The sequence below is a fragment of the Psychrobacter sp. CLB018 genome, from assembly GCF_041222815.1.
Classification (GTDB): Bacteria; Pseudomonadota; Gammaproteobacteria; order Pseudomonadales; family Moraxellaceae; genus Psychrobacter; species Psychrobacter faecalis.
The window spans coordinates 288,358-519,043 of sequence record NZ_CP166085.1 but is presented as its reverse complement, the minus strand read 5'-3'; the positions used below and the strand labels follow the sequence as shown (position 1 = coordinate 519,043).

Annotated in this window: 188 protein-coding genes, 4 tRNA genes, 1 other RNA gene, 5 pseudogenes and 1 riboswitch (1 of these 199 cut by a window edge); of the genes and pseudogenes, 80 read left to right on the top strand and 118 right to left on the bottom strand. The window is 43.6% G+C overall.

Annotated elements, in window-relative coordinates; all coding sequences use genetic code 11:
- The 5 genes from tsf to AB8P72_RS02255 form a co-directional block, all read right to left on the bottom strand.
- Positions 1-857, bottom strand: the 5' portion of a protein-coding gene (gene tsf / locus AB8P72_RS02275; RefSeq protein WP_068403979.1) for a translation elongation factor Ts. The gene continues 25 nt to the left of window position 1, outside the view; the window shows 857 of its 882 coding nt (coding positions 1-857); it begins with the start codon at positions 855-857; its stop codon lies off the left edge, out of view.
- Between the two features lie 244 nt (positions 858-1,101).
- Positions 1,102-1,911 carry a 30S ribosomal protein S2 gene (rpsB, locus tag AB8P72_RS02270; protein ID WP_068403976.1) on the bottom strand — a complete coding sequence of 270 codons (810 nt, stop codon included), beginning with the start codon at positions 1,909-1,911 and terminating at the stop codon, positions 1,102-1,104.
- A 308-nt stretch (positions 1,912-2,219) separates the two neighbouring features.
- Entirely contained in the window at positions 2,220-3,479 is a 1,260-nt protein-coding gene (locus AB8P72_RS02265) for a multidrug effflux MFS transporter (RefSeq protein ID WP_068403974.1), read from the bottom strand.
- Positions 3,480-3,750: 271 nt separating this feature from the next.
- Positions 3,751-4,563, bottom strand: a complete 813-nt coding sequence (locus AB8P72_RS02260) for a crotonase/enoyl-CoA hydratase family protein (protein ID WP_068403970.1) — start codon at positions 4,561-4,563, stop codon at positions 3,751-3,753.
- Between the two features lie 137 nt (positions 4,564-4,700).
- Positions 4,701-8,159, bottom strand: a complete 3,459-nt coding sequence (locus AB8P72_RS02255) for an ATP-binding protein (RefSeq protein ID WP_068403968.1) — start codon at positions 8,157-8,159, stop codon at positions 4,701-4,703.
- Positions 8,160-8,615: 456 nt separating this feature from the next.
- Here AB8P72_RS02255 and cysM point away from each other — a divergent pair, with 456 nt between their 5' ends.
- From cysM to AB8P72_RS02225, 6 genes are all read left to right on the top strand, one after another.
- A complete protein-coding gene (cysM, locus tag AB8P72_RS02250; RefSeq protein ID WP_068403966.1) occupies positions 8,616-9,584 on the top strand; it encodes a cysteine synthase CysM in 969 nt (322 codons plus the stop codon).
- 24 nt (positions 9,585-9,608) lie between these two features.
- Positions 9,609-10,436 (top strand): 3'-5' exonuclease, encoded by an 828-nt coding sequence (locus AB8P72_RS02245; RefSeq protein ID WP_068403964.1) that lies wholly within the window; start codon positions 9,609-9,611, stop codon positions 10,434-10,436.
- Positions 10,437-10,513: 77 nt separating this feature from the next.
- Positions 10,514-12,055: a 23S rRNA (uracil(1939)-C(5))-methyltransferase RlmD gene (gene rlmD, locus AB8P72_RS02240; protein ID WP_068403962.1), complete on the top strand. Its 1,542-nt coding sequence runs from the start codon at positions 10,514-10,516 to the stop codon at positions 12,053-12,055.
- A gap of 473 nt (positions 12,056-12,528) precedes the next feature.
- Entirely contained in the window at positions 12,529-15,081 is a 2,553-nt protein-coding gene (locus AB8P72_RS02235) for a bifunctional (p)ppGpp synthetase/guanosine-3',5'-bis(diphosphate) 3'-pyrophosphohydrolase (RefSeq protein ID WP_068403961.1), read from the top strand.
- 64 nt (positions 15,082-15,145) lie between these two features.
- A complete protein-coding gene (gene mutM, locus AB8P72_RS02230; RefSeq protein WP_068403960.1) occupies positions 15,146-16,081 on the top strand; it encodes a bifunctional DNA-formamidopyrimidine glycosylase/DNA-(apurinic or apyrimidinic site) lyase in 936 nt (311 codons plus the stop codon).
- 282 nt (positions 16,082-16,363) lie between these two features.
- Positions 16,364-16,804: a hypothetical protein gene (locus tag AB8P72_RS02225; RefSeq protein WP_068403959.1), complete on the top strand. Its 441-nt coding sequence runs from the start codon at positions 16,364-16,366 to the stop codon at positions 16,802-16,804.
- Positions 16,805-16,911: 107 nt separating this feature from the next.
- Here the strand turns inward: AB8P72_RS02225 and mscL are convergent, their stop codons facing one another.
- The 3 genes from mscL to AB8P72_RS02210 all read right to left on the bottom strand — a co-directional run bounded on the left by mscL (position 16,912) and on the right by AB8P72_RS02210 (position 21,015).
- A complete protein-coding gene (gene mscL / locus AB8P72_RS02220) occupies positions 16,912-17,355 on the bottom strand; it encodes a large conductance mechanosensitive channel protein MscL (protein ID WP_068403957.1) in 444 nt (147 codons plus the stop codon).
- Between the two features lie 278 nt (positions 17,356-17,633).
- Positions 17,634-19,481, bottom strand: a complete 1,848-nt coding sequence (gene typA, locus AB8P72_RS02215) for a translational GTPase TypA (protein ID WP_068403956.1) — start codon at positions 19,479-19,481, stop codon at positions 17,634-17,636.
- A gap of 349 nt (positions 19,482-19,830) precedes the next feature.
- Positions 19,831-21,015, bottom strand: coding sequence for an OmpA family protein (locus AB8P72_RS02210; protein WP_068405862.1), 1,185 nt, complete (start codon positions 21,013-21,015; stop codon positions 19,831-19,833).
- A gap of 540 nt (positions 21,016-21,555) precedes the next feature.
- Here AB8P72_RS02210 and AB8P72_RS02205 point away from each other — a divergent pair.
- Positions 21,556-22,143, top strand: coding sequence for a Tfp pilus assembly protein FimT/FimU (locus tag AB8P72_RS02205; protein ID WP_068405865.1), 588 nt, complete (start codon positions 21,556-21,558; stop codon positions 22,141-22,143).
- Positions 22,144-22,162: 19 nt separating this feature from the next.
- Here the strand turns inward: AB8P72_RS02205 and AB8P72_RS02200 are convergent, their stop codons facing one another.
- From AB8P72_RS02200 to coaD, 13 genes are all read right to left on the bottom strand, one after another.
- A complete protein-coding gene (locus AB8P72_RS02200; protein WP_082894320.1) occupies positions 22,163-22,960 on the bottom strand; it encodes a pyridoxine 5'-phosphate synthase in 798 nt (265 codons plus the stop codon).
- Positions 22,961-23,035: 75 nt separating this feature from the next.
- Positions 23,036-23,821, bottom strand: coding sequence for a DNA repair protein RecO (locus AB8P72_RS02195; RefSeq protein WP_191691157.1), 786 nt, complete (start codon positions 23,819-23,821; stop codon positions 23,036-23,038).
- Positions 23,822-23,895: 74 nt separating this feature from the next.
- The gene (era, locus tag AB8P72_RS02190) at positions 23,896-24,972 is read right to left on the bottom strand and encodes a GTPase Era (protein ID WP_369958256.1); all 1,077 of its coding nucleotides are present in this window, start codon (positions 24,970-24,972) and stop codon (positions 23,896-23,898) included.
- Positions 24,973-25,242: 270 nt separating this feature from the next.
- The gene (gene rnc, locus AB8P72_RS02185) at positions 25,243-26,040 is read right to left on the bottom strand and encodes a ribonuclease III (RefSeq protein ID WP_068405869.1); all 798 of its coding nucleotides are present in this window, start codon (positions 26,038-26,040) and stop codon (positions 25,243-25,245) included.
- A gap of 150 nt (positions 26,041-26,190) precedes the next feature.
- Positions 26,191-26,586 (bottom strand): DUF4845 domain-containing protein, encoded by a 396-nt coding sequence (locus tag AB8P72_RS02180; RefSeq protein ID WP_068405871.1) that lies wholly within the window; start codon positions 26,584-26,586, stop codon positions 26,191-26,193.
- 169 nt (positions 26,587-26,755) lie between these two features.
- Complete coding sequence (gene lepB / locus AB8P72_RS02175; protein WP_068405874.1) at positions 26,756-27,658, bottom strand: signal peptidase I; 903 nt, start codon at positions 27,656-27,658, stop codon at positions 26,756-26,758.
- Positions 27,659-27,760: 102 nt separating this feature from the next.
- A complete protein-coding gene (gene lepA / locus AB8P72_RS02170) occupies positions 27,761-29,560 on the bottom strand; it encodes a translation elongation factor 4 (protein WP_068405877.1) in 1,800 nt (599 codons plus the stop codon).
- 308 nt (positions 29,561-29,868) lie between these two features.
- Positions 29,869-29,945, bottom strand: a tRNA-Met gene (locus AB8P72_RS02165).
- A 138-nt stretch (positions 29,946-30,083) separates the two neighbouring features.
- Positions 30,084-30,450, bottom strand: an RNA gene (rnpB, locus tag AB8P72_RS02160) — RNase P RNA component class A.
- An 89-nt stretch (positions 30,451-30,539) separates the two neighbouring features.
- On the bottom strand, positions 30,540-31,259 hold the full coding sequence (gene bioD, locus AB8P72_RS02155; RefSeq protein ID WP_068405880.1) for a dethiobiotin synthase: 720 nt from the start codon (positions 31,257-31,259) through the stop codon (positions 30,540-30,542).
- Entirely contained in the window at positions 31,256-32,593 is a 1,338-nt protein-coding gene (gene bioA, locus AB8P72_RS02150) for an adenosylmethionine--8-amino-7-oxononanoate transaminase (RefSeq protein ID WP_193031071.1), read from the bottom strand. Before bioA ends, bioD begins: the two co-directional genes overlap by 4 nt.
- 3 nt (positions 32,594-32,596) lie before the next feature.
- Positions 32,597-32,845: a YfhL family 4Fe-4S dicluster ferredoxin gene (locus AB8P72_RS02145; RefSeq protein WP_068405886.1), complete on the bottom strand. Its 249-nt coding sequence runs from the start codon at positions 32,843-32,845 to the stop codon at positions 32,597-32,599.
- A gap of 122 nt (positions 32,846-32,967) precedes the next feature.
- Entirely contained in the window at positions 32,968-33,477 is a 510-nt protein-coding gene (gene coaD / locus AB8P72_RS02140) for a pantetheine-phosphate adenylyltransferase (protein ID WP_193031073.1), read from the bottom strand.
- Positions 33,478-33,726: 249 nt separating this feature from the next.
- Between coaD and smpB the strand changes: the two genes are divergently transcribed.
- On the top strand, positions 33,727-34,203 hold the full coding sequence (gene smpB / locus AB8P72_RS02135; RefSeq protein WP_068405891.1) for an SsrA-binding protein SmpB: 477 nt from the start codon (positions 33,727-33,729) through the stop codon (positions 34,201-34,203).
- Between the two features lie 114 nt (positions 34,204-34,317).
- Here smpB and AB8P72_RS02130 read toward each other — a convergent pair whose 3' ends face one another.
- Positions 34,318-35,340, bottom strand: coding sequence for an EamA family transporter (locus AB8P72_RS02130; RefSeq protein WP_226928842.1), 1,023 nt, complete (start codon positions 35,338-35,340; stop codon positions 34,318-34,320).
- A 260-nt stretch (positions 35,341-35,600) separates the two neighbouring features.
- On the opposite strand from AB8P72_RS02130, the gene AB8P72_RS02125 reads away from it, so the two are divergent.
- From AB8P72_RS02125 to AB8P72_RS02105, 5 genes are all read left to right on the top strand, one after another.
- A complete protein-coding gene (locus AB8P72_RS02125; RefSeq protein ID WP_193031075.1) occupies positions 35,601-36,068 on the top strand; it encodes an Lrp/AsnC family transcriptional regulator in 468 nt (155 codons plus the stop codon).
- A 140-nt stretch (positions 36,069-36,208) separates the two neighbouring features.
- Positions 36,209-36,967: a hypothetical protein gene (locus tag AB8P72_RS02120; RefSeq protein WP_226928843.1), complete on the top strand. Its 759-nt coding sequence runs from the start codon at positions 36,209-36,211 to the stop codon at positions 36,965-36,967.
- Between the two features lie 229 nt (positions 36,968-37,196).
- The gene (locus AB8P72_RS02115; protein WP_193031077.1) at positions 37,197-39,665 is read left to right on the top strand and encodes a YgiQ family radical SAM protein; all 2,469 of its coding nucleotides are present in this window, start codon (positions 37,197-37,199) and stop codon (positions 39,663-39,665) included.
- Between the two features lie 493 nt (positions 39,666-40,158).
- On the top strand, positions 40,159-40,572 hold the full coding sequence (locus tag AB8P72_RS02110) for a hypothetical protein (protein WP_144297539.1): 414 nt from the start codon (positions 40,159-40,161) through the stop codon (positions 40,570-40,572).
- Positions 40,573-40,821: 249 nt separating this feature from the next.
- Positions 40,822-41,325 carry a hypothetical protein gene (locus AB8P72_RS02105; RefSeq protein ID WP_226928844.1) on the top strand — a complete coding sequence of 168 codons (504 nt, stop codon included), beginning with the start codon at positions 40,822-40,824 and terminating at the stop codon, positions 41,323-41,325.
- Between the two features lie 183 nt (positions 41,326-41,508).
- Here AB8P72_RS02105 and AB8P72_RS02100 read toward each other — a convergent pair whose 3' ends face one another.
- The 4 genes from AB8P72_RS02100 to AB8P72_RS02085 form a co-directional block, all read right to left on the bottom strand.
- Positions 41,509-42,024: a hypothetical protein gene (locus tag AB8P72_RS02100; RefSeq protein WP_193031081.1), complete on the bottom strand. Its 516-nt coding sequence runs from the start codon at positions 42,022-42,024 to the stop codon at positions 41,509-41,511.
- Positions 42,025-42,207: 183 nt separating this feature from the next.
- Positions 42,208-44,295, bottom strand: coding sequence for an NAD-dependent DNA ligase LigA (ligA, locus tag AB8P72_RS02095; RefSeq protein ID WP_193031083.1), 2,088 nt, complete (start codon positions 44,293-44,295; stop codon positions 42,208-42,210).
- A 265-nt stretch (positions 44,296-44,560) separates the two neighbouring features.
- On the bottom strand, positions 44,561-45,574 hold the full coding sequence (locus AB8P72_RS02090; protein WP_193031085.1) for a cell division protein ZipA C-terminal FtsZ-binding domain-containing protein: 1,014 nt from the start codon (positions 45,572-45,574) through the stop codon (positions 44,561-44,563).
- A 226-nt stretch (positions 45,575-45,800) separates the two neighbouring features.
- The gene (locus AB8P72_RS02085) at positions 45,801-49,730 is read right to left on the bottom strand and encodes an AAA family ATPase (protein ID WP_193031086.1); all 3,930 of its coding nucleotides are present in this window, start codon (positions 49,728-49,730) and stop codon (positions 45,801-45,803) included.
- 139 nt (positions 49,731-49,869) lie between these two features.
- Between AB8P72_RS02085 and AB8P72_RS02080 the strand changes: the two genes are divergently transcribed.
- Positions 49,870-50,184 carry a DUF4298 domain-containing protein gene (locus AB8P72_RS02080; RefSeq protein ID WP_193031088.1) on the top strand — a complete coding sequence of 105 codons (315 nt, stop codon included), beginning with the start codon at positions 49,870-49,872 and terminating at the stop codon, positions 50,182-50,184.
- An 8-nt stretch (positions 50,185-50,192) separates the two neighbouring features.
- Here the strand turns inward: AB8P72_RS02080 and AB8P72_RS02075 are convergent, their stop codons facing one another.
- Complete coding sequence (locus AB8P72_RS02075) at positions 50,193-50,996, bottom strand: sulfite exporter TauE/SafE family protein (RefSeq protein ID WP_305935722.1); 804 nt, start codon at positions 50,994-50,996, stop codon at positions 50,193-50,195.
- A 207-nt stretch (positions 50,997-51,203) separates the two neighbouring features.
- On the opposite strand from AB8P72_RS02075, the gene AB8P72_RS02070 reads away from it, so the two are divergent.
- Positions 51,204-52,238 (top strand): biotin--[acetyl-CoA-carboxylase] ligase, encoded by a 1,035-nt coding sequence (locus tag AB8P72_RS02070; RefSeq protein WP_193031093.1) that lies wholly within the window; start codon positions 51,204-51,206, stop codon positions 52,236-52,238.
- 62 nt (positions 52,239-52,300) lie between these two features.
- The gene (locus tag AB8P72_RS02065) at positions 52,301-53,029 is read left to right on the top strand and encodes a pantothenate kinase (protein WP_193031095.1); all 729 of its coding nucleotides are present in this window, start codon (positions 52,301-52,303) and stop codon (positions 53,027-53,029) included.
- A 201-nt stretch (positions 53,030-53,230) separates the two neighbouring features.
- On the opposite strand, the gene AB8P72_RS02060 is transcribed toward AB8P72_RS02065, so the two are convergent.
- The 11 genes from AB8P72_RS02060 to AB8P72_RS02010 form a co-directional block, all read right to left on the bottom strand.
- Positions 53,231-54,418 (bottom strand): isovaleryl-CoA dehydrogenase, encoded by a 1,188-nt coding sequence (locus AB8P72_RS02060; protein WP_193031096.1) that lies wholly within the window; start codon positions 54,416-54,418, stop codon positions 53,231-53,233.
- Positions 54,419-54,621: 203 nt separating this feature from the next.
- Positions 54,622-55,542 carry a hydroxymethylglutaryl-CoA lyase gene (locus AB8P72_RS02055; protein ID WP_193031098.1) on the bottom strand — a complete coding sequence of 307 codons (921 nt, stop codon included), beginning with the start codon at positions 55,540-55,542 and terminating at the stop codon, positions 54,622-54,624.
- Between the two features lie 193 nt (positions 55,543-55,735).
- Positions 55,736-57,847 (bottom strand): acetyl/propionyl/methylcrotonyl-CoA carboxylase subunit alpha, encoded by a 2,112-nt coding sequence (locus tag AB8P72_RS02050; RefSeq protein ID WP_193031100.1) that lies wholly within the window; start codon positions 57,845-57,847, stop codon positions 55,736-55,738.
- Between the two features lie 56 nt (positions 57,848-57,903).
- Positions 57,904-58,710 (bottom strand): enoyl-CoA hydratase/isomerase family protein, encoded by an 807-nt coding sequence (locus AB8P72_RS02045; RefSeq protein ID WP_193031102.1) that lies wholly within the window; start codon positions 58,708-58,710, stop codon positions 57,904-57,906.
- Positions 58,711-58,763: 53 nt separating this feature from the next.
- Positions 58,764-60,374 carry a carboxyl transferase domain-containing protein gene (locus tag AB8P72_RS02040; RefSeq protein ID WP_144297525.1) on the bottom strand — a complete coding sequence of 537 codons (1,611 nt, stop codon included), beginning with the start codon at positions 60,372-60,374 and terminating at the stop codon, positions 58,764-58,766.
- Positions 60,375-60,439: 65 nt separating this feature from the next.
- Positions 60,440-62,197 (bottom strand): AMP-binding protein, encoded by a 1,758-nt coding sequence (locus AB8P72_RS02035; protein ID WP_191691482.1) that lies wholly within the window; start codon positions 62,195-62,197, stop codon positions 60,440-60,442.
- Between the two features lie 324 nt (positions 62,198-62,521).
- Positions 62,522-63,730, bottom strand: coding sequence for an FAD-dependent oxidoreductase (locus tag AB8P72_RS02030; protein WP_193031104.1), 1,209 nt, complete (start codon positions 63,728-63,730; stop codon positions 62,522-62,524).
- 186 nt (positions 63,731-63,916) lie between these two features.
- On the bottom strand, positions 63,917-64,636 hold the full coding sequence (locus AB8P72_RS02025; RefSeq protein WP_190295528.1) for an amino acid ABC transporter ATP-binding protein: 720 nt from the start codon (positions 64,634-64,636) through the stop codon (positions 63,917-63,919).
- Positions 64,637-64,824: 188 nt separating this feature from the next.
- The gene (locus tag AB8P72_RS02020) at positions 64,825-65,496 is read right to left on the bottom strand and encodes an ABC transporter permease subunit (protein ID WP_068405974.1); all 672 of its coding nucleotides are present in this window, start codon (positions 65,494-65,496) and stop codon (positions 64,825-64,827) included.
- A complete protein-coding gene (locus AB8P72_RS02015) occupies positions 65,493-66,239 on the bottom strand; it encodes an amino acid ABC transporter permease (protein WP_369957938.1) in 747 nt (248 codons plus the stop codon). The genes AB8P72_RS02020 and AB8P72_RS02015 overlap by 4 nt, the downstream gene beginning before the upstream one ends.
- 95 nt (positions 66,240-66,334) lie before the next feature.
- The gene (locus AB8P72_RS02010; RefSeq protein WP_193031108.1) at positions 66,335-67,318 is read right to left on the bottom strand and encodes a glutamate/aspartate ABC transporter substrate-binding protein; all 984 of its coding nucleotides are present in this window, start codon (positions 67,316-67,318) and stop codon (positions 66,335-66,337) included.
- 317 nt (positions 67,319-67,635) lie between these two features.
- On the opposite strand from AB8P72_RS02010, the gene AB8P72_RS02005 reads away from it, so the two are divergent.
- The gene (locus AB8P72_RS02005) at positions 67,636-68,613 is read left to right on the top strand and encodes an Hsp33 family molecular chaperone HslO (protein ID WP_193031110.1); all 978 of its coding nucleotides are present in this window, start codon (positions 67,636-67,638) and stop codon (positions 68,611-68,613) included.
- 110 nt (positions 68,614-68,723) lie between these two features.
- Here AB8P72_RS02005 and AB8P72_RS02000 read toward each other — a convergent pair whose 3' ends face one another.
- The 10 genes from AB8P72_RS02000 to AB8P72_RS01955 all read right to left on the bottom strand — a co-directional run bounded on the left by AB8P72_RS02000 (position 68,724) and on the right by AB8P72_RS01955 (position 80,556).
- Entirely contained in the window at positions 68,724-70,193 is a 1,470-nt protein-coding gene (locus tag AB8P72_RS02000) for a hypothetical protein (RefSeq protein ID WP_193031112.1), read from the bottom strand.
- Between the two features lie 230 nt (positions 70,194-70,423).
- The gene (locus AB8P72_RS01995; RefSeq protein WP_193031114.1) at positions 70,424-72,625 is read right to left on the bottom strand and encodes a PhoX family phosphatase; all 2,202 of its coding nucleotides are present in this window, start codon (positions 72,623-72,625) and stop codon (positions 70,424-70,426) included.
- 281 nt (positions 72,626-72,906) lie between these two features.
- Complete coding sequence (locus tag AB8P72_RS01990; protein WP_369958255.1) at positions 72,907-73,536, bottom strand: fumarylacetoacetate hydrolase family protein; 630 nt, start codon at positions 73,534-73,536, stop codon at positions 72,907-72,909.
- Positions 73,537-73,715: 179 nt separating this feature from the next.
- A complete protein-coding gene (locus AB8P72_RS01985; protein ID WP_193031118.1) occupies positions 73,716-74,441 on the bottom strand; it encodes an ABC transporter permease in 726 nt (241 codons plus the stop codon).
- 12 nt (positions 74,442-74,453) lie between these two features.
- Positions 74,454-75,200 carry an ABC transporter permease gene (locus AB8P72_RS01980; protein ID WP_068405995.1) on the bottom strand — a complete coding sequence of 249 codons (747 nt, stop codon included), beginning with the start codon at positions 75,198-75,200 and terminating at the stop codon, positions 74,454-74,456.
- Between the two features lie 603 nt (positions 75,201-75,803).
- On the bottom strand, positions 75,804-76,763 hold the full coding sequence (locus tag AB8P72_RS01975; protein ID WP_193031120.1) for an ABC transporter substrate-binding protein: 960 nt from the start codon (positions 76,761-76,763) through the stop codon (positions 75,804-75,806).
- A gap of 143 nt (positions 76,764-76,906) precedes the next feature.
- A complete protein-coding gene (locus AB8P72_RS01970) occupies positions 76,907-77,845 on the bottom strand; it encodes a transporter substrate-binding domain-containing protein (RefSeq protein WP_193031122.1) in 939 nt (312 codons plus the stop codon).
- A gap of 137 nt (positions 77,846-77,982) precedes the next feature.
- Positions 77,983-78,780, bottom strand: coding sequence for a transporter substrate-binding domain-containing protein (locus AB8P72_RS01965; protein WP_369957937.1), 798 nt, complete (start codon positions 78,778-78,780; stop codon positions 77,983-77,985).
- A 309-nt stretch (positions 78,781-79,089) separates the two neighbouring features.
- Complete coding sequence (locus AB8P72_RS01960; RefSeq protein WP_068406004.1) at positions 79,090-79,887, bottom strand: ABC transporter ATP-binding protein; 798 nt, start codon at positions 79,885-79,887, stop codon at positions 79,090-79,092.
- Between the two features lie 354 nt (positions 79,888-80,241).
- Positions 80,242-80,556 carry a hypothetical protein gene (locus tag AB8P72_RS01955; protein ID WP_193031127.1) on the bottom strand — a complete coding sequence of 105 codons (315 nt, stop codon included), beginning with the start codon at positions 80,554-80,556 and terminating at the stop codon, positions 80,242-80,244.
- 414 nt (positions 80,557-80,970) lie between these two features.
- Here AB8P72_RS01955 and AB8P72_RS01950 point away from each other — a divergent pair, with 414 nt between their 5' ends.
- The 6 genes from AB8P72_RS01950 (at position 80,971) to AB8P72_RS01925 (ending at position 86,945) form a co-directional block, all read left to right on the top strand.
- Positions 80,971-82,272, top strand: a complete 1,302-nt coding sequence (locus tag AB8P72_RS01950; protein WP_193031129.1) for a glutamate-5-semialdehyde dehydrogenase — start codon at positions 80,971-80,973, stop codon at positions 82,270-82,272.
- Between the two features lie 159 nt (positions 82,273-82,431).
- Positions 82,432-83,205: a ribonuclease domain-containing protein gene (locus AB8P72_RS01945; RefSeq protein ID WP_193031131.1), complete on the top strand. Its 774-nt coding sequence runs from the start codon at positions 82,432-82,434 to the stop codon at positions 83,203-83,205.
- Position 83,206: 1 nt separating this feature from the next.
- The gene (locus tag AB8P72_RS01940; protein WP_193031133.1) at positions 83,207-83,584 is read left to right on the top strand and encodes a barstar family protein; all 378 of its coding nucleotides are present in this window, start codon (positions 83,207-83,209) and stop codon (positions 83,582-83,584) included.
- Positions 83,585-83,668: 84 nt separating this feature from the next.
- Positions 83,669-84,940, top strand: a complete 1,272-nt coding sequence (gene gltS, locus AB8P72_RS01935) for a sodium/glutamate symporter (protein WP_193031135.1) — start codon at positions 83,669-83,671, stop codon at positions 84,938-84,940.
- Between the two features lie 215 nt (positions 84,941-85,155).
- The gene (locus tag AB8P72_RS01930; protein WP_193031137.1) at positions 85,156-85,893 is read left to right on the top strand and encodes an FRG domain-containing protein; all 738 of its coding nucleotides are present in this window, start codon (positions 85,156-85,158) and stop codon (positions 85,891-85,893) included.
- A complete protein-coding gene (locus AB8P72_RS01925; RefSeq protein ID WP_193031139.1) occupies positions 85,890-86,945 on the top strand; it encodes a DUF262 domain-containing protein in 1,056 nt (351 codons plus the stop codon). Before AB8P72_RS01930 ends, AB8P72_RS01925 begins: the two co-directional genes overlap by 4 nt.
- Before the next feature lie 115 nt (positions 86,946-87,060).
- On the opposite strand, the gene glyA is transcribed toward AB8P72_RS01925, so the two are convergent.
- The 4 genes from glyA to AB8P72_RS01905 all read right to left on the bottom strand — a co-directional run bounded on the left by glyA (position 87,061) and on the right by AB8P72_RS01905 (position 90,558).
- On the bottom strand, positions 87,061-88,317 hold the full coding sequence (glyA, locus tag AB8P72_RS01920) for a serine hydroxymethyltransferase (protein WP_193031141.1): 1,257 nt from the start codon (positions 88,315-88,317) through the stop codon (positions 87,061-87,063).
- 26 nt (positions 88,318-88,343) lie between these two features.
- The gene (locus tag AB8P72_RS01915) at positions 88,344-88,496 is read right to left on the bottom strand and encodes a hypothetical protein (protein ID WP_180952507.1); all 153 of its coding nucleotides are present in this window, start codon (positions 88,494-88,496) and stop codon (positions 88,344-88,346) included.
- Between the two features lie 131 nt (positions 88,497-88,627).
- On the bottom strand, positions 88,628-89,128 hold the full coding sequence (locus AB8P72_RS01910) for a chorismate lyase (RefSeq protein ID WP_102076481.1): 501 nt from the start codon (positions 89,126-89,128) through the stop codon (positions 88,628-88,630).
- Positions 89,129-89,199: 71 nt separating this feature from the next.
- Positions 89,200-90,558, bottom strand: a complete 1,359-nt coding sequence (locus AB8P72_RS01905) for a GNAT family N-acetyltransferase (protein ID WP_193031154.1) — start codon at positions 90,556-90,558, stop codon at positions 89,200-89,202.
- 893 nt (positions 90,559-91,451) lie between these two features.
- Here AB8P72_RS01905 and AB8P72_RS01900 point away from each other — a divergent pair.
- Positions 91,452-93,674, top strand: coding sequence for an NADP-dependent isocitrate dehydrogenase (locus AB8P72_RS01900; RefSeq protein WP_193031143.1), 2,223 nt, complete (start codon positions 91,452-91,454; stop codon positions 93,672-93,674).
- Between the two features lie 413 nt (positions 93,675-94,087).
- A complete protein-coding gene (locus AB8P72_RS01895) occupies positions 94,088-94,468 on the top strand; it encodes a potassium channel family protein (protein WP_226928845.1) in 381 nt (126 codons plus the stop codon).
- A gap of 114 nt (positions 94,469-94,582) precedes the next feature.
- On the opposite strand, the gene icd is transcribed toward AB8P72_RS01895, so the two are convergent.
- Positions 94,583-95,842 (bottom strand): NADP-dependent isocitrate dehydrogenase, encoded by a 1,260-nt coding sequence (gene icd / locus AB8P72_RS01890; RefSeq protein WP_144297428.1) that lies wholly within the window; start codon positions 95,840-95,842, stop codon positions 94,583-94,585.
- Positions 95,843-96,349: 507 nt separating this feature from the next.
- Here icd and AB8P72_RS01885 point away from each other — a divergent pair.
- Both AB8P72_RS01885 and AB8P72_RS01880 read left to right on the top strand, forming a co-directional pair.
- Positions 96,350-96,976 carry a pseudouridine synthase gene (locus AB8P72_RS01885; protein WP_068407614.1) on the top strand — a complete coding sequence of 209 codons (627 nt, stop codon included), beginning with the start codon at positions 96,350-96,352 and terminating at the stop codon, positions 96,974-96,976.
- A gap of 251 nt (positions 96,977-97,227) precedes the next feature.
- A complete protein-coding gene (locus AB8P72_RS01880) occupies positions 97,228-98,070 on the top strand; it encodes a DUF305 domain-containing protein (protein ID WP_193031147.1) in 843 nt (280 codons plus the stop codon).
- 114 nt (positions 98,071-98,184) lie between these two features.
- On the opposite strand, the gene AB8P72_RS01875 is transcribed toward AB8P72_RS01880, so the two are convergent.
- The gene (locus tag AB8P72_RS01875; RefSeq protein ID WP_226928846.1) at positions 98,185-100,155 is read right to left on the bottom strand and encodes a M61 family metallopeptidase; all 1,971 of its coding nucleotides are present in this window, start codon (positions 100,153-100,155) and stop codon (positions 98,185-98,187) included.
- A gap of 326 nt (positions 100,156-100,481) precedes the next feature.
- Here AB8P72_RS01875 and AB8P72_RS01870 point away from each other — a divergent pair, with 326 nt between their 5' ends.
- Complete coding sequence (locus tag AB8P72_RS01870) at positions 100,482-100,967, top strand: peptidylprolyl isomerase (RefSeq protein ID WP_068407618.1); 486 nt, start codon at positions 100,482-100,484, stop codon at positions 100,965-100,967.
- Positions 100,968-101,450: 483 nt separating this feature from the next.
- On the opposite strand, the gene AB8P72_RS01865 is transcribed toward AB8P72_RS01870, so the two are convergent.
- The gene (locus AB8P72_RS01865; RefSeq protein ID WP_193031149.1) at positions 101,451-103,661 is read right to left on the bottom strand and encodes a carboxy terminal-processing peptidase; all 2,211 of its coding nucleotides are present in this window, start codon (positions 103,659-103,661) and stop codon (positions 101,451-101,453) included.
- A gap of 554 nt (positions 103,662-104,215) precedes the next feature.
- Here AB8P72_RS01865 and nagZ point away from each other — a divergent pair.
- Complete coding sequence (nagZ, locus tag AB8P72_RS01860; protein WP_102076486.1) at positions 104,216-105,286, top strand: beta-N-acetylhexosaminidase; 1,071 nt, start codon at positions 104,216-104,218, stop codon at positions 105,284-105,286.
- A gap of 201 nt (positions 105,287-105,487) precedes the next feature.
- Positions 105,488-106,369, top strand: a pseudogene (locus tag AB8P72_RS01855) (IS982 family transposase).
- A gap of 37 nt (positions 106,370-106,406) precedes the next feature.
- Here AB8P72_RS01855 and AB8P72_RS01850 read toward each other — a convergent pair.
- Positions 106,407-108,122: an OmpA family protein gene (locus AB8P72_RS01850; RefSeq protein WP_082894349.1), complete on the bottom strand. Its 1,716-nt coding sequence runs from the start codon at positions 108,120-108,122 to the stop codon at positions 106,407-106,409.
- Positions 108,123-108,555: 433 nt separating this feature from the next.
- Positions 108,556-109,968, bottom strand: coding sequence for a hypothetical protein (locus tag AB8P72_RS01845; RefSeq protein WP_226928811.1), 1,413 nt, complete (start codon positions 109,966-109,968; stop codon positions 108,556-108,558).
- A gap of 120 nt (positions 109,969-110,088) precedes the next feature.
- Between AB8P72_RS01845 and AB8P72_RS01840 the strand changes: the two genes are divergently transcribed.
- Entirely contained in the window at positions 110,089-110,841 is a 753-nt protein-coding gene (locus tag AB8P72_RS01840; protein WP_369957936.1) for an IS5 family transposase, read from the top strand.
- Between the two features lie 4 nt (positions 110,842-110,845).
- On the opposite strand, the gene AB8P72_RS01835 is transcribed toward AB8P72_RS01840, so the two are convergent.
- The 3 genes from AB8P72_RS01835 to AB8P72_RS01825 all read right to left on the bottom strand — a co-directional run bounded on the left by AB8P72_RS01835 (position 110,846) and on the right by AB8P72_RS01825 (position 113,590).
- Positions 110,846-111,067, bottom strand: coding sequence for a hypothetical protein (locus tag AB8P72_RS01835; protein WP_369957935.1), 222 nt, complete (start codon positions 111,065-111,067; stop codon positions 110,846-110,848).
- A 689-nt stretch (positions 111,068-111,756) separates the two neighbouring features.
- Positions 111,757-112,911 carry an MFS transporter gene (locus tag AB8P72_RS01830; protein WP_193030752.1) on the bottom strand — a complete coding sequence of 385 codons (1,155 nt, stop codon included), beginning with the start codon at positions 112,909-112,911 and terminating at the stop codon, positions 111,757-111,759.
- A gap of 76 nt (positions 112,912-112,987) precedes the next feature.
- Entirely contained in the window at positions 112,988-113,590 is a 603-nt protein-coding gene (locus AB8P72_RS01825) for a TetR/AcrR family transcriptional regulator (protein WP_198329085.1), read from the bottom strand.
- Positions 113,591-114,258: 668 nt separating this feature from the next.
- Here AB8P72_RS01825 and AB8P72_RS01820 point away from each other — a divergent pair.
- From AB8P72_RS01820 to AB8P72_RS01810, 3 genes are all read left to right on the top strand, one after another.
- The gene (locus AB8P72_RS01820) at positions 114,259-115,746 is read left to right on the top strand and encodes a PepSY domain-containing protein (protein ID WP_193030756.1); all 1,488 of its coding nucleotides are present in this window, start codon (positions 114,259-114,261) and stop codon (positions 115,744-115,746) included.
- Positions 115,747-115,839: 93 nt separating this feature from the next.
- A riboswitch (yybP-ykoY riboswitch) is annotated at positions 115,840-115,965 on the top strand.
- Between the two features lie 49 nt (positions 115,966-116,014).
- On the top strand, positions 116,015-116,587 hold the full coding sequence (locus AB8P72_RS01815) for a manganese efflux pump MntP family protein (RefSeq protein WP_068406613.1): 573 nt from the start codon (positions 116,015-116,017) through the stop codon (positions 116,585-116,587).
- Between the two features lie 241 nt (positions 116,588-116,828).
- Positions 116,829-117,599 (top strand): alpha/beta fold hydrolase, encoded by a 771-nt coding sequence (locus tag AB8P72_RS01810; RefSeq protein WP_226928813.1) that lies wholly within the window; start codon positions 116,829-116,831, stop codon positions 117,597-117,599.
- A 284-nt stretch (positions 117,600-117,883) separates the two neighbouring features.
- Here AB8P72_RS01810 and AB8P72_RS01805 read toward each other — a convergent pair whose 3' ends face one another.
- Both AB8P72_RS01805 and AB8P72_RS01800 read right to left on the bottom strand, forming a co-directional pair.
- Positions 117,884-118,345, bottom strand: a complete 462-nt coding sequence (locus tag AB8P72_RS01805) for a DMT family transporter (RefSeq protein ID WP_068406631.1) — start codon at positions 118,343-118,345, stop codon at positions 117,884-117,886.
- 8 nt (positions 118,346-118,353) lie between these two features.
- Entirely contained in the window at positions 118,354-118,788 is a 435-nt protein-coding gene (locus AB8P72_RS01800) for a DMT family transporter (RefSeq protein WP_068406610.1), read from the bottom strand.
- A gap of 98 nt (positions 118,789-118,886) precedes the next feature.
- Here AB8P72_RS01800 and AB8P72_RS01795 point away from each other — a divergent pair, with 98 nt between their 5' ends.
- Positions 118,887-119,822 (top strand): LysR family transcriptional regulator, encoded by a 936-nt coding sequence (locus AB8P72_RS01795; protein ID WP_068406608.1) that lies wholly within the window; start codon positions 118,887-118,889, stop codon positions 119,820-119,822.
- Between the two features lie 222 nt (positions 119,823-120,044).
- On the opposite strand, the pseudogene AB8P72_RS01790 reads toward AB8P72_RS01795, so the two are convergent.
- A pseudogene (locus AB8P72_RS01790) lies at positions 120,045-120,233 on the bottom strand (integrase core domain-containing protein); the annotation flags it as partial.
- Between the two features lie 9 nt (positions 120,234-120,242).
- Positions 120,243-121,133: a LysR family transcriptional regulator gene (locus tag AB8P72_RS01785; protein ID WP_193030758.1), complete on the bottom strand. Its 891-nt coding sequence runs from the start codon at positions 121,131-121,133 to the stop codon at positions 120,243-120,245.
- A gap of 135 nt (positions 121,134-121,268) precedes the next feature.
- On the opposite strand from AB8P72_RS01785, the gene AB8P72_RS01780 reads away from it, so the two are divergent.
- Together AB8P72_RS01780 and AB8P72_RS01775 are read left to right on the top strand one after the other, a co-directional pair.
- Positions 121,269-121,748, top strand: coding sequence for a CidA/LrgA family protein (locus AB8P72_RS01780; protein ID WP_082894347.1), 480 nt, complete (start codon positions 121,269-121,271; stop codon positions 121,746-121,748).
- Between the two features lie 22 nt (positions 121,749-121,770).
- Positions 121,771-122,469, top strand: coding sequence for an LrgB family protein (locus AB8P72_RS01775; RefSeq protein ID WP_068406601.1), 699 nt, complete (start codon positions 121,771-121,773; stop codon positions 122,467-122,469).
- 50 nt (positions 122,470-122,519) lie between these two features.
- Here AB8P72_RS01775 and AB8P72_RS01770 read toward each other — a convergent pair whose 3' ends face one another.
- The 3 genes from AB8P72_RS01770 to AB8P72_RS01760 all read right to left on the bottom strand — a co-directional run bounded on the left by AB8P72_RS01770 (position 122,520) and on the right by AB8P72_RS01760 (position 124,602).
- Positions 122,520-123,032, bottom strand: a complete 513-nt coding sequence (locus tag AB8P72_RS01770) for an IS630 family transposase (protein WP_305935725.1) — start codon at positions 123,030-123,032, stop codon at positions 122,520-122,522.
- A gap of 32 nt (positions 123,033-123,064) precedes the next feature.
- A complete protein-coding gene (locus tag AB8P72_RS01765) occupies positions 123,065-123,370 on the bottom strand; it encodes an IS630 transposase-related protein (protein WP_305935719.1) in 306 nt (101 codons plus the stop codon).
- A gap of 341 nt (positions 123,371-123,711) precedes the next feature.
- Complete coding sequence (locus tag AB8P72_RS01760) at positions 123,712-124,602, bottom strand: LysR substrate-binding domain-containing protein (protein ID WP_068406595.1); 891 nt, start codon at positions 124,600-124,602, stop codon at positions 123,712-123,714.
- Positions 124,603-124,749: 147 nt separating this feature from the next.
- Between AB8P72_RS01760 and AB8P72_RS01755 the strand changes: the two genes are divergently transcribed.
- Positions 124,750-125,613, top strand: coding sequence for a DMT family transporter (locus tag AB8P72_RS01755; RefSeq protein WP_068406593.1), 864 nt, complete (start codon positions 124,750-124,752; stop codon positions 125,611-125,613).
- A gap of 253 nt (positions 125,614-125,866) precedes the next feature.
- Here the strand turns inward: AB8P72_RS01755 and AB8P72_RS01750 are convergent, their stop codons facing one another.
- Positions 125,867-126,457 carry a recombinase family protein gene (locus tag AB8P72_RS01750; RefSeq protein ID WP_068406590.1) on the bottom strand — a complete coding sequence of 197 codons (591 nt, stop codon included), beginning with the start codon at positions 126,455-126,457 and terminating at the stop codon, positions 125,867-125,869.
- A gap of 420 nt (positions 126,458-126,877) precedes the next feature.
- Between AB8P72_RS01750 and AB8P72_RS01745 the strand changes: the two are divergent.
- A pseudogene (locus AB8P72_RS01745) lies at positions 126,878-128,092 on the top strand (IS256 family transposase).
- Between the two features lie 220 nt (positions 128,093-128,312).
- Here the strand turns inward: AB8P72_RS01745 and AB8P72_RS01740 are convergent.
- On the bottom strand, positions 128,313-128,516 hold the full coding sequence (locus AB8P72_RS01740) for a hypothetical protein (RefSeq protein ID WP_193030879.1): 204 nt from the start codon (positions 128,514-128,516) through the stop codon (positions 128,313-128,315).
- A 341-nt stretch (positions 128,517-128,857) separates the two neighbouring features.
- On the opposite strand from AB8P72_RS01740, the gene AB8P72_RS01735 reads away from it, so the two are divergent.
- Together AB8P72_RS01735 and AB8P72_RS01730 are read left to right on the top strand one after the other, a co-directional pair.
- The gene (locus AB8P72_RS01735; protein ID WP_193030877.1) at positions 128,858-129,205 is read left to right on the top strand and encodes a type II toxin-antitoxin system RelE/ParE family toxin; all 348 of its coding nucleotides are present in this window, start codon (positions 128,858-128,860) and stop codon (positions 129,203-129,205) included.
- A 1-nt stretch (position 129,206) separates the two neighbouring features.
- A complete protein-coding gene (locus AB8P72_RS01730; RefSeq protein WP_011512377.1) occupies positions 129,207-129,509 on the top strand; it encodes a helix-turn-helix domain-containing protein in 303 nt (100 codons plus the stop codon).
- 391 nt (positions 129,510-129,900) lie between these two features.
- Here AB8P72_RS01730 and AB8P72_RS01725 read toward each other — a convergent pair whose 3' ends face one another.
- Positions 129,901-130,260 carry a hypothetical protein gene (locus AB8P72_RS01725; RefSeq protein ID WP_144297953.1) on the bottom strand — a complete coding sequence of 120 codons (360 nt, stop codon included), beginning with the start codon at positions 130,258-130,260 and terminating at the stop codon, positions 129,901-129,903.
- Between the two features lie 172 nt (positions 130,261-130,432).
- Here AB8P72_RS01725 and AB8P72_RS01720 point away from each other — a divergent pair, with 172 nt between their 5' ends.
- The 6 genes from AB8P72_RS01720 to AB8P72_RS01695 all read left to right on the top strand — a co-directional run bounded on the left by AB8P72_RS01720 (position 130,433) and on the right by AB8P72_RS01695 (position 137,043).
- The gene (locus AB8P72_RS01720) at positions 130,433-132,205 is read left to right on the top strand and encodes a potassium/proton antiporter (protein ID WP_369957934.1); all 1,773 of its coding nucleotides are present in this window, start codon (positions 130,433-130,435) and stop codon (positions 132,203-132,205) included.
- Positions 132,206-132,657: 452 nt separating this feature from the next.
- Positions 132,658-133,725, top strand: a complete 1,068-nt coding sequence (locus AB8P72_RS01715; protein ID WP_068408284.1) for a DUF475 domain-containing protein — start codon at positions 132,658-132,660, stop codon at positions 133,723-133,725.
- A gap of 165 nt (positions 133,726-133,890) precedes the next feature.
- On the top strand, positions 133,891-134,415 hold the full coding sequence (locus AB8P72_RS01710; RefSeq protein ID WP_181717142.1) for a TIGR00645 family protein: 525 nt from the start codon (positions 133,891-133,893) through the stop codon (positions 134,413-134,415).
- A 59-nt stretch (positions 134,416-134,474) separates the two neighbouring features.
- Entirely contained in the window at positions 134,475-135,398 is a 924-nt protein-coding gene (locus tag AB8P72_RS01705) for a DUF808 domain-containing protein (protein ID WP_369957933.1), read from the top strand.
- Between the two features lie 56 nt (positions 135,399-135,454).
- The gene (locus AB8P72_RS01700) at positions 135,455-135,892 is read left to right on the top strand and encodes an MgtC/SapB family protein (RefSeq protein ID WP_193030764.1); all 438 of its coding nucleotides are present in this window, start codon (positions 135,455-135,457) and stop codon (positions 135,890-135,892) included.
- 269 nt (positions 135,893-136,161) lie between these two features.
- Positions 136,162-137,043, top strand: a complete 882-nt coding sequence (locus tag AB8P72_RS01695; protein WP_369957932.1) for an IS982 family transposase — start codon at positions 136,162-136,164, stop codon at positions 137,041-137,043.
- A 152-nt stretch (positions 137,044-137,195) separates the two neighbouring features.
- Here AB8P72_RS01695 and AB8P72_RS01690 read toward each other — a convergent pair whose 3' ends face one another.
- From AB8P72_RS01690 to AB8P72_RS01675, 4 genes and pseudogenes are all read right to left on the bottom strand, one after another.
- The gene (locus AB8P72_RS01690) at positions 137,196-137,675 is read right to left on the bottom strand and encodes an META domain-containing protein (protein WP_102076412.1); all 480 of its coding nucleotides are present in this window, start codon (positions 137,673-137,675) and stop codon (positions 137,196-137,198) included.
- 26 nt (positions 137,676-137,701) lie between these two features.
- Positions 137,702-138,190 (bottom strand): META domain-containing protein, encoded by a 489-nt coding sequence (locus AB8P72_RS01685; protein ID WP_068408276.1) that lies wholly within the window; start codon positions 138,188-138,190, stop codon positions 137,702-137,704.
- Positions 138,191-138,438: 248 nt separating this feature from the next.
- A pseudogene (locus tag AB8P72_RS01680) lies at positions 138,439-139,203 on the bottom strand (IS3 family transposase); the annotation flags it as partial.
- Between the two features lie 324 nt (positions 139,204-139,527).
- Positions 139,528-140,229, bottom strand: a pseudogene (locus AB8P72_RS01675) (IS1 family transposase).
- Between the two features lie 441 nt (positions 140,230-140,670).
- Between AB8P72_RS01675 and AB8P72_RS01670 the strand changes: the two are divergent.
- From AB8P72_RS01670 to AB8P72_RS01645, 6 genes are all read left to right on the top strand, one after another.
- Positions 140,671-141,279, top strand: a complete 609-nt coding sequence (locus tag AB8P72_RS01670; RefSeq protein WP_068406432.1) for a rhomboid family intramembrane serine protease — start codon at positions 140,671-140,673, stop codon at positions 141,277-141,279.
- Between the two features lie 106 nt (positions 141,280-141,385).
- Complete coding sequence (locus AB8P72_RS01665; RefSeq protein ID WP_068406431.1) at positions 141,386-142,342, top strand: metallophosphoesterase; 957 nt, start codon at positions 141,386-141,388, stop codon at positions 142,340-142,342.
- 119 nt (positions 142,343-142,461) lie between these two features.
- Positions 142,462-143,040, top strand: a complete 579-nt coding sequence (gene purE / locus AB8P72_RS01660; protein ID WP_082894341.1) for a 5-(carboxyamino)imidazole ribonucleotide mutase — start codon at positions 142,462-142,464, stop codon at positions 143,038-143,040.
- A 219-nt stretch (positions 143,041-143,259) separates the two neighbouring features.
- Positions 143,260-144,624 carry a 5-(carboxyamino)imidazole ribonucleotide synthase gene (locus AB8P72_RS01655; protein ID WP_068406426.1) on the top strand — a complete coding sequence of 455 codons (1,365 nt, stop codon included), beginning with the start codon at positions 143,260-143,262 and terminating at the stop codon, positions 144,622-144,624.
- Positions 144,624-145,073: a YaiI/YqxD family protein gene (locus AB8P72_RS01650; protein WP_102077572.1), complete on the top strand. Its 450-nt coding sequence runs from the start codon at positions 144,624-144,626 to the stop codon at positions 145,071-145,073. The genes AB8P72_RS01655 and AB8P72_RS01650 overlap by 1 nt, the downstream gene beginning before the upstream one ends.
- 322 nt (positions 145,074-145,395) lie before the next feature.
- Positions 145,396-146,034, top strand: coding sequence for an NAD(P)H-binding protein (locus tag AB8P72_RS01645; RefSeq protein WP_068406419.1), 639 nt, complete (start codon positions 145,396-145,398; stop codon positions 146,032-146,034).
- A gap of 146 nt (positions 146,035-146,180) precedes the next feature.
- Here AB8P72_RS01645 and epmA read toward each other — a convergent pair whose 3' ends face one another.
- The 3 genes from epmA to AB8P72_RS01630 all read right to left on the bottom strand — a co-directional run bounded on the left by epmA (position 146,181) and on the right by AB8P72_RS01630 (position 149,714).
- Positions 146,181-147,206: an EF-P lysine aminoacylase EpmA gene (gene epmA, locus AB8P72_RS01640; RefSeq protein ID WP_068406417.1), complete on the bottom strand. Its 1,026-nt coding sequence runs from the start codon at positions 147,204-147,206 to the stop codon at positions 146,181-146,183.
- An 87-nt stretch (positions 147,207-147,293) separates the two neighbouring features.
- Positions 147,294-148,406 (bottom strand): 4-phosphoerythronate dehydrogenase, encoded by a 1,113-nt coding sequence (locus AB8P72_RS01635; protein WP_068406459.1) that lies wholly within the window; start codon positions 148,404-148,406, stop codon positions 147,294-147,296.
- Positions 148,407-148,556: 150 nt separating this feature from the next.
- Positions 148,557-149,714, bottom strand: a complete 1,158-nt coding sequence (locus AB8P72_RS01630; protein ID WP_068406415.1) for an AI-2E family transporter — start codon at positions 149,712-149,714, stop codon at positions 148,557-148,559.
- A gap of 956 nt (positions 149,715-150,670) precedes the next feature.
- Here AB8P72_RS01630 and AB8P72_RS01625 point away from each other — a divergent pair.
- Together AB8P72_RS01625 and AB8P72_RS01620 are read left to right on the top strand one after the other, a co-directional pair.
- The gene (locus tag AB8P72_RS01625; protein WP_102077573.1) at positions 150,671-152,374 is read left to right on the top strand and encodes an NAD+ synthase; all 1,704 of its coding nucleotides are present in this window, start codon (positions 150,671-150,673) and stop codon (positions 152,372-152,374) included.
- 295 nt (positions 152,375-152,669) lie between these two features.
- On the top strand, positions 152,670-153,947 hold the full coding sequence (locus AB8P72_RS01620) for a hemolysin family protein (RefSeq protein WP_193030047.1): 1,278 nt from the start codon (positions 152,670-152,672) through the stop codon (positions 153,945-153,947).
- A gap of 221 nt (positions 153,948-154,168) precedes the next feature.
- On the opposite strand, the gene AB8P72_RS01615 is transcribed toward AB8P72_RS01620, so the two are convergent.
- A complete protein-coding gene (locus AB8P72_RS01615) occupies positions 154,169-154,933 on the bottom strand; it encodes a YggS family pyridoxal phosphate-dependent enzyme (protein ID WP_082894340.1) in 765 nt (254 codons plus the stop codon).
- A gap of 261 nt (positions 154,934-155,194) precedes the next feature.
- Here AB8P72_RS01615 and AB8P72_RS01610 point away from each other — a divergent pair, with 261 nt between their 5' ends.
- Positions 155,195-156,250, top strand: a complete 1,056-nt coding sequence (locus AB8P72_RS01610) for a type IV pilus twitching motility protein PilT (RefSeq protein ID WP_068406410.1) — start codon at positions 155,195-155,197, stop codon at positions 156,248-156,250.
- A 169-nt stretch (positions 156,251-156,419) separates the two neighbouring features.
- Positions 156,420-157,541 (top strand): PilT/PilU family type 4a pilus ATPase, encoded by a 1,122-nt coding sequence (locus AB8P72_RS01605; protein ID WP_068406407.1) that lies wholly within the window; start codon positions 156,420-156,422, stop codon positions 157,539-157,541.
- A gap of 135 nt (positions 157,542-157,676) precedes the next feature.
- Here AB8P72_RS01605 and fur read toward each other — a convergent pair whose 3' ends face one another.
- Positions 157,677-158,111, bottom strand: a complete 435-nt coding sequence (gene fur, locus AB8P72_RS01600; protein WP_068406404.1) for a ferric iron uptake transcriptional regulator — start codon at positions 158,109-158,111, stop codon at positions 157,677-157,679.
- A 312-nt stretch (positions 158,112-158,423) separates the two neighbouring features.
- Here fur and AB8P72_RS01595 point away from each other — a divergent pair, with 312 nt between their 5' ends.
- A complete protein-coding gene (locus AB8P72_RS01595) occupies positions 158,424-158,843 on the top strand; it encodes an outer membrane protein assembly factor BamE (protein ID WP_068406454.1) in 420 nt (139 codons plus the stop codon).
- A gap of 22 nt (positions 158,844-158,865) precedes the next feature.
- Here the strand turns inward: AB8P72_RS01595 and AB8P72_RS01590 are convergent, their stop codons facing one another.
- From AB8P72_RS01590 to AB8P72_RS01575, 4 genes are all read right to left on the bottom strand, one after another.
- A complete protein-coding gene (locus AB8P72_RS01590) occupies positions 158,866-159,264 on the bottom strand; it encodes an RnfH family protein (protein WP_227514961.1) in 399 nt (132 codons plus the stop codon).
- Positions 159,252-160,391, bottom strand: a complete 1,140-nt coding sequence (locus AB8P72_RS01585; RefSeq protein ID WP_068406401.1) for a hypothetical protein — start codon at positions 160,389-160,391, stop codon at positions 159,252-159,254. Before AB8P72_RS01585 ends, AB8P72_RS01590 begins: the two co-directional genes overlap by 13 nt.
- Before the next feature lie 270 nt (positions 160,392-160,661).
- Positions 160,662-161,330 (bottom strand): cytochrome c, encoded by a 669-nt coding sequence (locus tag AB8P72_RS01580; RefSeq protein ID WP_068406399.1) that lies wholly within the window; start codon positions 161,328-161,330, stop codon positions 160,662-160,664.
- Between the two features lie 362 nt (positions 161,331-161,692).
- Positions 161,693-162,028, bottom strand: a complete 336-nt coding sequence (locus AB8P72_RS01575) for a cytochrome c5 family protein (protein WP_068406397.1) — start codon at positions 162,026-162,028, stop codon at positions 161,693-161,695.
- Positions 162,029-162,424: 396 nt separating this feature from the next.
- Here AB8P72_RS01575 and yihA point away from each other — a divergent pair, with 396 nt between their 5' ends.
- A complete protein-coding gene (yihA, locus tag AB8P72_RS01570; RefSeq protein WP_369957931.1) occupies positions 162,425-163,165 on the top strand; it encodes a ribosome biogenesis GTP-binding protein YihA/YsxC in 741 nt (246 codons plus the stop codon).
- Positions 163,166-163,495: 330 nt separating this feature from the next.
- Here the strand turns inward: yihA and AB8P72_RS01565 are convergent, their stop codons facing one another.
- Both AB8P72_RS01565 and AB8P72_RS01560 read right to left on the bottom strand, forming a co-directional pair.
- The gene (locus AB8P72_RS01565) at positions 163,496-164,206 is read right to left on the bottom strand and encodes an HAD-IA family hydrolase (protein ID WP_198328759.1); all 711 of its coding nucleotides are present in this window, start codon (positions 164,204-164,206) and stop codon (positions 163,496-163,498) included.
- A 167-nt stretch (positions 164,207-164,373) separates the two neighbouring features.
- Positions 164,374-165,399 (bottom strand): RluA family pseudouridine synthase, encoded by a 1,026-nt coding sequence (locus AB8P72_RS01560; protein ID WP_227678303.1) that lies wholly within the window; start codon positions 165,397-165,399, stop codon positions 164,374-164,376.
- Between the two features lie 1,250 nt (positions 165,400-166,649).
- On the opposite strand from AB8P72_RS01560, the gene AB8P72_RS01555 reads away from it, so the two are divergent.
- Positions 166,650-170,894 (top strand): Rne/Rng family ribonuclease, encoded by a 4,245-nt coding sequence (locus tag AB8P72_RS01555; protein WP_198328758.1) that lies wholly within the window; start codon positions 166,650-166,652, stop codon positions 170,892-170,894.
- 128 nt (positions 170,895-171,022) lie between these two features.
- On the opposite strand, the gene AB8P72_RS01550 is transcribed toward AB8P72_RS01555, so the two are convergent.
- The 3 genes from AB8P72_RS01550 to AB8P72_RS01540 form a co-directional block, all read right to left on the bottom strand.
- Entirely contained in the window at positions 171,023-171,946 is a 924-nt protein-coding gene (locus AB8P72_RS01550; protein ID WP_198328757.1) for a DUF808 domain-containing protein, read from the bottom strand.
- A gap of 76 nt (positions 171,947-172,022) precedes the next feature.
- Positions 172,023-172,784, bottom strand: coding sequence for an IS5 family transposase (locus tag AB8P72_RS01545; RefSeq protein ID WP_369957930.1), 762 nt, complete (start codon positions 172,782-172,784; stop codon positions 172,023-172,025).
- Between the two features lie 155 nt (positions 172,785-172,939).
- The gene (locus AB8P72_RS01540; protein WP_198328755.1) at positions 172,940-174,016 is read right to left on the bottom strand and encodes an RNA-guided endonuclease TnpB family protein; all 1,077 of its coding nucleotides are present in this window, start codon (positions 174,014-174,016) and stop codon (positions 172,940-172,942) included.
- 355 nt (positions 174,017-174,371) lie between these two features.
- Here AB8P72_RS01540 and AB8P72_RS01535 point away from each other — a divergent pair, with 355 nt between their 5' ends.
- The 5 genes from AB8P72_RS01535 to AB8P72_RS01515 all read left to right on the top strand — a co-directional run bounded on the left by AB8P72_RS01535 (position 174,372) and on the right by AB8P72_RS01515 (position 180,422).
- Positions 174,372-175,229, top strand: a complete 858-nt coding sequence (locus tag AB8P72_RS01535; RefSeq protein ID WP_144297399.1) for a DsbC family protein — start codon at positions 174,372-174,374, stop codon at positions 175,227-175,229.
- A gap of 223 nt (positions 175,230-175,452) precedes the next feature.
- Positions 175,453-176,814, top strand: a complete 1,362-nt coding sequence (locus tag AB8P72_RS01530; protein WP_198328754.1) for a homoserine dehydrogenase — start codon at positions 175,453-175,455, stop codon at positions 176,812-176,814.
- A 101-nt stretch (positions 176,815-176,915) separates the two neighbouring features.
- Complete coding sequence (locus tag AB8P72_RS01525; RefSeq protein WP_198328753.1) at positions 176,916-178,097, top strand: thiolase family protein; 1,182 nt, start codon at positions 176,916-176,918, stop codon at positions 178,095-178,097.
- 526 nt (positions 178,098-178,623) lie between these two features.
- Complete coding sequence (locus AB8P72_RS01520) at positions 178,624-179,472, top strand: DUF2382 domain-containing protein (protein ID WP_198328752.1); 849 nt, start codon at positions 178,624-178,626, stop codon at positions 179,470-179,472.
- Between the two features lie 212 nt (positions 179,473-179,684).
- Positions 179,685-180,422, top strand: coding sequence for a YsnF/AvaK domain-containing protein (locus tag AB8P72_RS01515; RefSeq protein WP_198328751.1), 738 nt, complete (start codon positions 179,685-179,687; stop codon positions 180,420-180,422).
- A 104-nt stretch (positions 180,423-180,526) separates the two neighbouring features.
- Here AB8P72_RS01515 and AB8P72_RS01510 read toward each other — a convergent pair whose 3' ends face one another.
- Together AB8P72_RS01510 and secA are read right to left on the bottom strand one after the other, a co-directional pair.
- A complete protein-coding gene (locus AB8P72_RS01510) occupies positions 180,527-181,084 on the bottom strand; it encodes a hypothetical protein (protein WP_068406375.1) in 558 nt (185 codons plus the stop codon).
- 296 nt (positions 181,085-181,380) lie between these two features.
- Positions 181,381-184,161 carry a preprotein translocase subunit SecA gene (secA, locus tag AB8P72_RS01505; protein WP_289049633.1) on the bottom strand — a complete coding sequence of 927 codons (2,781 nt, stop codon included), beginning with the start codon at positions 184,159-184,161 and terminating at the stop codon, positions 181,381-181,383.
- A gap of 455 nt (positions 184,162-184,616) precedes the next feature.
- On the opposite strand from secA, the gene mutS reads away from it, so the two are divergent.
- Positions 184,617-187,721 (top strand): DNA mismatch repair protein MutS, encoded by a 3,105-nt coding sequence (gene mutS / locus AB8P72_RS01500; RefSeq protein WP_082894338.1) that lies wholly within the window; start codon positions 184,617-184,619, stop codon positions 187,719-187,721.
- Positions 187,722-187,821: 100 nt separating this feature from the next.
- Positions 187,822-188,145: a ferredoxin FdxA gene (gene fdxA / locus AB8P72_RS01495; protein ID WP_068406370.1), complete on the top strand. Its 324-nt coding sequence runs from the start codon at positions 187,822-187,824 to the stop codon at positions 188,143-188,145.
- A gap of 99 nt (positions 188,146-188,244) precedes the next feature.
- Here fdxA and AB8P72_RS01490 read toward each other — a convergent pair whose 3' ends face one another.
- From AB8P72_RS01490 to AB8P72_RS01410, 17 genes are all read right to left on the bottom strand, one after another.
- Positions 188,245-188,565, bottom strand: coding sequence for a prepilin-type cleavage/methylation domain-containing protein (locus tag AB8P72_RS01490; protein WP_289049634.1), 321 nt, complete (start codon positions 188,563-188,565; stop codon positions 188,245-188,247).
- Positions 188,566-188,567: 2 nt separating this feature from the next.
- A complete protein-coding gene (locus AB8P72_RS01485; RefSeq protein WP_068406366.1) occupies positions 188,568-188,909 on the bottom strand; it encodes a PilW family protein in 342 nt (113 codons plus the stop codon).
- Positions 188,909-189,478: a prepilin-type N-terminal cleavage/methylation domain-containing protein gene (locus AB8P72_RS01480; RefSeq protein WP_102077577.1), complete on the bottom strand. Its 570-nt coding sequence runs from the start codon at positions 189,476-189,478 to the stop codon at positions 188,909-188,911. Before AB8P72_RS01480 ends, AB8P72_RS01485 begins: the two co-directional genes overlap by 1 nt.
- Entirely contained in the window at positions 189,478-189,927 is a 450-nt protein-coding gene (locus tag AB8P72_RS01475; protein WP_068406364.1) for a Tfp pilus assembly protein FimT/FimU, read from the bottom strand. Before AB8P72_RS01475 ends, AB8P72_RS01480 begins: the two co-directional genes overlap by 1 nt.
- Before the next feature lie 401 nt (positions 189,928-190,328).
- A complete protein-coding gene (locus tag AB8P72_RS01470) occupies positions 190,329-191,132 on the bottom strand; it encodes a ComF family protein (protein ID WP_180952580.1) in 804 nt (267 codons plus the stop codon).
- A 27-nt stretch (positions 191,133-191,159) separates the two neighbouring features.
- Positions 191,160-192,599, bottom strand: coding sequence for a phospholipase A (locus tag AB8P72_RS01465; RefSeq protein ID WP_193030074.1), 1,440 nt, complete (start codon positions 192,597-192,599; stop codon positions 191,160-191,162).
- 394 nt (positions 192,600-192,993) lie between these two features.
- The gene (locus tag AB8P72_RS01460; RefSeq protein ID WP_068406354.1) at positions 192,994-195,153 is read right to left on the bottom strand and encodes a protein-disulfide reductase DsbD domain-containing protein; all 2,160 of its coding nucleotides are present in this window, start codon (positions 195,151-195,153) and stop codon (positions 192,994-192,996) included.
- A gap of 77 nt (positions 195,154-195,230) precedes the next feature.
- A complete protein-coding gene (locus AB8P72_RS01455) occupies positions 195,231-195,791 on the bottom strand; it encodes a protein-disulfide reductase DsbD domain-containing protein (protein WP_068406351.1) in 561 nt (186 codons plus the stop codon).
- A gap of 275 nt (positions 195,792-196,066) precedes the next feature.
- Positions 196,067-196,528, bottom strand: a complete 462-nt coding sequence (gene gspG, locus AB8P72_RS01450; RefSeq protein ID WP_286796058.1) for a type II secretion system major pseudopilin GspG — start codon at positions 196,526-196,528, stop codon at positions 196,067-196,069.
- Positions 196,529-197,014: 486 nt separating this feature from the next.
- Entirely contained in the window at positions 197,015-198,217 is a 1,203-nt protein-coding gene (gene gspF / locus AB8P72_RS01445; protein WP_068406348.1) for a type II secretion system inner membrane protein GspF, read from the bottom strand.
- Positions 198,218-198,296: 79 nt separating this feature from the next.
- Positions 198,297-199,364 (bottom strand): hypothetical protein, encoded by a 1,068-nt coding sequence (locus AB8P72_RS01440; RefSeq protein WP_068406345.1) that lies wholly within the window; start codon positions 199,362-199,364, stop codon positions 198,297-198,299.
- Between the two features lie 355 nt (positions 199,365-199,719).
- Positions 199,720-200,655, bottom strand: a complete 936-nt coding sequence (locus AB8P72_RS01435; protein WP_369957929.1) for an AraC family transcriptional regulator — start codon at positions 200,653-200,655, stop codon at positions 199,720-199,722.
- Between the two features lie 465 nt (positions 200,656-201,120).
- Positions 201,121-201,196: transfer RNA gene (locus AB8P72_RS01430), tRNA-His, on the bottom strand.
- A 39-nt stretch (positions 201,197-201,235) separates the two neighbouring features.
- Positions 201,236-201,312 (bottom strand) — tRNA-Arg (locus AB8P72_RS01425).
- 108 nt (positions 201,313-201,420) lie between these two features.
- A tRNA-Pro gene (locus AB8P72_RS01420) sits at positions 201,421-201,497 on the bottom strand.
- Positions 201,498-201,739: 242 nt separating this feature from the next.
- Positions 201,740-203,359: an McrC family protein gene (locus tag AB8P72_RS01415; protein ID WP_082894337.1), complete on the bottom strand. Its 1,620-nt coding sequence runs from the start codon at positions 203,357-203,359 to the stop codon at positions 201,740-201,742.
- An 18-nt stretch (positions 203,360-203,377) separates the two neighbouring features.
- Positions 203,378-204,820: an McrB family protein gene (locus tag AB8P72_RS01410; protein ID WP_226928765.1), complete on the bottom strand. Its 1,443-nt coding sequence runs from the start codon at positions 204,818-204,820 to the stop codon at positions 203,378-203,380.
- A gap of 337 nt (positions 204,821-205,157) precedes the next feature.
- On the opposite strand from AB8P72_RS01410, the gene AB8P72_RS01405 reads away from it, so the two are divergent.
- Both AB8P72_RS01405 and AB8P72_RS01400 read left to right on the top strand, forming a co-directional pair.
- Positions 205,158-205,913, top strand: coding sequence for a DUF4442 domain-containing protein (locus AB8P72_RS01405; protein ID WP_102077048.1), 756 nt, complete (start codon positions 205,158-205,160; stop codon positions 205,911-205,913).
- A gap of 74 nt (positions 205,914-205,987) precedes the next feature.
- A complete protein-coding gene (locus AB8P72_RS01400) occupies positions 205,988-206,482 on the top strand; it encodes a RidA family protein (RefSeq protein WP_102077047.1) in 495 nt (164 codons plus the stop codon).
- Between the two features lie 123 nt (positions 206,483-206,605).
- Here AB8P72_RS01400 and gspE read toward each other — a convergent pair whose 3' ends face one another.
- On the bottom strand, positions 206,606-208,162 hold the full coding sequence (gspE, locus tag AB8P72_RS01395) for a type II secretion system ATPase GspE (protein ID WP_193030072.1): 1,557 nt from the start codon (positions 208,160-208,162) through the stop codon (positions 206,606-206,608).
- 242 nt (positions 208,163-208,404) lie between these two features.
- A complete protein-coding gene (tnpB, locus tag AB8P72_RS01390) occupies positions 208,405-209,556 on the bottom strand; it encodes an IS200/IS605 family element RNA-guided endonuclease TnpB (RefSeq protein WP_193030070.1) in 1,152 nt (383 codons plus the stop codon).
- Between the two features lie 380 nt (positions 209,557-209,936).
- Between tnpB and AB8P72_RS01385 the strand changes: the two genes are divergently transcribed.
- Positions 209,937-210,776, top strand: coding sequence for a thiazole synthase (locus AB8P72_RS01385; RefSeq protein ID WP_193030068.1), 840 nt, complete (start codon positions 209,937-209,939; stop codon positions 210,774-210,776).
- Between the two features lie 259 nt (positions 210,777-211,035).
- Positions 211,036-212,475: a wax ester/triacylglycerol synthase family O-acyltransferase gene (locus tag AB8P72_RS01380; RefSeq protein WP_193030066.1), complete on the top strand. Its 1,440-nt coding sequence runs from the start codon at positions 211,036-211,038 to the stop codon at positions 212,473-212,475.
- 50 nt (positions 212,476-212,525) lie between these two features.
- Here the strand turns inward: AB8P72_RS01380 and AB8P72_RS01375 are convergent, their stop codons facing one another.
- Both AB8P72_RS01375 and dxs read right to left on the bottom strand, forming a co-directional pair.
- Positions 212,526-213,353, bottom strand: a complete 828-nt coding sequence (locus AB8P72_RS01375; protein WP_193030064.1) for an inositol monophosphatase family protein — start codon at positions 213,351-213,353, stop codon at positions 212,526-212,528.
- A 264-nt stretch (positions 213,354-213,617) separates the two neighbouring features.
- Positions 213,618-215,666 carry a 1-deoxy-D-xylulose-5-phosphate synthase gene (dxs, locus tag AB8P72_RS01370; protein WP_193030062.1) on the bottom strand — a complete coding sequence of 683 codons (2,049 nt, stop codon included), beginning with the start codon at positions 215,664-215,666 and terminating at the stop codon, positions 213,618-213,620.
- A 573-nt stretch (positions 215,667-216,239) separates the two neighbouring features.
- On the opposite strand from dxs, the gene ribA reads away from it, so the two are divergent.
- The 3 genes from ribA to AB8P72_RS01355 all read left to right on the top strand — a co-directional run bounded on the left by ribA (position 216,240) and on the right by AB8P72_RS01355 (position 218,909).
- On the top strand, positions 216,240-216,923 hold the full coding sequence (gene ribA, locus AB8P72_RS01365; RefSeq protein WP_193030060.1) for a GTP cyclohydrolase II: 684 nt from the start codon (positions 216,240-216,242) through the stop codon (positions 216,921-216,923).
- An 18-nt stretch (positions 216,924-216,941) separates the two neighbouring features.
- The gene (hemF, locus tag AB8P72_RS01360) at positions 216,942-217,949 is read left to right on the top strand and encodes an oxygen-dependent coproporphyrinogen oxidase (protein WP_305935777.1); all 1,008 of its coding nucleotides are present in this window, start codon (positions 216,942-216,944) and stop codon (positions 217,947-217,949) included.
- Positions 217,950-218,438: 489 nt separating this feature from the next.
- Positions 218,439-218,909 (top strand): cytochrome c, encoded by a 471-nt coding sequence (locus AB8P72_RS01355; protein ID WP_193030056.1) that lies wholly within the window; start codon positions 218,439-218,441, stop codon positions 218,907-218,909.
- Positions 218,910-218,986: 77 nt separating this feature from the next.
- Here AB8P72_RS01355 and gloA read toward each other — a convergent pair whose 3' ends face one another.
- Together gloA and AB8P72_RS01345 are read right to left on the bottom strand one after the other, a co-directional pair.
- A complete protein-coding gene (gene gloA, locus AB8P72_RS01350; RefSeq protein WP_068406321.1) occupies positions 218,987-219,556 on the bottom strand; it encodes a lactoylglutathione lyase in 570 nt (189 codons plus the stop codon).
- Between the two features lie 117 nt (positions 219,557-219,673).
- Positions 219,674-220,312, bottom strand: coding sequence for a carbonic anhydrase (locus AB8P72_RS01345; RefSeq protein WP_068406318.1), 639 nt, complete (start codon positions 220,310-220,312; stop codon positions 219,674-219,676).
- A 464-nt stretch (positions 220,313-220,776) separates the two neighbouring features.
- Here AB8P72_RS01345 and potA point away from each other — a divergent pair, with 464 nt between their 5' ends.
- The 4 genes from potA to AB8P72_RS01325 all read left to right on the top strand — a co-directional run bounded on the left by potA (position 220,777) and on the right by AB8P72_RS01325 (position 224,786).
- Positions 220,777-222,051 carry a spermidine/putrescine ABC transporter ATP-binding protein PotA gene (potA, locus tag AB8P72_RS01340; protein WP_082894334.1) on the top strand — a complete coding sequence of 425 codons (1,275 nt, stop codon included), beginning with the start codon at positions 220,777-220,779 and terminating at the stop codon, positions 222,049-222,051.
- Entirely contained in the window at positions 222,051-222,959 is a 909-nt protein-coding gene (gene potB, locus AB8P72_RS01335; protein WP_068406315.1) for a spermidine/putrescine ABC transporter permease PotB, read from the top strand. Before potA ends, potB begins: the two co-directional genes overlap by 1 nt.
- Positions 222,959-223,777, top strand: coding sequence for a spermidine/putrescine ABC transporter permease PotC (potC, locus tag AB8P72_RS01330; RefSeq protein ID WP_082894333.1), 819 nt, complete (start codon positions 222,959-222,961; stop codon positions 223,775-223,777). Before potB ends, potC begins: the two co-directional genes overlap by 1 nt.
- Before the next feature lie 118 nt (positions 223,778-223,895).
- Positions 223,896-224,786, top strand: coding sequence for a LysR family transcriptional regulator (locus AB8P72_RS01325; protein WP_068406314.1), 891 nt, complete (start codon positions 223,896-223,898; stop codon positions 224,784-224,786).
- A gap of 83 nt (positions 224,787-224,869) precedes the next feature.
- Here AB8P72_RS01325 and crcB read toward each other — a convergent pair whose 3' ends face one another.
- The 4 genes from crcB to AB8P72_RS01305 form a co-directional block, all read right to left on the bottom strand.
- Positions 224,870-225,241: a fluoride efflux transporter CrcB gene (gene crcB / locus AB8P72_RS01320; protein ID WP_068406312.1), complete on the bottom strand. Its 372-nt coding sequence runs from the start codon at positions 225,239-225,241 to the stop codon at positions 224,870-224,872.
- 51 nt (positions 225,242-225,292) lie between these two features.
- Entirely contained in the window at positions 225,293-226,333 is a 1,041-nt protein-coding gene (gene tsaD, locus AB8P72_RS01315) for a tRNA (adenosine(37)-N6)-threonylcarbamoyltransferase complex transferase subunit TsaD (RefSeq protein WP_369957928.1), read from the bottom strand.
- Positions 226,334-226,427: 94 nt separating this feature from the next.
- Entirely contained in the window at positions 226,428-226,979 is a 552-nt protein-coding gene (locus tag AB8P72_RS01310) for a cytochrome c5 family protein (RefSeq protein WP_193030054.1), read from the bottom strand.
- 284 nt (positions 226,980-227,263) lie between these two features.
- The gene (locus AB8P72_RS01305; protein ID WP_226928764.1) at positions 227,264-227,692 is read right to left on the bottom strand and encodes a hypothetical protein; all 429 of its coding nucleotides are present in this window, start codon (positions 227,690-227,692) and stop codon (positions 227,264-227,266) included.
- 505 nt (positions 227,693-228,197) lie between these two features.
- Between AB8P72_RS01305 and rpsU the strand changes: the two genes are divergently transcribed.
- On the top strand, positions 228,198-228,413 hold the full coding sequence (rpsU, locus tag AB8P72_RS01300; protein WP_010195908.1) for a 30S ribosomal protein S21: 216 nt from the start codon (positions 228,198-228,200) through the stop codon (positions 228,411-228,413).
- 174 nt (positions 228,414-228,587) lie between these two features.
- Positions 228,588-229,037 (top strand): GatB/YqeY domain-containing protein, encoded by a 450-nt coding sequence (locus AB8P72_RS01295; protein ID WP_068406303.1) that lies wholly within the window; start codon positions 228,588-228,590, stop codon positions 229,035-229,037.
- A gap of 63 nt (positions 229,038-229,100) precedes the next feature.
- On the opposite strand, the gene AB8P72_RS01290 is transcribed toward AB8P72_RS01295, so the two are convergent.
- The gene (locus AB8P72_RS01290) at positions 229,101-230,642 is read right to left on the bottom strand and encodes a M48 family metallopeptidase (RefSeq protein WP_227514957.1); all 1,542 of its coding nucleotides are present in this window, start codon (positions 230,640-230,642) and stop codon (positions 229,101-229,103) included.
- Positions 230,643-230,686 lie beyond the last annotated feature (44 nt).

Here is a 230,686-nt window from a genome sequence, read left to right as displayed (position 1 = left end):
GCAACTTCAGCAGCAAAGTCTTCTTGCTTCTTCTCGATGCCTTCACCAACTTCTAAACGTTTGAAACCAAGGACTTTTACGCCTTCAGATTTTAATACGTCACCAACTTTTTTCTCATTGTCCATAACGTATGGTTGACGTAGTAAGGTTACTTCGTCTAGGTATTTGCGCAAACCACCTTCGATCATTTTTTCAACGATATTGTCAGGCTTGCCAGATTCTTTCGCTTTGGCTTCGATGATGTCTTTTTCGCGTGCTAGTACATCAGCATCTACGCTTTCGTCATCTACTGCAACTGGGTTGAAAGCTGCAATGTGCATGGCAAGGTTTTTACCAGTTTCTTCGCTGCCGCCTTCATAAGATACGACCACACCGATACGTAGGCCGTGACGGTATGCAGCAATGTTTGCGCCTTCTAGGACTTCAACGCGGCGAATTTGAATGTTTTCACCGATTTTTTGTACCAAAGATACACGCGCTTCTTCAACGGTTTGCTCATCGCTATAAGACAATTCAGAGATAGCAGCAACGTCAGTGACATTGTTTTCTAGGGCAAGATTGGCCACTTTTTCTGCAAATGCAGTGAAATTTTCATCTTTTGCAACGAAGTCAGTTTGGCAGTTTACTTCTAGCAAGAATGCTTTGTTGTCACCTTGAGCGATGATGATAGCACCGTCAGCTGCGATGTTACCTGCTTTTTTAGCCGCTTTCGCTTGACCAGATTTACGTAGGTTATCAATGGCAACTTCGACATCGCCGTTTGCTTCTTCTAACGCTTTTTTACATTCCATCATGCCAAGACCAGTACGGTCACGCAATTCTTTTACCATTTTGGCAGATATTTTTACTTCTGACATAAGAGTTACCTTTTATGATGTAGGTGAGTATTGTTATGTAAGGGAGTGCACGATATCTAAACGCGCTGACATTCTGGCAATAAGTCAGTGATGCTCGACGCGTTAATAATAAGGCATGACGAGTAAAACTACATCATGCCTATTATAGATTTCCATAAACTTTATGTGATTAATAACCTTATATGACTGCTAATAGCTAAACTATCAAGGCATCCTTACAAAGTTAAACCTTATCGCTTAGCCATTACTCTGCTGGAGTCGCTGCTTCTTCAGTTTTCGCATCAGCTGCAGCTTCAGTAGCAGGAGCTTGCTCAGCGTCTTGTGCTTGGTCAGCTTTACCGCCTGCTTGAGTTTGCGCATATTCTTTACCAGCGATAATCGCATCAGCAATAGAAGTTACATACAAAGTCACAGCACGGATAGCATCATCGTTAGCTGGAATGATGTAATCAACGTTATCTGGGTTTGAGTTGGTATCAACGATACCGATAACTGGGATACCTAGATTTTTAGCTTCTTTGATAGCGATTGCTTCATGGTCAACGTCGACGACGAAGATTGCGTCAGGTAGGCCGCCCATGTCTTTGATACCGCCCAATGAACGCTCAAGTTTTTCCATATCACGAGTACGCTCTAATGCTTCACGCTTAGTCAGCTTAGCAAAAGTACCGTCTTCAGACTGTTTTTCAAGCTCTTTTAGGCGATTGATTGACTGACGTAGGGTTTTCCAGTTAGTCAACATACCACCTAACCAGCGATGGTCAACGTATGGCATGCCAGCACGTTGTGCTTGCTCGCGGATAACGCCGCTTGCTGCGCGTTTAGTACCGACGAATAATACTTTGTTTTTCTTAGCAGCTAGGCCGTTTACGTAAGTCAATGCTTCGTTAAACGCTTTTACGGTGTGCTCTAAGTTGATAATGTGAATCTTGTTACGGGCGCCAAAGATGTATGGACCCATTTTTGGATTCCAAAAACGTGTTTGGTGACCAAAGTGAGCGCCGGCTTGTAATAAGTCGCGCATTTCGATTTTGGTTGGATTGTTTGAAGCCATGTGAAATTCCTATTGGTTGGGTTATGCCTCCACATCACAAAAACTGCCTATCTAGCGACACGCATTTGCTAACGGTTAATGTTTAACGTTTATTGAAACGGCACTAACTTTTTTGCAAATTAATCAAGTCGCCAAACACCCAGCAATTTTTTGCCATGATGTGTGTGTCATTGTTTGATGGGTTGATTTAAAAATAGAGCTATGATTTGAAAGTTCAGAATAATACTGAATGATAAAAATAGCTGGGCTGTATTTTACCATATAACGCTTAGCGACTGCTAGCGCTATTATGCATCGCTACCCTTCAATCACTCCGCAGTGTCCAAATCCAAATCACGGTCTATCTGCCAAATTAAATACGCCCCCAAACTCATGAGTACAAAGAGTGCAATACCAATTTTTAACACAGGATTAAGAGGGAATAAGTTTAATAATAAACCACCAAAAATACCGACCGAAAACATCAACGAGCCTTGCAAAGCACTGGCCATACCCGCACGGCGTTTTTGAAAAGCAAGGGCAATCGCCGAGGCGTTTGGCTGTGTCAGGCCCAAGCCCGCAATACAAAAGAAAATACAAGCTAAAACCAGCGGCAACCATGCATCCGTACCAAAAATAATACCGGTTACAAATAGCGCGGCGGCTGAGGTGACCTGCATCATTGCCCCAAATCGTAGAATACTTAAAATACGAAAACGATTAGTCAGCCATTGATTCAGCTGGGTCAAACCTACGAACCCTGCCGCATTCATCCCAAATAGCCAACCAAAATGCGTGGCCGAGACGCCATAGGTATCCATGATTAATTCAGAAGCTGAGCTGATATAGACAAACATCGCGCCCATTAATAAACCACCGCCTATGGCTGGATAGTTAAAGGTCGGGTCTTTTAATAAATCCCAATATTGACTGAGCACTTCTTTGGCAGGACGCACATTACGGTTTTCTTCAGTCAAGGTTTCAAAGAAGAAAAACTTGGTCAGTAATAAATTTAACGCCCCAAAAGCCGCCAAAAACCAAAAAATAGAATGCCAACTAAAGAACTTTAAAAATAAAGCACCAAGCGATGGTGCTAATATCGGCGCTAAGCCCATGACCAATATCATAATAGAAAAAGCTTTGGCGGTTTGTTTGGCAGTCAGGCGGTCACGTATTGCCGCACGCGTCACAACCGCTCCCACGCACGCGCCGAGCGCCTGAAAGGTTCGACCGATAAACAATACGTATTCATTATCGGTCGTCGCACAGACAATCGAGGCAATCACATATAAAATCATGCCCATATATAACGGTTTGACGCGACCGACGCGATCACTAAAGGGGCCATAAAACAGCTGACCAAATACTAAACCAAGAAAATAGGCTGGCACAGAGTTGGCCATAAAGGCGGTCGATACGCCAAAATCCTCTGCCATAGATGGCAATGCTGGCAAATACATATCAATCGATAATGGCCCGACTGCCACGATAAGCCCAAGCATCATAATCCATGCAACGGGCAAATCAGCAGAGCGCACTCGGTCAGCAGCATTGGGTTTATTGGGCAGGGAGGGTTTTGGAGCAGACATAATGAGACCATATGATAGAGGAAGGATTATTTTATTATTGATACGTGGTTTGTTGGGTAATTTTAATCGACTTTTATTGCAAAACAAGCCTTTTAAAAATACCGTCTATAAACAAGCAGCAACGCAAACACAGCAACGTAAACAGATAAAAAAACAGATAAAAAAACAGATAGTGCTATATTGCACTATCTGCTTGTAATTCAATAGATGCTTGATGTGAATAAAATAGACCTATCTCACTCAAATACAGTGGCCAAATATGGCTGATTTTTTAACGAAATTGACGTTTGCCAAAAGCGGTACTGGCTTGTTTGGCTTTTCTAAGCGCCAGTTTACGGTTGCGACCAAACATCATTTTTAACTGCCAAAATTTTTCTTTATATAGCGTTGTAGCTGGCTGCTGGAACATCGCATTGATAACGCGCTTGCTTGCCAGCACTGCATCGGGTGAGCGCTCAGCAAACTCGGTGGCAAGCTTTTGCGCCTGCTCAAGCGGCGTCTCACTACAATGGCTGACCAAGCCAAGTGCTTGGGCTTCCTCGGCATTGACGGTACGCGCGGTCATTGCCAGCTCCTTTAAGACATCAGCGCGTACGACGCCAAACCCTGATTGCGTTAAGCCCATGTCAGGTACGAGCCCCCACTTAGCTTCCATAATAGACAATTTACACTCAGGATGGCTGATACGCACATCACAAGCTAGCGCCAGTTGTAAGCCCGCGCCAATACAATAGCCTTCTAAAACAGCAATCACTGGTACAGGCACTTCACGCCAAACCAAGCAGACGCGTTGAAAGAGACTTTGCCAAGGTTTAACCAGCTCCCATAGCGCAAACGCTTGGTTTTTAGGATGGTTTAAATCGCCCAAATCGATACCAGCACAAAAAGTGCCTTCCGCGCCGTCAAGAATCACCGCGCGTACCGCTTTATCTTTACTGATGCGCCCTGCGACCGCAATCAACTCTTGCACCACTTTAAAACTCATAGCGTTCTTTTTTTCCGGTCGATTAATAGTCACCGTTATTATATTGTCGGTGGCGCTGACTTGTAATGTCTCATACTGGTAAGTGGCAATAGCGTGCATAGTCATCCTTAATAATAAATAAAACAACTGGAATGTTGGTACTCAGATTAATATTAACAGCCTTGCACTCGCCCTTCCTTATCAATAACTGACTACTAGGGTATCGTTTATACTCAGTGGTTTTATGATTATCAGCTTTAAATCATTTTCCACGTCATATCATTTTCACTTAGACGATGATAATTAAGCTGCGGATACGCCGATAAATCCAGTGTTTGTAGATTGTTTAACGCCGTCAATAACGCTTCATAATAAGGCTCTAACATCGCAAACTGAGCCGGCGTGGTATGTTGAATATTTAATAAGCATTTATCTTCTAAGTCTTGGCTGGCTTGACGTAGCTGCGGCACGCCGGTATAACGACTGCCACCTAAGATACGATGGGCAATTTGCGCCAGCGCGCTACGGTTACGAGTGTCCCATGCCTGCATCAATGCTTGCTTTTCATCATTGATGGTATCGAGCATCATAATGATGAGCTTGGCAGCCAAATCGGGTTTATTGGCTGAGCGCGTCAACGCATCTTGCCAATTTAAAATCTCCGAGGTATCAAGGGCATTTGCGCCCAAGTCCGTACTACTTTGCCCGTGTGCAGTATTTACTGCTTGCTCATCTTTAGCACGCTCTGGCATTTGATAAGGCAGATAAGATAAGGGTGCTTGCCCCTGCCCTTGATAATGCAGATTCTCATAGTGTGGCTTTTCATAGCGTGGTTTCTCGTAACGTGACTGGGTTTCGCGTCTATAATCTTCACGAGGCTGACTGTCACGCAAATAGTTATCGCGGATTTTCTTCAGTGATAAAGGACGGGTAATTTTTGCCGGACTCTTCACTTTATTATCAGAACTTGTATTGGCGATATGATTATCCTCGTTATCTTTGAGCAAAGGATAGGTTGGCATTGTCAAATCTGCGTAAGACGTCAAGGCGTTTTGATTTACCCCATTTTGTAAGTCAGCGCTGTACAAGTTATCGCTATGAATAGTGGTTAATGGCGGCACTGAATCGGTACGACCAAGCCATTTTTGCAGCACTTGTAGTAACTGTGGCTGGCTAATAGGCTTGCCGACATAATCATTGATGCCGCTCGCAATCAGCTTATCGCGCTCATCGGCTAAGCCATGGGCCGTTAAGGCGATAATCGGAATGTGATGATCAGGGGTTTCGATATTACGGATTTGCCGCGCTGCTTCATGCCCTGACATACGCGGCATTTGAATATCCATAAATATCAAATCGATACTGTTTTTATGTGCCGCATTGCCTTTATCATCCGTCGTAGCATCGTCAAGATGTAACGAGTTAACCGCCGATTTACTAGCATCATCACGCGCTTCGGCTTTAGATATCTGGGTCTTTTTCGACAGACTTTGACTGTCAGCTTTAGCAGTTTTGATATGCTTAGTTTGCTGTTTACTGATGATTTCTATCGCATCAAAACCGCTGCTGGCGGTAATGACATGGATACCAAGTTCACTTAGCAGCGCATCAAGCACCAACAAGTTTGGCAGATGGTCGTCGACAGCCAAGACGGTCACGCCCTTCCAGCGCGGCTCTTGAACGCCACTCGGGGCGCTGCGTTTCTGCGTATCAAGCATGGCATAGAGCTGTCTTTTATCCAATGGCTCATACAAAATATTGGCATGATAACGATTGAGCAGTGCTTGGTCGGCGGCAACTTGATAGCCAAATACCGCCAGCTTTCCTTGATAGTGCAGGCGAATCTGTTTGAGTAGCGCCATCATATCGTCTTGGGTATCGTCATCAACGATGACCCAATCCCAATAATTGCCGCGCTCTTTAAGCGACTCAAGCACACCCGGTAAAGAATTGGCTTGGGTTAGGGTGATCGGTAAGTGTTGTAAGCTGGCTTTGAGCACCTGAATCGACGCGGTATGATTGATCCAGACCAGCACATTAAACTCGTCTGTATCGCTGGCAAGTGGCGCGAGCACTGGCAATTCAATCGTTTGCCCAGTTGCCGCTTCCAAGACATCGACATGGGCTGGCATTCGAAACCAAAACGTCGCTCCTTGATTAGAGATGTTTTCTTGCACATTGTCATAAAAGCCAATGTCGCCGCCCATCAGTCGCGTTAATTGCTTGGAGATGACCAAACCCAAACCGGTACCGCCGTATTGCCGCGTAATCGACGGATCGCCTTGGCTAAAGCTTTGAAAGAGCATTTTTTGATCTGATAAAGAAATGCCTTTACCGCTGTCTTGCACACTAATCATCAAATAATTGTCGCGATGATCATCCAAGCTCACGCGTACAACCACATCGCCACTATCGGTAAATTTAATCGCATTACCGACGATATTGGTCAGTACTTGCTTAAGGCGCAACGCATCGCCGTTGATGCGCATCGGCACGTCGTTATAAAACAATACCGCCATGCGCAGACCTTTTTCAGCAGCGACCGGCGATAGCATATCGACCACGTCATAGATGGTGTCATAAAGGTCAAACTCATGACGATCAAGGACCAATTTACCCGCTTCAATTTTAGAGAAATCCAAGACATCGTTCACGAGCGCCAACAGATGCGCTGACGATTTACGGATGGTTTGCACGTACAAATCTTGTTCAGGGTTGAGCTCACCGTGCCGCGCCAGCAAATTAATAAAACCATCAATACTGTTTAACGGTGTACGTAATTCATGGCTGATATTGGCCAAAAATGCCGATTTTGCTTGGCTGGTTGAAATCGCCGCATCGCGCGCATTACGGATAGAGATATTCTGCATTTCCATCTCATCAAATGCCAAGCGCAAATCATCTTCGGTCTGCTCGGCATGATCTTTTAAATCTTGGAAGCTGGCATGTAGGCGGCGTAACGTCCTGACCAGATCTTGCTGCAATAAATTCAGCTCGCCATTTGATTCGACCGGAATAGGCTGATAAAGATTGTCGACATGGGTACGTTGTAATTGCAAACGCAGCTCGTAAATTGGCGCAATCCAACGTTTTGAGTAAATATTTAAGCTCAATAACAAAATTAAAATCGTAAATAAACCCGTAATCGCGAGCGCCATAGCGATACGATAACGGGCAATATAAAGTGGCTCATTATCCATATCAATCATAAGCCACAATTGCTGCCCGTCAAATTCTCCCAAGCTACTGCCGTAAGCGGTGCCAATGGGCGTTGGTTGTTGCGATAAAAAACGCTCTGCAGATTCTATCAGCGGCCAAGCTTCCTCAGTGCCATAACCGACGCTTGCCAGCACTTCATTATTTTGATTGATAATTGCAATACGCTGGACATGCTGCTCGGACTGCATACGTCCGAGCCTATCTTGAATATCTTCTAAGGCCGCTAGCGCCGCTTGCGGGTTGTCCGCTGCCTTATTTTTATCATCGCTATTGTCTTCCTGTTGCTCTAATAACTCAGGAACCAGCTCCGCAATCGTTGGCGTATAACGAATCAGTACCGCCTCTGCTAACGCCTCTTGTTCTGAATTACTGGCGCGCATGGTTTCGTAAAATACCAAAATGCCACCGACTGCTGCCAATAAACAAATCGGCAAAAACACCAATATAATCAGCTGACCATAAGCACTACTGGTATCAAAACGTTTTTTGTAAGCCATGCTGGGTTTATTCTCCACTGATTTTAGCGCTAAATATTATTACTGATGAATACTATTATTGATAAACACTGTACGGTGCGCTTAGGTATTCATTATTGATTAAGCATTAAAGATAAGCCATCAAAAATGACTTGCGATTATCTTAGCAGGATTCTAACGAGTGCGGTTAACCATTCCTTGGCAAACTTTTATTGCCTCACTTGCTCTTTCGCTTTTATTGTTCAAAGGCGATTACTAAAGGGTCAGCTTTTCGTATTTTGTTCATGCCTATTTGTTTATGCAGATAAGTACACTGCTTATCCTCAATAAAAATTTATGCATTAAGCGCAGGCGAAAACAAAATGATATAATGACGCAACTTTTTATTGACCACAATCAATCCCTAACGGTCATCAAGTACTGACCTGCTATTTAAACAGCGCCTATTAAAAAACTAATAATCGATAAGGATACCTTATGTCCGCTACGGCCCAGTCAAACGCCAATTTTATTACGCAAATCACTGACCTTGCCGATTGCGTGGGTAAGACGCCTTTGGTCAAATTAAATCGCCTGCCTGAGCAAGAGCAGATTGCCAATGGCGCGGTATTGCTCGCCAAACTCGAAGGCAATAATCCTGCTGGCTCGGTAAAAGACCGTCCGGCATTTAATATGATTTATCAAGCTGAGCAGCGCGGTGATATTAAACCTGGCGATATGCTCATTGAAGCGACCAGCGGCAATACGGGCATTGCTTTGGCGATGGTGGCGGCGATGCGTGGCTATCCAATCACCCTGTTTATGCCAACCAACTCGACTCAAGAGCGTAAAGATGCGATGGCCGCTTATGGTGCGACGCTTATCGAGGTCGACGAAGGCATAGAAGCTTCGCGTGATATGGCGCTACAAATGCAAGCCGACGGTAAAGGTATTGTACTCGATCAGTTTAACAATCCTGATAATAAACAAGCGCACTATTTGACCACCGGCCCTGAGCTGTGGGCGCAAACGGACGGTAAAATCACCCATTTTATCAGCTCGATGGGCACCACAGGTACTATCACTGGCGTTGCGCAATATCTTAAAGAGCAAAACCCTGACATTAAAGTCATCGGTCTACAACCTGACGAAGAAGCATCTATCGCTGGCATCCGCCGCTGGCCTGCCGCTTATATGCCTGGTATTTTTGAAGCAGATTTGGTTGATGAGATCATGGATGTTGATCAGCGGGTCGCTGAAGTTTATATGCGTAAATTGGCGAAAACTGAAGGCATTTTTGCTGGTGTGTCATCAGGTGCAGCGGCATGGGCCGCTACCGAAGTCGCAAAAGCAAATCCTGATGCCGTGATTGCTTTTATCGTTTGCGATCGCGGTGATCGTTATTTATCGACGGGCCTATATAATGTGAATGACGCTGACGACAGCACGGATAACGCCACCCCATAAGCTTATAAATAGGCAGGATTATTTATGTCAAACGCCCTTTCGTCCAGACCTATCTTGGTCTTTGATATTGAAACGGTTGCCGATACCGAGGCTGCCCGCCGTATCTATCCGCAGTTGGCTGAGCTAAATGATGCCGATGCTTTAAACGCATTGACAGCGCTGCGTGTCCAAGAAGCAAGTCACGATTTTATGCGTTTGCCCTTGCAGCGTATTGTCTGTATCTCTGCGCTCTATATTAAAGACGGCAAATTTTCCCTGTTTTCTTTGACCGCCGATAAGTTTAGCGAAAAAGACATACTGAGCAAGTTTTTTCGCGCGTTCAGTGACCTTGAAAAGCTGCCACAGCTGATTAGTTGGAACGGTTCAGGCTTTGATATCCCGGTGCTTATTTATCGCGCGATGCAGTATGACTTATCGGCGCCGTGGTTATTTGAAGAAGGCGAGCGTATCAAAAACATGCGCTTTGATAATTACGTTAATCGCTTCCACAGTCGTCATCTTGATTTGATGGACAGATTTAGCCAATACGGTGCCAGCCGCCGCGAAGCCATGGATATCGTCGCCAGTCTTTATGGCTTGCCCGGTAAAACCGATGTCGATGGCAGTATGGTTGGCGAGTTGGTGAGCAATGGTGATTGGCAAACGTTGTCAATATATTGCGAATCTGATGTGATGAATACTTGGCTGATTTATTTGCGCTGGCTGCGATTGACAGGGCAATTGTCCTCAGCAGATTTTGAGGCATGGCAGCAGCAAAGTCGTGATTATTTAGCAAGTTATACCCAAGCAGATGGCAGTCCTCGCCATCATGAGTTTATTGCTGATTGGTCCTCGGCGCCTGCGCCACACTAGACATCTTAACGACAACGGCTCCCTCATTTTTAGTTATTTACCCTTTATTGCTTATTATTTATTATTAAGGCAGGTTTATGCAGCCCACCGACCCAAAAGATTCTACCACTCTAAACGCCAACCAACAGCCTAACGAGACTCAGACCATTACTATGCCGCCAAGTAAGAAAAAATCCAAGCCTTCGTCAAAAACCCGTCGCCGTTTAAAAGATGCTGAGCCATTACCCTTTAAAATAGATGGCTTGTCGCATGATGGTCGCGGTGTTGCTATTTATGGCAATGGTTTCGGTGAAGCCGACGGTCATATCGAAGACAAACATGGCAAAAAGATTTTTGTCAGCTTTGCGCTACCCGGTGAAAGCGCCTTAGTCAAAATCACCAATAGCCGTAGCAGTTTTGAAGAAGGCGATGCGGTGAGCATTACTGCCAATCCAAACCCTGAGCGCGCAGTAGCGCCCTGCCCGCATTTCGGTGTTTGCGGTGGCTGTAGCTTGCAACATTGGCAGCCCGATGGTCAGATCAACTTTAAGCAATCTGTGCTTGCTGAATTGCTTATGCATCAAGCCAATGTCGAGCCCGATCACTGGCTCGCGCCCGTGGTTGGTGATCGCTTAGGTTACCGTACCAAAGCGCGACTCGGCGTGCGTTATGTCGCCAAAAAAGAAACCGCCTTGGTTGGTTTCCGTGAGCGCTCAAGTAACTTCTTAGCGGAATTAAATGAGTGCCATATCTTAGACCCACGTATTGGTTTTGAGATTGAGAATCTAAAAGCGCTTATCAGCACGCTTGAGAGTCGTGACAAGATTGCTCAGCTTGAATTAGCCATGGGCGAAGCGCTACCAGAGCTACCTGATGGTAATCAACCGGTTGCACTGATTGTACGTAATTTGGCACCATTATCAGATGCCGATATTGAAAAATTAAAAACCTTTTTCGCAGCGCGCAATTGGCAGCTCTATTTACAATCAAAAGGCGCCGATAGCATTCAGCGTATTGCCTTGAGTGACAATGACGATATGACTGAGCAGTTTGGGCGCTTGTATTATCAATTGCCTGAGTATGATTTGACCTTTGAATTTATTCCGACCGACTTTACTCAAGTTAATTTATCGGTCAATCGTCAAATGACCAAGCTTGCTTGTGATTTGTTAGACTTAAAAGCGGGCGAGCGGGTGCTCGATTTGTTCAGTGGTTTGGGTAACTTTAGCTTACCACTCGCGCGTTTGGTCGGCGAAACTGGCGCGGTGGTTGGTGTCGAAGGCAGTGAAGCCATGACCGCTCGCGCGGCCGATAATGCACGCCGTAACGGTATTACTAATACGGATTTTTATAGCCAAGATTTAACGCAAGATTGCACCGATAAACCTTGGGCCAATCAAGGCTTTGACGCGCTACTCATTGACCCACCGCGTTCGGGCGCTTGGGAGATTATGCAGTATCTGCCAAAGTTCAATGCCGAGCGTATTGTCTATGTCTCTTGTAACCCTGCTACCCTCGCCCGCGATACCAAAGCTTTGTTAGAGCAAGGCTATCGTTTGACGCATGCAGGCGTGATGGATATGTTCTGTCATACCGGTCACGTCGAATCTATTGCGCGCTTTGAGAAAGTTGCAGTTTAGCGTCAGCTGTAGTAGTGCTGATATTTTAAAACAAGAGGTTTAAAAAAATATATTTTAGCGCAGCGTATTTTAACACACGCTACGCTATAGTATGAAAACAACGTATGACAGGTATAAATAAGCACAACCTTTTTGACCCTATTACTTTAGATAAAGTGGCTTAAATGCCAGGGTTAAACAGGCGTTATGTTATCGAAAGCGACATTATCATTACAGAGCCTTGCTTGATTTGTCATTATGAAATGAGATAATAACAGCCAATATATTTAGACTTTCTTCAACAAGATATCGTGAGTATTCTTTATCCTTACTCAGCGCTTTATATATTATTTATGTCTGTCATTTATAGCTGCTAAAAATGGATTTTTTAGCGGCTGAATTGATTTATAGCTGACACTTTACCTATGGAAACCTAAAAGTGTGGTTGGTAAATGGGCTTTTAATCAATTTAGAATAGCTAAGAGGAGTGGGCTATGGTAAAAATTCGTGAAGGGCTACCGCTGGTAGATGGACAAACCACGCAAGCCGATAGCGCAACATTGGCCGCACAACTGGTCGCGAGCCAACGCTCTCATCAGTCTGCCAATAGCTATGCCCAAATTCCACACGATATCAAATATCAGCTGTCCACTCATAAACTGCATACCACCTTTGATCGCTCCGCGCAGTATGCTTATCACAGCCATGACCCCAACCTCGAAGATGAGTATTTAGATAATCAACTGCTGGATGATGCCAATGCGCTTTCGGCACAAGAACTAGAAGCCATTGATTTAGATCAGATAAATATCGACGTCCCTACTTGGCTGGATAATGTTGCCAAGCGTATCGGGCAAGAGTCTGTGCCCAATCTTGCTAGCGCTTGCGAGTTTATCCGCAGTCACATGAATACCAGCGAATCTGAGCGTTCAGGCGCTTACGTCACCGGTATTGCCATGACCGATATCTTGACTTACCTTTATCAAGATGAAAATGCGCTTGTCGCCGCGATGCTTTATCGTAGCGCCCGCAAATCGATTATTAGCCTCGCGGAAATTGAAAAAAAATTCGGTGCCGATATCTCAACCTTGGTTAAAGATACCTTGGCAATGGGAAAACTGTCGGAAATCATCGAAAGCAATAAGCGCTTAGAAGACCATTTCGTTAATAATCAGCGTGATCAGCTCTCCAACATTTATAGCATGCTCATCTCAGTCACCAACGATGTACGCGTGGTGCTGATTAAATTGGCTGAGCGTACCTTTGCCATGCGCGAACTGACTTTTTCTGGTGAAGAACGACAATATCGGGTCGCGCGTGAGGTTATGACCATTTATGCGCCATTGGCTCACAGACTGGGCATTGCCCAATTAAAATGGGAGCTAGAAGACTTAGCCTTTCGCTATCTGGCGCCAGAACGTTATAAAGAAATTGCCAAACTGTTATCAGAAAAACGCAGCGAACGTGAATCCTATATCCAGCGCGTCCAAGATAAGCTTAATGAAGCATTAGCGGAAGCGGGTATCGAAGGCGAGGTATCAGGCCGCGTCAAGCACATCTACTCTATTTACCGAAAAATGAAGCTCAAAGGTTTATCTTTTGATCAGCTGTATGACATTCGTGCGCTACGGGTCTTGGTCAATAATCCTTCAGATTGCTATCACGTGTTGGGCTTGGTACACGGTTTATGGCGCTATATCCCTGAGCAATTTGACGATTATATTACCAATCCAAAATCAAATGGTTATCGCTCGCTTCATACCGCCGTTATTGCCGAAAATAAATCGCTTGAAGTACAAATTCGCACCCAAGAAATGCACTTTGAAGCCGAGCTTGGCATGTGTGCGCATGTTAATTATAAAGAAGGGCTAAAAAATAAAAAGGACAATTACCTTAACCAAAGAATCAGCTCATTACGTCAGCTCTTATCGATTAATAACGAAACGCGCAATCAGCCGCGCTCAGCATTACTGACCGGCGAAGAATTAGAAGAAATCGAGTTCGACGATGATGAGCAGTTGGTTGATTTTGATGAGCTCGAGCGTATTTATATCTTTAGTCGTGATGGCGATATTACAGAATTACCAAAAGGTGCCACTGTACTGGACTTTGCTTATTATGTACACACGCAAGTCGGTAACCGAGCGCAAGCGGCGCGCGTCAATCAGCGCTATGTGCCGCTGACTTACCAGTTAAAAACGGGTGAACAAGTTGAGATTATCACCAAAGCCTCGCGTGAACCCAATCGCGATTGGCTAGTCGCCTCGCTCGGTTATATTCATACCAACCGCGCGCGCTCAAAACTGCGTCAATGGTTCAATAAGCAAGACCGCGATAAAAATATCGAGATAGGTCGCCAAATGCTCAGTAAAGAGCTTGAGCGCTTATCGGTGCACCCAAACAGTATTGATTTAAACGATTATATCCAGCATTTTAACGTCAATAATACCGATGATATCGTGGTTGGTTTGGTCACGGGTGATATCAGTCTTAATCAGTTGACCAGTCACATTTCTCGCCAGTTAGATTTAGAGCCTGAAAAACCTGAGGAAGATTTCACCCCAAGTATCGATACAAGAAATGCGGGGAAACTTGACGCTTATAAAATTCGTATCGATGGTTTGGATAATATCGAGATTAATTTAGCGGGCTGCTGCCATCCTGTCCACGGTGAACCTATCGCAGGCTACATTACTTTATCGCGCGGCGTCAGCGTGCATAACCGCGGTTGTCCCGAGTACCTACGCTTGATTGAACGGGATCCTGAGCGCGAAATTGAAGCCGCTTGGACAGTTAAAGCTGGTCGTTATCAGCCGGTAGATATCCATGTCGAAGCCTATGATCGGCGCGGGCTACTGCGTGATTTGACCCAAATTATTGATAAAGAAAACGTCAATATTCGTCAGGTTGAAACGCTCAGTAACGATGACAATATCGCCTTTTTAAAGTTTCATGTTGAAGTTTCAGGGCTGGCACATTTGTCTAAGTTACTGGCCAAGCTCGAGCAGCAACATGGTATCTTGCATGCTCGCCGTGCTGTTGTTTGATAGCTTAAACTTTAAAATTTTTGTAAATAACCTTTATATATAATAGAGTCTGATAAAAAATACTATGCCTGAGTTGCCGGAAGTAGAAACCACCAAAACCAGCCTGACACCTTTATTAGGTCAACAAGTGGTCGATGTCAAAGTTTTTCAACCAAAGCTACGCTGGTCGATGCCCGATGATTTAAACCAACTGGTTGATTATACTTTGGACAGTGTCGAGCGCCGAGCGAAGTATTTAATCCTAAATTTTATACCGCTCACTTCTGTTAATACCAACGCTTCTATTCAGCCAAATAGCTTAACACCGCGCCAACTTTTGATTCACCTTGGTATGTCGGGTAGCTTACAGCAACACAGCCATGGCACCGATAAACGTAAACATGACCATTTAGTGGTAACATTTAGCGGCGATGATAATAGCCAAACACAGCTACATTATTATGATCCGAGGCGATTTGGCTCAGTGCTATGGTTTAAAGATTACGGTTCTAAGCTTTTAGATCATTTGGGTCCCGAGCCATTATCAGCAGACTTTACCGCTGATTACTTATATCATTTAATTCAGCGCTTGGACAATCCAAACCAAACCTCGGATAACAACATAGCTCACAAAACCAATAGCAAGCAGCCTATCAAGCGCGCGATTAAATCAGTAATTATGGAGCAGCAAGTGGTTGTTGGCGTTGGTAATATTTATGCAACTGAAAGCCTTTATTTATCAGGTATTCATCCGGCAACACCAGCTAATGAAGTATCTCATGAGCAAATAGTTATCTTGGTTGAGCATATCAAAGCCATTTTAAAAAAGGCCATCACGCTAGGTGGTTCCACATTACGCGATTTTACCGTTGCCAGCGGTCAAACCGGCTACTTCCAGCAAACATTAAATGTTTATGGTAGACAGGGCGAAACCTGTCCGCATTGCGATACGCTATTAGAAAATATTAAGTTAAATGGGCGTGCCAGTGTCTTCTGTCCTAACTGTCAGCCTACCGAATGATGCATTTTCTAAATAGCTCCAAAATAAAGATTTAAAAAGTCTGTACAGTTCTGAAGCTATATACTCGAAATATTTTTTGCAGATAAAGATATTCTGCGCATTTTTGTTGCTTATTAACTTACATCTTGCTTTAATAGGGCTGATACTGTCTTTTATAGTGCAAGGTATTTGTATAAGCAAGATATTAAGAATACTTATTAATATCTATCGTTGTCGCATTATTTCTATATGAAAATAGCAGCAGCTATGAACCATATTTTTTATGAGTTTTAGGATATCATCATGAGCGCTCCAGCTAAAATGAAACGCACAGCTAAATATAAACTACTTACCATGATGGCAAGCATAAGCTTGATTTTTGCTGGCATGCAGCCCGCTCTAGCCGCGATAGAAATTGATGAAACGGATTTTGGCCCCTCTTATGAAACGATGGTCGTTGATACTATTGTCGGTAAACCATTACAGCTGGTGACCGCTGTGGCAGGCACTGCCGCTTATCTTGTCAGTCTGCCCTTCTCGCTTATCGGCGGTAACGCCGACCAAGCACAGCAGAAATTATTCGTTGAACCTTGGGATGCCATGGGACGCTGCCTAGGCTGTACAGTTGCCGAAGACAACTATTATAAGTCGCAAGTCGTTGACAATAATGTCGTCCGCATTGTAGTCGATGGTCCTTCAGAAATCTTGATTAATACCAATGACTATGTGGTAGTTAGGCCTTAGGTTATAAAATAATAAAATAATCATCGAATTTAACCGTTCTTAGATTAAAATAAAAAAAGCTAACTTCTTGTTAGCTTTTTTTATTACCGCAAGTAAATGACATAATCTTATTTTGAAATATTAGAGTTACCAAGTTTAGCGCTAATCTCACGCAGCAGCTGTACTTCTTCTGACGGTCCTTTCACCGCTTCTTCCACTTCATCTTTACGACGTAATCTATTTACCATTTTGACCATCATAAAGATGATAAACGCCAAAATTAGGAAGTTAATCAATACTGTGATAAAGCTACCATAAGCCAACACTGGTACACCTGCTGCCTTGAGTGCATCATAAGTCATGGCCACACCTTCAGGCGCATCACCTAATATAAAAAACATGTTTTTGAAATTAATTTCGCCGCCGGCAATAAAAGCAACGATAGGCATAATAATGTCTTCAACCAAAGAAGTCGTAATAGTCGCAAAAGCGCCACCAATGATGACTCCGACTGCTAGGTCCATTACGTTACCTTTTAAAGCAAATTCCTTAAACTCAGATACCATACTCATGATGTCACTCCTTGAAAGTTTAATTAATTATCATATAGATGATGAACCAAATTTTCCGATATTGATTTTTTAAACCTGTCTAAATAAATAACACTCATTGATTAGATCATTTTTATTATATATGAAAACCAAGCACAAAAAAAAGCAATATAAAGTGAACTTTACTCTGCTCACCTTATACTGCTAATTTTCAATATTAAAGCCAATCATGAACCATTAGCTTTGAGTGCTTTTTTAATATTGAAAATATAAATTACCAAGTAATTTACGTATCGATATTAAGCGTTTTTCTTGCGACCATGACGCTTACGTTCATTTTCAGTCAAATAACGCTTACGCAGACGTATGGCTTTTGGCGTTACTTCTACTAATTCGTCATCTTGAATGAATTCAAGCGCTTGCTCAAGGGTAAATTTAACCGCTGGCGTCAGCGTCAACGCTTCATCAGTACCACTGGCACGGACGTTGGTTAACTGTTTAGCAGTCGTTGGGTTCACAACCATATCATCATTACGAGAGTTCAAACCAACAATCATACCTTCGTAAACTTCAAGCTGTGGCTCAGCGAACAATTTACCACGTTTTTGTAGGTTAAATAGAGCGAAACCTAAGCAAACACCATTGGCCATAGAAACCAATACGCCGTTTGAACGACCACCAACATCACCAATCTTTTGTGGACCGTAATGTGAGAAGCTTGAAGTCATGATACCAGTGCCCGAGGTCAAGGTTAAAAACTCTGAACGGAAACCAATCAAACCACGTGCAGGCATAGTCGCTTCAATACGCATACGACCTTTACCATCAAGCTCCATATTGGTCATCTCGCCTTTACGCAAGCCGACTTGTTCCATAATTGGACCTTGATGCGCGTCTTCAATATCAAAAACAACGTTTTCATATGGTTCTTGTAGCTTGCCATCCACTTCTTTCACAATAACTTCTGGACCTGATACGCCAAGCTCAAAACCTTCGCGGCGCATGTTTTCGATCAATACTGATAAATGCAGCTCACCACGACCTGATACTTTAAATTTATCTGGAGACTCGGTATCTTCTACACGTAGTGCCACGTTGTGAATCAATTCACGCTCAAGACGCTCACGAATATTACGTGACGTCACAAATTTACCTTCACGGCCCGCAAATGGTGAGTTATTCACTTGGAAGTTCATCGATACCGTTGGCTCATCGACAGTCAATGCTGGCAATGCTTCAACATGGTTAGGGTCACAAATGGTGTCTGAAATATTTAGCGCATCAATACCGGTAATACAAACGATATCGCCCGCTTGCGCATCGTCTACTTCAATACGCTCAAGACCGTGATAACCCATGATTTTTAGGATACGACCGTTACGCGTTTTACCATTTTTATCAATGACAGTCACAGGCGTATTGGTTTTAACTTTACCGCGCTGAATACGGCCAATACCGATAACGCCAACGAAGCTGTTATAGTCAAGGCTAGAAATTTGCATGCGGAAAGGTGCATCTGCATCGACTTGCGGTGGCTGTACCACATCAACGATGGTTTTAAACAACGGCGTCATGTCATCCGCTAAATTATCTGCTTCCAAACCAGCAATACCGTTTAAGGCAGATGCATAAACCACTGGGAAATCTAATTGCTCGTCAGTAGCACCCAAATTATCAAATAGATCAAAGATTTGATCCATTACCCAATCAGGGCGTGAACCAGGACGGTCGATCTTATTAATAACCACAATCGGTTTTAGACCTTGCTCAAACGCCTTTTGAGTGACAAAACGCGTTTGTGGCATTGGACCATCAACACCGTCAACAACTAATAATACGCAGTCAACCATTGACATAACGCGTTCAACTTCGCCACCAAAGTCGGCGTGACCTGGGGTGTCGACGATATTAATACGGTATTCAGTACCATCAGTGTCATCTGTCCACCGGATGGCCGTATTTTTTGCCAAAATAGTAATACCACGTTCTTGCTCAATATCACCTGAATCCATTGCGCGTTCCGCAATGTTTGCACGGTCGCCAAAAGTACCAGATTGATGTAATAACTTATCAACCAAAGTGGTTTTACCGTGGTCAACGTGGGCAATAATTGCAATGTTACGCAGGTGTTTGATATCGTTCGCCATATAAAATGCTCGTTTCGTCTTAAAAAATGCAGTAGCAGTAAGCACCGCTGGATAAACTGTTGCCACCAGTCAGGTAGACATGATTACTTTATGATTAAATGATTGCGCGATAGGCAAATTAGTTAATATTAGTAAAATCAATTACCTACGCTGATAAATCCATCGTACAGATAGCTATGCTGATGTACACTTTGTCAATTTACAAAGTGTTTGGGTCGCTAGTATAACATTATTGCGCTATCAATTTATGCAATAACTTACTTTTCTGAGTGTATAAATAAAAAAAAGCCACCCAAAGGATGACTTTTTTTGTAACTAATTAAGTTAATACATAATTAGTAGCGTCTACTTACTGAACAACCATATCTTTAGTTTGTTCAACAGTCATGGTTTTGTCACCAGTAATGATGGCATATACACGACGGTTCATAGCGCGACCTTCTTCAGTGTTGTTATCTGCGATTGGTTGGTCATAACCATAGCCAACTGTTGATAGACGGTTTGGCTCGATACCAAATTCGTTGGTCAACATAGATTTCACTGCAACTGCACGAGCTTCAGATAGACGTTGGTTATAACGTGCTGAAGGACCTGTTTTAGAAGCGTGACCTTCAACGCGAGCGGTAGAGTTAGGATACTCACGCATCTTCTCTGCTACTTTAGCGATTTCAGGTTTGTATTGGTTTTTGATAGTTGATTTGTCGTTATCAAAGAACACACGTAGTTCCATTTTTAGCTCATCAGTAATATCTACTGGTACTGGGCAACCGCGCTCATCAACTACTACGTTCATTGGAGTGCCTGGGCATGCATCGATGCTATCAGGTACGCCATCACCGTCAGAATCAAGATCAGACTCAACGACTACTACTGGAGCAGTGTCAACTAATGGCTCTTGCATTGGCGGTACAGCAACAGTAGGCGCTAAGTGGCCACCTAGTACAACTTCTAGACCAGCTAGAGCCATACCTTCCCACCAGTTTTGATCAAAGTTATGGATCGCACGAGCTTCACCACGTAGGCTTAACGCATCGTTAATACGATACATAGCACCTAAACCTAGGTTACCGATAGTATCTACAGTACCAGAAACCATCTCACCGCTTGCATCTTCAATTTCAATTTTAGAACGACCAGCACCAACTAAGGCATATGGTTTGAATGCATTATCAGTATAACCGCTGAACTCTTCAAAACCGATTAGGAAGTTACCAGAAATCATTTCTTGTTCTGCGTCAAATGCATCACTACCGTCTTGACGGATAGCATCAGTATTAGATACACCATATTCTACCTGAAACTGAGTAGAAGGAGTTAACTCGATACCTAAAGCAGCACCAGTATATAAACCATTTTCTTTATAATAGCTATCACCACTACCACTATAGTCTTTTAAAAGCTCTGCCTGTTCATCATCAGCACCTTCGCTGTAGTGATAACCAAGTAATAACGGGCTAATAGTAACACCAGCGTTTGCTGCTAGTGGAGCCGCTGTAATGGCAAATAATGCCAAAGCAATTTTATTTAATTTCATGAACTTCCTCCAAAGGATAATTTTAGTAATGCGTCAAGCAAAACCGCATCTTAAGATGTCCAAAAGCAGACATCATTTACGAATTTGAAATTACAAAGCAAAACCAATTAAGAAGTAGCTTAGCGATTATCAATTCAGTTTACAACTTTTTTCGTTAACCAGCTACACATTATTACACGATAATGTCATAACTAAAACACATTAGCCAGCTTAACTTACTGACGACTAACACACTTTACACTCTTTATCTTTTGTGTGTGAGGTCGCAATAGATGATGAAACGAATCCTATCTATTGTTTCAAGATATTTTAATACAAATCGTTAATTTTCTCTATCGTTAAAACTCCTTATTCACGAATTGAAACATTCTTTGACAGTAGACATATATTTGGTCTATATTCACTTAGCTAAACATTTTTCTGCTAATATCCAATATAGAACTTACGTAAACTTTATAGATACTTAAAATTTTGGCGCAACATTCAGGTTAATCGATTATTAATATATAGCTGTACCTCTTGTATAGGTAGCAATCTCTCATGATTCAATTATATAAAGTATCGTCAAGAAAGCAGACTCATTTTCAAGCACATAATAAATATGGCTTTACCTTGATAGAGCTGATTGTTACTGTCGCTGTGCTGACTATTATAGCAATGATTGCGACGCCTTATATCTTAGAGCAATTAGCAAGCATAGAAGCGAAGCGTATTGAGAGCCAAATTAAAAATACGCTAAAGTTAGCGAAAGCTGAAAGCCACATTAAAAGACAAAACTTGTTGCTTTGTCTTTCTAATGACGGCGCTACATGTCATAGAGACAGCTATAAGAAGCTATTATTATTTTTAGATGCAAATGACAATAAAAACTTTGACTTAGGAGTTGATGACCTGCTAGAAGAGCAGGCTTTAGAACCTAAATATAGTACCTTGTATTTACGAGTAGGAGATAAGCGTCATTACACCAAATTCTGGGGCGATAGCGGTAAACCCCGTGGCCATTTCGGACATATTAAGTACTGTCCAACCTCAACCTATAATCATGCCATGTATCAAATTTCATTTAATCAAGGAGGTGGTATTACTTATAAGCCTAATGCAAGCCACCCTACTGATTGTGGACAATAGAAATTACGACATTAAGTGTTTAAACATTTTGACGCATAGCAGACTTCATCATAACAACCGCTTGCTCTAACCCCACAAAAACAGCATCAGCAATAAGAGCGTGTCCGATATTTAGCTCATATATACCATCAATTTGCGCAATAGCGTGGACATTATCACGCGTCAAACCATGACCAGCATTAACCAAAAGCCTGGGATCAGCATGTTGCGCGGTTTGCACAGCTTGCTTAATTCGAGTAAGCTCATCATTCATTTTAGCGATATTACCTGCTAAACCCGCTTCCGCATAAGCGCCAGTATGCAATTCAATTGCATCTGCCCCACAGCTTACCGCTGCCGCAATCTGCTTGTCTTCTGGATCAATAAATAAAGAAACCTTGATACCGACTGCTTGTAATTTACTAACATAATCTGTTAGCCAAGCTACCTGCCCTGCAACGTCAAGTCCGCCTTCGGTAGTCAATTCGGCACGTTTTTCAGGTACTAAACATACCCAATACGGCTTAACTTGACGAGCAATCTCTAGCATCTCAGCCGTTGCTGCTATCTCCAAATTCATTCTGGTGGTTAGCTGCTCAGCTATCTCATAAACGTCAGCGTCTTGAATGTGACGGCGGTCTTCACGCAAATGAATGGTGATACCATCAGCTCCAGCTTGCTCACATAGCAGAGCAGCCGCCAAGGGGCTAGGGTAACTGACACCGCGAGCCTGACGTAAGGTCGCTACATGGTCAATATTTACCCCTAACAGAGGCTTTTTTAAGGCATTTTCTGAAGTTTGTGCTAAGTTGGAAGTCTTTACTGTAGTATTAGTCATAAAAAAATCCTTTTGTTCATATTTGGGTAATTTACTAAAAAATAGTTTATAGAATATTGGTATTTTACGCTTAAGTTAAGATTGATAGCGCTGTTGCTGCTGCCAAAGTAAGCGACTTTGTAAAGGCTGATAATCGAGCAAATGGTCAATTAATTGCCGATGCAAACGTGACCATGCATTGAGATTTGAGCTAGATAAACCTTGCTCTGCCATCGATAAAATCTCATTACCTTTAAAAATTTTTTGTGTAACAGCTATATCATCATTATGCACAATTGGCACTAAGCCCACATCAGGTAAAAAATGGTACCAGGTGTCGAGCTCGATAGCTTGATCTAAACTGTCATGTTTTAAAGTTAAAGCAAAACCCAATTCGTTAAACAAATACGCTTCAAACTGACGCAAACACAAACGCAGCTCGTTCGCAGTTAAAGGCTGCTTAAGCTGCTGTAAGCTATTTTGGTAGTGTTGCCATAATATTGGCATGGGATCTTCGGTGGGTAATAGTCGCCACAGTATTTCATTTAAATACAAGGCTGCATACTGATGTTGTCCGCTGATATTTTCATGATGCGGCGTCTCTACTAGATTTACGTTAGTGTCTTTTACCACTAAAGAATTTTGGGCTACTTGGGCTACTGAATCTTGAATTGCACTTAATGGCGCAATATTAATCTGCGTGAATGTTTTTAAATCGCGTTTACCGCTGGCAAAAAGTTGCAGGGGCATAAAAAGCGGCGCGCCTTTTTTGCCAACGCCATGGATGACACCATGTTGCTGAGAAAAAAGATAGTATAAGGCGCGCTTTTCTTGGTAGGGGCGCTGATGTAATAAATAACCGATTAACGCTTCATTACGCATGGATTATTACCTCAGCCGTGGTGATATAGAGACATGGCGGTAAACATCTACTCACCATGCTTTTTTAATCGTGCTTAATATCCTAAACTGGTCAAAGCGCGCTCATCATCAGACCAGCCGCGTTTCACTTTCACCCACAGTGTTAACATAATTTTCTTATCAAACAGCTGTTCCATGTCTTTACGTGCATCCATACCGACCTGTTTGATACGCTGACCCTTATCACCAATGACAATCGCTTTTTGTCCGCTACGCTCAACATAAATGGTCGCATCGATAAAAGTGACCGCTTTACGCGGACGACCAGTTTTTGGGTCAATATGCGCCGCTTCGTCTTTAAAACCATCAATCTGTACCGTCAAATCGTATGGTACTTCATCGCCTGCACTACGCATGATTTTTTCGCGAATAATTTCACTGGCTAAAAAGCGCTCTGAGCGATCGGTAATCTGCTCGCTATCATAGATAGGATCGGCGATTGGCAAATGCGAGGCAATCACTTCTTGCAAACGGTCTAGGTTTTGATTTTTTAAAGCAGAAACAGGGACGATATCAGCAAAATCAAAACTTTCATTAAACGTTTCGATCAGTGGTAACACGCTACCTTTATCTTTCAGCGTATCGGCTTTATTAATTACCAATACTACGGTCAGATTGGTATCGCCAAGCTTTTGTAGGGTTAATAAATCGTCATCACGCCACTGATCTGAATCAACCACAAATAACACCAAATCAACATCAACCAATGCAGAGACGGCAGCTTTATTCATACGCTCATTGATAGCCCGTACTTCATTGCGATGAATACCTGGGGTATCAACAAACACCGCCTGCATCTCGTCATTGGACAAAATGCCGTGGATACGGTGACGGGTAGTTTGCGGTTTACGCGAGGTAATAGACAGTTTTTGACCCAATAAATGGTTCATCAAGGTTGATTTACCCACATTCGGGCGACCAACAATGGCCACATAACCGGCTTTAAAATCTTCAGCGATATGGGCATTGTTATTTGATGAAAAGAACTCTTCTATCGTCGCATCGTTATCTAACGTCGTATCTTCGGTGTTATTAACTTTTAGATTGGTATCGTTTAATCTGACGTTGTTTTTCTGCGCGTCATCTTGTACAACGTCATTTTCTTCAGCCATATTTTGGTTTGAACTCATATCTGGGTTTTCGGTCATATCTCTGGCATTATCTTCATTATTTAATGGCAAATCACGGTGATTGCTCATGGGTTAATCCTATGGAGGTTGTCATCAGTTATGCCACTTATTAATTGTTTAAAGAAAAGCGACATAAGATTGATCATGTTAAAAAGATTGAAAATTTCAAAAAACAATTCCTTGAAATTATTTATTAAAATCATCGAATTTAGTATTAGAGAAAATGGTTTTTAAAAAATGAGCTTTAAAAAACTAGGTACGTCTTTTTGGCTGTCCTGGCAGTTTATGTAGCTGATTAATCATTAATTCTGCTGCTTTTTGCTCAGCGATACGGCGACTTTCACCAGATTCGGTAATATCAGGACAATTATTTATATTAACTTGACAACGTACTACAAAGATTTGGTGCGGAGCGTTACCACGGGTTTCCATCAGCTCATAATGTGGCAAATCAAACTGCTTAGATTGCAGCCATTCTTGTAAACGGCTCTTGGCGTCTTTTAGCGCTTTTTGGTCACTGACATTGTCTATGAGATCACCATACCACGATAGCACGCACGCACGGGTAATATCCATATCTTGACTGTCTAAATAAATAGCGCCTATTAATGACTCTACCGCATCTGCCAAGATAGAAGCACGATTGCGCCCGCCGCCTTTTCGCTCACCCACGCCCAATATCAAATGATTAGACAGCTCTAGGTTTTGCGCAATAATTACTAGCGATTCCTGCCGTACCAAAGTTGCCCGCATGCGCGTCAGACGGCCTTCATTTTGCGTAGGATAGCGGTGATATAAGGCCTCACCAACGATCATCCCTAATAAAGCGTCGCCCAAAAACTCTAAGCGCTCATAGTTTTTCTTGCTATCAAAGGAGCGATGGGTAAGCGCCAGTTTAGGCAAGCTTAAATCATTAAACACATAGCCCAACTTGCGCGACAAGATCGCTAACCGTTGAATAAATTCTGCGCTAATAATAAGCGTGTCATCAGACACGCTATTTTTATGGGGATTGGGAACCGCCTGAGGAGACTGCGAAGTTGGTTTCATGCGTGGTCTGTATGTATCCCTTTTTTTCAGTGGTAAATATAATGCAATACCAGTGTTTTAGAAATTGGTTAGAAAATTAAAAACAACAAAGTACTTTATTACTTTGATTTTAACGCTTTAAGTTTTGATATATAAGCTTTAATAGTTAAGTTATTCAGCAGTAGTAGCATCAATGTCGCCTTCAAAGCGATTAACGATATCGATATTACCAAAAAAATTATTGGTGGTTTCATATTTCTTATGAATAGCCAATTGACCTGGTTTTTTATCGGTGAAAGTAAACACTTCTTCTGCTTTGGTATCATAATCGGCGTTAATAGACAGCTGCTTATTCACGCGCTCTACAAACTGCTTGGCCGTTTCTTTATTGGTATTGGACTCTTTAAGCTGCGCACTTAAGGTTTTTGTTAATTGGTAATCGCCAATTTGCGCTGGTACAATAGCGACGAGCAATTTAGCTGCCACGCCCAAAACGATAATGATAAAAACGACACTCGTTACACTAGCACCGCGCTGCGAAGACAACCCAGATAACTGCTGCACCATAGGACCTCTCAAGGGGTAAGTTGCTATAGGTAAACTGCCATATTTAAAAAACTGTCTTATATATAACCTTTAGTATGATGGTTTTTATTAAACAACCATCATATTAGCATAAACTATTATCGGTACATTATTCTTTAGCGCAGCATTATTCTTTAGTGCAGCAATAATATCAATCAATACTACCATTACGCTTAAAGGTTGGTAAGTTAAGACCGGGCGGTTTATGCATCCAAATATAGACCGCTTTACCTGCTAAATTATCATCGGGAACAAAACCCCAAAAACGCCCATCAGCACTACGATCGCGGTTGTCACCCATTACAAAGTAGTGACCTTCTGGCACTTTGATACGCCATTCTGTGCCTTCAGAGCTGACCACTTCCGGCGATTCTTGCTGTAAAAACGGCGCGTACTGCGAGCTATTCATATCCGCTAAATAGCGAACCAAGTGTTTGTTGTCGCCTTGAATCTCTTCAAAGTACTTTGCCTCACTTTCTTCTTGCTGCCCCATTCGTATGGCATTGTCTTCAGTCAACACCTGTCCAGGTGCCACTTGTCCGGCTGGATATAGCTGTGAGGTCAGCTCAGCGTCGGCGTCAAAATTGACCGCTTTGGTAGGAACGGGCGTGTCATTAACTGCAAGCGTCCCTTGATTATAACTGACGGTATCGCCCGGCAAGCCGATCACGCGCTTAATATAGTAAATACTTGGGTTTTCTGGGTAACGAAAAACCGCTACATCGCCGTGCTCGGGCGCGCCTGTATCAAGTACTTTATTATAAGTCAGCGGTAGACGTACGCCATACGCGTATTTATTGACCGCGATAAAATCACCCGTGTACAAGGTTGGCACCATCGACGATGAAGGGATATTAAACGGCTCAATCAAGAATGAGCGCACTATCAAGACCACCGCCAACACTGGGAAAAAATCATATGCCCAACGTACCAGCAAGCTCTCTTTGCCGCGACCGCGGGTTTTACGCTGTTTGAGCGTCAGCTTCTCTAATAGCCAAATAATACCTAAGCCGAGGGTTAATGGCACTAAAATTAAATTAAAATCAAAATCCATACGAATTTGCCTATTAACGAGCTGAAAATCAAACTACTGGTGCAGTAAAGCTGTCTATGCCAAATATTGCTGTGTCTTTATCTTTTAAAAGATAATGAACGTTTAATTATCAACCTGTAAAACCGCTAAGAAGGCTTCTTGTGGAATCTCGACGTTACCCACTTGCTTCATACGTTTTTTACCCGCTTTTTGCTTAGACAATAGCTTTTTCTTACGCGAAACGTCACCGCCATAACACTTCGCTAGGACGTCTTTACGCATGGCTTTAACCGTACTACGACCGATAATTTGACTACCAATCGCCGCTTGAATCGCCACATCAAACATCTGACGTGGAATCAGCTCTTTCATCTTAGTGACCAGCTGATTGCCACGGAAACGCGCTTGATCTTGGTGTACTATCATCGCTAAGGCATCGACTTTATCGCCATTGATGAGGACGTCAACTTTGACCAATTTATCAGCTTGATAACGCTCAAAATTATAATCGAGCGACGCAAATCCGCGCGAGACTGATTTTAGGCGGTCAAAGAAGTCCATGACCACCTCACCCATCGGAATATCAAAAATCAACTGCACTTGGCGACCCATAAAACGCATATCGACTTGGACGCCGCGACGCTCAATACATAGTGTCATGACGTTACCCAAGTAATCTTGCGGCACTAGAATCTGACAGCGGGCAATTGGCTCACGGAACTCTTCGATATTATTTGGTTCAGGCAATCTTGACGGGTTATCTACGTAAATGACTTCACCATTTTTCTTTTCAATCTCATAAATAACCGACGGCGCGGTGGTGATTAAATCCAAGTCATATTCACGCTCTAAACGCTCTTGGATAATCTCCATGTGCAGCATACCTAAGAAGCCACAGCGAAAACCAAAGCCGAGCGCGTCGGAGGTATCAGGCTCAAAGTATAGCGACGCATCGTTAATCTGTAGTTTTTGCAGCGCTTCACGGAATTTTTCAAAATCACTAGAATCTACTGGGAACATACCAGAATAAACTTGCGGCGTGATTTGCTTAAATCCAGGAATGCGCTCAACATCAGGCGTACTGGCATGGGTAATCGTATCACCAACAGGCGCACCAGCAATATCTTTGATTCCTGCGATAACAAAGCCTACTTCGCCCGCTTGTAAAATACCTGTGTCTACAGGTTTCGGGGTAAAGACACCAATTGAGCCCACTAAGTGCGCCTCTTTGGTCGACTTAATATACAGCTTATCGCCTTTTTTAATCGTTCCTTCACGCACACGTACTAAAGACACCACGCCCAGATAGTTATCAAACCATGAGTCGATAATCAATGCCTGTAGCGGTGCATCACGGTCGCCCGTTGGCGCAGGAATAAATTCAACCAAGGCCTCTAGCAGTTTATCAACACCAAGACCAGATTTTGCAGAGACGCGCGGCGCATCAACGGCATCAATACCGATAATATCTTCAATTTCTTGAATCACGCGCTCAGGCTCAACTTGTGGTAAGTCAATTTTATTTAAAACCGCCATCACCTCTAAGCCCTGATCAACAGCGGTATAACAGTTGGCGACCGACTGTGCTTCGACGCCTTGTGCGGCATCAACCACCAATAGCGCGCCTTCGCAAGCCGCTAATGAACGTGAGACCTCATAAGAGAAATCGACGTGACCGGGCGTATCAATGAAGTTTAGCTGATAACGCTCACCGTTAGGATGATCATAAAACAAGGTCACAGACTGGGCTTTAATAGTGATGCCGCGCTCACGCTCAATGTCCATAGAATCAAGGACTTGCGCCTGCATCTCACGATCTTGCAGCGCGCCGCACATTTGAATAAAACGGTCAGCAAGGGTCGACTTGCCGTGATCAATGTGGGCAATAATAGAAAAGTTACGAATATTGGCTAATGCAGTCACAAAGCGCCTACTAAATAATGGAGGATTGAATAACGGATATACATAGTGTCAGATGGCAACCGTCGAATACATACTTATAGCTCATACTGGCCAATACGCCAAAAGAGACAGTTTAAGTACCTACTGTATTGCCGCAATTGAAATGCCCACAGCGCAAATGACTAACTTTTAATACGCGCAGGCATACGAAGGTATTCTAGCAGTTTTCCGCTATAAAGTAAGTGGATTTTGTCAGCAAGCAAAAATCAGGCAAAAAAAAACCAATCATAAGATGATTGGCATTTTACTACTGCTGGTCTTACTATATATGGTGGCGATGAAGAGACTTGAACTCTTGACCTCACGATTATGAGTCGTGCGCTCTAACCAGCTGAGCTACATCGCCATTTAAGGCTCGGTATAATACCGATAGAGAGGGCTTGCGTCAACCCCTAATTAGCATTTTTTGCGAAAAAGACGCATTTCATTCAAATTAACGGCAAATATGCATAATACTAACAATAAAAACGAACCGCAAAACAAAAAAGTTGGTAGACCGATAAGCCGGGTTCTGTCGTGGACGATCATTCCTCTAGGCGTATCATCGCTGATACGCTCAAGCAACCTACCCGCATCGAACGCGGGCCGCGCCATATCGATGCCTATTTGGTCTTGCTACGCGTGGAGTTTACCCTGCCGTGAGATGTTGCCATTCACGCGGTGCGCTCTTACCGCACCCTTTCACCCTTACCGATAATGTCTTGCGACACCAAAGGCGGTCTGCTCTCTGCTGCACTTGTCGTCAAGTTACCCTGCCCAGCCGTTAGCTGGCACGCTGCCCTATGTAGCCCGGACTTTCCTCCCCTGCGCATCTGTTGCCAGTGTGCAGCGGCGATCGCCTAGTCTACCAAGCGCGCTAGTATAGCAAAATTAGTATGAGGTGTGGAAAGTGTTTTGCGCTTATTTATTTGTTGTTATAAAACTATTTAAATAAAAGCGTTTAAATAAAATCTGGCGGTAAAGCTAAATTATCATTACCTATAGCGCTATTTGTCTGTTGCGCCATTTGCAGCCAGTAAGTGTTTGGATAATGGCGCGCTAAGTAGTTTTTCAAATAATCAATCGTACTATTGGCAATCTCATCATCTGTCTGAGCAGCACTATCATGAATATGGTTATAAATCACGCTATGCAGCGTTAAGCCGCGTGCTTTAATCGCCTCCAAACTCAGCAAGGTATGATTGATACTACCAAGCCGCCCTGAGGTTACCAAAACAACTGGATAGTCTTGCTCAGCAATATAATCTAAGGTTAATAGCTGCTCGGTTATGGGCACTAACAATCCACCTGCGCCTTCTAACAGCACCGCATCGTAGCTTTGTTGCAATTGCTGCGTAGATTTGGTGATGATTTTAAGATCTAAAACAGCATTGGCAAGTTTCACTGCTAAATGCGGCGAGGCGGGTTTTTCATAACGATACAGACAAGTGGTAAAGTCTAAATCACAAGGCTGCAATGGAATTCCCATTAATTGACGATGAGTGACGATATCATCAGCAATATTCATTTTACCACTAGCTGAATTGACACTAACGCCTGTTTGTACCAGCTTTTGAGTGATGACGCTAATGCCTTGCTGCATCAGCGCTTTCGCTAACATTCCCGTGGCATACGTTTTGCCAATATCAGTATCGATACCGGATATAAATAGCACACTCATAGCGAAGCTCTATCGGTGACAGGAATTTGCTCCAAATACGAAGTAACAACGGTTAGTAGCGCTTGGCACAACGTCACCAGTTCGTCATCGCTAATGACATAAGGCGGCATAATATAAACCAATTTGCCAAAGGGTCTGACCCAAATGCCATTGTCAATCAGCAAAGACTGAAAAACTGGCATATCAACCGCCTCATCTAGCTCAATCACAGCGACCGCGCCTAAACAACGTACCTCTTTAACACCGTCTAATTTTGCCGCTGTGGCTAGCTGCTCATCCATGATAGTTTGCATATTTGCCGTACGCGATTCGATATCATAAGACAAGATTAAATCAATTGATGCACAAGCGACTGCGCAGGCCAACGGATTGCCCATAAAGGTCGGACCATGCATCAGGGCAGGATAGTCGCTTTGGCTAATGGTTTCGGCAACCTTACGGGTACAGAGGGTCGCCGCAAAAGTCATATAGCCACCCGTCAACGCCTTGCCAATGGTCATAATATCAGGACTAATATTGGCATGTTCGCAAGCAAATAGCTTGCCGCTACGCCCAAACCCAGTGGCGATTTCATCAGCAATCAGCAGTACGTCATGCTCATCACACAATTGGCGTAGCAACTGCAAATACTCGGGATTATAAAACCGCATCCCGCCTGCACCTTGAATAACAGGCTCAATGATAAATCCAGCAAGCTGATGGCTGTGTTTAGCAAAAAATGCGGTTAACTCTTCACAAACGCTCTGGGAAATCTGACGCTCAAATCCTAATGGCGGTGCAGGGACAAAATGCTGCAAAGGCAATTGTTTACCATACAGGCTATGCATGCCGCCGACTGGGTCACAGACACTCATCGCGTGCCAGGTATCGCCATAATAGCCAGAATGGGTCGAGGCAAATTGGTTTTTATTGGGACATCCGGCTGCAATTTGGTATTGCAGCGCCATTTTTAGCGCTACTTCGACGGCAATGCTGCCGCTATCGGCATAAAATATCGCATCAAGACCATCAGGGACAATGGATAATAATTTTTTACCCAAATCTATCGCTGGCTGATGGGTCAAGCCGCCAAACATCACATGCGCCATTTTGCCTAATTGTGCAATCATCGCCGCATTGAGCGTTGGGTGATTATAGCCATGGACGCTTGCCCACCATGACGACATACCGTCAATTAAGCGCGTGCCATCTTTAGTGACAATATAAATACTTTCGGCATGGTCAATAACGATATTTGGATAGGTGGGTGGTAAGCTGGCATAAGGATGCCAAAGGTGCTGTTGGTCGAAATCGTTGATTAAAAGGCTACTCGTTGAGCGGTCAGATCTCTTCATTTTTTATTTGCCAGTAATGCGTTTGTATTTTGCCAATAAATCGCTTTGGGTTTCGACGTGGTTTGGGTCATGCGGGATACAGTCGACAGGACAGATGACCACGCATTGCGGCTCATCAAAATGACCGACACACTCTGTACATAAATCAGGGTCGATGACATAAATATCATCGCCCTCTGAGATGGCTTCATTTGGGCAAGCAGGCTCGCAGACATCACAATTGATACATTCATCGGTAATTAATAACGCCATAAACTGCTCCTTATTTGCTAGCAGTTGATAATAAATGGGTACGTCCGTGGTTTACGATTACACTTAATATTAAACCACCAACCCATCATTAAAGCTTAACTTAGTAAATATTTCACTAAATGTTAGCTGCTAAGTTTTTTTATAAAAGCTTCTGAGACACAAGGTGGCACAAATTTCGTCACATCACCGCCAAGTTTGGCAATTTCACGAATCATCGTTGATGAGATAAACGAGTAATTTTGCGACGGCGTTAAAAATACCGCTTCAAAGTTTTCATCAAGCTCGCGGTTCATATTGGCCAGCTGAAACTCATATTCAAAGTCTGACATCGCTCGCAGACCCCGTAATACGGCGGTGGCGTTTTTTTCGCGCATAAAATCGACCAGCAAGCCTTCAAAGCCAATCACCGACACTTGCGGCAAATCCGTAAATACCGTCTCAACCAAATGTACGCGCTCTTCAAAGTCGAACAATGGTTTTTTATGATGACCAGAGGCCACGGCGATGACGACCTCATCGAACAATTTAGCCGCGCGTTTAACCAAGTCGACATGACCGTTGGTAATCGGGTCAAAGGTACCAGGGTATAAAATTTTGGTATGCAATTTTGAAGAAGTAGCAGAAAGGCTCATAACAGGGCTAATATGGTTAATGATAATGACCCATATGCTAGCAAATTTTGCTCAAACTTCCTACTTATCTGCTACATTTGTCCTAACAGCCGATTTACCTTTTCGCTGTGCGCTTTGCTACAATAGGCGGTTCGACTCATCGCTCTTAATAGGTAAAAAAAATATCTACATTTAAGGGCTAGAATGAGGAACAGTTAGACAGGGACAATTTATACAAACCATGTAGTTTGAAGTCCTTATGGAGAAATTATGTCAAAAAAATCAAAAAAACCTGACAATCAAATCTGTGCCAATAAAAAAGCTCGTCACGAGTATTTTATTGAAGAAACCTTTGAGGCAGGTCTATCGTTACAAGGCTGGGAAGTGAAGGCCATTCGTGCCGGTAAAATGACCATTACCGAAGCGTATATTATCTTTCGTAATAATGAGGCGTTCTTGTTTGGCGCCCATATCCAGCCGCTGCTTTCAAGCTCAACGCATGTCAGCCCTGATAGCATCCGTACCCGTAAGCTGCTGCTCAATCGCCGCGAAATTGAGAAACTCATGGGCGCGGTCAATCAAAAAGGCTATGCCTGCGTACCATTATCTTGCTATTGGAAAAACTCTTTAGTGAAATGCCAAATTGCGCTTGCCGTTGGTAAAAAGCAGCATGATAAACGTAAAACGCTAAAAGACCGCGACTGGGAGCGTGATAAGCAGCGCGGCTTTAAGCAGCATTTGGATTAAAATTTTCGTAAGATAAGTTTTAATCTAACGCAAAAAGGACGATTCAGCATATTGTTGAGTCGTCCTTTTTTATGACATTGCTAAGGTAAACTTATTAATTTAACGGAGCAAATTTTAGACCGTTTGGGCTATTTTGCTCACTTTTGACTCTTTATGAGCGCGGCGTAATTGACAGATACCGTGCGCGATTAGGCAAGCAATTCCGAGCCAAATTAAACCATAGCTATAAATCATCGCTGATTCAAAAGGATTGCCCAAAACGGTAATTGCTAAGATAAATAATAATGCTGGCTCGATATAGCTCATCATACCGTAAACGTTGACGGGTAACATTTGACTGGCATCAACATTGGTTTTCATCGCGAGCACGCTAAGCATACCAAGTCCTGCCAACATCATGATAAAAAAGCTAGAGCTGCCAACCAATCCTAAACTGCTCGGTGTAATGAATAATAAATAGGCGACGGCAAACGGTGCAAAGATGGTTAAATCAACTACTAAACCTGTAATCGCGCCGATACCTTGTAGGCGGCGTAAAATATAATAAACAGGATAAGTGCCGCAGACCCAAAGCGTCGCCCAAGAAACACTTTGGGTACGCACAATCTCACTGCCCACGCCCAATGCCACAAAACCAACCGCTAAACATTGCAGACGGCTTAACTTTTCGCCAAATAGCACGCACCCAAACACCACCATCATCAGTGGAAAGAGAAAATAACCCATTGCCGTTTGCACGCCCTGCCCATTAACTGGCGCCCACATAAACAGCCAAAACTGGCTAAGAAATATCGGCGTTGGCAAAAATAACCAAGCCCACTGCTTTACCGTGCGCAGCGCCTTTAATTTATCAAGATGTAAACCTAAACGCCCACTAATCAGCAAATACCCTATTAGCGCCGCCCACATCGCTAGCATGCGCCAGATAAAAACTTGCGTACCTGACAATGGCGCCAAAAAACTGCTATAGGCATAAAGCACACCAAATAACAGGTTTGATAATATCGCCAGCGCCACGCCCATTATTAATGTACGCTGCTGCGCACTACCTGCCGTCCAAACAGCAGGCAACGGCAAGCGTGAAACGGTAGCTGCGAGCATATTAGTAGAGACATTAGAGGGCGTTGGGTTGGACATGATAAGCACCGTAAATATAGATAGACGTTAGAAGGCTTAGCGATTGTTTTTATTTTTGCAAACGGAGTTATTAATGCGCTTTGATTAATAACGTCTATTTTACTAAGGTGCTATGAGATATTATTTCTATATAAGTATTTATTCGAATAAATTTACTTCAATTACTACCGAAATCCAGTTATTTTCTTGTATTTGAATTAATAGCAATAATATTTATAATGAAAATTTTAATATTTGTGATTTTCTAGGGAAAAGAGACTGTGAGCCATATTTTAGACGATACCGATAAAGCTATTTTAAATTTGCTACAGAATGATGCGACTTTGCCGTTAAAAACGGTCGCAGAACGTGTACACGTTTCTATCGCTACCGCCCAGCGCCGTATTCAAGCATTAATAGATAGCGGTGTGATTACCAAACAAGTCGCTATCGTTGATCCAAATAAGGTCGGTTACGGACTGACGGCGGTGGTCATGATAGAGATGTCGCGCTCCAATACCTCGATGCAACATCGATTTGAGCGCTTAATGCATGACCAACCGCGAGTAATGAGCTGCTATGAAGTTTCAGGAGATGCGGATTTTATGTTGATGGTCAATGCCAAAAACATGAACGATTATCATGAATTTACCCGTAATTTGCTGACTTACGAGAACAATGTGCGCAGCTTTAAAAGTCAGTTTGTGATGAATTTCACGAAGAGTGGGACAAAGATTTTACTTGATTAATAACAGCTACAAAGCCCATGCAATTTTTATCATCAATAAGAGTGGATAAGCCATCGCTAAAAAAGGTACGATAGCAACGAATGTTTGGCATTAAATGCTAGATAAACTATCAACCGTATAGCAGACAAGGAAGCCTGATAATGAGTAAAAAGATACCGCCTAGCGATACCAATAAGAATGCTCAGACCCTATCGAAGTTATTCAATCCAAAGATGTTATTAACAGGCGCATCACTTGCGGCATTGCTTGCCAGCTCAGGCTGCGCCACCAGCTCTTTATTAGAAAGTAACAATCACGTCAGCAGCAAAGCTAGCAAGCAAATCTTGTCTGAAGACCAAATTGTCGCCTTTGGCCGTCCTGCCCAAGCATTACCAAAAACGCCCAACGCCACCATGGTCATCGTCGGTGAAAAGAATAGCTATGTGCTGACCCAAGGCGGGACGGAAATGATTGGCTTATTAAGCAATCTGACGCCAAAAAATATCCATGTCGATAACGACATGAGTTTTTTTGTGCCCAATAATGATGGCTATTTTCAGGGTGAAATGAAATTGTCGTATGCCAAGTTAAAAGATGAATTCCAGCGCTCAGATTATCAATTCTTTTTGCAAAATAATGGCCGCGACTGTACTTCAGCCAGCGACCTACGTATCAATGCCCAGCGCTTTTGCTTTAGCGTGCCTGTTAAAGGCGCTATCTATCCGCAAGTGAGTAATTTAAGCTTAATTCAATCTAATTACCGCGCTTTAAGCAAACCTTATACCGTCAGTTTTTATACTCAAAATCAGCAACAACAAGTGTCTCGTAGCGGTGCCAATACCGCGCAAAAGCTGGTGCTATTACCTTTCGCCCTAGCCTTTGATGTCGTTACCTTTCCCTTTCAACTATTGGATCAATAAATTTTTTAGTTTAATTTATACATAAACAAAGAAGGGTTGTTAACGTTTAATAATCCTTCTTAACTATAGATTATCTTACGCTATCAATAACTTATCGCTAATCCTTTATCAGCGTTTATCACATCCTGAGCATTATTCATGTTAAAATGAGCGCTTTTAAATAAGCCGTTGTTTATAAATAACGATAACGGCTTTTTTAGTGCCACTTTTTTAATTAACAGGTCCGCTCATGTCTGCCGATACCATCGCCCGTACCGCCTTTAAACAAGGCACCAAACCACTTTACGACTACGACAAACATTGGGCGAGCTGCTACGAGCCTGCGCCTTATTTGCCAATGAGCCGCAAAGAAATGGACGATTTGGGCTGGGATGCCTGTGATGTCATCATCATCTCGGGCGATGCTTATGTCGACCATCCAAGTTTTGGCATGGCGATTATCGGACGCTTATTAGAAGCGCAAGGCTTTCGCGTCGGTATCATTGCCCAGCCAGATTGGAAAAGCAAAGATGCCTTTATGGAACTTGGCAAACCGGTCTATGCCTATGGCGTGACCGCTGGCAACATGGATAGCATGATTAACCGCTATACCGCCGACCGAAAAATCCGTAGCGATGATGCCTATTCGCCCGGTAACGTGGCTGACAAACGTCCTGACCGCGCCGCGATCGTCTATAGCCAGCGCTGCCGCGAAGCTTATCCCGATGTGCCGATTATTTTGGGCGGAATCGAAGGCAGTTTGCGCCGTATCGCCCATTATGATTATTGGTCAGACAAAGTCCGCCGCAGTATCTTGATGGATGCGCGCGCTGATGTCTTACTTTATGGTAATGCTGAGCGTGCCATCGTCGATGTGGTGCATGGTTTATCAAAAGGTTACACCTTTGAACAAATGAGCAGTTTGCGCGGTACGGCGTACTTATTGACCCCGACACGCCGTCATTGGCAAGCGGGCATGACCGAGGTTGCCAGTAATGACGTCGATACCGTTGGCCGCGTTGATCCCATTATCAACCCGTATGTCATGACTGAAGACGTTGATCAATGCTCAATCGAGCAAGATAAGACTAGCCCCTCACCCGTTGGACAAGCTACGTCAGCAATGACAGGCATGTCAGCCCAATATGTGAAGCAGTATCAAGGCTTTGTCGCCGAACCCGTGACCAATAAAGTCTTAAATGCTGAGCAAGTCGATGAAGATACGCAAGTGGTGCAAATGCGCGGCTTTGATAAACCACAAACCGCACGTAAACATAAACTTAAAATGCCGCCGCGTGAGCAAACGGTCATTCGCCTGCCTGATTATGAGCACGTCAAAGCTGACCCAGTTTTGTACGCGCATGCCAACCGTATCTTACATCTTGAAACCAATCCGGGTAACGCGCGTGCCTTGGTGCAACGTCATAGTAGCGGCGCTGGTAACTCGCATACCTCGATTGACGTTTGGCTCAATCCGCCACCGATTCCACTCTCAACCGAAGAGATGGATTACGTCTTTGATTTGCCGTACGCGCGTCTGCCGCATCCAAGCTATGGTGATGCGCGCATCCCTGCTTATGACATGATTAAATTTTCGGTCAATATCATGCGCGGCTGTTTTGGCGGTTGTACGTTTTGTTCAATCACTGAGCATGAAGGCCGTATTATCCAAAATCGTTCAGAAGAGTCTATCTTGCGTGAAGTCGAAGCGATTCGTGATACGGCGCCAAATTTTACCGGCGTTATCTCTGACCTTGGTGGTCCGACCGCCAATATGTATCGCCTCAACTGTAAAGACGAGACGATAGAGAAGAACTGCCGTAAGCCGTCTTGTGTCTATCCTGACGTCTGCGATAACTTGATTACCGATCATAGTAATTTGACCCAGCTATACCGTAAAGCGCGTGATATCAAAGGCGTGAAAAAGATTCTTATCGCCTCAGGTTTGCGTTATGACTTGGCGATTAAAGACCCTGAATACGTCAAAGAATTGGTCAGCCATCATGTTGGCGGTTATCTAAAGATTGCCCCTGAGCACTCTGAAGAAGCGGTGCTGTCAAAAATGATGAAGCCTGGCATGGGCAACTACGATAAATTCAAAGCCATGTTTGAGCAGTACAGCCAAGAGGCCGGCAAAGAGCAATATCTGATTCCGTACTTTATCGCCGCTCACCCCGGCACTAGGGACGAGGATATGATGAATCTTGCGCTGTGGCTAAAAAGTCATGGCTACCGCGCTGACCAAGTGCAGGCGTTTTATCCTAGCCCGATGGCGACCGCGACCACCATGTACCATACGCATAAAGACCCACTGCACAAAGTGAGTCGCAGTGAGGGCGATATGGATATCGTCAAGTCTGGCAAGCAGCGTAAACTGCATAAAGCTTTCTTGCGCTACCACGACCCAAAAAACTGGGTCATGCTGCGTAAAGCGCTGCAAGATATGGGACGTGGGGATTTGATTGGTAAAGGTCGCGGCTGCTTAATCCCGCCATTTAACGCCAGTTTAGAAGGTCGCGATGCCGCGCAAGACAGCTATCAATCGGCGCGTAAAAAGAACAGTCGCTTGGGCAATGACTCAGTGAAACGCAGTAATAATAGTCCTAACGCTGCAAAAAACACCTCGGGTAAAAGCACATCGAGCAAAAATCACAAAAAAGTCTGTAAAGGCAACTTCCAAACACAGCATACAGGTCTGCCACCGCGTAAGACTAAATAGTTCAATACGAAACAGTTAAGCAGCTGTTAACGTTTTTTTGTCTTAACCATGCCCAAATTAAAGCGCCTATCAGCTCAGCAGTCGATAGGCGCTTTTTTATGTTTTGCCCATTAAATATATTGGTCTTTTTAAATAACTGTTTGAGCTTATAGTCAAAATATCCTAAAAACGCGGCGGTATTGCTGATATCAATTTTTTGTAGCCTCTGTCTGCGTAGGCACAGCAAGCAAGAAAAATTGATATCAGCAGTGCGTAATGCATCGATATTATTTTTCATCCACTATAGTTATTTTACAAAAGCTATTAAGGTCAGCGTTACATTAACCAGTGTTTAAGTAACTTAACGAACATGTAACAAACAATTTCTAACATTCTCTAGAAAGTCTTTTCGTTAACATAGGCGCTATATGCATAAGGCGCCGTTAAAAAGCGCACGATTAGAAAAAGCATAGTCAAAAAATACCTGCTAATTTTTAAATTTTTGGAGAATGCCATGAATACCCTAACCAAAGTTGCTGTTGCCCTACCTGCTCTAGCGCTACTTAGTGCCTGTGCGACCACCGCACCTACCACACCAAACAAGACCCCTGCGTCAGAAAGCGTGACCGATGTCGCCTATGACCGTATGGCGCCAGCCCCTTATACCTGTACCGATGACAGCAAAATCTTGGCAAAACAGTCAATCAATAAAAAACAAGTTATGCTAAATGCGACTTTACCTAAAGTAAACTGGGCCGACCAACCTATCATTCTAAATGGCGGCGTCCAAGGTGATACGGCAAGCTATGTCAATGAGTCAAACCCAGAAGTAGTCTATGCTTGGCACATGAAAGAAGACAAAGGTATCCTTGCAATGAAATGGGCAAACGGTAAAGAATATCAAGTAAACTGCCAAATAGGCAGATAATGATTTTGGTTTAATCGTGCATTAATAATGATAAACCTATCATTGTTCAATCTAGCAACAATATAAACAGTCATCGAACGGTGGCTGTTTTTTTATGGCTGGAAATTTAAAACTGCACTCGCCAACGCTTTATTTTATTATGCTAGAGAAGCAACGCGAAAACTGGCAAAATAGCGCTGATAACAATTGCATGATAATCAATAATAAAAGGATAGTTCGATGGTTAAGCGCTTCATAAGTATGATGATAATGGCTAGCATAGGCTTGGCGGCACTAACGAGCTGCGATAATAGCGCCAACGATTCTAATGACACTGCTACATCTTCTACTACGCAAACACCTGAAGCAGCAGACGTGCATACTATCGACTGGTCATTGGTCGCAAGCGGCGAAAAAGCTGTTGACCCTGCCAATTATGAGTATCCGTTTGCGCTTGATAGCCAAAATGTGCGCGATTATGCGGAGTATTTCGGTGTGGATAATGCCACCGCGCAGCACAATCTGACCGTGAGTATGGCAAGCAATGAAGCGCTCTCGAAAGTACTCGATCAGCTTAGCGAAACCTATACTTCGCACGAGCTAACCGATGACAAAGAGATGAAACTTATCATTCATACTACGCCTGATATCGCTGCCAGTAGCTATGATTATGTGCTGTCCGATGACTTTGCGAAAGGATTGGTATTGCCTATCGTGATTCAGCCGGATAGTAAGAAAGGTGAGGTTAAAGGACATGGAGAGGTGGTGAAATAGAATACTAGATGCTTCTTGAAGATTGCTACCATAGACTATAGTTTAACCGAATTTATTAGAGTAATTTATTTTATCTAGTGCGCCTAGCGCATCCTATATCCATTACCTGCCCACTTACAATGTTTTTGGAAAATACCCAAAAATGGTGCTGATTATAATATGCCTTGATCATATATTATTTAATTATATTGAAAAACCCTTTGCTAGATCTAGCATTTGTATTGAAAGCATACTTTTAGTTTTAGACATTTTAGCTACGTCATTTTCTATATCTTTCAACCATTCTTTAACCGCATTTAAAACGTCTTTTCCAAACTGATCAACTTGCAACTGCAAGGTATTGTTCAACATATTGTTATGTATATGAATACCTTGATGCAAAGGTTGGACAAATTTAAATTTTTCTAACACTTCTCTAGCTTTCTGAGTAGAAATATCGTCCTGACCCTCATGTAGTAATGCACATCTTAAAGCATAAAAATCTGCACCACTTAGAAAAACTCTATCTGAGCCACAGGATGTTATTGTATAACTGGGTTCTATATATTTCTTAAACCAATTGATAGTACGTTGTTTTGAGCCTGCATCAGGGTAGTCAACCTTACCGCAGATATCTGGCAAAGTTAGGCAGAGAAACAATACTGAATACCAGTTTTTAGAAATTAAAGATAGTTCTAGTGCTTTAACAAAACTTTCCATATCATCAATCCTATAGGTAAACTTTATTACGATGCAAGCTCTTGGGCGAGGGACGAGCACCGTGTGAATCATTAAAGGATAACGGCTCATGACCCGCATATTTGTCCATTTTGAAAGAACTCAATGCTGAGGCCATGCTTTTCCGTTTCTGTCTTTTTCCTCTTTTAATGGTAAGGACTTTACCTACTTCGCAACCAACGCCAAAAACTCATCCTCACCCACCACTTTCACACCCAGTTTTTCAGCTTTGGTGAGCTTCGAGCCAGCCTTATCACCTGCCAGTAGCGCCGTAGTTTTTGCCGAGATGCTGCCTGAGACTTTGGCACCGAGCGCTTGCAGTTTGGCTTTGGCCTCATCGCGTGCCATGCTATCAAGGGCGCCCGTAATGACCCATGTTTGCCCATCGAGTGGCAAGCCTTCTGACGCTACTTGTTCAACCTTATCCCAGTGTACGCCCGCTTCGCGCAGTGCGGTGATGACTTCGATATTATGCGGAGCGCGGAAGAATTCATGGATAAGCTCGGCGGTAATCGCACCGACGTCAGGCGTTTGCAGGAGCTTGTCGATATCTGCTGCCATCAGACGATCAAGTTCGCCAAATTGCTGTGCCAAATTCTGCGCCGTGGTTTCACCGACGCCGCGAATACCAAGCGCATAGATAAAGCGCGCCAGCGTCGTCTGTTTGCTGGTTTCAATGGCGCTGAGGATGTTTTTTACCGATTTCTCCCCTAGTTTTTCAAGCGTAATCAGCTCGTCTTGATGTTTATGTAACTGATAGATATCGGCGACGGTCTTGACCAAACCGTGCTCAAAAAAGCTAATCAACCAACTTGCGCCTAAGCCATCGATATCCATCGCCCGGCGTGAGACAAAATGAATGAGGGCTTCTTGCTGCTGCGCGGGACAAAACAATCCGCCCGTACAGCGTGCCAACGCTTCACCTTCAGGCAAGACCACAGGCGAGTCGCAGACAGGGCAAATCGCTGGCAATTTAACCGGCTCTGAATCTGCTGGACGTTGATCAACCCAAACGCGGGTGACTTTGGGAATGACATCCCCTGCACGGTGGACGCTGACCATATCGCCTGCGCGCACGTCTAAGCGCTGAATTTCACCAAAGTTATGCAAGGTGACATTGCTGACGGTAACGCCGCCGACTTTGACTGGCTCTAACTTACCAACTGGGGTAATTTGCCCCGTACGTCCAACTTGCCATTCGATATCATTTAGACGCGTCATCACCGTTTCGGCAGGGAATTTATACGCCGTTGCCCAGCGCGGCTCACGCGATAAAAAGCCAAGCTGTTGCTGCAATGCCAAGTTATTAACCTTAATCACCATGCCATCGATTTCAAACGGCAGCTTACTACGGGTTTCAATCATCGACTCATAATAGGCTTGTGCTTCGCGTGGGTTTTTTACCACTCTCACCGCGCTGACGCTAAAACCTATGTCACCAAGCCAAGCTAAGGCGGCTGATTGAGTTTCTATATTTTCAGGTAAACCTTGATTGACTGAATAACAATAAAAGGCCAGCGGACGGCTAGCAGCAATAGCGGGGTCAAGCTGACGTAAGCTACCAGCGGCGGCATTACGAGGATTGGCAAAGGTTTTATCACCCTTTTCTTCTGCTAGGCGATTTAGACGCTCAAAACCTGCTTTTGGCATCAGTACTTCACCGCGTACTTCTAATAATGGAATCTCGCTTGCCGCCGTAAGCCAAAGCGGTAGATTACGAATGGTTTTGGCATTTTGGGTGATATCCTCGCCGGTTTGCCCATCACCACGTGTCACCGCTTGCACAAACTTTCCATACTCGTATTTGAGCGACACCGCCAAGCCATCAAGCTTTAGCTCAATTTCGTATTCAGGATTTTTCTGCGCGTCATTGAGACGATCATTGACGCGGCGCATAAAGCCATGCAGCTCGTCATAATCAAAAACATTGCCAAGCGATAGCATGGGTACGTCGTGCCTGACTTGGGTAAAGGCGGATAGCGGCGTATCGCCAACTTGATTGATTGGGCTATCGGGCTGTATTAAATCAGGGTACGCCTCTTCAAGCTCCAATAAAGAGCGCCGCAGCTGATCGTATTCGCTGTCTTCTAAGATGGGATTGTCGAGCACATAATAGGCATAATTATGCGTTTTTAAATTATCAATAAGCGTGCGCATTTGGGTAACGATTGCAGCATCATTGCTTGCAGATTGTGCAGTATTACTGTCTTTATTCATGTCTTTAGAGGTAAGCGGTGCGATAGGATCAGTCATAGTCGGCGTCTTTTTTTTGCAATTCAAGATGCCGATATGATAACAAGTTTGCAGGTTAGTCGGATATTATTTTGTTGAAAACCGATTCTGTAGAGAGCCGCTTCTGTAGAGAACTAGGTTTATAGAAAACTAAATTTATAGAGAATCAGGCGAATGCAATGCTTTGCAATCAAAAGTTAAAAATTAAAAAAGGCAAATAACGTCAAGCGCTATTTGCCTTTTACAATACTTTAGGAATAATTTTAACCGTTTATCTATTCAGATTTTACCCTTCATAATCGCGAACTTGGTTACGCAATTGCTGTTTATATTCTGGGGTAATGGGGTCATTGTCTTCGTCAAGCATCACAGCGTCCAAATCGCTTGCCATCATATAGGCAATACTCATCATACTGTCAAAGCTGCGTAGCGCTTGCGGATGCGGCAGCGATAAAAAGAGCACCACACCATTATAGGTATTGGTCGCCACGCTATGCGGGTCAAAAGGCGCGATGCCACTATCGGTAATGCCCATCATGCTAAACCACAGCATGCCGGTGCCGTCTTTTTGCTCATAGCGATGGAACATATTCATCGCCCCATAACGCAAACCATATTTATCCACTAACGCCAGCAAATCACGCCCACGAATTACTGCTGCTGGGCGGTCGCGATACTGATGCGGCAAAATAGTGATATTGATATTGTCTTTGGCATTAATTAACGGACCGTTTTGCGCTTCATCAACTGGCTCTGAGAGATGCTGATCGAGGATTGGGCTATTATTATCAAAGCTTGGCTCGTCAGCGGTATCAATGACTGGCATCAAACTGTCAGTCGCTGACATGAGGCTGGAAAACGCGTCCGGCTCTTGCTCGATATGCATCTGCTCAGCCGCTTCGGTAAACTCGCTGTTGTCTGCTCGCTGCTGCTCCTCTTGCCAGCGGGCAAAATCAACCTCATCTACCACGCTATTATCCTCATTACTATCATGGCGGGCAGCAGTTAGTTGGGCATCGACATTGCTATGAGATTGGGTCAATGGCTCTTCTTCAACCACGGCATTGAGATAACTGCGATCAGGGGCGATGCTGGTTTCGCCTGCGACCGTATCATCCAAGTCTGGCTGCTCGACGATATTGCGCTCATGACGCGGAATAATGGGAATACCGTTTTTATCATAATTGACCGCGGCAGCCTCAGCAGTTTTGCGCCGTTTAAAGCTGCGAATGACCATAAATAGCCCTGCAAGCACGATAAATGCGGCAATGGCGATCAAGATAAACTGGATAGCGGTCATGAGAAATACATCCTAATATATGACAAAAGGGAGAGTACAAGTGCGAAGAAATGGCAATAGTCTAGCATGGCTAATGCATATCGTCACCATATAGTCAGCGTTTATCATTGGCCCTGAAGCCTTCACTGACGAATTGTCTAACTATTCGCCTGACTTTAAATGCTTGCCCTAACTATACCACTGACAAGCGCTTGCCGTTATTAATTATTTTGCTACTCGGCCGCTCTTAATCAGAAAGGTAATTTGCTGCCTCATCAAGCGAGACGCTGACCAAGGTAGAAATACCTGCGCTTGGCATGGTGACGCCTTTTAACTCATCAGCAATTTGCATCGTCAGCTTATTATGACTGATAAAAATAAACTGCAAATCATCTGCCAACTCATTTATCAAGCTGGTAAAGCGGGCGACGTTGGCATCATCAAGCGGTGCATCGACTTCATCGAGCACACAAAATGGTGCCGGATGCTGCTTAAATATCGCAAAAATTAAGCTAAGCGCGGTCAATGTTTTTTCGCCACCCGACAGTACCGCAAGGCGACTATTGCGCTTACCTTTTGGCTGTGCCATTAAGGTCAACCCTGCCCGCCACTGTTCTGACTTTGGCGCATTGGCAGGCATCTCGTCCGTATTAAGCGTTAAGCTTGCTTGCCCGCCACCAAAGACTTTAGCAAATAAATTGGCAAGCTCGTTATTGACCGCATCGAGTGTCTGCATAAATAGCGTCTTGGTGGTTTCATCAATTGAGGCAATCGCTTCCGTCAAGGTCTGCATACTGGCGGCAATATCTGCTGTTTGCTGCGCAAGTGGCTCTAAGCGCTCATTAACTTCTGCCAATTCTGCTACTGCGGCGAGATTGACCGCGCCAATTTTACTTAATTGCTGCTCAAGCTTCGCGCGTTCAGATTCTAATTCTGAGATTTTGTCTGGGCGGACGCGGCGATCATGGGCGATAAAATCCGCCAATAAATTTGAGACGCTCATCACTTGTTGCTGCTGCTGCGGCTGAGCTATGTCCGACTGCCTTTGATATTTATGGCTGATCTTGTAATAAGCCTCTAGCGCTTCTTGGGTATGGCTGCTGGCATCCTCTAATTTTGCAGCGCTTAATGCCAGCTCAGTGGCAAGACCGGCAAGCTCAGATTGCTGCATTTGCAAGGTATCTTGTAGCGTATCTAGCTCAACTTGCTGCTGATTATATTCCTCTTTAAGCGCTGTTAATGCCGTTTCGCGTGTGGTTAATACTGCCTGCTGCTCATCGCGCGCGCTTTGCGCAATTTGTAATGCTGCTTGCAGTACTGGCAGCTTAGCTTGCTGCTGTTCATGACGCGTTTTTAAACTGTGCTCGTTTTGCAGCGACTTTTCATGCTGCGCAGTTGCCCGAGCAAGACTGCTGACACTATGCTCTAAGCGCATCTCGCTCTGCTGAATACGCAGCTGCATTGCTTGCCAAGCGTCATCATCTACCTGCCGCGCACGATTTAGCTCACTGCGCTCGGACTGTAATTGCTGACTTAATAAACGCGCATCGGCTATTTGCGGTGTTAGCGCTGCTATCTCACTTTGGATATGCTGCTGCTCATGAGTTAGGGTCTGCTGTTCTTGCTCAAGCTCTTGCTGTTCCTGCTCAAGGGCAACTTTGTCAGCATTGAGGCGTTGACTGTCCGCTTGTAGGCGTTCTGCATTGGCGCGCTTGGTGGTCAGCTGTTGCTGGTATTGATGCTTATCGCGGATTAATTGCTCAGCTTGCGCGCGCGTTTCCTCTAAGCTGACCGTTATTAGGGCATCATAGTTGCGTTGATTATTAGCAATCGCCTTTTGCTGCTCTTGTATTTTAGTCTCGAACTCATCAAGTAAATCTTCTAACGCTTGTAAACGGCTGCGTTGCTGCAAACGCTGGCTTAAAAACCGATTATTGCTATCGTTTTGACCATTTTGCGCGCCAGCAAATTTGCTCAAATTAGTCGTACCCTGACGACTGATAATCCAGCCGTCCGAGGTTAGTAAAATAGCGGATGATGGCAACACTTTTAAAATCTCAGTCAAGTCTTCTAACCTTTGCTGAGTATTAATTTCAGGTTGCGCGGTATATAGATAACAGTGCTGCCACAACGCTAAATTTGGTGCAGTAATCAGCGCTGATAATGACAAGACTTTATCCGTTAAATTGTCTGACAAATCACCGATAAATAGCTTTGAATTTTTAACATTTTGCTTAGCAGGTAGCCATAGACTATGACCATTTTCTAGCTGCGATTTATTCTTTGAATTGTCGTTCTCGTTTTGCGTGGTTTGATAAGTAAATAAATCTGTTAAATCCTGCTCGAGCGCTTGCCATAAACTATCAGCTTTTTGAGAATTGTCATTAATCTTTTTATCGCTTGACTGCTTAGAAATCAGCACATGGCTATCCAACCATAACGCCAACACACTATCGAGTAGCTCGGCATGCTGCTGCCCTTTGGCACTTAACTCAATCTGCTCACGCAAGGTGGTAATCGATAATTCGTTTCCTAAATCATTGTTTAAATCGGCGGTTTTGGCATGATGAATAGGCAGCTGGTTTTTTGATAAAGGCTTCGGATGTAATATTTGATGCAAGGTGTCGTATTCACCTGCCAAGACCGCGTGACGTTTTTCATCCTCACTCAAATCACGCTGCTGCGTGTTTAGACGCTGCTGTAACTGATGCGCTTGCGGTTGTAGCTCGGATAGGCGCTCATCCACGCTGTCTTGTTGGCGCTCAATCTGCTGCAACTGTTTATTGAGCTCAGTCACTTGTGCATTTAACGTCTGCTGTAAACTTTTCGTATCAGCGTCATTTTGCAAACCAGCACTTTCGACTGGTGATAGCGACTGTTGTAATTGCTGCCAGAGATTTTGCCAGTTCTGCTGGCGGCGCTGCCATTTCTCATGGTTTTGCTGCTGGCGTTTTTGTGCTTGGTTATTAATCGCTTGCTGCTGCTCAAGCGTACGCGCATTATCTTGCAAGCGGAACAGCTTATTTTGCGCATCATGGTAAGCGCGCTGCAACGGTTGTTCATTGCGTTTATGCGAATCGCGTTTATTGGTTAGCTCAATTAGCTGTGGGCGCAACTCTTCTAATATATTTTGCTGCTCGGCTTGCTCGGTTTTTAAGCGCTCAATTTCACTCACCGCTTGCTGACGCTGCTGCTCTAAACTGGTAAGCTGCTGTGCAATAACGTTTAATTGTGATTTGGCATCGCCTAATTGATGCTCCGCTTGTTGATAGCTTAGCTGCTGCTGATAGTGGTTGCTTTGGGCATCGTCTTTTAGCCACTGCTCTTGATTGATATGAGCCGCAAGCTTGTCTTGTTTGGCTTTTAGCGCTTCATAACTGGCTTGTAAAACAGCAACTTCACTAACGCTGCGCTCATGAGCGATTTTTTGCTGCTGCTGATGATGCTTTGCTTGGTAAAGCTGTTGAATGGCAAGTTGCTGCTTGATATCAGCAAGCGTCAAGGCTAACTCTTCATAACGCTCGGCACTGGCCGCTTGTTTAGACAAGCGTTTTTGTTGGCTCACCAGCTCGCTTTGCATATCGTGCAGACGGGCTAAATTATCCTGGGTTTTCTCAAGTTTCTTTTGCGTCTCTTCACGGCGCGCTTGATAGCGCGAAACACCAGCGGCCTCTTCGATAAATTCACGTAATTGTAGCGGGCTAGACTCGACAATACGCCCAATCATACCTTGCTCGATGACCGCATAACTGCGCGCGCCAAGCCCTGTGCCCAAGAACACATCGACCACATCACGGCGGCGACAGCGAGTACCATTGATAAAGTAGTCCGAGCGTCCCTCTAAATTTACCTGACGGCGGACAGACAGCTCGTGATAGAGATTAAATTCATGGCGAATCCCCGTCTGCTCGTCTTGCGTATGCTCAAAGGTCAGCTCGACGCTGGCAACACTTTTGGCCGCTTTATCTTGCGTGCCGGCAAAGATGACATCACTCATCGCCCCGCCGCGTAATTGCTTGGCGGAAGTTTCGCCCAATACCCAGCGAATGGCATCAATGACGTTGGATTTGCCGCAGCCGTTTGGCCCGACGATGGCGGTGATACCATGACGGAAGGTAAAAGTGGTTGGATTGGCAAAGGATTTAAAGCCTGCCAGCTTGAGAGATTTTAGGCGCATGGAGAATCGATAAACTTAGCAAAAACAGGCGGCTATTCTACCGCAAATTGTGACGAGTTTTTAGGGTTTGTGAAGGATGCTATAATAGTGGTGAAAATTTGCATGATGCATTTAAATAATAACAATTAAGGCCATGACAATGACTGAAGACAATTTTGAAAAATATAATCCGCAAGAATTACAGCAAAAATATGAAGAATGGTGTGAGCTGCATCGTAAGCAGCTTGAGGCGCAGCAGCAGTTTTTGCGCGCTGAAGCCTTGCAAAACGAGTTGAAAAAGTACTATCTCAACCCGCAATGGATGACAGACCGTGAAGCGGATCTGCCGATTGAGCACTCGGGTCAAGCGTACTCAATCTTTAGTGAAGATGCGCTATGGAGTATGCTCAGCGACCATGATGAGCTCGCCAGAAAGTGGATGCGTTTGGGGCTTGATGCGATTGATAGGAGATAGGCTTTAGCTTAAATCACCCCAATCCCACTTAACAATAATTGCCCGCCAGCAAATAATAACAATACGCCGAAAGCACGCTTAAGCGTCAGCGCGGGCAATACATGGGCAAGCTTGGCGCCGACCTTTGCCATCGCAAAGCTAGCGACAGATATGCATAAAAAGCCCGTGATATGGACAAAGCCTATTGTGCCCTCAGGCAGGTTGACCACGTCTTGACCGAACCAGGCAAAGCCTATCGCACCAGCGACGGCAATGGGCAAACCGCAAGCAGCAGACGTACCGACCGATTGTTTCATCGGCAATCCTGCCCAGTTTAAAAACGGCACGGTCAAACTACCACCGCCAATGCCAAAAATAGACGACGCCAAACCAATCCCTGTCCCTGCGCCAAACTGAATGCCAGTTGACGGTAACGGCTTGCCTAATTGTTCTTTGTTAGATAAAAATAGCATTTTTAAGGCGACCAATAGCGCCCCGACACCGATGATGGCTTGCAAGACTTTTCCGTCAATCATATCGGCGATACCGGCACCAACCAAGCTGCCAATGACCAAGCCCAACGCCATTTTGCGCCACACTTCCCAGCGTACGCCGCCGCGCTTATTATGGGCAGTCAGTGAGCTTATAGAGGTCACCACAATTGTCGCCAGTGAGGTGCCAATCGCCAAATGGGTGACCACTTCGGGTGAAAAATGATAGGCGGTAAAAATCCAAACCAATGCGGGTACGATAATCATGCCGCCACCAACGCCAAATAATCCGGCGCTGACACCCGCAAACGCCCCTGCAACCACAAACCACACATATAACATCATTAAATCGGCCTTTTATCCTGCGTCTTTTTTATTAAAATCGTATAACCATCTAATTGTATAGTCACTCGAACATTACCTGCTCAATCGCATTTGCTAAATCATAATCCGACCTTTATGCTGTTTGTTTTGTATTGGTAATGAGCAACAATCGCTCAGTATATCAAAGTTTATCCACGCCAATTTACTCCATCGACGAAACTTATTATGCCGCCATTTAATCCATCATCTGACGCTTTGTCTGCCCAACCTTTTGAGTCATTGGAGTCATTAGAGCTTGAGCATTTACCTAAGCTTAACCATCGCCACCTTGCCAGTAGCGGCTCGACCAATAGTGAGCTGATAACTGCGCTGCAAAACGGCCGCCTGAATGCAGCCGAGATGCATCTACTAACAGCGGAAACCCAAAGTGCTGGACGCGGACAACATGGGCGCTCATGGCAGTCGCCGCGCGGCAATGTCTACCTGTCGTTATATCATCCCGTGCACATGCCGATTAGCGGTTTATTGTCGCTGATTATCGGCGTTGAACTGGCAAAAATGCCTGTAATTCAAATGCTAAACGAACAATTGCGCGCGCAAGGCTTGGCAACAATCGGGGTAAAATGGGCCAATGATTTGGGCTTTTATTCAAAGCAATATTCGCAGCAGCATTCATTTCAAAAACAATCTGAACCTAAATCGAATGACGCTGCTTTAAAGCCGCTTGAATCTACCAAACAAACCCTACCCTTTCATAAGCTTGCTGGCATTTTAATAGAACCCGTAACGAAGACAGGAAAATTGGTCGGCGTGGTGATGGGCGTGGGTCTAAACGTGCAAGCCACGCCTAAGCTCACTGCGCAAACTTGCGAGGGTATGAGTTATCAGGCGATTAGCTTACGAGATATTTGTGCCATGCTTGAGCCAAAAGCGCCGCCTATTTCACTTCCAGACCTAAAAACGCTTTATCAGCAAATGAGTGAAGCTTTAATAGCAGCGATGACCCGCTTTGAGTATTTAGGATTGGAAAAGCCAACCGGCCAGCGTTATTATTTGGACAGTTTTTTGGCGCAGTTTGACGCAATGGATGCATTGGCAGGGCTGCGTTTGCGCGTCACCCAAGACTACAACGGCAATATCGAGACGCTGACCGGTTATGCATGCGGTCTTGATACACATGGATGTTTGCAATTGCGTGAATATAACGGTAAGATTTCTGCGCTTTTTACCGGTCGCATTGACGTGATTGGCGACGCTTAAACCTTTAAAATACCATACCTAAAAAAAACCATACTGAACGAGCACTATATAAAGGGATTTTTATGCTCTGGTTAGATCTTGGCAATACCCGTCTTAAATACTGGCTCACCGATGATATCGGGCAGATAGTTGCGCACGATGCCAAGCAGCACTTGCAAGCGCCTGCCGAACTGCTCATGGGTCTGACCGATCGTTTTGCGCGTTATGCGCCGGATTTTATTGGAATTTCCTCGGTATTGGGCGATGACTTAAATGTAAAAGTATCTGAAACCTTGAGCCGCCTAAATATTCCGTTCGAATTTGTCCACGTCGATGCTGAGCATGCCTTGATGCAAAGCGCCTATGATGACGAACAGCTCGGCTGCGATCGCTGGCTACAGATGCTAGGCGCGGTGGATAAGAAAAAACGCCAGTGTGTGATTGGCTGTGGCACGGCGGTGACGATTGATTTGATTGATCACGCTGAGCATTTAGGCGGTTATATTTTCCCCAGCATCTATCTGCAACGTGAGTCGTTATTTTCTGGTACCAAGCAAATCACGATTTCTAGTGGCACTTTTGATAGCGTGAGCCCCGGCATCAACACAAAAGACGCCGTCCATCGCGGCATTATGTTGTCCATCGTTGGCGCGATTAATGAAATCAGTAACCGTTATCCAAACTTTGAGCTCATCATGACCGGCGGTGATGCGCATATCATTGCGCAACATATCAATCGTTCGGTGCGTATGCGCGATGATTTATTATTAAATGGTCTGGCCCGTTATTTTGACCATAGCAAACAGACATAGTGTTTTGAACGTTTGTATAAATAAAAAAAGCAGGCCGTTTTAAGCGACCTGCTTTTTTATTTTTAGTTTATTCGATTTAAAAGCGATGCTAGGTGCTTATGGGATGATTTTTTTGCAACCTCTGTCACGCCTGCGAACAGCAAGCAAGAAAAAATTAGCCCATGAGCAAGAGTTTAGTATATAAAGAACATTCTATAATTTCTACTTAGTCTCGTTAAATAGCTCACGGCCGATTAGCATACGACGAATTTCACTGGTGCCCGCGCCGATTTCATACAGCTTGGCATCACGCCAGTAGCGACCAAGTGGATATTCATTGGTATAGCCGTTACCGCCAAAGATTTGGATGCCCTCGCCTGCCATCCACGTGGCTTTTTCCGCACACCATAAAATCACGCTGGCGCAATCTTTACGTACTTCGCGGCTATGACCGGCGCCGCGTTGATCGAGCATATCGAGATTTTTACCGACCGTATATAAGAAGCTGCGTCCCGCTTGCAGGATGGTATACATATCGGCGACTTTACCTTGGATAAGCTGAAATTCACCAATTGCTTGCCCAAACTGCTTGCGATCATGAATATAAGGCACGACGTTATCCATCACCGCTTGCATGATACCGATAGGACCTGCGGCGAGTACCGCGCGCTCATAATCAAGCCCGCTCATCAGTACTTTGACACCTTCACCAACGCCGCCCAAGATATTTTCTTTGGGCACTTCAACATTATCAAAAGTCATCTCACCGGTATGACTACCGCGCATGCCAAGCTTATCGAGCTTTTGCGCTGTACCAAAGCCCTTCATACCTTTTTCAACGATAAAGGCGGTCATACCTTTTGCGCCAAGCTCTGGATTGGTCTTGGCATAAACCACCATTACGTCAGCATCTGGGCCATTGGTAATCCACATTTTGCTACCGTTTAACACATAATGTCCGTCTTTTTCTTCGGCTTTAAGCTTCATACTCACTACGTCTGAACCAGCGCCCGGCTCACTCATCGCTAATGCACCAATGAATTCTCCACTAATCAGCTTGGGTAGATATTTTTGCTTTTGTTCCTCTGAACCATTACGTTTAATTTGGTTGATACACAGGTTAGAATGCGCCCCATAACTTAACGCCACAGAAGCAGAGGCTCGGCTAATCTCTTCCATCGCCACCATATGAGCGACATAACCCATATCAGAACCGCCGTACTCTTCTGGAACGGTAATGCCATGCAGACCGAGCTCGCCCATTTTTTGCCATAAATCCATTGGGAACTCATCGCTACTGTCGATTTCGCTTGCACGCGGGGCAATTTCTTTCGCTGCAAACTGTTGTACCACATCACGTAAGGCGTCGATATCTTCGCCAAGCTGAAAATTTAATCCAGGTAAACTCATAACCATTCCTTGTATTTTGATGTTTAATTTCTTAAAAATTTAGATCTATTTAAAAAGAGACCATATAGCTGGTACAAATTTTTATCGCTTGCTGTGCGCCTGCGTCACTCCAGAGGCTTCAAAAATTTATACCAGCTATCTATCCATTTATTTCTGTTCATTTATTTCTATTCATTTAGCTTATGACTGGCTTTATTTTTTAGTTAAGACTGACGTTTATTAATCAACGCACGCGCCACGCTTGAACCATTGCGGCGACCCAAGAATTCACTGATACGCTCGCCAGCCACGACCAATTTATCCAAATCAATACCCGTACTGATACCCATACCGTGCAGCATATAAACGACATCTTCGGTGGCGACATTGCCCGTTGCGCCTTTGGCATACGGACAGCCGCCAAGCCCAGCCACTGAGGTATCAAATTCGCTAACACCCATTTGTAAGGCAGCTAAGGTATTACTTACGGCTTGACCATAAGTATCATGAAAATGACCTGATAGCATGCTGATATCAGCGTATTCTAATGCGGCTTGCAGGGCGCGCTGTACTTTTAGCGGTGTACCAACACCAATCGTATCGGCAATACCAATCTGCTCAGCGCCAATCTCAACCAAACGCTTGGTCACATAAGCCACTTGGCTAGGAGCAATCTCGCCTTCATAAGGGCAACCGACTGTGCAAGAGATGACGCCGCGCACTTTGATACCCTGCGCTTTTGCCGCAGCGGCAACGGGCGCGAAACGCTCAATGCTCTCATCGATACTACAATTGATGTTTTTTTGGCTAAAGGTTTCACTGGCTGAGCCAAAGATAACGATTTCATCAGGACGATGGACGATGGCATTTTCAAAACCGCGCATATTGGGCACTAGGACTGAGTAGCACACCTCCGTCTGACGTGTAGGTGCTAGCGCGTCAAGTAGCGCGCTATTATCACCCATTTGCGGCACCCATTTAGGCGAAACAAAACTGGTCGCCTCGAGCTTTTTGACGCCTGCTGCGATTAAATCGTTGATCAGCCTTTGTTTAACTGCAGTCGGTACCGTCATGGACTCATTTTGCAGGCCATCACGTGGACTAACATCAACGATTCTGACGTGGTCTGGGTACGAGAGTTTCATGCTTATCGTCCTTTTTTATGCGCCCTTTCATAGTAGTTTTAATTTAGAAATGTTACAGGACTGCTGGGATAAATTTTGCGAAGCCTCTGGAATGCGAAGCGCACAGCAAGCGAGGAAAATTTATACTAGCAGAGCGATATTTTAAACGAACCACTTTTATATTAAATTGGCTATGTTATCAGTACCTCAGTTACTAGCTTTCACTCGTCTCACTATCGATGCGCAGTAGCTCGTCGCCATCGGCAACCAAATCACCCTCGGCAAATAATAGTTCTGCCACCACCCCATCCGTCGGTGCAGTAATGGTATGTTCGATTTTCATCGCTTCGATAACGGCAAGTGGCTCGCCCTTTTTCACACTATCGCCAACCGCCACTTTGAAGGCGACGACTTGTCCTGGCATTGGTGATTTTAAGCTACCGACCGCCGCAGACTCTTCACCGACATGTGCCATGATATCAATAAGCGTAATCTCATCACGACCGCTATCGGTGAATACATAAACGGTTTCATTATTTGTCCAGCTCTGCGCGCTAATACGTACGCCATCTAGCCATAACGTATGATTATGCGCGTCAGTACTGTCATAGCTAATTTCACTTTCATAGACTTTTTCTGTCTGGGCGGCGACATTGGCATTGGTTTTTTCTTCGTTACTTGCGATTTCTTTTTCAATCACTAGGGTAAAGCTGCTGCTATTTTCAGCCCCTTTTTTACTTTCCGCACTATTTGCATTGTGCCAGTTGCTAATACGTGCTTGGTACGCCTGCTCATCATAAACCAAGCTAAACGAGCGCGTATAATCACTATAAGCACGGAAACCAGTCGGCTTACTAAATGGATCGATGTCTGACCCTTGTGCTGCGCCTTCACTAGCAAGCTGCTGCGTAATGGCAGTCACGACCAGAGTCGATAAATCAAGCGGATGCTGATTAAACAGCTCGTCCGCCTCACGCTCGATAAGCGCCGTATCAAGATTGGCTTGGCTAAAAGACTCAGTATTCAATATATAGCGCAAAAACGCCACGTTATTTGGCAAACCAACGATGCGCGTTTGAGCGAGTGCGCGGTCGAGTTTCGCCAATGCTTGCTCGCGGGTCGGCGCATGGACGATAAGCTTCGCAATCATAGAATCGTAAAACGGGCTAATCACATCGCCCTCGCGCACGCCATCGTCGATACGCACATCGGCAATGTTAAAGGTACTGTGCTCAGGCTTTTGATAGGTAAATAAAGTACCCGTCGCTGGCAAAAAGCCATTATCAGGATTTTCAGCGCAGATACGCGCTTCGATAGCATGACCATTTATGGTTAACTCGTCTTGCTTTTTCGGTAACGGCTTACCTGCTGCAACCAACAGTTGCCATTCAACCAAATCGACACCCGAAATCGCTTCACTAACTGGATGCTCTACTTGCAGGCGCGTGTTCATCTCCATAAAATAGAAATTCATCGCCCCTTCGCGCTGCTCAACGATAAATTCAACCGTACCTGCACCAAAATAATTAACCGCACGCGCCGCTTCGATTGCCGCTGTTCCCATCGCTTCACGCATGGCAGCGTCAACACCGGGTGCTGGCGCTTCCTCTAATACCTTTTGGTGGCGGCGCTGTACCGAGCAATCTCGCTCAAACAAATGCACATAATTGCCATGCATATCGCCAAATACTTGAATTTCGATATGGCGAGGTTTTAGGGCATATTTTTCAATGAGTACTTGGTCGTCACCAAAACTGGTAATCGCTTCACGGCGACAGGAATCTAGTAAGTCAATAAAATCGCTGCTATTTTCTACAATACGCATGCCTTTACCGCCGCCGCCAGCGCTGGCTTTAATTAAGACGGGATAACCGATACTGTCTGCTTGCTGTTGTAAGAATCCTGCATCTTGATTGTCGCCATGGTAACCCGGTATCAAGGGCACGCCAGCCGCTTCCATCAAACGCTTGGACTCAGACTTGCCGCCCATCGCCCGAATCGCGTCGGCAGATGGGCCAATAAACATCAAACCTGCATCCTGACAAGCCTGAGCAAAGTCGGCATTTTCACTTAAAAAACCATAGCCTGGATGGATTGCTTGGGCGCCAACATCGAGGGCAATCGCAATAATCGCATCGCCTTTCAGATAGCTGTCTTTTGGTGCAGAACCACCTAAATAAACCGCTTCATCACAGACAGCAACGTGCTTGGCGCCGCGGTCGGCATCAGAATAAACAGCGACGGTACGAACACCCATACGCTTGGCAGTCGCAGCAACACGGCAAGCAATTTCACCACGGTTGGCGATTAGAATTTTAGAAAACATAACTATCCCTGTAACTTATCGTTTTTATTTATCGGCTTGACTATCGTTTTTTGCTACTAGTCTGTCGTTAACCAATCAGGTTTACGCTTGTGCAAAAAGGCCTGCACGCCTTCCTTTCCTTGCTCTGATGAGCGAATATCAGCGATACCTTTAACGGTATCAGCAACCAGCTCATCGGTAATCGGTGCATCTGCGACTTCGTGCAATAAACGCTTGCAAGTCTTGACTGCATTGGGGCTATTATTAACCATCTTGGCGCATAAGGCTGCGACTGTGTCGTTAAGTGATTCTTCACTAACGCGCTCATGGATAAAGCCAAGCTGCCGTGCCTTTTTGGCATCAAAAACTTCTGCACTGAGAAAATAACGCTGCGATGCTCTAGCACCCAGTGCTTTGGTGACATAAGGGCTAATGGTGGCAGGGGCTAATCCCAGACGTACTTCGCTGAGGCAAAAATTGGCGATCTTAACCGCAATCGCTATATCACAAACCGCAACTAAGCCCATACCACCTGCATAGACATCGCCTTGAATCGCAGCCACCGTTGGCTTTGGACATTCATAAATGGTCTTTAGCATTTGCGCCAGTTTATCGGCATCGGCAAGATTTTCTTCATAGCTATAATCTGCCATCGCCCGCATCCAGTTCAAATCTGCACCAGCGCAAAACGCTTTACCCGCCGCCGCTAGCACAATCACACGGACATTATCATCAGCGCCAAGCGTGGAGAAAACCTCAGTCAGCTCGGCGATCATTTCATCGTTAAAGGCATTACGTATCTCAGGACGATTTAACGTCACCGTCGCGACGTGCTGCTCAATATCGACCAATAGGCTTTTATAATTATTCAGATTTTTTTGCATAACCTTCTCTATTTTTTATATATGTGAAATGCTTGCCCATGTTCCATTTAATGCTACATTCTAAACACACCAAACGTCGTCTCTTCAATCGGGGCGTTGTAGGCAGCACTTAGCCCTAATGCTAATACATGACGCGTATCGGCGGGGTCAATCACCCCATCATCCCAAAGACGTGCTGTCGCATAATAAGGGTGACCTTGCTCTTCGTACATCTCAAGGATCGGCGCTTTAAAGGCAGCCTCATCTTCCGCGCTCCATTCTTCACCTTTACGGTCAAAATTATCACGCTTGACGGTTGCCAGTACCGACGCCGCTTGCTCGCCGCCCATCACCGAGATACGCGCGTTTGGCCACATCCACAAAAAACGCGGACTATAAGCGCGGCCACACATACCGTAGTTACCAGCACCGAATGAGCCGCCGACGATAACGGTGAATTTCGGCACTTTGGCGTTAGCCACTGCCATGACCATTTTGGCGCCATGACGGGCAATACCTTCGTTTTCGTATTTGCGACCAACCATAAATCCAGTGATATTTTGCAAAAACACCAAAGGAATTTTACGCTTACAGCACAGCTCGATAAAATGTGTGCCTTTTTGTGCTGATTCACTAAATAGGATGCCATTATTGGCGATGATGCCTACTGGCATACCTTCGATATGGGCAAAACCGCAAACCAGCGTCGTGCCAAAACGTGCTTTAAATTCATCAAACTCACTATCATCGACGATACGAGCGATAATTTCTTTGATATCAAAAGGTTTGCGCTTATCGGTTGGAATGATGCCGTATAACTCTTTGGCATCATAGCGTGGTGGACGCGGTTTGATTTGATTTGGGATTTGCTTAGCAGGACGGTTTAAGTGGCTAACGATATTACGCGCAATTGATAACGCATGGGTATCGTTCTGCGCCAAATGATCGACCACCCCTGACAGACGCGTATGCACATCGCCGCCGCCCAAGTCTTCAGCGGTGACCTCTTCACCGGTCGCTGCTTTTACCAGTGGCGGACCACCCAAAAAGATAGTGCCTTGATCTTTGACAATGATAGATTCGTCACTCATCGCGGGCACATAAGCGCCGCCTGCGGTACAGCTACCCATCACCACGGCGATTTGCGGGATACCGGCCGCACTCAGATTGGCTTGATTAAAAAAGATACGACCAAAGTCATCTTTATCAGGGAATACTTCGTCTTGATTGGGTAAGTTTGCGCCGCCTGAATCGACCAAATACACGCAAGGTAAGTTATTTTCTTGTGCGATTTCTTGCGCGCGCAGATGCTTTTTGACCGTCATCGGATAGTAAGTGCCGCCTTTTACCGTGGCGTCATTACAGACAATCATACACTCGGTACCGTTGATACGGCCGATACCGGCAATCACGCCAGCCGCTGGAATCTCTTCGCCATACATATCATGCGCTGCCATTGGTGCGACTTCTAAAAATGGCGTACCGACATCGAGCAGGCGCTCAACACGCTCACGAGGTAGCAGCTTGCCACGCGCTAAATGCTTGGCACGCGCGCGCTCTGAACCACCTTGAGCGACTTTACGCAGGTGCACATATAAGTCATCGACTATTTCTTGCATGGCGGCACGGTTTTGCTGAAAATCGGCAGCGTTCGGACTCAATTTACTGGTTATGATAGCGCTCATGATATCCCTTTTTATACTTGTGTTTATTATTCAATAACTTCTTAAAATCTTGACCGATTTTTTGACTACTCTATTCCTAGCTCCGCCTTCATCTGCTCGATAATTTTATACTTTTGAATTTTACCGGTGATGGTCATCGGATATTCAGTCACAAAGCGATAATAAGTCGGCACTTTATAATGGGCGATATGCTCGCTACAGAATTGGCGCACTTCATCTTCGGTTAAGCAGCCCGGCTCTTTTGATATGATCAAAGCAGCAAGCACTTCTCCATAACGCTTATCTGGGATACCGACAACTTGGACGTCACGAATTTTTGGATGACGATAGAGATAGTTTTCGATCTCAACTGGGTAAATGTTTTCACCGCCGCGAATGACCATATCTTTACTACGACCAACGATTTTGACATAGCCGTCCTCATCCATCGTCGCCAAATCACCGGTATGCATCCAGCCATCTTGTATCGCTTCACGGGTTTTAAAGCGGCTGCCCCAATAGCCTTTCATCACCGAATAACCACGCGTTAGCAGCTCGCCGGTTTCCCCTAAAGGTACAATCTCGCCCGTTTCGGTATCGACGACTTTGACTTCAAGCGCAGGCTGCACAAGCCCAACCGTTGATACTTGTTTCTCTAATGGCGTATGCTCATTGGTCTGACAAGAAACCGGACTGGTCTCGGTCATGCCGTAAGCAATGGTCACCTCTTTCATATGCATCTTATCAATGACGCGGCGCATGACCTCAATCGGGCAGCTAGAGCCGGCCATAATGCCAGTCCGCAAGGTCGACAAATCAAATTTATCAAATTCAGGATGGTCAAGCTCGGCGATAAACATCGTCGGTACGCCATGCAAAGCCGTACATTTCTCTTCTTCAACCGCTTGCAAGACGCTTAAAGGCTCAAAACCATCGTTCGGATAAATGATACAACCGCCATGGGTCAAAATCGCTAAGTTGCCAAGCACCATACCAAAGCAATGATATAAAGGCACGGGAATACACAGTCTGTCTTCCTCAGTGAGATTCATGGCCTCACCGATAAAATAGCCGTTATTTAAAATATTGCGGTGGCTTAGGGTCGCGCCTTTTGGCGTGCCAGTCGTACCACTGGTAAACTGCACGTTAATCGCGTCGGTGTTTTTAAGCTGGGCTTGACGCTCGGCGACGCGTGGATCATTGGCATCGCCTTCCGCCATCCAAGCAGAGAACTTCTGCATAAATTTAAACTCTTCATCAGAGTCTGGCTCATCAATCCAAATAATGCGCTCAATGGTTGGAATCTCGACCAAATCCAGCTGGGTATAGTCTTTATGATAAATTTCAGGACAAAGCTCACGAATCAGCTGCGCATAATCGCTGCTTTTAAAGTGGCGCATCAATACCAAGGCTGAGCAGCCGAGTTTATTTAACGCATATTGCAGCTCAAAGGTACGGTAGGCAGGGTTGATATTAACGAGGATAACGCCGACTTTTGCGGTCGCTAATTGCATCAGCAGCCACTCAGCATTGTTGTGCGACCAGATACCGATGCGATCGCCAATCTCAAGCCCCATTTCAATCATGCTGCTGGCTAATTGATTGACCTGCTGTTGTAGCTCGCGATATGTCCAGCGGATATTTTGATGACGGACGACCAGCGCTTCACGCTCCGGATATTTGGAGACAATCGCATCAAAAAAATCGCCGATAGTCGCCTCAATCAGCGGTACATCGGGGCCTTTATCATAGCTTTGAATAAGCGGCGCATTTGCCGAGCGCGCGCCCATATTTACGGTGGGAATATTATTTAGAATGCTATCGAAGTCAGAAACTTGAGTCATAACGAGTCCTTTCGTTTTACTTTTTACAGCACGCCTGGATGGTGCTAATTTTTCGCTTGCTCCTATTCTTTTTTTTCCTTGAACAGGTCTTAACAAGCATGAGCTACTATACCGCCTTAAATCGAAGGCTGTCAATCATAGTAATACATTATGTATCATTTAAATTAATTAATAAAAAGTATTACCCAGTAAAAGATAGCATAAAATCACGCGATTATTATATGCAAAAAAGCCAGCTACGTATTTGTTACACGGCTGGCTCTTGAGAAAAACTAAGACTAGTAATTAAAGCTAAAAGTTAAACTTGCAACGGTTAAGCGTTGATTAAGACTTAACCATTGGCGGCGCTTTAATCGTTACCGTCGCAGTGATGCCATGGTTATCATCAAGCAAGTCCATAACCAGCTCGTCATCCGTTTCAGTAGTCACTTGCCAATTACCAGCAGCCTGCGGTACGCCAGTGACCATCACCGAAATGGCTTTATTTTTTAAGCGAATCATCGGCGGCTTATGATCGTAACCGCTGTGCTCGTGGCCCAAGATATCATCAGCAATCGTCGCTGCCTGTGCACGTAGCGGCGCGACATAGCGGCAGGCGACGCCGTTGATCGACATACAATCGCCAATCGCATACACATTGGACGCATGGGTACGTAATGTCGTGGCATCGACCACGATACCGGTGCGGCGATTGAACTCAACTCCAGCAGCGGTTGGTAATTTATCATCGACCGTCAAGCCCGTACTAGCAATCACATGATCAACGATTAATGGCTCTGGCTGCTGCGCCGCATCGCTGTCGGTAGCTGATACTGGCGCATAGCTGACTTGCAATGTACCATCATCATGACGCGTAACATTGGATACTTGATAACCGCCTAAAAAGCGAATCCCTTGCGATTGTACTGCTTTAGCAATACGTGCGGTCGCTTGTGGTGGTAGCATTTGCGAGAGCGGCGCGTCATTTAAATCAATCAACGTCACTTCATGACCCGCTTTTAATAAATCCTCGGCAATCTCCGTCCCGACCATACCAGCGCCAACGATAGCGACGCGCTGACTGCCAGCGGCCAACTTTTCTTGTAGCTGCCCAAAACGCTCGATATGGTTGACATGCCAAACCAAATCTTCAGGCAGACTTTTTGGAAAAATAGGATGGGCGCCCATCGCCAGCACCAGTTTGTCATAGCTAATAGTGGCGTAATTGGTATACACAGGGTCCGAGCGCAGTGCTGAGATAAGTTGTACCGTTTGGCTAGCAGGGTCGATATCGGTCACTTGCGTATTGGCAAGTAAATTAATATTTGCTGCTTTTGCCGCATCGCTACCTGTTGCACGTACCAAGTCCGCAGCATTTTTCTGTTGGCTAATTGCCATCGTTAGCATGGGTTTATGATAACGGTCGCCATTATCAGCTGTGATTAAGGTGATGGGAATGTTTTTATCTTTTGCGCGAATGGCATCAATCACGTGCCAGCCTGCTAAGCCTGCGCCAATAATCACAATACCTGCCGATTGATTTTCTACACTCATAATGACTCCGAAACACTATTTATTATTTGTTATGAATTTGGAATAGGATTAAAAACTGATGGCGTCTATTGTAGCAGCAAACAGGGAACACTTGTAAGCTGAGAGTAATGAACAAAAAGTAAAAGACATAAAAAAGCGCCTTTATTAAAGACGCTTTGATAGATACTTAAAACACAGTACTTAGTTTCAATGATTGAGAATTTTTGATAAAAACAGCTGCGCGCGCTCACTTTTTGCGCCTTCAAAAAACTCATCCTTACTACAGTTTTCGACAATATGCCCTTCATCCATAAAGATAATCCGATTGGCCACCTGACTGGCAAAGCCCATTTCATGGGTCACGCACATCATGGTCATGCCATCGCGGGTCAACTCGACCATCACATCGAGCACTTCTTGAATCATCTCTGGGTCAAGTGCGGAAGTTGGCTCGTCAAATAGCATCGCTACCGGATCCATCGCCAAAGCACGCGCAATCGCTACGCGCTGCTGCTGTCCGCCTGATAGCTCGGCGGGGTATTTTGGCGCTTGCGCACTTAAGCCCACACGGTCGAGATAGGCCATGCCTTTTTTCTTAGCCTCATCTTCTTTACGGCCCAACACTTTGATTTGTGCGACCGTTAAGTTATCGATAATAGTCAGATGCGGAAACAACTCAAAATGCTGAAACACCATTCCGACGCTACTACGCAGTTTGGGTAAATTGGTTTTTGCTGCACCAACTGAGATACCATTGACCATGATATCGCCCTTTTGAAACGGTTCAAGGCCATTTACGGTTTTAATAAGGGTCGATTTGCCACTACCCGATGGACCACAAACCACCACCACATCGCCTTTATGCACGTGCGCGGTACAGTCAGTTAGCACCTGAAAGTCGCCGTACCATTTGCTAACGTCAGTCATTTTGATGACTATCTCAGCGCTCGCATGACCATTGTCGGTGACCAGTCCGCCAAATTCATTTATATAGGTGTCAGCATTGTTTATCACTGGCTCATTTATCACTGGCTCATTCATCACTGGCTCCTAACCACTTTTTTCATCATTATTAAATGAAAATCTTAATAGTAAAATACTGCGCCAAATTTAAATTAAAACCTTAAGCGTTTTTGCAATTGCTGTACGCCGATAGAGGCACTTAAGCTGATAATAAAATAAACAGCTCCCGCGCCTAAAATATAAGGCGTCAGTAAGCCCATCAGCTCACCCCGAACGTAAGCGGCGCGGAAAAAATCCGTCAACCCAATAGCAAAAACCAGCGTTGTATCTTGGAATAAAATAATACATTGCTGTAAAATCAGCGGTAGCATTTTGCGAAAAGCTTGCGGCAATATCACCAAACGCATGGTTTGCCCATAAGTCATGCCAAGAGCCTTTGCGGCATTCACTTGCCCGCTACCGATAGATTGGATACCTGCGCGCACCACCTCTGAGAAGTATGCCGCTTCAAACATCATAAAAGCGACCACACACGAGGTAAACGCGGTATCGAGCTGTAAATATTTACCGGCTATCCAAAAATACATCATCGGCACGGCAAAATAAAACCACAGCAATACCAATAGCAACGGCACAGAACGAAAGTAATTGACGTATAATTTGGCAGGAATTTCTAGCGCTTTGATGCCGGACAAGCGCATCAAAGCCAATACCGTCCCTAAGCTAATACCGCCTAAGATAGCGAGAAACAGCACCTTTAAAGTGGTCAGCATACCTCCCATTAAGCCCGGATACGCCGTTGCAAGTTCGGTCATCATATTCATTTTTGACTCCCTGCAATCAGCCCAGGTACTCGTAATTTACGCTCAATCAGTCCCATAATGGCAATTAACGACAGATTAAAAACCAGATAAATAATGGTCGCATAAGTGTAAATCTCGAGGCTGTTTTGGGTATATTCACTGATGGTTTTGGTTTGGCTAATCAGCTCCATCACCCCGACCAGCGACGCTACCGACGCGTTTTTAAAGCAGTTGGTGAGCTCCGAGCTTAGTGGTGGCAAAATAACACGAAATGCCTGCGGTAGTAGCACTTCTTTATACGCCTGCAGAATCGTAAAGCCGAGCGCGTAAGCAGCATTGATTTGCCCTTCAGGTAAGGATTCGATACCGGTACGCACCTGCTCAACGATACGCGCGGCGGTAAATAATCCTAAGCCAATACTGGCGGACAGCATGGCTGAGGTATTAGGCGATAAGTCTTTATACCACCACTCTTGTAGTGCAGGCGTCAGCCAACCGGGGGCGATATAAAACCAAAAGAATAATTGTACAAGAAGAGGAATATTACGAAAAAATGTCACATAAGCGGTACCAATACTACGCGCCGCTTTATTTGGCAAGGTGCGCATGATGCCCAAAATAGTACCAATCACCATGGCAATCGCCCAAGCGATACTGCCAATCAATAGCAGCCAGCCAAGACCGGTCACCATCCAATGCAGGTAAAGCTCGTTACCGATACCGGTCTGCTCAAAGAGCACACCCCAGTTCCAGCTATAATTCATGATTGTCTCTCCAAGCAGCGATTGAAAAGCTAACGCGCCCGATTGACATTGCTGTCAATCTGAGCGCGTAAGCAAGCTATGTTGAGGGACAATAATTACTGTGCTGTCGCGACTTTTGGCTGAGCGCTATCATGTGGATTGGCAATCAAGGCTTTTAGATTGTCTGACATCTCAAAGTTTAGATTGACGTTTTTTGGCGGAATTGGGTTGGTGAACCACTTATCATAAATGCTATTAATCTCGCCTGAGCTAAAGACATTGGCAAGCGCTTCATCGACCACCGCTTTAAATTCAGGATCGTCTTTACGCATCATACAACCATAAATCTCAAACGATTGCGGCGTACCAACAATCACCCATTCATCTGGATTTTTGGCTTTGGCTTTTTCACCGGCAAGTAGTACATCATCCATCATAAAGGCATCGGCACGGCCGTTTTCTAGCATAAGGAAAGCTTCGCCATGGTCTTTTGCCGAGATGACATTGATGTCCATTTCATTTTTATCATTGTATTCACGAATATAACGCTCTGAGGTCGTACCAGCAGTGGTGACCAAAGTTTTACCTTTTAGGTCTTCAAAATCTTGAATACCTGAGTCTTTTTTGGTCAATAAACGCGTGCCAATTTCAAAGAAACCATTTGAGAAAGCCACTTGTTTTTGGCGCTCTTCGTTATTGGTGGTTGAGCCACATTCAAAATCGACCGTGCCGTTTTGCACCAGTGGAATACGCGTTTGCGAAGTAATCAAGTTATAACGAATTTTTAAATCCGGCATATTAAGCTTTTCTTTTACCGCATCGACCACTTTCATTTCTAAATCGTGCGCATAGCCAATCGGCTGATTTGGGTCATCAGCGATGTAAGAAAAGGGGATAGAAGAGTCTCGGTGACCGACCACGATAGTGCCCGATTCTTTGATTTTTTGTAGCGTACCGTTGGTATTTGCTGCCGCTTCTGTCGTCGCCGTGCCATCTGCTGGCGGCGCTTCGGTGTTGGTTTGATTGCTATTATTACAGCCCGCTAGGCCAAGTGCCATAAAGGCAACCAACGTTAGCGGTTTTGAGATTAAGTAGGTCATGAGATACATCCTTTTATCACATTTATACAAACTAGGAGGGGACTTTGACGGTATTTATGCCATTATTTGACTTTATATAAGCCCTTGGCTGACTTTTCCGTCATGCATCCATGCTGTTGCTTTAGGTTATAACTATGCAACTTAATGTTACTGTACAACAATTTGCGTGATTGGGGTAAACTTTTTTTAATGAGACTGATATTTTGCAGATTTCGTTTAACAATCATTTAAATTACGCCAATAACCAAGCCGCTATGATTGATAAATAATCATTAATCCCCATAAAGCTAACAACTTCTTAATACTAGTTATGACCTATGACCCAAGATACTCAAGTCCCAAATGTCGATCAACAAGCGAGCAGCCACCGCGATAATGACGTACGCCAACGCTTTTTTATCGAAGACTCACCGGTGCGCGGCGATGTGGTGCGCCTATCGCGCAGCTATGCGACGACCATTGCCCAAAAAGCTTATCCTGAAGCCATTAAGCGCTTATTAGGTGAGATGCTGACGGCGGCAAGCTTGTTGATCAGTACCGTTAAAATTAATGGTCGCTTATCGATTCAATTACAATCATCAGATAGTGACAGCTTGCTCAATTGGGCAATGGCAGAATGCGACCAAGACGGTATCATTCGCGCCCTTGCCAGCTGGAAAAATGACACCGACGAGCAAGTGCAAGCGTGGGAAAATATGATCCATGCCAAAGACGCCTTTGCTGAGCTCGGCGCTGCTGGTCAAGGCGTGTTATTTATCAACATCCAGCCTGATGGCGGCGAGCCGTATCAAGGTATCGTTGAGCGTAGCCATGACAACTTAGCTGATTGCTTAGCGCATTATCAAAAACAATCGGCGCAGATTCCAACGCTGATCAATCTGGCATCCGATGGTTTGCAAGCCGGTGGTATCTTGGTGCAAATGCTACCTCGTACCGCAGCCGAGACCTATGAAGTCGAGCAAAACCAAGATGCTGGTATCGATGATGACTTGTGGACACGCTTAAGTGTGCTCACGCGCACGCTAAAAGCAGAAGAGCTGACCACGCTTGATGCCAATGAAATCCTGTACCGTTTGTATAATGAAGAAAAAGTCGTTGCCCCTGAGCCTGTAGCGTTATCGTTTGGCTGCACCTGCTCACGCGAGAAGTGTGAGATGGCCATCGAGCAAATCGGTGAAACCGAAGCGTTAGATATCGTGGACGAACAAGGCGGTACGTTTGAGATGGACTGCGGATTTTGCGGTGAGGTCTACAAATTTGATAAAGACGATGTAGCGGCTATTTTTGCTGAATAGCTTCTTATCTGTTTTCTACCGTCCCTAAAATTTAAAACCCTCAAGTGTCATGCTTGAGGGTTTTTCGTTTTTATAATTTTATTGATAATAACATTCATAGTGTTAACACCTTAAATCTCGACCTCGTAATCTATCGGATAAGAATAGATACGGCTATCAAGCCCATATTTGGCGTCATGCGCGTCGCCTAATCTATTGGCTGATAACCAAGAAATCACTTGCGCAAGCACCCGATCGTTATAAGTTAAATTCATATGATTGACGCCATAAAATATCGCCTTATGACCCTCGGGCACATTCAATGTATGCTCTTCGGTATATTCGCCAAGTGCCGATTCTACCGAAACCAGCCCATCACCGAGTAAGCTTGTGGTCTTAGATTTATAATGCACCTCAACCATAGCTGCCGCGACCAGATAGGTATTTACATGTAAAGGTAAGCGCGTCGGATGGCGAAATTCTGCGGGCAGCACACTGCGCCCTTCAGCTGATTTCCAGTCCGCATCGCGAATACTGCCGTAACGTAAATCAATAATTCCCGCACTACGCAAGTCGCCTAACTTGGCTAATGAGCCTGCAAAAGGCAATTTAGCGATTTTATCTTGAACAAAATGACCAATCTGCTCTAAGCTTGCGCCATGATGTGGCGAGCCTAAAGTAATAAGATTGCCCACGCGTTCGACCCAGCTAAAACCTTGTTCTTTACCATAAAATAGCGCGCTACGACTCAGCAAACCGCCCATGCTATGGCCGATTAAGTCAAGCTGGGTGATATCTGGATTATTCTCCACCAAATCTTGCAAGACTTTAGCAAAGCTACGCCCATTACTGGAGATACGCCGACCGGTATTATAGTTCAAATATAAAACTGTACTGTCTGGCAACTTGTGGGTCAGCATAGCACCGAGATTATTTTCGCCCGCAACTTGCCAGCTTAAATGACTCAAACAAAGCCCATGGCATAGAATAATCACCCGCCCCGATAGTGCGCCACTTTGCACATAATTGTCTTTATCGTATAGCATCATCGACACGGCCAACGGATTGTCATGGGTGACAAGGTGGTCGCCCATCACGCCATTTAGGATATTGACCATACGCCGTAAGTTTAAAGGCAGTGGTTGTATTTTTTTGGGTTTTAAAACCGTGTTATACAAACGTAGCCCTATGGCAATATTGTTGCCGACCAATTGCATCGCTTGACGCACCGTACCATAAATGCGCCCGGTGATACCGCGCTGCCAGTGCTCAAGATTACCATTATTAAACCGCCCCAAAGGACGCAGCAAAATCTCACGGTGGATAGCTTCGACAATATCCGTTACTTCCACGACACCCATAGTAGCAAGCTGCGCCAAGCCTTCAAAAAAATCCACCAAAGAGATTGGTTGATGCGGTTTTATCACACTGTTATCGACATTTTTGGCGATCAGCTCATCGACATAAATATAGTCAAGTTCTGCTAGCGCTTCATAGACATCGTCTTGAAAGTCTGCTTTTGCGCTCAATTCACCATCAGAGGGACGCCGAGTGGTCGCAAATAAATCGTGTATGGTTTCTATAGGTCTTGGATTGGGCATAGTGTTGCTACAGCAAGCGATTAAGGGTAATTGCCATACTAGCCTGTAAATGCCATAAACAGAAGAAAATGATTTAACTATCAGGTATTTTTATGGTTAAAAAAACAGGGAACTATAAAATATCGAAACTTACCCATTAGTAGCTATCGCCTACAACACAAAAACCCTAAAGCCATGACTTAGGATTTTTATGTTTGTTCAGACGTATCATTACTAATGCAAATAGTTAACTAGACAAAGGATTCTGCCAGTATGACGTCACCATCTTCGCGTGTAATCATAACTGTCGCTGAGCGCGGGGTACTACCGCCAGCCACTGCTCCCCATGTATTACCCGGATGCTGAATATTAATAAACAAGGTTTTAAAGTCTGGCGTCATCGTGATACCTGTGACTTCACAGCCCTCCGGACCGACAAAAAATCGTTTGATGTTATCATTGCTAGCAGGCATACCGACTCGGGTTTGTTGCCCTGCTGACGTGGTTTGAATGGCGCCATCGCTTACATTACCTGGTAGCGCTGCCAGTAACATACAGCTGCTGGTATCGGTATAAGCGCCGTCGTCTGTTTGAATCCATAGAACGCCGCGTGGATCGAAGTATAAGCCATCGGGAGAAGAAAAATCATTACTGTCATTTAATTGCGATAAATTTTCTGCTACTAAATCATTCGGTGCAGCAAATAAATAAATGTCCCAGTCAAAACTGGTTGCCGCATGATCACCGCCCGCTTCTGCCCAGCGAATGATATGGCCGTTGTCATTGCCACGCGCTTTGCCGCCAGTATTATAGCTGCGCGGATTGGACGCCGACACTGGCTGATCATCTCGTACACCACGATATTTATTATTGGTCAAAGTCACATACACTTCACCCGTTATCGGGCTGACCGATACCCATTCTGGTCGATCCATTTTGGTTGCACCGACTGCATCTGCTGCCGCGCGAGCAAAGACCAATACCTCATCTTGTCCATGAAAAGGCAACTCGCTGTTCAAAGCATCCAGTCCATTTTGACCATGAATTAACGCTTTCCATTCACCGTGACCATTTTCATTAAAGATAGCAACATAGAGCATGCCCTCATTCAAATACTTGTCACCCGCTTTTAATCCACCACCGATATCAGCATTTGACCAGGTGGCTTTGGAGACGAATTTATAAATATATTCACCGCGAGCATCATCGCCCATATAAAACACCACCGGTTTGCCTTGTTCAACGGGAGCATAAGCACAGTTTTCATGAGCAAAACGTCCCAGTGCCGTGCGCTTTTGGGGCATGGAGTTTTGATCAAAAGGATCAATTTCGGTGATATAACCAAAGGTATTAAAACCATTTCGATAATCGTCAGTAGCGCTAGCACTAGTGGCGGTCATATCCCAGCGTGAAAACTCGTCTACGATCTTGGCATCTTTGGCATCAGGGGTGTGCCAAAGATATTCAAAGCCAGAGAAATTTTCCGTTGCGCCATAGCGCTCGCGACCATAATTTTGTCCTGCGCTCAGCTGACTGGCATCTTGCCCACGGGCAAACACCCCTAAAAAATTCTCTTCGGTGGTTAGATAGGTGCCCCATGGTGATAAGCCTGCGCCGCAATTGTTGTTGATACCACGAGTTTGAAAGCCTGTTGGGTCAAACTTGGTCTTGACCAAATCAGAGCCCGCAACAGGACCTGCTAATTGCGTGGTTGTACTGCTGGTGATACGGCGATTGTATTTTGAATTGGGGACCATTTCATAGCCCATGCCATCGGCGCGGCGCTTCATCTCGACCACCGCTACCCCATGACAATTCACCTCACGGCGTACGTCGCTTGCAAGTCGACGATTTTGAAAGATTGGCGCAGCATTTTTATCTTGGATCACATGGTAACCAAATGGGCTCAGCTCGCTGCTATTGACGTATTCATGATTCATGACCAGTAGTCCATTCTCTGATGCTTTGGCATCATAGGCAGTGCCCTTTTTGCCAAAGAACCACATGCCATCATGGTTATCACCCATACGCCATTCGAATGACTCAGCTGACTGCTCGCGATTGTCTTTCCAATCATCAATGCCAGATATCAGCGGCGTGCCTAAAGGCAGTATTATCTCAGCCTTATAGCCTGCCGCCACGCTCATGGTTTCGGCAGTCGAATGCGCCACTGCGGTAAACTTCAAAGTTTCGGGACGCTTGAGATCACCTTGTGCAGGGATAGCAGCATCATTGCCATTATTTTTGGTAGGAATACTATCGTCATCGTCGCTACAGCCAACTAAAGGTAGCGCTCCAAAAAACGCCGCCGCCGTCAATCCTGTGCCACCTTTTAGGATACTACGCCGATTTAAACGGCGACTAATAATGGTTTGAAAATCAATATTGTTGCTCGGATTAGAATCTTCAACGACTTCATGGGCAAGCGGTTGTTTGTTATTCAATAATGTCATTATCAGTCACCTTGCTGTTAGGCTTGATTGGCATGAGAGAGTTGATTGCAGTCTCGTAATTGCAATCACCAAAATACGAATTATGCCTAATTCTACTGAGTGTTTATGACAGTACGTTGAAAACCAAATGCCGATTTGATAGTTATTTAATGATAAGCTTAGGATAAATGACTATCACCACTGATAAACCAAAAAAATCCCAAGCGTTCACTTGGGATTTTTTTGATAGCGTTAAGCATTAATGCCTTTACAGATTAATAGGTGATAGCTGCGATAAAAACTTATTTAACCTCTGTCTGCCACTGATGAGCGCCTAGTTTTAAAGTCAACACATCGCCCGCATGTAAAGCGCCAACGCCGCTTGGTGTCCCGGTCATAATGACGTCGCCTGCTTGCAAACTAAAAGCGTGACTGATATTAACCAATAACTCATAAACGGGAAATAGCATCAAGGCGCTATCGCCATCTTGCTTGAGTTCGTTATTAATATTCAGCTGGTAATGGACGTTTTTGAAGTCACCAAAGGCATTTGCATCGAGCCAGTCAGCAAGCACACAAGCGCCATCAAAGCACTTGGCGCGCTCCCAAGGATGACCTTTTTCTTTCAGCTCAGTTTGTAGCTCACGCAAGGTCAAATCAAGCCCTAATGTCACGCCACCAATAGCTTGTTTCGCCTCTGCAAGCGTGGCTTTTGATAAGTCTGTTGCCAGCTGAATACAAAGCTCAGCTTCATAGTGGGTTTCGCCAAAGATGGCAGGGTTTGGTCGCTCAACACCCTGATGGATAGATACCACCGAAGAGGCAGGTTTCATAAATAGCATCGGCGCGCTAGGCACTTCATTGCCCAACTCCTCTGCATGCGCCGCATAGTTGCGCCCGACACAGACGACTTTACCGATAGAAGTACGCAGACGTTCGCTATTATCAATGCTGGTATCACTATTGGTATCAGTGGTGCCAGCAGTATCTTTCACATTACCAATAATAGCGTTGGCGATGGACATATGGGGCGATGAGCTCATACTATTTCCTTAAGGCCGATTTTTTAATTTATGACCACTATAGCTTTTTTATTTTGCCGTGCCTACTTTTAAGGAATGGTATTGGTAACCACGTCTGGCGGCACATAGCTGGCGTGACGATTCATACGTTTTTCAAACAATCTAAAGCTAAATAAAATCACCCACGACAGCAGCAGATAAACGACACCGGCCGCAAAGAACAATTCCATCAAGGTATAAGTACGCGCACTAATCGTACGCGCAACGCCGGTGATATCCATCAACGCAATGGTGGATGCCAGCGCGCTTCCCTTTAGCATAAAGATAACTTCGTTACTGTAGGCAGGAATCACAATGCCAAAAGCGCGCGGTAAGGTAATACGCGTCAGCTTCTGCCATTTTGACATGCCAATGGCATCGGCGGCTTCAAGCTCGCCCACAGGAATATTTTGGATTGCACCGCGAATAATCTCTGCCAAATAGGCGCTGGTATTAAGGGTAAAGGCGATGATGGCACACCAATAAGCTTGGCTAAGTACCGGCTCCCATAAGAACGAGTTACGTACCGCTTCGAACTGCCCAAGCCCATAATAAATCAAAAATATCTGTACCAGTAGCGGCGTGCCACGGAAAAAGAAGATATATAAAAATGGTAAAACTTGCACCAGCCAATTTTTGGACAGGCGCAATAATGCCAAAATCAAACCAAAAAACAACCCAATAATACCCGAGAATACAACGAGCTGGACGGTCAATACCGCGCCACCCATTAAATCAGGAATATGGTCAAAAATGACCTGCCAATTCCAATCCATAGTATCTCTCCTCTACCCTATGGTCGATTGACTTTGAGTGGTTTGATGGTGGGTTTGACGGCTGAGCTTTTTAGCATAACGCGCCGCCGGATTGGCACGCCACTCAAGCCACATCATAAAACCGGTAATCAACATGGTCAGACCCAAATAAATAATCGCCGCGGCCATATAAAAGGTAAACGGCTGCTGTGTCGACTGCGCCGCACGCGAGGACTGATACATGATATCTTTTAGACCGACGACCGACACCAAGGCGGTATCTTTGAGCAATACCAAAAACAAATTGCCGAGACCTGGCAGTGCAATCTGCCAGACTTGCGGCAAGGTAATACGATAAAAAGTCTGAAAAGGTCGCATGCCAATCGCTTGCGCCGCTTCTCTTTGCCCTACCGGAATCTCTTGAATGGACATACGAAAAATTTCGGTCGCGTACGCACCAAAGGCAATTGATAACGCCATGACCCCGCCCCAAAACGCGCTAATCTCGATATAGTCGTTATAGCCGAACTTTTTGAGGATACTCATGAGCAATATCGAGCCGCCGTAATAAATAAACAGCACCAATAACAGCTCAGGGATGCCGCGCATCGTGGCAGTATAGACCGTCGCAAGCTTACGCAGCAGCCAGACATTGGACATCTTGGCGGTCGCGCCAAGCAAGCCTAACGCCATACCGATGACCAAACTGGTCAGCGCCAGCTTTATAGTGACGGTAGCGCCGCTTAGTAATAGCGCGCCAAATCCTTGTAAATCAAACACAATTATCCACTCAGTCTCTTTATATTAGCAAGTTGCAAAATATGAGTTAAAAGAATCAGCATCAATAGCTGAGCGCTGCGAATAGTCGTATGACAAACCGCATAGATGGCGGTTTTTTGCGTCATAGAATGACGTGATATCCATACGATTACGGCGGCGGAAATTGACACAGTAGAAATGAGCGCTGATTTTATCATATTCGCTGCCAGCTATGTTAATACTCACGCATAAAAGCGCTGCCTAAATAGATACTTATCAGGATAAATAGCCTATAAATCAGTGATATCTGATAAAAGTTGACCCTTCATAATGCATAAAATTGTGGTGATTCTTTGAGTAAGGAATCATGATAATCATTTTTAAAAAAAATCGATAGAATAATAACCAGATGCGAGTAGGATAAATTTTTCTTGCTTGCCGTGCGCTTTGCACTCCAGAGGCTTCGAAAAATTTATCCCCCTCGCCCTGTATTGGTTGTAAAGTAACCCTATTATTAAAGCAAAAAAGACATCACCCTGATGGTAATGTCTTTTTGCTTTTATGACTTCACGTTTACCGCTAAATAGGGAAAACCGTGATTAATATAACAATGATAATAAGCGCTTATTGCGCTGCATTTTCTACCGTTGGTTCGGTTGATACTGTCTCAGTGTTTGCCACCTTCGCTGGTACGGCAAAATATTTTTGATTGATTTTATCGTACGTACCATTGGATTTTAGATTGGCCAAAGATTTATTGATTTTGGTTTGCAAGGCTTCATCGTTAGGACGCACGGCAATTGCAAAATTATCATTGATATCTATCTCATCGCCTTTTATTGCATAATTGCTGCCTGATGCTGAGCCAAGCCACTCTAGCGCTGGGAGTTTGTCAGATATCATGGCATCAACGCGACCAGAACCCAAATCCAAAAAGGCATTACTCAAGGTATCATAAAGCTTCATATCAGCTTTTGGATAGGCATTTTCTAACCACTGCGAAGAGATGGTCGAGCGCTGGGCGGCAATAGAATGGGCATTGATATCGCTGCTATTGGCAGGATCAAAGCTGCTGTCTTTTTTGGCTAAAAATACCAAGGCATTGCTAAAGTACGGATCGGTAAAAGCCACTTGCTTTGCGCGCTCTGGCGTGACCGACATTGCCGCGACGATGGCATCATATTTGCCCGCTTTAAGCCCCGGAATAATACCATCCCAATCTTGCGCTATGATTTCACAAGTCATCTGCAAATCGTCACAAATAGCATTGGCGATTTCAACATCGAAGCCGCCAAGCGTGCCGTCAGCATTGGTATAGTTAAAGGGTGCATAAGCGCCTTCGGTACCGATACGTAGCACATTATCATCGTCGCTCGCCGCGCTATTATTATCAGCCGCTTCTGACGTTTTAGTCGTCTCTGCGCTTGCGCTTTCGTTGGTCTCATTTTGACCATTACTACAGCCCGCTAAAGCCAACAATGCCGCTAGGGCTAGCATCGATTTTGTCTTTAACAAGTGCTTACTGGCGGATGAGGTAACAGAGGACGTACTAGGCATAGGGGCTAAAAGAAGATGGTTGCTCATAATCATCCTTGATGTTGTTATTTGACATTATTAATTGGCATTGGTACTTAGGAAAGTATTGTAGATGGCATAAAGCACGCTTTAATTAAAACGTGCTTTATTAAAATCAGCGCTTATCTAATAGATTATGAGAGACAGCTCTATTAATTAGTCGCCGTTTCTGCTTGCTCTTCTTTGGCTATTACTGCATTGGCATCGACATTACTGTCATCAGCGACCACCACTTCTTTGACGCCATCAGTCTCTACTGCTTTTTGCGCCGCCGCTGTTGAGCTAGTACCAAAATAACTGCCTGTGATTTGATCGTAAGTGCCGTTGTCTTTTAGTTCAGCCAAAGCTTTATTAAACTTGGCAACCAATGGATCGCCTTTACGGAAGGCAATACCCATCGCATCATCGCTGGTGCTGATTTCTTGACCTTTGACTTCGTAGTCTTTACCGGCGTCGGTTTTTAGCCAGTCAATACCAGTGACTTTATCAGACATCATGGCGCGCACGCGACCTGAGGTTAGGTCTAAATAAGCGTTGTCTTGAGTGTCATAAAGCTTGATGTCAGAGTCGGCATGTTTTTCTTGTAGATATTGTGACGCAACCGTCGAGCGCTGTGAAGCAACTGGCTGACCTTTTAGGCCATCGACGGTAATATCATCGCCTTTTTTACCAATGAGGATAATGCCAGTATGAAAGTACGGGTCGCTAAATTCTACGACTTCTTTACGCTCAGGGGTGATTGACATACCAGCAATGGCGGCATCAAATTTCTGCGCATTTAGCCCTGGAATGAGGCCGTCCCAATCTTGCGAGATAACTTCACATTCAGCTTTCATTTGCGCACATAAGGCGTCTACCAGCTCAATCTCGTAGCCGATTAATTTCCCATCGGCGTCGGTATAGCTAAAAGGCTTATAGCTTGATTCTGTGGCGATTTTTATATGTAACGGTGCGTCGCTTGTAGCGGCGGCGTCCGTATTTTCTGTAGGCGTTGAGCTATTGTTACAAGCAGCAAGCATCAGCATCGCTGCACTAAGCGGCGCAAGCCATAGCGCTTTTTTGCTCATTGATGAGGTCATTGAAGTGATCATAGAGGTTATTCCTTAATATATTTACCAGCCGTTATTCATCCGCAATGGTTCAGACATTGGTTAATCGGCGCTTATTGAAACCGTCTGTTGACTAATAGCTATCAGTTAAAGACTTCTCGCAAAGCGCATCAAGCAAATTACTGACCGAAGTTTTCTTGCTCAAGACGGGCAAGCTCACCGTTGCTACGGATTTCGCTCAGCGCTTTATTAAAGTCGTCTTTGATTGAGTCACCTTTACGGACAGCAATGGCAATATTATCGTCGTTATCAATCTCATCACCCACGATACCAAAACCTTCTGGATTATCCGCCAACCATGATTTGGCAGAGACTTTTTCAGCGAGTACCGCATCGCTACGACCAGATTTTAGGTCTAAGTAGGCATTGTCATAATTATCATAAAGCTTGACGGTGTTGCCGTCTTTACCTTCATAATTGTCTTGTAAATACGCGCCAGGCGTCGTAGAGCGCTGGCCACCAAGGGTTAGGTTTTTAATGGATTTGGGGTCAAAGCCGCCTTTGGTATCGGTAAGCCAAACCATGGTATTGGCAAAATACGGCTCACTGAAATCGACCTTTTCTTGGCGCTCTTCAGTGATTGACATACCAGCGATGACGGCGTCGTATTTTTGCGCCAATAGTCCTGGAATAATACCGTCCCAATCTTGAGCAACGATTTCACATTTGGCTTGCATTTGCGCACATAAGGCATTGGCGACGTCGATATCGAACCCCGCCAAGCTGCCATCGGCATTGGTATAGTTAAAGGGAGGGTATGCGCCCTCAGTGGCAATACGAATGGTCTTGCCGGCCGTTTCTGCGGCAGGGGCATCAGCGCTGCTATCAGTGGCGTCATTAGCAGACTGACTACAAGCGCCAAGCATAAGCGCGGCGGTGACGGTCATCGATGACCACAAAAGGCGAGAATTCGACATCATACATTCCTTAAATTCTGATGAGGTTTTTGATATAGGGTTCTGATATTTTGTTCTCTGACGTCCCTGCCAGATAAGCAAGTCAATGAACATAAAGACATAGGCAGACGCCAGTTGCGACTGCCTATAAACCCTTTGATAATACCTGACTCAAATATCAAAAACAAACGTTTTGCATACCAACTGTGATTATTCGGTAATAAAAAGACTAAGAAAATTTAGGCCAAGAAAATTACTGAGGGCAACTTTTGTATCACAAGCGTTTTAGGTTTTTTGACATTCAACCAAACACCTGTAAAACATTCGCTTCTAGTTTTGACGATGCGATGCCATAAAGTCTTTAACGCGCTCAGATTTTGGATGGTCGAAAACTTGCTCAGGTGTACCAATCTCTTCGATGATACCTTGATGCAAGAACACCACTTTGCTTGATACCTCACGGGCAAAGCGCATCTCGTGGGTAACAATCAGCATGGTACGCCCCTCTTCGGCAAGCTCACGCATGACCGCAAGTACTTCATTGACCAGTTCGGGGTCAAGGGCCGAGGTTGGCTCATCGAACAATAGCACCTGAGGTTGCATGGCAAGGGCGCGTGCTATCGCCACACGCTGACGCTGACCGCCCGATAAATTCGCCGGATAAGCGTCTTTTTTATCGAGTAAACCCACTTTATCGAGCAGTTTCTCTGCATCGCTAATCGCTTGGTCTTTTTTAATTTTTAAGACCTGCGTTGGTCCTTCGATGATATTTTGCAAAATGGTTTTGTGTGGCCACAAGTTAAAGTTTTGAAACACAAAGCCCACGCGCGCGCGTAAGCTCTCTAATTGCTTGATATCTGCCGCTTGTAATTCGCCTGATTTGGCAGGCTTTAGCATCAGCTCATCATTGCCGATGATGATACGCCCCTGATTGGGTTTTTCGAGCAAGTTAATACAGCGCAGCAAGGTTGACTTACCGGAGCCAGACGAGCCTAAAATAGAGATAACGTCGCCATCATAAGCAGTTAGAGACACCCCTTTTAGCACCGCCAACGAGCCGTAGCTTTTATGGACGTCTTGTAAATCTAAGGCGATGGGCCGAGTCGGATTCTTTGCAGTATCAAGCATGGTTTAGCAGACTTCCAATAAATATGAGTGAAAACATGAATAAAAAAATGCGCCATTGTCGCCTATAATGCGATAAAAAGGCAAACCCTGCCCCTTCAGTTAGTAAAGGTCATTAAAAATCATTAGAGTTTGACAGGATAATTCATTGCCGATAAAAAAATACTCAAAACGGCGCTCGGCTTAGATAATTCTAACTAAGTAGCGCGGTATTCTTTTTAAAAGGAATCAACGACAAAATAAGGCCCATAACGCATAGTCAGTTATGGGCCTTATTTTATCATCTTAACGCCGCTAGCGCTGTTTTATCTGCTAAATAGTCAGTCGACGCTTGCAAGCGGCATTTAACAAGCTCAACTAGTAAGTCGAAATGTGCTCTTCGCTTTCAGTACCATCGAGGACTTCTGCATCATCAGCAGTTGCTACCGCGACATCATCATTCTCGCTAACGGCCATCCCGTCATTAGCATCGGCACTTGCAACCGCGACATCATCCGTGCTGTTTGCCGTTGCCACGCCAGTAGCGTTATTTTCTACTGGCGTCTGCGCGTCAGCAGCTGGTTCAACGTCCATTGGCGCTTCTTCTTTTTTGCCGCAGGCGCTGATACTTAGCGCTGCTGCTACTAAGCCTACTGTGAGCCAGTTTTTATAGGTTTTATTTTTAATAGCCATTTTTCTCTCCATCATGAGTCTTTAATTTATTAATCTTTATAGAATTCATCACTTTATTGCATCAGCCAATTGCTATGTCTTTCATTGATAACGTATAAGATAGCGTATGAATTGACCGTCTTAGCGCCCACTATACTCACGATTGACCACGACTACCTTAGCAGTTGCAGCGCAGTTCTGTTAAAAATACGTAACAGACAGCATACTTTTTTATCTCCCATTACTTATAGACGCTATAAAAAGTTAAAAACCTTAAAATCGAACATAAGGAAACTCCGCAGTGCTTGTTAAACGGTCGTTGTTCACAAAATCGACTTTACTATCGTCCTCATCTCCTCTATGTTAAATAGCAGAGCGCCATTAGAGCGCTAAACGATATTTTTTAGATTATTGATGATAAAAGGACGTTAATTTATGACGCAATCGAATACCACAGATGTAACTGCTTATATGCAGACGGTCGGCAAGCAAGCGCGCGCGGCATCACGAGCGTTAGCTGCGGCCAATACTGGTGATAAGAATTCGGCGCTGATGGCAATCTATGATGCGTTAAAAAGCGCCAAAGCTGATATTTTAGCGGCCAATAAAATCGATATGGATAAGGGGCAAAAAAACGACTTGGACGCTGCCTTACTCGATCGTCTAGAGCTAAACGATGCACGCTTCGATGGTATGCTACAAGGTTTAAAAGACGTGGCGGCATTGCCTGACCCTATCGGTGAAGTGACCGACATGACTTATCGTCCATCAGGTATTCATTTAGGCAAAATGCGTGTGCCACTCGGGGTAGTCGGGATGATTTATGAGTCGCGTCCCAACGTTACCTTGGAAGCGGCTTCGCTGGCGCTAAAATCTGGTAACGCTATTATCTTGCGCGGTGGTTCTGAAGCCTTTGAATCCAATCAAGCGATTGCCAAATGCATTTTACAGGGTTTAAAAAAGGTCGGTCTCTCTGAGCATAGCGTACAAGTGTTAGAAACCACTGACCGCGCTGCCGTCGGCGAGCTGATTACCATGACGGACTATGTCGATGTGATCGTACCACGCGGCGGTAAAGGTTTGATTGAACGTATCAGCCGCGATGCCCGCGTCCCTGTGATTAAGCATTTAGATGGTAATTGTCATACCTTTATCGATAGCGATGCCGATGCAGACACGGCGATTAAAGTCAGCGTTAATGCCAAGACCCACCGCTACGGTACCTGTAATACCATGGAGACGCTATTGGTCGATGAATCAATCGCAGCCGAACTATTACCAAAAATTGCTGAAGCCATCGTAATAGCCGATGACGCCATGCAACTGCGCCTCGATGAGAAGTCACAGGCGATTTTAAATGACAATGTTACCCTGCAAGGTCATTTATCGGCAGCCACCAGCGAGGACTGGGACACCGAATATCTTGCGCCTATCTTGGCAGTCAAGGTGGTAGCGGGTATCGACGAAGCGATTGAACATATCAACACTCACGGCAGCCACCATACCGACGTCATCATTACCGACAACTATACCAAATCGCAGCGCTTTATCCGCGAAGTCGATTCGGCAAGTGTGATGATTAACGCCTCGAGCCGTTTTGCCGATGGCTTTGAGTACGGACTTGGAGCAGAAATCGGTATCTCAACCGATAAAATTCATGCCCGTGGACCGGTTGGGCTTGAGGGTTTAACCTCGCAAAAATGGATTGTTTACGGTCACGGCGAAACACGCGCCTAGGGCATTATGGCTGCACTATAATTTATTGGCCAATTCGAGTATAATCTTAAATAACGTCAGCTTAATTGCTGGCGTTTTTTTTATTATTGATAAATATGCTATATATGGCATATAAAAATTATTTTGCTAAATAGAACCACGCTATAGGAAGCCGGGCCCATGCAAAGTGGCAAAATTAAACACTGGAATGCTGACAAAGGCTATGGCTTTATTGATGTAGACAATCAAGGTGAAGATGTCTTCTTTCATATCAGCAGCATGCGTCTCTCGCAGCCGATAAGCGACGGTCAACGTGTTTATTTTAACAGTCAGCGTAATGATAAAAACCAATTACGCGCAACCGAAGTCACCGCTAACGAATTAAGTATTTTAGAAACGGCAGACTCAAAAACACCGCTAGCAAATTCAACCAAACAACACGCAAAAAATACGCATAAAAATAACGCTAGCTATCATCGAAAAAACCAGTCAAAAAACAATCAAAGCAGTCAACATAAAAAAAGCGGTTTTTCTACCCTATTGAGTTTTATCGCGCTGTTTGCCATGGCGGTCTACTTCTTTGGCGATTTAACCTCCAGTTTTTTTGCAGATAGTACGCCAGCAACGTCTATAACGCAGACAGCGCCTAAGACCTCTAGCCCCGATACAGCAGCCACAGCAGCTATCACGGGTGATGCGCAAATTGACCAAACACTGGCGCTGATTCAGCAAGGAGGCCCGTTTCCTCATCCAAATAAAGATGGCACCACCTTTTATAATCGCGAAGGCAAATTGCCTGCCCAGTCGCAAGGCTATTATCGCGAATATACCGTGCCGACGCCCGGCGTTTCGCATCGCGGCGCACGGCGTATTGTCACCGGCGGTCATCCGCCAACCGTCTATTATTTGACCGTCGACCATTACGACAGCTTTAGACCATTGCAGGTGAGATGATATGAACCAAGCGATTTACTATATTAAAAAAAATGACGTTAACCAAAACTCCATTGCCCAAAAAAACGAAGCGCTTATTCATCGCATTCCGAAGCATGCGATTAACATTCCAATTGGCGATGTTTTGAATAAAGAAACGCTGCTAAATAGCTTAGCGACAGCCGCCAATTTTCCCAGCTATTTTGCCCATAATTGGGACAGCGCTTGGGACTGTTTGACCGATAGTGATATCACCGATTTCACGCTTTACTTAAATGCGGTAGAAAAAATCAACGGCGAGGACTTTAATGCCTTTAAGCGCCTGATCGAAGACGCCTATAAAGATTTTGGCAAACCGCAATTATGGATTATTGAGGCGTCAGACGATACCTACGAATAGCAAAACGAGCAGAACCTAAATTCGAGATAAAGCCAGTTTTATCCCGAATTTAGGTGAATTCATATTTAGAGAAAGGATGAACTTATGGAAGTAACATTAAACGGATATTACACCCTGATTTTTGCCACATTGGTGCTGTTATTAGGGCGCTTTTTGGTTAAAAAAATTAAGTTTTTGGAAGACTTTAATATCCCAGAACCCGTGGCTGGTGGCTTGATTGCTGCTGTGATTGTTTATGCCCTTAATTTGATTTGGGGTTATAGCTTTAACTTTCACCAAGGCCTACAAACAGCAACCATGCTGATGTTCTTTGCCTCTATCGGACTTAGCGCCGACTTTGGACGGCTGAAAGCAGGTGGTACACCTTTATTAATTTTCACTATCGTCGTCTCGGTCTTTATTATTTTACAAAACGTGGTTGGGGTAGCGATGGCCAGCGTATTGGGTCTTGATCCACTGCTTGGCTTGGTGACTGGCTCTATCGCCCTAACAGGCGGCCATGGTACCGCAGGCGCGTGGGGCGTTGTATTAGAAGAACAGTACAATGTGGTGGGTGCTACTACCCTTGGCATTGCCGTTGCTACCTATGGTTTGGTTGCAGGTGGTCTGGTTGGTGGTCCTGTTGCACGCCGATTGATCAATAAAATGGGGCTTAAACCCACCCCTGTTAATCCCAATCAAAGCGACGTTGAAAAGCTTGCTGGCAAGCAGTCGTTATATAGTACCAAACATAGCGAAGATGGCGATCATCGCCATGAAGAGATGTTCGAAAAACCTGATAACATTCGCCTGATTACCGCCTCTTCTACGATTGAGTCATTGGCTTTGTTTGCAGGGGCGTTGGCGTTTGCAGATATCATGACGCTGGTTGCAGCAGATACCGCGTTTGAGCTGCCTACCTTCGTTTGGGCATTAGCAGGCGGCGTTATCATTCGTAATGCCTTAACCATGGTATTCAATTTTGATATGTTCGACCGTGCTATCGATGTGATTGGTAATGCGTCATTAAGTCTATTCTTAGCCATGGCGCTGCTATCGCTAAAACTATGGGAGTTGACAGATTTGGCAGGCCCTGTATTGATTATCTTGGTCGTTCAGACTTTAGTCATGATTGGTTATGCTTATTTTGTTACCTTTAGAATCATGGGTAAAGACTATGATGCCGCTGTTTTGGCAGCTGGACACTCTGGGTTTGGTATGGGCGCCACGCCGACGGCGATTGCCAATATGCAGGCAGTGACCGATCGCTACTTGCCATCACCGAAAGCGTTTTTGATTGTACCGATGGTTGGTGCCTTCTTTGTCGATATCGTTAACGCAACTATCTTGCAGATATTTACCAAGTTGCCGTTTTAAGCTATTTTAAACTATGAATGCAATATAGTTAGACTCAAACGAATAAGGCTGGGCTTCGTAATCGTAGTCCAGCCTTTTTATTGTCTATACAGACTCCCTTAGATATAGTTTTGCTTTCACTGAATTAAGAATTTTGTTCACACTTAAAGCTTATAAGATATACTGATAACAGAGCATTATATTCAAACAGAATTTTATAAAAATCTGGAAAAGACATGGAAAAAGAGATTACATCAATTGGAAGTCTAATCGAAATTCTTAAAGAGGATATAGGCAATTATGATGAGGATGTATGGTTTAGAGGTGAAGCTTGTTTTGATTGGAAGCTTCTGCCAGGCTTATACCGTAATAATAATTTAAGTGAAGAAATACTATTAACTAGATTTAAACAGTCTGCTTCGATGCTAATTAATACAAATCCAAATAATAATTTTGACTGGTTATTTTTAATGCAACATTATGGCGTGCAAACTAGACTGCTAGATTGGTCTGAAAGTGCTTTAGCTTCTCTTTATTTTTCAATTTCTGAAGATAGTCATGCATCAGATGACGCCTCTTTGTGGATGCTTAAACCTATTGAGTTAAATAAACTAGCCCACATTGATGATGAAAATAAACATTTCATACCATCTTTCGATGATGATTTTCTTAAAAGCTATGACATTCAAAGTTTAAAAGTAAATCCTCGTTTAAAAATGAACCCAATAGCTACAATAGCCACTAGAAACAACCCTAGGATACAAGCTCAGCAAGGTGTTTTCACTATTCATCACGTAGAAAAAAAGCCGCTTGAAGAATATTGTGTAATAAATCAACAGATTTTTAAATATAGAATACCTAAAGAAAGCAAAGAAAATTTAAAAAGAGAGCTTGCATTATTAAGTTTTAATAGATTTTCCCTTTTCCCAGAGCTATCGAGTATTGGTCTATTACTTAAGGACAAGATAATATGAGTTATATTGAAACAAGCCCTTTACAAAACACTACTATTTTGAGAGTTTTTTCCGAGAAAGATGAAATTGAAATATCACCAGAATACCAAAGAAATGGTAGTGTTTGGACTCTCGAGAAGAAAAAACTTTTAATTGACTCGATTCTTAATGATTATGATATACCTAAAATATACTTCCATAAATTTACTAGGGAAGAAAAAAAAGAAACAGGGAAACAATATTCTATCATTGATGGTAGACAGCGGTTAGAAACAATTTGGTGGTTTATGGATAACGGTTTTCCATTATCTGATGATTTTGAGTATCAAGATGATGAAAGTCTAAAACTAGCTGGAATGACTTATCAGGATATCGCGCAAAAACATCCAAAGATAAAAATAAAATTTGATTCTTTCGTTCTACCTATAATAGGTGTTAGCTCTGATGATATTGACTTAATAGAAGATATGTTTTCTAGGCTTAATGAAGCTGTACCCTTGAACTCTGCTGAAAAAAGAAATGCGTTTGGGGGAGCTATGGTATCGGCCATTCGCGAAATTTCGCAACATCCATTATTTATTAAGAAGGTTAAATTCAGAAATTCACGGTATCAACATATGGAAGTTTCTGCAAGATTTCTACTTGTTGAAACTTCAAGCCATGAACACAACAAATTAATTGATACTAAAAAAGTATATCTAGATAGCATGGTCAAAAATTATAAAGAACGATATGATGAGGTTTCTTGCTTCCAAGCTAACGTAACAAGTGTCTTAGAAAATATGAACACTGTTTTCTCTGATAAGGACGACTTGCTGAGAACTCAAGGTATTATGGTTGTTTATTACTTACTGTTTAAAAAATCCATTCAATTAGGTAAAGATATTCAGAGAGTTGAACTCTATGAGTTTGATAAAGCAGTCAAAGAAAACAGAAAGCTTGCAGAAATAAAATATGAAGATGCTGATTATGATTTACTTGAATATGATAGGCTTTCTCAGCATGGCACCAATGATGTTTCAAATATTAGAGAAAGGTTGAGAATACTTTCCGAGTATTTAAAGCTTGATTAATAAAAAACCGCCTTTATCTGAACTACCCCCCCAAAAAGTTGTGTCCAACTTATGGGGGTCAGTTCATAGCTGTGCGGTTTTTTATATCTAACTGATAAAGTTAAGCATTTAAAAACTACTGGTTCTTTTCATAAACTGGTAGCTCTTTACAGATGGCTTCTACTTTGCCGCGTACTTCAGCAGCAACTTTTTCATCACCGCGGCTATCTAGCACGTCACAAATCCAACCAGCCAACTCGCCCGCTTGTGCTTCATTAAAGCCGCGCGTAGTAATCGCTGGCGTACCGATACGGATACCTGAAGTAACAAATGGCGATTTTGGATCGTTTGGTACGGCGTTTTTATTCACGGTAATGTGCGCATCACCAAGCCATTTATCGGCTTCTTTACCCGTCATTTCTTGCTTGACTAGGCTGATAAGCATCAAGTGATTTTCAGTACCGCCAGAGATGATTTCATAGCCGCGGTCTTGAATCACTTTTGCCATTGCTTTGGCGTTTTTGACCACTTGCTGCTGATAGGTTTTGAAATTATCTTCTAAGGCTTCTTTAAAGCAAACCGCTTTTGCCGCGATGACGTGCATGAGCGGGCCGCCTTGATTGCCTGGGAAGACAGCAGAGTTTAGCTTTTTCGCCAATTCTTCATCACGTGCTAAAATCATACCTGAACGTGGGCCACGCAAGGTTTTGTGCGTGGTAGTCGTGACCACATCGGCAAATGGTACTGGGTTTGGATAAACACCACCTGCGACCAAACCAGCAACGTGTGCCATATCTACTAAAAGGTACGCGCCAACTTCATCAGCGATATCACGGAAACGCTGCCAATCGACCACTTGCGAATAGGCTGAGAAACCAGCAATAATCATCTTAGGCTTGTGCTCTTTTGCCAAACGCTCAACTTCGTCATAATCGATCAGACCAGTTTCTTCAACCAAACCATACTGTACGGCGTTGTAGTTTAGACCTGAGAAGTTGATATGCGCGCCATGTGTCAAGTGACCACCAGCGTCTAGGCTCATGCCAAGGACGGTGTCATTGGCGTCTAATAACGCTAAGAAAACAGCCGAGTTTGCTTGGCTACCAGAATGCGGCTGAACGTTGACGTATTCTGCACCAAACAATTCTTTTGCACGGTCGATGGCCAATTGTTCGACCACATCAACGTGCTCACAACCACCATAATAACGCTTACCAGGATAGCCTTCAGCGTATTTATTGGTCAGGTCAGTGCCTTGGGCTTCCATCACTGCTTGTGAGCAGTAGTTTTCTGAAGCGATAAGCTCGATGTGGTTTTCTTGACGCACGCTTTCAGCGGCCATGGCTTCAGCAAGTACTGGATCAAACTCTTTGATAGAAATATCTTTAAACATAGTGATGTCCTAGGTAGTGGCTATCGTTAATGGTGATGCTCATTGAAAAGAGGCGAGTAATAAAAGAAGGTAAAATTGGCAAGCGCAGGCAATTGGCCTGTTAAAAACTTGTCCAAATCAGCAATAAAATCGGTGCGCAGAAGGGCATCGACATCATCGCTATAGCTTAAGTGTAGCATGAAACTTTGTGCGATGAGCGCAAAAAAATCTCACGGAAAGCTGAGAGATTTAAATGGCGTTATTAGAGAAATAAATGCGCAATAAAATAAATGACTTACTGATTTTGTATATCAGCTTTTATTGTAATTATTTAATCACTCTTGGACAAAAAAGCCGCTAAAAAAGTCTCACTAATCAGGATTTTACGCCCGTACCAGTCATATAGCGTCTGCCGTTGCCAGCCGTCTGCCGTCTTTTCGATAGAACGTTGATTGGGTAAAGTACGGCGGCGCTTAAACAACACATAGCCAATCGGCGTACCTTTTAGCTGCTGTAAACGGCGAGCGCGCCCCTTCAAACTTGCTAGCGGGAAAATGCTTTGTGCTTGTACCCATGGCTGCTCATTATCGCCATATAGCTGCGACTCGCGTACCCACGCCAATAACGGACGGTTTAACGCCGCGCCTTGCAAACCTAATTGCTTTTTTTGCGCCAAGGATAATAACCGATAGCCTTCAAAACTGCGCTCGACGCGTAACGGCTGCCCTGCTTTTACTTCGAGCATGGCCGTCAGCGACCCTTCGGTATTGAGAAAATCTATTAGCTCACTGGGAGCGGATGATGGAGCAGAACGAGAAAAATGAGGAATCATAGTTTACAGCTGATAGAAAAGTATTAGGTAGGAAGTCATTGGGCAAAGATTAGCAAAAAAATGATCGAGGATTAATCAGTACTATCAAACGTTGGCATGTTATCAATATTAAAGGGCAATGCTGCAAAGGCTTGCTTACGATATTGCGCCATATGCATGCGGTCTTTTACACAGAAATTACTAATCGCCGGGACAAAACGCCCATCGTAAATACGGTGCAACGAGTGAGTTTTGGTCGGAACAAAACCTCGGACTAATTTGTGCTCACCTTGGGTACCGGGGTCAAAATACGTCAAACCTTGCTCAATCGCAAACTCGATACCTTGATAATAGCACAGCTCAAAGTGTAGGCTATCATACTCAGCGAGCGCGCCCCAATAACGACCATAAAGCGTGGCGTTTTGGCTATTGGGTTTATCATAAAAAAACAAACTGCTAGCGATAATTTCACCATTGGCGTCAAGCGCTTGCGCCAGCATCAAATGTTCAGGCAGGCTAGCAGCCAGTCTTTTAAAAAAATCTAGCGTTAAATAAGGCTGCTGCCCACGTACCGCGTAGGTCATCACATAACAATGATAAAACGTCTGCCAATCCTCTGCAGTGATAGCAACCCCGCATTTACGCTGGCAAGAGATGCCTTGCTCGGCAACTTTACGCCGCTCAGCACGCACGGTTTTGCGTTTTTTGGCTCTAAAGGTTGCCAAAAATGCCTCGAAGTCGGCAAATTGTTTATTGTTTTGACTGACATTTTTATTTTGCCATAAAAACTGGCAGCCCTGCCGCTCAAGTATCGGTAGCTCAATCGGTTCTACTGTACCGCTATTTTTTTGATTATTAAGCGCCATTTCTATATCGATATCAGTCGGCATTGCTGTATTGGCAATAGCTACCATCTCAGACGTTGCAAACAAACCATGCCAGCTAGAGGCCTCTACTTGCTGGGCGATATCATCAACGCCTGCGATAGCTGTCTTTAAAATATCCGCATTTAGCGCCTCACCTTCTGCTAGCCACAGACGCTGTCCCGTTACTGGTGTATAAGGCGCACTGGTCACCAAGCGTGGATAATAATCAAGACCATACTGCGCATAAGCTTGTGCCCACGCATGGTCAAAGACGAACTCGCCTTGATGATGCCCTTTAATAAAAACAGGCATAACGGCAATAGGCTGCCCTATTGGTTCTGAAGTAAGCGCTGGCTGCGCAGCATTACTTTTATCATCATTCGCATTATTATCAATAACGCCATCTGTCTCATTTGGCCGATGGATTAAGACATAAATCGGCAACCAACCTGCTTGCTCACCAATTGCGCCTGTATCACTAAGTGCTTGCCAAAACTCAAATGTCATAAAAGGTGTATCTGGCGTTTGCCAACGCGCCATATCCTGCCAGCTATTATCACTGAGTAACGCATATTGTAAATTCATCATCACCACACTATTTTTAGAATTTATTTTTAAGCTCATTGGTTTTATCGTTTAGCCTAGCAAATATCAGCGCTTTTGCTGTCACAATTTGCAAAAAACCAGAAGTTATCTAGCGCTAAAATACTTTTATGAAGAAGGGTTATAAACAAAGGCGCATAAAAATGCCATACGGATAGGTTTTAACGCTTTTATTGATGGGGCGCAGGATTGAGTTTTGCTAGCGTTAGTATGTTAAAAACAGATACTCTAAAAAAAGCTAATTTAAAAACAGATAATTTGAAGTATGTAGACTATTTCAACGTCGATAAGCGCATCATTTCACAAACAAGCTTACAGAAGTGAAAAATAGCACTAAAAGCGCGCTAATTACACGCAAAAGATGATATTGAGGGCGAGGACTGGTAGAATAAGGCTATTATTAGCTTAATATAATTCAGATACATAGGGTATGAGCGAAAATAGTATACTTAGTTCAATATACAACATTGACATCATATCAGATTTATAGTGGATCAACTATAATATAGCGTCAGCCATTCGCGCTCAGATCATTGTAAATCCTGAGTATTGAGTCGCTGGTTTGCATGAATTTTTAGCAACGGTCTTTTGAGTGTGACCTTTTATAATGTTTTATAATTACTCTTTAATAGAGCTAGTGCTTGATCGAGCGCCTGCTTTATAAAGACGAATAAACGCAAATGGCTGGCGACGAAACTTTTCTCGCCGTCATACTCGCTCAAGAATGGCACTAAAAGACGACTGATGTATTTGGACCTCGATTGAACCTCGAACCAACCCCGTAGACCATTATGATATAAGGGCTGTATAAAGCTATTAAATGATACCGCAGCCTTATTAGCCTCATTAATGACAACAAGGAATAATCTACTAACATGTCAAAAATTATTTATACAAAAACTGACGAAGCCCCAGCGCTTGCCACCTTATCATTTTTGCCGATTGTAAAAGCATTTGCCCAGACCGCAGGCGTCGACGTTGAAACCAGTGACATCTCGGTCGCGGCGCGTGTGTTGGCTGAATTTCCAGAATACTTAACCGAAGAGCAGCGCGTTCCAAATAACTTAGAAGCGCTTGGCAAATTGACTCAAGATCCAAACGCCAATATCATCAAGCTACCAAATATCAGTGCTTCTGTACAGCAGCTAAAAGCAGCTATCAGAGAGCTACAAAGTAAAGGCTACGCGATTCCTGACTTTCCAGACGAGCCAAAAAACGCAGAAGAAGAAGAAATCCGTCGCCGTTATGGCAAAAGCTTAGGCAGCTCGGTCAACCCTGTATTACGTGAAGGTAACTCAGACCGCCGCGCGCCAAAAGCAGTCAAAAACTACGCGCGTAAACATCCGCACTCAATGGGCGAATGGAAACAGTGGTCACAGACTCACGTTTCGCACATGCACAGCGGCGACTTTTATGACGGCGAGCAGTCGATGACCTTGGATAAAGCGCGTACCGTGCGTATGGAGCTGTTGCTCGAAGACGGTACGACCAGTGTATTAAAACCAAAAATTGCCTTGCTTGATAAAGAAGTCATCGACTTGATGTTTATGAGCAAAAAAGCGCTGCTTGAGTTCTATGAGCGTGAAATGGAAGATTGCCGCGAAGCCGGTATTTTATTTTCATTACACGTAAAAGCCACGATGATGAAGGTATCACACCCTATCGTCTTCGGTCATGCGGTGCGCATTTATTATAAAGACGCCTTCCAAAAACATGGCGCGTTATTTGATGAGCTAGGTATTAACGTCAATAACGGTATGGCAAGCTTGTACGAAAAAATCACCGAATTGCCAGCCAGCTTACGTGAAGAGATTGAGCGCGATCTCCATGCCTGCCAAGTACACCGTCCGCGTCTAGCGATGGTTGATTCTTCAAAAGGTATCACCAACTTCCATTCTCCAAGTGACGTGATTGTCGATGCTTCAATGCCCGCGATGATTCGTAACGGCGGTAAAATGTGGGGCGCTGATGGCAAATTGTATGACTGTAAAGCGGTCATGCCTGAATCGACCTTTGCGCGTATTTACCAAGAAATGATCAATTTCTGTAAATGGCATGGTAACTTTGACCCAACCACCATGGGTACGGTGCCAAACGTCGGTTTGATGGCGCAAAAAGCGGAAGAATACGGCTCGCACGACAAAACCTTTGAATCTAGCGACAATGGTATCGCGCGTATTGTCGATATCGACTCAGGCGAAGTTTTACTTGAGCAGCGTGTTGAAAAAGGTGATATCTGGCGCATGTGTCAGACCAAAGATGCCCCTATCCAAGACTGGGTGAAGCTTGCTGTTCGCCGTGCGCGCGAATCAGATACGCCGGTTATTTTCTGGCTCGACCCATACCGTCCGCACGAAAACGAGCTGATTAAAAAGGTAAAAACCTACCTAAAAGATCATGACACCAACGGTCTGCACATCGAAATCATGTCACAAGTTCGCGCCATGCGTTATACCCTAGAGCGCGTTGCCCGTGGTCTAGATACGATTTCTGCGACTGGTAATATTTTGCGTGATTATCTGACTGATTTGTTCCCGATTTTAGAATTGGGCACCAGTGCGAAAATGCTATCAGTTGTGCCACTAATGAAAGGCGGCGGTTTGTTCGAAACAGGTGCAGGCGGTTCAGCACCGAAGCACGTACAGCAGCTCCTCGAAGAAAACCATCTACGTTGGGATTCTCTCGGTGAGTTCCTAGCCTTGACCGAATCTTTAGAGCATTTGGCCAAAAATGATGACAATGCCAAAGCGAAAGTATTGGCAGACGCCCTTGATAGAGCTACTGAAACACTACTGTTAAATGACAAGTCGCCATCACGTAAAACAGGCGAACTTGATAACCGTGGTAGTCATTTCTATCTGGCAAAATACTGGGCAGAAGAGCTGGCCGCACAAGATGAGAATAGCGAGCTAAAAGCACAGTTTGCGCCGCTGGCCCAAAAACTTGAAGACAATGAAGCCGCTATCGTTGAGCAGCTGAATGAAGTTCAAGGCAAATCGATGGATCTAAAAGGTTACTACTTAGCTGATGAAGCATTGGCTGAAAAAGCCATGCGTCCAAGTCCGTTATTCAACGAAGCTATTGCTTCACTGTCATAAATACTTGGTTGTAAATAAGATAAAGCTGGCTGAACAAGTCTTGTTAAAGTCAGTTTAAAACAAACGCCCCAATAGTCCTAGGCTATTGGGGCGTTTTTATGGGTTCTGTGCTGCTTAAAACGTTCAAAGCAAACACCTATACCAATGTTTTATATAAAGCGCCCTACTGCTATGGTTAGATGACGCTAATGTTGAAATTATTTTTGAGCATTTACTGAGCCTAAGACTAAGCATAATACTGAGCGTATGGATGGCATCTTATGATACTAGAAAAAATAACAACCGCCAGAGGGACTCTTTTTATTTATATTCTGACCGGCAGTTTATGGTATTTACTGACGCATTTTTTACCGGACAATAGGTGGCGCGATATATTTACTATCGGCCTTGCCTTCTTATTTTGCGGGATTTTTATGTGGTCGCTTTTTAGCACCTTGCAGCGCATCTATGGCGATGATGGCAATTTATGGAAAGAGCTTGCGATGACAACGCTTAATGTCTTTTTATTTTTGCTTACCTTTTCGGCACTTTATTACGAAGTCGGCATCGTCGACACCACGCTCGATGATAATCCCATTTCGCAAGATTTTTGGGCGTGCTGCTACTATGCTGTCGTCACTTTCACTTCAACAGGCTATGGTGATTTTCGGCCACAAGGCATGACTCGGGTTTTTGCAAGTTTACAGGCGTTGATTGGCTACTTAGTGCTCGGTTTAATGGCTTCAACCAGCTTATCGGTGGTCAAATGGACAGCGAATGGTAGCGGTAAAAATCGTGGTAAAAATGACAGTTAAATTGAAATTCAATAATCAGTATAAAAACCCATAAGCACAAAAAAAACCATCTATAAAAATATAGATGATTTTTTGTTTACGCTATAAATTATAAAATCACATGCTATAAAGCCCTTACACATCCATATGCTTAATAATGGCTTTGCCAAACTCGGAGCTACTGAGCAAAATAGCATCTGGCATCAAACGCTCAAAGTCATAAGTGACGGTTTTGTTTTTAATCGCGCCTTTGATACCTGCGATAACAAGGTCGGCTGCTTCTATCCAACCCATATCGCGCAGCATCATCTCTGCCGATAGAATCAACGAACCTGGATTGACCTTATCTTGACCAGCATATTTAGGCGCTGTGCCGTGGGTAGCTTCATAAACAGCGATTGAGCCGCCCTTATTGGCACCCGGCGCGATACCGATACCGCCAACTTCAGCAGCAAGCGCATCAGAGATATAATCACCGTTTAAGTTCAAGGTTGCAACGACTGAATACTCAGCAGGGCGCATCAGGATTTGCTGCAGAAAAGCATCAGCTATGACGTCTTTAATGATAATATCATTACCGGTTTTTGGATTTTTCATCGTCATCCAAGGTCCACCATCGAGCAGCTCCGCACCAAAACGTTCAGCGGCAAGCTCATAGCCCCATTCTTTAAACGCGCCTTCGGTAAACTTCATGATATTACCTTTGTGCACGAGAGTGACGCTCGGTAAGTCATTATCGATGGCATGCTGGATAGCTTTACGTACCAAACGCTGCGAGCCTTCTTTTGATACAGGCTTGATGCCGATACCGCAGTCATCTGAGAAGCGGATTTTGGTCACCCCCATCTCTTCCTTTAGGAATTTAATAACTTTTTTGGCGTCATCACTGCCCGCTTTCCACTCGATACCAGCATAAATATCTTCTGAGTTTTCGCGAAAAATCACCATATCAGTCAGCTCTGGGCTATGTACAGGGCTTGGTACACCTTCAAACCAACGTACGGGACGCTGACAGACGTACAGGTCAAGCTCTTGCCGTAATGCAACGTTTAATGACCGCATACCGCCGCCAACTGGCGTGGTGAGAGGCCCTTTAATACTTATGACATACTCGCGCAAAATCTCCAGCGTTTCGGTCGGCATGTATTCGCCGTCGTAAATCTTAGAAGCTTTTTCGCCGCAATAAACTTCCATCCAAACGATCGATTTTTTGCCTTTATAGGCTTTTGCTACGGCGGCATCGACGACCTTAATCATCACCGGCGTGATATCAACGCCGATGCCATCGCCTTCGATAAAGGGAATAATCGGATGATTAGGGACATTTAGGGACAAATCAGCGTTGACGGTTATTTTTGCGCCGTCTCTTGGGACGATAACTTTATCATAGGGCATGGGGTCAAACTCCTTTTATACTTATATATTGGTTGCGCCAGTTTCCTTGGCGTTCTGTTATGCTAGCTAAAACATTTTGGCTTTAAAATGGCAGTATGCTAGCGAGTTAAATACCAACCATTTACGTAAAATCCCCCTAAGCCAATAGGTTTAAAAATATGTTAGAGAGTTATTTTAAAAATCCTATTTTTTGCCATTATTTCTATGACTAAAGCACCAAAGTTGCGTAAAGCAAAAATGTTGATTGTTATAATCTCTATCAGATGAATGACATAAAAATATCACCATTTACCTTAAATAGTGTACTAACATAAAAGCATGACTGATAATTTTTCTTTTGCATACGACAGTTTTACCAATCAATATTATAAATACCACAATGCTAACAAGGTTATCTTTTAACCACAATCCGTTTTTTACTTTTGCGTAAAAACATTTTAGACTGCCGTGCACGCCATTTGTTAACCATGTTGTAGCTATCAATTTATTTTTGGGAAATGCCATTTTATGTCGACCTCTAGCCTAGTTTTATTCAACAAACCTTACGGCGTCCAAAGTCAATTTCGTGATGACAGCAATAATGACCACACCACCCTTTCGCAGTATTTTACTGACAAATCGCTGCGCGTTGCCGGCCGACTTGATGCCACCTCAGAAGGCTTGCTGATTTTGACCAGTGACGGACGGGTAAATAAAGCCATTACTCAGCCTCCGTCAGCCAAGAACTTCGCCCAAAACAAGCAAAAACAAGGGAAGACTTATTTGGTACAAGTCGAAGGTTTGGTAAGCGCGGCTCAACTAGAGCAATTGACGGCGGGAGTACATTTAAAAGATGGCAAAACCTTACCAGCAGTTGCACGACTGGTTGAGGAAGGTGATTTGCCGATTGACTTATGGCAACGTAATCCGCCCATTCGCGAGCGTAAAAACGTGCCGACCTCATGGCTTATGCTAACCATTTATGAGGGCAAAAATCGCCAAGTAAGACGCATGACCGCTCATGTGGGACTGCCTTGCTTGCGTCTGATTCGTTGGTCGGTGGCAGGATTTGAGCTTGGTTCGCTTGGCGTTGGTGAGTTTGTGCGTATTCACCTAAATAGTGAGCGCTGTCGGCAGTTAGGGATTGTCGATTAGATTAGCGTGGCAAATTAAACCTTATCCGCTTATATGAGCCAATTTTGCTCTGATTTAAATATTACGACTTATTAAACGGCGCGTCTCGAACGCGTAAGGTTTATCTGTTAAGATGCAAAACTGCGCTGACTTGCCAACCTTGCCGTATTTTCGCGTTTTATATCGGTTTAAATTTGGCCATTATTTATCTTGTTTTCTGTCTTATTTTTCGTTGAGCCTGTTTCCTGTTTTTTTGATAGTAAGGATATATCATGATTGCCTCTCGTCATTTTGCTTTGTTTGCTACCAGTGTGGCTACTATCCTGCTGCTAAGCGCCTGCCAGCCAGCAACTGAGGATAATGAGGTAATGCCAATAGAAAAGGCCACTCAAGCCACTAATGAACCATCTGAAACAGCTCCCGAGGATGCTCACGCTGGGCACGACATCGCTGCCAATGATGTTACGGTAAAAGCGGAACAAATGTCAGATATGCTGAAAGACTATACAAAGTCAATGACCAGTATGCATAATGAAGTGATGGTTGGTATGGGTTATAACGATCCTGATACCGCCTTTGCCAAAGGCATGCTCGGGCATCATCGCGGTGCGGTAGATATGGCAAAAATCGAGCTAAAGTACGGCACTGATGAAACCATGCGTAAACTTGCACAAGACATCATCGACTCGCAGCAGCTTGAGATTGATATTCTTAATAAATGGCTCGCAAGTCATCCTGATGCGCCCAAACCAAAACCCAATACCGAAGCCATGCAAGAAGCGTATGCAAAGGGAATGAATACCATGCATAGCGATATGATGCTCGGTATTGCTGAGCCCGTCGCTGATATGGCCTTTGCGCGCGGTATGCTGCCGCATCATATTGGCGCAGTAGACATGGCAAAAGTGCAACTCCAATACGGTACCGATGAAGAAATGCGCAAATTGGCACAAGACATTATCGATGCTCAGCAGCCTGAGATTGAGTTGATACAAAACTGGATTGCGGCAAATAAAGCGCCTGATACCGCGACTATCAATAGTGATGACACCGTTATCAATGATGAAGCAAATGATAAAGAAGCAATCAAAGAAACCACTAAAGCGACAAGTTAAACAGCTATAACGTCTTAACTGTTATTTATAGTACTTTGAATATTAAAAATATAAACCCTTGCTAAGTACGCAGCTTAGCAAGGGTTTTTAATGTCTTCATGCTTTATTATTTATCTATTCACTTTGATGGCGTGCTAGCGCATTTAGCCATGTATTTTCAGTATTGGCATACCCGACAGAATCCCCATCGTCTTCACAATCTGTACTCGCCCTTGCTAACCGTAAGCTGATGCTATGCGGGAAAACTTTTTCATTATAGTCATACGTATTATTATCCACCAAATCAGCTTTAGGCAAAACCTCAACTACTATCAGCTCATCACGGCGAAATAAATGACATTGCACAGCACGCGTGGCAGCACTAAGCGTTGCTAATTGCTTGGTATCCGCTTTGATATCGTCGATAGCGACAATAATATCATGCGCTGAAATACCCGCCTTGGCAGCCGCACTATTACGGCTGACACGATTAACCTTTAATCCCAGCGGCGTCTCACTACAACGCATGCCCCACGGTATGTTTTTATCGGCAGTTTCTTTAGTGTTGGTATGAATCTTAATACCATTTTCCGCAAGCAGCGTCTCTAGTGGCAGCTCCTCAACGCCATTAACATAACGGCGCTCAAACTCTTCCCAATCTGCTAACGGCATAAACTGCCCGATAACTGCACCCATATCGGCGCTACTGATGCCAATACGTTTATTATCCTTTTGCTTTGCTTGGCTATAAAATTCTTTAACCACATCAAACAAACGATAACGCCCATCGCTTTTTGCAAGCAGAGTTAAATCCAAGCATAACGCCACCAACGCGCCTTTGTTATAGTAGCTGATACCCGCATTGCCAGTATTTTCATCGTTGCGATACAGCTTAATCCAAGCATCAAAGCTCGACTCGGCAACGCTTTGATGCGCGCGACCAGCGGTTTGATAGTAGCGATTGATTTGTTCGGCGAGTAATTTAAGATAGCTTGCCTTATCGATGACGCCTGACGCTTGCAACATAAAATCATCGATATAAGAGGTAAAACCTTCAAACACCCAAAGCAGCGGCGTAAAAGCTTCGCGGCGTAAATCCACATCTAGCATCACATCTGGACGCACGGTTTTGACCCACCATGCATGAAAGTATTCATGGCTGCATAAGCCCAAAAAGCGTTGATAATCGGCACTTGGTACTTTTGGCTCATCAGCATTGGGCAAATCGCGGCGCGGGGTAATCAAACTTGTCGAGTTGATATGCTCAAGCCCGCCATAATCCTGCCCACTGGCAAAGGTCATAAAGGTGTAATCGTTAAAGGGCGCATCACCAAGCCAATCTAGATAAGTCTGACAGATTTGGGTGACGTCTTGCTGCAAGCGTCCCATGTTAGCGCTATGCTTACCTGAAAGATAAAAATGATGGCTAAGCGTCTGATGGCTATTATCTTGAATAATAAAATCAAAGCTATCTTGTTCGGCTATCTCAAACGGATGATCGATAAGTTCGTGATAGCTGTCTGCTTGTAGAGTATATATTCGCAGCTTATCAATTTGCGACTGTACTGCCTCAAGTCCACACGCCAAGCGCACAAGACTAGCGTCTTTATCCGCTAAAAATGCAGCTGGCACGATTAAATCAACTTCTACCCCTTGTTGTTCTTGCCCATCAATCGCTAAGGCCAATGAGGTAAAATTGCCATACAAACGCTGCTGGTCGACATACGCCGTACGCACCGATAAATCATAACAATATACTTCATAATGAAGGCGTATACGTTGTGCTGCCCGCGCCTCTGGTAACTGCCATGTATTTTTATCTGTTTTTTGCGCGCGATACGTGTTGATTTGTTTATCGTTAGAAACGACTTGACTGTCTAAAATCTCATAATGCACTGCGGTTATATTACGGGCAAATTCACGCATTAAATAGCTACCCGGTATCCAGGCGGGCAACCATAAACTTGGCGCGTCGGTATTAGCGGTGAAAGTCAGCGCGACATCGACCAAATGCTCCAAAAACCGCGCAAAGTCGAATTGGTAAAAGACATGAGCGGTTGGCTGATTTAAATTATTAATCGGTGAGATTTGAGAAGATAAATTCATAAACGTTATTATCCTTATGTTTATGACTATGGTAGAAGCCATCATGCAAAAACGCAACTAGCAAACTTTAGCCTCTTACCTTTACCAACGGCCAAAACTGAAAAATCATATTTATTTACATTAATTCGCCCAATAATTGCTATTTTTTCGGATTTTAACCTTGAAACCGCTGGCAGGCATCGCAATTAAAGATGCTAACTGCTAAAGTTACCCTAATAAACTGATGATAATTGACTAATGACGTGGCTATTTGGCTGGCTGATTGGCTTTTTTAGGTTTATTGCAACCGTATTTAAATTTCAATAACGACATATTTAGGATAATTTATGACTACTATCGCAAAAGACACTGCCGTCAAGTTTAACTACACGCTAAAAGACGACGAAGGCAATATCCTTGACCAGTCTCCAGAAGGTCAACCGCTTGCGTATTTGCATGGCCATAGCAACATCATCCCAGGTCTTGAGCAACAACTAGAAGGCAAATCTGCTGGCGAAAGAGTCAATGCCGTTGTAGAGCCTGCTGATGGTTACGGTGAATACCAAGAACAAGCGGTACAACATGTACCACGCGAAAACTTCCAAGGCGTTGATGATATCCAGCCTGGTATGCAGTTTCAGTCAGAAGCTGGCGGTCAAGTGATGCTAGTAACTGTGACTGACGTAAACGATAAAGAAGTGACGGTTGATGCAAACCATCCGTTAGCTGGTAAGCGTTTGACGTTCGATGTAGAAATTCAAGAAGTACGCGCAGCCACTGAAGACGAGCTAAACCACGGCCATATCCATGGCGCTGGTGGCGTTGAGCACTAATATCTTCTTGAGTTTGGCGTAAAATTTTCAGACGATAAAATGCTTAGGCGAATAGTTAATTATTAATGAATAGTTATTGATAATGTTAGCGTCGTCTAGCTATAAAGGTCAGTAGAGCAATCTACTGACCTTTTTTTGGATAAGTTTTAGAGATTACAGACGTAACAAAGCCGCATAACAACAAGTATTATGCGGCTTTTATCACCAACCATCCATGTTAATGTTATCAGATACTTAATCCCGGAGCATCTTATAACGTACAGGCATCCAGCCTTATCTTCCCTAATCAGCAAACCACCTATCCCTGATGCGACCTTTGCGATACCAATCCCTAGTATCTATGAACCTTTTCGTTCAATCGTGCCGTACAGTTATAATCGCAGATTGGCATGAGGTAAGTAAGAGGTCTAAACGTCAATGCGTGTAAGCATATGCTTACACGCATTTTTATTGCCGATAATGACTGTTCAACAGTTGCAATCTTTATAGCTTTTCTTCTGGGCTAGCCTGCATCTTTGGATCAGCGCTAAGCATGATATAAGCCGCTTCTTTAATGAACGCTTCATCCTCAGGTAGTTCAGGACGCTCACTTTCTTTCATCTGACTGCGTTCTTCAAACTTTGCGTCCATAGCGGCTTGGTAAGTATTCCAATTGGCATAAGGACGCTCGCCCGTTGCAATCAGACGTTTATTTTCCGCTTCCAATGAGCGTTTTTCTATCAGCTGCATTTTTGCACGGCGACTATTGATATCAAGAGGAATCGGTTTTTTCTCATCTTCCATATTACGAATATCATTCAGCGTTGACAGATACACAAAATGCGGGTTTTGCTGCTGACGGATCTTTGATTGCTGATTTAACGTTGCTAAAGTATTGGCAGAGAATTTACCTTCAGGCTTATAAGGGGCAGTTTTAATCGTATCCCATGGTAAGGCTTTTTTCTGCGCGCGCTCGCCAAAGGTCGCATCATCGTAGATATTGACCAATTCAATATCAGGGACCACGCCTTTATTTTGCGTACTACCGCCAGTGACGCGGTAGAACTTACGCTGCGTGAGCGTCGCTGTACCCAAAGCCAAGCTGTCTAGCTGGATTTGCGCCGAACCTTTACCAGTCGTGGTACTACCGACCACCAGCCCGCGACCGTAATCCTGAATCGCGGCAGCAAAGATTTCACTGGCAGAGGCAGAGGCCAAATTGGTCAGCACGACCACTTTGCCGTCATAAAGCTGCTCGCCGCCATCGTCATCGCGGTAGACTTGAATATTGCCGCGATTGTCGCGAATTTGCACCAATGGGCCGCTTTTAATAAAGAAGCCGAGCATTTTCGCAACTTCATCGAGCGAGCCGCCTGGGTTATTACGTAAATCAACCACTAGACCGTCGATATTTTCTTTATTCAGCGCTTTAAGGGCTTTTTCGGTATCGTCACTGACACTACGGTACTCTTCACCATTGCGGCGCGCGCGATAGTTGAGATAAAAACTTGGTATCTCAAGCACACCGATACGTTTTGGCGTTTTATCGATATTGGGACGCTGTACTTCAACGACGCGCTGTTTTACGCCCGACTCTTCTTGCTGAATAATATCGCGTACTACCGTCACATTACGGGCGCTGGTATCGGGCGTATTTGGTTGACGCACCTTAATGGTCACCGAGGTGCCACGTTTACCGCGAATCAGACCGACGATTTCACGTGTTGACCAGCCAACCACATCAACCATATTCTCGCCGTCTTTGGCAATACCAATAATCAAATCATTGGGCTTAATCTGCCCCGATTTGGCTGCTGGGCCCCCATCTACCAAAGTGACAATGCGAGTATAATCTGGGTTTTTACGGTCAGGACGGATAGAAACCCCGATGCCTTCTAATTGCAGACTCGATTGAATTTGTAGCTCATTGGCTTGGATTGGCGCATAATAATTACTGTGCGGGTCATAAGTGAGCATTGCCGTATTTAAGATGGTTTCCATGATTTCATCATCTTTTAGACGGGCAAGCTGCTCTTGCTGACGTGATAAACGATTGAGCAAAATCTCACTTGGCGTGCGCTCATCATTACGCAGCAAGTCTTGGCCGCGCGTGATGTCAGGATTGCTTAAAAAGACTTTCTCTTTCGCCTTTTCGTCTTCTTGACCTAGGATAATGCTCATCAACTGAAACTTCAGCTGGCGTGTCCAATAGTCACGCTGTTCTTTTTTGGTTTTAAAATGACTGAGCTTTTCGCGGTCAAGGACAATGCTATCTTTACTGGTCAAATCTATCTTTGTTTTCAGCAGTTGTTTTGATAGGGTAAAATATTCATTAGAGCGCTGACGGTAACGCTCAAAAATCGCCACTCCAGCCGATAGGTCGCCACGTTTTAGGCGTGCAGCAAATTCGTCGGCATATTTTTTCTTAAATTCATCGACATCAGATTGCAAAAACAAGGTATGGTTTGGATCGAGACTGTCAATATACATAGACAAAATCTCGCTACCCATGGCGCTATCGAGCGGCTGATTGAGATAATGGCTACGATCCAGCAAAGCGGCTACTTGGCGGGTGGTAACCTGTTGCTCAGGGGTGGCTTTAAAGCCTGCCGTATTGCTATCAGCCACTGCGGTACTGTAGCTTTGAGTAAGGATAAGACCAGCGACGCCCACTGACGCTGCACTGAGTAACCACTGTGCTGGTTGTTTTTTCATCGTATATACCTAATTATTTTAAGTTAAAAGTATGCTGAGTTGTTATTACTAATAAAGGTTATTTAATAGACTATGAGCCAAAAAATGTCGTGATTTTTTACCCTATTATATTTACCATTAAACCATAGGTTACGCTAGCATTAAAAGCAGGCAAATATGGGATAATGATCTTAGAATAGGTCCTTATTTTCATTGTTAAAAATCAATCAATACTAGCACAGCTATAAATATACCACTGTCTCAATCTGTATAAACAATCTTACACGCGGTCTGGCTATTTTGTAGCGCATCCATTGTTGCATTTGGTTATAAGCGTGAATCATCTTGTTTAAACTTATGATTTAAACCTAATTTATTTAAGCCAAGCAAACCGCTATTATGCGTCCCTTGCAATCACTGGCTTAACATAAGGTAAAAGTGAGTAGCGCCAAACCGTCCGCAACAGAAAGATTATCTATAAGAAAAAACCCTCTCATCTCTAAGCTCTGTCTCGATTTGACTTATAATATAGTGCAAATGAGAAAACAACCTTCTAGCCTGATAAGGATTACGCAATGTACGGCGTTTTAATGATTGATATCGATAGTACCGCACTGACTGCTGAAGATGTCAGTTTAATCAAACAAGCACAAGTAGGCGGGGTGATATTATTTGCCCGCAATGTGGCAGATGCGGCGCAAGTGCGCGCTTTGTGTGACGATATCCGCCAACACAATGCCGATTTATTGATTGGCGTCGACCAAGAAGGCGGTCGCGTTGCCAGATTACGTCAGGGTTTTACGCCATTACCGGCGATGGGCAGGCTCGGCGAATTATTTGACCAAGACCCTAGTCGCGCCTTGAGCCTTGCTTACGATTGTGGTTATTTGATGGCAGCAGAAGTATTGGCGGTCGGCATTGATTTGAGCTTTGCGCCGGTGCTCGATAGAGGCGGTATCAGCCAAGTGATCGGCGATCGCAGTTTTCATCAAAACCCACAAGCCATCATCGCTTTAGCAAGCCAGTTTATGCGCGGTATGAAAGCGGCGGGTATGGCAACCACCGGTAAGCACTTTCCCGGTCATGGAGCCGTCGCGCCTGACTCGCATGTGGCAGAAGCAATCGATACACGTAGTTTAGATGAGATTATCAATAGCGACATGCAGCCGTTTGCGCAGACGCTGCCTTGGCTTGATGCCTTAATGCCGGCGCATGTGATTTTTTCACAAGTCGATAAAAAACCCGCTGGATTTTCAAAAATTTGGCTCAAAGACATCATTCGCAAACAGCTGAATTTTGATGGGGTTTTATTTTCTGATGATTTATCAATGGCTGGTGCGCAAGCTGCCGGTGATGTCAGCGCCCGCGTCAAAGCAGCAATTGAAGCAGGCTGCGATATTGCTCTTGTCTGTAATGATCGCGTTGCTGCTCACGAAGCCGCCAGAGCAGCCCAAGAGCTACCCTATCCTGACCAAAAACGTATCAAAGCCATGCGTGGGCAAATACCTGTTTGGCAGGGCGACCTTGAATCAACGAGCCAGCAGTTTGACTATTGGCAACAAGCAAAGGAAAATATCTTACAGACCTTTTTTGCCAGTCAAACGAAAGCACCTACTGAGTCAAAAGATCCAACCGCTTATAGATAATTCATTTAACCAAACCAGCTTTATTCCAGTCTTACTTGATGCAAGAAAAAACCGCACCTTAAACCTAAGATGCGGTCTTTTTAATATTAATACTAGCTATTTATAAATAACTACCCCACTCTCAACTTCGAAAGTGATTGAAAAAAGAAGAGCACCTCACTAATCTATTGTTTTCGACCAAGAATACAATGGAGTTGTGAGATGCCCATAGACGAATTTATCATCAATATCTATTTAATGGTAGAGCAATATTACAAAATAGTCGTCACCAAACCCTTGCGAAGTGCAGGTTACGCGCCAAAGCTAAGTGATCCTGAGGTTATTTGCATGGAGATGGTCGGTGAATTTTTACACCTAGATCAAGACAAACAAATTTGGCAATACTTTTCCCAGCATTGGCAAGCCTGGTTTCCAGCCATCGGCTCATACCCTAACTTCGCAAAGCACTGCGCCAATCTGTGGCAAGTCAAACAGCAGATACAAGATAACGTCAGTCAAATTGAAGGCCGTGACAACATTCATTTTATGGACGGCTTTCCGATACCCGTCTGTCATTATGGACGCGCTTATCGGCATAAGAATTATCAAGACTTAGCAGCTTTTAGCTACTGTGCCGCTAAGCAAGAGAGATACTATGGCTTTGAAGGCCATTTGCTTGTTAACTTATCGGGCATGATTAAAGGCTTTACCTTTGCTCCTGCCAATGTTGATGAAAGAGCGGTTGCCCCAGAAATCACCACTCATATTCATGGGCTACTTGGCGCTGATAAAGGGTATATCAGCCCGAGTCTGACATCGTACTACGACGCTTAAGGAGTAGATTTACAAACGCCACTCAGAGCCAACATGAAAGAGGATAGACCCAAACCTGTGGTAAGGCGGCTAATGAAAGCCCGCCGTATCGTTGAAACAGTCATTGGTCAGCTATCAGAACGATTTAATATACAAAGGGTACGAGCAAGAGATTTATGGCATTTGTCTCATCGATTGATTCGTAAAATCCTGTCACACAATCTGTGCTTTGTACTCAACAAAAAACTTGGTAATCCGCCTCTTCAGTTTGATTTGCTTATTTCAAGTTGAGAGTGGGGTAAATAACTATAAGTAATTAGAATTCTTATTAATTACTGGCTTTTGGGTCTAAGGCAGTACCACGACTGACATCATCACCATCTGGTAAGACATCATCGTTATTGCGATCTAATGGGTTTAAATCTGGGTCAATTGGTCTGCTATTCGATGTCGGTATCGAACTCTTCGGTGCAGGTAAATTGTTCCCTGTACGGTCATCACTGTCAGGCATTAGATCATCATTGTTACTGTCTAATGGATTTAAGTCTGGATCGAGCGCACCGTTACTAATCGCCACGCCATCATTGGCCATTGCCGTTTCATCATAGACGACGAACTCGATACGGCGGTTACGGAAACGACCTTGCTCTGTAGCGTTATCAGCGATTGGATCTGTCTCGCCCATACCTTTGGTCATAAGCTTACTTGGATCCGCACCTTGCGCAACCAGATAATCTTTCATCGATTGCGCGCGCTCTTGTGACAACTTCATATTATAAGCGGCATCGGCGGTTTTATCGGTATGGCCGATAATCATCAGCTTCATATCTGGCACTTGTTCCATAATCTGAACAGCATTGTCCAATAATGGCTTGTTAGCTTCTGGAATAATAGCTTTATCTACTTCAAAGTTCACGACTTGCAGGCTCAGCGCGCGAGCCACATCACGAGGATCTGGGTCTTGACCAAGGTTCTGCATCGCCGCTTGTGATGCTGCTAAACTGCGATCAATCTCGCTTTGTTCATCGAGCGGACCTTCTGCTTGTACCGTCATAGCTGGCGCTGCGGCTTGTAAATCAGCAACCAATTTATCTAATGCTGCTGAATCTGGCGCATTGACCGTAATAGTGTCGCCTTTGATCAGCATACTGGCATTGGGCACATTTTTGACGATTGGCAAAATAGAAGAAAGCTGAGCGGCAGCTGGCATATCTATCGAGAAGTTATCATCGACATCGGCGCGGCAATTATTGGCTTCATCACCAAATGCCGCTGTCAACGCGTCCATCACGTTGCCTTGTAGCGTCTCGTTACCAACGTTCATACGGCAGGCATATAATCCACTATTTTCACCAGTCGCAATACGTAGTGAAGCCGGTTCTATATCGGCTGCAACCACTGTTTGTCCGTCATTAGCCGCTTGCTGCTCAGTGGCAACTGGCGTACCGACTGGCTCAGGATTGTCTTGACACCCTCTAAGTAGCGCCCACGCCAAGGCGCCTAAGATAATCAAACCGATAATCGGTAGCAGCGCTTTCATAAAGCTGCCTTTTTCTTCCTCTTCACGGCGAATAGGCGCAGTGCTCACGGTATCAGACATATGCGCTCCAGCTGGTGCGGCAATCATACCTGCAGGCAGAACGGCGCTTGCCCATGCCGGAATATGGTGCTGATAACTAGCAAGATTGTCATTTAAAAACTGGGGCACAGGCGTGGTTCCGGCCAAGCTTTTGATTTCGTGATATGCTAACGGTGCGGCCATCGCAATCAAACCACGGGCTGCGGTCACATCAACGTTATGTTTACCCGCAAGCTCACGGGCAATTTGGTCGCGGTGAGCGCCATCGGTCCATACGCGGTCATAAAACCCTTGGTCATCACGGGCGATATTTTCATTAGCAAAACGTGTATAAGTCGTATTGTCTGCCAAGCGCGCGGCAAAAATAGCATAAAATTGCTCAAGTAAGTTCTGCTTAGCGGGATTGCGATCATCGCCTAGTACTGCAGGGCTAACCGTCCGCGTTAAGTGACTGATAATATCCATAATGTCATTCCTCAATAATTGTTATTCTGAATAATTGTTTTGCACTAAACTGCATTCTCAAAAAACTGAAAAGTTAATAGTACTGATATTTCTTAATAACGATATTTTTTAATATTAATATTTATATCAGCATTTAATAAACACTAGGTATTAAAAAGCGGCTTAATAAATATCAGCACTATCCATATTCAACTTTTGTCATTATAAAAGTATTAAGGCGGTATTCACAATCGATGGGCTGTTGTGCAATTGCTACGTTAAGTAATGTTTCAGTTGTGACACGTAACTGCGAAGTCTTTACAGTACAAATTACTAACATACCCATTATATCTGGAAATGACTGTCTATCTTTTTAGGCAAAAATAAAAAGGAGGATAGTCAATGATTGATCCTACCGTCCTTTAGCTCATTATTTGTTAGGCGTTTTAAACTATCATCTGACTTGCGCAGGCTCTGCCACGATAACGCTATTTGCCATATCGTCTACTTCTGATTCTGAAAAAGGTCCCGGTGGCCGCGTCGATGCAGGACGGTCATTGCTTCTAGGCTCGTTAGCTCTAGGTTCATTGCTTCTAGGCTCATTAGCTCTAGGCGGATTATTAAAATCGCTATTGCGTGCCGGTGCAGGCGTCACGCTATCACCGGTGATGTCATCAGAAGCTTGATAGTCGTTATTATTATTTGCATTACTGTTATTCATATTATTAGTGCCAGCGTACTGGTCATTTATGCTGCTTCCATCTTGAGCAAACTGATTGTTTGCAGCGTTCATCGCCATATTATCGGCCCCTATACCGTTTTCTGCACTATTCGGCAATGGTAGCGGCGCGGTACTATCTACCATTATCGCTGGTGCCAAAGTACGGATTTCAGTGGTCAATCTTTGTAGCTGCATACCATCCGGCGCTTCTATTGTCATACGGTCATTTTGCAACTGTAGACGGGCAAATGGTGTCGCTCTTAATAATGTCAGGATATTAGGCAGTGCTTCAATAGGCATATTGGCAATATTGTTAGCCACGCCTTCTTGTACCGTAAACTGACACATCCCTGCCTGCTCGCCAAAACTGCTATTGAGCGCTTGTTGCAGCGTGCTTTGTAGCGCGGCGTCACCGACGGAGGCGCTACAGGTATAAAGACTGCCGCTATTATCCACACCAACGATAAGCGTAGCGGGCGTCAACACCTGCGCGGTTGGCTCAGCGACAGGCGCTACCACAGCAGGTGCAGTCACCACTGGCTCTACAGGCGGGACTACATTAGGCTTAATTAAAAATGCCCATACCAATCCAATCGCTGCGATGGCGGCCAATAATAAAAACACCCGTATTAATAAGTCATTACGTTGGTTGCGGGTTCGTACTTTTTCGCGCTTTAAACTGCTGTTATCTGCTAAGTGATGCTCAGCAGGATTGGCATGAATAGCGCTCGCAGCTAGGCTGTTATCGAAGCTTTCACTAGCAAGTTCTGTTGCCACGTTTGGTTGTTTTATCAAGTTCGCAGAAGGACTTACTACGCTTGCTTCAGTAGCATCTTTATTTAATAAAACGGTTTCTGTCGCAGCATTGACTATGGCGTTTTGATAATCAAACAACTCATCAGGGTTATCTTGTGCGACGGTAATGAGCGGTGCTGCCCATATTGGCAGGTAATGGCGCAGTGAGGGCTGCTCACTTTGTAAAAATGCTGGTAAAAACTGCCCGTTGGCCATGACCTTAAGCTCACGATAAGCCAGTGGCGCGGCATTCATGATGAGCTTTGTGGTAGTCAGCTCATCAATATGATGGGTCACTGCCAGCTCTTCGATAATGGTTTGGCGCGCTTGGGGCTTGCCATAATTGTTCAAATAATTGCGTCTCTACTATATTTTCATTAGGGCGTGTTGAACATTGGATATAAATTTCTGGCAAAAAAAATAGCGAACGGTTAATCTTTAAGTTCTCACACAAAAAAGATATCGTTCGCTATGCCTCGCACTATGCTCAAAGATGAACACTGGACAAGACTGAAACCTATATTACTAGAACTTAATATCTATGACAAAGGAAATCTTAGACAAACGGTTGAAGGCGTGCTTTATCGCATGCGTGTTGGCTGTCCTTGGCGCGACTTACCCGAGTATTTTGGCAAGCCCAATACCATCTATAAAGCTTACCAGCGCTGGTTTCGTAGTAATAAGCTGATTACGCTGTTTGCTTTATTAATCAAAGACGCAGATCTTGAGTGGGTCTTCATTGATGGTACTCATATCAAGGCGCATCAACACAGCAGTGGTGGCAATGAGAACCTACAATCCATTAGTAAAAGTGTGGCAGGACGCGCGACCAAGATTCACTTGGCAGTAGATGCGCATGGCAATCCGATTACCTTTATCTTGTCAGATGGCACGACCCACGACGTTAAAGTCGCACCTGACTTAGTAGACAAAGTTAATTTGAGCAACACAGAGGTTTTATGTGCCGATAAAGGCTATGATTCTGATGCACTACGAGTGCATATTGAACAAGCAGGGACACGGGATAACATCCCTCGAAAACGAAACACTCAGTCTTCTAACGACCATATGGACTGGGACTTGTATAAAGCACGACATTTAGTAGAAAATGCTTTCGCCAAACTAAAACAGTATAGGGCCGTTGCCACCAGATTTGATAAGCTCAAGCAGAGTTATGAAAATACAGTCGCTCTTGCTTGTGCTTATATCTGGCTCAAATTATGAATGTTCAACACGCCCTAGCAATTGGCTCATCATCACGCAATAACTGCGAGTAAATTTGCGGCAATGCCAAACGCGCCGCCAAAATGGCATAAAACTGCTCCAATAAGCTGACATAAGACACGCTGCCGTTATCGACAGGATGACCATCAATAACCTGTTCATTATTAATCTGGCTAACTAAGACGGCTGGGGTCACTATCTGCTCTAATTGGTCGATGATATTCATAAGTTCCAGCCTTTATCGGCGTTAATTTAAGATATGGGACAGCGATTCTTTTTTTGACTTCGGTTTTATACGCTGTAGACTGTAGCACGCCCATAAAAATGCGCGCTTAACAGGTCAACATTTAGTCAACACTTAGTTGATACTTAACAAGCTAATATTGGCATATAAATTGCCTATCATTTTTAATCTTTTTTTGGCGGTGTTCTAAAAAGTATGCTGGCGGTAAAAGGCAATAGGAAATCTAAGCTAAGTTCTCTGATTTTATAAAGCTTTCAAGGCTTCAAAAATTGTTCAAATTTTAATCAGTATGCTTTTTGGCACATCACCAGCAAAAGAAGGTTTTGATAGGTGTCTATGTGGAGCTTTTAAAACGTACATATGAAAGCTGCAATATTGATCTTGGTTTAAATTGCTTGGCACGTTTGCCGCACTATATTATCGAAAGAACTGAGCTTCACTCATATACTCATATACTCATATACTCATATACTCATATACTCATATTATTTTGCAGAAAAGTGATTATGAATGCAACATAATGGTTATTATTGAGCCTTACTGCATTAAGTCGATTTTTATATGAGACTGTGATACTTTTAGATAAAGATCAAAAGACGTAGTTTTGCTTTTTTATTGTCCTATCCTCTCAGAATGTTAGATCTCCAACAATCCTGAGGCAGTTTATTTCTCTAACCCCAACCTTGTTGACGATTACGTACGTAAGGTAGAAGTGAAGCCAATGCCAATACTGCTAATATTACACCAATCCATAAGCCTGAACGTAAACCATAACCATTTGTAATTGCTACACCACCTATATATGAACCACCACCTAAACCAATATTAATTACTGAGGTGTGCACTGCATTGACCATAGGACCCGGATGCGCAACACTGACAATCCTTGCCATCATTGCCGGGTTCATTGGCACGCCAGATAATCCAATCAAAATGATTGCAAGGATCGCTACAGTTTTGTATTCAGCGAAGATTGCAAAAGCAAATAAAGATATGCTTAATACGGTTAGACCAACGAGCATAATTTTAAGGCTATGATTATGTGCTAAACGACCAGTAATCGTATTACCTACAATATTTGAAAACCCAAATGCCATTAAAATGAAAGGTACGACATGCATGCTAAATCCAGTTATATCGACCAAAACAGGGACGAAATAACTAAATGCAGCAAAGCTTGCGCCTAAAATCAAACAACTTGTTACGCAGGCTTTCCAGTAAGCTTTATTTTTAAAGGCCTTGATCTCTTCTTCCATTCTCAGCTGTCCACCACCTGACACTTCAGGTAAAAGACGTACTAAAGCGATAAGAGAAACGAATACCAATACAGCGACTAAGCCAAAAGTAATGCGCCAACCCCATTGTTGATCAATCATCGTCGCAAGAGGAACACCAAACACATTAGAAATCATAAAGCCACCAATAACGATTGCTGCTGCTCGAGGCTTATTATGATTAGGTACCATGGCCATACTTATAGCAAGAGAAAGACTTAAACAACCTGCACATAAGACACCGGTGATAAAACGGATCGCAATTAAAATAGCATGGCTGGAGATAAAGGCGCTTAAACCTTGGACCACGACATAGAGGGCTAAAAGAATCAGCAATACTTTTCGATATTGAACTTTATATTTGAGAAAAAAGTAGGTGAGTACAGGTCCACCCAACATGACACCAAAGGCATAATATGAAATTAAATGTCCAACGTCACCTACACTGATCCCAAAGGCCTGGGATAAAGTGGCGGTCATACCAGCGACCATCAATTCTGCTGTACCAACGGCAAAAATAGCCAGACCTAATATATATACTGCTAATGGCATTTTTTAATACATTCCTATTTATTTAACGATCATTACAAAATTAAAGGATTTAATTTACTTTCCATTTATGATGCAGTTACAAGTTGGCTAAGAGGCCATTAACCACATCTTCCAGAAAGCTTTTATCTGAAGTGTTTTTATTAAGTACACGCAAACCATAGTAACCAGCTAAAAAGCCTCGCGCCATTTCAAGAGCTGAGGCTCTGGTACTAAATTCCCCACTTGCTTGTCCTTCGGCGAATACTGTGAGCAGCGAGTTCTCTAGGCGTTGTCGATACTCTAGATTCAAGCTTGAAACAACCTGATCTTTATCTCCTATTTCCAAAGCAGAGAATAAGACCATGGCTTCGCGCTGTTCCGATTGTGAAAGATCTTCAGCAATCCCCCAAAGTAAAAGAGATCGTAGTCGTTCTTTGAACAGCCCTGGCTGTGTGAGAATAGATAATTGTGCAGCCATGGTTTGTTCATGGCTACGCAACAAGGCTTGTTCATATAAGGCTTGTTTGCTACCAAAGGCGTTATATAGACTTCCTCGCCCTAATCCAGTAACATCACATAAATTTTGCGCAGAAGTACCTGCGTAGCCATTACTACTAAATACAGTTATGGCTGCGTCAATAATTTCTTTATCTTCAAACTGCCTAGGACGGCCTGGAGTATTGGACTTGTCATCACTCATGGATGAGCCTGAGTGGAAGTGAGCTTAGGGTAATACTAAATATTATGGAACGATTTGTCAAATATTAAATTAAGTTTTAGAAAGTAGTTTAATTATGGGATATAAATTCTAATCAATGTACTTAGTGAGTTGGTTTTTAAGTACTTTGATGAGGTTCTTAGAAAAGGTTTCGAGTGTAGATAATACACTTGGAATTAATAATAGAGCCTTCCCCAAACTTTGTGTAACTACCATATAGTATAAGTAGTTAAACACTTTTAGGAAGGTCTCACACCGAACCAATCAGGCGCTTCCACTGGTTCGGTACCCTAGTAAGGACTTGGATATTAACCTGTAGCCTAGATTATTTGGATAGATATAGTCTCTAAGAGTGGAACAGTGTACATCTAAGTTTACTAGCTAACTCCGGTTCAATGATTTTTAACCATGCTATCTAGGGTCAACATACTATTATTCCTTATGCCCTCTAGCATCTGCAATATACCGAAATTAATATCACTGGAGAAAAAAGCATCTGGCATTATATCGCACCATCAAAAAACCATTATGTTCTGAATATTTGCGCTTCAGAATATAAACCACAAAGTCAGCACAAGCGAACAAGACATTCACTGTCCACTTTATTGCCAAGCTAGCTAGAAAGTATAAAGCTATTGGAATCTCTATTTATGAATAAAGAAACAAGCAATCAGCACTATTTTACCGTGTGGCGATGGCATTTTTATGCAGGAATATTTGTTGTCCCTTTTTTAATTATTTTATCTTGTACCGCACTTGGTATGTTGGTTATGTCTAACACAGTGGGACGAGACAATGACCGTTTAAGCATTACTGTTCCCGAAACAGCAATGCAAGCGCCCCTCGCTACCCAAGCTAAAAACGCGCTCAATACCTTACCCAATAGTACCCTCGTTAAATATATCGCCCCTCGTGATACGGATAAGGTAGCTCTGTTTCAGGTAACATCAGAAGACCATGACAATATGGTAGCCGTCAATCCTTATACTGCAGATATCGTCAACAGTACACCCAGCAATAGCAATCTGTATTATACCTTTGACAGTATTCATGGTGATTTGCTGCTGGGTAAAGTCGGTGATTATATTCAAGAAACGACTGCTTCATTAACAATTCTAATGATACTAACTGGCTGGTATTTGTGGTGGCATAAGCGTAAATCTGTCAAAGCGATGTTGATTCCTGACGATACCAATCTAAAGAAAAAGCGTTCCTTTTTCCGGACGATCCACGCGACATTAGGCAGTTGGATATCTGTTTTGCTATTGTTTTTCTGTATTTCGGGAATGGCTTGGGCAGGAATTTGGGGTGAGCGCATTGTACAGTCGTGGAGTCACTTCCCTGCGGGTAAATGGGGCGTCGCGCCAATGCCAATCTCGATTGACCACAGTCAGAATCATGCTGATATGCATATGGATAACGCCGATGCCGCGCCGCACGTCCATGGCGCAACAGCAGCCACAGCTCACACACATGGCAGCGTATTAAATTCAGGAAAGACTAAAGACGTGCCTTGGGTACTAGAGTTAACACCAATGCCAGAATCAGGTACGACTATGGGTAAAAACGGTATTGCGCCCAATATACCCATTATGATTGTTGCCGTAGATCGATTTGCTCGTGAGCTTGGTTTTGTAGGGCGTTATCAGTTGAATCTACCGCAAGGGGAGACAGGCGTATGGACGATTAGCCAAGATTCAATGAGCTACGATATGAAAAGCCCAACGGCTGATCGCACCGTGCATATTGACCGCTATTCGGGCAAGGTTTTGGCTGATATACGGTTCGATGATTACAATGCGTTTGGTAAATTTATGGCAGCGGGTGCTGCCATACACATGGGGACGCTGGGGTGGTGGAGTGTATTAGCCAACGTTTTATTCTGCCTCTCTGTTATTGCCATTTGTGTGAGTGGTTATGTGATGTGGTGGCAACGCTGTCCTCGTCAAACTAACGACATGACTGGACTCAATCCACCAGCTCGTAGTCAGCGTTTTACTATAGGGTGGACGCTTGCCATTCCGTTACTTATTGTCGCTATCATATTCCCAACGGCAATCATTGCTATTGTTGTCATCGCTTTATTAGATTTTTTATTGATATCGCGTGTTAAATTTTTACGCAAGCTACTGAAGTAAGTATCTTTAATAGATTCTACTGTTATAGGCTATAGCCTCAAAGAAGCCTGACTAGATACTTTCTTATTGACTTGTAACATAGACATGTTAATGTGAGCGTTCTTTGGGGAGTAGCCTGCTTTCGTTCTGCGAAAGAGTTCGTGTCAACATGCTTGGCCATATGCCATGGTACGAACACCTCTCGGTTGGCGAGACCATCGATATATCCACACTGTAGGTCGAGAGTGTGCGTATGTCGTTGACTCTATACTCGGCCTGAGAAAATCACATGAATCCTATTGCACTTTCATTACTTGCTTTTTCTATGTCTACTGATGCCTTTTCTGTGGCGATTGGTAAAGGCGCAAGTCTTAAAAACCCCCGTTTTACCGAAGCGTTAAGAATGGGTGTCATCTTTGGCTCTATTGAAGCGATTACCCCTATCATTGGCTGGTTAATTGGCCGTTCTGCTACCTCTTTTATCGATGCCTCTTTTATTGAAGCATGGGACCATTGGGTCGCATTCGTCATTCTATTAGGCTTAGGGCTGCACATGCTGTATGCAGGGCTAAAACCGGATAATGAAGAACAAGAAGCCCCCTCAAGACATTCGTTTCTCAAACTTGCTGTTGCTGCTTTTGGTACTAGTATCGATGCGATGGCTGTCGGTATTAGTCTTGCATTTATAGAAGTTAATATTCTACTAGCAGCAAGCTTGATTGGGTTGGCGACGGCCACCATGGTCACGTTTGGCGTGATGCTTGGAAAAGTACTGGGATCACTCATCGGCCATAAAGCAGAAATGTTCGGCGGCTTAATGCTAATTGCCATCGGTGGGTGGATTCTATTCAGCCATTTTTAATTGCAAAAGCCTATATGTGACCTGATAATTTAGTCCTCTTTATTATTTTCTTATCAGCTGCATCCAACAAGTCAGCCGCATGGTCAGCGACTGGCTCAAGGAAATCTCTTTTACTACGTATCCATGTTAAAAGTGGCATATTTACCCCATTCAATTTGAACTCATTATATCCACTCAATACACATTCGAACGCAACATCACATTAGATGACAAACAAGCGCGCTATTATGACCTGTCTGCGTTGGGTAATAGGGATAGAAACACATCGAGGACAGCGGCTCATTTCTATGGTGGCAACGGCTTTACGACTGGCGTCTATTTACCACTATTAACCAAGCTCAGTGCGCAATTTGCTATCACCAGTCTTGCCATGCGCGGCTACTGGCACGATTTACCATCCGTCAAGAAGCTTACCCGCGAGCAAGATGCCAATATATTGATTGATTTTTTAGAGAAGACACAAGACAGCCCTATCGTCGGTATTGGACATTCTCAAGGTGCTACCGCCACTGCCATCGCCGCAGCCAAACGTCCAGAGCTGTTCTCAGAGCTTTACTTGATAGAGCCTGTGACTTTTACCAAATCGCAAACCCTCATGATGAACGCTGCGCCTGACGACTTAAAGATTGGTCAAGAACCGTTCAAAAGCACGTTAGCCAAGCAAACGAACTGGGAGAGTATTGAGTTATACTACGACTATCTACGGGCGCATCGCGCATTCAAGCGTATCAATGACGATCATCTTTATACTTTTGCAAAAAACAGTCTTGTCCAAAATGAGCAAGAGCAATACAGCTTACTGTTCGCCCCTAAGCAAGAGTTGGCAAGCTACTTTGACACTCCTTTTGTCAATGATGCTTTAAAAGAGCTCAACGACCTTGATGTACCCTACACCATTATCATTGGCAAACCTTCCATATTTATTAGCAATGAGGTTCGTAAAGTTTGGGAAGATCTCGTCCCGTTGAACGCATCATTGAGTTATCAGACAATGGACATCTTCTGCCAATAGAAGCACCTGAACGGTGTGTGACTATCATTATAAGAAGGTTCAGCAGTAATACACCCAGTTCTTCATAGCTACAAAGTGAAAAATATGTCTAGGGCGTGTCTTCATTTTAAAAATGGTGATAAAAATGAGATAAATTGCAGTCAAACAAGGAAAATAGCGCCGTTAATATCGGGATATTACCTAGCTATTTGATGAAGTTTGGCAAAATTTAGCCATTTTTAGCCCATTTAGATGTCCATCGATTAAATTGAAGTCATGCCCTAGTAATAATCAATATATATGAGCTACTGAGCCTCTTTAGGCTCAGACTTGCTACTCGCATAAATAAAATAAAGCGCGATTGCCAAACAAACCAAAGCACTGATTCGACTACCTGAAAGGCTAATGACCTCATTACCAAGCAAACCAAAATTATCAATTAATACACTCATACTCAGCTGACCAAAAATAACGGCTACCGTTGCCACAGCAGTTCCAATACGCTGGACCGCAACCACCATAATGACAATATAAGGAACACCACACAAAGCGCCAAGTAGTTGCCACTTAGGCACATCCATCAAAGTGACCGTATGACTTGGTTCAAAAAAGAAAATAAGCAAAGCGGTCACAACCGCACCCACAGAAAAGGTTAAAAAAGCACTTTTAAACACCCCAACGTTGCTGCCAAGGCGACCATTTAATGCTGCTTGAACACTTAAAGCCGCGCCGCCAATTATTGCCAATACAATCATTAAAATAAGCATCATTTAGATTATCCTTTTGCCATAAAAATAAGTGCGGCAATAATGAAAAATAAAGCAATAATTCGTTTGTTGTCTATTTTTCGCTCTATGGTATCAAACAAACCATAATGATCTATGAGTAAACTCTGAAACACTTGTCCAGCCAGTATGCCAATCATCGTCAGCGCAATGCCAATGACAGGCGTGACCACGGTTAATACCACAACATAAACAGGCCCCAAAATACCACCAACCAGCAGTAAAGGCGGCTGTGAAAAAAAGGAAGGGCTATCTCGCGGACTAAAAAACAACATCAAAAAGAATGTCAGAGCAGCGCCAACGCCAAAAATACTCAACGTTGCCCACAGCTCGCCTACCTCATTTCCTAAAGGTCCAAGTAATCCCGCTTCAACAGATAATCCCATGCCCCCTAAAACAACAATAAGTATTAATAAAATTTGCATGTAATAATCCTCAATGAGCAATGCGGCGTAGTGTACCGCAGCCTATACCCATTAAAAAACGCTATAATATAGAAATAACCTTTGCATAAGTTGCACAAATGGATACAGTGGATAGCATCAACATAAAAACTCTATTATTTTTTATAGAGGTTTTTGACGCTCAGAGTTTTTCTGTAGTGGCGCGAAAAGAAGGTGTGTCAGCTTCTAAAGTGTCTCGTATTATCAAACAGCTAGAAGACTCTTTAGGGCAACAGCTTTTTCATCGCAATACACGTGCCGTCATTCCGACTGAAGCGGGACATGTGTTTATGCGCTATGCAAAATCCATGACTGAAAGCATGAATGCGGCACAACAGGAACTTCAAGACAGGACTTTAGAACCAGGTGGTTTAATCAGAATCAACGCCCCTATTTTTTTTGGACAACGCCATATCGCACCTTGGCTGCCGCAGCTTAGTGCTCAATATCCTAGATTACAGATAGATTTGACGTTAACGGATGACTTTATTGATCCTCATCATTACGCAACAGACGTTATTTTTAGAATCGGTACTTTAAATGACTCGACCTTTCATGCGCGTATTTTTGGTGAGCAAACCTATCATCTTGTCGCTTCTCCGGCGTATATAAGCACACATGGTAAATTGCAAGTGCCAGCAGATCTGACGCATCATAAATGCCTAGTGTATAAGGGCTCAACAGGACCCAATCGTTGGCTTTTTAAAACAGGAAATGAAGATTGGACGCCATTCTTAGCGCCTGCTTTGTTGATGTCTAATAATGCAGAATCTTTATTGGTATCTGCACTCAAAGGAATGGGAATCGTGCTTTTTCCAGATTGGCTTATCGGTGAGTACTTGAAGAGTGGTGAGCTTATTAAGCTATTGCCTAATTATAGTACGGCAGTCAAAACCACACCTCAGCATGTCGCTGCTCTCTATCCTCATACTCGTCACATTTCTCTAAATGTAAGAACGCTAATTGATTATTTTGCCAAGGTTTATGGCACTCCTCTTTATTGGCAACTCAATTAAACGGCCATAACGGTGTTTGTCAACATAGTTGTCACTATTTACGAAAGAGATGCACATGAGAGAATAATGATGCATATATTCTCTGATAAAAATGCGCATAATAAATTCTCAAGTATTATCTATGACATGCTGCTGGCCATTTGCTCGGCCAGTTTTTTAAGGTCAGATTGAGTAGTCATTGCTTATTCTTCGGTTATTGTATTATAAGCAGTTACACACTTTTTAGGAAAGGCTCTCAAACTCAAAAGGCGATACATAGCCCAATGCACTGTGTATACGCTTTTTATTGAACCGATCTACCCAATTCAATGTCGCAAGTTGTACATTCGCTAAACCTTGCAAATCTGCTTTCAAATATTCAATCACCTCTGTTTTGTATAACCTATGCCCTGTTACAGCCAAAGCATTATCAAGGCCTAGTTATATATTTTTTCTTATGTTATCAAGCCAAGCTTGCATACTTGGTGTAAGCAAGCGATGACGGCGCCAAGCCATGACAAGCTCCCATTTTAACTGAGGTTGGGTTAGTGGCAAGCAGACTAATCCTGTTAAATCCAACTTTTGAGAATAATATTGAGGCAAAAGAGTCACGCCCATATCCTGTTTTACCATGTCAAGAAGCAAGTGCCACTGATTGGTTTGGCAAATAATATTAGGTTCAAAACCTAGTGATTGACAGTTTTCTATAATCATCGGAGTAAATGATGAATTGGAGGTAAATAAAATTAGGGGTGCATTTGATAGTGACTTAAGTGTTACCTTGGTTTTTTGCTTACCCATACGGTTTTTATTTGCTACGACCACCACTGGATAGCAACATATCGACAAGTAGTCAAAATCATCGTCAATCGGCTTCATCAATGTTGCCACATCAAGTTGCCCCTCTAGAAGGGCCTGCTTAAGTGACTCAGCACCATCTTCGATAAGTGAAGTTTCTATACTAGGATGCATTTGGTAAAAGTTAAAAATAGCTTTGCTTAGTATTTCACTGCCTAACGGTGAAATCCCCAAACGCAATTTACCACCTATTAATTGCTGATAATCTACTACTGTTTGTTCAAGATTATCTGCCTTTTGTAAGATATCAACTGCTTGAATATAGAGGTGTTCGCCAATTTCCGTTAAATTAACTAGCCGCTTTTTTCTATGAGTCAAAGGCTTATCAAACAGAGCTACGCCTAAATATTCTTCAAGATTACTGATAGATTTGGTAACGGTGGGTTGGGTTAAATTGAGTTGAATACTGGCTTGAAGAAACCCACCTGTTTTTACAACTGTCACAAAGCAGCGTAATTGTTTCAAAGTTATCATGAATAATAAACCATGGTTAGGAAGGATAATGAAATTTATTATAGAAATTGGGAATAAAAATAAAAATATAATTCATAATTTATGACTATGGTATTTTTATAATAAGTAGTCTCTAATCAACAAACAACAATTATTATGCGTAATCCTAATATTCGCTTATCCCTATCTTTTGTAGATGAAAAAAAACTTACACTTCAACAGTTCTATCGCCAATCATGGCTTCATGTCCTTATGCAATGCGCTATTATCGCAGCTGTCTGGTATTGTGCTGAGATATTGGTTGAATTATTGCATTTACCCGTATCCTCAGGCGTCTTAGGAATGTTTTTAATGCTGATATTATTAATGAGTGGTGCTATTAAGGTTAACTGGGTCAGACTGGGTGCAAAATTTGTTTTGGGTGAATTAGTATTAATGTTTATCCCGCTTATGATGTCAATACTTCAATATAAGGCGCTGTTTGTCAGTAAAGGATGGCAATTAATGCTGACAATTATCTTGAGTACCGCGATGGTGATGTTAAGCTCAGCATTAACCTTTATCATGGGGCGCCGTTTGCAACGTAGATTGTATCGTCATCAGATTCATAAAGCCCAATTAAACCTAAAAAAATGATAATAATGCGTGAGGATTTGCGATGAATACTTGGTCAATCCTTTGTCTCATTTGGACATTAGCTGCCTATTATATGGCTAGAGTAGTCTATGTGCGCTATCGAAAATCTTGGCTAAACCCTGCTATCACGGTTCCAGTAGTAACGCTTTCATTAATGATTATTTTTAATATCTCTTATGATACTTATTGGAAGGATACAGCTTGGATTGTGCAGCTACTTGCCCCCGCAACGGTTGCGTTTGCTATACCTATTTATGAGTATCGTCGTTTAATACGTCAACATGCTTTGGCTTTGACCGCTTCCATAACTGTCGGGATGGTGGTGGGGGTCTTAAGCATATATATATTCGCTGGTTTGTTTCATTTTGATAAGACCTTGACCTATAGCTTGATGGCCCGTTCAATATCGACACCATTTGCGTTAGACTTATCTGAAAAAATTCACGGATCTTCCTCTTTAGTCTCATTGTTTACTTTGATTACAGGGATGGTGGGAATGATTTTAGGGGATATGATCTTGACTTTTTTTCGTATTCGCTCCCATCTTGCAAATGGAATCGCATTTGGTAATGCATCACACGGTTTTGGTACAGCCCGGGCAAGTCAGCGCAATGAGGATGAGGGCGTTATAGCAAGTTTAACAATGATTTTAGCGGGATTGTTTATGGTATTCTTAGGTCCTTCATTAATACATGGCGTAATGTTATTCGGGCAAGTTTAAGCAAATATATATAGAGACCCTAATCTATATTAAGAATAGATATGATATAGTCAGTTCAAAATAAAATTGTTATGGTTAGGACAAACATCATAAAACAACTTGGATAAGTCGTTTTCCAACCAGCCTTGGCGTAGAAACTTTACTTGTGCCCATTTCTTTTCAATAGGGTTCAAATCAGGGCTGTACGGTGGCAGCCATAGAATACGATGACCATGCCTATTCAGTAGCTTTTGAATGCGTTTGTTTTTGTGAAACCGAGCATTATCCATCACAATCACGCATTTGGTTTTAAGACTTGGGATTAGGATTTGTTTGCACCATTCGTAGAATATGCTGCTGTTAATGTTGTGCTTAAAGTAATCTAGTGCAAACAGCATCTTTTCATAGAGAGCACCGATAACGTTGGTTCGCTTTTTACCTTGCCAGTTGTAGCTATCGATACAAGGCTTACCAATCGGTGCATAACCATGAGAGCGAATGGTCTCGTGCTCAAAGCCGCGCGCGTATATATAAACGATGGGATAGCCTTGTTGTTTAAAAGTATCAAGCTTACTGTGGTATATCGCTCTTTTGATCGGACAGGCTTTTGGATGCTCTAAGGTCTTTTTTTTTGACTGATGCCTAGGCGCTTTAGGGCATGATAAATGCCTGTTTTACTACAGTTTAAGCGACGAGCTCGCTCATACTGGTAATCATCGGGATACTCTTTGACATCATTAAGTAGCACATCATCTGGTATTTTATAGGGCTTGGTTTGCCTGGTTGTTTTACTATGAACACGCCGCTTCCAGTTTTGTATGGTGGTTGGGCTGAGATTGTAAAACTCAGCTGCCTCGGCAAAGGTCATACCGTCATCTATACTTTTTAGTACCTGTTTGCGAAAATCTAGTGAGTAAGTCATGGTCTTTATAATAACAATTGGGTTTGATAATTAATTTATAACACTTTTAGGTGGAATTGACTATAACAGCCATTATCACTAACAGATAAACAATAAAAAAACGTATAAATTTCCGTTTTTATTCTAAAGTTAATTCGACTTTAACTAAATGTAATGAGCATTATTTCTTTTAAACTTCAGCCTATTAACTTATATTATTTGAATATCAGATAAAATGAATGACTATTTTTTGAGGATATGAGTCTTTATGAATTGTTGATCGGGATTTTCTAAATCATCATTTTAAACCCCTTAACAAATCATTATTTTTCTTGTAACAACAAATAAGATAGAGGATTTCTTTACTCACACTGAGATTCTAACCATTTACATAGTTTAATAATATCATCCTGATTTTTCTTTAATTCCTTGTAAACGAAGTAAAATTTATCCCCTGTTAGTAGTTCATGCATTGGGATTTTAACGATATTTTGTTTATAGGCGTCATCCTGCATCATATAATTATTGGTAAGAGTAATGCCCAGATTGTACCGTGCGGCTTCTATCGCTAGTAGCACATGACTAAAATGATTTATCTTTATATCGCTTGGCAATTCAAATCCGCCTGCCTTACACCACCGCAGCCAATCCTCTGCTGTATTCACGCTTGTATCTGCATATCTCACAGACAATATTGGATGCCGCCACAATGCGTCAGGAAGGGGTTTATCTCTTATTTTCTCCCAAAGCTTTTGACCACAAACAGGATATAAAGTTTCAGTAAATAAAAACTTACTGATGAAAGCATGTGGAGGAGGATCGACGGTGATATAACAATCGGCCCTTTGCTCATTATAATCAGAGGGATGATTAACCATATCTAAAGTAAGTTCTATTTCTGGATACTGTCTATAGAAGTCTTCTAGTCGAGGAATCAACCAATTCACTGCGACTGAACTGTACAGAGCTAAGCGTATATGCCCAGGTTTTCCATGTTTAATAATCTGACTACTATCTGAAAGTAGACCCAATGCGCCACTCACATCTGTGAAATAACGCTCACCAACCTCTGTCAACGAAAAGGTCCGGCCTTGCCTGTAAAACATTGCTTCCCCAAGATACTCTTCAAGGATGCGTATTTGGTGACTCACGGCACTTTGTGTCACATTGAGGCTTTCTGCTGCTTTTGAAAAGCTGTTAAACCGTGCAACGGACTCGAAGCACTGTATTGCACGCAGCGGTGGTAAATCCATTATTACCTCAGGTAATACTAAATATGTTTTATATCATTATACATCATACTCTTACTTGAATATACTGCCTGACAGATCGTTAAATCAGCATGAACCCATTGGGGTTTTAACAGTTTCTGAATTTAGAGTAGGGCGAGGAGGCTAAGAATGCCAAAGATGAGTGTTGCATTTGCCATGACGCTATTGGTACTAGGAAATATCATTGCGGTCTTCTCAGACGCCTTGATAAAGGCCTTGCCCTCTGAGACGGCGGTATATCAATTTATCCTGTTTCGTCAATGCACAGCGGTTTTAATGCTGTTGCCGTTTTGCTTAATTAATAAAAAGAACAAGTTATTCAGTAATATAAAATGGCACTTTGTTCGTAGTCACGTGTGGTTATTGGGTGTGATATTCATGGTACTGTCTCTTCAAGCACTGCCTCTTGCGACTGCGAATGCTATTTTTTATGCCGCCCCTTTATTTGTATTACCACTGGGTTTTTTATTTTATAAAGACAGATTAAACTTTCCGACTATCGCAGCCTCTATATTAGGTTTTGCTGGTATCCTCGTTATTGTACAACCGAAACAGATCAATTTAGGGGCGGTGTTTGCCCTTATAGTGGCGGTAACCATGGCGCTAAACAATCTGTTAGTTCGTAAACTTCCACAGCATCATACTGTCTATCAAACGCTACTTTTGACCAATTTACTAGGAATCCCATTCGCGCTTGGTTTGGCTATTTGGGAGGGACAGCCATTTGACTGGCACTCATTGATTACGGCCGCCAGTTCAAATGTATTTATTTTGATTTATGCGGGTATATGCATACAGGTGTACCGACACATTGAAGCGTACAAAGTCTCTAGTGCGGAATACTCAGGTTTACTAGGGGCGGTGGTGGTTGGAATCATATGGTTTAACGAAGTACCAAATATGACTTTGTTAATAGGTTCTGCGCTGATTATCCTACCTTTGATATGGCTAGCTACTCTCGAATCTATGAGGCTTAGACAAAAAACTGGGTAGGATAATAGCTTTTAAAACCTAATCAAGCTGATGTGCCATAAATAATAAGAAATAATAAAAGTTATGAATCAGACTAAAATGTTATTTAACGTTTACATCGGTTCATGCTTGACGAAACTGTAGATTACTTGTTAGACACTATAATAAGTCGGTTGCATGATTAAAAACTTCCAAGTTGGTTCTTATGTATCTAATAGTATAGTGTCTATAAAAAAGACAAACTGTTATTTAAAATACCTCAACTATTCAGCTGTTAGCCCTGCTTTAACACCCGATAGACCGTAGCCACCCCAACACCAACCGCCTTAGCAATCTCCTCTTTCGTCATATTGTTTTGACTGGCTAATTCTTTAATACGATTGTGTTTCGTTGTATTAGGCTTCTTACCAGTGGGCTTATAACCACTGTTCGCCAACCCCTGCTTAATACGCTCTCTACGCTTATCGTTATCAAGCTTTGCCATCGTTGCTAATAAGTCGATCAGCATATGGTTAATCACTGTTAGGATCTCACCTGTCATGCCTTTACTTACCGTATGCGTAGTTGGTAGATCAGCCACCACCAATCGCAAGCCCTTGTCTTTGATGCGCTGCTTTAGAATTGCAAAATCATCTTGAGATAGCCTGCTTAATCTGTCCACGCTTTCAACCAGCAGAATATCGCCTTGATCAGCGTCCTTTAATAGCTTAGCTAATACTGGCCTATCGAGCTTTGTACCACTGAAATGCTCAACGTACTCAACAAGGTTATCGTTATAGCTTTGGCTAAAGCTAATCAAGTCAGACAAGGCTCTCTTAGCGTCTTGATCCTTAGTGCTGGCTCTCACATAAATACGAACGGTCATAACGCCACCTATATTATTTAGACTTATAAATTAATGTCCATTGATAATATCATGATATTAATATCATTTAATAATAGAAATAAGTCTAATGATAGATAGAGTATCGTTTAGAGGTTTTATTTTTTAGGTATAGGCTAATGATAGGTTATCAGGTCCTTTCACTGGTTCAGTCCCACTGTAAGAATTGAAAAAAGACAATTAGTTAGCATTTGAGAATGATTAGTGTGTATATTGATTGATTAACTATAAAAACTAAGGGGGCAGGATTGGATAATAATAGATTTCTCATACGAGCAATTGGAACTGCTGGTTAAATTTTTATGTTGTCTGCGATGGTTGCCGCTAGATTTTTGTAAACATACCCGAGAGTTTCCCAAACTTTGTGTAACTGCTTATAATCCACTAACAGGAGAATAAGCAATGACTAACCAATCTGACATCAAGAAACTGGCTGAGCAAATGGCCAGCAGCATGAAAAGCTTCGATGACATCAAAGACTTCCAGAAGCAGCTCATGCAATCTTTTATCGATACTGCCCTTGAAGCTGAGATGGAAGACCATCTCGGCTACCCCAAGCATGAGAAAGCAGACAAGCCAAACAAGCGCAATGGGCACACTAAAAAGACAGTCCGCAGTGACACGGGCGATCTTGAAATCTCCACCCCAAGAGACCGTAATGGTGACTTTGAACCTGCGTTAGTGCGTAAGCATCAAAGTCGTATCTCAGGCCTTGATGACAAGATCATATTCCTTTACGCCAAAGGTCAAACCACTACCGAGATTGTAGAGAGCATCAAAGAGCTCTACGATGTAGATATCTCAAGTACATTGGTTTCAAGAGTCACTGACAACATCTTGGATGACATCACCGCTTGGTAGAACCGGCCACTGAGCAGTGTTTATCCTATCGTCTACTTAGACTGCATTGTCGTCAAAGTTCGTCAGGACAAGCAGATCATCAACAAAGCTATCTATCTGGCCTTAGGCGTTGCTCTTGATGGTAAAAAAGAGCTGCTTGGCATGTGGCTATCAGAGAACGAGGGCGCTAAATTCTGGCTTGGTGTTCTCACTGAGCTACAAAACCGCGGGGTTCAAGATATTCTTATTGCCTGTGTAGACGGCCTAAAAGGCTTCCCTGATGCCATCAATACGGTCTACCCTAACGCTCAGGTTCAGCTGTGTATCGTGCATATGGTGCGCTATTCGATGAAGTTCGTACCTTGGACGGACAAGAAGGCCGTAGCAGCTGATTTAAAGGCCATCTACGGTGCTGATACGCTTGAGATGGCAGAGGCCAACCTTGAGCACTTTGATGAAGTATGGGGCAAAGAGTACCCGCATGTCATCAAGTCTTGGCGCAATAACTGGGAGGGCTTAACGGTGTTCTTTGGTTATCCTAAAGACATCAGAAGAGTGATCTATACCACCAATGCGATAGAGTCGCTAAACAGTGTGATTCGGACAGCGGTGAATAAGCGTAAGGTCTTCCCGTCTGATCAGGCAGCATTCAAAGTGGTGTACTTAGCAACCCAGCAGGCATCCAAAAAGTGGTCGATGCCGATCCGTAACTGGACGTCTGCCCTTAATCGCTTTATGATTATGTTTGATGATCGCATTAGTAAGCATTTAATCTAAATGGCAGTTACACAGAATCTGGGATGGGCTCACATACCCTAGTTTGACTTCTATACTAGAACACAAACTGTCGGCTGTACGTCCAGTTTTTACGGGCTTTCTTATTATTTATTTTTCTCAATATCAACACCCGCACCAACAATCAGTTTTTATTCCGCCTAACTGCTGTCTTTTTAGGGTTCGTCATTATGATGAGGGTGTGCTGATTTTTAGCAGACCCTCAAAAATTTAAATCATCGAGCGACTCAATGCCAATGACTTTACCTGCTATCAATCCCCTAACAAATCCTTTTGTCAGCTGCTCGTTCTCTGCTTTGGTTATTTTCTTGCTGTCGGTATCAATCGTAACCGCGTCTAACCAGTCAGTGTTAACAGTAGGGTCTTGATGATAAATTACTTGTCTTGCTTGCTCTGATTTATACAAAGTTATTTTTCCTTTAAATCGTGATTATTGCGCTGTAAAGGCATTGAACTCTTAGTCGTTTCCCAAGTGTTTTAGTGGTCTGTAGACTTCTCTGATTGTATTTTAACATCATTTGCGTATTGCTATCTTGGTTTGAATATCAGGTTCTAAGTTGTCCGAAAATAACTAAAAACAAGTATCGTTATACGATAGAAAATACTATCACTATTAAGAATAGGTTGTTAAGAGCTGATCATAGTGTCATAAGCCAGTAACACGACGCGCTAAAGCTGCTCGTTCTAATTGCAGACTGTCTCGATTAGCTGTATTATATAGACTATAATCTATATATTGGTTTTTATATGTGGACTGTCATCACAACAGAGCTGTTCAACCAATGGTTTGATCAGCAAGATGAATCAACGCAAGAAAAAGTACTGGCAGCTTTGGTGGTTTTAGAACAGCAAGGGCCAAGCTTGGGTCGCCCTTTAGTAGATACGGTGTATGATTCAAAGTTTACCAACATGAAAGAGTTGCGTATTCAGCACAGAGGCAAGCCACTCAGAGCCTTTTTTGCCTTTGACACAAAGCGGCAAGCGATTGTGCTTTGTATTGGTGATAAGGGTAATAAAAAGCGTTTTTATAAAGAAATGTTAGCCACTGCAGACCAGCAGTATGAGTGTCACCTCAGAACTTTAGGAGATCCATAACATGACTAAGACATTACAAGAGATGTTAGCTGAGCGCTCTTTGGATAGCCAAGCGCGTATTAAACAATTGGCAGAACAACTGCTTTTAGAAAACCAGCTGTCTCGTATCCGTGAAGAGTTAGAGATCTCTCAAAAAGAGCTGGCTCAAACCATGGGTATTAAACAGCCTTCATTGTCTGCTATAGAAAATCGCGGCAATGATCTTAAAATATCGACCATGAAAAAATATGTTGAAGCTATGGGTGGCAAGCTTCGTATCGACGTTGAGCTGCCAACAGGGAAGCACATAGGCTTTAATGTGTAATAATAAATTCGAGTGATTCAAACGCTAATAAGCCACCCTCTTATGGTTGGCTTTTTTTTATTAAAAATATGCTAATAATAGTACGCTTGAAGTGGTTTTACTGCTTTAGTCCATTTTAAATGGTCTATCAATGGGTTTGAAGGGTGAGTTAGCCGGTTCCGCTCGGGTATACCCCAACTGAACCAGTAATTTAATTCCAGATTGAAAAGATTTTCCTAAAAACTGTGTAACTGCTTATAATCCAATAGCAGGAGAATAAGCAATGACTACTCAATCTGACATTAAAAAACTGGCTGAGCAAATGGCCAGCATCATGAGCAGCTTAAAAAATTTCAGAAAAAGGTGTGATATTTAAGTATTATCTACTACAGCTCCATAGCTATACTGGAAGTTATTTAACCTGCGCTGTTTCTAATAAACTGCCATCTTTATCGAATAAGCAGTCGACGATAATGAGCGGAGCCGCATCCAAACTATCTTCAGCGTAGTAATGTGTTATGACTTCAAAGTTACCATTATTTAATCGTCTGTAGTCTGTGTTTTTTCGTTTAATGTCCATAGACTTAAAGCCTTTAAGCATGGGCTGTACTGCTTTCTGGCACTTCGTTAGCAATGCAATCTTTGATGTTTTTTGAGCTTGTTCGAGTTCAGTATTTCTTTTTTTATCAAATGGGTTACTGCCATTTTGAATCCAAATATAAAATGCTGCAAATGTAATAATAGACAGTCCTGTCAGTGTCTCTTTTTTCATAATATGACTCGTTTAGCAATAATAGAATAAGATATTTACTAACATACAAGCATAGCTCAGTTATTCTTAAGGAGCATGTTAAAACAATAATTAACCGTTGAAAGCAATGGGTAAATGTTACTCCCGTTCTGGTTAGTTCAGCTTAGTATTATAAAATAGGGCTTAATGAAACATGGATACCTTAAATATCGTGTATCTCGTAGGAGCAGTGTTAATTTTTGCCAGTATCATGGCAAGTACGTTATCGGCGCGTTTGGGTGTTCCACTTTTGCTATTGTTTTTAGTCGTCGGGATGCTTGCTGGTGAAGAAGGTATCTTGGGTATTGAATTTTCTCAATATGCGATAGCCAATTTTGTCGGACAAGCAGCCTTAGCCTGTATTTTGTTAGATGGTGGGTTGCGCACCTCTGTTAAATCATTCCGAGTTGGCTTAAAACCAGCCATCACACTGGCCACTTGGGGCGTACTTGCGACAGTCATGATACTGGGTGTATTCGTCACGTGGCTGCTGGATGTCGATTGGCGCTTTGGCTTATTACTGGCAGCAATCGTGGGTTCAACCGATGCGGCAGCGGTATTTTCACTGTTGCGTAATGGCGGTGTTAAATTAAATGATCGTGTGCAAGCAACTTTGGAGCTTGAGTCTGGCGCCAACGACCCTTTAGCGATTCTGTTAGTCACTGGATTGATTGCTCTAAATGTTGATCCTGCCGGACAGACAGCGCTAGGCTTCTTAGGCCTACTATTACAACAGCTTAGTTTTGGTTTAGGAATGGGCTTGTTCTTTGGTTATTTCCTATCTCGATTATTACCCAAGATACATTTGGCAGAAGGTATGTATGCCATTTTAATAATGTCGGCGGGTTTAGCAGTGTTTTCTGCCACTAACTTACTGGGCGGTAGTGGGTTTCTCGCAGTCTTTATCGCTGGTATTATGATTGGCAACCATAAGGTACGCTCAACTGAGCATGTCATGCGCGTGATGGACAGCTTTGCGTGGTTGTCGCAAGCGGTGTTATTCGTGGTATTGGGCCTATTGGTCACGCCATCGAACGTTCTTGAAGTTTGGCCTTATTCAGTGGCCATTGCTGCCTTTATGATTTTAGTGGCTCGTCCTATTGCAGTCTATACCAGTGTTTTACCGTTTAAATTTAAAAATAGAGAGATCGGCTTTATCTCTTGGGTCGGCTTACGTGGTGCAGTGCCCATTACCCTTGCCATGTTGCCAGTGATTGCAGGGGTAGACAATGCCTTTATGCTGTTTGATATCGCTTTTGGGGTGGTGGTCTTATCGTTGGTGTTACAAGGGACGACCATTCCTTTTATGGCCAATCTGTTTAAGGTGCGTATTCCTAACAATAAGGGCCCAAAAGAAGAGCATGAAGTGTGGGTGTCAGATAGAGCAAGTATTACGTTGTATGAATTTGAAGTAAAGTTAGGCGCGTTTGCAATTGGTCGTCATCCGAGGGATATCTCTACGCGCATCAGCCCTGAAGGAATCCATGTTTTTGCCTTGGTGCGTGGTCAGCAAATCTTGGCAATTAATGAAGAGACTAAGCTCAAATTTGGCGATAGCGTTTGGTATGCCATGAGTGGCGATTATGCCGATCAGATTGCGAATGTTTTTAATGACACGACGTTAGACCGTAGAGCCATCGATGATTTTTATGGCGATTGGATGCTATCGCCGAGTGTCAAACTTAAAGATGTGTCATTCTTTACCGATAGGATGAAATCCGAATCTCTAGAAGATACCCTGAACACGAAAAACATGTGGGAACAAACGGTTGCTGAATACATTAAGGATAGCTTAAAGATGGCACCCGTAGCAGGCGATACGGTTGCGATTAATGAGGAATGGTTGTTGGTTATTAAAGAAGTTGATGACCAAGGAAGACTTAGAACGATTGGACTAAAACAACTAGAGGTGCCAGCGGTGGCATAGTTTCTATCATTATTAGACATAACATGGACTAGTAGCCAAAAGGCAACCATTTAAGATAATTAATAGTCCTGTTAACATTGTCCATTCTAGGCAACTCATTAGCTCAAATTATGGTTTGTTTTACTGGTATCGCTAGGGTATACCCAAAATAGCAAAATTTTATTTGTGAGAGGAATTCGCATTTTTCTAAGTAAGGCTAATACAGAAGCTAAACTACGTAGCATAATTCTATTTAATCAGTATCTTATGCTTAGGATTATTATTAAAATATAAGGTGTTTTTAATCGCCAAAGCATAAAAGATACAGTGACAATTCTACATAGAAGATTTTTCAAAAATACTTTATATTCTATTAAAAATCACATAGGAAAGTGGCTTACGATAGCCACTTTTTTTATGCCTCATACTTTTAGTAGATACACTTAGCGTTACGCAACCAGACAGGATGTGTCATGAGACATTTTTATTTAGACTTTATCTTTACCGCCATTGCATTAGCGATCGCGGCATGGTGGGGATATTCACATGGCGGGATGGGCGGTTTGATCGCAACCTTATCTATTACCGCGATTTTGGCCGTCATGGAAATCTCATTATCATTCGATAATGCAGTGGTTAATGCCTCAGTTCTGAAAGGCTGGGATGAATTTTGGAAAAAGATATTTTTAACCGTTGGTATTTTGATTGCTGTATTTGGGATGCGCTTGGTATTCCCTATTGTCATTGTCGCGGTAACTGCTGAGCTTGCTATGGTAGAGGTCATCAAACTGGCTTTGTATCAACCAGAAGAATACTCTGCCCGTTTAATGGCACACCATGCTGAAATCTCAGCCTTTGGTGGTATTTTCTTATTATTGGTGTTCTTAAACTTTATCTTTGACGATAAAGAAGTGCACTGGTTTAACTGGCTTGAAAGCCGTTTGGCAAAGCTTGGCAAAGTAGATGCCATGAGCGTCTTTGTGGCGCTTATCGTGTTGATGATTGCCGTATCATTTGCTGATCCTGAGCAATCCACTGCGGTCCTAATCGCTGGCGTTTGGGGTATCTTGGTATACCTTGGCGTACAAGTGGTCTCGGGTATGCTTGAAGGTGACCTCGAAGAAGATTTAGAAAACAAAGAAAATGGCTCGGGCGCAGCAGCGACCAGTGCGATTATGAAAGGCGGTATTATCGGCTTCTTATACCTAGAAGTCCTCGATGCCTCATTCAGTTTCGATGGCGTGATTGGCGCCTTTGCGATTACCAATGACGTTATCGTGATTATGCTTGGTCTGGCAATCGGTGCGATGTTCGTGCGTTCGATGACTATTTTCTTAGTCGATAAAGGCACGCTTGATGAGTTTGTCTATCTTGAACACGGCGCGCATTATGCCATCGGCGCTTTAGCCATTATCATGCTATTGTCGGTGAAATTCCATGTGCCAGAGCTTATTACGGGGCTGATCGGTATTGCCTTTATTGGTTGGGCGCTGCTTGCTTCACTGAAACATCGTAAGCAACAGGCAAAACTCACTGCTTAGAGTGTAAACAATGTAAAGCACAAAAAATTATTATTTTAGAATATCGTTAATAACAGGTTATGCCAAATAATTGGTATAACCTTTTTTCTAACATGCATTGCTTTTTATTACCTAATAATAGACATCATATTCAAACATTTATATTGCCAACAACAAGAGACACAAATGCTGAAGAAAGCTGAACAAAGATTAGAAAAAACCATATTTAATAGTCGTTGGCTGCTAGCCCCTTTCTATTTGGGATTGGTGCTCGGTATCATTTTATTATTTATTAAGTTTTTTCAAGAGCTGTGGCATATGATTACCCATGTGCTCAGTGCATCTGAAGCCGATGTCATCGTTGGTACGTTGGCGCTTATCGACATGTCATTAGTCGCAAGTTTATTGCTCATCATCATATTTAGTGGTTATGAGATTTTTGTCTCAAAAATTGATACCGGAGATCATGAGGACCGCCCTGAATGGATGGGGAAAATCAATTTCTCTGGGCTAAAACTCAAAGTGATTGGTGCCATCGTTGCCATTTCTGCGATTGATCTTCTTAAATCATTTATGGATATACCTAAAGAGATGAGCGAAGGTGATGCTGATAGATTGATGTGGAAAGTGATTATCCATATGACGTTTGTACTGTCAGGCCTGTTATTTGCTTTGATGGATAAGATTGTCGGTGACACCAAAAAACATTAGAAAGACTTTAATAAAAAACCTATCAATTAATTTATATAAATAGACGCAAAGGAGCACACATGGCAGGGGCCAGTTTATTAACCTTGCTTGATGACATCAGTGTGATATTAGATGATGTGTCACTTATGACCAAGGTTGCCGTTAAAAAAACGGCGGGTGTATTGGGCGATGATCTAGCCCTTAATGCAGAGCAAGTTTCAGGTATTAAAGCAGACCGTGAGCTGCCAGTAGTTTGGGCCGTTGCCAAAGGCTCATTCGTTAACAAGCTTATATTAGTGCCGTTAGCGTTGCTGATTAGTGCCATCTACCCGCCATTAGTCACGTTTTTATTGATGTGCGGAGGTGTCTATTTGGCTTATGAGGGTGCTGAAAAAATCATTCATAAGTTCTGGCCACATATCTTACCTCACGATGAAGAACAAATAGCCCGTCTACGTGCCAATGCTGATGAGACGATTGATTTGGTTGCTTTTGAAAAGGACAAAATCAAAGGTGCGGTGCGCACCGACTTTATTCTATCGGCTGAAATTATCGTAATTGCACTCGGCTCAGCAGTTGGAGCGACGCTTTTAGAGAAGAGCGTGATGCTGTCTATTATTGCTATTGGCATTACAGTAGGCGTTTATGGCTTAGTAGCGGGTATCGTTAAAATGGATGATTTAGGTCTTTACCTAATGAAACAGACGAACGGTGCAAAGCAGAAAATAGGTGGGATTTTATTGTCTGCGGCACCAAAGCTGATGAAGTTTCTATCGATTGCTGGGACATTAGCTATGTTTCTAGTGGGCGGCGGTATCTTAGTGCACGGGATCAGTTTTTTGCATCATGAAGTGGAAGACTTAGCGCACCTAACTGGCATATTTGGAAGTGTGACAACCATGCTCTTAAATGCGTTGGTAGGTTTATTCGTCGGTGTTATTGTCGTGGCTATCGTTACCATGATTGGTAAATTACGCAGTAATAAGTCATCTTCGACGCATTAAAAATATCGATAATTATCCTTGTTCATTTAACTTTCTTTTAAAGAGCGTAATAAGACATGTTTGAATTTGATTTGAGCTTAAAACTAATGGTGTATCACCTGATTCAATTAGGAATTGCTTTCATACTCTCCTTACCGATTGCGCTTAATCGTGAGATGAAAGATAAGGGTGCAGGACTTAGAACCTTTCCATTAGTCAGTATTGCCTCCTGTGCTTTCATGCTAGTAGCTGTCGATATTTATCATGGCTCCCAACCTGAAGCAAGGATAATGTATGCGATTATTACAGGTATGGGTTTCATCGGTGGTGGGGCGATTTTTAAAGGTGATAATACCGTAAAAGGCACTGCGACAGCTGCGAGTCTATGGAATACTGCTGCTATTGGCATCTCTGTCGCTTATGGACGTTATGAGATAGCGATCATATTGTCAGTCGTTAATTTCTTAATTCTACAATTCTCAGAACCTTTCAAAGTGAAAGATAAGCTTGAATAATTATTATTCGTCTCGGTTTGTATACTCAACCTTACATTTTATAAGTTACACTGCTATGTACACTGATTTTATCTAAATAGATTTAGAATACTAATAGCAATATCTCACAGTCTAAGGTTCAAGTCCTCACTAGGGAACCGGACACATTTCAAAAATAACAATTATATAAACCCCAGTTCGGGATAAGGGCTCAAACAAAGATAAAAAAAGAAGTCCAAAGTTGCTAAAGTAAGTTTACCAAGACCACTTAAGCAAAAAGGACTTCTTACATGGACAACCTAACCGAACTATACTGCCATATTGACGACTTTTATCAGCAATTCAAACCTGAGTTTGAGGCTCACTTAATCGCAACGGGCCGTCAACGGCTAAGAGCATGCAAGATAAGTGTATCAGAGATGATGACCATCTTGGTACTGTTTCATCAACTGCGGTATCGACAGTTTAAGTCTTTTTACTACCATCACATGCTTGGCATGATGAAGCGGGAGTTTCCAAACTTGCCCAGTTATTCACGGTTTATAGAGCTGATACCACGCAGTATCATGCCATTATGTGCCTACTTGCAAAGCATGATGGGCGACTGTACAGGTATCAGCTATATTGATTCAACCAAGATAGCAGTTTGTCATAACAAGCGTATCTACCGTCATAAAGTCTTTGAAAGAATGGCAACCCGAGGCAAAAGCAGCATGGGCTGGTTCTATGGCTTTAAGCTGCACGCCATTATCAATCATAAGGGCGAGCTTTTATCTGTTAAAGTCACTGCGGGTAATACGGATGACAGAGTGCCTGTTAAGGATATGGCAACGTCTGTGTTTGGCAAGGTGTTTGGGGATAGAGGCTATATCAGTAAAGCACTAAACGAGTGGCTCACAAAACACAGTGATACCATGTTGATAACCAAACTTCGGCGTAATATGAAACCCCAATTACTTGAGCCTATGGATGAGGCACTACTCAATCATCGCTCTTTGATTGAAACGGTGTTTGGAGAGCTTAAAAACTTGTGCCAAATCGAACACTCACGCCATCGTAGTGTCACGGGGTTTATCACAAACTTGCTGTCAGGTTTGATTGCTTATTGCTGGTTTCCCTATAAACCCACCATCAAAAACATGCCTCAGCAGGGACAGGTAGCCACATTGTAAATAGTATCAATGAGTTACAATGTGGCTTATCCCGAACTGGGGTTATATAAGGTTTGTTAGACTAAATAGTAGTTTTGAGGTACCAAAATAACGTCCCACTAATTAATAGTGAGGCGTTATTTGTTTACAATTTACCAACTTATTTGACAGACTTACTTAGGAATAGCTTTAAAGCTAGCGACTTGATAGGCATTAGTAATGGTCAATACAGGATAATTGTTGGCAATTATGCTTATGCTGTATTTACCTTTTACGGTGTCCACGACCGCTTTATCAAAACTTGCTTGTGGTTCTGGGCAAGGCATTCTGGTACTTCTTATATTGCCTACCTGTACGTTGCCATTCACAACTTTATAACCAGCAGCCATGTTATTACAAGTATTCAATAGGCTAACAAAATTATTACCGTTCTCATTCGTAAATTCTAGAATTAGTGGGTTGTTTAGATCAAAGAATAGCTGAGGAACTTTAACGTTATTAGTCCCTTTGGCATCAACCAACTGCCAATTATAGGATTGTAAGAGATTTGGTGTGATTGTCTGTTCAACTGGCGCTGTCACGCTAGGAGTGGTCTGGCAACCAGCAGTTAACGTACCTACCGCTAAAACACTTGCCATCATTACTTTAGTCATGTTTTTCGTATAAAGGCCTGTAGTAGTTATTTAGAAATAGCTTTGAAATGAGCAACTTGATTAGCATTGGTAATGGTTAGAACAGGTAGATTTTTGCCAATTTCGCTTAAGCTATATTTACCTTGTACTGTTGCTAGTGTAGCAGTATCAAAACTAGCTTGTGGCTCAGGACATGCCATTAAGGTGCTGATACCATTTTGAATTTGGACGTTACCATCCACAATGCTGTATCCAGCGCTCATATTGTTACAGGTATTCATAAAAGCAACGCGGTTATCACCGTCAGCAGTCATGAAGTTTAAAATTAAAGGTTTCGCTGGATTGAAGAATAACTGAGTAACTTTGTCACCATCGCTACGATTGGCATCAATCAACTGCCAGTTATAGGCTTGTAGGGCATTTGATGTTACTGTTTGAGTAGTTGGAGTAGTCGTGCTAGGAGCATTTTGGCAACCAGCAGCCAACGTGCCTACTGCTAAAACACCCGCTATCATTATCTTAGTCATGTTCTTCATATAAGGCGCCTCTAATATACGAATTTGATACATTAGACGTCAGCATTATTGCAGAGGATAAGGATCGACAAAAGTAGAGATAACGATTTCAATACTATTTTTCTAAGGCGTTACATATGCATGATGTTTAACGAGATTTCTTCAAAGGTGTTTTTCATCCAGGTTGCAGCAGTATCGATATATAGTTCACAAAAAAATTAGAGTTTGGGTGAACCGCCGCGACTATATCAGAGGTTGATTTACTTGAGTCAGGCAGCGATGCCTGACAGGGTTAAATTATCATAATACCGCTTTTCAAACTCAAAGGGTGACACATAACCGATAGTGCTATGTAGACGCTTCATGTTGAACCAATCCACCCACTCAAGGGTTGCCAGTTCAACATCGTTCACACCAGTCCAGTTCTGCTTTAAATAATGAATCACCTCAGACTTGTACAGTCCATTGACCGTTTCAGCCAATGCATTGTCGTATAAATCGCCTGTTGTACCAACAGAAGCAATCACACCAGAGACCGTCATCTTATCGGTATAGCGAATAGATAAGTACTGAACCCCTCGATCACTGTGATGAATGACATCTTTGGGACTGTTTCTATCTGCTATTGCTTGGTTTAATGCCGCCATCACCATATCGGTATTCATCCGATTCGATACTTTCCAGTCCACAATAGCGCGAGCAAACACATCAATAATAAAAGCGGTATATACCCAATCGCTCAATGTCTTGATATAAGTAAAGTCTGCCACCCAGAGCTGGTTAGGGCGATGAGCGCTAAAGTTACGATTAACCAAGTCATCAGCACGCTTTTGATCATCACAGCTGTGAGTTGTTATTTTACCCTTACCGCGCTAGATATCTTGTAGGCCGTTCTGACTCATTAAACGCTCGACGGTACACCGAGCAACCTTTAACCCGTCAGCTTTCATCTGCTGCCATACTTTACACGCACCGTAACGGCATTTGCTGTCCTGCCAGATACGTTTAATCTTGCTGATGTAAAAGTCGTCATGCTGCTTCGATCAGCTTACGAACGGCGCGTTCTTTAATTTCAGGAGTGTAGGTTTGTCTTTTCATTGTCGTATTCTCTCAGAATGTTGAGCCTCCGAAAATCACGGGGCGGTTCAAGCCCAAGTTTTTATTATTAATAATTATTTTAGAATTAGATTGATACATCTAAGAAATTTTATGCTTTCTAAAAGCCGAAACTCTTTTAAAAATACAGTGTCAACTATAGGGTCTATCCTATATTACTATCGTTAAAAGCACTTTCTGATTGAAAGTCATTTATATTATTTTATTAAATATTTGGTGGTGTTCTAAAAAGTATGCTGACATCAGACATAGCCATAATTGACATAGAAGAATACCAAATCAAACACCTTAAAGTGGTTATCAAACTTCTTTGAGAAGCAACAGGTCTTTCGAACGGCTCGTCGCAATCGGTGTCTAAGGCGACAGTTATTACCTTCTATGCCTACCGTATGCTGCTTGCCGATTTGTTTCTTGTCAGGCTTGAATGCGGTTATAAAGCTATCCCAGTTATCCATGCTAATAGAACCATAGCTGACTTTCAGTTGTTTAAGACGGGCTCTTAGCTTCTTAGCTGTTTTCAGGTCACGTTTGCCCCAAACCTAAGCAACAATCTCATTGGTAGCGCAGTCATAAGCATAAATAAGCCAAACTTTACGCTTCTTGCGATATACGTAAGTCCAGAACTCATCAACCTCTAAGCGTTCATAATAGCGCTTTTTAGGTGTAATCTTATAGACCGATGAGCCTATGGTGCTAAGCACTTTACCAATACTAATAGAGGCTATAACGGCTATGTCTCTGACGCCGCAACCTCTAACCGTCATTAGCCGTATGATGTCTTCTATTTTAGAGTGACAGCCATGATAAGTTAAGGCATGGTCGCCAATGAATTGACGTTTGCAGTCCTTGCACTGGTAGTTCTGCTTGCCATAGCTTTTTTTGCCGTGTATCGAAAAACTGGGACTGTGACAGTCGGGGCAATTGATCTGTATTTGTGTCTTCATAACCTCAAATATATCATCTTGCTTCGGCTGTCACCCTCCTTTCATCTCCTCAGCATACTTTCTGACACACCACCCTTTTTTTTAAAATTTCAACAAACGTAAAACTGGATAAATATCACCGATTAATGATTTATTTTTGGTAAATATTTATTCTGTCGTTAAACGTTACGGTCAGTATACGAAGCATTACTTAGTTGCCTGTTACGCTGTAATATTATTCAATATAAACGATTATTAAAGCATAATTTTGTCGTCTATTGGTTTTTTGCCTTAGCATCACTGTTATTACTGTTATTACTGTTATTACTGTTATTACTGTTGGTGTAAGCCTTAGCTATTTTCAGCATCCATATTTAGTTATTTTTTATCCAACTTATTTGGTCTTTAAGCACTACGCTCTATAACACTGCCCCCTATCAGGCTCGGCCTAAGGACTCTCCTTTGTTCAACCACACGACGCTTATTATCATTATTACGGTTATTGTCAGTTTATTGGCGTGGCAAAACAAAACCCTGTTTAATCGGCTGATTTTTTATCCGCCGGCGGTGAATAACGGTCAATGGGATCGTTTTGTGACCCACGGCTTTATTCACGCCGATGCGATGCACTTGCTGTTTAATATGTTCACCCTGTACTTTTTTGGCCGGGCTATTGAAGGCTTATATCAGCCGTTTTTATTCGGTTATGGTTTTGTGGTTTTTTATGTGCTGGCTATCGTGATTGCCATGGTGCCAAGCTATCTTAAAAATAAAAAAAGCGCCAGTTATTTGAGCCTTGGTGCTTCGGGTGGGGTTTCAGCGGTGCTATTTGCATTTATTTTGCTGGCTCCGTGGGAAAAAATTTATCTATTCGCCATTATTCCTATTCCAGCGATAGTTTTTGCTGTCGCTTACGTCGCTTATAGTATTTACGCCGATAAACGCGGCGGCTCCAATATCAATCACATGGCGCATATGTGGGGCGGCGCATTTGGAGTGATTGCGACCATTATTTTAGAACCTCGCGTCTTGCCACACTTTTTAAATGCGCTATTGTCGCCTGGCCTTTAGAGCGGTTAGTTTTAGAATCTTTAGTTTTAAATTTGCTAATTGATAACGTTTGATGTTTTGCCCTAATTTGTATTTAACAACATGTTTAAGAATTTGATAAAGAATTATGATTATAGATATTATTGGTGATATTCACGGTTATGCAGACAAGTTGATTGGGCTGCTAAAACAATTGGGTTATGTGCATAATGGCAGCCACTTTGTACCGCCGTTAGGGCATCGGGCGCTCTTTATTGGTGACCTGATTGACCGTGGTTCGCAGCAGGTAGCTACTCTTGAAATTGTTTTTGCGATGCTAGATGCAGGCGTGGCCGATGCGGTGATGGGCAATCATGAATACAACGCCTTGGCTTTTGCGATGCTTGACCCAAAGCAGCCCGAGCGCTATTTACGCTCGCATAGCGATGTTCATGTACGCCAACATGAAGCGTTTTTAGCCGAAGTGTCCTTTGGCTCAGAAGCGCATCAATACTGGTTGCAGCGCTTTTATGAGATACCGCTTTGGCTTGAGACCGATTATGCCTGTTTTGTCCACGCTTGCTGGGATGTCGATAGCATGGCGGTATTAAAACCTTTATTAACTACTGATAATTGCCTAACCCCCGAAGCGGTCATTGCCAGCTCACAAAAACATAGCCCCGCCTATGAGGCGCTTGAGCGTGTGTTAAAAGGTGTGGAAACTGCGTTACCTGAAGGTTTGGTTATGGTCGATAAAGACGGTGCAGCGCGCTCACAAGTACGCGTGCGCTGGTGGCTTGATGAGCTAAATAAGCGGCCTATACATGAAATCGCCCGTGCGCCAAAATCGGGCTTGGCGCAGATTCCAAACGATGCCATGGCAGAGAACATTGAATTTGCCCTTAAAACGCACAAACCCGTGTTTGTTGGGCATTATTGGCTCACTGGCAATCCTGAACCATTGAGCAACCAAGTGGTTTGCACCGATTATTCAGCAGCCATAGATAGCGGTTATATGACCTGTTATCAGCTGGATACTGAGCTGCCATTACCATTGAAAGCCAGTAACTTTGTGCAATATCGCCATGATGAAGGCCCATTATAAATCGATAAAACCGCGACATAAAAAACTGCTATTTAGTCAGCTTTGACATTAAACGACAAACTTGGCTTTACGAAGGCAGCAAAACTTTTGTATGATGGTCTTTTTGAGGATATCAAAGCATGTGCACCACCTCCGCTACTGTGAACCCTACTACACAAAACGCTGCTATTGAGCAAAACGGCCCCATTACCTCCCCTGCTGGTCAACCAAAAGTTGGCATTATCATGGGCTCGCAGTCGGATTGGGCGACCATGAGTGCAGCGGCGCAGTTGCTTGCTGACTTTGATATTGCCTTTGAATGTGAAGTGGTGTCAGCCCATCGTACGCCAGATAGATTGTTCGATTATGCCAAAAGCGCGAAAAATAACGGTTTGCAGGTGATTATCGCTGGAGCGGGCGGCGCCGCGCATCTGCCCGGTATGTGTGCCAGTCAAACGCCGCTGCCTGTGTTTGGTGTGCCTGTTAAATCATCGATGCTTAGCGGTTGGGACAGTCTGCTTTCTATCGTGCAAATGCCAAAGGGCGTGGCTGTTGGCACCTTAGCCATTGGTACTGCTGGTGCCTATAATGCGGCCCTCCTTGCCATTCAGGTGCTGGCCTTGCATGATGAATCGCTTGCCACTAAGCTTGATAACATGCGTCAAGCGCAAACAGAGACCATTCTTGCAAGTCCAACACCCGGTATTATTAATCAATAAAGTAAGCAAGATGAGTTAACCTTTTAGCAAAAACTGCTGTTATCAATACTCTTGCTAGTAATATTTGATACTTACCATGCGCTAAACTTGATATTTATAGCCAAATGAGTTTTACTAAAGATAAGGTGCATACGGTGCACCTTTTCCTATTTCTAACCTTAATTTTTAGCCAATCATTTACTAAAAATCCTTATTCATTTTAAATGTAAAGAGCCTGCCATGACTACCGCCAATGCTTATCCTGTTACCCAAACCATCCGTACCATCGGTATTTTAGGCGGCGGTCAGCTTGGTATGATGCTCGCCCAAGCTGCCCTGCCGCTCGGTTATCAGTGCGTGTTTTTAGAAGACAACGCCGACTGCCCTGCCAGCCTTTACGGAAAAGTTTTTTCTAGCGAGCAATTAGATGAATTTATCGCGGCAGCTGACGTCTTTACTTTAGAGTTTGAAAACACGCCAACGGCGACTGTCGAGCAGTTAGCGCATCTATCAAAATCAGGCAGCAAACAAGGCATGTTTCCGCCACCGCTTGCCCTTGATATCGCCCAAGATCGCTTAAAAGAAAAAGGCATGTTTAATGAGCTTGATATCGCCACCGTACCATTTATGGCGGTCAATTCTGAAGCTGAATTGAAGCAAGCTTGCGCTGAGCTAGGATTGCCGATAGTGCTCAAGACCAGCCGCGGCGGTTATGATGGTAAGGGTCAGTTTGTCATCAAAGAAGACAGCGATATCAAAGCCGCTTGGCATGAGCTAAAAGACGCGGTTAGCGGTAAAGGTTCATTAACCCCAACGCCTGCGCCATTAATTGCAGAGGGCTTTATTAACTTTAGCCGTGAAGTGTCTATCATTGCCGTACGCGCGCAAAATGGTCAGGTGCGCTGCTATGATTTGGTCGAAAATCACCATCATCATGGTATCTTAGCCAAAACTCGCGCCCCAGCCGTTGGTACCAGCCATTTATTTCAGCAAGCAACCGATGCCATTACCACGGTGATGAATCACTTGGGTTATGTCGGTGTGATGGCGCTTGAGCTGTTTGTGAGTAAAGATGCGCGCGGTAACGATTATCTGCTAGCCAACGAGATTGCTCCGCGCGTCCATAACTCTGGACACTGGAGTATCGAAGGTGCGATTACCAGTCAATTTGAAAACCATATCCGCGCGGTGGTCAATCTGCCCTTAGGCGATACCGACAACGTCCATCCAGCAATTATGCTCAACGTCTTAGGTCAATATCCTGATATCAGCGCGGTGCTCAATATCGATGGCGCCCATTATCATAGCTACCATAAGGCTGAGCGCGAAGACCGTAAAATTGCCCATATCACCTTGATGCCAAATGACGTGGCGGATTTAGAACCTGCGCTAGCAAAACTGGTTGCCGTCTTACCAAATAAAGTGGGGCTTGATAAAAAACTGGCGCCAACCATGACCGATAAGCAAGCACTTGTATCTGTACCAGAGCAATCTACCAATGCCGAAACTGAGCGTACTTTAGAAAATACTAAAAGTGACGTGAAAGGTAGTCAAAAAGATGCCTTAGCAGAGGCATTATTAAAGACCGATAAGGCTGAGAAATAATGCAGATTTGGGTAGATGCCGATTCGGTGCCATTGATTGCTAAAGACTTAATCATCAAAACGGCTGAACGTACCCAAACGATGGCGATATTTGTTGCCAATCAGCCGATTAAATTGCGCAAATCACCGCTGCTTGTCATGACCGTGGTGCCGTCAGGGTTTGATAAAGCTGATGATTATATCGTCGAGCAAATCCAGCCAGGTGATTTGGCCATTACTAGCGACATTCCTTTGGCCAATGACATTTTGGATAAAGGCGGTATGGTTTTGACCACCCGCGGTGTGGTTTATGATAAAAACAATATCAAGCAAAAGCTCAATATGCGCGACTTTATGGATACCATGCGCGGTACAGGCGTGCTTGAATTGCAAGAAATGAGCGGGCATAAACCTTACGGCGACCGCGACAAGAAAGCCTTTGCCGATGGTCTTAATCGCTTGGTTCGTTAATTGGTGCAGTCATTTCTTTTACTTATCAATTTGAAAACCCTACTTTTTAAAACTTCTTAAAAAATTTCTTATCTCTCTAAATATTAACCTTCACAAAGTCCATTCTTGCAAACCCTATACACTCCATAACCAAACACTATGCAATCAGCACGCTTCATAACGAAGTGTGCTCGTCATTATTGTTAGGCTATATGCAGCTCTTAAAACAAATTATTTTAAAAAAATAGTTTTTGATTAAACGGTTCTTGAATAATCAGTTTTAAAACATAAATCTTTAAATAAAGATAAAGCATATAAAATTCATATAATAATAGGAATGATAATGAAAATATTAGTAATTGGCGCTAGCGGTCGAGTGGGTTCTGATTTGGTTAAACAACTATTAGCGGATAACCATCAAGTGATTGGCACAACCCGTCAAGATGAAAAATTATTTAGCGATAACAATTATAGTCAGTTAGATTTAGATATTACTGCTGAGAAAGACGCCATTCAACAGCAAATTAAATCAGATATCGATGCGGTTTATTTTGTTGCCGGCTCTGGTGGGAAAGATGTCTTAGAAGTCGATTTGCATGGCGCGGTTAAGACGATGCAAGCGGTTCAAGATAAAGGTATCAAACGCTATATCATGCTAAGCACGGTATTTTCCCTAGATACCAGTAAATGGAACCAGCCTGGTATTGCCGATTTAAAAGAATACTATATCTCTAAGCATTACGCCGATCAGTGGTTGGTTAAGAATAGCAGTCTTGATTACACCATTGTACAAGCAGGTGCGCTAAAAGAACGCGCTGGTACGGGTAAAATCATTATTAATGATGATAATGCGGGCGAAAACGCTATTGAAGATGTGGCCATGACGTTAGCAGCGGTACTTAATGCTGATAATACGATTAAAAAAGTCTTTAGTATGCATAATGGTGAGACTGCCATCGATGCAGCGCTGGCTAAACTTTAGTAAGTAAAAGCTATAACAAATAATAAGTAGTTTGTAGTGTAATAAAAAGTACAAAAATAAAAAAACACGTAAGCCCTGGTTTACGCGCTTTTTTCTTATGGGTTTTTTAATCATTGGCGACTATGTCAAAATCTACTAGCAAGCAACTAAGCTAGGCCACTTGGAAATGGAATGACGTCTTCTAAGCTGCTAGCGCCTGTGATGACCATCAGTAATCTATCAATACCGACAGCGATACCGCTACAAGGTATTAAGTCATCAGATGCTGCTAATAAATGCTCATCGATTGGCATTTGCGGCAGATTATGCTGCTTGCGCAATTGATTATCACGCTCAAATCGCGCTCTTAACGCCTGCCCGTCCGCCAGCTCATCATAAGCATTGGCAATTTCAATACCGTTAATATACAGCTCAAAGCGCTTGGCCACTGTATTACCGTCTTTATCGATGGCCGTCTTTGCTAGTGCTGCCGTCGCAGGCGGATATTCTATAATCAATGTCGGCAAATCGTGCCCCAAATTTGGCTCGACGGCATGACTAAACAATAAATCTAACCAACTTTGGCGAATATCTTCTTCACTATTGCTGGCACCATTTTCTGCACTATTAAAATCAAACCCTGTTAAACCTTTGTCTTCTGCCACCGCTTGTAGCGCGGCAAGATTCGCCGTTAAGGGATGAATACCCACAAAATCCATAAAGGCATCGACGTAACGATAATGGCTTAGCACAATCGGATAACCGTAAAGCGCTTCCAATAGCTCGCCCAATTCAGTGCCCATGTCCTCTAGACTATAGTTCGGCTGATACCACTCAAGCATAGTAAATTCAATATTGTGGCGCACGCCTATCTCGTTATCACGAAATACCGGACAAATCTGATAAATGGGCATCTGCCAGCTGGCAAGTAGGCGCTTCATGGCAAACTCAGGCGACGTATGCAGATAATAGGTACAAGGTTTATCTTGATACGTGACCTGCGCCGCTACCGACTGTAAAAAGGTATCGGTATTACCCGCTTGTGAGAGCAACGGCGTCTGCACTTCAAGCACGTGGCGACTGGCAAAAAACTGCCGAATAGCATTGATAAATTGCGCGCGCCTTTGTGCCATCGCTAATGTCATCGTTGGCGCATAACTGGGTTTAGAGGAAAGGTTATTTGCTTGGGTCATTACTCTCTACTGTAGTTTTCGAATAAAAAATCAAATAATTAAAATAGGCTTTGAAATTGAGTTTTAATCTTTAAAGCTGGTTGTCTTCTAAAACTGCCATTCGCGACGTAAATGATAATCTCGGCGCAATTGATCAAAGTCAGTACCCTTTATTTGTCCGTCTATTAATTTATCTCGCAGTGCCGCATCATCTGCCATGATGTCATAAAATTTCACCAATCTATCTGGATGCGCCTTTAATTCAGACCATAAAAACATATTGAGTGGCAGCAATTTATGCATGGTTTGCACAGGGGTCACTGTTAATTTTTCACACAGCGCATCATAAATCATTTGCGTACCGCGGAGCTTACCCTCCAAGGTATAGCCAGCAATATGTGCTGTGGCAATCGCAAGTTTCGATAGCAAACTTTCCGCTATCTCAGGCTCATGCTCAAACACATCAAGCACCACTTGGCGTCCAGTACGGGCAATATCTGCCTGCAAATCACCGGCATTAATCACTGGTCCACGCGCGCTATTAATCAACAAAGTATCTACTGGCATCGCAGCCAATGCTTCTTTATCAATTAAATGACGAGTTGGATAGTCGCTACCATTAGGATTAGTGGCATCTTTTTTATCGGTTAACGGCACATGCAAGCTAATTACATTACTTTGGCTCAATACTTGCTCAAAGCTGGCGTTATTGATGTTCGATGCAGGCAGTAGCGGATCGTAACCCAATACTTGCCAGCCTAAATCATGGGCATATTGCGCAAGAGTACTACCAATATTACCCAGTCCGATAATGCCCAAGGTCGCGGGCGGCGTCGATTGCTGCCAATATTGCGGACGTAAAGTTAAGATAGCGGTCAATACGTACTGCGCAACCGAGTGCTTACTGCAACCTGCGGCATTGGCAAAGGTGATATTGCGCGCTGCCAAATAGGCTTGATCGACATGGTCGGTTCCAATCGTCGCCGAACCAACAAATTGAACGCTATTATTGTTTGCCAATAGCGGCTCGCCTACTGGCGTCACCGAGCGTATCAACAGCACATCAGGTTGACACTCTGCAAGCAAATCGGCATTGATCGCGCGCCCAGCAACGCTAATAATATTTACTGGTCGTTTATTATGTTGCCCAAGCGTCGACGCATTAAAAAACTCATCAAGGCTAGCGATATTGCTATCAGCAACGATAGTTAGAGGACGCATATTTTCATTATTTGAAGCGCTCGCATGTGGCATTTTTAAACATCCCTATTTCTAAAGGTTTATTATCAATGATTGCTGGATTAGCAAGGTGTATTTTTTATAGGTTGGTTTTAATAGTTTTTAAATTGCTGTTTAAATTAAGCACATACCCTAATCCGTAGAAACAATATTTTCGTCTTTATTATTTTGTGCCGTAACTTTTGGTTGCAGCTGGGCGTCAGCAAGCATATCTTCGTGCTGCGCAAATAAATCATTCTTATGCTGCGATATCCATTCACGCCATACTGCAAGGCCGATTGCCAATACCACAGGACCAATAAACAAGCCGACAAAACCAAACGCCGTCAGACCGCCCAATACTCCGATGAAAATAATAATAAAAGGAATTTTGGTCGCACCGCTGATGACGATAGGACGTATAAGATTATCAACCCAGCTGATAACCAGTATACCCCAAAGCGCCAAACCAATCCCTTCTACGGTATGACCTTGGCTTAATAACCAAATCGATACCCCGCCCCAAACAAATGGCGTACCAAATGGGATCAAAGCGATAATAAAAGTGACAATGGTCAGTAGAATAGGACTTGGTGCACCAGCGAAATAATAACCAATACCAGCGAGCAAAGCCTGAGCCAATGCGGTCAAACCAATGCCATAGACTACCGCGCGCGTGGTCGTACCGACCGAATCAATATAACCATCGATGCGATTGCCAATGATATTGCGTAAGGCTTGGCGGATTTGACGTACCAAACTGGTACCATCGCGATAAAAGAAAAACAGCGTCATCAGCGCCATCCCCATTTTGGCAAGACCACTGAAAACGACATCGAACGCGACTTTGCCATAATATAGATGCGACTGTACCCACAGACGAAAGGCCTCTAGCGTGCCTTCTGGGTTTTTATTAATTCTCCACAACACATCTTTGACTTGCTGTCCGATGACGGGTAAGTCCTTGATAGAGTCTGGCACATCCAAATAGCCAACCTTGATACGATAAATTAAGTTGCTAATCAGGCTTAAGGCTTCTTGCTGCAAAATAAAGATACCAGCAACGAGCGGCAGACCTATCATCAATGTGATGCTCACCGTCATAATAGCGGCGCTAAAGTTTGAGCTAAAGCGAACGCGCTGATGAAAAAAATTATAAATAGGAAAGGTGACGTACGCCAAAATCGCTGCCCACAGTGCCGGTACAATAAAAAACTGTACGACTTGAAAGCACAATACAATCAGCACCACCAGCAAAGTAATAGCCAATAAGCGCTGAATAATAAATTCTTTTGTCCAGTTTTCGATCATAGCGTATAAACCAAGAGCGGGCAGCAGACAGCCAATTTGGCGCTGCTGTAACGTTTATAAATAGGTGGATAAAAATCACAGACCGTGTCCATTATTTATATCCCTTAGCGAGTGTGTTGCGTTATAAATTCTACGTTGTCAGCTTTGCGAGATATTTGCTTCATAAATTAGGCGAAATCATTGCGGAAAATAAGTCTAATAATAGCGCTACCGTACCATAGCGCGCTTTTATAAACATGTTATTTGGTTATAAAAAACAGTATTCATCTATAAAAATAATTGTGATTCATAAAATCGCTCTTAACTTGCCATTTCTCTATATTTAGAAGAGTAAGCCCAAACATAATAACGGCTTATTATGCCTCAAAGCCTGCCAAATAAATAAGGCTATGTTGTAATCTTTACTTACAATTACCTGCACGCTATCGGCACCAATATTATTAAGTATTAATAGGTACTTTCAAAAATACCTTATTAGAATCATTGCTTTAAAACAATAGTTATTTATCTGCTTTTTAATTACTTGTACGCTGACAACTTGCGCGCTAAATCACTGTGCAGTTCTATTTGTGCAGACAATTGATGTTATACTAAAGGGATTAATTTGCACATTTAAACGCTGTTAAGCAGGTTTGCTGTTATTGGTTTATAGCAAAATCAGCCCTAGCGTTATTAACACTATTTCTGAAAACCTTTATTGATTACCCTATTCTAAGCGGTTTTAAGCACTACCATTTAGAGCAGCGCCGCATATTTTAGTAATACCGATATTCATTGTATTAATGGCTATCCAAGTGCCGCGCTCAGCATAGGCTCACGATTTATGAGCCTTGATATGGGGGCATAAGTGCATACTCATATTTTGCATTACTTTCATAACCTATTTTGCTTTGGTTTTATTTAAAACCCAGCTAGATTCAATACATTTACACAACCTATTGATAGGAACAATAACAATGTCAAAAGACACCACCAAAGATACTGACAATCCCAACTTTAATTCGTCAAACGAGGCCAATACAGGCTCTAAATCGCAAGACAGCGTTACTTTTGCGTTAGCACAATCGCATTTTTTGGTCGGCGATATCACCGCCAATGCTGAAAAAATGCGCGCCCTTGCCCTACAAGCCCGTGAGCAAGGCGCTGATGTCATCATTTTCCCAGAGCTTGCTTTATTAGGCTATCCTCCGCAAGATTTGCTGCTACGTCCTAGCCTATCTGGCCGTGTCAAAAGCGCGCTGTCTAGCCTGAGTGATATCGATGATATCGTGATGATCGTGGGCTATCCGCATGTCGATCATCATGGTACCTTTAACTCGGCTGCGATTTTGCATAACGGTCATCAAAAAGGCTTTTATCATAAGCAAATCTTACCAAATTATGGCGTTTTTGATGAGCGTCGTTATTTTGATAAAGGTCGCAATCAAGTCTTATTTGACTATAAAGGCATCACCATTGGTCTGCTAATCTGCGAAGATTTGTGGGAAAAAGGTCCGATTGCCGAGCTTAAAAAACAAGGTGCTGACCTTGTGGCCTGCTTAAATGCCTCACCGTTTGAAATTGAAAAACAAGACAATCGTAAAACCATGCTCGCCAAACGTAGCCGCGAAAATAACTTGCCGATTATTTATCTTAATGCCGTTGGCGGGCAGGATGATTTGGTATTTGACGGCGGCTCTATGGCCATCCAATCTGACGGCAGCGTTGCTCATGAAGCGTCGCGCTTTATGAATCAGCTTATGCTGACGACGTTTGACGTAAAAACCGCAAAATTCGATACGCAAACAAAAGCGCCGTTGTCATTGAGCCGCGAGTCGGAGATGTACCAAGCGTTGGTCGTCGGTTTGCGTGATTATGTCAACCTATCCGGCTTTACTGGTATTATCGTTGGCTTGTCGGGCGGTATTGATTCTGCGTTAACCTTGTGTATCGCTGTCGATGCGCTGGGCGCTGATAAAGTTTATGCGGTAATGATGCCGTACGAATATACTTCTCAAATCAGTTTAGAGGACGCGCAAGCGCAAGCGCGCCGCTTAAACGTTTCTTATACGGTTTGCCCGATTTTTGATGCCGTTGAAGGCATCCGTCATACTTTAGCGCCATTATTTAACAAATCGCCTGCTGATACCACCGAAGAAAATATCCAAGCGCGCGCTCGCGGTGTGGTACTAATGGCCTTGTCTAATAAATTTGGGCATTTAGTCATCACTACGGGTAATAAATCAGAGCTAGCAGTTGGTTACTCGACTTTATACGGCGATATGGCAGGTGGTTTTGACGTACTAAAAGACGTTTATAAAACGCAAGTTTATAAGCTTGCCAGCTACCGCAACCGTTTAGAAGACACGCCAGTTATTCCTGAGCGCGTCATCATACGTCCGCCATCGGCTGAGCTACGTCCTGATCAAGAAGACCAAGACAGCTTGCCAGACTATGACGTGCTAGATGGTATTTTGATGTCGTATATCGACGAAGATATGGGCTATCAAGATATTGTCGATAAAGGATTTGATGCCGATTTGGTCGCTAAGGTGATTAAGATGGTTGATAATAGCGAATTCAAACGTGCTCAAGCGCCGATTGGGACTAAAATCAGCCATAAAGCCTTTGGCCGTGAACGCCGTTTTCCTTTAGTCAATAAATGGTCGATAAAAGGCTAAGCGTCAACGACTAAAGTTGCTATTTCAATCTTTTAGATGTCTCTGTAGTCTGAATACACTATCCTTTAGATAAAGGCTAAAAGGTTGAATAACTTTACGTTTCTATATAATTTGATATAATATAATCAGAATGTTTTATAATAAGCTGGGTACTTACCCAGCTTTTTTAGTTTTTATTGATAAAGTTTTCTTTATATAAAACTCTTTGAATAAATAATTAAACCCAGTTCTCTACTTTTCTATATTTCAACTACTTTCAATTTAACTACCCTACCTATCGTTATCCGAGTCCGTCATGAGTTTGCTAACCGCTAGTATTTTTCTTTTATTATTACTGGCTTTGAGTGCCTTTGTTTCTGGGGCAGAAATTGCTATCGCTGCTGGTCGCAAGATTAAGCTGCAAATCATGGCAAAAGAAGGCGAAGTCCGCGCCCTTGATGTCCTGCATATGCAAGAAAATCCTGGTGGATTTATTACGGTAGTGCAAGTCATGCTTAATGCTGTCGCCATTTCAGCTGGTGCGGTTGGTGAGTCGGCGATTAGCCCGTATTTACAGCTGTTAGTCAAGAATGAAGCGGTGTCATCGGTTATCTCTTTCGTCGTGATTACCAGCTTATTTTCCCTACTTGCCGATTTGATGCCCAGACGTTTGGCGATGTCTAATGCAGAAGTTTTTGCAGTGCGGCTGGTACGCCCTATGATGGCGCTGACATTTATTTTTAAGCCCGTTATTTGGGTCTTTGATGGCGCAGCAAACCTGATTTTTGAGTTTTTTAGTATCTCAACCACACGCCAAGATGATATGACGCCAGAAGACATCTATGCGGTGATGGACGCGGGCGCCGAAGCTGGGGTAATTAAAAAACAAGAACATCATTTGATTGAAAATATCTTTGAGATGCAAGAACGTACCGTTACTTCGGTCATGAATCCGCGTGAGCATATCGTCTATTTTGATAGCAAAACCAGCACCGAAGAAGTGGTTGAGGTAATGATTGCCCAGCCACATAATAAGTTTTTAGTCTGCGAGGAAGACGATTTAGAGCAAATTATCGGCTATGTAGAGTCGCGCAGCTTTCTAGCTTTGGTGCTCAATCAGCAAGAAGTTAGCCTAACCGATAAAGCGCTATTAAAACCGGCGTTATTTGTACCTGACACCTTGTCTTTGTTTGAAGTGTTGGAGATGTTTAAATCGACCGGCGCTGACTTTGCCGTGATCGTCAATGAATATGGCTTGGTAGTTGGTGTCATTACCCTACGCGATGTGATGAGTATTGTCATGGGTGAGCTAGTCACGGTTGAGGAGCAGCCTATCGTGCAACGTACTGATAATTCTTGGCTCATCGATGGTATGACGCCCATTGAAGATGTGGTTCGCGCGCTCGATATCGTTAATTTACCGCACAGTCAAAACTATGAAACCATTAGCGGCTTTATGATGTATATGCTGCGTAAAATCCCTAAAAAAACCGATACCATCGAATACGCCAACTATCGCTTTGAGATAATCGCGACTGACAATCTGAAAATTACCCAGCTACTCGTCACTAAACTTGAAGAAAAAGTTTTGTAAAAGCTGCATTTTAAAGTGCACTTCACGATAAATAACCGTATAAATTTAGAGAGTTTGAACCCCACTCTCAACTTATTTTTCTAAGGTATTGGTTTACTTAGTTTTTAAAATTTCAGTTAAAACAATTAAAATTTTAAATTCTATAAAAATCAAAGGCCTACGATAAGTTGAGATTGGCGTAGTTTGACCCTCAATTAATGGATTTAATGACATTAGAATAATCAGCCACGCGCGCCAAATATGGCTGTGCCAACGCGTACCATCGTAGAACCATTGGCAATCGCGGCGCTCATATCATCACTCATGCCCATACTCAGCGTATCCCACTGCTTTAATTCCGGATATTCTCGCTTGATACTGTCAAATAATTGTTTGGTTCGAGCAAAGGCGTCGGTATTAGCTTTCGCTGGAATAATCATCAGCCCGCGCAATTGCAAGCGCTCGTAATCTTTAATCGTGCTTATCAAGTTTGGCAGCTCAGCTGGCAAACATCCTGACTTACTGTCCTCGTTATCAATATTGACTTGTATCAACACATTAAGCGCTGGCAGCTCGGCTGGGCGCTGCTCATGTAAACGTTTGGCGATAATCTCACGCTCAAGCGTTTGCACCCAATCAAAATTCTCAGCAATATCACGGGTTTTATTACGCTGGATACTGCCAATATAGTGCCAAACGATGTGTTCGCATTGTGGCTGTTGTCGTAAAGCTTGTATTTTCTCAATAGCCTCTTGCAAGTAGTTTTCACCAAAATCTCGTTGCCCTTGACGCGCCAACGTCGCAATCATCTCAGCAGGTTTGGTTTTAGACACTGCTAATAAAGTGATCTCGTCTTTCTGCCTTTGCGCCTGTACAGATGCTTGCGCCACCTGCTCGCTTACTTGCTGCCAATTTGCAATCAATTCTGCCGCATCAAAATCATCTTCATTGTTTTTTTTATCAGCTAAACTCGTAGCGTTGTTTTGTGGTGTAGAGGTAGTGTTCATAAAAAACTCACAGAAATATTAGGTGATTATTTTATTAATTATAAATAGAAGGAGCTATGAAATTAAGCAGTTAAAATTTTGATAAAAAACAGACATAAACTTATATTAACAAAACAAAGTATATTTGGATTATTTTTACATTTTATGCATATAGTAGATGGTTAAATAGTGGCATAGAATCGTAAAGTATCATAATTTCTAAGCGTTTCTTTGTCCATTCTTGTTTGGCTCATTTTTGTCTATCAATAGGGATATTCCACTATGGCTGAAAAGCATCGTTTAAACATCGAAGACTTGTTGCGCTTTACCGTTAAGCACAAAGCGTCGGATTTACATATTTCAGCCGGTATGCCAGCGATGATTCGTGTCGATGGTGAGATGACCCGTATTAATATGCCTGAAATGACGCATCAAGTGGTGCATCAGCTTATTTATGACATCATAAATGATAAGCAACGCGCTGACTTTGAAGAGTTCTTTGAGACCGACTTCTCTTTTGAGATTCCAAATCTAGCACGTTTTCGTGTCAACGCCTTTAATCAAAACCGCGGCGCTGGCGCTGTTTTTCGAACCATTCCTTCTAAAGTTCTCACTATGGAAGACTTAGGTATGGGTGACGTCTTTAAACGAGTATCCGACTTTAAACGCGGTGTGGTACTGGTCACGGGGCCAACGGGTTCAGGGAAATCTACCACGCTTGCTGCCATGATCGATTATATCAATGAAACCCGTAAAGAGCATATTTTAACCATCGAAGACCCGATTGAATTTGTTCATGAGTCTAAAAAGAGCTTGATTAACCAACGTGAAGTCCACCGCGATACTTTGGGTTTCGAGCCAGCATTGCGCTCGGCTCTACGTGAAGATCCAGACGTTATCCTCGTTGGTGAGTTACGTGACCTTGAGACCATTCGCTTGGCATTGACCGCCGCTGAAACAGGGCATTTGGTCTTTGGCACCTTGCACACCAGCTCTGCTGCCAAAACCATTGATCGCGTGATTGACGTCTTCCCTGCAGCCGAAAAAGATATGATACGGGCGATGCTCTCAGAGTCGCTACAAGCGGTCATCTCACAAACGCTACTACGCCGCCAAACCGGCGGACGTATTGCTGCTCATGAAATCATGCTGGGCACGCCTGCGATTCGTAACTTGATACGTGAGAATAAAATCGCGCAGATGTATTCTGCTATCCAAACTGGTGCTGGTGAAGGCATGATTACTCTTGATCAAACGCTTAAAAACTTGGTTTCAAAAGGCACAATCAGTAAAGATGTCGCTCGCCCTTATGCCAAGCAGCCTGAAGCCTTTATTTAGTATGGGTTTACATAGTATTAAAAGTTTTAATATAAATTTTTGTTAAAGTTATAGGTAAACGATGAAAAACTCTTACTCAGCTTTAGTTATTTTAACGGTTGTTGTTATTGCCCGCTTTAAAAGTTTATTGCAGCAGTTTTAAACTATATATTCCAAATGTAGGTACGTTATGGACATTGATAAGCTTTTACAATTAATGATTAATAAAAACGGCTCTGACCTTTTTATTACTGCTGATGTCGCGCCGTCCATGAAAATCAATGGCAAAATCTTGCCGGTGGGTAAAACGCCGTTAACCGCTGAGCAAACCATGAGATTGGTCAAAGGGGTGATGACCCCAAGCCAGCAAAAAGAATTTGACGAAACCAACGAGTGTCAATTTGCGATTTCAGATCAAGCGCAGCAAGCGCGCTTTCGGGTAAGTGCTTTTATTCAGCGCGACATGGCAGGGATGATTTTACGGAAAATCGAAAATAAAATCCCGACCGTTGAAGAGCTACGCCTGCCCCCAGCGCTAAAAGAGCTGGCCATGAAAAAGCGCGGTATTATTTTGTTGGTTGGGGCTACAGGTACGGGTAAATCAACTACCCTTGCGGCGATGATTGGCCATCGTAACCAGAATTCACACGGTCATATTATTACCATCGAAGATCCGATTGAGTTTGTGCATAAGCACCGCGGTTGTATCATTACCCAGCGCGAAGTTGGTATCGACACCCATTCTTTTGAGGCAGGTCTTAAAAACACCTTGCGCCAAGCGCCTGATGTGATTTTGATTGGTGAGATTCGTAACCGCGAAGTCATGAGCTACGCGATTCAATACGCTGAAACGGGGCATTTGGTCTTTGCAACTTTACACGCCAATAACGCCAACCAAGCGATTGACCGTATCATTCACTTTTTTGAAACCAGTCGCCATAATCAGTTGTTTATGGATTTATCATTAAACTTGCAAGCTATTATCGCTCAGCAATTGATTCCAACGCCTGATGGTAAAGGACGCCGCGCCGCTATTGAGATTTTATTAAACTCACAGCTGATCAGCGACTACATCCGTAAAGGCGAGGTGCACGAAATCAAAGATGTCATGACGCGCTCACGTGATAGCGGCATGCAAACCTTTGACCAAGCGCTGTTTGATTTATATAAAAATGGTGAAATCACTTATAAAGAAGCCATTCTGCACGCTGACTCCCCTAACGATTTACGCTTAAAGATTAAGTTAAGTGGTAAAAATGGCAACGTCAACTTAGATGAAGGCGCCGATAGTTTATCGTTAGATATCACTTGATATGGCACTACTTACCTAGAATTCCCCATAAAAAAGCCCTCATCAAATGTGAGGGCTTTTTTGGCGTTTAAGTTAATACTTGAATAGTAATAGACTATAAATTATCAATATCAGATAATTTTTTTTCTAAAACGCTTACTTAGCGTTGTCTCTACAGGCTTGATTATCACAAATACCGTACAGCACCAAAGAATGACCAGATAGCTTAAAGCCATGCTCTGCCGCTACTTTGGTCTGCTCTTCTTCAATGGTTTTGTTATGGAACTCGACGATTTTGCCGCAGACATCACAAACCAAATGGTCATGATGCTCTTCTTGAGTAATCTCAAACACTGATAAATTGTTTTCAAAGTTGTGGCGCTCAACGATACCCGCTTGCTCAAACTGGGTTAATACGCGATAAACGGTTGCCAGCCCCACATCTTCACCTTGGTCAATCAGTGCTTTATATACCTCTTCAGCACTCATATGATGCAGCTCCGCACTTTCGAGCAGCTCTAAAATTTTGATACGTGGTAACGTTACCTTTAAACCCGCTTTACGTAAATCTTGATTGGTAAAAGAAGCCATAATATCCCTTCTGACTATGAAAGTCTTAGCAAATGAATTCAAAAAACAGGAGTTAAATAAACATCAATAGTTAATAATAAGTGCTGATAAAATATAAAAACAATAAAAAATGAACGATTATGCAGAGCATTTTTTGCGAAAAATCGCTGCCAAGTGTTTGAATTTAAAATATAAATAATAAAGGCGGTAAAATAGCACTTGGTAAATAATGTCGTAAGTGGTAGGCAATTGCAAGTAAATGACGTATCATTTGTGCAAGATTGCCTGCAAGACCCACATTATCGGTTTTTAGCGGCGCCTAACCCATTTTTTATGAGTCATTTTACCATGATAAAGACCTTTAATTTTCGTTCGTTAAGCTCTGCAAACGCATTACGTAAGATTGCCATGACGACTATGCTCGGTGCTACTGTGGCTATGTCTGGCTGCTCGTTACTGAGTGTCTATAAGATTGACTTGCCCCAAGGCACTGCCATTACCCAAGCGCAAGCGCAAAAAGTGCAAGTGGGTATGAATCAAAATCAGGTGCTTTATATTCTTGGTAGCCCAGCAATCAGAGACACGCTCGCGCCAAAACGCTGGGACTACATTTACGACTATAAAGCCGGAACAGAAGGTCGCCGTAAAGGTATCGCCGATGTCAAAAATGCCAGCCAGCATTTGATTGTTTATTTCGATGATAATGGTATAGTGACCCGCATTGAAGGTATCGATAGCCTGCCTGCATCATAAGTCTGATAGAAATTTCTAAAAACTAACCGCGAGATTTATTTTTGCGCTGAGACATGGGATCAGCGCTTAAGCTGCGATATACCTCTACCCGATCAGACGGCTGCAATATATAATTGAGTGGCTGCTTTTGCGCGTATACCCCAACATGCCAGCGCTTAGCCGTTGGCGTCATCGTATTGGCAACCTGCTCGCACCAGCTTGCTAGCTCTTCAAACTGTTTTAGCCAACCTGCCTGAGCCAAGGCCTCATACAAAGTTGTGCCCTGCCTAACTTGAACAGTTTGATAATGCTGACGCGTCGCCTCTTCTGCATACGCCAGAAATACTGTTATCAAATCACTCTGCTCAGCCTGAGTTAGGTTAACGTTAACCTCATCTTTATCAGCTGTACTATGGTTAGCAGCAGTCCTCAGCTTAACCACTGCATCACCCAACCGATTAACGCTAACAGTAATGCCAGCGGCACAATAAGGCGTATCGCCACCCGCCACAAGTTATAAAAAGCTTCATTGCCAAAGTTTAAAGACTTACGCAAGTGGCTAATTTTCATCTGCCAACCAGCAAAGACGGACAATAACAGCACGGCGATACTACTAATAATCACCAAAATACCGACTAGCCAATTGGTCGGTATGGCGACAACTAACAATAGCGCTAGCACAAACGTTAACACCACACTGACTAGCAAACCAAATTTATGCGCCAATTGCTGCGTACTATAATGGAGCAAATAGCTGACCACAAACAGCACCCCAACCCAATAAAGTAACTGCCCAATCGGTGGTAGCGCCATGCCACTGATAAATAAAGCGACCACACCAACCACTAGCTGTAATATCCAAATCGGTAATACCAGCTTGGTTGCGCGATATGCTTGCGCGGCACTATTACGAGTGGTTTGCGCATTGTGATTATCAGCCCTTACCGCCGTGACCGTTTGCTTGCTCACTAGGTGTTGACCAAACCAGTATAAACCTGTACCCGCACCGACGCTCACTAATGCCAACGCCACGGCGCGCGCCCACTCGCTCAAGCTGACATCGGTCATGGCAAAAGCGATATTTGGCAGACCGTTGGCCACACCCAATAATAAACCGACCAGCATTAAACCCAAGCCTATTGGTAACGGTGCCACGCCTAGTAAGCTTAATAAGACGGCGATAACCATCAATCCTGCAGCAATGGCGAAGCTTGGTATATTAGGTACGCTATTGAGCTCCGTCAAGGCGGCTAAAATGCCGGTGCTTGCTCCCGATATGACAAGCGCCGCAATGAGGATAGAAACCAGTGCCGCGAGCCAACCAAAACTGCGCCAAAAGGTGCTGGCATCGGCTTCACGCGTAAGCTTTTGCATACCCGCTAAAGGTGCTTCAGCGCTACGATAAGCCAACGCAATTTCCGCATACACAACGGGCAGCGAAACCAATACCATCGCCACAAGCCACAGCAACCAAAAGTCAATCTCGCCTATGGATGCGGGCGCAAACCAGCGAAATAACAATAGCGGTAGCAACGCGGCGATAAAGTAAGAAGCATAGCGAATCATCATAATCTAAATCCAAGCGATTCAAAGTGAATAATAGTTAAGGCTATAAAGTACTGATAGACATCTATATTTTCTATGATAGCGTCATATGAAAGCGCTTAATTCTTATAAGGGTTATCAAAGCTTATGCAAATTATATAAGGACTAACAGTTATAAAAAAACCCCGAAATCGGGGTTTAAGAGCTAAATCATAACGGCGGCAGCAAATTGCTTCACTTATTATATAATCTCACTAAGCGCGTCAAAGTGCGAGCCGCTACATAGGTAGCAGATTAGTGAATCGCGCTCACATAATCTGACAAGATACGAATATCGCGATCAGACAGTTTTGCCGCAACCATCTGCATCATACCCATCTCGCCTTCTTTTTCCGCATCGTTAACACGTTTTTGCTCATCGCTATCGATATCATCAACACGACCAGCAGCACGGAAAAGCTTTAGCTGAGTGGCAATATATTCAGCGTGCTGTCCGCCTAAACGCGGAAATGCAGCCCAAACGTTACCCGCAGCATCTGGACCATGACAGCCTGCACAACCGATCACGCCACGGGATTTGTCACCACCTAAAAACAGCTTAGTCGCTTCTTGCGTCGTCGCAGGATTACCAAATGCGACGCCCCAAGGTTTTTGGCTGGCATAATAGCCTGCGACGTTGGCTAAATCTTGCTGAGATAAATTGGCAACTTGTGACTGCATGATACCGTTTTTACGGTAGCCTGATTTAAAATTGACCAATTGCTTATATAAGTACTTTACGTTTTGACCGCCAAGATTCGGCTGGGCTGGCACAGGACTGACACCATCAACACCATGACAAGCCGCACAAACGGTTTCTGCAATTTGCTTACCTGCATTGACGTCATGTTCAGGAACAATAATAGCAGCTTGTACGCTGAAACTTGCAACACATAAGCTGGCGGCAGCGATTAACTTTTTCATTGATACAAATCCTACTAACTCGACGTAAGCATTATTTAGAGTGATTGCATTATCAAAAGCCGCACCCACTACAAAGATAGCATCTAATCAGCTACGCTATGTATTACGCGGTCTTTATCACAAGCAGCCCGAAAGTACTTACTAATATCAGGGTTTATTTTGGATTATTATAGCAAGACTTTTTACTATTTGCCTACTTAATCGTAGCATTGGTTATTTTTTCTGGCTGTTCGATATTTATTCACTTAATAAAAAAACAAAAAGCGCAATAGGTTTACTCACCCTGCGCCTCGTATCATTTATCATTACATTTATTTAGCCATACAAAACTACTTACTGCTTGGCTATTTATTATTCATTTACTACTTGCTCATATACTCGATAAGCTTACGGTAATCGTCATCGCTACAGTCTTGGCATAAGCCGCCCGCTGGCATTTGAATCATGCCATTTTTGACAGACTTAACCAGCGCTGGCATACCTTTTTGTTTGATAAGCTGTTGCCATTTGGCACTATCGCCTTTTTTAATCGCATTAAGTGCGCCACTATCGTGACAGGCGGCACATGAGTTATTATAGGATGTTGCAATATCGGCGGCGCCTGCACTACTGATCGTCGCCATACCAATGATTAAAGCAGCACTACTGGCAGCTAAGAAACGATAGCTTTTGGCAAAAATGTCGGTGATTGAAAACATAAGACACCTCGTATCTTTTTCGTTTGCTTAATCCATGATTTTATTAAGCGTTTATTGTGCAATTGTCATTCACTTTATCTGACTAAATATTGTAACAATATATGTCATATTAATATATATAAATATGGTTTAGCTTTGTTAACAATGTTTATTGGAATAAAAATCGGGGCTCAAACACGATTTTATTTACGGTTATGTTGTCATTAATATGAGGGTAATTGCCTTTATTTCAATAACTAAGCGCTATAATAGTATAGAATAGGCGTTATCCTAAAATGCTCATGTTATTAACGGCCTACTTTTGCCGCTCACCTATTTTTGGCTTTGCTTACTGCCCTATTTTATTCACAAACTTTTCACTACTGTATCTAATTTTTTAAGATTAATGAGTCATTTATGAGTACCCCGTTTAAAGATGTCGCCGCCGAACATGCGGATTTTAATACCAAAGCCCGTCAGCGCATTCAGCAAACTGAATTTATGACGTCCGCGCCGACTTTTCGTCTTTGTCCGCCCGATGTAGGGCTCGAAGTCGCTTTTGCTGGTCGCTCGAACGCGGGAAAGTCGTCCGCTATCAACGCCCTAACCAATCAACGTCAACTGGCGCGCTCGTCTAAAACGCCTGGGCGGACGCAAATGATTAACTTCTTTAGTATCGGCGATACCGATACGCGTTTGGTTGACTTGCCGGGCTATGGTTATGCGGCCGTGCCCCTTGAGATGAAAAAAGAATGGCAAGTTGAGCTTGAAGAATATCTGGTATCGCGTTCAAGCCTAGCAGGTTTGGTACTGATGACCGATATCCGTCATCCGCTTAAATTCTTTGATGAGCAAATGCTGCATTGGGCAAAAGATGGCGAGCTGCCGGTGCATATTTTGCTCACCAAAGCCGATAAGCTTAAATATGGCGCGTCTAAAACTGCGCTGCTTAATACCCGTAAAAGACTTAAGCAGTTGGGTTTAGACTGCACGATACAGTTGTTTTCCGCATTAAGAAAAGAAGGTCTTGATGAGCTGGCAGGCGTCATGGGTAATTGGTATCAATATCAGGCCAAGGAGGATAAAAATGCTGAAGCGTCTGTTATTGAAAACCAAGAAAATAGAATAGAAACTAACGACCAAAGCGCTGATAAGTAAAAAAGTGCTAAATAGACTACTCAGTTTATTCAGTAGAAATCTCAAAAGGGTTTATCGTTGATAACGATAAACCCTTTTTTATGGAAATTTACTTTTCAATAATTCTATTTACTAGGGCGTGTCCTCATTTTAAAAATGGTGATAAAAATGAGATAAATTGCCGTCAAACGAGGAAAATAGCGCAAATAATATCGAGATATTAGTCAGCTATTTGACGATGTTTGATAAAATTTAGCCATTTTTAGCCCATTTAGATACAAGCGCTTGAATTGAGGACACGCCCTAGGTTTAAATGACGTTTTATTTACATACATAATTTACACGCACGATTTATGCACATAATAATGCCACTAATTCTTGCGGGGTATCCACTTGATAAGTTGGCTGCTCGGCAGCAAGCTCGCTGCTTGACGCTGTGCCATAATTGACCGCAATACTGGTCATGCCTAAACGATTGGCCATTTGAATATCGTAAATACTGTCACCGATAAATACTGCCTGCGAGATTGGCTGGTTGGTGTAATCTAAAATATCGCGCAGCATTTGCGGATCAGGTTTGGAGCCGGATTCATCAGCACAGCGCGTGATGGTAAAATAGTGATGGCTAGCAGAAGCCTCTAATACTCGATCTAACCCCTTTCTTTTTTTGCCGGTAGCGACCGCAAGCTGCTTATCTTGCTGCTTTAACGTCAGGAGCATATTTTCAATAGGCGTAAAAAACGGCGTACGATGGCTGTTCGGAATATAGTATTCTGCATAGCTTTGCTGAATGGCGAGCTTTTGCGTATCGCTTGCTTGCGGATATAAAATCTCAATGCCGTACATTAAGCTCAGCCCGATAATGTCTTTGACGGCCTGATCGGTAGTCCTAAAGCCATGCGCCTCGCCCGCTATATGCATAGACTCAACGATTAGGCCAATCGAATCCATCAAGGTGCCATCCCAATCAAAAATGATCAGCTTTTTACCCGCTAAATGATGCTCGGCTGCTAACTCAGAAATATTGGTTGGCGCTGTTTTACTAGCGATAGATGCTGTCATGGTCTAACCCTTTAAAAATAACAAATGGCAAATATGAAAACGTCACAGGTACTTATTTGGCGAATGTATGCGCAAATAAGCAACTGTGACGATTGTGTTAAATAGTCATTTAAAAACTGCATTGACTATCAGTCTTTAAACAGCCTTTAAAAAGAAATTTTTAAAACTTATTCAGGCAGCTGAATATCTGCTGGTAACCAATCCATCATCTCATCTGGTAATGGCGCGGTAATGGCTTCATAGCCAGGAATATCTAAACGCCACGCATGTAAACACAAACGATGCACGCCCGATTTGTCATGCACATTGTATTTATCGTCACCTAATATAGCATGGCCGATATGCGCCAAATGTACGCGAATTTGATGGGTGCGACCGGTCAAAGGTTTTGCTTCAAGCAGGCTCACTGGCTGTTCATTTAAGGTAAAGCGACCATGCACAATGATATCTGTCTGGCTTTCTTTCGCCTGTGGGTCTTGCGCATCTACTTTTACGCGGCGCTCACCGCTAGCCAACGTATAGCGCAGTAATGGCGCGTCGATACGCTGCTCATTGAGCGCAGGTTGACCTTTTGCTAGGCAAAGATAATGCTTTTGAATGGTTCTATCGACAAGATGCTGCTGGAGCACTTTCAACGCTGAGCGCTTTTTAGAAATCATCAGCAGACCTGAAGTATCTTTATCGATACGATGAATCAGCTCGAGATACTTTTTACCTGTCACTTCGCGCATGGCCTCGATAACGCCAAAATCTAAACCACTACCGCCATGCACAGCAATACCAGCAGGCTTATTAAGTACGATTAGACCCTCATCTTCGTAGACTACCCGCGCCAATAAGCTATTGGCAAATTCAGCGCTGATAATCGGTTTGTCACGAGTCGCGAGCTGTACAGGCGCAATACGCACCACGTCTTCACGCTGCAATCTGTCATGCGCTTTACAGCGTTTATTATTAACGCGCACTTCATCTGAGCGAATCATCTTGTAGATGTGGGATTTTGGCAGACCCTTTAGGCGATTAAGCAAAAAGTTATCCAAACGTTGGTCGTGCTGATGGCGCGTGACTTCAAGGTAATTGACCTTTTCAAAGTTACTGATTTCGTCATCGGCACTTTGCGGGCGCGTTTTACTATTAAAGATAGCGGGCGCTTCGTGGATAGGCTGTTCGGTTGGCATTTTTGAGTTTGTCATTTTTAGTTAGGTATTTACACAAAGATTTGCTATAGTTTAGCATGTTGAGCGCCAATTAAGCAGAGGCTGCGACAATAATTCCTTGTTGTTACAGACAATATTGCGCCGTTGCTACTACTGGTTAGTCAGGCGATGGCCGTTATAAAGGTTGCCAAACTTGTGCGTTTCATCTGATTTTAAGGGTGTTATATCCCTTGATATACCCTATAATGCCCCATAAATTGTAAGAACAACGCTGATAATTATCTATATATAGGATGTATCAGTACCCAAAATTTTTAGTACAACGTTTTTTAGTAATATAGTTTTTTATCAAGACAAAACACGCTGATATTAAACGACATCGCTTTGATAAATTGGCTAACAACCATTTTATCGCGCGATAACAACATAACATTTACTCACTACCGCCTAACCACGACTTATTTTGATAATTATTTATCACGCATAACTAATTATCAGCCAGTCCTTTAGCGCACAGTTGAGCAAGTTTGGGTCGCTTAAAGCCAGAATCGAGCATCATTGATTGATTATCGATAGCTGCCTGAGTATTGGTGGTCAAACAGAGCACGCGAAGTAGGATAGACAAGAGACACCGCGCCGATAAGCCGGTCATTTATTCTGTTTGCCAAGTACGCCCCGCTGATGATTAGAGCAGCGCCACCTAGCTTTGAGTTACCCCAGATATTTTTGACGTGATAGCCAAAAGAACGATAAATAAAGAATGACCAATTGCTTTACCTAAAAGGATAACCGCTGCACGGTACTGTTTTATGCACTAGCACTTACCGATAAAACAGTTCTTTATTAACAGCGCTATGATTGCTAGACCTTGATTGATTAATTGTGACAACACGATGCTTTTTTGGTAATTGTGACCTCTTAAATCTCAGTCCTTATCCATCGCCGCCCTTACAAGGTGTGCGGATTAAACTTGGATAAATGACTGTCAAAAAGACCACAAACCCGCACGTGCCTTAATCGTTAGACCAAGCCTACTCATAATATGATATAGATAGTAGCTTTACACCCTACCTTATCTATACGAACGTTACCGACATTAGCAGGATAAATGGCTAATACATTTTAGGTTAACAGCAGTGACGAAAAGCTCATGTGCTTGCCGATATTTCTGCTTTACGTTCTCCCGCTCATTAACATCTACTCAGGTTAATTTACCCTTAACCGCACTTGCTCCCTTGCCCGAAAGCCTGCCCCGTCGTTGTTATGCGTACTCATAGGATTCAAACATGAAACGCATTTTAATCAACGCTACTCAAAACGAAGAAATTCGCGTTGCCCTTTGTAAAGGTAATCATCTTTACGATTTCGATTTAGAAAACCGTACCCGCGAGCAAAAAAAATCCAACATTTATAAAGGTCACGTCACCCGTGTCGAGCCATCGCTTGAAGCGGTATTTGTCGAATATGGCTCACAGCGCCAAGGCTTTTTGCCGATTCGTGAAATCTCTGCTGAATATCTAAGCGGCAATCCACGCGATGAAAACATCAAAAAACTAATCAAAGAGGGTGACGAGCTGATCGTCCAAGTCGAAAAAGAAGAGCGCGGCAATAAAGGTGCAGCTTTATCAACGTATGTATCTTTGGCAGGGCGTTATTTGGTATTGATGCCAAATAACCCTCGTGGCGGCGGTATTTCGCGTCAAATCTCGGGCAAATTGCGCGAAGATATGAAGCGCATGCTTGGTAATCTTGATTTGCCAAAAGGCATGAGCGTCATCATTCGTACTGCTGGTATTGGCAAGACCCAAGAAGATTTGCAACACGATTTAAATCACTTGCTTAATATCTGGCAAGCCATCCAAGAACAAAATCAAAAATATCCGTCACCGCGTTTGGTGCACCAAGAAGCAGGCGTCGTCACCCGTGCCGTGCGTGATTATCTACGCGATGATATTAGCGAGATTTGGATTGATAACGAAAACGCTTATATCGAAGCGGCCGGTTTTATCGATGCCGTGATGCCAAAACAAGCAGAAAAATTGCGTAAATATACCGATTATGAGCCGATGTTTTCGCGCTTTAATATCGAAAAGCAGATTGAAACAGCTTATCAGCGTGAAGTTCGCTTGCCATCAGGTGGCTCAATCGTTATTGACCAAACGGAAGCCTTAGTATCTATCGATATCAACTCAGCAAAATCAACCAAAGGCTCAGATGTTGCTGAAACTGCCTATCATACCAACCTAGAAGCTGCCGATGAGATTGCACGCCAGTTACGTCTGCGTGATATGGGCGGTTTGATTGTCATTGATTTCATCGATATGAATGACAATAAGCATCAAAAAGAAGTGGAAAAACGTCTGGTTGACGCGACCAAATACGACCGCGCGCGTGTACAGTTTGGTGATATTTCTAAATTTGGTTTGATGGAAATGAGCCGTCAGCGCCTGCGCCCATCGCTAGAAGAGTCGACCGGCTATATTTGCCCGCGTTGCCATGGCAATGGCATGATTCGTGATTTGCGCTCGCTATCATTGTCGATTATGCGTCAGATTGAACAAATCGCCTTAAAAGAACGTCAAGGCGAAGTACAGGCCGAAGTGCCAACCGATATCGCGGCTTTCTTATTAAACGAAAAGCGCGATAGCTTGGTTTATTTGGAGCAAGACAGCGGTACGCGTATCACGATTTTACCGCACGCGCATTTAGAATCGCCAAACTTTAAGCTACATTTTAATCGTGATGGCTTTGCGCCATCGAGCTATGAGCGTATCACCGATACCCAGCAGCAAGAGCATAGCGATTTAGGTTATAACGTCGACTGGCAGACCGCTGATTCAGTGCGCCCTGAGCAGCAGCCAACGCGCCAGCCTCGTCAAGTAGCTGATAATGGTAGCAATAAAAACAGTCAAGCGACTCCTCGAGCCAGTAGTCAGCAGCAAAACACGACCAGTCATAGTAATGACCATCGTAGCAATGCCAATACTAACGCTAGCAATGCAACAACACGTGCGCCCCAACCCCAAACTCAGTCACAAAACACCCCAACTGTTGCGACTACCGCGGCGCCAGTAGCTTCACAAAACAATAACGCGACTGCTGCCCAACCGCAAGCAGTCGCTTGGTTATCCAACCTATTTGCCCAAGCGCCGCAAGCATCGACGACGCCTAAGGTCAGTAGTCGTGATGCTGCCAAAGCCATTGAAGCACTGGTAAACACGGGCGCTCAAAGCCTTGGCTCATTTGGACAAATCGATAACAGCGCCCTAGACGCCAACACTCAAGCCGCAGCAGCGCCGCAAACGGCAAGCAATCAGCAGAACACTGAGCAACAGCCGAACACTAATCGTCAGCAAGCCGCTAATAGTAATACTGATGATAACAACGACGCTGAAGACAGAAGAAGACGTAAATCGCGTAAATCAAGACCTTCTAAAACGCGTCAAAGAAAAGAGCAGTCAGATGAGTCCAATGGTAATGCTGCTAGCAACAACGTAGACGACAGCCGCTCAACCGGCACTGACGACAAGCAGGCTGATAGCCAAGATAAACGTCAGCATGATAATCGACGCACCAACGACCGTAATCGTAACAACCGCCAAGACAGCGGTCGTAATGGACATGACAATAGCAATACCGAGCACAATGACGCTGCTAGGAAAGACGCTAATACAATAGATGAGCAAACGCGTGCCAAGCGTAAATCAAACAGTCAGCGCTCCTCACGCGGCAAAATTGAGCGCGGTGAGACGTTAAGTGCGAATAACGAGCATAGCAATAAAGAAACTAGTAACGGTAATGACAAAAGCCAATCAAGCGCGCGCCGCAACCAAGACCCTAATGAAGTGGTATTACAGGTCAATGAAGCGTCTACAGAGCTCAAGTCGCCAGAAGTTGTGCACTTGTCTTTAGATGATAGTAAATCTGTAGCAGCCACTCGCCAAGCGCCTGAAAAGCAAAGCGCTGAGAAAGCTATCAATGAAGCTGATAAGCAGAAAGCAAGTCAGGAAGACAGCACTGCGAAAAATGCAGATAAGCAGGAAGCCGTTGAGCAAATTACTGATAGTCAAGCTGCTAAAAACCGCCGTGACTCGGTTGATAGTAGTCAAAAAACCAGTACGCAAACTGTGACTGCCGACGCTGCTAAAAGTGACAATCCTGCAAGTGGCGATGCAGTGATACCTGCAGCAAAAACGGATGAAACCAAGCTAAGCTCTACTGATGATAAAGTGCAAAAGTCTGACGCTAACTCTGTAGACGAGCGTAATGTCGAGGCTACACAACCAGCAGCAGAAAAATCATCAATGTCTAAAAGTCGTGATGCTGTCGAAACTAGCGGCAAAGATGACGATGTAGCACCTACTGAGAAAGCGCAGAAAACTGGTTCTAATGTTGATTTTAATACGGATGATACTGACAGTAGCAATCAAGCAGCGTTTGAACTTGACCATCAAGCTTTATTTGCCAAGCGTTATGTAACGGCTGAAAAGTTCGGTCAAGCCAGCAATGATCCACGCGTGGTTCGTCGTCAGCATGCTCAAGCCTCGACAACCACAGCATCGGATAACCAATCGCCTGTGGTAAATGAGCAACGCGCTGTGAACGCTCCAGCTATCCGCGGCACGGTTGGCGAGTTTATCCGCGCAACCTTGCCAGAGGCGCCAGCGCGTTTAGCCGCTGAAGGCGTGATTAATTGCTTTAATGCGGCTATCGCTTTGCACCTAGAGCAAGCTAACGCTGTTAACGAAAAAGTAGATAGTAACAACGAGTCTAAAGTCGAGACTGGCGAAGCTGCCAAGCAAGATTTTGACTTTAGTAACTATGGCTACGAGCCTTTAGCAGCGGATTATCTCGCAAGCTTTGAGGCGATGACGCAAGCCGTCAGTCAGTTTGCTGCGGCGCAAGGTAAAACAGCCGTTGAGCCCCGCCCTATTAGCAAGCGGGCGAGCAACGATCCACGTGGTCAGCATCCTGACTATCAGGAGCCAGCTGCAACCACAGTCGCCGAAGCGCCTAAAAATGGCTCTCTAGCAGCTGACAGCGACGTTGACGTTGACGCTCAGAATGTAGATGCGACTGCACTGGCCAATCAAGCTCAGACAGACGATGTCAGCGCTGATAGTGAAGAACTGCTAAAAGTAGAGCAAGCACTAGAAGCAGAGAACGCTGAGCAACCTGAGGTTAATGCTGTAGAAGCGGACAAAGTTCAGACAGTAGATACTGAAGCTAAAGATGCTGATGGTGACTCTGATGTTGTGCAAAACGAAAACGAGCAAGCGTCTGAGTCAACTGAACAGCTATCTGAGCAAGCGACAAAAGAGGAAATTCAGGCGGCGAAGTCAAAAACGACCATCGCCAGTTATAAAAACATGATCGAAAATGTGGCTGAGCAATTACTACCACAAAAAGGCATGTTTAATTTAACCACGCCAAAAGTCCCAAAAGCGCGGACGCGTAAGCCGAAAGCGGAGCATAAAAAGCCGACGCAAGCGGAAAAATCAGAGAATGACGATTCTGATAGCGAAAGCTAATAGCTATCATTAATACTCTTTTATAAAATATCAAAGCCCCAAAGTTGTTAGCAACTTTGGGGCTTTTTCATTAATAGAGCTTTATATCAATGCCAAGCTTTGATAAACAGAACTTTTGAGCAACAAGATCAATGGGCAGTAGGCTCGTCTTTATGACGTATCTTATTGATAACCGTAAATAGCGCAACGATAGCAGCGCCAATAATAAAACCGATAACGCCATTTAATAAGGCAGTGGTAAAGCTTTCAAACACGCCTGTCAAATGCGCAATATCTTCAACCTCATGATGCAAAAAGTTAATACCGTGCACCAAAATACCGCCACCGACTAAAAACATCGCCAAAGTCCCAGCGATAGATAAAAACTTCATTAATTTAGGCGCTGCCGTAAATAAAACCTTACCGACTTTTTGAGTAAAATCACCGTCTTTCTCCATCATATGCAAGCCTAAGTCATCAATTTTAACGATGCCCGCGACCAAACCATAAATACCAACAGTAATACCGATGGCTAAAATAGAGAGCACCAAACTACGCTGCAACAACGTAGCAGTTGCCGTCGCACCTAGCGCAATCACAATAATTTCTGCCGATAAAATAAAATCAGTACGCACCGCCCCTTTGATTTTTTCTTTTTCAAAGGCGACCAAATCAACGTTTTGATCTGCGTTGGCTTGCCGACGGGCATTTTGCTCTTCATCATCTGGCAAGGCATGCGGCCAAAAGCGATGAATCACTTTTTCAGCGCCTTCATAAACCAAAAACAGGCCACCACACATCAGTAAAAAGGTGATTAAAGGCGGATAAATGGCGCTAATAAGTATAGCTGCTGGCACCAAAATAAGCTTATTAATAAACGAGCCTTTGGCGACCGCCCAAACGACTGGCAGTTCACGATTTGCTGTGACGCCGGTGACCTGCTCGGCATTCAACGCCAAATCATCACCCAATACCCCCGCGGTTTTTTTGGCGGCGACCTTCGTCATGACCGAAACGTCATCGAGTATCACACTGATATCATCAAGTAGGGTTAATAAACTGGCACCAGCCATAGGGTCTCCTTAGAAAGTTAGAAAGAAATTAGAAAGAAAATTTATTTTAATGGATAATTTAGGGTGTGTATAGAATTCAAATGAGTGGCAACCAGATAAAGACACAAGCAAGCATTACCGCTGCTGCATAGCTATCTTTGAGCTTATCATATCGCGTGGCCATGCCCCTAAAATGTTTCAACCTAGCAAAAGCGTTTTCTACCAAGTGACGGCAACGATACAAATACCAGTCTAGTGTGTCATTGTTGCTGTTTTTAGAGTTCGACTTAACGGGTATGACTGACTCAGCACAGTGCTTGAAGATACACTCTCTAATATCACTACTATCGTAGCCCCTGTCTGCAATCACCGCTTTAGTCTGGTTATTAATCGTGCTATCTATCAACGTCTTTGCCATCTTAGCGTCATGCACTTGCCCACCTGTCAGCTCAACATGTATAGGGTTACCACAAGCATCGACCACTAAGTGCAGTTTGCTGCTATTACCTGCAACACTTTTACCAATGGCCTCATCAAGATGACTGGCTGCACCTGAACTATGCTGATGAGCTTTGACCACGCTACCGTCTATAAATAACCATTCACTATGATAGTTTGCTGTGATTATTTTCATGAGCTTTTGCCATTTACCGGTTTTACGCCAATAACGGTATTGATGATATATGCGAGACCAATGACCGAAATAAGAAGGTAAGTCTCGCCATGGACAGCCTACTCTTATGCGGTACAGCATGCCTTCAACGGTACGTCTTAGATTGGGCTTGTTATATACGTTAATTTGTCGCAATATAATAAATAGCTTGTGCCAAAGTTCATCGTTGAGCTTGGTGCGAGTCATAAGTGATGCCTTATTTCTTTGTTGTGGTAAACAGTAGAGTAAGGCGTTGCTTATGTTTTTCAATGGTTCCTCAATTCTATACAGCCCCTAATGTTTATGACAGTAGCCTACCTAGACTTGACTTCCTCCCCGACCTAAAGGAACGGGGATTCCTACTAAAGACGGCCAAGCCCGACCGCGAGAATGTTTTTTGCTCCATTAACGTCACGTTGATGGGTCGTTTTACAAGAACGACAAAACCATTTTCTTATACCAAGACCTTCTCTACCTTTCGGACTGTCTTGGCGAGAGCCGCAACACGAGCAGGTTTGGGTGGTGTACGCTTCATTTACTTCGATATAGTGGCAACCTGCGTTCGCGCATTTGTAGTCCAGTTGTCGCTTTATCTCAAACCAACCCGCATCATAGACGGATTTGGCGAGTTTGCTTGAAGTAAATGATTTTGACTTGATTTTACCAACTACGATTAGGCTGTTGGCTTTAACAAGCTTTGATGTAAATTTATGAATCAAGTCTAATCTAGTATTTTTAATCTTGGCGTGAATGGCCTTAACTCGTTTTTTGTTTTTGGCTCTTTGAGCAATGGCCAGTTTTTCTGCGTATTGAGTCGTCAGCTTAGTAGTTAGAACCTTGCCATCACTACTGACTGCGGCATCTTTACAGCCCAAATCAATACCGACTTGACCGTCACCACAGGCTGTTTCTGAAAACTCTTTAACAGTGATACAGGCGTACCAGTGGCCGCGAGAATCTTGTACCAACTCGCACGTATTGATGCTGTAGAGCGAGAGGTTATAGCTGTCCCACACATCAATAATCAGCTTTTGACCCTTAGCCAAACTGAATTGTAGAGTTGTTTTTAGAGATTTTTTGCCACTTTGTTTAGTGCTTAGATGCTTGATAGCAGTTTTTTTAAAAGGAATCCAGCCCAAACTTCTTTTCTTGGCTTTAGGATTGTTTGTGCGCCAGTTTAGTTTGGCTTTTTTAAACTGTTTACGGCTTTTGGCGTGAACCTCACTAATCGCTTGCAAGGTTTGGCTGTGCAGGTTCAGGTACTCACCAGCGCCTTTGGTGTAAGCGGCCAAGTCGTAGGCTGAAAAGAATTTGCCTGTGCGCTTAAGATGTTTAAAACTTAGCTCATTAACGTAATTCCAGACAAAGTTGACCGCACCAGCTAAGATATTTAGCTGAGTGGCATGTTTGTCTTTGATGCGTAGCTTGAGCGTCTTCATGGGTTTAGTATGATCCCAATGCGTTTGGTTAACAAGGTTCTTTTAATCTTAGGTGACAACGGCTGACGCCTGATATCCACGCCCTAGAAGGATGTGGTTTTACGGCGCTGGATGATAAATTTGGCGATGCCAATAAAACATCAACAAATAGCCTTTGGTGGTTATTTCTAAAAATATGTTAATATAACCAGTATTGCTACTTATCTTTTATTATCAATAAATTGCCCCTCGTCCTTGAAATATATCGCTCTGATAACAAAATCTAGTGGATACGGGATAAGCGTTCATACACTATCTATGTCCCTGTTTTTATATCTATATCTTGCTTAGGCACCACCGCCTAAAGGAAATACCTATGTTTTTACCTTCTTTCTCTAAAGCCACTTCTGCTCGCGCTCTATTTTCTCGCAAACCTTTATCGAGGATGATGATGGGCGCGTTGCTGGTCGTGGTTGCAGCAGGCTGCTCGAATAATGCGGCAGATGCGACCAGCAATACAGGTATCGTCAATAGCGCTAATGCCAAAGTCAGCACCGCACAAGTCGCCGATAATGATGCAGCAGTGGTCAAAGCCTTACAAACAAATCTAAAAGCCTCAGGGATTGAAGAAGAAATCATTTCAGCCGTACCAACGGATATGGACGATATTTACTGGGTAACGGCATCGGGCTTACCATCGTTTTTTACCGATAAATCTGGCAAACATATTATCCAAGGACAAATCATCGCAGTTGGGCAAGAGGCGCCAGTTGATATCAGTGGCGCTTTGGTTGCCAAAGCCGCGCAAGACGCTCTAAAAACGGTCGATAAAAAAGACATGGTTATTTATCCAGCAAAAGGCGCCACTAAATCAGTTGTTTATGCCTTTACTGATGCCGACTGCCCTTACTGCACCAAGCTTCATGAAGAAATGAGCGATATCAATGCACGCGGTATTGAAGTGCGTTATTTGGCATGGCCACGCAGCGAAGGCAGTATCCCAAAAATGGAAGCTATTTGGTGTAGCGAAGATCGCAAGGCGGCGATGGACCAGGCAAAAATGGGCGCTAATGTCCAAGCGCCTAGCTGTAATAACCCAGTAAAAGAGCAAATCGAGCTTGGAATGTCGTTAGGAGTACGCGGCACGCCTGCTATCTTTACCGAGTCTGGCCAACAAATCGGCGGCTATCTACCCGCGGCGCAATTGGCGCAAACAGCGATCGATGCCAGCTAGTCCTCTCCCCTCATATTGTTGACTTTACCGACAGTGAGATTGGGTAGACGCCACAAGCGCTTATCGGTATGATACGATGAAGCGCTAGGTAAAATTAGCGGTGTATTTTTATACTTTTCTTCTTTATATCAGCCTCATTTATAAGCACTTTTATATAAGTCTTTTTATGTAAGCGCTGTCATAGAAGCATTTTTATCCAACTCTATAATCTCTTGAGGATACTGTGAGCAAATCCATCAAACTAGCGATACTTGGTCTGGGCACCGTCGGAACGGGCGTGATCAATCTAATCAATGACAATTTAGATGAGTTAAAACGCCGTAGCGGACGCGACATTGTGATTACCGAAGTCGGTACCCGTCGTCAGCGCGATGATATCGACGCTACCATCGTACAAAATAGTGACTTGATGGCAACCGCTGCCAGTGACAATGTCGATATTGTCATCGAAGTGATTGGCGGTACGACCTTGGCTAAAGATGTGATTATGCATGCCATTAAACACGGCAAACATGTGGTCACTGCCAATAAAGCCTTGCTCGCCGAACACGGCAATGAGATTTTCGCCTTTGCCGAAGCCCATAATGTACACGTTGCTTATGAAGCGGCGGTGGCAGGTGGTATTCCAATTATCAAAGTCATGCGTGAAGGCCTTGCTGCCAATAAGATTGAGTGGTTAGCTGGTATTATCAATGGCACTGGCAACTTTATCATGACTGAAATGCGTGATAAAGGTCGCCCGTTCGCCGATGTTTTAAGCGAAGCACAAGCACTTGGTTACGCCGAAGCCGATCCAACCTTTGATGTCGAAGGCATTGATGCGGCGCATAAGCTTGCGCTCCTCGCCTCTATCGCCTTTGGGATTCCGCTACAGTTTGACAAAGTTTACTGCGAAGGTATCACCGGTATTACCTTGCAAGACGTCAACTACGCCGAAGAGCTTGGTTACCGTATCAAACATCTAGGCTTTGCGGTACGCCGCGAAGACAACGGTTCAGGTGATGGCCAAGGAAATAACGGCGCGGCTGGTATCGAGCTGCGTGTTCATCCAACCCTCATTCCACAGAACGCCCTACTTGCCAACGTTAATGGCGTAAAAAATGCGGTATTAGTCAACTCGCACCCACTTGGTCAGACGCTATATTGCGGTGATGGCGCTGGTGCTGGAGCAACGGCTTCTGCAGTCATGGCGGATGTCATGGATTTGGTTCGCGTTCTTGGTAGTAAAGATAACAACAATGAAAGCACGAACGGTCACCATGTGCCGCATCTAGCGTTTATCCCAGAGCAATTATCAGACACACCCATCTTGCGTGCTGAGCAAATGATTACCGGTTATTATCTGCGCGTGCATGCGCATGACAATCCGGGCGTTTTAGCGGATATTACCCGTATTTTGAGTGACGCGGGTATCAATATCGATGCCATTTTACAAAAACCTGCGCATAAGCTTGGTCAAGTACCAGTGATTATTTTGACGCTGCCTGTGATTGAAAGTCAGATGAATCTGGCGATTGAAAAAATCGAGAAGCTCGATACCATTACAGATAAAGTCGTCCGTATTCGCTTAGATGAGTTGGCGTAATTTATCCAGCGATTCATCTATAAACCTGTGACCTTAGCTAAAAACTTTTTTTTAATGACTAAAAAACTTTCGTTTCAAATACCGAAAAAGGAAAAATAACGATGTCAAATGATGCAATTGTAATTTTAAATGGCGCCCGTACTCCGATGGGTGGTTTTCAAGGCGCTTTAAAGGACGTCAGCGCAACTGAACTTGGCGCAACCGCTATCAAAGCAGCCGTTGAGCGTTCAGGCGTGAGCGTTGATAATATTGATGAAGTCATCATGGGCTGTATCTTGACTGCTGGTCTTGGTCAAGGCCCTGCCCGTCAGGCGATGCGTAAAGCAGGTCTTAACGATGCTACTGGTGCCGTTACCATTAATAAACTTTGTGGTTCTGGTCTAAAAGCAGTTATGCAAGCGCACGATGGTATCAAAGCGGGCAGCTTTAACGTCGCAGTGGCTGGCGGTATGGAATCAATGACCAATGCGCCTTACATCATGCCAGGGTCACGCAGCGGCTACCGCATGGGACATAAAGAAGTCAAAGACCATATGTTCTTAGACGGTCTAGAAGATGCCGAAACCGGCAAATTAATGGGGCAGTTCGCGCAAGAAATGGCCGATGAAAAAGGCTATAGCCGTGAGCAAATGGACGAGTTTGCTATTGAATCGCTAAACCGTGCTTTGACAGCGATTAAAGACGACCATTTTAAAGATGAAATCGAGCCTGTCACTTTCAAATCGCGTAAAGGCGAGCAAACGGTTGATACCGACGAGCAGCCTGCCCTTGCCAATGCTGAGCGCATTCCTACCCTGCGCCCTGCTTTTGCAAAAGAAGGGACGATTACAGCGGCAAACGCCAGCTCAATCTCAGACGGCGCGGCGGCGGTTGTGATGATGAAAGAGTCGCAAGCAAAAGCCGAAGGTTTAGATTATCAAGCACGTATTGTTGCCACCGCCTCTAACTCGCGCCACCCAAGCGAGTTTACCATTGCTCCGATTGGCGCGATTGAAAAAGTTCTGGACAAGGCGGGTTGGTCAATTGCAGACGTCGATTTATGGGAAATCAACGAAGCTTTTGCGATGGTGACCATGGCAGCGATGGATAAGTTAAAAATCGACCACGCTAAAGTCAACGTCGAAGGCGGCGCTTGTGCACTTGGCCATCCAGTTGGCTGCTCTGGCGCGCGTATCTTAGTTACCCTTATCAACTCGCTTAAACGTACTGGTGGTAAAAAAGGCGTTGCAACCTTATGTATCGGTGGCGGTGAAGCTGTTGCCGTTGCCATTGAACTGGCTTAATTTTAAGCCAATTCAACGTTTGAGCTTTTAAATTCGAAGTTCTGATTTAAAATATCGACTGATTTTCTTAAAATTTTAAGACCGCATAGCTACTAGCTGTGCGGTTTTTTTATACCTAAAAATGACAAATACCGCAAAGCGGTGAACACGCTGTAAGAAAGCCTTAACTTAATTTTATATAGTAACGGCGTCATTTACAGCCTATTACACGCAATTACCTCAAGCGCACACTTTGCTACCTTGCTCATATATCGTATCGAAAAACCTGCTGCTACGATAATAACAAGTTGATGGAGAGGCTGCTTATTAACGATAGCTAGTCCTTAATGATAGCGAGATTCTATTAATAACCACGGTAATATCTTCTTCATCTAATCTTGTTGATTTATAAAATCTAAGTTTAAACAAGTTCAAAAGAAATAGCCGACATTTTTTTAGCAACGCAAATTTTTACTGTATTGCTATTTTATAAAAAATAATTATTAATCCAAACAAATAAATTTACTCATAAAAAAGGAAGACAATAATGAGCCAACTAATTCGTTTAAGAGATATCCAAGCAACTCACCGTGATCTAATTGGTGATGACTATTATGACCCAACAGGTAAAACTGCTTATGGCGTCAATGAAGAAAAAATCGGTAAAATCGAAGGTGCGCTAGTAGAAGATACTACTGGTCGTATTCGTTATTTAATCGTTGATGCAGGCGGTTGGTTCAGCTCAAAAGAAGTTCTAGTGCCAGCAGGTCTCGCTCGTATCGTCGGTGATGACGTTTTCTTTGATAGTTTAACGCAAGCACAAGTAGAAGCGATGGAAGTATACGATCACGATTATCAGTACAGCTATAAAGAGCAGTACGAAAAAGATCGTCAATCATTCGCTGCTGATACTGTACCAGAAGCAGAGCGTATGGAGATTGCCGACCATGCGTATAATGCGCCAAACACGCTAGAGCTACTAGAAGAGCGTTTGACAGTCAATAAAGACCGCATCGTTGCAGGCTTAGTAAAAGTTGGTAAGCATGTCGTTACTGAAGAGCGCAACATAGATGTTGACCTTGAAGAAGAGCATGCCAATATCCAACGTACCAATGTAGATCGTCCAACAGACCGCCGCATTGGTGATGTAGATGGCAATCAAACGGTCGAAGTTGAACTAGAAGCAGAACGTGCACGTGTGAATAAAGAAACCTATGTCGCTGAAGAAGTAAACGTTGGTAAAACTACCGAACGTCATACTGAAACTATTGCTGAAACCATTCAACGTGAAGAATTAGATATCGATGGTGATGGTAATGTGGTTGACCGCGAAGGTAACCTTTTTGACCGCGATGATATCACTGCCGAAGATGTCCGCCGCGCTCGTGGTATGTAATACGCAATACTTGCGCACCTTGCATAATTCTTAAGGAAGATTTCTTAGCAATTGATAATAAGAAATAATCATTAGAAAAATAATCGTTAAATGTGCATCGCGCGATAGTAATGAGCAGCTGAGTTTCAAGCTCAGTGACTAAGACCAGAGCTTGCCTCTGGTCTTTTTTTATACCTCTTTTTAAGCTACCTCACCATTTAAGGAACACTACCATGATTAACGACGACAAAAAAATTGACCCACAACAAACGCATCCACGCTCATCTTTGGCAAATGCCCCTAATCCTACTTCGCATTTAGAGCAAATTGCCAATCATAGCGGTGAGAACAAATTGCCTGCGCCAGATTTGTCCGCTACGGATTTATCCAATACTAATCAGCAGCAAACTGTGTCAAGCAGTACACAACAAGGCTTAGCAAATAATTTATCTACTAATTTAGCAAACCATCAAACCGATACAGGCAATGGTGGCTATTTAGAATTATTAGAAGAGCGTCCTGTCATTAACAAAGAACGCTTGGATGTTGGCAAGGTCACAGTAACCAAGCACAGACGCACCAAAACCATTGAGGTGCCTATTGAGCTGGTAGAAGAATATATTACCGTGCGTACCGACTATCAAGACGTACAGAGTCAGGATTTACTATCAGGTGATTATGATGATAAGGACATATTGCGTCATGTTGAGCCGTCGCTAGATAGTAAAGCAGTCGTGACCATCAATGGCAAGCAGGTTGAGATTGGTGACGCGCCGATTGAGATTATCTTATCGCGTCAGGTAGCGACGATTACCAAAGACACTCATGTGATCCAAGAAATAGAGATTAATAAAACCACGCATACCCATACCGATAGCATTCAAGTAGCGCTCCAACACGAGGAGCTAGACGTTAAAGAAGAAGGTTATCTAGCCCATGAGCAACAAAGCAATGCCGCTGATAAAAAATAGCGTTTATAAAAAATAGGCTGATAAAGCATTTTTGTAAGCAGTCGTAAGACCAAACCAAAAAAAAGCAACGTTAACGTTGCTTTTTTTATGCGAGGTATTTGTTGTTAGGCGGCTGTTTCTGCCGTTTTAGTTTCAGACGCTGGTGATGTTTTACATTCATAGGTACTGACGTTTTCTGAATCGGCACCAGCAGTACGCATCACACCAGTTTCACGATCTTCGTGCGCCACGCGCCACTGGATAAAGCCTTCACCACCGTCAAACGCTGTATCTAGATTGAAAACTTCAGGGTTGGTCGCATCATTGGTTTTGGTCAGAGTTACTGTACCTTGAGCAGTCTCAAGAATCACTTGTTTGTCAGCGTCTTTGTAAGTGGCTTCGACGGCTAGTGCCGGTGAACATGAGTAGCTCATTTGCTTGACGCCAGAATTAACAGACGCTACGGTATCCTCTTCCACATCGCTGACTGGCGCATCTACCACCACATCACTTGGCTCGGCAGGCTCAGCGGACATAGGCACCGATTGCTCTTCACTGATGCTGTCTTCTAGACTTGGTTCTGGCTCTTGCTGTTGTTGACAAGCACTAATTGTCATCGCGCCAGCGAGCAGACCGGTAACAACGACAGAGGTACGAAATTGTTTTAATAATTCTATATTCATGACACTCTCCAAAAAAATATGTTAAACACTATAGCGTGTATGTAAATTCACGCCTATGTTGAATTTGTAATTAATCACTACAAAAGCGCTGTTACTTTTATATTCTTAATAGTTAGACTATTTATTAATAGAGTTACAGTCACTTAAAAGTGCTAAAAAGAAAGGTAGAAGATATCGCCCGATAATTTTTCCTATCGAAATTCTTATGGCTATAAATCTTATCGCTATAAAAAAGTCCCTATCTAAATAAGACAGGGACTTTTTATCATAGCTTAACAATTTTTGATTATCAATATTTAGATTTTACCGTGACATTGTTTATACTTTAGGCCTGAACCACAAGGACATGGCGCGTTACGGCTGATATTCATCCCAGCGTATGGGTCAGGCTCACTGGCATTGTTGCTACCACTGCTCGCGATAGACCCTGCTGTTACGCCAGCAGCAACGCTACGGTTTTGCGCCGCTGGTCGCTCTACGCCGCCATCCATATTGTCGATATCACTGTGTTCAAACTGCATTTGCATATGCGCGGCGTTTTCACGCTGCTGAGCTTCTAACGCTTCTAACTCTTCTTTGGTTGGGATATGGACGCGTGATAAATCTTGTACGGTTTCAGATTTAATCGCACCAAGCATCATTTGGAACAGCTCAAACGATTCACGCTTATATTCTTGCTCAGGATTTTTTTGCGCATAACCGCGCAAATGGATACCTTTACGTAGCTGATCCATTTGGGTTAAATGCTCTTTCCAGTGCTTATCCAAACTTTGTAGCATAAAATGACGCTCGAGCTGGGCGGCATCTTTTTCGCCCATTTGCTCACGGCGAGCATGATAGCGATCCAGCGCAGTTTGGATAATTTTGGCACGTAAACCTTCTTCATCTAGGCGGCGGTCTTCATCCAGCCAATCGTTAATCGGCATGGAAATTTTAAACTCATCTTCAAGCTCGTCTTCTAAGCCGTCGATATTCCACTGATCATCAATAGAGCCTGGCGGGATAAACTGATCAATCATGGCATTGTAGACTTCATGATGCATGACTTCGATGGCCTCCAATAAATCCATCTCTGCCAGCAAGTCATCGCGCTGACCATAGATAACTTTACGCTGCTCATTGGCGACGTCATCGTATTTCAATAGGTTTTTACGGGCATCAAAGTCACGACTTTCGACTTTACCTTGGGCATTTTCAATCGATTTTGAAACCATTTTATGCTCGATGGCTTCATCTTCTTTTAGACCCATCGCCCGCATCATATTAACAACGCGGTCACCGGCGAAGATACGCATCAAGTCATCTTCAAGCGATAAGAAAAAGCGCGACATCCCAGGGTCACCTTGACGACCGGCACGACCACGCAACTGGTTATCGATACGGCGTGATTCATGACGCTCAGAACCAATGATATGTAGGCCGCCAGCCGCAACGACTTGGTCATGCTTGACCTGCCATTCTGCTTTTAGGCGCGCCATCTCTTCCGGACTGACCGCATCAATGTCTTCGATAAACGACTGCCAGTTACCGCCCAAGATAATATCGGTACCACGACCTGCCATATTGGTGGCGATGGTCACCGCTTTTGGACTACCTGCCTGCGCGATAATTTCTGCCTCACGTTCGTGCTGCTTGGCGTTTAGGACATTATGCTTGATGCCTTCTTGATCGAGCAGATAAGACAACTCTTCACTGGCTTCAATCGTCGCCGTACCAACTAAGACCGGCGCACCTTTGGCTTGGATCTCTTTAATCTCGCGAATGATACCTTTGTACTTTCCTAACTTGGTTAAGAAAATCTGGTCATCCATATCGATACGAGCAATCGGCTCGTGCGTTGGAATCACGATGACGTCTAAATCATACGTTGATTTAAACTCTGCTGCTTCGGTATCGGCGGTACCGGTCATACCGGATAGTTTGTCATAGAGACGGAAATAGTTCTGGAAAGTCGTCGTCGCAAGGGTTTGGTTCTCTGCTTGAATCTCGACGTTTTCTTTGGCCTCTACCGCTTGGTGCAAGCCTTCTGACCAGCGGCGACCGGGCATGGTACGACCGGTGTTTTCATCGACGATAATCACTTCGCCGTCGTCAACGATATAATGGACGTTTTTGACAAATACATGATGGGCGCGGATTGCCGCTTGTACGTGAGCGAGTAGCGGCAAACGACTCGGGCTATATAAACTTTCGTTTTCACCAAGCTCGCCCACTTCGATTAAGAAGCGCTCAATTTTCTCATAGCCTTTTTCGCTGATTTCGATTTGACGATTTTTTTCATCAATCCAAAAATCTTCGTCTTCATTATTTTTATTGGCTTCTTCATCTTTTGAGCGTTTAAGCCGTGGAATAATGGTATTAATCAGCGCATACATACGTGATGAATCTTCTGCTTGACCCGAAATAATCAGCGGCGTACGCGCCTCATCGATTAAGATAGAGTCAATTTCATCAATAATGCAATAATTTAGCGGACGCTGTTTTTTCTCAGCCAGGCTAAAGACCATGTTATCGCGCAGATAATCAAAGCCATATTCGTTATTGGTACCGTACGTGATATCCGCTTGATAAGCGTCGATTTTTTCTTGTGGTGGCTGCTGCGAATAAATAACGCCGACCGTCATACCCAAAAAGCCAAATAATGGGCGGTTTAACTCGGCATCACGCGCCGCCAAATAATCGTTGACCGTGACCAAATGCACGCCTTTGCCACTAATAGCGTTTAGATACATCGCCAAGGTACCCATTAAGGTTTTACCCTCACCGGTTTTCATCTCAGCGATTTTGCCTTCGTGCAAGGTGATACCGCCGATGAGCTGCACGTCGTAGTGACGCATACCATTGACGCGTAAGGAAGCCTCGCGGCAGACGGCAAACGCTTCTGGTAATAAGGCGTCTAAGCTTTCACCGTTTTGGTGTCTTTCTTTAAATTCTGCGGTTTTTTGTTGTAATTGCTCATCAGACAGGGCTTGAATGTCAGCCTCATATGCGTTGATTTTGCTGACCACTCTACGCATGCGCTTGAGTTCGCGGTCATTTTTGGTGCCAACGACACTGCCTATAATCTTTGATAACATAATTTTTTGACCTATGGAAATATTCGATAATTAGTGCGCATTCGCCAAGGGTTTATATACTGCCGCTTGGTCATTTCAATGCTGACAATCATCACTGACTAAATACCTTTTAATAACTTACTGATTAATAACGCCCTGATTGTCAAAATGCGGATTAACAAAGCACGCAATAATAAGGTACTGCCTAATGATGAGTCGCTTAATGAAGTATCGCCCAATTAAGTGTGCCGTCATTATATATGGTTATGACGCCGATGGATACAAGGGCAGCGAGTAGATATTTGCCGACGTAAAAAGGTCGCTGAACGTGTTAAAATAGTGCCTATATCCTTCATTTAGCAGCTGTTTCGCGATATCAATAAACGCAAATAACTGCCAACCTGCATCCCTGATTTATTCTAAAAAACAGCCATTGTTTCTAAGCAAACCCAATTAAGCAACATAAGAGATTCTGCATGACCGTAAAACCATCCGCGAAAAACCCTAACGCTTTAATATTTGATACATCTAAAACCTTAAAAGCTAAGCACGTAAAAACTGAGCATTTAAATAACGATCAGTTGCTAATCGGCGATGCTATTTATCATTTAGCCGACCATACGCCGATGATGGTGCAATATCTAACCATGAAAGCCAACTATCCACAAGCGCTACTGCTGTACCGGATGGGTGATTTTTATGAGTTATTTTTTGATGATGCTAAGCGCGCGGCGCAGATACTCGATATCACGCTCACTCGCCGTGGTACGGATAAAGCCGGCAATACCATTGCGATGGCAGGTGTACCGTTTCATGCGGCTGATAGCTATATGGCGCGGCTCATTGCAGCTGGGCAGACAGTGGTCGTTTGTGAGCAAATTGACGAGTCAGTTACTAGCAGCCCGTCCAATACACCGACAATGGGCGATAAGCAAAAGAAAGATAAAAGTAAATCTGCAACCGGCACTATCATGCGCCGTGAAGTAGTTAAAACCCTGACTGCCGGTACGATTACTGATGACGCCTTAATTGCACCCAACCACACCCCGACTGTCGTTGCCATTGATATCGAAACTCCTAAATCGAACAGCAAACAACCTATGCAAGCTGCTATTAGTCAAATGGATTTAGCCGCTGGAACCCTAACCACACAAACACTCAGCGCGCCTCATGGTGATATTGAAGGTTTGCAAACTCAAATACTGACGGTGCTGGCACGTTTTGCGCCGAGTGAATGTATTATTAGCGAGGTGCATGGAAACAGTTTTGACAGTAGTGGTAGTAATGGCGAAGATTGGCTGCTGTGGCTACGGCAAAATCTCGACTGTCCTATTATCGAAGTTGCGGCTAATGACTTTCATCGTGAGCATGCCAGCGAGACGCTTTGCCAGCAGTTTGACGTCCAACGCCTCGATGGACTTGGTATTAATGACTCGCCACTTGCCCAATCTAGCTGCGCCGCCCTTATTCATTATGCACGGCAAACCCAGCAACGCCACGTGCCACAAGTGAATCAGCTTATCGTTGAATATAATGATGATTATTTAATCATTGATGCCAATAGCCAGCAAAATCTTGAGCTGTTTACCCCCGTTAGTAGCAATGGTACATCATTAATATCAGTGCTCAATCATTGTCAAACGCCGATGGGACGTCGTTTACTCATGCAGCAAATGAAGCGCCCACTGCGTCAGCATTCACGTATTAATCTGCGCTTAGATGCAATCACTAGCCTTTTGCAGTCAGACAATAATTTTGGCGAAAATAAGCAGGTTAATGAAAATTTAGAAAAACATTCATTGGTCAGCAGTTTACGTGAAACCTTAAATGCTATCGGTGATATCGAACGTATCAGTAGCCGTATCGGTCTAATGAGCGCCAAACCGCGTGACTTGCGTAAATTGGCTGATGGTATTGCTAGTAGCAAGCTGCTTAATACCCTACTGAGCAATGCAGGTATCAGTCATAAGCGAGCAGGATTATTGCCCATGCTGATGCAGCAATTGCCAGACCAGCTACCGGCGGTGCAATCTGTCGCCGAGCTGATTGAGCGTGCCATTATCGCAGAACCGCCGGCGCATATCCGTGATGGTGGTATGCTAGCAGTTGGTTTTGATGCTGAGTTTGACCGCCTCACCCACTTACATGACAATATCCAAGTAACGTTAGATGAGATGCTTGAACGCGCGCGTCAAGACTACCAATTACCTAGCTTAAAAGTAGGCTTTAATAAAGTCAGCGGTTTTTATTTTGAACTGCCCAAAATGCAGGCAAAAAATGCCCCTGCGCATTTTATCCGTCGGCAAACGCTCAAAAGCAGCGAGCGCTTTATTACCGATGAGTTAAAAGCAGTCGAAACCGAATATCTAAGCGCACAAACATTAGCATTGACTCGTGAAAAACAGCTGTATAATGAACTATTGACCATATTAGGCGGTCATTTAGCGGAACTACAACAGCTGAGCGCGGCTATCGCGCAGATAGATGTGCTTAGCAATTGGGCACAGCTTGCGACCCTTTATAATTGGCAACGTCCAGTCATGAGTAATGATTCACAAGATGGCAATTATTCGAAAAATGGTAGCCAAACCAGTATTGATATTAAACAAGGTCGTCATGTCGTTGTCGAAGCGGCGCTCAACCCCGCCAACATTAACAATACTACTCAACAGAGCAGTACGAAACCTAGCAGCCATTTTGTCGCCAATGACTGTGCGCTCGGCAGCGATGCAGACCCTGAAAGACTTCTGATGATTACTGGCCCTAATATGGGTGGTAAATCCACCTATATGCGCCAAACTGCACTCATTGTTCTACTTGCGCATTGCGGTAGTTTTGTCCCAGCATCAAGCGCTCATATTGGTGATATCGACCGTATCTTTACTCGTATTGGCTCAGCGGATGACTTAGCAGGTGGCAAATCGACCTTTATGGTTGAGATGATTGAAACCGCGAATATCCTTAATCAGGCGACCAATAAATCGCTGGTACTAATGGATGAAGTCGGACGCGGCACCGCAACTACGGACGGTCTAGCAATCGCTCATGCTTGTGTCAATCGATTGGTCGAGATTGGTTGCCTGACATTATTTGCCACCCATTATTTTGAATTGACGCAATTGGTCAACCCTGCTGAGAGCCAACACGCCAGCATTCGTAATGTGCATGTCGCCGCCAGTGAAATCGATGGTCAACTACTACTACTCCATCAAATCCGCGAGGGCGCAGCAAGCTCTAGCTTTGGTTTACATGTGGCAAAAATGGCAGGGATTCCTACGCAGGTATTAAATGATGCCAAGCGCTATTTAGTAGATAACTTAGAAACTGAGAGTACCAAGACCATTGATGATAAAAATGAATTAGCTAAGTCGTTAAACGATAAACAGCAGCAAAATCATTACAATGAAGTAGAAAAACCAAGCTTACGCGACAATGTTCAACCTCAATCGATAAGTAATATTCCACAACAAAATCAATTGTTTAGCTTGCAAGATGAACTGACAGCAATTAATCCTGATAACCTGACGCCAAAGCAGGCGCACGATTTACTGTATCATTTAAAGGAAATCATTAGTCATTAAAGGGATTTGTCAAATAGTGGCAAAAGCGCTAAAATATGTCTTATTTTCAGCTATAGTACTTACAATTGTACTTTGCCAAACCAATAACAGGTAGACCACTATGACCTTTGTCGTTACAGATAACTGCATTCTTTGCAAATACACCGACTGTGTGGAAGTCTGCCCTGTGGACTGCTTTTATGAAGGCCCGAACTTCCTTGCTATCGACCCTGATGAGTGCATCGACTGCGCGCTATGCGAGCCTGAATGCCCTGCCAATGCGATATTCTCAGAAGATGAAGTACCAAAAGGCCAAGAAGTGTTTATTCAATTGAACGAGGAGCTGGCGCAAAAATGGCCAAACATCACTGAGATGAAAGGTCAGCTGCCAGAAGCGGCGAAGTGGGACGGCGTCGAAGGTAAGATTCAGTATTTAGAGAAGTAGCTAGTGTTTTAAAGCCGAACAACGTTGAGACAATAAAAAACCACCTATCTATTATTTAGATAGGTGGTTTTTTATGGCAAACGAATCTTTATAAGGACTTTAAGGTAATACCACACATGGCGTACCTTTAGGAATATTACATTCGATACGCGCGTTAGAAGGCGCTTTTGTAATTGCTTCAATCTTTTGCCAAGTGTTTAATGTCCAACCTGTAGCATCCGTAATAGATTGACAGGAATTCAAGATTAGTGATCTTGGAGTTGAAGCAGAGTCTTCATCGTTTAATACAATGAAAACTTCGTTACCATAGCTTTTTACTTCTGATAGACAAGCATTAACTTTTGCTTTATTTGAGTAAACCTGATACGCAGGTGTAGCAATGGCTGCTAATATGCCAATGATAGCAATCACTATCATCAACTCTATGTTCCACCCATTTTAATGCCATTCATATTGTTTTTAGATTTATCTGTTTGCGAGGCACTAACTAGACTAGTATCACTGGTCATAATCACACCAGCTAAAGGAGTGAAAGGGTTATTGGAGTCCGCCATACCTAAATTACTAAGCCTGATACTTTTCTCAATATTTTGAATACCAAAAATACTCGCTTCTAATATATCTGTACCACCGGACTGCACGCTACTGGTTTTTATACTTGTGAGATAAACCTGCATAACTGCTGCTGATATGAGAAGCCCTAGTGTGAGGGAAATCATGAGTTCGATTAATGAAAAGCCATCTTGAGTATGTTTAGCTTGCATTAGTATGACTCCATAATCAAACAGTCAGAACCTGCATAATAGACGCCAGATGTATCAGCACAAGCTTTATTACTGTCTGTATTAGCACCAAAGACTGGTTTAGTACCACTCCAGGAAGTAATAATACAGTGGCGTAATTGTTTGTTTGCTGTACCAGGACAAGTAACCATATTTAATAAAACACCATTATCACAGGCTTTTTGCATGGCATTCGAGCTATTATATTTTCCTAGTTCCTCTGCAGTGCATAAATCATTATCACAATTTTTTGTGACACTCGCAGCTTTATATGCTGCAACAGCAGTACAATAATCTTTTGTATCAGATACACTGCCTAAAACACTTTGAATATCCTGTTGATAAATTAATATATTGTCAGGATTCAATCGTAAGTCTTCAGATAAACCACGCATTACTGTATTGGCATTGGCAATTAATACACTATCATCTGTGGCTTTCACTGAAACCATATTTAATGCGCTGAATCCTAAAACCGCAACCGCTAATAATAATAGAGCTACCATAACCTCTATTAATCCTACACCACTTTGAGAGTTTGAATTCTTCATTAACATGTTCCTCCCAATTTAGTAGTGATATTAGCGATTTTATTAACCTCAATCTGGCGCGGCGTCGCATTATTACTGCTATCACAGATTGTGTAAGTACGTGCCGTGTTAACCCGTTTACTTGGCTCAAAGACAATAGTTACGGGTGTGTCTGGCTTGATAGTACTTTTAACGTTATAACTATAATTTGCGATAGTGTTTGAATCAGGGGCAGTAATCGTAATCACTTTAGGTGTGCTAGTATTGTTATAGCTCAAAGTAAGGTTCTGCCGACGAATAATGCTTTCAGCTTTCGCTTCTTTTAACGCATTAGCCAGTGTAGCCGTCGTCGACTTTACGCGCTGATTGGCAAGCTGAGTACTGATACTAGGTGCAGCAATACTGACAATAATAGCAAGCACGGCAATCGTTACCATCAGCTCAATCAGGGTAAATCCTGAGCTGGTCATTTGTAACTTTTGTGCTACCTTATTCGTAGATGCGTTCACATCAAATCCCTATCTATAGCTGTCATTGTCTTTGATAAATGCTAGGTCTGTCATAGTAATAATTACCGTACCTAGCCCTTCTAAAATCTATTCTCAGCTTATTATTTTTTAACTATATCCATTAAGATACATGCAATTTTTGTTCCAATAGAAACAATCGTCATACAGTAACGATACTTTTGTCCAATGTATTTTTTGATTTAAGCGTTTAGAACACGAATCGGAGTTATGGGATTTTATTTAAACGATAAAAATCGAAATATGTAGGTAAAATGTGTCAATAATATAACGTTAAGGCAACATATTAGCAACATAATAGTTATTTTAAATGAATAGAAGCAATTTTTTGATAGGAACAGATTTTACAATTGACTGCCGTGTGCTAACGCATAGGCTGATAGATGATATTGATGAGAGTTCTTAGAATTAATGACTGACAAGCCTGTAGATTGACTGCTTAAAGCATGACCTAATGCTTGTAGGCTAGCACCTGTAGTCGCGACATCGTCAAATAATAATAAGCGTTTAACCGGAGGGTTTTCGCTTAAAGCAAAGGCGTTTTCTAAGTTGGTTAAGCGTTCGGCACGTGTCAGCCCTTGTTGACTGATAGCATCATCGATACGTTCTACGCCTTGCCAAAGTGGAATGTGCCAATGCTTAGACAATTGCGCGACTAAAATACTGACCGGGTCAAAACCTCGTTTAATAAGGCGTTGCTCCGTCGTCGGCATCGCAACAATGACACTATTATCCTGATGACAGCCGTGCGGCCTAGGCAATTGACGTAATACATGTAGCAATAACGGCAACTTGGTCATATCTTCATGATGCTTAAAAGCACGAATAGCTTGACGTATCGGATAATCGTAATAGGTCGCTGCTTGAATAGAGAGAACAGTACCCGAAGCGATATCAACCTCAAAGGGTTTGGGTCGCCATGCGATACTGTTATGACAATCGGAGCAAAGCAAGCCGCTGTTAAAACGGTTATTAACTTGCTGGCGCAGTTTGGCAAAAAATGAATGCTTATTTGGCGGACTTGGTGAGGAATGAGTTGGTAGGTGTTGTGATTGCGACGCACTGCGATAAAGACGGCACAACTGACAGCGTATGTCCCCATACTCTGCCAGCCATAATCCAGTTTGATAAGGCGCTAAGTGTCGCATCACTCGATGCCCATCGCTGCGTTTATTCTAAAAACCTTTCCAGTCATTTAGCACGATACCAAAACCAATCGAAGTATTTTCATGGTTATAATCAATAATAGATTCGCCATAACCTTGGAATAATTGAATATAGCCGTTGACGTTTTTGGATAATGGATAGACATAGTCGATTTGGGCAGCACCCTTGTTGGTACTCGGATTATAACGCAAAGTACCGCTTAGGCTTTGCTGATCAGGCAAATCATATAAAAATTTGATATCGCCATAGCCCATGTAATCTTCGATATCTGGATTGTCCTCACTGCTAGAGCTCTCGTTATTGACGCGCGCCCATAGACGCGGTATGACCGACAATTTGCCCCACTCTGCCCCTGCCATCAGATAAGCACGGTTCCACGAGCGCGATAAGGGATCATCTTGCCCATTAGAGTGGTGAATCGCACCCGCTCCTAACATGCGCAGACGGCCACCAAAAGGCAGATCAGCTGTGACAGGCTGGGTCAAAAATATCTCTGGCTGATAATCAGTGGCGCGAAATGGTCGTGAGTTGTCTTCGTTATAAACCTGCCAGTGCGACTCTTGGGTATAACCAAACCATAAATCGGCACTGGTATCAAACAAATCCTCCATCACTTTGGTCTTTAGTGACAGCTGGAACTTTAGCTCTGTATTACGGGTGTCGTTAGAGGTAAATTCTTCTTTATCTTGCGACGGCGTGCTTGGTCCTAAATTGGGATCAAAAGTATAAAATAGCGGTAGCAAATAAGTTGGTCGGTGTGGTCTGACTGTCCAGGTACCTCGCTCGCTGTTTTTATCCAAATCATAAGCCAAACTTAACGGCGTGTATTTCTCGATATCAGCTTGGGTGACGCCGACGTTTTCTAATACTTCCGCCTCCCTTTGCGTCAATCCAACCGTATCCAAACTCTCGCCATTACCAGCTTCGTTATTTGCTGTATTATTACTGTTTGCAGAAATGGTGGTATTTTCTTCTACTAGGACAACTTGCGGATTACCAGCAAGGGTACTTTGTAGGGTTTTTGCCAAATCAACTGGTTGTTTAGTCGTGGTGTAACTCGGCGTTTTGCCTTGCTCGGCAACTTTATCAAAACAAGCCAAACGCGCACCACTGGTTTGTACTTGTGTACATTCATAAAACAGTCTTGCTTGTTCGGCGACAAACTCCTTACTAATCACCTTGTCGCTTTGAGCCGCCGCATTTGGATTGACCACGCGCTTATTGACAACTTTTGCCGCCTCATCAGTATCATACTCAAATGCGATACTCTCTACCGGTAGCTCTTCATAGCTTGGAGTGCCATTAGCGGCGTTGGCTTGTAAGGTAAAACAAGCAAGCGCTGTCCCAACCGCCATGGTTAAATAGCATTTGGACCGCTGACTGTTATTATTTTTGCCTGCTTTGTTAAGCGCTAAAGAGGGACGCTGCGGCGTAATAGGAGAAAACATAAGTGTCCTTTATCTAACTGGCATGAGCGCCAGCAGAGTCTATGAGATAATTGATATAACCATTAGCATGATTGCTAAAATAGAGTAAAAACCAAAGAAAACCAATAAATATGGACGTGTCAGGTAGCCATTACTCGTGGTAATGCGCCTTTCGCAATGTTGCTTTATTGTAATGAAAATAAGGGCACTATACTAGCGTTATTGCGAGCAAATTCTGATGTAAATAATAAGGTAAGTAGTTAAATGAATAGTAATAAATAACGTTAAACCAAGGATTTAGCGTCTATATTAAAAAAGCTATTTAGTAAGATTGAAAAAGCCAACGTCCTATTATCAAAGGACGTTGGCTTTTTAATGGGTAGAAATGATGTGGAATTTATCTACATTTAAACGATTAATTTAGCGCGGTTAAGGTTTGCTCAAACGCTGCGTGCCCGATTTCACCCACTTGCTGATTGACCAATTGCCCGTCTTGATAATACAGCAATGCTGGCGGACCAAATAGTTTATAACGCGCTAAGATTGCTTTTGAATCAGCCGTAGTCTCCGTGATATCAAGTCTGACCAATTGCCAATCTTGCATTTGCGCAGGGCGATTATGAAATAAGTTTTTATCCATAATCCGGCACTCAATACACCATTCGGCGGTGACATCGACCAGCACTTTAGGGTTGGCGGCGACAATAGCATCTAATTCAGCGAGCGTCGTGACCGTCTTATCGGTTGCATTACTGCTGGCTGGTTGACCAGCAGTCGTCTGCATCACTGGCGCGGCGCTTAATGACGCGAGCGGATGTAAGCTGTCGTCATTACCCAATGCGGCGCCGACGATTAAACACGTCGCCCAAATACCAGCGATTAAGCTTAATGCTTGGGTCAACATTCGACCTTTGCCTAGCCAGCTCCATGCCCACATCGCCACGACCATAAACCACAGGGCCCACACTATCAGCATTACAGGCGAGATAAAGACGCGCTCAATTAATAACAACGCCACGGCAAACAGCAGCAAAGCAAAGCCTTGCTTGACCCAGTTCATCCACTCGCCAGCTTTAGGCATGATTTTACCTTGGGTCGCGCCGATTAAGATAAGCGGCGCTGATAAACCAAAACCGAGCATAAATAAAGCGGCAAAGCCAAGGAGCGGACTGCCAATCGTCGATACGGCAAGCAGCGCCCCAAATAAGGGTGCCGAAACGCATGGCGATACCACGAGCGCCGATAAGAATCCCGCAATTAAACTGCCACCCGTACTACCAAGTTTGCTATCCCCCGCTTGGCTTAGACCCTGCATTTTACTACTGATGAATCTTGGCAGACGAATGCTAAATACGCCCAACATATAAAGGGCTAATAAGACAAAAACGATGGCAAACCCAATTAAAATAATCGGATTTTGTAGCCAACCGATAATGCCTAACGATTCGCCAAATACCGCAATGACCGCGCCTAAAATACCATAAGCGATGGCAACACCAATAGCGTAGCTGGTCGTTAAAATAACACCGCGTTTTACCGTTGGATTGTCTTCACGCGCGACGATATTGGCAACAATCGGTAGCATCGGTAACACGCATGGCGTCAATGCCAAGCCCAACCCTGCCAAGAACAATAACACCAATGCCAACCACGGATGCGAAGCTAAGCCAAAAGGGTCACTATTAATGGCGTTATCAACGACAACGGTATTGTTTGTTGCAGTTGTAGCGCTATCGTTTGCTGGCATATTACTTGTGACATTGTCGCCTACAACTTCTTCATCGGCACCAGAGATGGTATTGCTAGTACCAAGCTCTGCATCTAATGCTTCATCATCTAACAAAGCGTAATCAATCACCTCGTCATCTGGCGTAGTTTGCTCTGTAGCAAGACGATCAGTATCAGTCGCCTCTGTAGATGCTTGCGCAGTTTCTGCATTGCTGTTATTGCTCGCAGAAACTGTAGCAGTGCTACTTGAACTATTGGCTGCCGATTGTGACGCAGCAGCAATTTTGACCGTGGTTTTTATTTTCTCCGGTGGATAACAAAGTCCTGCTTTGGCACAGCCTTGCCAACCTATCGTCACGGCGGCATTATTTATCGCCTTGCCATTACTACTCAATATAGTGCTAGCAACCATATTGGCTTGGTCAAATACCAGTACTTTTCCAAAGGTCGGATCATCAATGGAGACAGGCTTTTGGCTAAAGGTAAAAGGCGCGGCGGTCACGCCAGCAGGCAGCGTTAGCTTAATTTGGTCTTTATAAACATAGTGCTCAGGCGTAATGTCAAAGTTAATCGCTAAGCGCGTGCCATTATTGGTCGGTTTGCTGCTACTGCTAACTTGAAACGCTTCGTTAACGGGTAAAAATTTCGGTTGGGTCGCGCTTTTATCACTGCTAAATAAATCGCCCAACCCTGCCGCTTGCGATGCCACTGGCACGGCCATCAGCCCAGTCGCTGCTAGCCCTGCCAATAATGAACCAGCGCTTAAAGCGAACGCCAACAGATAAGATTTTTTTGACGGTTTATTTTGCGTTAATGACAGAGACTTTTCTGCGCTCTTAAGGGACATGAAGGGCTACCTATTATTACCAAAATTCGAATTGACCAATTCACTGTCTGTATGGACTTTTCTATTTACATCATTATTTATTTACGAGCTGTGCCAATATTGACCGTGGTTTTAATTTTCTCGGGCGGATAGCATAAACCCGCTTTAGCACAGCCCTGCCAGCCGATGACAACGGGTACATTTTTGGCGCCTTTACCATTATTGGTACTCAGGGTGGTGGTAGCGATGATATTTTTTTGCGTAAAAACAGGCACTTTCCCAAAGGTAGGATCATTAATAGAAATTGGCGACTGGCTAAAGCGAAATGGCGTCGCACTGATGCCCTTTGGAAAGCTTAGCATCAGCTTGTCTTTATAAACGTAATGGCCGGGCGTGATATCAAAGGTAATCGATAACTGCGTGCCTTTAGACGTCGCCTTGGTAATACTATCTACTTTAAAAGCTTTATCGACTGGCAAAAACTTCGATTGTGCTGCATTATTATTGCCAAACAATTCACCAAGCCCTGCTGCCTGCGCGCTCATTGAAATTGTTGATAAACCTGTCATCAACGAAGTGCTTATAAGCGCCATTGCCAATAGATGAGGTTTTTTAGCAAGGCGTTTATTGATAACTGGGGTGGCTGTTTTGATAAACATAAATAACTACCTTTGATAGCGGGTTTTAAAGGTTACTTTTAACAACTGTTTGTAATGACTTTTAATTAAAAAGGCTAAACGTATATGGTGGCCGTCTGTTTAGCATGGTACTTACTAACATAGTACTTATTTTATGCTTTCATAAAAAATATCAACCAATAAAGCCTTATTGGTTGATATATAGAAATTTTAACGCCGCTTTAATCAGTAAAGTGTTAGAAAATGCTATGTTGCTCAGCGCTAATCACTTTAATCTAATCACTTTAAATCGCAGCTTACAACTGAGCATAAATATCAGCATCTTGCCCTTCGCCGCCTTGCTGCCCATCAGCGCCTAATGAAAATAAATCATAAGGACGACCTTCGCTACCTGGCGCAACATATTGCAACTCGTTTTCCCAACCATCGGTCGGATAGCCACCTTTGATATAACCGCCATCGGGATAGTTTTTGGCGTCAGCAGGCGGTGTGGTTAGGGCTTCTAAACCTTGCGCCGTCGTCGGATAACGTGAATTATCAACTTTGTACATATCAAGCGCATTGGATACCGTTGCCAGCGCCGTTTCTGTGGTTTTGACGCGCGCTTTATCACTTTGTCCGACCACTTTTGGTACGACTAGACCTGCGAGAATGGCCAAAATCACAATCACTACCATAATCTCAATAAGGGTAAATCCAGACTGGCTATGAGACATTGACGGACGACCTTTCAGAGCAGCGGGCATATTTTCATTCATGTTTTCTGCCTGCAACTTATCGTCATTCCTAGCGTTTTTTGGCATGGTATCTACTTGCATCGTGTCAATTATAGTCATCGCTTTGGTCATCGCTTTTGGTATCAGGTGATATAAATAATGAATGTACTGTTCAGAGCGTTTTAGTGGGTTGGCTTTAGATTAATGAACCCTCAACCGTTTATCACTATAAACCATGCTTTTATTTTTATCCAGCGCTGCAATGGATTGTTATGAATATCTACTTTTATGGATACATGCCGTGAAATGTTGGATAACCGCTATCCTTTATACTAAGCAGTTTATAAGCAAAGCTTTTGACTGGCGCTTACTATAGCCTGATGACTGGCTGCGCTCTAGTAAAAACATACCGTTGTCAACAATCTACAACACTAAGCAAGGCTTAAGAAATTTAGCGGAAGCTTTAGCAAGATAAAGGTAATGGATTTTGAGCCAGCTACAGAGAAATTAACAAAGCTTAAGCGTTTACTAACCTGCCAAATCATTCATATTCACTATCGGTAGCATCACTGCCATGACAATAATCATGACCACCACGCCCATCAATACCAACATGAGCGGCTCAAGTAACGACAGCAAGGTGCTGATAAAGTTGGTCGCTTCGGCTTCTTGCATATTGGCGGCGCGGCTGAGCATATTTTCAAGCTCGCCTGAGTTTTCCCCACTTTTAATCATTTGCACCATCATTGGCGGAAAGTAGGTAGATTTTCCTAACTGACTCGATAAGCTTGAGCCTTCGGTGACTCTATCGGCTGCGGTGATAATGGTTTTTTGAATGTGTAAATTGGTCGTCACCGCCGCCCCTATATGCAGCGCTTCAATCAACGGTACCCCTGAGCGCACCAATATCGCAAGCGTACTGGCAAAACGGGCCGCATTAAGCCCTTTTGATAAGCGCGCCAATATCGGTAGTCTCAGTACCATACTGTCTATGGCTAATTTGCCTGCTTGGGTTTGCGCAAAGCGATAAAACAAAAACGCCGCCCCTGCCAATACCAGAAGCATCAACCACCACCACTGGGTAATGATATTTGATAAGTTCAGGACGATTTGGGTAATCAGCGGCAGCGCTTGCTCAGATTGCTCAAAAACTTTGACAATCTTGGGAACCACAAAGCTCATTAGCCCCATAATGACCCCGACTGCCATTACCATTAATACAATTGGATAGACCATCGCCCCTTGGATTTTCTTTTGTAGGGCAAAACGGTTTTCGGTGTAATCTGCCAACTGATTAAGGATTAAATCTAAATGACCGGACTTTTCCCCTGCCGCAATGGTGGCGATATAAAGCGGCGGAAAACTAGCGGCTTGTTGCAGGGCGCGTGCGAGGCTTAAACCTTCTAGCACATGCGAGCGCACGGCAAGCATTAATGATTTAATATGGGTTTTTGGTGATTGTTTGGCGACGGCAGCCAGCGTTTCCTCTAAAGGAATACCGGCGGCAAGTAATACCGATAATTGACGAGTCAGCAGTGCTAATTCATAAGCCGATGGTTTTTTATAGCGGTTTTTACTTTGGCTTTGTCGGTCATTGACGGCGGTGACTTCGACGGGCGTCCACTGTTTATCACGCAGCTGCTGGCGCACTTGCCGCGCAGAATCGCCTTCAAGTAAGCCTTTTTGGACACTGCCATGGTCATCTAACGCTTTATAATGATAAGCGGGCATAGCAGCAAATATCCTAAGGTGAGCAATTTAACATGCTGATAAACAGAAGTTTTACAATAGATTTTAAAGAGTAAAAGTCTTAAAAAAGCGGCGTAGAATCACTGCTATCTGGCATTAAACCTTGTAACAGTAAAACATCTAGATGCTGTTGTTGCAATTTTTTATCAAAATCATTGACTTCAGCAATCAGCATGCGCTCGATACGCTTGTCACTGGCGAAGACGCTAAGGCGCGCGCAAATAACGGCCAATTGATAAATACGTTTTTTGCAATAACCATCCAAGCCTTGTAGCAGTCTTACCATATGTGGCGTCTCTAAACTAGCGTATTCATAGTCGCTCACGACCTGCGGACCAAGTGCGGTAACCCCATAGCTGATAGACAGATGAGCACAAAAATAGCAGCTAAATAAGTAACCAACTACATGACCAATATAATAAGCGCGGTCATAGGTAAAACTACTGACGCCAAAATGACCAAGCACATAACTGTTTAAGCTGCCTTGATCTACAATAGGCTTGTCATGTTTGAGCTTACCAACGGTAGGGAAACGCAGTGGATTATGACCATCTTGTGTCGTCAGCTGCCAACCGGCGGGCTGCTGTGCGGGCATATGACGCACGATATCTTCGATAATATCATCGACCACGTGCAACTGTTGCCATAAACGCTCTAGCCCATCGGTATCCATCAGACCACGTTTATCAAGCTGCTGCGCCAGTAAATATTGCTGATATTCTGCAAACTGCGTTTTTAGCGTTTGCACCAGATACGTAGGACGAGTAGCGGCGGAGGCCATATATAGCTGGCGTGTGCGCTCATGCTGACGACGATAAAGCGCTAACCGCTGCGTGGCGACATTGGTTTCGCTGCTGTTCGACTCACTGCTGCTAAGAGTATTTAGACTTGCTTGCTCAACGCCTAATTCAACATTTGACTCAGTATTTGATAACGTAAATAACGCGAGCAGCGCCGCTTTATCAAGCGCAGGCGTAATATTGGTTTTTTGCTTGTTTTTTGCCGTACGCGGTTTATTTTTCGCCTTACTTTTTACGTCTTTTTTATCAGCGTTGCCCGTCGGCGTAGCGGACGCAGTAGTACGCTGGCTATTTGAAGTCACGGTTGGCTTAGCGGTTGGTTCAGTCATAAAATACCATTAGCTGCAAAAATAAACTTTGCCCAAGTTATCCTAAATGAATAGTCTATCAGCGTTTAAAACCAACTACTTATCGATAGCGGCCAGCAGACAGTGCCATAAAATGCGCTAAAATCTCACTACTACGCTTGGGCAAAACATGACTCTATAGTACCTTAACCTAAGTGCATTGTCAGCTAGCCATCGCCGAAATACTCAGTATCGAAATCAGTGATAAAGGTGATGGTAAGTAATAGTTATGGTAAAAGGCGGGAGTTTTAATTAATAATGAGCATCGAGCAAAAAAGCGCTAAGGCCGATAAATAGCCTGAGCGCTTTTTAAAAAGGTATAGCAGTTAACAGCTAATTAAGAGAGCGTTTGTTGTTGATACTGCTGCCGATAAGCTTTAGGTGAGATGCCGTAAACACGCTTAAACGCTTGGCTAAAGGTTGAATCCGAGGCATAACCGACCAAACCGCTAATACGGCTGATACTGTTTTGCTGCAAACGCAAATAACGCGCGGCCAAGCGCAAGCGATAATCCATCAAATAGGTCAACGGCGGTATACCAACGACCTCTTTAAAGCGCTGAGCAAAGCTTGAGCGTGACATGCCTGCTACCTCAGCAAGCTTATTAATGGTCCAATTTTCGCTTGGCATCTCATGCATCGCAACCAGCGCTTTGGTCAAAAACGGATCCTTCATCGCTTTTAGCCAATTCTCAGTGGCTTCAGGCAGACTTTCAATATATACCCGCAAACATTCAATCATCATAATACTTGCCCAATGATTGATCACCGCGGTTTTACCCATGCGCTCGTGCTCAGCCTCTAGCGTCAGTAGCCTAATCTCAACATCAATCACCTCAAACCGGCCATCTTCTTCATCATTGACTTCCGGCAGAATCGATGGCAGTACGGACAATAAAGGCCGAATCATCGCCTTATCATACTTACACTCGATTAATATCAATGACGCTTCAAAATCACCGTCACCCTTTAAATCCAGCGTATGATCTTTACAGCTCGTCAATAACTCATCTAACGGCTGCGCCTCATCACTATAATAATTTAGCGCATAACTCACGTGCTGATGCGCGCTTGGAATCATAATCATGTCACCGGCGCGCGTTTCTCGTGGGCCATTGCCGACGTCGATACAAAAACCACCCGACATCACCAAATAAAATAAAATCGTATCTTGCCTAGTGAGTGAATAAGACCAATTGCCCGTCACATTTAATCGATAATACTTCGTTTCGAATAAATGTACATTTTGTAGCAACACGCTTAGTGCGTCCATCCATCACTTCCTCAATCATGGGTAATTAATATAGAAAAATTTAAAAATAGAAACAAAGCACTGATGACTGCAAAATCTTTTAAAATAATGGGGCAAAAAATTTTATTTTTATTTGATAGGCATTTTATTTTGGATAAAATCAAAGCAAAAATTTGAATAAGAATATCGAGTAAATAATTTAATGTGATAGCTTAATTGAACAAGGCTTAACAAATGATAGAACAATCGCGAGCCTATCTATCATAAGAAAAATAGCGAAAAAAGGCTAGCAGATGTTTAAACATTAAATGCCTAGGAAGTTTATAACTTATTAGAATTAAAACAGCAGGCTAGTTCGCATATCATCATAACTTAAAAAGTATGCATTGATATAAAACAAACAGGCACAAAAAAATGCCAGTAAAGGCAAGCAGTGTTATTTTGATATTTTTGAATTTAATAAGGAAGGAGATGCAGAATAAAATATGGGGCGACTGATGGGACTCGAACCCACGACAACCGAGATCACAACCCGGGGCTCTACCAACTGAGCTACAACCGCCATAACTATTGCCTGATAAGGCAAGATTGACAGGCTAAATGGTGCGCCTGGCAGGATTCGAACCTGCGGCCACCTCCTTAGAAGGGAGATGCTCTATCCAGCTGAGCTACAGGCGCTCTTAGAGGACTTTTATATATTTTGATTGGTTTATCATATCAGAAATATCTAACATAAAAACAATATCATCATACATAAAAAAAAGCCTGTAAGGCTCTTTAAATAGATGGTCGGAGTGATAGGATTCGAACCTACGACCCTCTGGTCCCAAACCAGATGCGCTACCAAACTGCGCCACACTCCGAAATTCTCTATTATCTCGATAATTTGTTACTTAACTTGTTGTTGGTAATACCGCTAACTTGTTAATGTTCCTCGCTATCGAGGTGCACATATTAAGGGGTAAAGCCGATTGTGTCAACACCTATTTTTGATTATTTTAAAGAATCGTTAAATTCTTTCAAAAATGCGCCATTTTTATAACAATGGCGGCGTCGCAACGTTGGTTTTTTACTGACCTTAATACTACATTGCCAACAGCGCTTATTATACTACATTCAAATCTGGAAGCAAGTCACCGTTTACTTTTCCGGTCAGCACATTAAAGGGTATCAGCCATAATTTGGCATGATTGGACGGCTTTTTGTAGCTTTTATCATTGTCTGCGTCATTATAAGCTTGTTGCTGGAGCAGGATTGGTTGTCTGCTATCGTCCTGTACCGGATAAACCAGCCAGCCCTGCTCGGCGTGATAAGCCTGCGCGTAACTGCTCAACTGATAGGCGTCGCCCGCACTTATCGCCCCTGCATGCGGTAAATGCTTCCATTTAATATCAATCACATGGCTATAATTGCCTGATTGGGGTGAGTGAGCAGAGGTATGCGTTTCTGATTTTACGTCATCCTCACCCAGCGCTTTAATGTTAGGTCCAGTCTGCAAATGAGCACTTTTATAAATCAATAAATCAGGACGAATGGACAAACACGCCTGCCCTTTTACATCATGTAGCCACACTCGCTGTGCTTGAAACAAAGGCTTATAAGCCAAATCAATTTGCTGAAACTGGGCCGCTATGCGCAGGCTTGTCCATTGCTCGAACGCTTGATTCATATCAATCAATAAACATAGGCGCGGTTGTGCGGCGTTTTGCTTGGCTAATGTTTGCGGCTTAATGCCATTGCCAGTATGAGCGTCAGATTGCTGCAAGAGCCAATAAGCTAAGTCCAATAACTGCTGCGCCGCTTGTAATTGCTGCCGAGATAAAGGCTGCAGTGCCAATTGCCGCTTTGCTTGCTGATAAAAAGACTCAAGCCGCTGCAACTCATAACGACTTAACACTGCTACTTGTCGCCACTGCTGTAATGCGGGCAGTGACATTGATGGCGGAGATAACGGAGTAAGTAAATTCAGCGCGCTTTTAATCAAGCGATTACACAGCATCTCTTGGCTCAGTACACTGCTTTCACAGACAAACTTATGCGGCTGCATGCTGTTATGGCGTAATTGCTCTTTAATCAGCAAACGACCTTGTAACGCTGCTTGGTTATGGATTTTCGCCTGATAGTGCTTCGTCGGCTGATAATGCGCCAAACGCTGTAAAAACTGCGCAATCAGCCAGTCAGATAATGGCATTGCTTTAGTCGGTAGCGCTGCTAACTGATTGCTAAATTGGCCAAAGTTTTTTGTATTAGGAAGCTTATTTTTATCATGACTGCTGGTTAAATCTGCCAGCATATTCTGCACCCATTGCCGCGTTTGATTGATGTCATTGGTTTTAGCTAAACCGTATGGCTGTGACGAATTATGTTTGCTAGACGTTTTTGCTATTAACTTGGGCAACATCTCAAGTGACATCCCACTTGGCAATAAAATAATACCAATATAATGGCCGACTTTTAGTTGCCATTGTCCTTGCTGACGTTTAATGCTAAAAACGGCAAACTCTTGCACCATTAGCCAATGAAAGTCCGCTACGTGCGCAAAATCATGGGCTGTTAAACGTTGATGCTCAAACACCGTAATAATATTAGCATTAAGTGCAGCCGCATTGACGTTATTAGCAATACTCGCACTATTACTATTGGCACTATTATTATTGCCACTATTAACGTTATGATTAATGTCGCTGCCTATCGCTTTGCTCTCAGACTGTAATACTCTACTCATCACAAGCTAGCCACCTTGTTAATATAAACGCTGATAGACAAACGGCTTGGCAAACTCAGCAGTATTATTGATTAAATCGGCATTAATTTTATAACTGCCACTACTCATAGACTGGCCGAGCAATGAATGCTGGTCGGCAAACATTGGATTTGAATTATTAGGACTGACTAAGTTATTGGCATTATCAAACAGCGCTTGGCTATCTTGTATAAACTTCGCGCTTAGGGGCTGCTGCTCATCTTGAAAGATATATTGCAAAACAGTGACTTGCCCGCCCGCTGCTTGTGCCAATTGCGGAATGATTTGTTCAATCAGTGCCGTTTGCAAGTGCTCAAGACTGTCTACTGACCATAAAAACGCATGACCTAATTGTGCCTCTGCACCAAGGGTTTGCGTAATACGGTGATTTAAACCGGTTAAGAGTTTCGCCAAATCTATTGTTTCTTCTGACTTAAACGCTTCTGTATTATCAGCTTTTAAGTCTTGATTGAGATAAATAACAGGTAATAATTCCGACTGCGGCGGACAATCAATAAAGCGAAAACGCCGCCGTAATGCCATATCAAGCGGCGTTAATGAATGGTCTTGGGTGTTCATGGTGGCATAAATATCAACGTTGGCAGGGACGCTAAAGGTTCGCCCTGAATACGCCAAATTAACCGTCATCGCATTTGCCATGCTAGCGCGTTTATCGGGTTCAATCAAACTTAATAGCTCGCCAAAGACCCGTGACACGTTAGCACGATTGACCTCATCAATCAGCATCGCATAACGCTGCTCAGGATTATTGGCAGCGCGTTGGCACAATTTCAAAAACGCACCATCTTGCACGTCATAACTCATTTGAGATGAGCTATTTTCTGTATGATCGGATGACGCCATCACCGGACGGATACCTTCAACAAATTCCTCATAACCATAGGCTTGATGAAAGCTGACCATACTAAAGCGCTGCTGACGGAACTCTTTATTTTGGCTATTATTCTCGCGCTGCGCCTGTTGAAACTCAGCTAATTGCTGCGCTAAATCACTTAACAAATCTATACTTTCTGGCAGTAAATACCATGCGCCGCTATTATCTTTATCAAAATAGGCTTGGCTGGCGCGGTTTTTATAACTCACCGTTTGTGAGCTCATAGACGTGTGCATTTGCAGCACAGACCAAGCGGTATTGCTTAAGTTTTTCTCGCGCGCATTTTGCGCCGCTTTATTGACAAAAAACTCATGATTGACAATTTCTGGTACCTTGACCAAGTCCTGTTTTTTCGACTTAAAATCCAAAAATATTAAGCAAACCACGTCACGCCAGCTTAACGGCTGCAAAAGTTGTCTCAATAATTCTTTGTCATTTATCTTTGGTAAGTAGTCAGTATATTGCTGTGCGATTTGGAGCAAGCGATAGGTTTTACCTGTACCAGCAACGCCTGTATAGATGATATTGGTTGGTTTGGAAGGAGACATATTTGGCATGACCTTATCTAGCATGGCATTGTCGAACATGAGAAAAAAACGGCAAAATAGTTGAAATGTGCTAAAACCTGACGATCATAACGTGGCTCGCTAAAATTAAACGAGCTAACAAAAATGGCATTATTTCTCATACCTAAGATACCGTTACGTTAGTCATATTTTATACGCGCGGCAGTTCATGTTAATAATGGTAGCGATACGGCACTTAATGTACCATAACTAACATCGTTGCTAAGATAAAAGAATTCGCTAACTTATCAATCATCTCAATATTTTTTATCGCACTAGTAAAACACTGTAAATCCCACTTTAACTTGAGGAATGTTGTATGTCAGGATTATTAAAAAAACTCCCTAGCAAATTGAGCAATAAACTGCCAACCAAAGTCTCTGACAACACCAAAATGCTAGACGAAAAACCAAATAGCCCATTAAAACCCATCAGCAACCAATTTACCAAACTGCTATCTGTCACCAAGTTTCTGCCTGCGGCCGCGCGCGCCAGCATTTTATCGAAAGCCTTTGGTAAAGTGGTGCCGTACGTGGGCACAACAGGTATTTATTATGAGCACGTCGATCCCAATCAAGTGGTGGTCAGCTTAAATAACACCAAAGCGGTGCAAAATCATATTGGCTCGGTTCATGCGGTTGCTATCACCTTACTTGCGGAAACCGCAACAGGGTTTATTTTGGGTTTAAACCTACCCTCTGATCGCGTATTATTGATTAAGTCTTACTCGGTGAATTTTTATCGCCCGATTAAAAAAGGTCAAATCGCCGCGGTGGCATCATTATCTGACGAGCAGCGCTTAGATATTTTAAATACGCCAAAAGGTGAGATGGTCATACCGTGCGTGATTCATGACCGTGAGTCCGATAACGACCGTGATCCTATCGTCGTTGAGATGACATGGGCTTGGATACCCAAATCTGAGCTAGAAGCGCGTCGTCAAGGTAAAGCTGCTAAAACGCTAGAAAATAAGCAAAATGACAATGAAAAAACTGAAAGTGAGCAGCCTAAAGCCGAGCTAAACGAAAGTGAAGCAAGCAACAAGCACTCAACGCAAGAACTAGAAAGCAATTAATTTCACTTTGTTAAAAAAGTAAGTAACTACCAAAAAATGGATTTAAGAAATACCACAATAATAAGGAGACAAGTATGTCTAGATATATCGATAAACTGACGACTCAATTATCTAAAGTAGTGCTGATTAGCGCCTGTTCGTTAGGCTTAGGTTTCGCCGTTAGTGCTAATGCCGCGCCAGCGACCAATAACGCAACCATTACCAAATCTAGCCCAGTATTTCTCGGCGACGGCGGTAACTATCCGTTTTCGGAAGCGGTACGGGTCGGCGATACGCTCTATATGTCAGGACAGATTGGTTTTAAAGACGGCAAATTGGTCAAAGGCGGCGTCAAAGCGGAAGCCAAACAAGCGCTCGATAATATCCATGAAACCTTGTTAAAGTACGGCTACCAAAAATCAGACATCGTCAAATGTATGGCGATGCTGACTGATATGGATGACTTTGATGACTTTAATAAAATCTATAAAGCAGAATTGGCTAAGCCTTATCCGGTACGCTCAGCTTTTGGTGTCGCAGAGCTGGCAGCGGGCGCAAGTGTTGAAATTGAATGTATCGCCGCAAAATAGCAGCGCTATTACAAATAAACCAAACTGACTTTTTGATTAGCGGTTATTGAGCCAATTGCACCGACTTTTGACTCAATAACCGTTTTGCTTTATACAATCGTTTTTCTTTATACTATCGTTTTTTTATACAATCATAGCGTCATCAGTTAGGGCGCTTTCTTTGGTTACCCGCAGCACTTCTTCTAACGTCGTCCGACCCTCTATGACTTTGCGTAGTCCATCAGCACGTATCGATGGCGTTTGCTGACGGGCGTATTCTTCTAGCTCGTACTCGGCAGTATTACTATGAATCATCCGGCGCAAGGTATCGTCAATCGGTATCACTTCATAAATTGCCGTCCGCCCTCTGAAGCCTGAATTATTACATTTATCACAGCCCACTGGTTTCGGCAAATTAATAATATTCTCTTTTAATTTTTCAGTAGCCGTATTTTTAGCATTTGCCGCAATACCAATTTCAGTAAATAATTTGGCTTGTTCATTATCGGCAGCTTGCCAGCTATGACAATGTGTGCATAACGTCCGTACCAAGCGCTGAGCGACGACACCAATCAGTGAGGACGATAATAAAAATGGCTCTACGCCCATATCCTGCAAACGCGTGACCGCACCGATGGCGGTATTGGTATGTAGCGTTGATAATACCAAATGCCCTGTCAACGATGCTTGCACGGCAATTTCAGCGGTTTCTAAATCACGAATCTCACCTACCATCACCACATCTGGATCTTGTCGCAACATGGCACGCAGGCTCTTAGCAAAGGTCATATCGACTTTATTATTAACCTGCGTTTGCCCAATACCATCGAGCTGAAATTCAATCGGATCTTCAGCGGTCAAAATATTACGGGTTTGATCATTCAAATCCGTTAGTGCCGAATATAACGTGGTGGTTTTCCCCGAACCCGTCGGTCCAGTCACCAAAATAATGCCATGTGGACGATGGATTAAGCGCTTAAGCTCGCTATAGTCATTATCAGATAGACCGAGATACGTCATATTGAGACGACCCGCTTGCTTGTCTAATAAACGCATGACCACGCGCTCACCAAAGCTCGATGGCAAGGTCGATACCCGTACATCGACCTCGCGCCCTGCCAGCCTTAAACTGATGCGACCATCTTGCGGCACACGCTTTTCGGCGATATCTAGCTTAGCCATGACCTTGATACGCGAGACCAGTAACGGCGCCAATTGACGCTTGGGGGTAATAATTTCTTTGAGCTCACCATCGACACGAAAGCGTACCACTAAGCGTTTTTCAAAAGTTTCAATATGGATATCTGAGGCATTTAGACGAATCGCTTCAGACAACAACGCATTAATCAGACGAATAATCGGCGCATCGTCTTGTTGATCCATCAAATCTTCCGTTTCAGGAACGCTATCGGCCAAGCTATCGAGGTCAGGATGGTCTTCAAGCCCAGCGGCAATATGCTGCGACTCACCCGTATTACCCGCATAAGCAGCATTCATGCGTTTTTCGAAATCTTCAATGCTGATACTTTCATAATTTGGCACACCGCGTACGCCTTGCTGCTGTAAAAAGCGCACCGCCTCATTAATGGCGGACAATGGCGTAGTTTTGGTCAACACCAAGGTCGGCGGCAACTCAGGATCAATAGCAAGAATGGCCAAAATTTGATGGCGTTTTGCAAAACTGTACGGCAGCTGCAGCATAAAGACGACCTAGTGAGTGGTTAATTTAAAAAAGAACTTAAAAAACAGCTTATAAAATAACTTTGAAAACAGTCTTGAAAACACAATCTAATACATGCCAAAAAACACTACTGACCTGACTATTTAAAGCCGCCTGCCTAAATCGTTAAACTGGATGAACTACCCACTACCTTAGAGGTAGGGTTTCTTAGGTAATACTCATACTTGTTACGGCATTCTGTATCAGCGGTTAGGTAAATTGACTAAGCTAACTCCGTCGCACCGACGGTTTTGAGTGTGGTCAGTTTCAAACCCTCATTGAGAATGTTGATACTGGCGTTAATGTCCCGATCATTGGTTTGCAAACAACTAGGGCAATCCCATGATCGCAATGACAAGGGTAATTCAGCCTTGGTCAACAAGTGGTTGCAGCCTGAGCAGATTTTAGAGGATGGATACCATCGGTCTATTTTAACAAGCGTTTTGCCATACCATTCCGCTTTATAAGCAAGCATGGTGGTGAATGTTGACCATGAACTGTCTGATATAGCTTTGGCGAGTTTATGGTTCTCAACCATACCCTTGACGTTTAAATCCTCTATGGCAATCACATCGTGGTTTTTGATGAGATTAAATGAGAGTTTGTGTAGAAAGTCAGTGCGGCTATTGGTTATTTTCTCATAAACTTTAGCAACTTTAAATTTCTGCTTTTGATAATTACGACTGTCACTCAGTTTGCGATTAGCAACTTTGGCAATTGCTCTACGTTTGGCTAAAATCTTTTGTGCGCGAGCTAATTTGTCTTGCAACTTCGATAAAAACTTAGGATTAGCTACTTTAGTTCCGTCCGATAAGACGATGAAGTCAATTAATCCTAAATCAATACCGATGTTAGAGTGTGTTTTTGGTAGTGGTGTGGCAATGGTTTTAACCAATAAGCTGACATAGTATTTGCCTGATGGAGTTCTACTGATGGTAGCGCTCTTAATCAAACCGTTTATTTTATTCGGGAATTTAGCGGAGATATGGCCAATCTTAGGCAGTTTAACGGTGTTGTTTGTGATCGCCACTGTGCCCTTTTGGTTGTTTGTGATGTAGCTATCGCGTTGCCCTTTTTTCTTGAACTTGGGAAAGCCTGTGCCGTTTTTAAAGAACGACTGATAGGCTTTTTGCAAATGACGCTCAACTTTAGACAGTGCCAGGCTATCGACCTCTTGTAGCCACTCAAACTCTTTTTTATACTGAGCAGGGTAGTTTTTGAGGGTTGTTTTAGTTTCTTTATAGTGCTCAATCTTATCGCTAAGCATCTTATTCCACATAAAGCGCACACAGCCGAATGACTTGGCAAAGAATACTTGCTGGTCAATGGTCGGATATAGTCTGACTTTATGGGCTTTTAGGATTTGCTTTGGCATCGCTGCTTGTTGTTAATAAGTGGTATGATTATTAATTATAATACCATAGGTAGTAAGGACTGCTACCAATAACGCATTCATCTCGCTACTTTAGAAGTAGGGGCTTTCTGCGCGGTTTTTGGTAAAGATTGTCAGTAAGCGCGTATGAGTTTGTTATAATAACATTTTGTTTTAAGCAAGTAGCAAGGCTTTGCTTGGATTTATGACTTTGCTTTTAAAGCAGTTATATTATTAGCATTTAACATCGCAAGCCTTTGGCCACATAACGCCTATTTACGTTTTGCCTCTACTACTATTTAATAAAAACTCTCATTAAACACAGTAACAAACTTAATAACCTCGTTAGTCACTTTTGTCAGCCCGCTATTAGGATTATCCTTATGTCACAAGCCGCAAATACTCCTGCCAATGTTCAATCATTTTCACAAAATGCCTTATCGAATGATACCTTTACGGTTGGTAGTCGTACATTCTCTTCTCGATTGTTGGTCGGTACTGGTAAATATAAAGACATGGCTGAGACGGGTGCGGCGATTGGCGCGTCAGAAGCTGAGATTGTCACCGTTGCTATTCGCCGTACCAATATTGGTCAAAATAGCAATGAGCCAAATTTATTAGATGTGATTTCACCGGATAAATATACCATCTTACCCAATACCGCAGGCTGTTTTGATGCCGAAACCGCGATTCGGACGTGTAAGCTTGCTCGCGAGCTATTAGGCGGGCATAATCTGGTGAAGCTAGAAGTATTAGGCGATGAAAAAACCCTTTATCCAAACGTGATGGAAACTCTAAAAGCCGCCAAGGTGCTAATCGATGATGGTTTTGAAGTCATGGTTTATACCTCTGACGACCCCATCGTCGCTCAAGAATTAGAGAGCATGGGCTGTGTGGCGATCATGCCGCTTGGTAGCTTGATTGGTTCTGGTCTTGGTTTGCTTAATCGCCATACCTTAAGCCTTATTATTGAAAATGCTAAAGTACCCGTATTGGTTGATGCTGGCGTCGGTACCGCTTCTGATGCCGCGATTGCGATGGAGCTTGGTTGTGATGGCGTGCTGATGAACTCAGCGATTGCCAATGCACAAAATCCCGTGTTGATGGCGCAGGCCATGAAACATGCTATATGGGCAGGGCGTCAGGCGTTCTTAGCAGGTCGTATGCCGATGCGCAAAATGGCCGCTGCCAGTTCACCGCAGACCGGCTACTTCTTTCAGTAGTTTTTAGCTTAGATTTTTCAAGTTGAATCCTGCAGGGCAAACTTTCTAGCTTAAACCTTTAAAAGCACGGCTTAACACATAATGAAATAATAAAAATCCCGTGCGCCATGCTTTTTATATTAAGATATTTTTGTGACTACTTTTAGGTTTTTAATCGTTTTTGCTATATTTTTTAGTTTTACTATGCTTTACCTTTGCCTAACTGAATACTTATATAATTTATTGCCGTTTTTTATTCATCGTCATAAAAGGATTTATTATGCGACTTCTCACAGCAGTCGACCAGTTGTTCTTACTTCTTGAGTCGCGTAAACAACCCATGCATGTTGGGGGTCTATTTTTATTCGAATTGCCAGAAAATGCGGACAGCAGTTTTGTTTGTCAATTGGTCAAACAAATGCAACACTCTGAGGTGCCGCCGACCTTTCCTTTTAACCAAGTGCTTGAGCATTTGATATTTTGGAAAAAAGACAAACACTTTGATGTTGAGCATCACTTGCACCATGTAGCGCTACCACAGCCCGCGCGTGTACGCGAGCTTTTGATGTACGTATCAAGAGAGCATGGTCGCCTGTTAGATCGGGCAATGCCGCTATGGGAATGTCATGTTATTGAAGGAATTGAGCCAGAAAGCGAAGGCGCGCCTGAACGTTTTGCCTTATATTTTAAAATCCATCATTCGCTCGTTGATGGCATCGCTGCCATGCGCTTGGTCAAAAAATCCTTATCGCAATCGCCAACCGAACCGGTGACGCTACCGATTTGGTCACTAATGGCACGTCATCGTAACCAAGTCGATGCGATTTTGCCGAAAGAGCGTTCGGCGCGGCGCATTATCAAAGAGCAAATATCAACCATTAAACCGGTATTTACAGAATTGCTCGATAACTTAAAAAATTTCGGTGATGACAGTTATGTCAGTACCTTTGCAGCGCCGATGAGTGTGCTTAATAAACGCATTTCAGCCTCGCGGCGCATCGCCGCGCAGTCCTATGAGATACAGCGCTTTAATGATATCGCTGAGCGCTTAAATATCAGTAAAAACGATGTGGTGCTTGCCGTTTGTGCTGGCGCTATTCGCCGTTATCTCCTGTCGATAGATGCGCTACCAAGCAAGCCTTTGATTGCTTTTGTACCCATGTCATTACGTACCGATAATAGCGTGGCGGGCAACCAGTTGTCATTTGTTCTTGCCAATTTGGGCACGCATTTAGACGATCCACTCAGCCGCATCGAGCTGATTCATCGCAGTATGAATAACGGCAAACGCCGATTCCGCCGTATGAATCAAGCGCAGGTTATCAATTACAGTGTGATTTCTTATGCGTGGGAAGGTATCAATTTGGCAACTGGGCTGTTTCCGAAAAAACAGGCCTTTAACCTGATTATCTCCAACGTCCCTGGGTCAGAAAAGCCGCTATATTGGAACGGCGCGCGTCTGCAATCTTTGTATCCGGCATCGATTGTGTTCAATGGACAAGCGATGAATATCACTCTCGCCAGCTATTTGGATAAGATTGAATTTGGCATTACCGCTTGCAGTAAAGCTTTACCGCATGTACAAGATATGCTCGTCCTCATAGAAGAAGAGTTGCAACTATTAGAGCGCACCAGTAAAGAGCTTGAATTTCAAGGCATTACGGTGACAGATAAAAGTAACGACAAGAAAAGCGGCAAAACAAAAAAGCTGGCGCCATAATGGAACCAGCTTTTTCAATATTAATTTTCTAAATCTTTAATAAGTTAAAACTACAAAATATCGCCCCACGTTGGGACAACCACTTGCATTAACGGTTTTAGTAATTTAACGTTACAAGCAAAGATAGAGCCTGAGGTCATTGAGTTGTGCGCGCCTGTATGGTCAACGACCACGCCGCGTGCTTCGGTAACGATAAGCTCACCAGCAGCAATATCCCACGGCTTAATAGACATCTCAAAATAACCGTCAAAACGACCAGCTGCTACATAGCATAAATCTAGCGCGGCTGAGCCTAAACGGCGAATTTGACCGCCCGCTTCAGAGATTTTTTGTAAGCTTTCAAAGTGCTGCTTGGCATAAGAGATGACTTCACCATTACGTTTACGCTCAAGCGGATGACCAGTGGTAAATAAGCCGCCGTCGATGGTTTTACGCTCGCTCACTTGCATACGGCGATTGTTCAAGCGTGCGCCTTTACCACGGCTAGCCGAGAACATCTCATCACGTACAGGGTCATAGATGACGCCGTGCTGGGTCACGCCTTTATGTTGCACCGCGATAGAAACACAAAACTGCGGTACGCCATGGACGAAGTTTTTAGTACCGTCTAGCGGATCAATAATCCAGCACCAGTCAGCATCTTCGCCGCGACCTTGTTGCATACCAAACTCTTCACCCAAAAACGAGTGATTTGGATAGCTGGCTTTTAGGGTCTCAATCGTCAGCTCTTCACTGAAACGATCAATGCGCGTGACCAAACCATCAAGCCCTTTTGACTCGATATCTAGCTCGATTTTGTGGCGGTTTTGATGCGCATATAAAATCTCTTTACCGACTTTTTCAGCAGCACGCGCTGCGATAACGACCATGGGTTCCATAAATAACCTATTTGCTTGATGAATGAATACTACTTAAAAGATATAACTGATAAAATGTACGAAAAATAAAAGCCGCTTAAAATTAAATCGGATTAATAACTCATGAAAACCATCGCCGCCTAGCGAACCAAATAAATGATTGCCAGCAGTAGTGCCGCCCAAGTTGTCAAATAATTCACACCTACAGCAAGTAGGCGAGGTTTAAACAAAAATGCTTTATTTTTCAATCCGCTATTTTAGCAATTTTTTTTGAGCGATAGGGTTTTATTTTAGCAACTGCTGCAGCTGGCTCACGACCCCTGCAACATCCAGACCACAATCAGCCATTTGCTCTGCTGGTGAACCATGAGCAATAAAGCGATCAGGAATACCGATATTACAGATTACTGGACGGCTATTTTTAAACGCTATTGATTCGTTAAGTAAATATTCATTTACTGCACTGCCCGCGCCGCCCATAATCGTATGCTCTTCCAAAGTGGCGATATGGGTAACGCCTTGCTTGATTAAGCTGTCAAGCAAGTGCGTATCTAAAGGTTTTACCCAGCGCATATTCACCACATGTACTTGGCAGTTTGAGTTTATATTATCGTTAATCAAGCTTTCTGCCGCTTGCTGAGCCGTCGCAACCATGGTACCAAAGGCTAATAATGCCAACTTATTAGGTGCGTTATCTTGACCTAAAACTGACTCTACTACCGCTTTACCAATGGAAAAAACCTGTGCGGGCTGGGTAATCGTCGCGCCAACGCCAGCCCCGCGCGGATAGCGCACAGCCGTACAGCCTTGATATTCATAGCAAGTATTGAGCAAGTGATAACATTCGTTTTCATCTTTTGGCGCGGCTATCAGCATATTCGGCACGCAGCGTAAAAAGGCAAAGTCGAACACGCCGGCATGAGTAGCACCATCTTCACCGACTAGACCGGCGCGGTCAACAGCAAACATCACATCAAGGTTTTGCAATGCCACGTCATGAATCAGCTGATCGTAGCCACGCTGCAAAAAGGTTGAATAGATGGCGACGATTGGCTTGACACCTTGGGTTGCCATGCCGCCTGCTAACGTTACCGCATGCTGTTCAGCGATGGCTACATCAAAAAAACGATTGGGAAATTGACGGGCAAACTCAATCATGCCCGAGCCTTCTTCCATGGCTGGGGTAATCGCAAGCAATTTCTCGTCAGTAGCAGCTTTATCACATAAGAACTGACCAAAGACTTGCGAGTATTTTAATAGCGGTGTACTCGGTGCTAAGTTAGCGGTTAGCGCTTTCTTCTCGCTATCTTCAGCAGGCAATCTACTGATAGCATGATAGCCAACTGGATCTAATTCAGCGGGCGCAAACCCTTTACCTTTGGTGGTATAGATATGCACCAATACCGGGCCTTTTAATTGCTTGGCAAGCGATAGTACGCGCAGTAACTCAGGGATATTGTGGCCATCAAACGGACCGAAATAAGTAAAACCAATGGCTTTAAACAGATTGTCCTCTAATTGTGGCACATCGCGCAGCTCGTTATGACGTTTACGGCGGTCGTAGGCTTGCATGTCAGGACGCTGGCATAATATCGGCTCGCCAGCATCAGAGATATCAACCTGATAGCCTGACTCCCACAATGTCGCTAAATGCCGTGAAAAACCACCAATCGAGCAAGATATCGACATGTCGTTGTCGTTTAAAATGACCAGCAAATCCGCATCTTGTTGGACGGCGTCATTCATCGCTTCAAACGCCATGCCGCCGGTCATTGCGCCATCACCTATAATACAGGCAACCGTTTGCGCGCGGCCTTGATAGCGTAGCGCCAGGCTCATTCCAAGACCCGCCGAAATAGACGTCGATGAATGCCCAACGCCAAAAGTGTCGTAAACCGACTCGGCGCGTTCTGGAAAAGCGGTCAAGCCATCCTTTGAGCGAATAGTTCCAAGCTTTTCACGGCGTCCTGTCAATACTTTATGGGCATATGCCTGATGACCGACATCCCAAACAATCTGATCTTGCGGCGCATCTAACAGATAATGCAGGGCAATGGTCAACTCAATGACGCCTAAATTGGCCCCAAAATGACCACCGCTTTGACCGGCTGAATAGAGCAGAAAAAGCCGTAGCTCATCCGCCAAGGTAATGAGCTGACTTTCGCTAAACGCTTTTAAATCAATCGGAGCGTCTACTGTATCAAGTAGCGGCGTATGTGGACGCTCACGTGGAATGACTGCATAAGTTTTTTGCAGGTGCGATAGCGGTGCAGCAGAATCAATGGCTGACGCAGATGATGACTTAGACTGTGGGGAATGAGGTGACTGCTGCATAAAACGTACGATACCTACCAATCTGCTAACAAGATGCTACCTTAGATACGGGCTATCACTAGCCAGCATCTAAGTGGCGTTAATAATAGTGCGGACATTATAAATCAACAAATGTCATCGACTATATGTTTATTGATACAGCGCTTAAAATAGCTGTGAATAACGATTTAAAATAAAACAAACTTTAGAACTTTAGAACTTTAGAACTTTAGAACTTTAGAACTTTAGAACTTTCAATTTTATAGGCATTTTAAAATGAGACTATGTCCTCATATAAAACACTATAGCGCCTGCTAATTTTGCTTTCATATTGGGCGCATATCGGGCGACAGTGACGACATAGTAATGCAAGGGCTAAGACTTGTCACTGTATCCGTCAAAATAGTATGGCATAATAGCATTTATTTTTAATTGTCGCTTTAATCATCGTGCGCCGTCTGTGAACTTTGTGTGTATTTCCACCAAACAGCTTTCGTATGCTATTTTAGTTAGCAGCGCTTATGTCACACCTTTATTATTATAAAACTTTAACCGACCGCTAGCGTCACGATGATCGGCTTATGCAGGACATTAATGTCATATCAATTTATCACCAATGCCAAACTACCGACTCGTCACGGCGAGTTTGATATTCATATCTTTGAAAATGCAGACGGTCAAGAGCATGTGATGCTTACCGTCGGTTTACCTGTGGCCAAGCAAACTGACGTTTTAAATCAGCAAGGCACGGCATTTAATCAAGACAGCGATGCGCTAAAAGAAGCGCCCATACCGCTCATTCGTATTCATTCGGAATGCTTGACGGGTGACGCTTTTAGCTCATTAAAATGCGATTGTGGTCCCCAGCTTAATACCGCGATGCAGGCGATACAAGAAACCGGCTGCGGGGCAATATTATACTTACGTCAAGAAGGACGCGGCATTGGCTTGACCAATAAAATCCGTGCTTATGCCTTGCAAGATCAAGGGCATGATACGTTAGATGCCAATCTTATGTTGGGTTTACCGGCTGATGCGCGCGTTTATGATATGTGCGGGCCGATGCTTGCTCATGTCGGCGTCGATAGCGTGCGCCTGATTACCAATAATCCCGATAAAGTGGCTTACTTAACCGAGCATGGTATTAATGTCGTCGAGCGCGTGCCGTTATTGGTTGGGGTGAACGATATGAATGCTGAGTATCTCGCGACCAAACGCGACCGCATGGGGCATCTACTCGATAAAGATTTCAATACCGCCTTACACCTTAATAAATAGTAAATAATTAGATATTTTATGACCATACCAAATATAGATAATCATGACAATTTGCCAGAGACGAATTCTGCCGTGACGCCAACCCACAATGACATCACGCGCGTGCGTGAGTTTTTGGTGGATCTGCAAGCGCGTATCTGTCAAGCCTTAGAAGCGCAAGAGCGCGACGGCAGCAGCAATGATCAGCCGGCAACCTTTGTGCCTGACGATTGGGAACGTCCTGAGGGCGGCGGCGGCCGTTCTTGCGTGCTCGCAGGTGGCGAAGTGATTGAAAAAGCGGGCGTGATGTTTAGCCATATTCATGTGCATAACCTACCCGCTTCTGCAACTGCGCGCCATCCTGATATCGCTGGCCGTAAAGCGCAGGCGATGGGCGTTTCATTGGTCGTGCATCCTAAAAACCCCAATGTGCCAACCAGCCATGCCAACGTGCGTTTATTCGTTGCTGAAGCCGAGGGCGAAGAGCCTATTTGGTGGTTTGGTGGCGGTTTTGATTTGACGCCGTTTTATCCGGTGCTTGCCGACTGCGTACATTGGCATCAGGTTTGTCACGACCTGTGCGCGCCGTTTGGCGACAGCGTCTATCCTGACTTTAAGCAGTGGTGTGACGAGTACTTCCATCTGCGCCATCGCGATGAGCAGCGCGGTATCGGCGGCCTATTTTATGACGACGTCAATACCGAGAGCCGTGGTTGGGATTTTGAGACTTGCTTTGAATTTATGCAAGCGGTCGGTAATGGTTATCTTGAAGGTATATTGCCAATTTTTGAGCAGCGTAAAAACACCTCTTATACCGAAGCACAACGTGAATTTCAGCTCTATCGCCGCGGACGCTACGTCGAATACAACCTTGTTTATGACCGTGGCACCCTATTTGGGCTACAAAGTAATGGACGCATTGAGTCCATCTTAGTCAGTATGCCGCCGCTTGCCAGCTGGCATTATCGCTTTGAACCTGCCCCCGGGACGCCTGAGTTTGAATTGACCGATTTTTATCTAAAACCGCGTGATTGGTTGACTTTATAGTCGTCATTGGCATAATAAGCCGCAGACAGCGTTTTGGTTCTTGGATAAACAGCTTATTTGCTCTCTTTAAAATTTCAGAAAAACACTATCAAGGTCAGCGTTACTGCTGACCTTTATTATTTACTATTTTTTATTTGAGAGCAGCCTAAGAGCAGCTAAACTGTTAAATAGGGCATTTTGACTTTTAGCTTATAAAACGCGCTTTGGCGAACATTCATAGCTGATTAAGATGCCATTACAAAAAGGTACTTTATTATCCTACTTTATTTTAGCCTGTTGAGGTTTAATTAACAGCAGTATGGGTTTAAAGCGTTATAGATTTACAGCTTTATAGGTTGAAAAGGCTATATGGTAAAAGACTAGAACTTAGCTGTCTTTAACATTTAGAACAACCACATAATATTCAATTCATAGTAGCAATATAACAGGTGGCGAGCATGCAAGTGCTTCGGCACCTTTTTATTAGCCACGTATAAAGGAGCAATACAGATGGCACAGGTTTCTAATAATAAATCATTCAAGTCTATCGTCGGCGTAACGTTGATGGCAGCCGCCTTAGGTCTAACAGCTTGTAGTACACCAGTTGACCCTGACGTCAAAGCGCGTCAAGACACCATGAAAAGCTGGGGCGATGCGATGGGTATCATGGGCGATATGGCTGAAGCGCCAGATACGTTTGATGCCGAAGTCTTTAAAGAACAAGCGGCATTTTTAGCAAAAGACTCTGCCAATCCTTGGAGCCACTTTGAAAACCAAGAAGCCGCAGGTAATGCTACTGAAGCGGTTTGGAGCAATGTTGACGATTTTCGCGCTGAAGCTGATGACTTCCAAAAAGCCACTGCTAACTTAAATGCAGCGGCACAAAATGCAACCAGTGTCGATCAAGTTTTACCTGCGCTTGGACAAGTCGGTGACAGCTGCAAATCATGCCATACCGATTTTAAAGTGAAAAAAGACTAACGAGTATTCGCTTTCAAATATAAAAAAGCCGCTATTGTTCATATAGCGGCTTTTTTATTGGTTAAAGAGTAACTTGTTTAACCCATTAAGTCGGCTTGGACGATTTCAATCCAGTAACCATCAACGTCTTTGATAAAGGCGATATTTTTCATACTGCCGTCTTCTGGACGTTTTTTAAACTCGACGTTGTTTTTATCAAACCAAGCAACCGCTTCGTCAAGACTTGGCACACTAAAGCAGATATGACCAAAGCCTTGTGGTTCACCATTGCCATCATGGTAACTAAAGTCCGCTTGGGTTTCGGTACCGTAGTTATGAGTCAGCTCTAAAATACCGCGCTGACGGAAGGCAAAAATTTCTAAGTCGTCACCCGCTGGCAAATTTTCCCGCTCGCTGTCAGTCAACTTGGCCAAGAAATATAAATCAAACCCCATCGTAGGGAACTTTTTTACCGCCAGTAACGTCATGCCCAAAATACCCGTATAAAAGGCCAACGATTTGGCTGGGTCTTTGACGCGTAGCATGGTGTGGTTAAAAGTATAACCTGCCGTCTGCGCTGAAATTGGCTGCACGCCTTCTGCTTTTACGCTGCTCTCAGGCTGAGTGATACTGTCTTTATTAGCATCTAAATTTTTTAAATCCGTCATAATTTTTCCAATATCTAAGTATTTTAATCGTCATTTATCCATTATAAATCATTGATAACGGGTACGTGCAAAATCAAATCGTATCCACCATTCCGAACGTTTAATGATAAATAGCTATTAAGTATCTAAAAAGCGTACTTTTCCAGTCTCTAAATTGTATTCAGCGCCAACGACGAGTAGCTGACCGCTACTGGTTAAGTCTTCTAGGGCGCGCGAACCATGCTTTAATTGGCTGACCGACATGCGCACATTGGCACGAATAGAGCGATCGACCAATTCATCCGCATCGACGTCTTGACCGTTGGCCGTTGCCAGCTCATGCAAGTTGTAAACACTTGGGCGAATACGATCGACGATTGATTGTAAATTTGGCGAATAGTTTTGCTCAGGATTGATCAGCGCATCGACGCAAGCGGTCACCGCTCCACAATGCGAATGCCCAAGCACTACCACCAGTTTGGTGCCAAATTTTTCTGCCGCAAATTCAATCGAACCGATTTGAGATGGCGCAACCACATTACCCGCCACGCGTATGACAAACAAATCGCCCAAACCTTGGTCAAACACAATCTCAACTGGGACACGGGCGTCCGAGCAACCCAAAATAATCGCTAATGGATCTTGGTCACTGATCAGCTCAGGACGTTTTTGCATGCAAGGGTCAGTGCTGGTCAGACTTTCTACGTAGCGTACATTACCTTCTTTGAGTAGTGCCAGTGCTTCTTGTCCAGTTTTTGGGCGGTTACTGTTAGGCATAAGGGGTCCTTGTTTATCAAAATGGTTTAAATTATAAATTGCGCTAGCATTCTGTTTTCTACTTTAAGATACAGCTTTCAGCTATGCTTATCTTTTAAGCTTATCTCTTAAACTTAGCCGTTTGCTATTGCAAATATCCTTGTATTTAGCATACACAAAATTATTGTAGCGCAAGCAAGACAGAAAAACGGTAAAAATTCTTTATTGTATGAAGGAAGCATTGCAAGCAAAAGCATTGCAAGGCAAGAAATTGGCAGCCAAGCATTTAGCTCATTATTTTTTTAACGACCTAAACCAACCGATAACGAACTTGCACTGACTTATAACAAGGGTTTGTTATAATACCCAGCAACCAGACTTTATATATAGCCAACGCTTATCGCCAGACTTAACAACATGCAAATTGCTGCCAGTATCTACTATTTTAGTGCTGCTGCGCATTTGGTGTTTTAGGAATCAACCTTATGACCGAAACGAATGTAAACCTGCAAACCACGCCTTTGTCGCCTAATAGTGACAAGGCGCTGCTGCAACTGACTGGTCTCCAAAAAATTTATGATCAAACCGAAGTGTTAAAGGATATTAACCTTGATATTGAACATGGCGAATTTATCACCTTGCTTGGGCCATCAGGCTGCGGTAAGACGACTTTGCTGCGCTTAATTGCGGGTTTTGAGCAGCCAAATGCAGGGGCGATTTATCTTGATGGCATACAAATGGCAGGCTTGCCAGCGGATAAGCGTCCGGTCAATACTGTGTTTCAGCAATATGCGTTATTTCCACATATGACGGTGGCGCAAAACGTCGCTTATGGGCTTAAACTCAAAAAAGTGCCAAAAGATGAGATACAAACGCGGGTACGTGAGATGCTGGCGATGGTACAGCTTGAGCATTTGGCCAATCGCAGACCGCAAGATTTATCCGGAGGTCAGCAGCAGCGCGTAGCGATTGCGCGCGCGGTGATTAATCGTCCTAAGCTATTATTGCTCGACGAGCCATTATCGGCGCTCGATCATAAGCTGCGTTTGCAAATGCAATCTGAGCTTAAACGTCTGCAGCGCGAGCTTGGCATTACCTTTGTCTTTGTCACTCATGATCAAGAAGAAGCGCTGTCGATGTCGGACCGCATTGCGGTGATGAAAGACGGTAGATTTCAGCAAATTGGCACGCCGATTGAGATTTATGAAACCCCTGCCAATCTATTTACCGCCAAATTTATCGGTGAAACCAACTTGTTTAAAGCGGAAGTCAAAGGCGTTTACCCTGAGCAGCCCGATCGTGATGGGCGCGTGACCAATGGCCGTATTGAGGTCGAGGTCTGCGAAGCACAAGCGCAAGAGGGGCCGACGACCTTACGCAATCTGCGCCGCCCTGACTTTGCCAATGACGTGCAAGTTGGTGATATCGTTAACTTACTATTGCGCCCTGAAGATTTACGCATTTATGACCCCAATGATAAAGAACATGGCGGCTTACTGGGGCGGGTGATTGAAAGTAATTATAAAGGCAGTACCTTAGACTCGATTATTGAGCTAACCAACGGCCATATTATTAAAGCCTCGGAGTTCTTTGATGAAGACGACCCAAGTTTTGATTATAAGCTTAACGAAGGCGTTAAAGTATCGTGGGTCGATGGCTGGGAATGGGTGTTGCCAGAAGAAGATACGCTTGCTAGCGGCATTGATAACGGGATAAACAATAGCCCTAGTAAATTAGCTGCCCAAAAGGATATCAGCTAATGGCGCGTCCTAACGTAGGTAATAAAAAATCAAGTCATAAAAACTTGAGCAATAAAAGCCCTTTTCGTACCGCAACGCTATGGCTAATTTGGGGTTGGCTGCTCATCTTTGCGCTATTGCCAAATATACTGGTGATTGCCGTCAGCTTTTTGACCCGTGATAGCACCGCTTTTATTAGTTTACCGGTCACTCTCGACAGCTACGTGCGCATGATTGACCCGCTATATTTTGACGTTTTTGTGCATTCATTATGGATGGCGGGTATCACCACAGTCATTTGCTTATTACTTGGCTACCCGTTTGCTTGGTTTGTTTCTCGAGTAGATAAACGCTGGCAGCCACTGTTAATGCTCATGCTGATATTGCCATTTTGGACCAACTCTTTGGTGCGCACCTATGCGCTAAAACTATTATTTGCCAGCAATGGTTTGATTAATAAATCCTTATTAGCCATCGGTATTATCGATGCGCCCATAGATATTTTATATACCCAAGGCGCGGTCATTGCCGGTTTAACCTATTTGTTATTTCCGTTTATGGTGCTGCCGCTGTATGCGGTATTCAGTGATTTGCGCGATGATATGCTGCTCGCCTCGCAAGATTTGGGTGCTTCAAAGCGCCAAACCTTTTGGCACGTGGTATTACCCTTAACCACACCGGGGATTATCTCCGGGGTGCTGTTGGTACTACTACCAGCGATGGGGATGTTTTATGTCGCCGATATCTTGGGCGGCTCACGTAACTTATTGGTCGGTAATATTATCAAAAACCAGTTTTTGGATGCGCGTGATTGGCCATTTGGTGCCGCCGCCAGTGTGCTATTGACCCTTGCGATGGCGGTATTATTACTCGCTTATCGTGCCAGTAGCCGCCGTATTGGCAAGACTGATTTTAACGAGGTGGCCTAATGTCTGATAGTTCACTGAATAGTACTCCAATTAAAAATAAACGCTCTATCAAATTAGGTAATATTGCCGCCAAAGGCTATCTCAGTCTGATTTATATTTTATTATATCTGCCTATCATCGTTTTGGTGGTAATGTCATTTAATAAATCAAAAATTGGTTATAACTGGGGCGGCTTTAGTTTAAAGTGGTACGAGTCGCTACTGAATAATCAGGCGATGCTTGATGCCTTTTGGCACTCTATTGTTTTAGGCTTGGTTGCGGCTACGGTTTCGACCGTTATCGGTACATTAACGGCGCTTGCGCTGCATCGCTATGACTTTCGCGGTAAAGGGCTGCTCAATGGCCTGTTATTTGTGCTGATGATGTCACCTGAAATTGTCCTAGCAATATCGCTATTGACCCTGTTTTTATTAATCGGATTGCAGCTTGGCTTTGTCTCGCTATTACTAGCGCACATTACTTTCTGCCTACCGTTTGTCGTTATCACTGTGTTTGCGCGCTTAAGTAGTTTGGATGAGCGCTTGATGGAAGCAGCGCGAGATTTGGGTGCTAGCGAATCAACAATGGTACGTACGGTGTTGATTCCAGTAATTTTTCCTGCGGTGATGGCTGGCTGGTTACTTGCCTTTACCTTATCGCTTGATGATGTGGTGGTATCGACCTTTGTGACCGGCCCTAGCTATGAGATTTTACCGCTCCGTATTTATTCTATGGTGCGCGTGGGACTTAAACCTGAGGTCAATGCTATTGGGACCATTTTATTGGTCGCTTCATTAGTTTTGGTGGTTATCTCGCAATTGCTGCTGCGTCGGCGCTAGTTTTAATTTTTACGGTAAAATAATGGCAATGTAATTTTAGGCAAAAAGCGCCTATGATTTTTCAAGATTCTAAACACCTATTTTCCTATTTCTTTAACGTCAGTGGTTAGGTTATTTTATGCTAGAGCTCCGTCATCTTAATACACTAACTGCGCTGCGAGCCCATGGCTCATTGGCCGCTGCTGCCGATGAGCTGCATGTCACTGCCTCTGCGGTCTCCCATCAGTTAAAAGAATTGGAAAATTACTACGATATTAGCTTGGTCAATCGGCGCACGCGTCCGCTGACCTTTACCCCAGCGGGCAAAACAGTATTGGCGCTGGCTGATAGCATCCTGCCGCAGGTCACGCGCACCAAAGCCAACTTAAAGCGCTTGGCACATGGGCAGGCAGGCAGATTGCGCCTTGCGTCTGAATGTCACAGCTGCTTCGATTGGTTGATGCCGATTCTCAATCACTATCGTCGCGAATGGTCAGATGTTGAGCTGGATTTTGCCACTGGTTTTGAGCCTGAGCCACATCATTTACTGCAAGAAGGTGATATCGATTTATTGATTACCACCAGTAATTTACCTATAGAGGGCATCAGTTATCAGCCTTTGTTTGAATACGAGAGCCGTTTGGTGCTGTCGCCGACTCACGACTTGGCTGAGCAACCATTTATTCATGCCCAAGACTTGGTTGCTGAAACCTTGATTGCCTATCCGGTAGAAGCTAAGCGCCTCGATATCATTGCCAATTTTATGACCCCAGAAGAGGTCAGTTTTAAAGCGATTCGTACCACCGAGCTCACGGCGATGCTAATTCAATTGGTTGCTAGCGAGCGCGGGGTGGCGGCACTGCCTGATTGGGTGGTAAGCGAGTATGAGAAAAAAGGTTGGGTAGTTTCACGCCCATTAGGCAGTGGCGTCTACTGTCAGCTCTATGCAGCGACGCGCACCGCAAGCCAAGATATGGCTTATATGCAAGGGTTCGCCAGTCTATTAGAAGGGATTGTAAAACCGGTATAGCTAGTGCTTTTTTTAAAAAGTTGTTTAAAAAAGAGCCGTATTAAAAATTAATATGGCTCTTTTTTATTGCGACATTTTTATTATTACAAAACCAATTTAAAGAAATAAAACCCAATTGCCGTTGCCAGTAATGTCAGTCCCACATGTAACCACACTAAGCTCAAACCTGCCAGCAAGCGCCCTTCATTAATAAAAGTAAATACTTCAGCACTAAAGGTACTAAAAGTCGTCAGTCCACCCAAAAAACCAGTTATGACAAACAACCTGACATTGGGAGACAAGCCGCTACCAATACGCTCAAACCAAACTAATGCTAATCCTATTAAAAGTCCACCTAAGACATTGGCGCCAAGCGTACCGAGCGGTATCCAGCTATGCAGCGGATTAAAACGCGCCAACCAGCCGCGCAGGCAAGCACCAATGGCAGCACCTAATCCAATTGCAAGCCATTGCATAAGCTATCCTTGAGTAAGATAAAGTTTAATAGGTTAAGTATAAGATAGCATTTATAATAGCGCAGGCAGCTCGGTCATCGGCCAACGCGGGACGCAGCTAACAGCCAAATCATCTGCCTGATCGGCTTGCAGGCGCTCGTAACCGGCATAAGCAATCATCGCCCCATTATCGGTACATAAGGCTGGCGGCGCATAATGAACGCTAGCATTGATTTTAGCAAGCTCGCGCTCTAATGTCTCACGCAAATGGCTATTGGCACTGACGCCGCCAGCTATCACCAAGCGGCTCATCTCGACTTGTTTCAGTGCCTTGACGCATTTTTTCACCAAGGTATCAACTACTGCATGTTGAAAGCTTGCCGCAATATCGGCGCGCACTTTTGGATCGCTGTCGGAGCCATCAGTGTCCTTGATAAGATTATGCACCGCCGTTTTCATACCGCTGAAGGAAAAATCTAAACCGCGATGTAGCATCGGGCGCGGTAAGTCATAGGCATTTTGTTTGCCATTTTCTGCCAATTTAGCAATATTTGGTCCACCAGGGTATGGCAGACCAAGCATTTTAGCCGCTTTATCAAAACATTCACCCGCCGCGTCATCGATAGACTCACCAAGGATTTCATATTGCCCGATACCATATGCGGCAATCAGCAAAGTATGACCACCAGAAACCAGTAAGGAGACAAATGGAAACGCTGGCGGATTCGCTCCCATCAAAGGCGCTAACAGGTGTCCTTCCATATGGTGAACGCCAATCGCTGGCACATCCAAGCCATAAGCCAAGCTACGTCCAAATAATGCGCCCGTCATCAGCGCCCCTATAAGTCCCGGCCCTTTGGTATAAGCAATCGCATCAATCTCATTTTTAGTGATATCGCACTGCTCTAGCAATTCGTTGAATAACGGTACCAGCTTACGAATATGGTCGCGGCTGGCAAGCTCAGGCACTACTCCGCCATAAAGTGCATGCAGCTCTATCTGTGAATACAGCACTTGCCCAAGCAAGCCTTTATTATTGCTATCTATCTGCTCGCTATCAAAAATCGCCAGACCTGTTTCATCACAGGAGGTCTCTAAACCCAATACTTTCATCTATGTGCCTTTATATTTGCTTTGTAGCATTAATAAAAAACCGCCACTGTTAGCTTACAATGGCGGTCATTCTAGCAAATTTCAATACGTAATATTAGCGAGCGGCAGCAACCATATAATCAACTGCGGCATGAACTTGTGCTTCAGTGACGTCTCCAACCGCTTGCGCAGGCATTTTATTAAAGCCTTTAGCAGAATGCATGTGTAACGTTTCTATGTCTTTGGCAAGGTGCGGTGCCCAAGCTTCTTTATCACCAAATTTCGGTGCGTCAAGCAAACCATTCTCATGGCAAACTTTACACTGCTTTTCGTACAGCTGAGCACCAGCATCGGCCGCCAACACTTCTGGTTCAGCAGCAGCTTCAGGTTCAGCCTCTACGACAGGTACTTCCGTAGGCTCTGCTTCAACCGCAGGCTCAGGGGTGACCACTTCGGTTTCTGTTACAGGCGCTTCAGGTTCTATAGCCACCGTTTCAGTTTCATTGGTAGTAGCTGGCTCTTCAGCCGCTGTATTGTCGCCGCCACTACAAGCGCTCAATGCCAAAAGTGCACTTAAGCTTAGGCTTGTGAGCGCCAATTTAGCAACGGATTTTTTCTTCATTTTAGCAACGGATTTTTTCTTCATTGTATTTTGCTGCATAGTCATAGTTAATCCTTCATCTATAGTTTGTTAATATAAACTTAAATATCGTAGCTGGCATATTAATAGTCATCGCTGGCAATGATGAATCGCTATTATGAAATGAGCATGCGGCTTACTTACTTAATTACTCATAGCTACTAAATACTATGGTGGTGTGTCAAAAAGTATGCTGATTAAAATTTGAACAATTTTTAAAGCCTTGAAAGCCCTATAGAATCAGTAAACTTAGCATAGATTTTTTATTGACTTTTATAGCCAGCATACTTTTTAGAACACCACCAATACTATTAGTTCGTTGCAGGCTCAGTCGTATCAGTAGTCGTAGCGGCCGCATCGGTATTTGTCGCCATGGCACTATCAGTAGTAGCCGCTTCTGTATCAGTACTTGTAGTAGCCATATCTCCTGCCGCATCTGTCGCTGCGCCATCTTCTGCTACTGCAGTGTCAGTACCCGTAGCACCCTCTTCTGTCCCTTCTGCCGTGTCAGCAGCAGGCATCGGCGCTGTTTCTGGGAAGTCCATATCTTCTGCTTCAGGTGCGTTTGCACGTGCAAGTTCTGAAGCTTCATCGACTTTATCTTTTGCTAAGACTTCACCTGATTCAGTGCTCGCTTCTTCCTTGTCAGTGCTACAAGCACTTAGACTGACGCCCATCGTCAGAAACAATGTCGCCCACAATGCAGTACCAATCGTTGTTTTCTTCATGCCATTTTTCATTCAAAAATCCTCAAAATAATAGCTATAAAAGCCTTGTAACGTCTATCTCGGCATATTTTTAAGCGTCTAGTTTCAATAGCTAAATCTTGAAATTTAAAGCAGCTTAAATATGAGCGACAGACTGAGTATAGGATAGGATAGGATACCATAGACTCCATATAAGCCGTTATTGCTAAACAGCTGTTTTGTCCACAATTTATTGATTATTTGTTAAAAGATTATTAAAAATATTAATACTCACGCCTTCAGTTAAATCTTATTATATTTGTACGGTGTAATTAAATTTTATTGTCTATTATTTGACCTCTATTTAAGCCCTTATCTTACATAAATACGCTAAAGCCTTTGACTTTACTGCAGTTTTTGATTAAAATAAGCGCCCTTGTGCTAGTGCGCAAGACTATCCTAGTTTGAGCTGATGCCGATAATCTTGAGATATTACGGCTAAATACTAATACACAGCCAAACTAATGCCCTTATATCTCATCCTAATCAAGGAGATTTCATGCCTGCAGTTAAGGTTAAAGAAAACGAACCAGTTGACATCGCTATCCGTCGTTTCAAACGTGCTTGTGAAAAAGCCGGCGTTCTATCAGACGTACGTAAGCGTGAATTTTATGAAAAACCAACGCAAGTACGCAAGCGCAAAAAAGCCGCTGCTGTAAAGCGTTATAAGAAAAAATTACAACGCGAAACTATTCGTACCACTCGTATGTACTAATCACCAATACGATTAGCTACCTACCAGCGCTACACTAACGCCACTGTTATCGATGAATAACAGTGGCGTTTTTTATGCTACAATTTTTGTTATTGCTGCTGATAAATGCTCAGCATATTTTTATTTAACACTTACCAAAAACTATTTTACCCATACTTATAAGGAATAATAACAATGAGCCAACTTAAACAGACATTATCTGACACCATCAAAACCTCTATGAAAGCGCGCGAGCTTGAACGCGTCAAAGTGTTGCGCAACGTCCAATCTGTGGTCAAGCAGATTGAGATTGATCGCCAAACCGAGCTTGATGATGCGCAAGTGTTAGAAGTGCTACAAAAGCAGCTCAAACAGCGTCATGAGTCCTTGTCTATCTTTACCGAAAATGGCCGCGATGATTTGGCCAGTAAAGAGCAGTTCGAGATTGATATTATTAATGAGTTTATGCCAAAACAAATGGATGATGCCGAGCTTGCCGCTTTGGTCAATGCCGAAATCAAAGAGCAAGGCGCCACCTCAATGCGCGATATGGGCAGCGTGATGGGGGTGTTAAAGAATAAAACCGCAGGCCGTGCTGACCCTGCATTAATCTCTAAATTGGTAAAAGATGCTCTGCAAGGTTAAGTGAAGTTAAAAAAAGTTATATATTCTTAATCTGCGTATCGACCCAAGCTAGCAAACAACCGCCTAAGGCTTAAAGTCTTTGGCGGTTTTTACCGCTTTGATTTCCGCATTAATACTGGCAAGTAACGGTCGGGCGCTGCTCGCTTGCGCGGTTTTTTGCATTTGCTCGGTCAATTGCTTGGCTTGCGTTAAGGAAGTCAGCGCGCGCTCATAATGTCCGCTCCACAGCTGGTCATGACTGCGATAACGCAGCGCATTGATGGTGGCGATTTTTGCCAGTTGCGGCGACTCGGTAGTTTTGGCGATTTTTTCATTGGCCAGTTGCAAGCTTTGCCATGCATAGCGGTCACTTGGCTGCTGCTCGGTCAAGGGCTTAAGCAGTGCTTGCGCCTTGGCTGGCTGATTGCTATTGGTCAGCGCTTCCGCTAAATAAAGACGCAAGTCGCGGCGTTCAGGATATAAGCGCTGCTGACTCTCAAGCAGTTCCGCCGCTTGTTGCCATTTATTTTGCTCAGTGAGAATTTGACTTTGGGTTATGGACAATAAGGGTTCCAATACTTGCCGCTGGGCTGCGGGTAGCGCTGACAGCTCGGTATATATCTCATTGGCCTCGCCAAAACGCTGCTGCTCGCCATACCAATACATCAGCGCCAATTTTGCGCCAACACTATTTTTTGCGGCGGTCGTCAACGCGGTTTCAGAGACATGCTCGCCGGTGCTTTGCGTGCGCCAATAGAGCAAATCAAACAACGCTTGATGGCGCTGCTGCTTGGATAAAGGCAGAGCATCATAACGCTGGGCGCGGCTTTGCGATTCGCTTAAACGCTCATTACTCAAAGGATGCGAGCGCACAAAACTGGGCAGGAATTGATTGGCGGTTTGGTTCAATTGGCTTTTTTGATTCATGGTTGCAAAAAAGCGCGGCATGGCGCGTGGATCGTAACCCGCTTGGTTCATGATTTGCATGCCCACACGGTCGGCATCACGCTCATTACTACGGCTAAAAGCCATGCTGCTATTCATGGTAGCGGTTTGGCTGCCCATCATGACTGCCGCCGCCGCATCGCCATCGACCGCTGAGGCTGCAATCGCTGCCAGCATGCCGCCTATTTGCATCAGCAAGGCTTTTTTGCGCTCATCCGCGCCGCTCTCATAATGGTGCTGGCTAATATGAGCCACCTCGTGAGCAACGACGCTGGCAAGCTCATCCATGCTGCTTGCCGCCAGTATCGTTCCAGTATTGAGCCCAATTACCCCGCCGGGCGCTGCAAAAGCATTGATACTAGGGTTATCAATGATAACCAAACCTAGCGGCGCTTGCTGGCGAGCTTGCGCATTTAGCCGCCACGTCATCTCTTTTATGGTTTCATAAATCCAAGGGTCGTGCTCCATCTTCGCGCGACTATTGATGTTTCTTAATGACCACTCCCCAAGCAGTTTATTTTCATATTGCTCAGCAAAGCTTAGCCCCTGCCCGCGCAAATTGGGTAAATCTAATTCTTCAGCACTTGACGTCTGCCAGGAACCGTAAGTAAATGGCGCGACTTGCGTGCCAGCACTATTGGCAGTAGTGGCCAGTGCCAGCAAGGTAGCCGATATACCCACCTTTAGTACAAAAACGCCTGTTAACGTTTTTAGCGTTCTTTTAA

Excerpts from the sequence above, each read along its gene's own strand:
- AB8P72_RS02235 (WP_068403961.1), top strand. The coding sequence starts at position 12,529 with ATGGTAAAAATTCGTGAAGGGCTACCGCTGGTAGATGGACAAACCACG.
- AB8P72_RS01850 (WP_082894349.1), bottom strand. The coding sequence starts at position 108,122 with ATGGATATTATCAGTCACTTAACGCGGACGGTTAGCCCTGCAGTACTA.
- AB8P72_RS01820 (WP_193030756.1), top strand. The coding sequence starts at position 114,259 with ATGAATAAAGAAACAAGCAATCAGCACTATTTTACCGTGTGGCGATGG.
- nagZ (WP_102076486.1), top strand. The coding sequence starts at position 104,216 with ATGTACGGCGTTTTAATGATTGATATCGATAGTACCGCACTGACTGCT.
- AB8P72_RS01440 (WP_068406345.1), bottom strand. The coding sequence starts at position 199,364 with ATGACTGAACCAACCGCTAAGCCAACCGTGACTTCAAATAGCCAGCGT.
- AB8P72_RS01525 (WP_198328753.1), top strand. The coding sequence starts at position 176,916 with ATGTCAAATGATGCAATTGTAATTTTAAATGGCGCCCGTACTCCGATG.
- tnpB (WP_193030070.1), bottom strand. The coding sequence starts at position 209,556 with ATGCCAAAGCAAATCCTAAAAGCCCATAAAGTCAGACTATATCCGACC.
- fdxA (WP_068406370.1), top strand. The coding sequence starts at position 187,822 with ATGACCTTTGTCGTTACAGATAACTGCATTCTTTGCAAATACACCGAC.
- AB8P72_RS01775 (WP_068406601.1), top strand. The coding sequence starts at position 121,771 with ATGAATACTTGGTCAATCCTTTGTCTCATTTGGACATTAGCTGCCTAT.
- AB8P72_RS01325 (WP_068406314.1), top strand. The coding sequence starts at position 223,896 with ATGCTAGAGCTCCGTCATCTTAATACACTAACTGCGCTGCGAGCCCAT.
- AB8P72_RS01945 (WP_193031131.1), top strand. The coding sequence starts at position 82,432 with ATGCAAAGTGGCAAAATTAAACACTGGAATGCTGACAAAGGCTATGGC.
- AB8P72_RS01575 (WP_068406397.1), bottom strand. The coding sequence starts at position 162,028 with ATGTTTTCAATCACCGACATTTTTGCCAAAAGCTATCGTTTCTTAGCT.
- AB8P72_RS02200 (WP_082894320.1), bottom strand. The coding sequence starts at position 22,960 with ATGACTAATACTACAGTAAAGACTTCCAACTTAGCACAAACTTCAGAA.
- AB8P72_RS01965 (WP_369957937.1), bottom strand. The coding sequence starts at position 78,780 with ATGTCGAATTCTCGCCTTTTGTGGTCATCGATGACCGTCACCGCCGCG.
- icd (WP_144297428.1), bottom strand. The coding sequence starts at position 95,842 with ATGCCCTATGATAAAGTTATCGTCCCAAGAGACGGCGCAAAAATAACC.
- AB8P72_RS02180 (WP_068405871.1), bottom strand. The coding sequence starts at position 26,586 with ATGGTGCAGCAGTTATCTGGGTTGTCTTCGCAGCGCGGTGCTAGTGTA.
- AB8P72_RS01715 (WP_068408284.1), top strand. The coding sequence starts at position 132,658 with ATGAGACATTTTTATTTAGACTTTATCTTTACCGCCATTGCATTAGCG.
- AB8P72_RS02075 (WP_305935722.1), bottom strand. The coding sequence starts at position 50,996 with ATGTTATATGTGTGGTTTGTGGTTGCAGGGGCGTTTGCGGGTGTCAGC.
- AB8P72_RS02260 (WP_068403970.1), bottom strand. The coding sequence starts at position 4,563 with ATGCACGCTATTGCCACTTACCAGTATGAGACATTACAAGTCAGCGCC.
- AB8P72_RS02195 (WP_191691157.1), bottom strand. The coding sequence starts at position 23,821 with ATGCGTAATGAAGCGTTAATCGGTTATTTATTACATCAGCGCCCCTAC.
- AB8P72_RS01595 (WP_068406454.1), top strand. The coding sequence starts at position 158,424 with ATGAGTCATTTTACCATGATAAAGACCTTTAATTTTCGTTCGTTAAGC.
- AB8P72_RS02040 (WP_144297525.1), bottom strand. The coding sequence starts at position 60,374 with ATGAGCGCTATCATAACCAGTAAATTGAGTCCGAACGCTGCCGATTTT.
- AB8P72_RS02225 (WP_068403959.1), top strand. The coding sequence starts at position 16,364 with ATGAGCGCTCCAGCTAAAATGAAACGCACAGCTAAATATAAACTACTT.
- AB8P72_RS01925 (WP_193031139.1), top strand. The coding sequence starts at position 85,890 with ATGAGTTATATTGAAACAAGCCCTTTACAAAACACTACTATTTTGAGA.
- fur (WP_068406404.1), bottom strand. The coding sequence starts at position 158,111 with ATGGCTTCTTTTACCAATCAAGATTTACGTAAAGCGGGTTTAAAGGTA.
- gspF (WP_068406348.1), bottom strand. The coding sequence starts at position 198,217 with ATGCCCGCTTATCATTATAAAGCGTTAGATGACCATGGCAGTGTCCAA.
- AB8P72_RS01725 (WP_144297953.1), bottom strand. The coding sequence starts at position 130,260 with ATGAAAAAAGAGACACTGACAGGACTGTCTATTATTACATTTGCAGCA.
- AB8P72_RS01750 (WP_068406590.1), bottom strand. The coding sequence starts at position 126,457 with ATGACCGTTCGTATTTATGTGAGAGCCAGCACTAAGGATCAAGACGCT.
- coaD (WP_193031073.1), bottom strand. The coding sequence starts at position 33,477 with ATGAGCCTTTCTGCTACTTCTTCAAAATTGCATACCAAAATTTTATAC.
- AB8P72_RS01540 (WP_198328755.1), bottom strand. The coding sequence starts at position 174,016 with ATGAAGACGCTCAAGCTACGCATCAAAGACAAACATGCCACTCAGCTA.
- AB8P72_RS01655 (WP_068406426.1), top strand. The coding sequence starts at position 143,260 with ATGACTACCGCCAATGCTTATCCTGTTACCCAAACCATCCGTACCATC.
- crcB (WP_068406312.1), bottom strand. The coding sequence starts at position 225,241 with ATGCAATGGCTTGCAATTGGATTAGGTGCTGCCATTGGTGCTTGCCTG.
- rnc (WP_068405869.1), bottom strand. The coding sequence starts at position 26,040 with ATGAAACCAACTTCGCAGTCTCCTCAGGCGGTTCCCAATCCCCATAAA.
- AB8P72_RS01615 (WP_082894340.1), bottom strand. The coding sequence starts at position 154,933 with ATGAACACTACCTCTACACCACAAAACAACGCTACGAGTTTAGCTGAT.
- secA (WP_289049633.1), bottom strand. The coding sequence starts at position 184,161 with ATGTTATCAAAGATTATAGGCAGTGTCGTTGGCACCAAAAATGACCGC.
- AB8P72_RS01630 (WP_068406415.1), bottom strand. The coding sequence starts at position 149,714 with ATGATCGAAAACTGGACAAAAGAATTTATTATTCAGCGCTTATTGGCT.
- AB8P72_RS01875 (WP_226928846.1), bottom strand. The coding sequence starts at position 100,155 with ATGAATTTATCTTCTCAAATCTCACCGATTAATAATTTAAATCAGCCA.
- AB8P72_RS01460 (WP_068406354.1), bottom strand. The coding sequence starts at position 195,153 with ATGTCCCTTAAGAGCGCAGAAAAGTCTCTGTCATTAACGCAAAATAAA.
- AB8P72_RS01665 (WP_068406431.1), top strand. The coding sequence starts at position 141,386 with ATGATTATAGATATTATTGGTGATATTCACGGTTATGCAGACAAGTTG.
- bioA (WP_193031071.1), bottom strand. The coding sequence starts at position 32,593 with ATGAAGAGATCTGACCGCTCAACGAGTAGCCTTTTAATCAACGATTTC.
- mscL (WP_068403957.1), bottom strand. The coding sequence starts at position 17,355 with ATGAGTATGGTATCTGAGTTTAAGGAATTTGCTTTAAAAGGTAACGTA.
- AB8P72_RS01585 (WP_068406401.1), bottom strand. The coding sequence starts at position 160,391 with ATGATGATTCGCTATGCTTCTTACTTTATCGCCGCGTTGCTACCGCTA.
- AB8P72_RS01535 (WP_144297399.1), top strand. The coding sequence starts at position 174,372 with ATGTTTTTACCTTCTTTCTCTAAAGCCACTTCTGCTCGCGCTCTATTT.
- AB8P72_RS01760 (WP_068406595.1), bottom strand. The coding sequence starts at position 124,602 with ATGGATTTACCACCGCTGCGTGCAATACAGTGCTTCGAGTCCGTTGCA.
- rpsB (WP_068403976.1), bottom strand. The coding sequence starts at position 1,911 with ATGGCTTCAAACAATCCAACCAAAATCGAAATGCGCGACTTATTACAA.
- AB8P72_RS02145 (WP_068405886.1), bottom strand. The coding sequence starts at position 32,845 with ATGGCGTTATTAATTACCGATGAATGTATCAATTGTGATGTCTGCGAG.
- AB8P72_RS01550 (WP_198328757.1), bottom strand. The coding sequence starts at position 171,946 with ATGGCTGGTGCCAGTTTATTAACCCTACTTGATGATATCAGTGTGATA.
- AB8P72_RS01645 (WP_068406419.1), top strand. The coding sequence starts at position 145,396 with ATGAAAATATTAGTAATTGGCGCTAGCGGTCGAGTGGGTTCTGATTTG.
- AB8P72_RS01765 (WP_305935719.1), bottom strand. The coding sequence starts at position 123,370 with ATGACTTACTCACTAGATTTTCGCAAACAGGTACTAAAAAGTATAGAT.
- glyA (WP_193031141.1), bottom strand. The coding sequence starts at position 88,317 with ATGTTTAAAGATATTTCTATCAAAGAGTTTGATCCAGTACTTGCTGAA.
- AB8P72_RS01295 (WP_068406303.1), top strand. The coding sequence starts at position 228,588 with ATGAGCCAACTTAAACAGACATTATCTGACACCATCAAAACCTCTATG.
- AB8P72_RS01830 (WP_193030752.1), bottom strand. The coding sequence starts at position 112,911 with ATGCCATTAGCAGTATATATATTAGGTCTGGCTATTTTTGCCGTTGGT.
- AB8P72_RS02050 (WP_193031100.1), bottom strand. The coding sequence starts at position 57,847 with ATGTTTTCTAAAATTCTAATCGCCAACCGTGGTGAAATTGCTTGCCGT.
- tsaD (WP_369957928.1), bottom strand. The coding sequence starts at position 226,333 with ATGAAAGTATTGGGTTTAGAGACCTCCTGTGATGAAACAGGTCTGGCG.
- potB (WP_068406315.1), top strand. The coding sequence starts at position 222,051 with ATGGCGCGTCCTAACGTAGGTAATAAAAAATCAAGTCATAAAAACTTG.
- AB8P72_RS01940 (WP_193031133.1), top strand. The coding sequence starts at position 83,207 with ATGAACCAAGCGATTTACTATATTAAAAAAAATGACGTTAACCAAAAC.
- AB8P72_RS01970 (WP_193031122.1), bottom strand. The coding sequence starts at position 77,845 with ATGATCACTTCAATGACCTCATCAATGAGCAAAAAAGCGCTATGGCTT.
- AB8P72_RS02085 (WP_193031086.1), bottom strand. The coding sequence starts at position 49,730 with ATGCGCCTAAAATCTCTCAAGCTGGCAGGCTTTAAATCCTTTGCCAAT.
- AB8P72_RS02105 (WP_226928844.1), top strand. The coding sequence starts at position 40,822 with ATGGCTAGCATAGGCTTGGCGGCACTAACGAGCTGCGATAATAGCGCC.
- AB8P72_RS02205 (WP_068405865.1), top strand. The coding sequence starts at position 21,556 with ATGATTCAATTATATAAAGTATCGTCAAGAAAGCAGACTCATTTTCAA.
- AB8P72_RS01305 (WP_226928764.1), bottom strand. The coding sequence starts at position 227,692 with ATGAAAAATGGCATGAAGAAAACAACGATTGGTACTGCATTGTGGGCG.
- AB8P72_RS01545 (WP_369957930.1), bottom strand. The coding sequence starts at position 172,784 with ATGACTCGCACCAAGCTCAACGATGAACTTTGGCACAAGCTATTTATT.
- AB8P72_RS01815 (WP_068406613.1), top strand. The coding sequence starts at position 116,015 with ATGAATCCTATTGCACTTTCATTACTTGCTTTTTCTATGTCTACTGAT.
- AB8P72_RS01385 (WP_193030068.1), top strand. The coding sequence starts at position 209,937 with ATGTCACAAGCCGCAAATACTCCTGCCAATGTTCAATCATTTTCACAA.
- AB8P72_RS01480 (WP_102077577.1), bottom strand. The coding sequence starts at position 189,478 with ATGAAGAATTCAAACTCTCAAAGTGGTGTAGGATTAATAGAGGTTATG.
- AB8P72_RS01955 (WP_193031127.1), bottom strand. The coding sequence starts at position 80,556 with ATGGCTATTAAAAATAAAACCTATAAAAACTGGCTCACAGTAGGCTTA.
- AB8P72_RS02025 (WP_190295528.1), bottom strand. The coding sequence starts at position 64,636 with ATGACTGACGTTAGCAAATGGTACGGCGACTTTCAGGTGCTAACTGAC.
- gspE (WP_193030072.1), bottom strand. The coding sequence starts at position 208,162 with ATGCTGCAGCTGCCGTACAGTTTTGCAAAACGCCATCAAATTTTGGCC.
- AB8P72_RS02130 (WP_226928842.1), bottom strand. The coding sequence starts at position 35,340 with ATGTCCAACCCAACGCCCTCTAATGTCTCTACTAATATGCTCGCAGCT.
- gloA (WP_068406321.1), bottom strand. The coding sequence starts at position 219,556 with ATGACGGATTTAAAAAATTTAGATGCTAATAAAGACAGTATCACTCAG.
- AB8P72_RS01345 (WP_068406318.1), bottom strand. The coding sequence starts at position 220,312 with ATGCCTAACAGTAACCGCCCAAAAACTGGACAAGAAGCACTGGCACTA.
- hemF (WP_305935777.1), top strand. The coding sequence starts at position 216,942 with ATGACCATACCAAATATAGATAATCATGACAATTTGCCAGAGACGAAT.
- AB8P72_RS01515 (WP_198328751.1), top strand. The coding sequence starts at position 179,685 with ATGATTAACGACGACAAAAAAATTGACCCACAACAAACGCATCCACGC.
- yihA (WP_369957931.1), top strand. The coding sequence starts at position 162,425 with ATGAGTACCCCGTTTAAAGATGTCGCCGCCGAACATGCGGATTTTAAT.
- AB8P72_RS01605 (WP_068406407.1), top strand. The coding sequence starts at position 156,420 with ATGGACATTGATAAGCTTTTACAATTAATGATTAATAAAAACGGCTCT.
- AB8P72_RS01405 (WP_102077048.1), top strand. The coding sequence starts at position 205,158 with ATGTCAGGATTATTAAAAAAACTCCCTAGCAAATTGAGCAATAAACTG.
- AB8P72_RS01310 (WP_193030054.1), bottom strand. The coding sequence starts at position 226,979 with ATGACTATGCAGCAAAATACAATGAAGAAAAAATCCGTTGCTAAAATG.
- AB8P72_RS01735 (WP_193030877.1), top strand. The coding sequence starts at position 128,858 with ATGTGGACTGTCATCACAACAGAGCTGTTCAACCAATGGTTTGATCAG.
- AB8P72_RS01835 (WP_369957935.1), bottom strand. The coding sequence starts at position 111,067 with ATGAATATCATCGACCAATTAGAGCAGATAGTGACCCCAGCCGTCTTA.
- AB8P72_RS01700 (WP_193030764.1), top strand. The coding sequence starts at position 135,455 with ATGTTTGAATTTGATTTGAGCTTAAAACTAATGGTGTATCACCTGATT.
- mutS (WP_082894338.1), top strand. The coding sequence starts at position 184,617 with ATGACCGTAAAACCATCCGCGAAAAACCCTAACGCTTTAATATTTGAT.
- rpsU (WP_010195908.1), top strand. The coding sequence starts at position 228,198 with ATGCCTGCAGTTAAGGTTAAAGAAAACGAACCAGTTGACATCGCTATC.
- AB8P72_RS02210 (WP_068405862.1), bottom strand. The coding sequence starts at position 21,015 with ATGAAATTAAATAAAATTGCTTTGGCATTATTTGCCATTACAGCGGCT.
- AB8P72_RS01685 (WP_068408276.1), bottom strand. The coding sequence starts at position 138,190 with ATGAAGAACATGACTAAGATAATGATAGCGGGTGTTTTAGCAGTAGGC.
- ligA (WP_193031083.1), bottom strand. The coding sequence starts at position 44,295 with ATGACTGATCCTATCGCACCGCTTACCTCTAAAGACATGAATAAAGAC.
- AB8P72_RS01400 (WP_102077047.1), top strand. The coding sequence starts at position 205,988 with ATGTCTAGATATATCGATAAACTGACGACTCAATTATCTAAAGTAGTG.
- AB8P72_RS01825 (WP_198329085.1), bottom strand. The coding sequence starts at position 113,590 with ATGAGTGATGACAAGTCCAATACTCCAGGCCGTCCTAGGCAGTTTGAA.
- AB8P72_RS01465 (WP_193030074.1), bottom strand. The coding sequence starts at position 192,599 with ATGTTTTCTCCTATTACGCCGCAGCGTCCCTCTTTAGCGCTTAACAAA.
- AB8P72_RS01800 (WP_068406610.1), bottom strand. The coding sequence starts at position 118,788 with ATGCAAATTTTATTAATACTTATTGTTGTTTTAGGGGGCATGGGATTA.
- AB8P72_RS01780 (WP_082894347.1), top strand. The coding sequence starts at position 121,269 with ATGCGTAATCCTAATATTCGCTTATCCCTATCTTTTGTAGATGAAAAA.
- AB8P72_RS01840 (WP_369957936.1), top strand. The coding sequence starts at position 110,089 with ATGCCTCGCACTATGCTCAAAGATGAACACTGGACAAGACTGAAACCT.
- AB8P72_RS02100 (WP_193031081.1), bottom strand. The coding sequence starts at position 42,024 with ATGGAAAGTTTTGTTAAAGCACTAGAACTATCTTTAATTTCTAAAAAC.
- AB8P72_RS02035 (WP_191691482.1), bottom strand. The coding sequence starts at position 62,197 with ATGACTCAAGTTTCTGACTTCGATAGCATTCTAAATAATATTCCCACC.
- AB8P72_RS01710 (WP_181717142.1), top strand. The coding sequence starts at position 133,891 with ATGCTGAAGAAAGCTGAACAAAGATTAGAAAAAACCATATTTAATAGT.
- bioD (WP_068405880.1), bottom strand. The coding sequence starts at position 31,259 with ATGAGTGTGCTATTTATATCCGGTATCGATACTGATATTGGCAAAACG.
- AB8P72_RS01620 (WP_193030047.1), top strand. The coding sequence starts at position 152,670 with ATGAGTTTGCTAACCGCTAGTATTTTTCTTTTATTATTACTGGCTTTG.
- AB8P72_RS01475 (WP_068406364.1), bottom strand. The coding sequence starts at position 189,927 with ATGACCAGCTCAGGATTTACCCTGATTGAGCTGATGGTAACGATTGCC.
- AB8P72_RS01355 (WP_193030056.1), top strand. The coding sequence starts at position 218,439 with ATGGCACAGGTTTCTAATAATAAATCATTCAAGTCTATCGTCGGCGTA.
- AB8P72_RS01905 (WP_193031154.1), bottom strand. The coding sequence starts at position 90,558 with ATGAATTTACAATATGCGTTACTCAGTGATAATAGCTGGCAGGATATG.
- gspG (WP_286796058.1), bottom strand. The coding sequence starts at position 196,528 with ATGAATGAAAATATGCCCGCTGCTCTGAAAGGTCGTCCGTCAATGTCT.
- AB8P72_RS02115 (WP_193031077.1), top strand. The coding sequence starts at position 37,197 with ATGTCTGCCGATACCATCGCCCGTACCGCCTTTAAACAAGGCACCAAA.
- AB8P72_RS01730 (WP_011512377.1), top strand. The coding sequence starts at position 129,207 with ATGACTAAGACATTACAAGAGATGTTAGCTGAGCGCTCTTTGGATAGC.
- AB8P72_RS01415 (WP_082894337.1), bottom strand. The coding sequence starts at position 203,359 with ATGAGTAGAGTATTACAGTCTGAGAGCAAAGCGATAGGCAGCGACATT.
- typA (WP_068403956.1), bottom strand. The coding sequence starts at position 19,481 with ATGGCGAACGATATCAAACACCTGCGTAACATTGCAATTATTGCCCAC.
- AB8P72_RS02120 (WP_226928843.1), top strand. The coding sequence starts at position 36,209 with ATGAGTAAAAAGATACCGCCTAGCGATACCAATAAGAATGCTCAGACC.
- dxs (WP_193030062.1), bottom strand. The coding sequence starts at position 215,666 with ATGCAGCAGTCACCTCATTCCCCACAGTCTAAGTCATCATCTGCGTCA.
- AB8P72_RS01485 (WP_068406366.1), bottom strand. The coding sequence starts at position 188,909 with ATGCAAGCTAAACATACTCAAGATGGCTTTTCATTAATCGAACTCATG.
- AB8P72_RS02060 (WP_193031096.1), bottom strand. The coding sequence starts at position 54,418 with ATGAGTTTACCTGGATTAAATTTTCAGCTTGGCGAAGATATCGACGCC.
- AB8P72_RS01895 (WP_226928845.1), top strand. The coding sequence starts at position 94,088 with ATGTGGTCGCTTTTTAGCACCTTGCAGCGCATCTATGGCGATGATGGC.
- AB8P72_RS01610 (WP_068406410.1), top strand. The coding sequence starts at position 155,195 with ATGGCTGAAAAGCATCGTTTAAACATCGAAGACTTGTTGCGCTTTACC.
- AB8P72_RS01650 (WP_102077572.1), top strand. The coding sequence starts at position 144,624 with ATGCAGATTTGGGTAGATGCCGATTCGGTGCCATTGATTGCTAAAGAC.
- AB8P72_RS01455 (WP_068406351.1), bottom strand. The coding sequence starts at position 195,791 with ATGTTTATCAAAACAGCCACCCCAGTTATCAATAAACGCCTTGCTAAA.
- lepB (WP_068405874.1), bottom strand. The coding sequence starts at position 27,658 with ATGGATTTTGATTTTAATTTAATTTTAGTGCCATTAACCCTCGGCTTA.
- AB8P72_RS01865 (WP_193031149.1), bottom strand. The coding sequence starts at position 103,661 with ATGAAAAAACAACCAGCACAGTGGTTACTCAGTGCAGCGTCAGTGGGC.
- AB8P72_RS01995 (WP_193031114.1), bottom strand. The coding sequence starts at position 72,625 with ATGACATTATTGAATAACAAACAACCGCTTGCCCATGAAGTCGTTGAA.
- purE (WP_082894341.1), top strand. The coding sequence starts at position 142,462 with ATGTGCACCACCTCCGCTACTGTGAACCCTACTACACAAAACGCTGCT.
- AB8P72_RS01625 (WP_102077573.1), top strand. The coding sequence starts at position 150,671 with ATGTCAAAAGACACCACCAAAGATACTGACAATCCCAACTTTAATTCG.
- AB8P72_RS01560 (WP_227678303.1), bottom strand. The coding sequence starts at position 165,399 with ATGACAAACTCAAAAATGCCAACCGAACAGCCTATCCACGAAGCGCCC.
- cysM (WP_068403966.1), top strand. The coding sequence starts at position 8,616 with ATGTCCGCTACGGCCCAGTCAAACGCCAATTTTATTACGCAAATCACT.
- AB8P72_RS01985 (WP_193031118.1), bottom strand. The coding sequence starts at position 74,441 with ATGGATTGGAATTGGCAGGTCATTTTTGACCATATTCCTGATTTAATG.
- AB8P72_RS01565 (WP_198328759.1), bottom strand. The coding sequence starts at position 164,206 with ATGACAGCATCTATCGCTAGTAAAACAGCGCCAACCAATATTTCTGAG.
- smpB (WP_068405891.1), top strand. The coding sequence starts at position 33,727 with ATGTCAAAAAAATCAAAAAAACCTGACAATCAAATCTGTGCCAATAAA.
- AB8P72_RS01915 (WP_180952507.1), bottom strand. The coding sequence starts at position 88,496 with ATGCTACACTTAAGCTATAGCGATGATGTCGATGCCCTTCTGCGCACC.
- AB8P72_RS01705 (WP_369957933.1), top strand. The coding sequence starts at position 134,475 with ATGGCAGGGGCCAGTTTATTAACCTTGCTTGATGACATCAGTGTGATA.
- AB8P72_RS01435 (WP_369957929.1), bottom strand. The coding sequence starts at position 200,655 with ATGGACGCACTAAGCGTGTTGCTACAAAATGTACATTTATTCGAAACG.
- AB8P72_RS02245 (WP_068403964.1), top strand. The coding sequence starts at position 9,609 with ATGTCAAACGCCCTTTCGTCCAGACCTATCTTGGTCTTTGATATTGAA.
- AB8P72_RS02070 (WP_193031093.1), top strand. The coding sequence starts at position 51,204 with ATGCCGCCATTTAATCCATCATCTGACGCTTTGTCTGCCCAACCTTTT.
- AB8P72_RS01960 (WP_068406004.1), bottom strand. The coding sequence starts at position 79,887 with ATGCTTGATACTGCAAAGAATCCGACTCGGCCCATCGCCTTAGATTTA.
- ribA (WP_193030060.1), top strand. The coding sequence starts at position 216,240 with ATGTCATATCAATTTATCACCAATGCCAAACTACCGACTCGTCACGGC.
- rlmD (WP_068403962.1), top strand. The coding sequence starts at position 10,514 with ATGCAGCCCACCGACCCAAAAGATTCTACCACTCTAAACGCCAACCAA.
- potC (WP_082894333.1), top strand. The coding sequence starts at position 222,959 with ATGTCTGATAGTTCACTGAATAGTACTCCAATTAAAAATAAACGCTCT.
- potA (WP_082894334.1), top strand. The coding sequence starts at position 220,777 with ATGACCGAAACGAATGTAAACCTGCAAACCACGCCTTTGTCGCCTAAT.
- AB8P72_RS01870 (WP_068407618.1), top strand. The coding sequence starts at position 100,482 with ATGACTACTATCGCAAAAGACACTGCCGTCAAGTTTAACTACACGCTA.
- gltS (WP_193031135.1), top strand. The coding sequence starts at position 83,669 with ATGGAAGTAACATTAAACGGATATTACACCCTGATTTTTGCCACATTG.
- AB8P72_RS02110 (WP_144297539.1), top strand. The coding sequence starts at position 40,159 with ATGAATACCCTAACCAAAGTTGCTGTTGCCCTACCTGCTCTAGCGCTA.
- AB8P72_RS01690 (WP_102076412.1), bottom strand. The coding sequence starts at position 137,675 with ATGACTAAAGTAATGATGGCAAGTGTTTTAGCGGTAGGTACGTTAACT.
- AB8P72_RS02020 (WP_068405974.1), bottom strand. The coding sequence starts at position 65,496 with ATGAATATGATGACCGAACTTGCAACGGCGTATCCGGGCTTAATGGGA.
- AB8P72_RS02030 (WP_193031104.1), bottom strand. The coding sequence starts at position 63,730 with ATGAGTGTAGAAAATCAATCGGCAGGTATTGTGATTATTGGCGCAGGC.
- AB8P72_RS02015 (WP_369957938.1), bottom strand. The coding sequence starts at position 66,239 with ATGAATTATAGCTGGAACTGGGGTGTGCTCTTTGAGCAGACCGGTATC.
- AB8P72_RS01910 (WP_102076481.1), bottom strand. The coding sequence starts at position 89,128 with ATGATTCCTCATTTTTCTCGTTCTGCTCCATCATCCGCTCCCAGTGAG.
- AB8P72_RS01510 (WP_068406375.1), bottom strand. The coding sequence starts at position 181,084 with ATGAATATAGAATTATTAAAACAATTTCGTACCTCTGTCGTTGTTACC.
- AB8P72_RS01635 (WP_068406459.1), bottom strand. The coding sequence starts at position 148,406 with ATGCGTCCTCTAACTATCGTTGCTGATAGCAATATCGCTAGCCTTGAT.
- AB8P72_RS01805 (WP_068406631.1), bottom strand. The coding sequence starts at position 118,345 with ATGCTTATTTTAATGATTGTATTGGCAATAATTGGCGGCGCGGCTTTA.
- AB8P72_RS02010 (WP_193031108.1), bottom strand. The coding sequence starts at position 67,318 with ATGACCTACTTAATCTCAAAACCGCTAACGTTGGTTGCCTTTATGGCA.
- era (WP_369958256.1), bottom strand. The coding sequence starts at position 24,972 with ATGGCTGAAGAAAATGACGTTGTACAAGATGACGCGCAGAAAAACAAC.
- AB8P72_RS01380 (WP_193030066.1), top strand. The coding sequence starts at position 211,036 with ATGCGACTTCTCACAGCAGTCGACCAGTTGTTCTTACTTCTTGAGTCG.
- AB8P72_RS02055 (WP_193031098.1), bottom strand. The coding sequence starts at position 55,542 with ATGAAACTCTCGTACCCAGACCACGTCAGAATCGTTGATGTTAGTCCA.
- AB8P72_RS02000 (WP_193031112.1), bottom strand. The coding sequence starts at position 70,193 with ATGCCCAATCCAAGACCTATAGAAACCATACACGATTTATTTGCGACC.
- AB8P72_RS01785 (WP_193030758.1), bottom strand. The coding sequence starts at position 121,133 with ATGATAACTTTGAAACAATTACGCTGCTTTGTGACAGTTGTAAAAACA.
- AB8P72_RS02090 (WP_193031085.1), bottom strand. The coding sequence starts at position 45,574 with ATGACCGCTATCCAGTTTATCTTGATCGCCATTGCCGCATTTATCGTG.
- AB8P72_RS01695 (WP_369957932.1), top strand. The coding sequence starts at position 136,162 with ATGGACAACCTAACCGAACTATACTGCCATATTGACGACTTTTATCAG.
- AB8P72_RS02080 (WP_193031088.1), top strand. The coding sequence starts at position 49,870 with ATGACTGAAGACAATTTTGAAAAATATAATCCGCAAGAATTACAGCAA.
- AB8P72_RS01410 (WP_226928765.1), bottom strand. The coding sequence starts at position 204,820 with ATGTCTCCTTCCAAACCAACCAATATCATCTATACAGGCGTTGCTGGT.
- AB8P72_RS01520 (WP_198328752.1), top strand. The coding sequence starts at position 178,624 with ATGAGCCAACTAATTCGTTTAAGAGATATCCAAGCAACTCACCGTGAT.
- AB8P72_RS01470 (WP_180952580.1), bottom strand. The coding sequence starts at position 191,132 with ATGCGACACTTAGCGCCTTATCAAACTGGATTATGGCTGGCAGAGTAT.
- AB8P72_RS02255 (WP_068403968.1), bottom strand. The coding sequence starts at position 8,159 with ATGGCTTACAAAAAACGTTTTGATACCAGTAGTGCTTATGGTCAGCTG.
- AB8P72_RS01375 (WP_193030064.1), bottom strand. The coding sequence starts at position 213,353 with ATGGAACCCATGGTCGTTATCGCAGCGCGTGCTGCTGAAAAAGTCGGT.
- AB8P72_RS01795 (WP_068406608.1), top strand. The coding sequence starts at position 118,887 with ATGGATACAGTGGATAGCATCAACATAAAAACTCTATTATTTTTTATA.
- AB8P72_RS01900 (WP_193031143.1), top strand. The coding sequence starts at position 91,452 with ATGTCAAAAATTATTTATACAAAAACTGACGAAGCCCCAGCGCTTGCC.
- AB8P72_RS01755 (WP_068406593.1), top strand. The coding sequence starts at position 124,750 with ATGCCAAAGATGAGTGTTGCATTTGCCATGACGCTATTGGTACTAGGA.
- AB8P72_RS02265 (WP_068403974.1), bottom strand. The coding sequence starts at position 3,479 with ATGTCTGCTCCAAAACCCTCCCTGCCCAATAAACCCAATGCTGCTGAC.
- AB8P72_RS01930 (WP_193031137.1), top strand. The coding sequence starts at position 85,156 with ATGGAAAAAGAGATTACATCAATTGGAAGTCTAATCGAAATTCTTAAA.
- mutM (WP_068403960.1), top strand. The coding sequence starts at position 15,146 with ATGCCTGAGTTGCCGGAAGTAGAAACCACCAAAACCAGCCTGACACCT.
- AB8P72_RS01580 (WP_068406399.1), bottom strand. The coding sequence starts at position 161,330 with ATGAAAAAGTTAATCGCTGCCGCCAGCTTATGTGTTGCAAGTTTCAGC.
- AB8P72_RS01975 (WP_193031120.1), bottom strand. The coding sequence starts at position 76,763 with ATGAGCAACCATCTTCTTTTAGCCCCTATGCCTAGTACGTCCTCTGTT.
- AB8P72_RS02005 (WP_193031110.1), top strand. The coding sequence starts at position 67,636 with ATGACCCAAGATACTCAAGTCCCAAATGTCGATCAACAAGCGAGCAGC.
- AB8P72_RS01885 (WP_068407614.1), top strand. The coding sequence starts at position 96,350 with ATGTCGACCTCTAGCCTAGTTTTATTCAACAAACCTTACGGCGTCCAA.
- AB8P72_RS01720 (WP_369957934.1), top strand. The coding sequence starts at position 130,433 with ATGGATACCTTAAATATCGTGTATCTCGTAGGAGCAGTGTTAATTTTT.
- AB8P72_RS02045 (WP_193031102.1), bottom strand. The coding sequence starts at position 58,710 with ATGCAAAAAAATCTGAATAATTATAAAAGCCTATTGGTCGATATTGAG.
- AB8P72_RS02065 (WP_193031095.1), top strand. The coding sequence starts at position 52,301 with ATGCTCTGGTTAGATCTTGGCAATACCCGTCTTAAATACTGGCTCACC.
- AB8P72_RS01950 (WP_193031129.1), top strand. The coding sequence starts at position 80,971 with ATGACGCAATCGAATACCACAGATGTAACTGCTTATATGCAGACGGTC.
- AB8P72_RS01555 (WP_198328758.1), top strand. The coding sequence starts at position 166,650 with ATGAAACGCATTTTAATCAACGCTACTCAAAACGAAGAAATTCGCGTT.
- AB8P72_RS01880 (WP_193031147.1), top strand. The coding sequence starts at position 97,228 with ATGATTGCCTCTCGTCATTTTGCTTTGTTTGCTACCAGTGTGGCTACT.
- epmA (WP_068406417.1), bottom strand. The coding sequence starts at position 147,206 with ATGACCCAAGCAAATAACCTTTCCTCTAAACCCAGTTATGCGCCAACG.